212 protein-coding genes, 4 tRNA genes and 2 pseudogenes are annotated in these 210,326 nt (G+C 52.5%); 130 read left to right on the top strand and 88 right to left on the bottom strand.

Annotation, left to right across the window (positions count from 1 at the left end; translation table 11 throughout):
- The 35 genes and pseudogenes from tuf to RIC29_02265 all read left to right on the top strand — a co-directional run.
- On the top strand, positions 1-196 hold a 196-nt coding region (gene tuf, locus RIC29_02095), incomplete at its 5' end, for an elongation factor Tu (GenBank protein MEQ8733688.1).
- Positions 197-253: 57 nt separating this feature from the next.
- Positions 254-565: a 30S ribosomal protein S10 gene (gene rpsJ / locus RIC29_02100; protein MEQ8733689.1), complete on the top strand. Its 312-nt coding sequence runs from the start codon at positions 254-256 to the stop codon at positions 563-565.
- Positions 566-575: 10 nt separating this feature from the next.
- Complete coding sequence (gene rplC / locus RIC29_02105; GenBank protein MEQ8733690.1) at positions 576-1,367, top strand: 50S ribosomal protein L3; 792 nt, start codon at positions 576-578, stop codon at positions 1,365-1,367.
- 2 nt (positions 1,368-1,369) lie between these two features.
- Positions 1,370-1,990 carry a 50S ribosomal protein L4 gene (rplD, locus tag RIC29_02110; GenBank protein ID MEQ8733691.1) on the top strand — a complete coding sequence of 207 codons (621 nt, stop codon included), beginning with the start codon at positions 1,370-1,372 and terminating at the stop codon, positions 1,988-1,990.
- Positions 1,987-2,295, top strand: coding sequence for a 50S ribosomal protein L23 (locus RIC29_02115; protein ID MEQ8733692.1), 309 nt, complete (start codon positions 1,987-1,989; stop codon positions 2,293-2,295). Before rplD ends, RIC29_02115 begins: the two co-directional genes overlap by 4 nt.
- 4 nt (positions 2,296-2,299) lie before the next feature.
- Positions 2,300-3,142, top strand: coding sequence for a 50S ribosomal protein L2 (gene rplB / locus RIC29_02120; GenBank protein ID MEQ8733693.1), 843 nt, complete (start codon positions 2,300-2,302; stop codon positions 3,140-3,142).
- A 12-nt stretch (positions 3,143-3,154) separates the two neighbouring features.
- Positions 3,155-3,433 carry a 30S ribosomal protein S19 gene (gene rpsS, locus RIC29_02125; protein MEQ8733694.1) on the top strand — a complete coding sequence of 93 codons (279 nt, stop codon included), beginning with the start codon at positions 3,155-3,157 and terminating at the stop codon, positions 3,431-3,433.
- Positions 3,434-3,435: 2 nt separating this feature from the next.
- Positions 3,436-3,816: a 50S ribosomal protein L22 gene (gene rplV / locus RIC29_02130; protein ID MEQ8733695.1), complete on the top strand. Its 381-nt coding sequence runs from the start codon at positions 3,436-3,438 to the stop codon at positions 3,814-3,816.
- Positions 3,816-4,496, top strand: coding sequence for a 30S ribosomal protein S3 (gene rpsC / locus RIC29_02135; protein ID MEQ8733696.1), 681 nt, complete (start codon positions 3,816-3,818; stop codon positions 4,494-4,496). The genes rplV and rpsC overlap by 1 nt, the downstream gene beginning before the upstream one ends.
- Before the next feature lie 31 nt (positions 4,497-4,527).
- Positions 4,528-4,947 carry a 50S ribosomal protein L16 gene (rplP, locus tag RIC29_02140; protein MEQ8733697.1) on the top strand — a complete coding sequence of 140 codons (420 nt, stop codon included), beginning with the start codon at positions 4,528-4,530 and terminating at the stop codon, positions 4,945-4,947.
- 3 nt (positions 4,948-4,950) lie between these two features.
- Complete coding sequence (rpmC, locus tag RIC29_02145; GenBank protein MEQ8733698.1) at positions 4,951-5,160, top strand: 50S ribosomal protein L29; 210 nt, start codon at positions 4,951-4,953, stop codon at positions 5,158-5,160.
- 10 nt (positions 5,161-5,170) lie between these two features.
- Complete coding sequence (gene rpsQ / locus RIC29_02150; protein MEQ8733699.1) at positions 5,171-5,410, top strand: 30S ribosomal protein S17; 240 nt, start codon at positions 5,171-5,173, stop codon at positions 5,408-5,410.
- Between the two features lie 33 nt (positions 5,411-5,443).
- On the top strand, positions 5,444-5,812 hold the full coding sequence (gene rplN / locus RIC29_02155) for a 50S ribosomal protein L14 (GenBank protein ID MEQ8733700.1): 369 nt from the start codon (positions 5,444-5,446) through the stop codon (positions 5,810-5,812).
- A complete protein-coding gene (gene rplX, locus RIC29_02160) occupies positions 5,812-6,123 on the top strand; it encodes a 50S ribosomal protein L24 (GenBank protein ID MEQ8733701.1) in 312 nt (103 codons plus the stop codon). The genes rplN and rplX overlap by 1 nt, the downstream gene beginning before the upstream one ends.
- An 8-nt stretch (positions 6,124-6,131) precedes the next feature.
- Positions 6,132-6,680, top strand: coding sequence for a 50S ribosomal protein L5 (gene rplE / locus RIC29_02165; protein MEQ8733702.1), 549 nt, complete (start codon positions 6,132-6,134; stop codon positions 6,678-6,680).
- Between the two features lie 20 nt (positions 6,681-6,700).
- A complete protein-coding gene (rpsN, locus tag RIC29_02170) occupies positions 6,701-7,006 on the top strand; it encodes a 30S ribosomal protein S14 (protein MEQ8733703.1) in 306 nt (101 codons plus the stop codon).
- A gap of 12 nt (positions 7,007-7,018) precedes the next feature.
- Positions 7,019-7,417, top strand: coding sequence for a 30S ribosomal protein S8 (rpsH, locus tag RIC29_02175; protein ID MEQ8733704.1), 399 nt, complete (start codon positions 7,019-7,021; stop codon positions 7,415-7,417).
- Between the two features lie 12 nt (positions 7,418-7,429).
- A complete protein-coding gene (gene rplF, locus RIC29_02180; protein MEQ8733705.1) occupies positions 7,430-7,963 on the top strand; it encodes a 50S ribosomal protein L6 in 534 nt (177 codons plus the stop codon).
- A gap of 11 nt (positions 7,964-7,974) precedes the next feature.
- Complete coding sequence (rplR, locus tag RIC29_02185; protein MEQ8733706.1) at positions 7,975-8,337, top strand: 50S ribosomal protein L18; 363 nt, start codon at positions 7,975-7,977, stop codon at positions 8,335-8,337.
- A gap of 28 nt (positions 8,338-8,365) precedes the next feature.
- Positions 8,366-8,944 carry a 30S ribosomal protein S5 gene (gene rpsE / locus RIC29_02190; protein ID MEQ8733707.1) on the top strand — a complete coding sequence of 193 codons (579 nt, stop codon included), beginning with the start codon at positions 8,366-8,368 and terminating at the stop codon, positions 8,942-8,944.
- Positions 8,944-9,147, top strand: a complete 204-nt coding sequence (gene rpmD / locus RIC29_02195; GenBank protein ID MEQ8733708.1) for a 50S ribosomal protein L30 — start codon at positions 8,944-8,946, stop codon at positions 9,145-9,147. Before rpsE ends, rpmD begins: the two co-directional genes overlap by 1 nt.
- A 47-nt stretch (positions 9,148-9,194) precedes the next feature.
- Positions 9,195-9,653: pseudogene (gene rplO, locus RIC29_02200) on the top strand (50S ribosomal protein L15).
- Positions 9,654-9,751: 98 nt separating this feature from the next.
- Complete coding sequence (gene secY / locus RIC29_02205) at positions 9,752-11,113, top strand: preprotein translocase subunit SecY (GenBank protein MEQ8733709.1); 1,362 nt, start codon at positions 9,752-9,754, stop codon at positions 11,111-11,113.
- A gap of 5 nt (positions 11,114-11,118) precedes the next feature.
- Positions 11,119-11,766, top strand: a complete 648-nt coding sequence (locus tag RIC29_02210) for an adenylate kinase (protein MEQ8733710.1) — start codon at positions 11,119-11,121, stop codon at positions 11,764-11,766.
- A gap of 100 nt (positions 11,767-11,866) precedes the next feature.
- Positions 11,867-12,244: a 30S ribosomal protein S13 gene (gene rpsM, locus RIC29_02215; protein ID MEQ8733711.1), complete on the top strand. Its 378-nt coding sequence runs from the start codon at positions 11,867-11,869 to the stop codon at positions 12,242-12,244.
- 25 nt (positions 12,245-12,269) lie between these two features.
- Positions 12,270-12,659, top strand: coding sequence for a 30S ribosomal protein S11 (gene rpsK, locus RIC29_02220; GenBank protein ID MEQ8733712.1), 390 nt, complete (start codon positions 12,270-12,272; stop codon positions 12,657-12,659).
- A 93-nt stretch (positions 12,660-12,752) separates the two neighbouring features.
- A complete protein-coding gene (locus tag RIC29_02225; GenBank protein ID MEQ8733713.1) occupies positions 12,753-13,769 on the top strand; it encodes a DNA-directed RNA polymerase subunit alpha in 1,017 nt (338 codons plus the stop codon).
- 123 nt (positions 13,770-13,892) lie between these two features.
- The gene (gene rplQ, locus RIC29_02230) at positions 13,893-14,324 is read left to right on the top strand and encodes a 50S ribosomal protein L17 (protein ID MEQ8733714.1); all 432 of its coding nucleotides are present in this window, start codon (positions 13,893-13,895) and stop codon (positions 14,322-14,324) included.
- A gap of 154 nt (positions 14,325-14,478) precedes the next feature.
- A complete protein-coding gene (locus RIC29_02235) occupies positions 14,479-15,888 on the top strand; it encodes a DegQ family serine endoprotease (GenBank protein ID MEQ8733715.1) in 1,410 nt (469 codons plus the stop codon).
- 74 nt (positions 15,889-15,962) lie between these two features.
- Positions 15,963-17,231 carry a replication-associated recombination protein A gene (locus RIC29_02240; protein MEQ8733716.1) on the top strand — a complete coding sequence of 423 codons (1,269 nt, stop codon included), beginning with the start codon at positions 15,963-15,965 and terminating at the stop codon, positions 17,229-17,231.
- Between the two features lie 5 nt (positions 17,232-17,236).
- Positions 17,237-17,623, top strand: coding sequence for a fluoride efflux transporter CrcB (crcB, locus tag RIC29_02245; GenBank protein MEQ8733717.1), 387 nt, complete (start codon positions 17,237-17,239; stop codon positions 17,621-17,623).
- Positions 17,620-18,591 (top strand): RluA family pseudouridine synthase, encoded by a 972-nt coding sequence (locus RIC29_02250; protein MEQ8733718.1) that lies wholly within the window; start codon positions 17,620-17,622, stop codon positions 18,589-18,591. The genes crcB and RIC29_02250 overlap by 4 nt, the downstream gene beginning before the upstream one ends.
- A gap of 12 nt (positions 18,592-18,603) precedes the next feature.
- Positions 18,604-19,272 carry an HAD-IA family hydrolase gene (locus tag RIC29_02255; GenBank protein MEQ8733719.1) on the top strand — a complete coding sequence of 223 codons (669 nt, stop codon included), beginning with the start codon at positions 18,604-18,606 and terminating at the stop codon, positions 19,270-19,272.
- Positions 19,273-19,282: 10 nt separating this feature from the next.
- Positions 19,283-21,091, top strand: a complete 1,809-nt coding sequence (locus RIC29_02260) for an AsmA family protein (protein ID MEQ8733720.1) — start codon at positions 19,283-19,285, stop codon at positions 21,089-21,091.
- Entirely contained in the window at positions 21,039-21,821 is a 783-nt protein-coding gene (locus tag RIC29_02265; protein MEQ8733721.1) for an ATP12 family protein, read from the top strand. Before RIC29_02260 ends, RIC29_02265 begins: the two co-directional genes overlap by 53 nt.
- 3 nt (positions 21,822-21,824) lie before the next feature.
- Here RIC29_02265 and RIC29_02270 read toward each other — a convergent pair whose 3' ends face one another.
- A complete protein-coding gene (locus RIC29_02270; protein MEQ8733722.1) occupies positions 21,825-22,403 on the bottom strand; it encodes a septation protein A in 579 nt (192 codons plus the stop codon).
- Positions 22,404-22,602: 199 nt separating this feature from the next.
- Here RIC29_02270 and RIC29_02275 point away from each other — a divergent pair, with 199 nt between their 5' ends.
- The 3 genes from RIC29_02275 to RIC29_02285 are packed head-to-tail and all read left to right on the top strand — an operon-like array spanning position 22,603 to position 26,559.
- Positions 22,603-24,135, top strand: a complete 1,533-nt coding sequence (locus RIC29_02275) for an acyl-CoA carboxylase subunit beta (protein MEQ8733723.1) — start codon at positions 22,603-22,605, stop codon at positions 24,133-24,135.
- Between the two features lie 42 nt (positions 24,136-24,177).
- A complete protein-coding gene (locus RIC29_02280) occupies positions 24,178-26,175 on the top strand; it encodes an acetyl/propionyl/methylcrotonyl-CoA carboxylase subunit alpha (GenBank protein MEQ8733724.1) in 1,998 nt (665 codons plus the stop codon).
- A gap of 45 nt (positions 26,176-26,220) precedes the next feature.
- Entirely contained in the window at positions 26,221-26,559 is a 339-nt protein-coding gene (locus RIC29_02285; protein MEQ8733725.1) for an acylphosphatase, read from the top strand.
- 27 nt (positions 26,560-26,586) lie between these two features.
- Here the strand turns inward: RIC29_02285 and RIC29_02290 are convergent, their stop codons facing one another.
- The 3 genes from RIC29_02290 to RIC29_02300 are packed head-to-tail and all read right to left on the bottom strand — an operon-like array spanning position 26,587 to position 27,696.
- Positions 26,587-26,805 carry a helix-turn-helix transcriptional regulator gene (locus RIC29_02290; protein MEQ8733726.1) on the bottom strand — a complete coding sequence of 73 codons (219 nt, stop codon included), beginning with the start codon at positions 26,803-26,805 and terminating at the stop codon, positions 26,587-26,589.
- 12 nt (positions 26,806-26,817) lie between these two features.
- Entirely contained in the window at positions 26,818-27,375 is a 558-nt protein-coding gene (locus RIC29_02295) for a DUF2975 domain-containing protein (protein ID MEQ8733727.1), read from the bottom strand.
- A gap of 39 nt (positions 27,376-27,414) precedes the next feature.
- Positions 27,415-27,696, bottom strand: coding sequence for a hypothetical protein (locus RIC29_02300; GenBank protein ID MEQ8733728.1), 282 nt, complete (start codon positions 27,694-27,696; stop codon positions 27,415-27,417).
- Between the two features lie 82 nt (positions 27,697-27,778).
- Between RIC29_02300 and RIC29_02305 the strand changes: the two genes are divergently transcribed.
- A complete protein-coding gene (locus RIC29_02305) occupies positions 27,779-28,648 on the top strand; it encodes a DUF1838 family protein (GenBank protein ID MEQ8733729.1) in 870 nt (289 codons plus the stop codon).
- Between the two features lie 31 nt (positions 28,649-28,679).
- A complete protein-coding gene (locus tag RIC29_02310; GenBank protein ID MEQ8733730.1) occupies positions 28,680-29,714 on the top strand; it encodes an ABC transporter substrate-binding protein in 1,035 nt (344 codons plus the stop codon).
- Between the two features lie 11 nt (positions 29,715-29,725).
- Here the strand turns inward: RIC29_02310 and lipB are convergent, their stop codons facing one another.
- On the bottom strand, positions 29,726-30,409 hold the full coding sequence (lipB, locus tag RIC29_02315) for a lipoyl(octanoyl) transferase LipB (GenBank protein MEQ8733731.1): 684 nt from the start codon (positions 30,407-30,409) through the stop codon (positions 29,726-29,728).
- 132 nt (positions 30,410-30,541) lie between these two features.
- Here lipB and RIC29_02320 point away from each other — a divergent pair.
- The 3 genes from RIC29_02320 to RIC29_02330 all read left to right on the top strand — a co-directional run bounded on the left by RIC29_02320 (position 30,542) and on the right by RIC29_02330 (position 32,848).
- Positions 30,542-30,628: transfer RNA gene (locus RIC29_02320), tRNA-Leu, on the top strand.
- Positions 30,629-30,910: 282 nt separating this feature from the next.
- Complete coding sequence (locus RIC29_02325; protein ID MEQ8733732.1) at positions 30,911-31,828, top strand: SDR family NAD(P)-dependent oxidoreductase; 918 nt, start codon at positions 30,911-30,913, stop codon at positions 31,826-31,828.
- 54 nt (positions 31,829-31,882) lie between these two features.
- Positions 31,883-32,848, top strand: a complete 966-nt coding sequence (locus RIC29_02330; GenBank protein MEQ8733733.1) for an MBL fold metallo-hydrolase — start codon at positions 31,883-31,885, stop codon at positions 32,846-32,848.
- A gap of 20 nt (positions 32,849-32,868) precedes the next feature.
- Here RIC29_02330 and RIC29_02335 read toward each other — a convergent pair whose 3' ends face one another.
- Both RIC29_02335 and RIC29_02340 read right to left on the bottom strand, forming a co-directional pair.
- On the bottom strand, positions 32,869-33,615 hold the full coding sequence (locus tag RIC29_02335) for an NAD(P)H-binding protein (protein MEQ8733734.1): 747 nt from the start codon (positions 33,613-33,615) through the stop codon (positions 32,869-32,871).
- A complete protein-coding gene (locus RIC29_02340) occupies positions 33,612-34,355 on the bottom strand; it encodes an NAD(P)H-binding protein (protein MEQ8733735.1) in 744 nt (247 codons plus the stop codon). The genes RIC29_02335 and RIC29_02340 overlap by 4 nt, the downstream gene beginning before the upstream one ends.
- 147 nt (positions 34,356-34,502) lie before the next feature.
- Between RIC29_02340 and RIC29_02345 the strand changes: the two genes are divergently transcribed.
- From RIC29_02345 to RIC29_02355, 3 genes are all read left to right on the top strand, one after another.
- A complete protein-coding gene (locus RIC29_02345) occupies positions 34,503-34,949 on the top strand; it encodes a VOC family protein (protein ID MEQ8733736.1) in 447 nt (148 codons plus the stop codon).
- Positions 34,950-35,035: 86 nt separating this feature from the next.
- On the top strand, positions 35,036-36,433 hold the full coding sequence (mgtE, locus tag RIC29_02350; GenBank protein ID MEQ8733737.1) for a magnesium transporter: 1,398 nt from the start codon (positions 35,036-35,038) through the stop codon (positions 36,431-36,433).
- 127 nt (positions 36,434-36,560) lie between these two features.
- Positions 36,561-37,043, top strand: coding sequence for a phosphorelay protein (locus RIC29_02355; protein MEQ8733738.1), 483 nt, complete (start codon positions 36,561-36,563; stop codon positions 37,041-37,043).
- A gap of 8 nt (positions 37,044-37,051) precedes the next feature.
- On the opposite strand, the gene RIC29_02360 is transcribed toward RIC29_02355, so the two are convergent.
- Positions 37,052-38,149, bottom strand: coding sequence for a hypothetical protein (locus RIC29_02360; protein ID MEQ8733739.1), 1,098 nt, complete (start codon positions 38,147-38,149; stop codon positions 37,052-37,054).
- Positions 38,150-38,168: 19 nt separating this feature from the next.
- The gene (locus RIC29_02365; GenBank protein MEQ8733740.1) at positions 38,169-39,281 is read right to left on the bottom strand and encodes an NAD(P)/FAD-dependent oxidoreductase; all 1,113 of its coding nucleotides are present in this window, start codon (positions 39,279-39,281) and stop codon (positions 38,169-38,171) included.
- Between the two features lie 282 nt (positions 39,282-39,563).
- Here RIC29_02365 and RIC29_02370 point away from each other — a divergent pair, with 282 nt between their 5' ends.
- The 6 genes from RIC29_02370 (at position 39,564) to RIC29_02395 (ending at position 45,575) form a co-directional block, all read left to right on the top strand.
- Positions 39,564-40,370: a division plane positioning ATPase MipZ gene (locus tag RIC29_02370; protein ID MEQ8733741.1), complete on the top strand. Its 807-nt coding sequence runs from the start codon at positions 39,564-39,566 to the stop codon at positions 40,368-40,370.
- A 9-nt stretch (positions 40,371-40,379) separates the two neighbouring features.
- A complete protein-coding gene (locus RIC29_02375; GenBank protein MEQ8733742.1) occupies positions 40,380-41,084 on the top strand; it encodes a VWA domain-containing protein in 705 nt (234 codons plus the stop codon).
- 3 nt (positions 41,085-41,087) lie between these two features.
- A complete protein-coding gene (locus tag RIC29_02380; GenBank protein ID MEQ8733743.1) occupies positions 41,088-41,834 on the top strand; it encodes a DnaJ domain-containing protein in 747 nt (248 codons plus the stop codon).
- Positions 41,835-41,966: 132 nt separating this feature from the next.
- Complete coding sequence (locus tag RIC29_02385; protein MEQ8733744.1) at positions 41,967-42,839, top strand: UTP--glucose-1-phosphate uridylyltransferase; 873 nt, start codon at positions 41,967-41,969, stop codon at positions 42,837-42,839.
- A gap of 31 nt (positions 42,840-42,870) precedes the next feature.
- Positions 42,871-44,199: a UDP-glucose/GDP-mannose dehydrogenase family protein gene (locus RIC29_02390; GenBank protein ID MEQ8733745.1), complete on the top strand. Its 1,329-nt coding sequence runs from the start codon at positions 42,871-42,873 to the stop codon at positions 44,197-44,199.
- Entirely contained in the window at positions 44,196-45,575 is a 1,380-nt protein-coding gene (locus RIC29_02395) for a phosphomannomutase/phosphoglucomutase (protein MEQ8733746.1), read from the top strand. Before RIC29_02390 ends, RIC29_02395 begins: the two co-directional genes overlap by 4 nt.
- A gap of 9 nt (positions 45,576-45,584) precedes the next feature.
- Here RIC29_02395 and RIC29_02400 read toward each other — a convergent pair whose 3' ends face one another.
- Complete coding sequence (locus RIC29_02400) at positions 45,585-46,763, bottom strand: D-alanyl-D-alanine carboxypeptidase family protein (protein ID MEQ8733747.1); 1,179 nt, start codon at positions 46,761-46,763, stop codon at positions 45,585-45,587.
- A 305-nt stretch (positions 46,764-47,068) separates the two neighbouring features.
- On the opposite strand from RIC29_02400, the gene clpS reads away from it, so the two are divergent.
- Both clpS and clpA read left to right on the top strand, forming a co-directional pair.
- Positions 47,069-47,455, top strand: a complete 387-nt coding sequence (gene clpS, locus RIC29_02405) for an ATP-dependent Clp protease adapter ClpS (GenBank protein ID MEQ8733748.1) — start codon at positions 47,069-47,071, stop codon at positions 47,453-47,455.
- A gap of 50 nt (positions 47,456-47,505) precedes the next feature.
- Positions 47,506-49,839, top strand: coding sequence for an ATP-dependent Clp protease ATP-binding subunit ClpA (clpA, locus tag RIC29_02410; GenBank protein ID MEQ8733749.1), 2,334 nt, complete (start codon positions 47,506-47,508; stop codon positions 49,837-49,839).
- Between the two features lie 151 nt (positions 49,840-49,990).
- Here clpA and glnA read toward each other — a convergent pair whose 3' ends face one another.
- Entirely contained in the window at positions 49,991-51,400 is a 1,410-nt protein-coding gene (glnA, locus tag RIC29_02415; protein ID MEQ8733750.1) for a type I glutamate--ammonia ligase, read from the bottom strand.
- Positions 51,401-51,527: 127 nt separating this feature from the next.
- Positions 51,528-51,866: a P-II family nitrogen regulator gene (locus RIC29_02420; protein MEQ8733751.1), complete on the bottom strand. Its 339-nt coding sequence runs from the start codon at positions 51,864-51,866 to the stop codon at positions 51,528-51,530.
- A 316-nt stretch (positions 51,867-52,182) separates the two neighbouring features.
- Here RIC29_02420 and RIC29_02425 point away from each other — a divergent pair.
- From RIC29_02425 to phnE (RIC29_02470), 10 genes are all read left to right on the top strand, one after another.
- Positions 52,183-52,259 (top strand) — tRNA-His (locus tag RIC29_02425).
- Positions 52,260-52,495: 236 nt separating this feature from the next.
- Positions 52,496-52,960, top strand: coding sequence for a 50S ribosomal protein L13 (rplM, locus tag RIC29_02430; protein MEQ8733752.1), 465 nt, complete (start codon positions 52,496-52,498; stop codon positions 52,958-52,960).
- Between the two features lie 2 nt (positions 52,961-52,962).
- Positions 52,963-53,433: a 30S ribosomal protein S9 gene (rpsI, locus tag RIC29_02435; protein MEQ8733753.1), complete on the top strand. Its 471-nt coding sequence runs from the start codon at positions 52,963-52,965 to the stop codon at positions 53,431-53,433.
- A 119-nt stretch (positions 53,434-53,552) separates the two neighbouring features.
- Positions 53,553-55,163 (top strand): tetratricopeptide repeat protein, encoded by a 1,611-nt coding sequence (locus RIC29_02440; protein ID MEQ8733754.1) that lies wholly within the window; start codon positions 53,553-53,555, stop codon positions 55,161-55,163.
- Positions 55,164-55,255: 92 nt separating this feature from the next.
- The gene (argC, locus tag RIC29_02445; protein MEQ8733755.1) at positions 55,256-56,299 is read left to right on the top strand and encodes an N-acetyl-gamma-glutamyl-phosphate reductase; all 1,044 of its coding nucleotides are present in this window, start codon (positions 55,256-55,258) and stop codon (positions 56,297-56,299) included.
- On the top strand, positions 56,299-56,838 hold the full coding sequence (locus RIC29_02450; GenBank protein ID MEQ8733756.1) for a gamma carbonic anhydrase family protein: 540 nt from the start codon (positions 56,299-56,301) through the stop codon (positions 56,836-56,838). Before argC ends, RIC29_02450 begins: the two co-directional genes overlap by 1 nt.
- Before the next feature lie 86 nt (positions 56,839-56,924).
- Positions 56,925-57,890 (top strand): phosphate/phosphite/phosphonate ABC transporter substrate-binding protein, encoded by a 966-nt coding sequence (phnD, locus tag RIC29_02455; GenBank protein ID MEQ8733757.1) that lies wholly within the window; start codon positions 56,925-56,927, stop codon positions 57,888-57,890.
- A 40-nt stretch (positions 57,891-57,930) separates the two neighbouring features.
- Entirely contained in the window at positions 57,931-58,758 is an 828-nt protein-coding gene (gene phnC, locus RIC29_02460; protein MEQ8733758.1) for a phosphonate ABC transporter ATP-binding protein, read from the top strand.
- Entirely contained in the window at positions 58,755-59,576 is an 822-nt protein-coding gene (gene phnE, locus RIC29_02465) for a phosphonate ABC transporter, permease protein PhnE (GenBank protein MEQ8733759.1), read from the top strand. The genes phnC and phnE (RIC29_02465) overlap by 4 nt, the downstream gene beginning before the upstream one ends.
- Positions 59,576-60,391 carry a phosphonate ABC transporter, permease protein PhnE gene (gene phnE, locus RIC29_02470; protein MEQ8733760.1) on the top strand — a complete coding sequence of 272 codons (816 nt, stop codon included), beginning with the start codon at positions 59,576-59,578 and terminating at the stop codon, positions 60,389-60,391. Before phnE (RIC29_02465) ends, phnE (RIC29_02470) begins: the two co-directional genes overlap by 1 nt.
- 14 nt (positions 60,392-60,405) lie before the next feature.
- Here phnE (RIC29_02470) and phaC read toward each other — a convergent pair whose 3' ends face one another.
- Positions 60,406-62,205 (bottom strand): class I poly(R)-hydroxyalkanoic acid synthase, encoded by a 1,800-nt coding sequence (gene phaC / locus RIC29_02475; GenBank protein MEQ8733761.1) that lies wholly within the window; start codon positions 62,203-62,205, stop codon positions 60,406-60,408.
- A 297-nt stretch (positions 62,206-62,502) separates the two neighbouring features.
- On the opposite strand from phaC, the gene RIC29_02480 reads away from it, so the two are divergent.
- The 6 genes from RIC29_02480 to RIC29_02505 all read left to right on the top strand — a co-directional run bounded on the left by RIC29_02480 (position 62,503) and on the right by RIC29_02505 (position 69,929).
- The gene (locus RIC29_02480; GenBank protein MEQ8733762.1) at positions 62,503-63,555 is read left to right on the top strand and encodes an OmpA family protein; all 1,053 of its coding nucleotides are present in this window, start codon (positions 62,503-62,505) and stop codon (positions 63,553-63,555) included.
- Between the two features lie 150 nt (positions 63,556-63,705).
- Positions 63,706-64,941: an LL-diaminopimelate aminotransferase gene (locus RIC29_02485; GenBank protein MEQ8733763.1), complete on the top strand. Its 1,236-nt coding sequence runs from the start codon at positions 63,706-63,708 to the stop codon at positions 64,939-64,941.
- The gene (locus RIC29_02490; protein MEQ8733764.1) at positions 64,938-66,239 is read left to right on the top strand and encodes a homoserine dehydrogenase; all 1,302 of its coding nucleotides are present in this window, start codon (positions 64,938-64,940) and stop codon (positions 66,237-66,239) included. The genes RIC29_02485 and RIC29_02490 overlap by 4 nt, the downstream gene beginning before the upstream one ends.
- A gap of 109 nt (positions 66,240-66,348) precedes the next feature.
- A complete protein-coding gene (gene glpX, locus RIC29_02495; protein MEQ8733765.1) occupies positions 66,349-67,341 on the top strand; it encodes a class II fructose-bisphosphatase in 993 nt (330 codons plus the stop codon).
- A gap of 6 nt (positions 67,342-67,347) precedes the next feature.
- Positions 67,348-69,141, top strand: a complete 1,794-nt coding sequence (recJ, locus tag RIC29_02500; GenBank protein ID MEQ8733766.1) for a single-stranded-DNA-specific exonuclease RecJ — start codon at positions 67,348-67,350, stop codon at positions 69,139-69,141.
- A 152-nt stretch (positions 69,142-69,293) separates the two neighbouring features.
- Complete coding sequence (locus tag RIC29_02505) at positions 69,294-69,929, top strand: HdeA/HdeB family chaperone (protein MEQ8733767.1); 636 nt, start codon at positions 69,294-69,296, stop codon at positions 69,927-69,929.
- An 87-nt stretch (positions 69,930-70,016) separates the two neighbouring features.
- Here RIC29_02505 and RIC29_02510 read toward each other — a convergent pair whose 3' ends face one another.
- Positions 70,017-70,577 (bottom strand): N-acetyltransferase family protein, encoded by a 561-nt coding sequence (locus RIC29_02510; GenBank protein ID MEQ8733768.1) that lies wholly within the window; start codon positions 70,575-70,577, stop codon positions 70,017-70,019.
- A 268-nt stretch (positions 70,578-70,845) separates the two neighbouring features.
- On the opposite strand from RIC29_02510, the gene RIC29_02515 reads away from it, so the two are divergent.
- Positions 70,846-70,921: transfer RNA gene (locus RIC29_02515), tRNA-Glu, on the top strand.
- 289 nt (positions 70,922-71,210) lie between these two features.
- Here RIC29_02515 and RIC29_02520 read toward each other — a convergent pair.
- Positions 71,211-72,356, bottom strand: coding sequence for an LLM class flavin-dependent oxidoreductase (locus RIC29_02520; GenBank protein ID MEQ8733769.1), 1,146 nt, complete (start codon positions 72,354-72,356; stop codon positions 71,211-71,213).
- Positions 72,357-73,306: 950 nt separating this feature from the next.
- Between RIC29_02520 and RIC29_02525 the strand changes: the two are divergent.
- Positions 73,307-73,954 (top strand): annotated as a pseudogene (locus RIC29_02525) (ABC transporter substrate-binding protein).
- A gap of 513 nt (positions 73,955-74,467) precedes the next feature.
- Here RIC29_02525 and RIC29_02530 read toward each other — a convergent pair.
- Complete coding sequence (locus tag RIC29_02530; GenBank protein ID MEQ8733770.1) at positions 74,468-75,313, bottom strand: hypothetical protein; 846 nt, start codon at positions 75,311-75,313, stop codon at positions 74,468-74,470.
- A gap of 323 nt (positions 75,314-75,636) precedes the next feature.
- Positions 75,637-76,281, bottom strand: coding sequence for a hypothetical protein (locus RIC29_02535; protein MEQ8733771.1), 645 nt, complete (start codon positions 76,279-76,281; stop codon positions 75,637-75,639).
- A gap of 336 nt (positions 76,282-76,617) precedes the next feature.
- Between RIC29_02535 and RIC29_02540 the strand changes: the two genes are divergently transcribed.
- On the top strand, positions 76,618-77,610 hold the full coding sequence (locus tag RIC29_02540) for a hypothetical protein (GenBank protein ID MEQ8733772.1): 993 nt from the start codon (positions 76,618-76,620) through the stop codon (positions 77,608-77,610).
- Positions 77,611-77,619: 9 nt separating this feature from the next.
- Here RIC29_02540 and RIC29_02545 read toward each other — a convergent pair whose 3' ends face one another.
- Complete coding sequence (locus RIC29_02545) at positions 77,620-79,116, bottom strand: FAD-dependent oxidoreductase (GenBank protein ID MEQ8733773.1); 1,497 nt, start codon at positions 79,114-79,116, stop codon at positions 77,620-77,622.
- A gap of 231 nt (positions 79,117-79,347) precedes the next feature.
- On the opposite strand from RIC29_02545, the gene RIC29_02550 reads away from it, so the two are divergent.
- Entirely contained in the window at positions 79,348-80,640 is a 1,293-nt protein-coding gene (locus RIC29_02550) for a cytochrome c (GenBank protein MEQ8733774.1), read from the top strand.
- Between the two features lie 42 nt (positions 80,641-80,682).
- Here the strand turns inward: RIC29_02550 and RIC29_02555 are convergent, their stop codons facing one another.
- From RIC29_02555 to RIC29_02580, 6 genes are all read right to left on the bottom strand, one after another.
- Complete coding sequence (locus RIC29_02555; protein ID MEQ8733775.1) at positions 80,683-81,102, bottom strand: VOC family protein; 420 nt, start codon at positions 81,100-81,102, stop codon at positions 80,683-80,685.
- 55 nt (positions 81,103-81,157) lie between these two features.
- Entirely contained in the window at positions 81,158-81,685 is a 528-nt protein-coding gene (locus RIC29_02560) for a tetratricopeptide repeat protein (protein MEQ8733776.1), read from the bottom strand.
- A 151-nt stretch (positions 81,686-81,836) separates the two neighbouring features.
- On the bottom strand, positions 81,837-82,196 hold the full coding sequence (locus RIC29_02565; protein ID MEQ8733777.1) for a hypothetical protein: 360 nt from the start codon (positions 82,194-82,196) through the stop codon (positions 81,837-81,839).
- 220 nt (positions 82,197-82,416) lie between these two features.
- Positions 82,417-84,009, bottom strand: a complete 1,593-nt coding sequence (locus RIC29_02570; GenBank protein ID MEQ8733778.1) for a peptide ABC transporter substrate-binding protein — start codon at positions 84,007-84,009, stop codon at positions 82,417-82,419.
- A 28-nt stretch (positions 84,010-84,037) separates the two neighbouring features.
- Positions 84,038-85,426 (bottom strand): hypothetical protein, encoded by a 1,389-nt coding sequence (locus RIC29_02575; GenBank protein ID MEQ8733779.1) that lies wholly within the window; start codon positions 85,424-85,426, stop codon positions 84,038-84,040.
- Positions 85,427-85,837: 411 nt separating this feature from the next.
- Complete coding sequence (locus RIC29_02580; GenBank protein MEQ8733780.1) at positions 85,838-87,493, bottom strand: diguanylate cyclase; 1,656 nt, start codon at positions 87,491-87,493, stop codon at positions 85,838-85,840.
- Between the two features lie 267 nt (positions 87,494-87,760).
- Here RIC29_02580 and RIC29_02585 point away from each other — a divergent pair, with 267 nt between their 5' ends.
- A complete protein-coding gene (locus tag RIC29_02585; protein MEQ8733781.1) occupies positions 87,761-88,810 on the top strand; it encodes a hypothetical protein in 1,050 nt (349 codons plus the stop codon).
- Positions 88,811-88,831: 21 nt separating this feature from the next.
- Positions 88,832-89,446, top strand: coding sequence for a tetratricopeptide repeat protein (locus RIC29_02590; protein MEQ8733782.1), 615 nt, complete (start codon positions 88,832-88,834; stop codon positions 89,444-89,446).
- A gap of 24 nt (positions 89,447-89,470) precedes the next feature.
- Here RIC29_02590 and RIC29_02595 read toward each other — a convergent pair whose 3' ends face one another.
- From RIC29_02595 to RIC29_02635, 9 genes are all read right to left on the bottom strand, one after another.
- A complete protein-coding gene (locus RIC29_02595; protein ID MEQ8733783.1) occupies positions 89,471-89,815 on the bottom strand; it encodes a hypothetical protein in 345 nt (114 codons plus the stop codon).
- A 122-nt stretch (positions 89,816-89,937) separates the two neighbouring features.
- Positions 89,938-90,846, bottom strand: a complete 909-nt coding sequence (locus tag RIC29_02600) for a DUF1838 family protein (GenBank protein MEQ8733784.1) — start codon at positions 90,844-90,846, stop codon at positions 89,938-89,940.
- A gap of 34 nt (positions 90,847-90,880) precedes the next feature.
- Complete coding sequence (locus RIC29_02605) at positions 90,881-91,204, bottom strand: HdeA/HdeB family chaperone (GenBank protein MEQ8733785.1); 324 nt, start codon at positions 91,202-91,204, stop codon at positions 90,881-90,883.
- Positions 91,205-91,228: 24 nt separating this feature from the next.
- Entirely contained in the window at positions 91,229-93,322 is a 2,094-nt protein-coding gene (locus tag RIC29_02610; GenBank protein MEQ8733786.1) for a TonB-dependent receptor, read from the bottom strand.
- 211 nt (positions 93,323-93,533) lie between these two features.
- Positions 93,534-94,106 (bottom strand): hypothetical protein, encoded by a 573-nt coding sequence (locus RIC29_02615; GenBank protein MEQ8733787.1) that lies wholly within the window; start codon positions 94,104-94,106, stop codon positions 93,534-93,536.
- Positions 94,103-94,570, bottom strand: a complete 468-nt coding sequence (locus tag RIC29_02620) for a hypothetical protein (protein MEQ8733788.1) — start codon at positions 94,568-94,570, stop codon at positions 94,103-94,105. The genes RIC29_02615 and RIC29_02620 overlap by 4 nt, the downstream gene beginning before the upstream one ends.
- A gap of 30 nt (positions 94,571-94,600) precedes the next feature.
- Positions 94,601-94,942 carry an arsenate reductase (glutaredoxin) gene (gene arsC, locus RIC29_02625; protein MEQ8733789.1) on the bottom strand — a complete coding sequence of 114 codons (342 nt, stop codon included), beginning with the start codon at positions 94,940-94,942 and terminating at the stop codon, positions 94,601-94,603.
- Positions 94,943-94,978: 36 nt separating this feature from the next.
- Positions 94,979-95,887: an MBL fold metallo-hydrolase gene (locus tag RIC29_02630; GenBank protein MEQ8733790.1), complete on the bottom strand. Its 909-nt coding sequence runs from the start codon at positions 95,885-95,887 to the stop codon at positions 94,979-94,981.
- Positions 95,888-95,982: 95 nt separating this feature from the next.
- Positions 95,983-96,618, bottom strand: a complete 636-nt coding sequence (locus tag RIC29_02635) for a carbonic anhydrase (GenBank protein MEQ8733791.1) — start codon at positions 96,616-96,618, stop codon at positions 95,983-95,985.
- 200 nt (positions 96,619-96,818) lie between these two features.
- Between RIC29_02635 and RIC29_02640 the strand changes: the two genes are divergently transcribed.
- Positions 96,819-97,817: a sodium-dependent bicarbonate transport family permease gene (locus tag RIC29_02640; protein MEQ8733792.1), complete on the top strand. Its 999-nt coding sequence runs from the start codon at positions 96,819-96,821 to the stop codon at positions 97,815-97,817.
- A 4-nt stretch (positions 97,818-97,821) separates the two neighbouring features.
- Complete coding sequence (locus RIC29_02645; protein ID MEQ8733793.1) at positions 97,822-98,130, top strand: hypothetical protein; 309 nt, start codon at positions 97,822-97,824, stop codon at positions 98,128-98,130.
- On the opposite strand, the gene RIC29_02650 is transcribed toward RIC29_02645, so the two are convergent.
- Positions 98,108-99,379, bottom strand: a complete 1,272-nt coding sequence (locus RIC29_02650) for an MFS transporter (protein MEQ8733794.1) — start codon at positions 99,377-99,379, stop codon at positions 98,108-98,110. The genes RIC29_02645 and RIC29_02650 overlap by 23 nt on opposite strands.
- 129 nt (positions 99,380-99,508) lie before the next feature.
- On the opposite strand from RIC29_02650, the gene hisC reads away from it, so the two are divergent.
- A complete protein-coding gene (hisC, locus tag RIC29_02655; GenBank protein MEQ8733795.1) occupies positions 99,509-100,603 on the top strand; it encodes a histidinol-phosphate transaminase in 1,095 nt (364 codons plus the stop codon).
- A gap of 206 nt (positions 100,604-100,809) precedes the next feature.
- Here hisC and RIC29_02660 read toward each other — a convergent pair whose 3' ends face one another.
- The 4 genes from RIC29_02660 to RIC29_02675 form a co-directional block, all read right to left on the bottom strand.
- Complete coding sequence (locus tag RIC29_02660) at positions 100,810-101,241, bottom strand: hypothetical protein (GenBank protein MEQ8733796.1); 432 nt, start codon at positions 101,239-101,241, stop codon at positions 100,810-100,812.
- A gap of 250 nt (positions 101,242-101,491) precedes the next feature.
- Entirely contained in the window at positions 101,492-103,096 is a 1,605-nt protein-coding gene (locus tag RIC29_02665; GenBank protein MEQ8733797.1) for an FAD-binding oxidoreductase, read from the bottom strand.
- A gap of 158 nt (positions 103,097-103,254) precedes the next feature.
- Positions 103,255-105,351, bottom strand: a complete 2,097-nt coding sequence (locus RIC29_02670; protein MEQ8733798.1) for a TonB-dependent siderophore receptor — start codon at positions 105,349-105,351, stop codon at positions 103,255-103,257.
- Between the two features lie 262 nt (positions 105,352-105,613).
- On the bottom strand, positions 105,614-106,414 hold the full coding sequence (locus RIC29_02675; GenBank protein MEQ8733799.1) for a helix-turn-helix domain-containing protein: 801 nt from the start codon (positions 106,412-106,414) through the stop codon (positions 105,614-105,616).
- Positions 106,415-106,739: 325 nt separating this feature from the next.
- Here RIC29_02675 and RIC29_02680 point away from each other — a divergent pair, with 325 nt between their 5' ends.
- From RIC29_02680 to RIC29_02725, 10 genes are all read left to right on the top strand, one after another.
- Positions 106,740-107,327: a flavin reductase family protein gene (locus RIC29_02680; protein ID MEQ8733800.1), complete on the top strand. Its 588-nt coding sequence runs from the start codon at positions 106,740-106,742 to the stop codon at positions 107,325-107,327.
- A 173-nt stretch (positions 107,328-107,500) separates the two neighbouring features.
- Positions 107,501-108,712: an FAD-dependent monooxygenase gene (locus RIC29_02685; protein ID MEQ8733801.1), complete on the top strand. Its 1,212-nt coding sequence runs from the start codon at positions 107,501-107,503 to the stop codon at positions 108,710-108,712.
- A gap of 36 nt (positions 108,713-108,748) precedes the next feature.
- A complete protein-coding gene (locus RIC29_02690; protein ID MEQ8733802.1) occupies positions 108,749-109,504 on the top strand; it encodes an arylmalonate decarboxylase in 756 nt (251 codons plus the stop codon).
- Between the two features lie 50 nt (positions 109,505-109,554).
- Positions 109,555-110,469, top strand: a complete 915-nt coding sequence (locus RIC29_02695) for a hypothetical protein (protein ID MEQ8733803.1) — start codon at positions 109,555-109,557, stop codon at positions 110,467-110,469.
- 691 nt (positions 110,470-111,160) lie between these two features.
- Positions 111,161-113,344, top strand: coding sequence for a TonB-dependent receptor (locus RIC29_02700; GenBank protein ID MEQ8733804.1), 2,184 nt, complete (start codon positions 111,161-111,163; stop codon positions 113,342-113,344).
- 199 nt (positions 113,345-113,543) lie between these two features.
- Positions 113,544-114,338, top strand: coding sequence for a hypothetical protein (locus tag RIC29_02705; protein MEQ8733805.1), 795 nt, complete (start codon positions 113,544-113,546; stop codon positions 114,336-114,338).
- A gap of 95 nt (positions 114,339-114,433) precedes the next feature.
- Positions 114,434-115,207 carry a PP2C family protein-serine/threonine phosphatase gene (locus RIC29_02710; protein MEQ8733806.1) on the top strand — a complete coding sequence of 258 codons (774 nt, stop codon included), beginning with the start codon at positions 114,434-114,436 and terminating at the stop codon, positions 115,205-115,207.
- Between the two features lie 125 nt (positions 115,208-115,332).
- The gene (locus RIC29_02715) at positions 115,333-116,847 is read left to right on the top strand and encodes an aldehyde dehydrogenase family protein (GenBank protein MEQ8733807.1); all 1,515 of its coding nucleotides are present in this window, start codon (positions 115,333-115,335) and stop codon (positions 116,845-116,847) included.
- 270 nt (positions 116,848-117,117) lie between these two features.
- On the top strand, positions 117,118-117,549 hold the full coding sequence (locus RIC29_02720) for a GNAT family N-acetyltransferase (protein ID MEQ8733808.1): 432 nt from the start codon (positions 117,118-117,120) through the stop codon (positions 117,547-117,549).
- 183 nt (positions 117,550-117,732) lie between these two features.
- On the top strand, positions 117,733-118,281 hold the full coding sequence (locus RIC29_02725) for a PAS domain-containing protein (GenBank protein ID MEQ8733809.1): 549 nt from the start codon (positions 117,733-117,735) through the stop codon (positions 118,279-118,281).
- 210 nt (positions 118,282-118,491) lie between these two features.
- Here the strand turns inward: RIC29_02725 and RIC29_02730 are convergent, their stop codons facing one another.
- From RIC29_02730 to RIC29_02740, 3 genes are all read right to left on the bottom strand, one after another.
- Positions 118,492-119,331 carry an NAD(P)H-binding protein gene (locus tag RIC29_02730; GenBank protein MEQ8733810.1) on the bottom strand — a complete coding sequence of 280 codons (840 nt, stop codon included), beginning with the start codon at positions 119,329-119,331 and terminating at the stop codon, positions 118,492-118,494.
- Between the two features lie 218 nt (positions 119,332-119,549).
- On the bottom strand, positions 119,550-121,085 hold the full coding sequence (locus RIC29_02735) for an amidohydrolase family protein (GenBank protein MEQ8733811.1): 1,536 nt from the start codon (positions 121,083-121,085) through the stop codon (positions 119,550-119,552).
- 162 nt (positions 121,086-121,247) lie between these two features.
- Positions 121,248-121,451, bottom strand: a complete 204-nt coding sequence (locus RIC29_02740) for a helix-turn-helix domain-containing protein (GenBank protein ID MEQ8733812.1) — start codon at positions 121,449-121,451, stop codon at positions 121,248-121,250.
- Positions 121,452-121,564: 113 nt separating this feature from the next.
- Here RIC29_02740 and RIC29_02745 point away from each other — a divergent pair, with 113 nt between their 5' ends.
- Genes RIC29_02745 through RIC29_02755 form a run of 3 tightly spaced genes read left to right on the top strand, consistent with a single transcriptional unit; the run spans position 121,565 to position 126,962 of the window.
- The gene (locus RIC29_02745; GenBank protein MEQ8733813.1) at positions 121,565-122,506 is read left to right on the top strand and encodes a universal stress protein; all 942 of its coding nucleotides are present in this window, start codon (positions 121,565-121,567) and stop codon (positions 122,504-122,506) included.
- Between the two features lie 15 nt (positions 122,507-122,521).
- Positions 122,522-125,254: a cation-transporting P-type ATPase gene (locus RIC29_02750; GenBank protein ID MEQ8733814.1), complete on the top strand. Its 2,733-nt coding sequence runs from the start codon at positions 122,522-122,524 to the stop codon at positions 125,252-125,254.
- Positions 125,241-126,962, top strand: a complete 1,722-nt coding sequence (locus tag RIC29_02755; protein MEQ8733815.1) for a cation:proton antiporter — start codon at positions 125,241-125,243, stop codon at positions 126,960-126,962. Before RIC29_02750 ends, RIC29_02755 begins: the two co-directional genes overlap by 14 nt.
- Positions 126,963-127,078: 116 nt before the next feature.
- Here RIC29_02755 and RIC29_02760 read toward each other — a convergent pair whose 3' ends face one another.
- Together RIC29_02760 and RIC29_02765 are read right to left on the bottom strand one after the other, a co-directional pair.
- Positions 127,079-127,657, bottom strand: coding sequence for a hypothetical protein (locus tag RIC29_02760; protein ID MEQ8733816.1), 579 nt, complete (start codon positions 127,655-127,657; stop codon positions 127,079-127,081).
- A gap of 8 nt (positions 127,658-127,665) precedes the next feature.
- Positions 127,666-128,475 carry a hypothetical protein gene (locus tag RIC29_02765; protein MEQ8733817.1) on the bottom strand — a complete coding sequence of 270 codons (810 nt, stop codon included), beginning with the start codon at positions 128,473-128,475 and terminating at the stop codon, positions 127,666-127,668.
- Between the two features lie 123 nt (positions 128,476-128,598).
- Between RIC29_02765 and RIC29_02770 the strand changes: the two genes are divergently transcribed.
- The 3 genes from RIC29_02770 (at position 128,599) to RIC29_02780 (ending at position 131,262) form a co-directional block, all read left to right on the top strand.
- Positions 128,599-129,459 carry a hypothetical protein gene (locus tag RIC29_02770; GenBank protein MEQ8733818.1) on the top strand — a complete coding sequence of 287 codons (861 nt, stop codon included), beginning with the start codon at positions 128,599-128,601 and terminating at the stop codon, positions 129,457-129,459.
- Positions 129,460-129,930: 471 nt separating this feature from the next.
- Entirely contained in the window at positions 129,931-130,554 is a 624-nt protein-coding gene (locus RIC29_02775; GenBank protein MEQ8733819.1) for a pyridoxamine 5'-phosphate oxidase family protein, read from the top strand.
- 24 nt (positions 130,555-130,578) lie between these two features.
- Positions 130,579-131,262, top strand: coding sequence for an SDR family NAD(P)-dependent oxidoreductase (locus RIC29_02780; GenBank protein MEQ8733820.1), 684 nt, complete (start codon positions 130,579-130,581; stop codon positions 131,260-131,262).
- A 73-nt stretch (positions 131,263-131,335) separates the two neighbouring features.
- Here RIC29_02780 and RIC29_02785 read toward each other — a convergent pair whose 3' ends face one another.
- Together RIC29_02785 and RIC29_02790 are read right to left on the bottom strand one after the other, a co-directional pair.
- On the bottom strand, positions 131,336-131,986 hold the full coding sequence (locus RIC29_02785) for a glutathione S-transferase family protein (GenBank protein ID MEQ8733821.1): 651 nt from the start codon (positions 131,984-131,986) through the stop codon (positions 131,336-131,338).
- Positions 131,987-132,012: 26 nt separating this feature from the next.
- Positions 132,013-132,732 carry a glutathione S-transferase family protein gene (locus RIC29_02790; GenBank protein MEQ8733822.1) on the bottom strand — a complete coding sequence of 240 codons (720 nt, stop codon included), beginning with the start codon at positions 132,730-132,732 and terminating at the stop codon, positions 132,013-132,015.
- A gap of 136 nt (positions 132,733-132,868) precedes the next feature.
- Here RIC29_02790 and RIC29_02795 point away from each other — a divergent pair, with 136 nt between their 5' ends.
- A complete protein-coding gene (locus tag RIC29_02795; GenBank protein MEQ8733823.1) occupies positions 132,869-133,570 on the top strand; it encodes a hypothetical protein in 702 nt (233 codons plus the stop codon).
- A gap of 19 nt (positions 133,571-133,589) precedes the next feature.
- On the opposite strand, the gene RIC29_02800 is transcribed toward RIC29_02795, so the two are convergent.
- Positions 133,590-134,912, bottom strand: a complete 1,323-nt coding sequence (locus RIC29_02800) for a mechanosensitive ion channel (GenBank protein MEQ8733824.1) — start codon at positions 134,910-134,912, stop codon at positions 133,590-133,592.
- Positions 134,913-135,239: 327 nt separating this feature from the next.
- Between RIC29_02800 and RIC29_02805 the strand changes: the two genes are divergently transcribed.
- Positions 135,240-135,383, top strand: coding sequence for a hypothetical protein (locus RIC29_02805; GenBank protein ID MEQ8733825.1), 144 nt, complete (start codon positions 135,240-135,242; stop codon positions 135,381-135,383).
- Positions 135,384-135,386: 3 nt separating this feature from the next.
- Here RIC29_02805 and RIC29_02810 read toward each other — a convergent pair whose 3' ends face one another.
- The 8 genes from RIC29_02810 to RIC29_02845 all read right to left on the bottom strand — a co-directional run bounded on the left by RIC29_02810 (position 135,387) and on the right by RIC29_02845 (position 142,452).
- Positions 135,387-136,085 carry a dienelactone hydrolase family protein gene (locus tag RIC29_02810; GenBank protein MEQ8733826.1) on the bottom strand — a complete coding sequence of 233 codons (699 nt, stop codon included), beginning with the start codon at positions 136,083-136,085 and terminating at the stop codon, positions 135,387-135,389.
- A gap of 96 nt (positions 136,086-136,181) precedes the next feature.
- Positions 136,182-136,970, bottom strand: coding sequence for a GntR family transcriptional regulator (locus RIC29_02815; protein MEQ8733827.1), 789 nt, complete (start codon positions 136,968-136,970; stop codon positions 136,182-136,184).
- Complete coding sequence (locus RIC29_02820) at positions 136,967-137,710, bottom strand: SDR family oxidoreductase (GenBank protein MEQ8733828.1); 744 nt, start codon at positions 137,708-137,710, stop codon at positions 136,967-136,969. The genes RIC29_02815 and RIC29_02820 overlap by 4 nt, the downstream gene beginning before the upstream one ends.
- Before the next feature lie 2 nt (positions 137,711-137,712).
- A complete protein-coding gene (locus tag RIC29_02825) occupies positions 137,713-138,441 on the bottom strand; it encodes an iron-containing redox enzyme family protein (protein MEQ8733829.1) in 729 nt (242 codons plus the stop codon).
- Positions 138,442-138,497: 56 nt separating this feature from the next.
- Positions 138,498-140,018 carry an aldehyde dehydrogenase gene (locus tag RIC29_02830; GenBank protein MEQ8733830.1) on the bottom strand — a complete coding sequence of 507 codons (1,521 nt, stop codon included), beginning with the start codon at positions 140,016-140,018 and terminating at the stop codon, positions 138,498-138,500.
- A 55-nt stretch (positions 140,019-140,073) separates the two neighbouring features.
- Positions 140,074-140,874: an SDR family oxidoreductase gene (locus RIC29_02835; protein MEQ8733831.1), complete on the bottom strand. Its 801-nt coding sequence runs from the start codon at positions 140,872-140,874 to the stop codon at positions 140,074-140,076.
- Positions 140,875-140,878: 4 nt separating this feature from the next.
- Positions 140,879-141,082: a hypothetical protein gene (locus tag RIC29_02840; protein MEQ8733832.1), complete on the bottom strand. Its 204-nt coding sequence runs from the start codon at positions 141,080-141,082 to the stop codon at positions 140,879-140,881.
- The gene (locus tag RIC29_02845) at positions 141,079-142,452 is read right to left on the bottom strand and encodes a UbiD family decarboxylase (GenBank protein ID MEQ8733833.1); all 1,374 of its coding nucleotides are present in this window, start codon (positions 142,450-142,452) and stop codon (positions 141,079-141,081) included. The genes RIC29_02840 and RIC29_02845 overlap by 4 nt, the downstream gene beginning before the upstream one ends.
- 240 nt (positions 142,453-142,692) lie before the next feature.
- Here RIC29_02845 and RIC29_02850 point away from each other — a divergent pair, with 240 nt between their 5' ends.
- Together RIC29_02850 and RIC29_02855 are read left to right on the top strand one after the other, a co-directional pair.
- The gene (locus RIC29_02850) at positions 142,693-143,310 is read left to right on the top strand and encodes a UbiX family flavin prenyltransferase (protein MEQ8733834.1); all 618 of its coding nucleotides are present in this window, start codon (positions 142,693-142,695) and stop codon (positions 143,308-143,310) included.
- Positions 143,311-143,315: 5 nt separating this feature from the next.
- Complete coding sequence (locus tag RIC29_02855; protein ID MEQ8733835.1) at positions 143,316-143,876, top strand: TIGR02444 family protein; 561 nt, start codon at positions 143,316-143,318, stop codon at positions 143,874-143,876.
- A 7-nt stretch (positions 143,877-143,883) separates the two neighbouring features.
- On the opposite strand, the gene RIC29_02860 is transcribed toward RIC29_02855, so the two are convergent.
- From RIC29_02860 to RIC29_02890, 7 genes are all read right to left on the bottom strand, one after another.
- The gene (locus tag RIC29_02860; GenBank protein MEQ8733836.1) at positions 143,884-144,666 is read right to left on the bottom strand and encodes an SDR family oxidoreductase; all 783 of its coding nucleotides are present in this window, start codon (positions 144,664-144,666) and stop codon (positions 143,884-143,886) included.
- A 23-nt stretch (positions 144,667-144,689) separates the two neighbouring features.
- The gene (locus RIC29_02865) at positions 144,690-145,481 is read right to left on the bottom strand and encodes an SDR family oxidoreductase (GenBank protein MEQ8733837.1); all 792 of its coding nucleotides are present in this window, start codon (positions 145,479-145,481) and stop codon (positions 144,690-144,692) included.
- 350 nt (positions 145,482-145,831) lie between these two features.
- On the bottom strand, positions 145,832-146,596 hold the full coding sequence (locus tag RIC29_02870; GenBank protein ID MEQ8733838.1) for an SDR family oxidoreductase: 765 nt from the start codon (positions 146,594-146,596) through the stop codon (positions 145,832-145,834).
- A 57-nt stretch (positions 146,597-146,653) separates the two neighbouring features.
- The gene (locus tag RIC29_02875) at positions 146,654-147,463 is read right to left on the bottom strand and encodes an SDR family oxidoreductase (GenBank protein ID MEQ8733839.1); all 810 of its coding nucleotides are present in this window, start codon (positions 147,461-147,463) and stop codon (positions 146,654-146,656) included.
- A 51-nt stretch (positions 147,464-147,514) separates the two neighbouring features.
- Positions 147,515-148,267 carry an SDR family oxidoreductase gene (locus RIC29_02880; GenBank protein ID MEQ8733840.1) on the bottom strand — a complete coding sequence of 251 codons (753 nt, stop codon included), beginning with the start codon at positions 148,265-148,267 and terminating at the stop codon, positions 147,515-147,517.
- 79 nt (positions 148,268-148,346) lie between these two features.
- Positions 148,347-148,877: a PH domain-containing protein gene (locus RIC29_02885; GenBank protein ID MEQ8733841.1), complete on the bottom strand. Its 531-nt coding sequence runs from the start codon at positions 148,875-148,877 to the stop codon at positions 148,347-148,349.
- 180 nt (positions 148,878-149,057) lie between these two features.
- Entirely contained in the window at positions 149,058-149,999 is a 942-nt protein-coding gene (locus RIC29_02890) for a GSCFA domain-containing protein (GenBank protein MEQ8733842.1), read from the bottom strand.
- 204 nt (positions 150,000-150,203) lie between these two features.
- Between RIC29_02890 and RIC29_02895 the strand changes: the two genes are divergently transcribed.
- Entirely contained in the window at positions 150,204-151,766 is a 1,563-nt protein-coding gene (locus tag RIC29_02895; GenBank protein MEQ8733843.1) for an ABC transporter substrate-binding protein, read from the top strand.
- A gap of 85 nt (positions 151,767-151,851) precedes the next feature.
- On the opposite strand, the gene RIC29_02900 is transcribed toward RIC29_02895, so the two are convergent.
- From RIC29_02900 to dctP, 3 genes are all read right to left on the bottom strand, one after another.
- On the bottom strand, positions 151,852-152,280 hold the full coding sequence (locus RIC29_02900) for a BLUF domain-containing protein (GenBank protein MEQ8733844.1): 429 nt from the start codon (positions 152,278-152,280) through the stop codon (positions 151,852-151,854).
- Between the two features lie 145 nt (positions 152,281-152,425).
- Positions 152,426-153,991, bottom strand: coding sequence for a carboxylesterase family protein (locus RIC29_02905; protein ID MEQ8733845.1), 1,566 nt, complete (start codon positions 153,989-153,991; stop codon positions 152,426-152,428).
- Positions 153,988-155,001 carry a TRAP transporter substrate-binding protein DctP gene (gene dctP, locus RIC29_02910; GenBank protein MEQ8733846.1) on the bottom strand — a complete coding sequence of 338 codons (1,014 nt, stop codon included), beginning with the start codon at positions 154,999-155,001 and terminating at the stop codon, positions 153,988-153,990. The genes RIC29_02905 and dctP overlap by 4 nt, the downstream gene beginning before the upstream one ends.
- Positions 155,002-155,085: 84 nt before the next feature.
- Between dctP and RIC29_02915 the strand changes: the two genes are divergently transcribed.
- The 16 genes from RIC29_02915 (at position 155,086) to RIC29_02990 (ending at position 171,917) form a co-directional block, all read left to right on the top strand.
- The gene (locus RIC29_02915) at positions 155,086-155,805 is read left to right on the top strand and encodes an SDR family oxidoreductase (protein MEQ8733847.1); all 720 of its coding nucleotides are present in this window, start codon (positions 155,086-155,088) and stop codon (positions 155,803-155,805) included.
- Positions 155,806-155,826: 21 nt separating this feature from the next.
- Complete coding sequence (locus RIC29_02920; protein ID MEQ8733848.1) at positions 155,827-156,189, top strand: hypothetical protein; 363 nt, start codon at positions 155,827-155,829, stop codon at positions 156,187-156,189.
- Positions 156,190-156,474: 285 nt separating this feature from the next.
- Positions 156,475-159,069, top strand: coding sequence for a TonB-dependent receptor (locus tag RIC29_02925; protein MEQ8733849.1), 2,595 nt, complete (start codon positions 156,475-156,477; stop codon positions 159,067-159,069).
- A 153-nt stretch (positions 159,070-159,222) separates the two neighbouring features.
- Positions 159,223-160,140 (top strand): hypothetical protein, encoded by a 918-nt coding sequence (locus RIC29_02930; protein ID MEQ8733850.1) that lies wholly within the window; start codon positions 159,223-159,225, stop codon positions 160,138-160,140.
- A 641-nt stretch (positions 160,141-160,781) separates the two neighbouring features.
- Positions 160,782-161,231, top strand: coding sequence for a (2Fe-2S)-binding protein (locus RIC29_02935; protein MEQ8733851.1), 450 nt, complete (start codon positions 160,782-160,784; stop codon positions 161,229-161,231).
- A 145-nt stretch (positions 161,232-161,376) separates the two neighbouring features.
- Entirely contained in the window at positions 161,377-162,312 is a 936-nt protein-coding gene (locus tag RIC29_02940) for a MoxR family ATPase (protein ID MEQ8733852.1), read from the top strand.
- A 24-nt stretch (positions 162,313-162,336) separates the two neighbouring features.
- On the top strand, positions 162,337-163,665 hold the full coding sequence (locus tag RIC29_02945) for a VWA domain-containing protein (GenBank protein MEQ8733853.1): 1,329 nt from the start codon (positions 162,337-162,339) through the stop codon (positions 163,663-163,665).
- A complete protein-coding gene (locus RIC29_02950) occupies positions 163,658-163,981 on the top strand; it encodes an XdhC family protein (GenBank protein MEQ8733854.1) in 324 nt (107 codons plus the stop codon). Before RIC29_02945 ends, RIC29_02950 begins: the two co-directional genes overlap by 8 nt.
- A complete protein-coding gene (locus RIC29_02955; protein ID MEQ8733855.1) occupies positions 163,978-164,670 on the top strand; it encodes an XdhC family protein in 693 nt (230 codons plus the stop codon). The genes RIC29_02950 and RIC29_02955 overlap by 4 nt, the downstream gene beginning before the upstream one ends.
- Before the next feature lie 9 nt (positions 164,671-164,679).
- Positions 164,680-166,344 carry a molybdopterin-binding/glycosyltransferase family 2 protein gene (locus RIC29_02960; GenBank protein ID MEQ8733856.1) on the top strand — a complete coding sequence of 555 codons (1,665 nt, stop codon included), beginning with the start codon at positions 164,680-164,682 and terminating at the stop codon, positions 166,342-166,344.
- Between the two features lie 65 nt (positions 166,345-166,409).
- Complete coding sequence (locus RIC29_02965; GenBank protein ID MEQ8733857.1) at positions 166,410-167,459, top strand: NAD(P)/FAD-dependent oxidoreductase; 1,050 nt, start codon at positions 166,410-166,412, stop codon at positions 167,457-167,459.
- On the top strand, positions 167,456-167,779 hold the full coding sequence (locus RIC29_02970; GenBank protein ID MEQ8733858.1) for a 2Fe-2S iron-sulfur cluster-binding protein: 324 nt from the start codon (positions 167,456-167,458) through the stop codon (positions 167,777-167,779). Before RIC29_02965 ends, RIC29_02970 begins: the two co-directional genes overlap by 4 nt.
- 18 nt (positions 167,780-167,797) lie before the next feature.
- The gene (locus tag RIC29_02975; GenBank protein MEQ8733859.1) at positions 167,798-169,387 is read left to right on the top strand and encodes a peptide chain release factor 3; all 1,590 of its coding nucleotides are present in this window, start codon (positions 167,798-167,800) and stop codon (positions 169,385-169,387) included.
- Positions 169,388-169,416: 29 nt separating this feature from the next.
- Positions 169,417-169,761 carry a RidA family protein gene (locus tag RIC29_02980; GenBank protein ID MEQ8733860.1) on the top strand — a complete coding sequence of 115 codons (345 nt, stop codon included), beginning with the start codon at positions 169,417-169,419 and terminating at the stop codon, positions 169,759-169,761.
- A 90-nt stretch (positions 169,762-169,851) separates the two neighbouring features.
- Entirely contained in the window at positions 169,852-171,486 is a 1,635-nt protein-coding gene (locus RIC29_02985) for a cation:proton antiporter (protein ID MEQ8733861.1), read from the top strand.
- A gap of 74 nt (positions 171,487-171,560) precedes the next feature.
- Complete coding sequence (locus tag RIC29_02990; GenBank protein ID MEQ8733862.1) at positions 171,561-171,917, top strand: TraR/DksA C4-type zinc finger protein; 357 nt, start codon at positions 171,561-171,563, stop codon at positions 171,915-171,917.
- A 43-nt stretch (positions 171,918-171,960) separates the two neighbouring features.
- Here RIC29_02990 and egtD read toward each other — a convergent pair whose 3' ends face one another.
- Together egtD and egtB are read right to left on the bottom strand one after the other, a co-directional pair.
- The gene (egtD, locus tag RIC29_02995; protein MEQ8733863.1) at positions 171,961-172,908 is read right to left on the bottom strand and encodes an L-histidine N(alpha)-methyltransferase; all 948 of its coding nucleotides are present in this window, start codon (positions 172,906-172,908) and stop codon (positions 171,961-171,963) included.
- Complete coding sequence (gene egtB / locus RIC29_03000; protein MEQ8733864.1) at positions 172,908-174,224, bottom strand: ergothioneine biosynthesis protein EgtB; 1,317 nt, start codon at positions 174,222-174,224, stop codon at positions 172,908-172,910. Before egtB ends, egtD begins: the two co-directional genes overlap by 1 nt.
- Positions 174,225-174,729: 505 nt before the next feature.
- On the opposite strand from egtB, the gene rpoH reads away from it, so the two are divergent.
- On the top strand, positions 174,730-175,644 hold the full coding sequence (rpoH, locus tag RIC29_03005; GenBank protein ID MEQ8733865.1) for an RNA polymerase sigma factor RpoH: 915 nt from the start codon (positions 174,730-174,732) through the stop codon (positions 175,642-175,644).
- A gap of 15 nt (positions 175,645-175,659) precedes the next feature.
- On the opposite strand, the gene RIC29_03010 is transcribed toward rpoH, so the two are convergent.
- On the bottom strand, positions 175,660-176,523 hold the full coding sequence (locus RIC29_03010) for a sterol desaturase family protein (protein ID MEQ8733866.1): 864 nt from the start codon (positions 176,521-176,523) through the stop codon (positions 175,660-175,662).
- A 197-nt stretch (positions 176,524-176,720) separates the two neighbouring features.
- Here RIC29_03010 and RIC29_03015 point away from each other — a divergent pair, with 197 nt between their 5' ends.
- Positions 176,721-177,092 (top strand): response regulator, encoded by a 372-nt coding sequence (locus tag RIC29_03015; GenBank protein ID MEQ8733867.1) that lies wholly within the window; start codon positions 176,721-176,723, stop codon positions 177,090-177,092.
- 47 nt (positions 177,093-177,139) lie between these two features.
- On the opposite strand, the gene rpmG is transcribed toward RIC29_03015, so the two are convergent.
- From rpmG to ruvX, 9 genes are all read right to left on the bottom strand, one after another.
- A complete protein-coding gene (gene rpmG, locus RIC29_03020) occupies positions 177,140-177,307 on the bottom strand; it encodes a 50S ribosomal protein L33 (GenBank protein ID MEQ8733868.1) in 168 nt (55 codons plus the stop codon).
- A 93-nt stretch (positions 177,308-177,400) separates the two neighbouring features.
- Positions 177,401-179,062, bottom strand: coding sequence for a S41 family peptidase (locus tag RIC29_03025; protein ID MEQ8733869.1), 1,662 nt, complete (start codon positions 179,060-179,062; stop codon positions 177,401-177,403).
- Between the two features lie 49 nt (positions 179,063-179,111).
- The gene (rnr, locus tag RIC29_03030; protein ID MEQ8733870.1) at positions 179,112-181,409 is read right to left on the bottom strand and encodes a ribonuclease R; all 2,298 of its coding nucleotides are present in this window, start codon (positions 181,407-181,409) and stop codon (positions 179,112-179,114) included.
- A 6-nt stretch (positions 181,410-181,415) separates the two neighbouring features.
- Positions 181,416-184,214, bottom strand: coding sequence for a type I DNA topoisomerase (gene topA, locus RIC29_03035; protein ID MEQ8733871.1), 2,799 nt, complete (start codon positions 184,212-184,214; stop codon positions 181,416-181,418).
- Positions 184,215-184,280: 66 nt separating this feature from the next.
- Positions 184,281-185,405: a DNA-processing protein DprA gene (gene dprA, locus RIC29_03040; protein ID MEQ8733872.1), complete on the bottom strand. Its 1,125-nt coding sequence runs from the start codon at positions 185,403-185,405 to the stop codon at positions 184,281-184,283.
- 6 nt (positions 185,406-185,411) lie between these two features.
- Positions 185,412-186,032: a glycerol-3-phosphate 1-O-acyltransferase PlsY gene (gene plsY / locus RIC29_03045; GenBank protein MEQ8733873.1), complete on the bottom strand. Its 621-nt coding sequence runs from the start codon at positions 186,030-186,032 to the stop codon at positions 185,412-185,414.
- Entirely contained in the window at positions 186,032-187,339 is a 1,308-nt protein-coding gene (gene pyrC, locus RIC29_03050) for a dihydroorotase (protein MEQ8733874.1), read from the bottom strand. The genes plsY and pyrC overlap by 1 nt, the downstream gene beginning before the upstream one ends.
- A complete protein-coding gene (locus RIC29_03055) occupies positions 187,336-188,298 on the bottom strand; it encodes an aspartate carbamoyltransferase catalytic subunit (GenBank protein MEQ8733875.1) in 963 nt (320 codons plus the stop codon). The genes pyrC and RIC29_03055 overlap by 4 nt, the downstream gene beginning before the upstream one ends.
- A 62-nt stretch (positions 188,299-188,360) precedes the next feature.
- Positions 188,361-188,828 (bottom strand): Holliday junction resolvase RuvX, encoded by a 468-nt coding sequence (gene ruvX, locus RIC29_03060; protein ID MEQ8733876.1) that lies wholly within the window; start codon positions 188,826-188,828, stop codon positions 188,361-188,363.
- A 93-nt stretch (positions 188,829-188,921) separates the two neighbouring features.
- Between ruvX and gatC the strand changes: the two genes are divergently transcribed.
- From gatC to RIC29_03085, 5 genes are read left to right on the top strand one after another with little or no spacing between them, the layout of a single operon-like run.
- Positions 188,922-189,209: an Asp-tRNA(Asn)/Glu-tRNA(Gln) amidotransferase subunit GatC gene (gene gatC / locus RIC29_03065; GenBank protein ID MEQ8733877.1), complete on the top strand. Its 288-nt coding sequence runs from the start codon at positions 188,922-188,924 to the stop codon at positions 189,207-189,209.
- Entirely contained in the window at positions 189,209-190,684 is a 1,476-nt protein-coding gene (gene gatA, locus RIC29_03070) for an Asp-tRNA(Asn)/Glu-tRNA(Gln) amidotransferase subunit GatA (protein MEQ8733878.1), read from the top strand. Before gatC ends, gatA begins: the two co-directional genes overlap by 1 nt.
- A gap of 3 nt (positions 190,685-190,687) precedes the next feature.
- The gene (gene gatB, locus RIC29_03075; GenBank protein ID MEQ8733879.1) at positions 190,688-192,145 is read left to right on the top strand and encodes an Asp-tRNA(Asn)/Glu-tRNA(Gln) amidotransferase subunit GatB; all 1,458 of its coding nucleotides are present in this window, start codon (positions 190,688-190,690) and stop codon (positions 192,143-192,145) included.
- 1 nt (position 192,146) lies between these two features.
- Complete coding sequence (locus RIC29_03080; protein MEQ8733880.1) at positions 192,147-192,719, top strand: hypothetical protein; 573 nt, start codon at positions 192,147-192,149, stop codon at positions 192,717-192,719.
- A gap of 21 nt (positions 192,720-192,740) precedes the next feature.
- Positions 192,741-193,364 carry a glutathione S-transferase N-terminal domain-containing protein gene (locus RIC29_03085; protein MEQ8733881.1) on the top strand — a complete coding sequence of 208 codons (624 nt, stop codon included), beginning with the start codon at positions 192,741-192,743 and terminating at the stop codon, positions 193,362-193,364.
- Here the strand turns inward: RIC29_03085 and RIC29_03090 are convergent.
- Both RIC29_03090 and RIC29_03095 read right to left on the bottom strand, forming a co-directional pair.
- Positions 193,354-194,544: a hypothetical protein gene (locus RIC29_03090; GenBank protein ID MEQ8733882.1), complete on the bottom strand. Its 1,191-nt coding sequence runs from the start codon at positions 194,542-194,544 to the stop codon at positions 193,354-193,356. The two genes, RIC29_03085 and RIC29_03090, sit on opposite strands and share 11 nt — an antisense overlap.
- 44 nt (positions 194,545-194,588) lie before the next feature.
- Positions 194,589-195,392 (bottom strand): DUF481 domain-containing protein, encoded by an 804-nt coding sequence (locus tag RIC29_03095; protein ID MEQ8733883.1) that lies wholly within the window; start codon positions 195,390-195,392, stop codon positions 194,589-194,591.
- 155 nt (positions 195,393-195,547) lie between these two features.
- Between RIC29_03095 and RIC29_03100 the strand changes: the two genes are divergently transcribed.
- Positions 195,548-195,636: transfer RNA gene (locus RIC29_03100), tRNA-Ser, on the top strand.
- 104 nt (positions 195,637-195,740) lie between these two features.
- Here the strand turns inward: RIC29_03100 and RIC29_03105 are convergent.
- The 3 genes from RIC29_03105 to RIC29_03115 form a co-directional block, all read right to left on the bottom strand.
- Positions 195,741-196,400, bottom strand: a complete 660-nt coding sequence (locus RIC29_03105; protein MEQ8733884.1) for a glutathione S-transferase family protein — start codon at positions 196,398-196,400, stop codon at positions 195,741-195,743.
- 109 nt (positions 196,401-196,509) lie between these two features.
- Entirely contained in the window at positions 196,510-199,083 is a 2,574-nt protein-coding gene (locus RIC29_03110) for a hypothetical protein (protein MEQ8733885.1), read from the bottom strand.
- 79 nt (positions 199,084-199,162) lie between these two features.
- A complete protein-coding gene (locus tag RIC29_03115; protein ID MEQ8733886.1) occupies positions 199,163-199,603 on the bottom strand; it encodes a VOC family protein in 441 nt (146 codons plus the stop codon).
- 440 nt (positions 199,604-200,043) lie between these two features.
- Here RIC29_03115 and RIC29_03120 point away from each other — a divergent pair, with 440 nt between their 5' ends.
- The gene (locus tag RIC29_03120; protein ID MEQ8733887.1) at positions 200,044-200,475 is read left to right on the top strand and encodes a hypothetical protein; all 432 of its coding nucleotides are present in this window, start codon (positions 200,044-200,046) and stop codon (positions 200,473-200,475) included.
- A 27-nt stretch (positions 200,476-200,502) separates the two neighbouring features.
- Here RIC29_03120 and RIC29_03125 read toward each other — a convergent pair whose 3' ends face one another.
- From RIC29_03125 to RIC29_03135, 3 genes are all read right to left on the bottom strand, one after another.
- On the bottom strand, positions 200,503-201,384 hold the full coding sequence (locus RIC29_03125; GenBank protein MEQ8733888.1) for a VOC family protein: 882 nt from the start codon (positions 201,382-201,384) through the stop codon (positions 200,503-200,505).
- Positions 201,385-201,469: 85 nt separating this feature from the next.
- Positions 201,470-201,973, bottom strand: a complete 504-nt coding sequence (locus tag RIC29_03130) for a cupin domain-containing protein (protein MEQ8733889.1) — start codon at positions 201,971-201,973, stop codon at positions 201,470-201,472.
- Positions 201,970-202,683 carry a prolyl oligopeptidase family serine peptidase gene (locus RIC29_03135; GenBank protein MEQ8733890.1) on the bottom strand — a complete coding sequence of 238 codons (714 nt, stop codon included), beginning with the start codon at positions 202,681-202,683 and terminating at the stop codon, positions 201,970-201,972. Before RIC29_03135 ends, RIC29_03130 begins: the two co-directional genes overlap by 4 nt.
- Before the next feature lie 96 nt (positions 202,684-202,779).
- On the opposite strand from RIC29_03135, the gene RIC29_03140 reads away from it, so the two are divergent.
- Positions 202,780-203,181, top strand: a complete 402-nt coding sequence (locus RIC29_03140; protein MEQ8733891.1) for a nuclear transport factor 2 family protein — start codon at positions 202,780-202,782, stop codon at positions 203,179-203,181.
- Here RIC29_03140 and RIC29_03145 read toward each other — a convergent pair.
- Positions 203,178-204,680 carry a DEAD/DEAH box helicase gene (locus RIC29_03145; GenBank protein ID MEQ8733892.1) on the bottom strand — a complete coding sequence of 501 codons (1,503 nt, stop codon included), beginning with the start codon at positions 204,678-204,680 and terminating at the stop codon, positions 203,178-203,180. The two genes, RIC29_03140 and RIC29_03145, sit on opposite strands and share 4 nt — an antisense overlap.
- A 144-nt stretch (positions 204,681-204,824) precedes the next feature.
- Here RIC29_03145 and RIC29_03150 point away from each other — a divergent pair, with 144 nt between their 5' ends.
- Positions 204,825-205,520, top strand: a complete 696-nt coding sequence (locus tag RIC29_03150; GenBank protein MEQ8733893.1) for an alpha/beta fold hydrolase — start codon at positions 204,825-204,827, stop codon at positions 205,518-205,520.
- A gap of 134 nt (positions 205,521-205,654) precedes the next feature.
- Positions 205,655-205,780 carry a type B 50S ribosomal protein L36 gene (gene ykgO, locus RIC29_03155; GenBank protein ID MEQ8733894.1) on the top strand — a complete coding sequence of 42 codons (126 nt, stop codon included), beginning with the start codon at positions 205,655-205,657 and terminating at the stop codon, positions 205,778-205,780.
- A gap of 121 nt (positions 205,781-205,901) precedes the next feature.
- On the opposite strand, the gene pyk is transcribed toward ykgO, so the two are convergent.
- Positions 205,902-207,332 carry a pyruvate kinase gene (gene pyk / locus RIC29_03160; protein MEQ8733895.1) on the bottom strand — a complete coding sequence of 477 codons (1,431 nt, stop codon included), beginning with the start codon at positions 207,330-207,332 and terminating at the stop codon, positions 205,902-205,904.
- 217 nt (positions 207,333-207,549) lie between these two features.
- On the opposite strand from pyk, the gene RIC29_03165 reads away from it, so the two are divergent.
- A complete protein-coding gene (locus RIC29_03165) occupies positions 207,550-208,356 on the top strand; it encodes an N-formylglutamate amidohydrolase (GenBank protein MEQ8733896.1) in 807 nt (268 codons plus the stop codon).
- 17 nt (positions 208,357-208,373) lie between these two features.
- Positions 208,374-208,706, top strand: a complete 333-nt coding sequence (locus RIC29_03170) for a DUF1244 domain-containing protein (protein ID MEQ8733897.1) — start codon at positions 208,374-208,376, stop codon at positions 208,704-208,706.
- Between the two features lie 63 nt (positions 208,707-208,769).
- Here RIC29_03170 and RIC29_03175 read toward each other — a convergent pair whose 3' ends face one another.
- Both RIC29_03175 and RIC29_03180 read right to left on the bottom strand, forming a co-directional pair.
- Positions 208,770-209,969, bottom strand: coding sequence for a class I SAM-dependent methyltransferase (locus RIC29_03175; protein ID MEQ8733898.1), 1,200 nt, complete (start codon positions 209,967-209,969; stop codon positions 208,770-208,772).
- A gap of 33 nt (positions 209,970-210,002) precedes the next feature.
- Positions 210,003-210,326: hypothetical protein (locus tag RIC29_03180; protein MEQ8733899.1), on the bottom strand; the 324-nt coding region annotated here is incomplete at its 5' end.

Consider the following 210,326-nt stretch of genomic DNA (forward strand, 5'->3'; position numbering starts at 1 on the left):
GTTTTACTTCCGCACGACGGACGTGACGGGGACGATTGAGCTTCCGGAAGGGACAGAGATGGTTATGCCTGGAGATAATATTTCCATGCAGGTCAACCTGATTGCCCCGATTGCCATGGATGATGGTCTGCGCTTCGCTATTCGCGAAGGGGGCCGTACCGTCGGTGCCGGGGTCGTCGCTAAAATTATCGAATAGGACAGTTAAGCTTCGGCACCCCGATTTTGGGGTGCCGTTTCTTTCAGGAATGGACTGATGCTAGACAATCAAAATATCCGCATCCGCCTCAAGGCTTTTGATCATCGCGTGCTTGATCAGTCGACCCGTGAGATTGTGTCGACAGCTAAGAGAACGGGTGCTCAGGTTCGCGGGCCCATTCCGCTGCCAACTCGTATTGAGAAATTTACTGTTAACCGGTCTCCGCATATCGATAAAAAGTCGCGGGAACAGTTTGAAATCAGAACGCATAAGCGTCTGCTCGACATCGTCGATCCGACCCCACAGACTGTGGATGCACTGATGAAGCTGGATCTTGCGGCTGGCGTCGACGTGGAAATTAAGTTGTAGGGTTGATCTGATGCGTACCGGTCTAGTTGCACAAAAACTGGGGATGACCCGGGTCTTCGCCGAAAGCGGAGAGCATATTCCTGTCACTGTTCTTAAGGTAGATGGTGTTCAGGTGGTTGCTCAACGCACGAACGAGAAGGATGGTTATTCAGCTGTTCAACTCGGTATCGGCGCTGCCAAGCCTCGTAATGTTAACAAGGCGATGCGTGGCCACTTTGCAAAAGCAAAAGTAGAGCCTCGCAAGAAGCTTGTTGAGTTCCGCGTCAACCCGGAAAACCTGGTGGAAGTGGGCGCTGAAATCTCCGCGGAGCACTTCATTCCTGGTCAATTCGTTGATGTTACAGGAACCTCTATCGGTAAGGGGTTCGCTGGCGGAATGAAGCGTCACAATTTTGGTGGTCTTGAAGCATCTCACGGTGTGTCAGTTTCTCACCGTAGTCATGGTTCAACAGGCCAGTGTCAAGATCCAGGTAAGGTCTTCAAGGGTAAGAAGATGGCCGGTCACATGGGTGATCAACGCACGACTGTTCAGAATTTGAAGATCGTATCAACAGATGCTGCACGCGGCCTTGTTCTGGTGAGTGGCGGCGTTCCAGGCTCGGACAATTCTTATGTTCTGATTAAGGATGCTGTTAAGAAGGCGCTTCCCGAAGGGTTGCCGACGCCGGCGGCATTGAAGGCTTCTTCTGTTGGGGCGGCGGCGCCAAGTGGTGAAGCGCATCCTGATGAAGAAGCTCCTGCAGAGGCTGCTGAAGCAAGTGTTGCTAATGAAGCGGCAGATGCTGGCGAAAAGGACGCATAGATATGAAGTGCGATATCATTAATCTCGATAGTAAAAATGTCGGTTCAGTTGAGTTGGCTGATGCAATCTTCGGGCTCGATATAAGAGAAGATATTCTGCATCGGGTTGTGCGTTGGCAGCTTGCAAAGCGTCAGGCTGGTACTCACAAGACAAAGACTGTTGGCGAAGTTAGCGGAACCAACAAAAAGCCCTTTAAGCAAAAGGGTACAGGACGTGCGCGTCAGGGTAATGCCCGTGCACCTCACCAACGTAGCGGTGGTAAAGCTTTTGGTCCTGTTGTACGCAGCCACGCTCATTCCCTTCCAAAGAAGGTCCGGCGCCTGGGTTTAAAAACAGCTTTGTCAGCCAAAGCTAAAAGCGGCAGTCTGATTGTTCTAGAGGAAGCTAAGTCTTCGGAAAGTAAAACGAAGTTTCTAGCTGAGAAGATTAAAAAGCTTGGTTGGACGTCAGTCTTGATCATTGACGGCACGTCGCCAGATGAGGCTTTTTGCTTGGCGGCCCGCAATATCATTGGTGTTGATGTGTTGCCGGAGCAAGGAGCTAATGTTTACGACATTCTTCGTCGCGAAAAGTTAGTTCTAACCAAAGCCGGACTTGAAAAGCTTGAGGAGCGTTTAAAATGAGCGCCGATAAGCAACCGACAGAAACACTTTATGATGTGATTAAGTCTCCACTTATCACTGAAAAATCAACCATGGCCTCTGAATTTAATCAGGTCATGTTCAATGTCTCAATGTGGGCAACCAAGCCTCAGATCAAGCAGGCGGTTGAGACCTTGTTCAAAGTAGACGTTAAGGGCGTAAACACCCTCATTCAAAAGGGTAAAGTTAAGCGTTTTAGGGGCCAGGTTGGCCGCAGGAATAACATTAAGAAGGCAATCGTTACGTTGGCTGAAGGTCAGTCTATTGACGTGACGACGGGACTGTAGATCAATGGCACTTAAATCCTACAAGCCGATGACGAACGGGATGCGTGGCCTCGTGCTCGTTGACCGTTCTGACTTGCACAAGGGGGGGCCTGTAAAGGCGCTCACCGAAGGTTTGACCAAGTCGGGTGGTCGGAATAACCATGGTCGGATGACGATGCGCCACATCGGTGGTGGGCATAAGCGTCGCTATCGGACGATTGATTTCAAACGCACGAAGTTTGATGTCGTTGCTACTGTAGAACGCCTTGAGTATGATCCCAATCGCACGGCTTTCATTGCGCTGATCAAGTATGAAGATAGTGAGTTGGCCTACATTCTGGCTCCGCAACGTTTGAAGGTTGGGGATCAGGTTGTAGCTTCTGAACATGCTGACATTAAGCCCGGCAATGCGATGCCGCTAAAAAGCATTCCGGTCGGCACTATTATTCATAACATTGAAATGAAACCTGGAAAGGGCGCGCAGATTGCTCGCTCAGCCGGTTGTTATGCTCAGTTGATTGGTAAGGATGGCGGTTACGCCCAACTTAGACTTTCATCTGGTGAATTGCGATTGGTCCGCGGTGAGTGCATGGCATCGATTGGTGCCGTATCTAATCCGGATAATCAAAACGTCAAGCTTGGTAAAGCTGGACGTAAGCGTTGGATGGGTGTCCGTCCAACAGTTCGTGGTGTTGTTATGAACCCGGTTGATCACCCCCACGGTGGTGGTGAAGGAAAAACCTCTGGAGGTCGCCATCCAGTGACGCCATGGGGTAAGCCAACCAAGGGTAAGAAAACGAGATCTAACAAGCGCACAGATGGGCTGATTATGCGCAGCCGTCATCTGGCCAAGAAAAAAAGAAAGTAACGGAGGGCGCTAGTGGTTCGTTCTGTCTGGAAAGGTCCGTTCGTCGACGGCTATCTGCTCAAGAAAGCAGAAGTAGCCCGTGCGTCTGGCCGAAACGATGTGATCAAAATTTGGTCGCGCCGCTCAACTATATTTCCACAGTTTGTGGGATTAACGTTTGGTGTGCACAACGGGCATAAGTTTGTCCCGGTTTTGGTGACCGAAAACATGATTGGTCATAAATTCGGTGAGTTCTCCCCGACGCGGACCTATTACGGCCATGCGGCTGATAAGAAAGCGAAGAGGAAGTAGCTATGGGTAAGCCCAGCATTGAGCGCCGTCTTAGTGATGTCGAGGCACGTGCATTTTCTAAGTCTATCCGCGTGAGTCCGCAGAAGCTTAACTTGGTTGCGCAGTCTATTCGCGGGAAATCCGCTGAAGCAGCATTGGCGCAGTTGAGTTTTTCGACCCGCCGGGTGTCTCAGGACGTGAAACGCGTCCTAGAGTCCGCGATCGCAAATGCGGAAAATAATCACCAACTAGATGTCGATAGTTTGGTTGTGTCAGAAGCGTTTGTTGGCAAGAGTTTGACCATGAAACGGTGGCGTCCTCGGGCGCGTGGCCGGGTTGGTAAAATTCTCAAGCCGTTCAGTAATCTCACCATTATCGTGCGTGAGCGCGAGGAGACCGTCTAATGGGTCAGAAAGTTAATCCGATCGGCCTGCGCCTTGGCATTAACCGTACGTGGGATTCACGTTGGTACGCCAGCAAGGACAAATATGTCGATATGCTGCATGAAGACCTTCGCATTCGTAAATACTTGCAGGGCCGTCTAGCGCAAGCAGGTGTGTCTAAGATTGTGATCGAGCGCCCCGCTAAGAAGGCTCGTGTTAGCATACACACTGCGAGGCCCGGTGTTGTGATCGGTAAAAAAGGTCAAGACATCGAAGTGATGCGTAAAGATTTGCAGCAGATGACAGGTAACGAAGTCAGCCTCAACATTATTGAAATTCGCAAACCTGAAATCGATGCTCAATTGGTTGCTGAAAATATTGCTCAACAACTCGAGCGCCGTGTCGCTTTCCGTCGCGCCATGAAGCGTGCCGTCCAATCTGCAATGCGGCTTGGCGCTGGTGGTATTCGAATTAACTGTGCAGGTCGACTAGGCGGTGCTGAAATCGCACGCACGGAATGGTACCGCGAAGGCCGGGTGCCTTTGCATACCCTTCGGGCCGATATCGATTACGGCGAAGCAAGCGGGCATACAACTTATGGCGTTTGTGGTGTTAAGGTTTGGATATTTAAGGGCGATATCATGGAGCACGATCCCATGGCCCACGATCGTCGTTTACAAGAACAAGGCGCACGCTCTTAAGCGTAGCTCGTTGAGTTAAGGAAGGTTCGGGATGTTAAGTCCGAAGCGTACAAAGTTTAGAAAGGCCCATAAGGGACGTATTCACGGCGTCGCTCAATCTGGGGCGCAACTCAATTTTGGGTCATATGGCCTGAAGGCGTTGCAGCCTGAACGCGTAACAGCGCGTCAGATTGAGGCGGCTCGTCGTGCAATGACCAGGCACATGAAGCGCCAAGGTCGCGTTTGGATCCGTATTTTTCCAGATGTGCCTGTTTCTAAAAAGCCACCTGAAGTTCGCCAAGGTAAAGGCAAGGGGGCTGTGGAGTATTGGGCTTGTCGGGTTAAGCCTGGAAGAATCATGTTTGAAGTTGACGGTGTGTCTGAGGCTATTGCCCGTGAAGCTTTTGAGCTTGCGGCAGCAAAGCTTCCAATTAAGACAAAATTCGTCGCTCGTATTGGAGCTGAGGGCTAAATCATGGCTAAAGCAGAAGATTTGCGCGCGAAGAGCGAAGATGAATTGTCGGGCCTATTGCTCGACCTTAAGAAGACTCAATTGAATCTGCGTTTTCAGCAGGCATCTGGCCAACTGGAGAACACAGCAGAATTTAAGCGTGTGCGCCGGGAAATTGCGCAAGTTAAGACAATCCTGCAGCAACGCGGCGATGCCGCCGCAGCTCAGGCGTAGGGAGAGACTGATGCCTAAACGTATTCTTCAAGGCTTGGTCGTTAGTGACAAGCAAGACAAGACCGTTGTCGTCAAAGTGGAACGCCGAGTTGCTCACCCGCTCTATAAAAAGTTCATCAAGCGCTCCAAGAAGTATGCAGCGCATGATGAAACAAATAGCTGCAAGATTGGCGATATCGTGCGTATTCGTGAGTGTTCGCCGATCTCAAAAAACAAGACTTGGGAGCTGGTGTCTGACTCTGCTGAGTAGCCACCCCCAGGAAGAACGTAAGGACGTAATGCTATGATTCAGATGCAAACAAATCTGGACGTTGCTGATAACTCAGGAGCGAGGCGGGTTCAGTGCATCAAGGTTCTCGGTGGATCTAAACGCAGATCTGCCGGCGTCGGCGATGTTATTGTGGTTTCTGTAAAGGAAGCCATTCCGCGTGGCCGTGTTAAGAAGGGTGATGTACACCGCGCTGTTGTTGTTCGTACGGCAAAGGAAGTGCGCCGTGCAGATGGAACCGCTATCCGGTTTGATGGCAATGCCGCAGTACTTATCAATAAAGCGGGTGAGCCGATTGGGACTCGTATCTTTGGACCAGTAACCCGCGAACTTCGTTCCAAGACATTTATGAAAATCGTGTCTTTGGCGCCGGAGGTGCTGTAATGGCCAAGATAAAAAAAGGCGATAAGGTCATTGTGTTGACCGGGCGTGACCGCGGTAAAACCGGTGATGTGGTTAAGGCGCTACCCGCGCAAGACCGCGTTATCGTGCAGGGTATTAACGTGACACGTCGGCATACCCGGGCGTCTGCGACTGCCGCTGGCGGGATTATCGAAAAAGAAGCATCTATTCATGTGTCCAATGTGGCAATCGTTGACCCTAAAGAAAACGTAGCTACACGTGTCGGGTTTAAAACACTCGATGATGGCACCAAAGTTCGGTACGCAAAGCGTACCGGCGAAGTGATCGATTGAGGCCAGTTATGACTGAACCGCGTTTACGCCAATACTATAATGACGTCGTCCAGAAGTCTCTTCAGGAAGCTTTTTCTTATGCGAACCCCATGCAGGTTCCTAAGCTTGAGAAGATCGTACTAAACATGGGCGTGGGTGAAGCTTCTCAAGATCGTAAAAAGATCGAGGGAGCCGTGCAGGATTTGACTTTGATTACTGGTCAGAAGCCTGTGATTACACGATCTAAGAAATCAATCGCTGGCTTTAAGCTGCGCGACGGCATGATGGTCGGGACGTCTGTTACCCTACGTCGTGTTCGTATGTACGAGTTTCTTGATCGCTTGGTTACGATTGCCTTGCCACGCGTGCGGGACTTTCGCGGTCTTCCGCCGAAGAGTTTCGACGGTAAGGGCAACTATAATATGGGCCTCAAAGAACAAATTGTCTTTCCTGAGATTGAATATGATCAGGTGGATAAGGTTAGAGGTATGAACATCACAATTTGCACAACGGCAAAGAACGACGAAGAAGCGAAGGCGCTTCTCGAAGGGTTCGATTTGCCGTTTCGTAAATCCTAAAGCCAGGAGCAGTCTGAACTATGGCTAAGACGAGCGCAGTACAACGCGATAAGAAACGCCGCAAGATGGTGGTCCAGCAAGCAGAGCGCCGGGCCAGCCTCAAGGCGCAGATGATGGATCGTTCATCATCACCTGAAGAAAGATTTGAGGCTTCGCTTAAGCTGGCTGAGATGCCTCGGAACGGTTCCAAAGTGCGTGTGCACAATCGGTGTGAAGTCACTGGTCGTCCTCGTGGCGTGTATAGAAAGTTTAAGCTAGGCCGCGTCATGTTGCGGGAATTGGCCTCTAAAGGTCAAATTCCCGGCATGGTTAAGTCGAGCTGGTAAGGAGAGACGACAGTGGCTTTATCCGATCCCATCGGTGATACGCTAACTCGTATCCGTAACGGGCAACAGGCGCGCAAGAATGCTGTTACAGCACCTGCGTCTAAGCTTCGTGAGAACGTTTTAAACGTATTACAGCGCGAAGGTTACATTCGTGGCTATGAGCGTTACAACTTGCGCCCAGGTGTTGACGAACTGCGTATTGAGTTGAAATACAACGAAGGTGAGCCTGTGATCAGCAAGATCACGCGTGTATCGACGCCCGGGCGCCGCATCTACGCGAAGATCAAAGATCTTCCTCGCGTTTACAACGGCTTGGGCATTTCCATTTTGTCTACGCCACGCGGTGTGATGTCGGACCACGAGGCACGCGATGCCAACGTGGGCGGCGAAGTCCTCTGCCAGGTATTTTAGGGAGAGATCAGAATGTCACGCGTTGGAAAAAATCCTGTCGTTATTCCGGACGGTGTCACCGTTACGCTGGAGGGAAACCTTCTCACTGCTAAAGGTAAGCGCGGTGAGTTGACCTACTTAACGGCTGATGAGGTCGAGACGATCATTGCCGATAACGAGGTTACAGTAAAACCGGCCAATAAAGGCAAAATCGCCCGCAAAATGTGGGGCACCACCCGTTCACTGGTGCAAAACATGGTGGTTGGTGTGAGTGATGGTTTTACTAAAACCTTGGAAATTCAAGGTGTTGGTTATAAGGCGCAGGCTCAGGGAAACAAATTAGTTTTGAGTCTTGGTTTCTCTCATGATGTCGATTTTCCGATCCCCGAAGGGGTCGAGATTAAGACGCCGCAACCCACACAGATTGATATCAGCGGGTCGGACCTGCAAAAGATTGGTCAAGTGGCCGCTGAAATTAGAGCCTACCGTCCGCCGGAGCCTTACAAAGGTAAAGGTGTGCGTTACGCCGGAGAATACATCCTGCGTAAAGAAGGTAAGAAGAAGTAAGGAAACGAACGATGACATCCGTTATCAAATTGTTCAATCGCCGGAAAAACAGAACCCGGTTCAAAATTCGCAAGATGAAGAGCCTGCGTCCGCGCTTATCGGTCTTTCGCTCTGGTCGGCATATTTATGCCCAGGTCATCAGCGATGTTGAAGGCAAAACTGTTGTTGCTGCTTCAAGCCTTGAAGCTGGTGTTAAGAAAGATGCCAAAAAGGGTTGCACAACCGAGGCGGCTCAGGCTGTTGGAAAGTTGATTGCTGAGCGGGCAAAAGGTGCTGGCGTATCAGACGTTATTTTTGATCGCGGTGGTTATAAGTATCACGGTCGCGTTAAGGCTTTGGCCGACGCAGCGCGTGAAGGTGGCCTGTCGTTTTAGTAGGCGACCGTAGGAAGGACTAGAGAATATGGCACGTTCAGGAGCTAACGCGGATCGACGCGAGCGGGATAAAGAAGACGATCTCGTTGATAAGCTTGTTTACATCAATCGTGTTGCCAAGGTGGTTAAGGGCGGTCGACGCTTTGCGTTTGCTGCTTTAGTCGTGGTTGGAGACAACAAAGGCCGGGTTGGTTTTGGGTCTGGTAAAGCTCGGGAAGTTCCTGAGGCCATTCGCAAGGCGACAGAGCAGGCTAAGCGTACTTTAATCCGCGTACCATTGCGCGAAGGCCGCACCTTGCATCATGACGTAAATGGAAAATTCGGCGCAGGCCGGGTTGTGTTGCGTTCAGCACCTCCCGGAACGGGCATTATCGCAGGCGGTCCTATGCGTGCTGTTTTCGAGACAATGGGTGTGCAAGACGTTGTTGCCAAAAGTCAGGGCTCTAACAACCCTTACAACATGGTCAAGGCCACATTTGAGGCCCTTAAGCTTCTGAACTCACCGCGTATGATTGCGGCTAAGCGGGGCAAGAAAGTTGCTGACATTGTTGGCCGCCGCGGTGATGCCGTGCCACGCGACGAAGCCGCGGTTAAGGAGGCGTCCTGATGGCTGGTAAATCTAAATCCGCTGACACGGTGACTTTAACACAAATTGGCAGCCCAATCGGGCGCCACAAGTCACAGAAGGCAACTCTTAAAGGGCTCGGCCTAGATAAAATGCATCGCACGCGCACATTGGAAGATACCCCATCTGTGCGTGGCATGATTAATAAGGTCAGCCACCTTGTGCGGGTTGAAACTGATAACTAACTCTATTTGTGAACAAGCACCGGTACGCCGGTGCAGGAAGGCGCATTATGCAACTTAATCAATTACGCGATAAGCCTGGCGCTACTAAAGAGCGGATGCGCGTTGGCCGTGGGGCTGGTTCTGGCAAGGGTAAAACCGCTGGTCGCGGCTACAAGGGTCAAACATCCCGTTCTGGTGTCGCAATCAAGGGCTTTGAAGGTGGGCAAATGCCTATCTACAGGCGTTTGCCGAAGCGTGGCTTTAACGCTCTTAATCCTAAAGAGTTTGCAGTCGTAAACATTGGTCGCCTACAAAAGGCAATTGATGCTGGCAGTCTGGATGGCTCCAAAGCTATTGATGGCAGCGTTCTAGAAGCCGCAGGTTTAATCCGTCAACGTCGTGATGGAATTCGGCTTTTGGCGTCCGGCGAAATCAAAGCGAAAATTAACATAACAGTTGATCACGCATCAGCCGCAGCGGTAGCCGCTGTTGAAAAAGCTGGCGGTTCTGTAACCGTAACGCCTGCTAAAGTATCAGCCGCCTCTGCCAACAAGGCTCCAGGCAAGAAGGCATTAAGGAAATCCAAGGCCGCAGCTAAAGCCAGCGGGGTCAACGAGTAAACCGCATGGCATCAGCCGCCGATCAGCTGGCTGCTAACGTCAACTTTGGCGTTTTCGCAAAGGCCACCGACCTAAAACGCCGCATTTGGTTTACGCTTGGTGCGTTGATCGTTTATCGCATGGGGACGTTTATTACGCTTCCTGGCATCGATCCACAGGTGATGGCAGATATCATGCAACAGCAAAGTGCCGGCGTGCTCGGTATGTTTGATGTTTTTGCTGGTGGCGCATTGTCGCGCATGAGTATCTTCGCTCTTAATATTATGCCTTATATTTCAGCTGCAATTATTATGCAGCTGATGGCTGCCGTTAACCCAACCTTGGAACAGATGAAAAAAGAAGGGGTTACCGGGCGCATCAAAATGAACCAATACACGCGGTATCTGACCGTTGGTATTTGTGCGTTACAAGCGCTAGGTATTGCTTCAGGTTTGGAAGGGGCAACCAGTTCGACCGGTGCTCTGGCAGTTCAAAACCCTGGTCTTTTCTTTAAGTTCACAACAATTATCACTCTGGTGGGTGGTACAATGTTCTTGGTCTGGCTGGGCGAGCAAATCAGTGAGCGCGGTATTGGCCAAGGTGTTTCACTCCTTATCTTTGCCGGTATCGTCGCTGGCTTGCCTGGTGCGATTGCTCAAACCCTAGAACTGGGCCGCACAGGGGCTATGTCCCCCCTGGTGATTGTTGGGTTAATCGTTGGAATTATCGTAACGATTTTCTTGATCTGCTTTGTTGAGTTGGCTCAACGCCGCATTATTGTCCAGTATCCAAAACGGCAGGTTGGCAACAAAATGTTTGGGGGTGAAAACTCCCATCTCCCATTAAAGCTAAATACCGCTGGTGTTATTCCGGCTATTTTTGCCAGCTCTATATTGCTTATGCCGTTGACTGTTGCTGGCCTTCAGGGCGGCGCGGTTGATGCGAGCGGTGAGGGCGGTATTCTGAACACCATCGGAGTATTGCTGGGACGTGGTCAGCCTCTCTACCTCTTTCTTTACTCTGTGTTTATTGCATTCTTCGCCTTTTTCTATACGGCCTTGGTGTTTAACCCGGCGGATACGGCTGAGAATCTAAGAAAATATGGCGGTTTTATCCCCGGAATACGTCCTGGAAAAAACACAGCTGAATATATTGATTACGTTCTGACTCGTTTAACCACCGTCGGTAGCATCTACTTGATTATTGTTTGTCTGCTGCCTGAAATTCTTATTTCTCGCATGAACGTGACGTTCTACTTCGGTGGCACAAGTCTCCTTATCGTTGTAAACGTTACCCTCAATACGGTTCAGCAAATTCAGTCTCACCTTCTTGCTCATCAATATGAAGGTCTCATCAAGAAATCCCGACTGCGTGGACGAAACAGATGAGCGGCATGCGCCTCATCTTGATGGGACCTCCCGGCGGTGGTAAGGGCACTCAAGCTAAATTTCTGGAAAGTGCTTATGGCATCGTACAGTTGTCGACTGGCGATATGCTAAGGGCAGCCGTAGCTGCTGGCACTGATCTAGGAAACCAAGCAAAGCAGATTATGGACGCGGGTAACCTTGTCTCAGATGAAATTATGATCGGTATGATTTCAGAGCGGCTGGACCACCCTGATTGCGCCAATGGATTTATCTTGGACGGCTTTCCGCGGACCGTAGCACAAGCTGAAGGTCTAGATGCTATGCTGATGGAAAAGGGCCTGAAGCTGGATTCAGTTATTGAAATCCGGGTGCCTGACCAAAAGCTGATAGACCGGATCACAGGCAGATTTACCTGCGCGAAATGTGGCGAAGGGTATCACGACACATATAAAAAGACCAAAGTGGTTGAGATTTGTGATGTATGTGGCAGTAGCGAATTCATTCGACGTGCGGATGATAATGCCCAGACTGTTGTATCTCGGCTACAAGCTTATCACGGGCAAACGGCCCCTTTGCTCCCGTTTTACGAGCAAAAGGGCTTGCTTGCAGTCGTTGACGGTGACCAGGACATGGATGTCGTAACGGCAAGCATTAAAAGGGTTTTAGACAGCTGAGAGCGTGTTGACAGAGGGAGAAGCCTGCCTATAATGGCGCGCTTTTCCGGCTGGGCCGAGCGCTCTCGAGAACAATTAATATTAAAAAGGAGTACGGGCTTTGGCGCGTATTGCAGGCGTTAACATTCCTACGAATAAACGGGTCCCCATTGCTTTGACCTATATCTTTGGCATTGGGAGTACACGTGCTGTCGATATTTGTCATCGGGCTAACATAGATATGACCTTACGTGTCAATCAGTTGTCTGATGATGAGGTGGGACGGGTACGTGACATCATTGACCAAGACTTCGTGGTTGAGGGTGACCTTAGACGTGAAACCGCAATGAACATTAAGCGGTTGATGGATCTGGGGTGCTATCGAGGTTTGCGCCATCGTAAGGGGCTTCCTGTTCGCGGTCAGCGGACTCATACGAATGCGCGGACTCGCAAGGGCCCCGCAAAAGCCATCGCAGGCAAGAAAAAAGTTACCAAGTAACGCCAAATAACGGACGTAAAAAGACATGGCCAAGCCAGCTACACGAACACGCAAAAAAGAACGCAAGAATATCAGTTCAGGAATTGCGCATGTTAATTCGACCTTTAACAACACGCTCGTCACTATCACTGATGTTCAGGGCAACGCTATCTCCTGGTCTTCAGCCGGTGGTCAAGGGTTTAAAGGGTCAAGAAAGTCGACGCCTTACGCAGCCCAGATGGCCGCAGAAGATGCTGGCAAGAAAGCCATGGAACACGGCATGAAAACGTTGTCGGTCCAGGTTAAAGGTCCAGGTAGCGGCAGAGAGTCCGCACTGCGTGCTTTGCAAACAGTTGGTTTCAATATCACGTCCATTCAGGATGTGACGCCCATCCCACATAACGGATGTCGTCCACGCAAGCGCCGCAGAGTTTAAAAAATATATGTTTGCTGTTCCACATCAGTGGAACAGCTGTTCGGGCACTGAAACTTTAAGCGCCCATCACCTTTAGAAGAGCGGGATCACGCCGTGTTACAGAAAAACTGGCAAGAGCTGATTAAGCCTAACAAACTCAACGTTGAGGGTGGAGATGATAGCACCCGTACGGCGACCATTGTTGCTGAGCCGCTAGAACGCGGTTTTGGTATTACACTCGGTAATGCGCTACGCCGTATTTTGTTGTCGTCCTTGCAGGGCGCTGCAATTACATCAATCCGCATTGAAAGCGTATTGCACGAGTTTTCATCTGTTCCGGGTGTGCGTGAAGATGTTACGGATTTGATCTTGAACATCAAGCAGATTGCCTTGGCTATGCATGCTGAAGGCCCGAAGCGCATGACGTTGACTGCGAAAGGTCCTGGTGAAGTTACAGCGGCACAAATTGACACGCCTGCAGATATTGAAATTATGAACCCCGACCTTGTGATTTGTCACTTGGATGACGGCGCGAAGCTCGATATCGAAATGGAAGTCAGCAATGGTAAAGGCTATGTGGCTGCTGTCCAGAACCGTAAGGAAGATGATGCCATTGGTGTCATTCCAATTGACGCGATCTTCAGTCCAGTCCGTCGTGTGTCGTATTCCGTAGACAACACGCGCGTTGGTCAGGTTACTGACTACGATAAATTATCCATGAAGGTTCATACCAACGGTGCCGTAAGCCCAGAAGATGCTGTGGCTCTCGCAGCCCGTATTCTTCAAGATCAGCTGCAACTCTTCATCAACTTCGAAGAGCCAAGCCAAGCATTCCACGAGCGGCCTGATGAAGACCTGCCATTCAATAAACATCTTCTCCGTAAGGTTGATGAGTTGGAACTTTCGGTACGTTCTGCCAACTGCCTGAAGAACGACAACATCATTTACATTGGTGACTTGGTTCAAAAGTCTGAAGCTGAAATGCTTCGCACGCCTAACTTCGGTCGCAAGTCTTTGAACGAGATTAAAGAAGTGTTGGCACAAATGGGTCTGCACCTGGGCATGGAAGTTACCAATTGGCCACCTGAAAATATCGAAGATTTGGCCAAAAAACTCGAAGAACCTTTCTAGGCAAACGGTTCAGTTTTTCAATACTCGGGCTATGAGAGCCTAACCCGCTTGTACAGTTGATCTGGCAAGGGGCATTTAAAATCAGTCTCGCGCGCGAGGCACCAGACGGTAAGGAGTTATGTCATGCGACATGGAATGAGTGGCCGCAAGTTTAACCGCAAAAGCCAGCATCGCCGGGCGATGTTCTCAAACTTGGCCAACGCTTTGTTTAAACATGAGCAAATCACGACAACACTTCCAAAGGCTAAAGACCTCCGGCCTTATGCGGAACAGTTGATCACCCTTGCTAAGCGTGGCGATTTGCATGCCCGCCGTCTGGTAATGGCCAAGTTGCGCGATAAGGTCATCGTGTCAAAGCTCTTCTCCACACTTGCAGAGCGTTATGCAGAGCGGCCTGGTGGGTATACCCGTGTCTTAAAGGCTGGGTTCCGCTACGGTGATGCGGCACCAATGGCTGTTATTGAACTGATAGACCGTGACCAAGATGCTAAGGGGTTAGACTCTGGTCCTGTGCAAGAGAAGGTCGTGGATGAGGAAATTCCGGCTGAAGTCTAGTGACTGTCTTTGGCTAAAAAATCACAAAAGGCGGACTTTAATTGGTCCGCCTTTTTTTGTTGCAATTACAATATATCAATATCTTAAGTTCGATCCTGAACGACAGTCTGCTATCACTATGTCACGGAAGCACAGGAGAGATAATGTGATCGCAATGAGGTCGGTGATTGTTCTGGCGGCAGTCTTTGCTGTGGTTATAGGGACGGGTGACATACGCGCTCAGACCAGCAGCGTTCCAACGTCTCAAGGCGAGATTAAGCTCACATTTGCGCCAGTGGTTAAGCGCACAGCACCTGCTGTTGTTAACATTTACACCAAACGTGTTGTTCAACAGCGCGCACCGAGTCTGTTTAACGATCCTTTTTTTAGGCGTTTCTTCGGAGACGGTGCCGAACGTTTTGGTATGCCACAAGAGCGCATTCAAAATTCACTCGGTTCAGGTGTTGTGGTCCGTGAAGACGGCATTGTCATAACCAATAATCATGTCATTGCAGACTCAGATGAAATCACTGTCGTTTTGGCAGACCGCAGAGAGTTTGATGCTGAGGTTGTCGGAACAGATGAACGTACTGACTTAGCTGTATTGCGAATAAACAATGCCCCCAAAAACCTGCCTGCCCTCAAGCTTGGTGATGCGGACGCTTTGGAAGTGGGGGACCTGGTGCTGGCGATTGGAAATCCGTTTGGTGTTGGTCAAACGGTTACCAGCGGAATTGTTTCTGCCGTAGCACGCTCCACTGTGGGTGTATCTGACTTCCGATCTTTTATTCAAACGGATGCTGCGATTAATCCGGGCAACTCTGGTGGTGCGTTGGTCACCATCAGTGGGGAATTGGTTGGCATAAATACGGCAATTTACTCGCAGGACGGTGGCAGCGTTGGGATCGGTTTTGCCATCCCAACGGCGATGATCCGCGCGGTGTTGGACAGCATTCTTAAAGAAGGCCGTGCGGTCCGGGCCTGGTTGGGCGCAAGCGGTCAATCCGTGACGTCTGAATTTGCGGAAGCCCTGGGTCTTCAGCGGCCACTGGGGGTCATTGTAAACTCGGTGTATGAGGGCGGCCCAGGAGATAATGCGGGAATCAAAGTCGGTGACGTTTTGACAGCAGTAAACGGGCGCGAAATTTTAGATGCTGAAAATCTACGCTATCGCCTCGCCACTTTGGTTGTCGGCGAAGTTGCTGATGTTGAACTGTATCGTGATGGTGATAAGCGCACTGTAATAGTCAATTTAGTGAAGCCGCCCGAGAACCCATCTCGTGACGAAACAGAGTTGTCTGATCAATTACTACCGTTTGGTGGTGCGACCGTAGCTAATGTGAATCCAGCTTTGGCCGAAGAACTCGGTATAGAATTGGAAGACGGCGTGATTGTTTTGCGTCTGAAAAGACGCAGTTTCGCGCGTCAGGCCGGTTTGGCACCGGGTGATCTTATACTCAAGATCAATGGTGAGGATATCAAAACGGTCGATGATCTGTCAGCCGTTTTAGCGCGGGGTGGGCGGCAATGGGCCTTTTCCATTAAGCGCGGCGGGCGCATCCTTGAGCGTTCAATCGGGCTGTGACCTCATTATTTGATGATCAGGAGTCTACGCGCTCCACGAAGCAGGCCAAGCCACGTCAGACTCCGGGTCAACCGTTGGCAGACAGACTCAGGCCCGATGAACTGAAAGATGTCGTTGGCCAAGATCACTTGCTCGCCAAAGAGGGGCCAATCGGTCGGATGCTAGAGACTGGGCGACTATCGTCAATTCTCTTATGGGGGCCGCCTGGGTGCGGAAAAACCACCATCGCGAAGCTTCTGGCCGGACGAACAGATATGCATTTTGAACCGCTGTCAGCTGTTTTCTCCGGCGTTGCGGATCTTAAAAAGGTATTTGCAGCGGCAAAAGAAAGAGCCTCAATGGGTCGCGGGACTTTATTGTTTATCGATGAAATCCATCGCTTTAATAGAGCACAACAGGATGCGTTCTTGCCTGTGGTTGAGAATGGCACCATTACCCTTATCGGGGCAACGACCGAGAACCCATCCTTCGAGTTAAATGCGGCGCTGCTGTCCCGCTGTCAGGTGCTGGTACTGCACCGTCTCAGCGACGCTGCCTTAGAGACATTGCTGTGCCGCGCAGAAGAGTCCAAACACGTCAGCTTACCGCTGACCGAAGACGCACGTGCAGCGCTCCGTGCCATGGCCGACGGGGATGGTCGGCACATACTAGCTCTCGCCGATGAGCTTCTAGCACTTTCAGATGTAACCGATCCACTAACACCTGCTGATCTTGCGGCCACGCTGCAGCGCCGTGCGCCTGTTTATGACAAAGACCGCGAGGGCCACTACAACCTCATCAGCGCCGCTCATAAATCTCTCCGGGGCTCTGATCCAGACGCAGCCTTGTACTGGGTGTCACGTATGATTGATGGCGGAGAAGACCCGACTTACATTCTTCGGCGCTTAACCCGGTTCGCCGTCGAGGACATCGGCCTTGCCGATCCGCAGGCGGTTGTGCAGGCGCTCTCCGCGTGGGATGTGTACGATAGGTTAGGCTCTCCTGAGGGTGATTTGGCGATTTCACAGTTGGTGATTTACTTAGCAACGGCACCTAAATCCAACGCCGCCTATCGTGCCCACAAGCTCGCGAACCAGTCGGCCAAAAAAACCGGCTCCCTGATGCCGCCGAAGCATATCCTGAACGCGCCGACAAAACTTATGAAGACCCTGGGCTACGGTAAAGATTACGCTTACGATCATGACAGCGATGACGGGTTTTCGGGGCAGAACTATTTTCCCGAGACGATGGCCCGGGAAACGTTCTACAGCCCACCTGAACGTGGTTTTGAACGCGAGATCAACAAGCGTCTAAACTACTGGAATAAGCTGCGGCGTGAAAAGAACGCCCAAGCTAAGGATTAAGCCACATGAATTGGACAGTCGTTGCGTCGGTTGCTGCCGGAGGTGCCGTAGGGTCCGCCCTGCGCTATCTGACCACCGTTGCCGTGCAACGCGCCTTTGGGACTGGGTTTCCCATCTGGACCCTCAGCGTCAATGTTTTGGGTGCCTTTATCATGGGCGTGCTGGTGTCTACAATTGCTCTCAAATGGTCGCTCGGGCAGGTGGGGCAAGCGTTTCTGATGGTAGGTGTGCTCGGCGGCTTTACGACCTTTTCAGCGTTCTCATTGGATGTCGTGACCCTCTATGAACGCAATCAAACCCTGGCCGCGGGCGGATACATCCTGGCGTCGGTGGCGCTGAGCATCGCTGCCCTGATCGCCGGGATGAATTTAGCGCGCGCGGTGCTGGCATGAGCGGCGTTCATCACCGCACCGTTGCTGCCGATGAAGCGGACCTGAGACTGGATCGATGGTTTAAGCGGCATTTTCCCGGCCTCACGCACGGTCAGTTGGAAAAGATGTTGCGCAAAGGCCAGGTGCGCGTCGATGGCGGGCGTGCCAAAGCGAACCTGAGGCTAGAGCCGGGCCAGACCTTGCGTATTCCGCCGATGCCCGAAGCATCAGATGTTCCGCGCCAACCAAAAAATGAATCCTACGCCGATCCCGAATTGGTTCAAATCCTGTTGGATAGCATTCTTTATAAAGATAGAGATGTGCTGGCCATCAACAAGCCCGCTGGTGTGGCGGTACAGGGCGGCAGCGGGGTATCCGTTCATATTGATGGTGCATTGGATGCGTTGAAGTTCGACGCCAAAGAGCGCCCCAAACTTGTTCACCGGCTAGATAAAGATACCGCAGGTGTCTTGCTGCTCGGACGCAGTGCATCGGCAGCTGCCGAGCTCACCAAAGCCTTTCGTCATAGAGAGGCACAGAAACTCTATTGGGCTGTGGTGATTGGCTGCCCCGAAGTGCCGGACGGCCAAATCGAAGCCGCGCTGTCCAAGAGCGGCGGCCCCCAAGACGAACGTATGCACATAGATGCTGAGGATGGAAAAGCAGCCATAACTGATTTTAAAGTCATCAGCAGTGCCGCAGGCAAAGTGTCGTGGCTGGATTTGCGTCCTCGCACCGGGCGAACCCATCAGCTTCGTGTCCACTGTGCTGCGATTGAGACACCAATCCTCGGCGATGGAAAATATGGTGGACGCACAGCCTTTTTAGCCGATCTGCCTGGAGCTAAGGCGCTGCATTTGTTTGCCCGTGGTATTCGTTTGCCCCGCCGGCAAGGCCCGCCGTTAGAGGTCTACGCGCCGCTGCCACCTCAAATGGCCGAGACATTCAAATATTTTGGTTTCGAGCTTTCTGAAGCCGATAACATTTAGGTCTGTCAGCACGTGCCAAAGTTACCCCTCGTTATTCTCGATCTTGATGGCACCCTCGTTGATAGTCAGCACGTTATCGTCCAGATGATGACGGTGGCAGCAGTGCAAACCGGTTTGCCTGTGCCCTCTGACGATGCTGTCAAGAGCATCATTGGTCTGTCATTGGATCACGCGATTTATGAATTGTTCCCAATGGCTGAAGGCTCAAAGCTTCCTGATGTGGTTGAGGCATATCGCACCGAAGCCCTGCGTGTGCGGGCGCAACCCAATGACCCGGAGGTTTTGTTCGACGGGGCGAGGGACTTCGTGAGCCTGCTCAGGCAGAGCGGCTATTTGCTTGGTATTGCGACTGGTAAAGCGCGCCGCGGTGTTGATCATTTTTGTAAAAAATATGAGATGGTCGGATGGTTTGATACCATTCAAACGCCCGATACCAACCCGGGAAAACCACACCCTGGCATGATCGAGTCGGCGCTTTCTGAGACGGGCGCATCAATTGAGCACGCGGTCATGGTGGGCGATACAACTTTTGATATAGAAATGGCCCGGAATGCGGGGGTTTTTGCCATAGGCGTTGGCTGGGGCAATCATCATATCCCAGCCCTTGAGCAGGCCGGTGCAGACCATATAGTACAGAGTATGGAAGATTTGCCGCAGGTCATTTCACGGATATTAGGATAAGAGGCACAACATGAAACGTATTATACTAATTCTAGGTGGTGCCTTTGTCGTTGTCGTCGCAGGTGTTTTCATTGTCTTAGCAACGCTCGACATCAACCAGTATAAAGGTTTGATTCAGGATCAAGTTGCCGCGGCGACGGGTCGTACGCTCACCATCGACGGTGATCTTAAACTCGCCATATCCCTAAACCCTGCAATCCAGTTGAACGGTGTGCGTTTCCAAAATGCAGAGTGGGGCTCCCGCCCGGATATGGCCGTGATCGAGCGCATTGAGGCATCGGTTCCTCTGATTCCACTGCTCTCCGGCAGGGTTGAAGTGACGCGTCTGGCGCTTGTGAAGCCGGATATTTTATTAGAGCGCAATGCAGACGGACGCGCCAACTGGGACTTTAGCAGTGCAGAAACAGCTGCCGATGCGGAAGCAGAAGCGACCGCTCTCGCCATTTCAGCGATTGAGGTTGATGACGCCGTATTCTCCTTTAATGACGCCCAGGCGAATTCTAAAATCAGTGCCGCGCTGGAAAGACTGAGGATCAACATCACCGGCGACCTCCTCGCACCGGTCATTCAGAAAATTGATCTTGAGAATCTCGCCGCCAGCATGGCGAGCGATTCAGGGGAAGACACGTCCATTGTTGTCGCTTTCCTAACCGTTGATGCCACTTCAAGCGGTGCGGACCTGTCCCTTGAGTCAATCGCCGCCGGACAAAATATAACGGCGGATGGCACCATCGGCCCCCTCGGTCGGCTGGTCGCGATGGAAGGTGTGTTTCCGGCCAAGCTGGCGCTTTCACTGGGTGAGTTCGACTTCGACACGGATCTCAACGTCGATTTGTCTGCCGCGCGACCCAAAATATCTGGCTCAATCACCTCAGAGACGCTTGATCTCACAAAGCTGCCGCCCACGGAAGACGTGGCGTCGGCCAAGCTGTTCCCGTCCGACCCCATCCCCATGGACGGTCTCAAAGCCGTGGACGTGGATTTGGATATACAGGTGGCGCGTCTGATCCTGCAGAAATCGCTGGCCCTTACGAATTTAAAGACCAACATCAAACTGGTTGATGGCCGCTTAGAGCAAAGCCAAACGGCTGAGATTGCCGGGGGCACGCTTGAGTCAGATATTCAGTTCACCGCGCCGTCCGGTGTTGTGATAATCAGTTCAAATGGCACGGGCATCTCTGCCGAGCGTATTGCCAAAGATTTGGAAGCTACCGACATCATTACTCAAGGTTTGCTTGATTATGAGCTGTCGTTAAACGGCCGGGGGCTAAGTGTTGCCGCCCTCATGGCGAGCCTTGATGGATCAGTGATCGGCGGCATGGGCGAAGCCCGCATTCGCAACGACGCGATCAATTTGGCAGGTGCAGACTTCATCTCTCAGCTGATTTCCAACATAAACCCCTTTATGGCCCAGGAAGACTTCACTGTTGCTCAATGTGCTGTGGTCAACTTACAGGTACAAGACGGAATAGCGCGCACAGACAAAGGCATCGCATTTGTGTCAGACCGGATTGAAGTCACGTCTTCGGGCAGCATCAATCTGGCCGACGAAAAAATAGATCTCAACATACGGCCAAAGGCCAAAGAGGGGCTAGGCGTTGGCATGGGTAAGCTCACCCAAGTCGTTAAGATCAGCGGTTCGCTCTCAAATCCGGGCATCGGTTTCGATGCGGCGGGCGCGGTCAGGTCTCTGGGCTCCATAGCGGGTGCTTTTGCGACCGGCGGGGCCTCCTTGTTGGCTGAAGGCGCCCTGGAAAGAGGTCAAAGTGCCGGCGATACCTGTCAGGCAGCGCGGACGTGGCATCTTGCTGGGAACTGATCAGCAGCCGGTAAGACTGCCAAAACAAGAAACCCGCCGGAAACGAGTCTACAAGACGGTTGCTATCACTGAGGAAAATGGAAGCTATTTTCTCCTGCTTGATGGCCGGGTGCTTCATACGCCCCTGCGGGCAAAGCTTATCACTCCATTTAAATCTCTAGCCGAAGAGGTTGCGTCTGAATGGGATGCGCAGGTGGAGTATATTGACCCCGCGACCATGCCGCTGACGAAGTTACTCAATACCTGCGTTGATCGCGTTTCTTCCAACCCTGAACAAATCGTAGATGGTTTGCTTCAGTATGTTGATACAGACTTGCTCTGTTATCGGGCAGAGGGACCGGAGACACTTGTCGAGCGGCAGTGTAAAGTTTGGCAGCCTGTGCTGGACTGGCTTTCAGCAACGCACGGCATTTCACTGCCCGTTGTGCAGGGCATTATACCAACAGCCTATCCACCGGAAATTAAGTCCCAAATGGGTGCCTTGATGTTGTCCTTCCAGGCGCCAGCGTTGACAGCCGTCCAGGGCGTGGCCTCACTCACGTCATCTTTGTCTCTGGCGTTGGCGATGGTTGGTGGCCGCCTCTCAGGTGCGGAAGTTGCGGCTGCGGCCAACTTAGATGAAACGTGGCAAATGGAACGCTGGGGCGAAGACAAAGAGTCGCGTGATCGTCTCAACCGCTTGCAGTCGGACGTTTTTGCGGTCGAGCGCTTTTTGGTATTGCAGCGTTAGGGTTTAGCTGTTGCTGTCAGGGTCTTTTTTTATAGGCTCACTTGAAGCCTCAATCGTATGCTTCATGATCACTGGCACCAGCGCAAAGCTGAAAACCAAAGTCAGCGGCATAACCCCAAAGACTTTGAAAGACACCCATGTGTCTGTTGAAACGGTCCGCCACACCACTTCGTTCAATATCGCCAGAAACACAAAAAAGCCGGTCCAGGCTTTGGTCATGATCAGCCATCCCTGATCCGTCATATTTAAGGCAGAGTCTAATACGATTTTGAGAAACAAACGCCCCGTTAAAAGGCCAAAGGCGAGGATGGTGGCGAATAGTAAATTAACAATGGTGGGTTTGACCTTGATAAAGGTTTCATTCTGAAGCCACAGGGTTAGCCCGCCAAAAATCAGCACGAACACGGCCGTAACCAGCGGCATGGTCGGGATCGTCTTATTCAGGCTGTACGAGACGCCCAAGGCAAAGACAATCGCGACCATAAACGCCAGGGTGGCGTTAAAGATGCCAAATTGTGCGTTGGTCAGAAAGAAGACGACCAAAGGGCCGATTTCCAGGACGAGCTTCAAAATTGGGTTCATATGCAGGTGTATACGGAGGGTTGGGCGGTTTTGTCCATGTATGTCCTCATATCTCTGTGCTTTTTCGTCATGAAAGTGCTTTCGGTCCTATTCTTTCTGTCATTTTTTCGTTTCCCAAGGCGTCCATTATGCTATCCCCTAGGGCGTCAAGAAACCGTAATCAGCCGCTTCAGAGCTGATGACCGGCAGAGGGGACCAAATGACTGAAATAATCCAGAAACTCGAAGAAAAACGCGCTCAGGCCCGCCTTGGGGGCGGCCAACAGCGTATTGATACGCAACATAGCAAGGGGAAATTGACCGCGCGTGAGCGCATAGAGATTCTCTTTGACGAGGGATCCTTCGAAGAATGGGATATGTTCGTCGAGCACCGGTGTGTTGATTTCGGGATGGCTGAACAAAAGGTTCCTGGAGATGGCGTGATCACGGGCTATGGCACAGTTAATGGTCGCCCTGTGTTTGTCTTCAGCCAAGACTTTACAGTCTTTGGCGGATCACTTTCCGAATCACATGCGAACAAGATTCTCAAAGTGATGGAAAAGGCGGTTCAGGTTGGAGCGCCTGTTATCGGCCTGAACGATTCTGGCGGCGCGCGCATTCAAGAAGGGGTTGCGTCCCTTGCTGGGTATGCGGATGTGTTTCATCAAAACGTTTTGGCGTCCGGTGTCGTCCCGCAGATTTCGATGGTCATGGGGCCGTGTGCCGGCGGGGCGGTGTATTCCCCCGCGATTACCGATTTTATCTTTATGGTCAAAGACACTTCTTACATGTTCGTCACCGGCCCGGATGTGGTCAAGACCGTGACACATGAGACCGTGACCCAGGAAGAACTCGGTGGCGCTATGACGCATGCCTCAAAATCTGGCGTCGCTGATGGGGCGTTCGAGAATGACATTGAAGCCCTGTTGCAACTTCGCCGGCTGTTGGACTTTCTGCCTCTGAACAACAAAGAAAAACCACCAACGATCCCGTGCGATGATCCACCAACGCGAGAAGATTTCTCTTTGGATACGTTGGTGCCGGACAGCGCCAATAAGCCCTATGACATGAAAGAGTTGATCACGAAGGTGGTCGATGAAGGCGATTTCTTTGAAATTGGAGAGCATTACGCCAAGAACATGATCATCGGCTTCGGCCGCATGGAAGGCCGGCCTGTTGGCATCGTTGCTAATCAGCCAATGGTCTTGGCAGGGTGCTTAGACATTGAATCCAGCCGCAAGGCAGCCCGCTTTGTGCGCTTCTGTGATTGTTTCAATATACCAATCCTGACGTTTGTCGATGTCCCTGGATTTATGCCGGGAACCGATCAAGAGTTCGGCGGCATTATCAAGCATGGGGCAAAACTGTTGTACGCTTTCGCTGAAGCGACGGTGCCCAAAATCACAGTTATTACGCGTAAGGCTTATGGTGGTGCCTACGACGTGATGAGCTCGAAACATATCGGCGGCGACGTTAACTTTGCTTGGCCAACGGCTGAGATTGCTGTGATGGGGGCAAAGGGGGCGGTGGAAATTATCTTCCGTCAGGATATCGGTGATACCAAAAAAATCGCCGCCCGTACCAAAGAGTATGAAGAGAATTTTGCCAATCCGTTTAGGGCCGCCAATCTTGGCTTCATTGATGACGTGATCATGCCCCATGGCACACGCCGTCGCGTCTGTAATGCGCTGGCAATGCTGCGCACCAAGGACGTTAAGAACCCCTGGAAAAAACACGGCAATATCCCGCTGTAAAAAAAAGCGCGCAAAAAAAGTCTAAGGACGGGACGTAAGCATATGTTCGATAAAATTCTGATTGCAAACCGTGGCGAGATTGCCTGCCGCGTGATCAAAACAGCCCGTAAAATGGGCATCAAAACAGTCGCCGTTTATTCTGACGCCGACAAAGAAGCGTTGCATGTCAAGATGGCCGATGAGGCTGTCCGCATCGGTGAAGCGGCGTCGGCTAAAAGTTATCTGAAAGCGGATCGCATCATTCGCGCTTGTAAAAAGACTAAGGCTCAAGCCGTGCATCCTGGTTATGGCTTTTTATCTGAGAATAAGGATTTCCAAAAAGCTTTGGAAAAAGCAGGTATCGTATTCATTGGCCCGAATGCCAAAGCCATTGAAGCCATGGGTGACAAAATCACATCGAAGAAGCTGGCGGATAAAGCCGGTGTGTCAACGGTGCCGGGCTTTATGGGTATCATTAAAGATACCGACGAAGCCGTAAAAATAGCGCGCGATATTGGCTATCCTGTCATGCTGAAAGCCTCTGCCGGTGGCGGTGGCAAGGGGATGCGCATTGCCCACAACGATGAAGAAGCCCGCGAAGGATTCGAGCGCGCCACATCCGAGGCGATTTCGTCCTTCGGCGATGACCGCGTTTTTATTGAAAAATTCATCGAACAGCCGCGTCATATTGAAATTCAGGTCTTGGCCGATGGTCACGGCAATTGCATTTACGTGGGTGAGCGTGAGTGTTCCATCCAGCGCCGTCATCAGAAGGTCATTGAAGAAGCCCCGAGCCCCTTTATCGACGAAAAAACCCGCAAGGCGATGGGCAAGCAGGCCGTAACCTTGGCCAAGGCGGTTGATTACATTTCGGCTGGCACCGTCGAGTTCATTGTTGATGCCAAACGGAATTTCTACTTTTTGGAAATGAATACGCGGCTGCAAGTGGAGCATCCGGTCACCGAGCTTGTCACCGGACTTGACCTGGTCGAGTGGATGATCCGTGTTGCCGACGGCGAAAAGCTGACCGTTAAACAATCCGACATTAAGTTGAACGGCTGGGCCATGGAAAGCCGGGTCTATGCTGAAGACCCGTACCGCAACTTCTTGCCCTCAACAGGCCGTCTGGTCAGTTACCGCACACCCGAAGAAAGCAAGAATGTTCGGGTGGACACCGGCGTTTATGAAGGCGGCGAAATTTCGATGTTCTACGATCCCATGGTGGCCAAGCTGTGCACCTGGGGTAAAACGCGCAACGAAGCCATCGCGCATATGCGCGGTGCACTTGACCGCTATTATATTCGCGGCATCAGCCACAACATTCCGTTTCTGGCGTCTGTCATGTCTAAGAAACGGTTTGTGGACGGCAACCTCACCACCAACTTTATCGCTGAAGAATACCCCGATGGCTTCTCAGATGCAGATTTGCCGCCCGATGATCCGACAGGCTTGATTGCCGTCTCTGCTCTGATCCATCGCGCCTATTCCTCGCGTGCCGCTCATATCAGTGGCCGCCTTAAAGGGCATGAAAAATCGGTCTCCAACAATTGGGTTGTCGATATCGCGGGCAAGCAGGTCAATGTGGTTACGCAGGTTCCAGACGATGTGAGTGGTATAAACGGGACCGTTAAAATTGGCCGCAAGAAAATCGAAATTGCCAGCGCCTGGAGCTTTGGTGAGCCCTTATTCATCGGCAAGGTTGATGGCAAGGAGGTTTGTATCCAGGTCGACCGCGCGGGCATTGGTTATCGGTTGTTCCACAACGGTGCGCAAGTTGTCGCAACGGTCTACACGGCACGTGAGGCAGAACTTGCAAGTCTGATGCCTGTCAAAGTCGCGCCTGATATGTCTAAATTCCTGTTATCCCCGATGCCGGGACTGTTGGTGTCGGTTGAGGTCGCTGTGGGCCAAGAGGTCAAGGCGGGCGAGAAACTTGCCATTGTTGAAGCCATGAAGATGGAAAACGTCCTCAAAGCGGACCGCGATGGTGTTGTCAAAGAAATCCCCCAAAAAACCGGGTCTTCCTTATCCGTTGATCAAGTGATCATGGAGTTTGAATAAGCGGGATCTCATAAACCGGGTTTCATAAACGGAGTCTGAGGCAGTATGGCACTCCCAGATAATGTCACGACCGTTGGGCTGCGTGTGTCCGGTCGGGTCCAGGGAGTCTGGTATCGGGGCTGGACGGTCAAAAAGGCGCGCGCCTTGGGGTTGTCCGGCTGGGTGCGCAATGTCACTGACGGCACAGTCGAAGTCCTTGTGAATGGCCCAAAAGCCAGTGTCGACGATATGATCAAAGCCTGTCATGACGGGCCGCCCGCAGCCAAGGTAGACAAGGTTGAGGTGACCGTGGTCGATCCGCCGGGGAAGGGGGGTGCTTTTCCAACCACCGGTTTTGAGCAGCTTGGCACCTTTGATCCCAGCGAAATGCCGGACATGAGTTAAGTGCTACCTGCCTGAACCAGCGCAGCCTCATTTCATCTCATTAATATCCTCAAAGCACAGCAGGTCAGCCGGCTGGCACTCTAAAATGCCGCATATTTTTTCCAGCGTGGAAAACCGTATGCCTTTGACCTTGCCGGTGCGCAGCAAAGACATATTGGCTTCCGTGATACCTACGGCTTGGGCTAGGTCGCGGGCGGTCATGCGGCGGTCGGCGAGCAGTTTGTCCAGGGTGATGCGGATGGGCATAACAGGTTCCGCTCACACGAAGGAGCGGTTTTCCTCCGCCAGTGCCGCCGCTTCGCCCATCACCCAGGCGATCACTAAAATCATCACACCGGCCAATCCTATGAGCAGTTCAGTTGATCCAAACATCAAAATGAGGTGTCCCTGACCACCCGGAGTTTTTACGGTATCGAGCGATAATGCTAATGAAAAAAGGCCGATTCCGAGCGGTCGCACAATCACCGTCGATATAAGCGCAACGGCAACAAATTTTAGCTGGCGGGCCGCGTCCGCTGTGAACACCGCGCCCGTGGCATATCCCATAAATAGGCGGCGTAACGCCCATAAGGCCCACAGTAAGGGAGCGGTTTGGACCATTACTGCGCCATACGCAGCCGTTCTGGCTAAAACAGATATGTCGTCTGCCTGCACGCCCATTTGTTGTGCGGCATTCTGCATGGCCAGAAACTTGACCCAGAAGAAGCATAAACCTGCCAGACCAATCGGAAAAACCACAGATAAGATGCCACAGATAGCAGCAATAATCTGACTGACTTGCGTGATCCGGATGAGGCGGGGAGAGGGATGTGTCATTTTCAGAAGCCCTATTTAATTATTGTCTTACAATAATAATTATCGTAAAACAGAAAGTATGTCCACGCGCAAATCCTCTTTCCGGCCCATATCCACCATATCTATGGTGATGTTCAGTTTGACCCTGCTCAGCGCCTGCGTTGATCCCCGGCAGGTTGTCGGCCAAGGCGTCAAAGACTGGTGTAAACGCGACGCCCACTGCGGTCGCCCAGGGTCTGACCCCTCCCAGGTGCCGACAGCTGTGCCGCCCAGCCGCGACAATCCCTCTGGCGCCCCCAGATAGTCCGCCTCAGCCTTAACCGCTGTGCGAAACGTAAACATATCACCGCATAGACGGCGGCCATTTCTTAAGGTCAGATAGGCTCAAGGATGATTTGAACTGTTTGAATAGAAGGATGAGTAAATGTTTGATCAAGATCCGATTATTGGCGGTCTGTCGCGCCGGGCGCTCCTTGGTGGCCTTGGCGGCGCCGGCCTTGTGGCAGCCAGCACACCTGCGCTGGCGGCTGGTCACACGCTCGATTTCAGCAATCGGAAGGATCAACTCACCGCACTGATCAAAATGCGGGCCTCCATGGATAATCGCATCGTTATGGGCGGCGTAAAGGGCTACTACTACGGCGTCGTGAACAACAGAATGACCCCGCTGTATGGCGTACTGGCTGGAACTCTGGCCACCTACAAGCAAGTCGACGAATGGAACTATGAAGGCTCATCGTTTGAAGTGGCCTATTTCACCGACTGGGAAACCGGCGAACTTCTGGAGACCTTTGATAACCCTTTTACTGGTGAAACCGTTGAGGTTCCTCAGACTCGCAGTGGTCCCAGCAAGCTCTTCTTAAGCCTAGAAGGCCGCCGCGCACCGTCAGACAACCCCGCGCTGGCTGGATTGGACATCAATCACCGCTTCATCACCCCCAGAAATGACAATGGAACGGTTGTTTTAGTTGAGGAAATCCGGGTCGGTACGCCCGAAGAATTTCCAGGTCCATCCTTTCATTATAACGAAGTCACAACCTATCGTGCTCAAATGGCAGATGTTGCAAATCCAGACGTCAAGCTGGCCAACGAGTCCACCCATTTTAATGGCATCGTAAGTTGGCGGCCCTGGCTGAAGATGTCCGGCCATCCCGGGCATTTGTTCGGCACAGCCACAGGCGGACGTTTTGAAACCATTGAAGATTATCCGCCCTACTACGTGGAACTAACCAACAAACACCATCCTGATGTTTTCTCTGATCCGGCCGCCCTGCTGGCCTCTGCCGATCATTAAGCTACCCTCCATTCAGGACCTCGGAGGTTTTATGCGCGCTTACGTCGCTTTGAAACTACTGGTCACCATATGTGTGGTGACGAGCGGAGCTTATGCGCAATCAGACAACAGCCTCCGGGTCTATTCTTATCTGACGCCGACATTCTTGGATCCAGTATTGGAGGCGTTTGAAGCCGAAACCGGGGTCAGAGTTTCTGCAGAATACATGACGGCAAACCAGCTCCTAGACCGATTGGTAGCTGAAAAAGAAAACCCTCAAGCTGATATTGTGTTCACTATGGAGGCCATGCGCTTAGCAAAATTGGTCGATGCAGACGTATTGGCTCCTGTGGTAGTTGATGATCTTAAGGCTGCTATCCCAGAACAATATCGCCACCCAGCTGGTCTATGGTTTGGTCTCAGCAAGTGGACACGCACAGTGTTCTTCGCAAAAGACCGTGTTGACGTTGCAACGCTTAGTTCTATCAAGGACTTAGCGAATCCTGTGTGGAAAGGGCGTATCTGCGTACGTCCCAGCAACAAAATCTATGTTCAGACAATGCTTGCAGCTTTGATTGCCCGCAGCGGTGAAGAAGCCACCCGGAGTTTTGTCAGGGGCTTGGTTGCCAATTTAGCCCGAGACCCGGTCGACCTGGATCTTGTGCAAATTGATGGCATTGTGGACGGCGTATGCGATGTTGCGATTGCCAACAGCTACTACTATGGCCGATTGATTCCGCAGTCCCGTAATCCAGATGTGAAACGTATTCTTGATGCTGTTGGCATTCATTATGTGGACCAAGACGCGCAGGGCGCACATATGAATGTGAGCGGCTATGCGATGGTCAAGGGGGCCAATAACCCAAATGATGCAAGAAAGCTGATGTCGTATATGATTCGCCCTGCAGTTCAAAGGCTCTATGCTGACGCCTCCATGGACCACCCTATTGTGTCGGGACTCAAGCCGCATCGCGGTCTACAATCTCTTGGGATATTTATTGAGGATGACCAACCGCTCCACGAACTCGGAAAGCACTATGAACTTGTGGAGCAAATCAGCCGGGAAGAGGGGTGGTTGTGGAAGTAATGCCTGTTACTTTAACGCTCGTCTTGGAGATGTACCCTAAATTTATCTTCAAAAGTTGATTTAAGGGCTTCATCGACCTCATCCATAGTGATGTTTTTACCCAACGCTGCCATCGACGTCACGCCATGCTGCGTTACCCCGCAGGGCACAATTCCATCAAAATGTGAAAGGTCAGGAGCAATATTCAGCGCTACCCCATGGAACGTTATCCAGCGGCGCAACCGAACACCAATCGCGCCGATCTTATCTTCTCCCGCTGGCAATATTGAACCTGCCTGGGCATTTTGCCGCTGAACCCAAATCCCGATTCTATCGCATCGGGTCTCTCCAGTGATTTCAAATTTCTCCAAGGAGGCAATGATCCAGGCTTCCAAGCTTTGAACATAGGCGCGAACATCCTGCCCATAATGGCGCAGATCAAGCAGCACATAGGCCACCCGTTGGCCCGGTCCGTGATAAGTATATTGACCGCCACGACCCGCTTTGAAGACCGGAAAGCGGTCCGGGGTCAGAAGGTCTGAGACTTGGGCGCTGGTTCCTGCTGTATAAAGCGGGGGGTGTTCTAGAAACCAGACCAGCTCTGAAGCTTTGCCATCGTATATGGCCGCCACACGAGATTCCATCTCCGCAACGGCATGCTCATAGGGGACGAGCCCTTGACTAATACGAAACTGGACGATGCGTTGGTCTAACATAAACCTTTTATAGCCTTCATTTCAGCCAGCAACAGTAGCAATTCACATGGCTACTTGCGCTTAGCCCTGGCTTTTGCTATCCCCCAGCTTCCTCGGGTGGGAAATTGAGCCTGCCGGGCTCCTTGCCCAGATGCGGTCGTGGCGGAATTGGTAGACGCGCAGCGTTGAGGTCGCTGTGGGAGAAATCCCGTGGAGGTTCAAGTCCTCTCGACCGCACCATCCTTCAAGTGCACATCCCCAAACTAAGCGAATAGGGTGGAAAGCCAGCTGGTGACTGACCAGCAGCACTGAGGTTGTTTCTTGGTTGAGTTGTCGTGACTGTTGTCACACTCTATATCCGGTAATTTATTGCATCTACTGTCACAGATAGGATGGGTAATGTTTCTATCCGCTTTGGCTTTGGCTTAGTCTGAGAACTGAACTTAAGTCATACGACAAAAGTGTAAGCACAATTAGTCACAACGAAAGACCGGTCCATTTCAAGAGAATCGTGGGGGTAGCATGAAGAGACGTCAATTGCTTGGCGGAGGAGCAGCTTCGGTTTTGGGCGCGATGGTGACGCAGGCACAAGCTCAGCCAGTGGCACCGGTGCCGGCTGATATGTTGGACGAAACTTCGCAACCGGACGTCTCAAAGAAAAGAGCTCAGGTGGAAGGGGCTGTCGTGTTGGTGACCGGTTCAAATCGGGGAATCGGAAAAGGGTTTGTCGAGGTTTTATTGGAGCGCGGGGTGAAGCGGGTTTATGCGACTGCCCGCAAGGCAGAAAACCTTCCAGCCGTCGTCGCGCTAGATCCCAGTCGGGTAGTCGGTCTTGAACTAGACGTTAATGACGAAGACCAGCGTCAGGCCGCTGCAGCTGCGGCGTCAGACGTTACATGGTTGATTAATAATGCTGGGGCACCTGGTAGTTTTACGGCTGAGCAGCGTCGCATCTATAGTGCGTCGTCGCTCGATGATGCAAAGTTTGTGATGCAAACAAACTGCTGGTCTCCAGCAGAAATCGCCCGTCTTTTCATTCCGATCATGTTGAAGAATGGTGGTGGGGCAATCACAAATATTCTGTCCGTGGGAGCTTGGTTTTGTTTACCTGAGTATACCAGTTACAGCATGTCGAAGGCATCTGCAGCCATTATGACGGCTGGCCTTCGAGCTGAACTCGACCGCGAGCCAATCATTGTCTCAGGTGTGTTTACAGGCGGCGTGCAAACCAGGATGTCCCCTCCAGGATATGAAGGAGGGATATCGCCTGTTGCCCACGCTCATGAAGTGTTCGACGCCATGGAGCGTGGAGACACAGACGTGTTTGCAGGGGCGGGGTCGGCGGCTATGAAAGCAAACATTATCAAGGATCCTCAAGGTTTTGAGCGTGGCGTTATTGAACGGTTTCACACAAGCCCTCTTGAGATTGCGCCATTCTAAACGGCAGAATTTTAGCGGTCGGTATATTTGGATGCGTTGTTAGAGAGAATGATGATGTTGATTTTTTTGAGAGTGCTTAGTCTGAGTCTCGTATTTTGCCTTGCGGCTACTTTCTGTTTTCCTGCGCAAGCTCAAGCGCAGACGTACATTCCTGATGAAATCTCACGCAGCGATGATAACACATGGTCAGTGGAAGACCTGGGGAAGGGCGTTTACCTGTTTCGCTGGTGGCCTGGCTTTTATGTCAGTCCGTTTGTCGTCGGAGATGGCGAAGTTCTAGCGGTTGATCCGGTGAGCAAAGAGGTCGCCGCATTGTACCGTGAAGCGGTGGCATCTGTTACGGATGCCCCTATTACGAAGATCGTCTATAGCCATGATCATCGTGATCATATTGTCGGGGCTGATGTATTGGCGCCAGATGCCACAATCTACGCGCACCCTGGAACCCTCGCATCACTAAAACGCCGCGGTGATCCTGATGTTCCCAAACCCGAAAGGCTTGTAGATAACGGCGATACGATCTCCATCCCCGGTCAGTCTGTTGGAGTGCATTACTTTGGTCCCAATCACGGGGTTTCTAATATTGCGTTGTCTTTTGAGGCCGGGATTGGGCGTGTTCTTGTTTTTGTCGATACGCTCGAAATAGGTATTGTTCCCTATCGCACGCTGCCGGACACAAATGTCCATGGATATATTCAGTCCCTTCGCGGAGCGTCAAAACTGGATGTTGATTGGGTTGTTGGCGGGCACAGCGGGCCAGGGCCAGCGATATGGATCGAGAATTATCTCAACTACTTTCTGGATATGGAACAGGCCCTCATCAAGGCGGAAGCTGAAACCGTTGAACCACCATCAGAGTCTGTTGAGGGTGTCATCGCGCAAGGGGAGCGGTACACGGATGCTGTGATCACCAAGGCCATAGATGAACTACGTCCAAAGTACGGGTATTGGCGCGGCTTTGAAGAATGGGCCCCGTTGAACGCACAAACGGTGCGTATGTATATCATCACAGGCAACTAAATTAGCAAACAGGGTCTGCTTTAATCTCCGTCACCGCTCTCAGGCCGTGGCCCCTTTAGGCTGTCGTCTTGCGCGTGATAGATTTTACCCATGCACTCAGGGGTATCCATGCAGCTTAACGATAACGTCGCTAGATCTGTTCGTGTGATGCGACTAAAGCTATTCATATCCTCAGTTAAGTATGCTGATCCTGTGGGGGCGGCGGGTTCTGGATCAAGGAGTCCGTTGCGGATAATCGTATAGCCGACACCGCTGTTTTCCAGTGCAATCTCAGCTTCTCCTTTGTCTCGGATATTTGGGCTTTCGGTGTCGTACCCGAATTGCTCTTCCAAGAGTTTCTTCGCACTGCCGCGTACGCCGACTGAGCTATGAATGATGATCTGCTCAACGCCCGTTACCTTTGCTGCCGCTACGATGTTACGCATGGCATCCGCGTAAAACGGTTGGTCACGGGTCATCATGCCTCCACGCCGCGCGGACGTATCGATCACGACGCGGGGGTTGTACTGTTCCATGGCTGCGCGCACGGATGCTGCGTCCATCAGGTCGCCAGTGGCATATTGCACATTCAACCCGTCGAGCCTGGACCTGTCTGATGTTGGTCTGACAAAAGCGATGACCGTCTCGCCTTTTTCTAAAAGTTGCTCGACATGCGGAGCACCGAGTTGCCCTGTTGCGCCAAAAACCATCACGCCGTCAGCTTGCGCTGAGGCTATCGGTCCTAAGAGGCTACCTAGAAGGGCAAAAACTCTAAGTGCGTTGATCATTCTTCTGCTCCTTCTAAAAAGCTGGGTGGTGGCCAGGTTAGGCTATCGTCTCGATTGTGGTAAACTTTGCCGTAACATGTCTCGTTTAGCAAACAGTCCATTGTGAAGCGCGCCAGATCAATCCTGGTGATCGGTGTCAGTACTCTACGGTCTTCAGTTAGCTTGGCGTTGCCGGTCGCTGGTGTGTCGTCGGGCCAGACCCGGCTGTTACGAATAATGGTTGTGGGGACTCTGATAGAGAAGAATATTTCTTCTGCAACGCCATGGTCTATCATACGCGGTACGAGCGCTGGAACACGGTCCCATGGCACATCCGGATGGAGCGCCATGTTGGACCCTGCGCCCACAGCCCCATGATGAATGATTTGTTTTACGCCAGCGGCCTCAGCCGCTTCGGCAATGAAAGTGCTGCTCAGTTTGTAAAAACCTTCCAAGTCAGTTGGGGCACGCGCCGTGTTTATAACAACATCAATGGTTTGCCTTTCGAAGGCCGATTTTACGCTCTGTTGGTCGATCATGTTGCCAACAGCATATTTGACGATTAATCCATCAAGTGGTGACCGGTCTGATGAGGCTCTTACAAAAGCTACTACATCGTGTCCGTCTTCAATTAGTAGTTTGACGACGCGGGCACCCAGTTGGCCGGTTGCCCCGAATACCAAAGCTGTTTCAGCTTGAGAAGAGCTGCTCCACAATGCCGCAGCTAGAAATAAGGCAAGAAATCTATGCAATATTTTCATTTTTTCGATACCTGTTTGTCTGTTTCCAATGGAGCCTTCTAGGCTTTAGTGTACACCTTCTTTAAATTGAGCTTCCATCCCTTGGAAGACATTTGAAAACGGCGTTTTGCTATCATTTAGGCAAAAAGTCCCAGCAGGAGGTGCACTATGACGAATTCACCAACATTCAAGAGAATAAACCTCTGCGTCTCTGACTTGGACAGATCACTGGAGATTTACTGCGATATCCTGGGCTTCACTATTGATTACCAGAAAGTCTCAGCCGAAGATTCATACTCGTATCCAGTTTTTACATTACCAAAAGAAGCCAAGTTAAGGTTTGCAACGCTAAATTCTAAAAGTCAGGAACGTACTATGGCCTTAACGGAAGTGAAGGGCATAGAGTTGCCGCCTATGCCAGTGCCGCGGATGGTTGCAGCCGTAATCAATTGTCCAAAATTCGACGAGGTTCTTGAGAAAGTCGCTGCTGCTGGCTTAGAAGTTATTCCGCCTCAGATTCTTCCAAATCCGGATGGCACTGCGAAAGGTAGAGAGTCAGCATTTATAGATCCGGATGGACACCTGATTGTTATTTATGTGTTAGACGACCAGTAAGCTCAAATGTCTATAAGTGCAGTTCAGATTAATCCGAACAGCCTATGAAAAAATTACGTATTCCGACCGGAGTGCTGAGGTAACACATGGCGCAGACCGTTTATCATAAAAGCATCCAAAGCGACCCCGACTCATTGGATGAAACCTTTGGTCTGCATCCTGCTTTTGTTGATGAGGTTGAGGACGCGCTTCTTCAAAAAAAGAAGAAACGAGTCAAAAAACTTGTCGTCAATCTGCACCCTGCTGATCTGGCTGATCTGTTAGAGCACCTTGAACCAAAAACTTGTCGCCAACTCGTTGAGACGCTTAAGGATCAGCTTAATCCAGAGGTCTTAACTGAACTTAATGATTCGGTTCGTGACAACGTTATGCATGCGATGGGCTTCGAGGATTTTGCATCCGCCCTGGCGCAATTGGATTCGGATGAAGCGGTTTATATTGCGGGTCTGCTTTCTCCAGCGCAAAGAGAAGCTGTATTTGAGAAACTTCCTGCGCCAGATCGTATGCAGATTGAAGCTAGTCTGGCTTATGGTGAAGAGACTGCGGGCCGGCTTATCCAGCGCGAATTGGTCTCCGTGCCAGATTATTGGACGGTCGGTGAAACAATCGATTATTTGCGTGCGGCACGCAGTCTACCAGATGAGTTTTATGTGGTTTTCGTTGTAGATCCACGTCATCGACCCGTCGGTCTTGTTGATCTCAATCGCCTCGTGAGGTCACGCCGTCCGGTGCAGATGCGGGATATCGTTAATGTCGGTATGGAAATCATCACACCAGACATGGACCGTGAAGACGTCGCTTATCTTTTTCGCCAGCGTGATCTTGTAACCGCACCAGTTGTTGAGAAGTCTGGCAGACTTATTGGGCAGATTACGATTGATGATATCGTCGACGTTATTGGCGAAGAAGCTGAAGAAGATATCTTCAAATTGGCCGGTGTTTCGGACAACAATCTATATGGAGCTGTTTTAGCAACCGTAAGGGGGCGATTATCATGGCTCGTGTTGAACTTACTGACGGCTATTGTAGCATCAATTGTCATCGGATGGTTTCAACCGACAATTGAGAGACTGGTCGCCCTAGCTGTTTTAATGCCCATTGTCGCTTCTATGGGGGGAAATGCCGGAACGCAAACGCTCACTGTTGCGGTCAGAAGCCTCGCCACCAAAGACCTTGATGCCAGCAATGCAACCCGGATTATCGGTAAGGAAGTGTTAGCCGGGTTGATCAATGGCTGCTTTTTCGCTCTGTTGGCGGGGCTTGTTACCTACGTTTGGTTTCAAGATGTTGGGTTGGCTTTGGTAATCGCCGCCGCCATGGTGGTGAATATGCTGGTTGCGGGGTTTGCAGGAATAACCATTCCTATAGCGCTGGATAAACTTAATATCGACCCAGCCACGTCCTCTGCTGTATTTTTGACGACAGTCACGGATGTTGTGGGTTTCTTTGTGTTCCTAGCGCTCGCGGCTTACTTCCTGTTTTAACTATAGGGAATTAGGAGGTATAACGGATGTGCTTAGAGTTTGGGAATCCCCAAAATAGGAGCTAGTATTTAATGCTCCTAACACGCGCTATTTCAGCGTTTGGTATTGTCCTGTAAAAGGTGCCTGAATGGCTCAAGAACCCGAGTACATCTACCCACCGAATACTCTGAAGAGCAAAGTAACAGTCGATGCTTCGTCTGTTGATGCGTCCGCCTTAGAGCAAGCCGAACTTGCGATAGGTGAAATGTCAGAGGACTACCTGGGATGGGTAAAGGACGATCTTGCGGCACTTCAAGGCGCTTATGAAAGGGCTCTATCGGACCCTGCGTCAGCGGATGAAGCCAAGGAAGATCTTCACGGATATGCGCATGATATTAAGGGACAGGGCGGTAGTTTTGGTTACCCACTAATGACGGCTGTGGGCAATCAACTGGCTAAGTTTATTGAGTCCATTCCGGGTACGTTAACAGCACCGCAATTGCAGGTCGTAAAAGTCCATATAGACACCCTTAAGCTAATCATCGTGCAGCGGATGGATGGCGACGGCGGTAAAGCTGGCGACCGATTATTACGGGCTCTTGATGCCGTAATCGCTAAGGTTCAGGGCTGAACTCGAGTTCAGAGCGGGTCGAGAGGCGTCATGGCTTCAAATCGCAGGTAAGCATCTGTACCATTGAGAATAACGCCGTCGAATCCAAGATCCATTAAGCCCTTAAAGTAAGTGCCAATAATGGATTTCCAGCGCGGATGCCAATATTCAACCGCATATGTACCAGGTCGTTCAGGATGACGACCGACAATCCAACTGGGAGTGCCTACCTCCCACTCACGCTCCCAGTAGTATCTGTCGTCTGCAGCATAAGAAATATCGAGCCAGGCTATAGCCAGTCGGCGTGAGCCTAACTCCTTAAATTTTAGGCTATGCACTTCATCTTCCGTGAGTGCTTCCTTGCCGTTATAGAAGGCGTCGATAACAACCGCATCATAGTTTGTCTGTCCAATAGCAAGCAGCCAGTCTCCGCGAGACCCGTACGGTCTGCTCTGAGTGGCCACCAGAACGTTCTGCACATCATCCAACGTTTCAATATTATTGGAATTTTCGTTCATAGGCCGCCAGTTGGGTATGTCTCCAAAAATGTCTGCCTCATCAGCATCGACATGGCTGACAATGCCTACTGCACTCGATTGCTCTAGTGCTCCAAACGCAGCAGCTTCCGTGCCGCAATGTTCCACTGAGAACAATGAGACTCCCATGCGCTTATAGATCATGAGTTCATCGGTTGATCTGCCTTCACCGCAGTATTGATTATTTAACGCTATTCCATCAATGGCTTGTATGAAGCGGCGCATCGGCTCCTTTAACGGCGTAATTGCGTCTTCGGGGAGCATCATGTTTTCTTGCCTCTTCGCTTCGGCAAGAATGAACTCGCGCTGGTCCCACCTTAACAGCTCAAAGCCGGGACGGGCGAGTACGGCAAAATTCTTATTGCGTGTTGCTGCATAGTCAGCGAGTTCTTCGATGATTTCACGCATGCGGTCCCGATAGTTTGGAACACGAGAGAGCGGAACCATTTCTTCTGTGAACATTGGGTCAGACAATAATAGGTCATTGTTTTGCGCGAATGCCTGATTCTGGTGGAGGTCATTAAATCCCAATAACCCCATGCTCCAGAACGCAGCAGTAATGTTCAGAAATCTTTGTAAACGGTTTTTCAAGTCACTCGCTCCGCATATTTTAAACCAGTTGCTCCGCAACGTATTCGGCTATGGCAAGGCTAGACGTTAACCCCGGAGATTCTATGCCATAGAGGGCCGTATATCCTATAGCGCCTGTGTCTTGAGGTGTTTGAATCACGAAATCTCTTGCGGCTTCTCCCTTCGCTTGCAATTTGGGTCGAATTCCTGAGTAACCTGGTCTCAAGCTACCATCAGGGAGGTCGGGCCAATAACGTCTGACGGCCTCATAAAAGGTATCAGCCCTGGCCGGACTTACATCGTAGGAAAGCGTATCTATCCATTCTATATCCGGCCCAAAACGGCCTTGCCCGGACAAATCTAAGGTGTAGTGTAAACCAAGGCTGGCGGTTCCCGGCAGAGGATAGATTAGCCGTGAAAAAGGAGCTTTCCCGGTTAGGTAAAAATAGCTTCCCTTCGCATAGTGCAATGCGGGAATATTGGTTTGATCCAAACCGTTCATCGTGTAGCTGATCTGTTGAGCCCCCAGGCCAGCACAGTTAATGACATCTCGCCCTATCAATTTCATGCCATCTGCTCCGCCTGTCTCGATCTCAATGGCATGGCGGTCAGAGTCTGCTATTATACGCCCGCCGATAACAGGGCTGTTGAAAGCAATTAAAGCGCCATGTGCTTCGGCATCACCCTGCAAGGCCAGCATAAAGCTATGACTGTCAACAATACCGGTTTCTGGCGATAGCAATGCCGCAGCGCACTTAAGGTTCGGCTCTAATCTGGCAGCGTCATTAGCGGACAGCCAGTCTAGAGGGACACCGTTGCGACCAGCATGGGCTTGCAAAGACTTTAAACATTCAAGTTCACTGTCGTCTGCTGCGAATATCAGTTTGGTTGTTTTCTGGGCGATAACGCCGTGGCTGGCACAATAGGCATACATCATGTCTCGGCCACGCACACATAATCGGGCTTTTAGGCTGCCTTCCGGATAATAAACGCCAGCGTGAATAACTTCACTGTTGCGGGAACTGGTTGCTGTTCCAATGGCATCGGCAGTTTCGATAACAATCACTTCACGGCCAGCCATAGCCATGGCTCGGGCAACAGCCAAGCCGATTACACCTGCGCCGATTACTATACAGTCCGCCGATTCACTCATAATTTAGGAAATACTTTCTGTTGTCAGTGATGAGTATTCGTCCTGATTAATCAGGTAAAATGTCATCATGCTCTGTGTCATATCAGCCTACTCATATCGTCGAACTCTAGAATATTGTAAAACTCTAATGATAAGAATGAGATGCAAATGCAGACGGTCTTGGCATCGGGCGCTGGATTTGCCAGCGTTGCTTGCCCATTGTGTTGATACGGACTCTACAGGTCTATAGGGTCTGGGCCAAATTGACGCGGGCTTAATCATTAAGGGTCAACTCAAACTCGCATGACGATCGTTATTGTTTTTGGAAATGAAAAAGGGGGCACGGGTAAGTCTACTCTGACTTTTCACGTTGCTGTCGCACTCGCCAAGCTTGGGTTAACGGTCTCTCTAATAGATGGGGATTATGACCAAGGCAGTTTAACGACTTATCTTAAAAACCGTAAACGTTTTATAGAAACTCATACAGACGCGCCCCTCGTCAGCCCTGAACTTGCTAGTCTGAGCGATTGGCAAGATGCCACTGATGCAGAAATCGCAACACAGATTGCAGATATAAATACAGACATTGTCGTGATCGATACGCCCGGTTCCTATAGTGCCTTATCCAAAAAGCTACATTCCTGCGCTGATCTCATTGTTACGCCATTAAATGATAGTCTTATTGACATGGCGGTGCTGGCAGAAGTTGACCCTGAGTCAGGTAAAATTTTGGGGCCAAGACATTACGCCGAGCGCATTTGGCAGGCTCGTCAAGTGAGAGCGGCCCGTGATGGCAAAACAATTGATTGGATTGTTCTTCGAAACCGTCTAAGTGCCCTTGATGCGCACAATAAGCGCACCATGTCAGATATAATCGAAGAGCTCGCAAAACGGGTTGGTTTTCGTGTTGGACCAGGGTTTGGTGAGCGGGTCATATTTAAGGAACTGTTCTTACAAGGGTTAACTTTATCCGACTTCGAAGGACAAAATTCAGGGTTTTCCTGGACTCTCTCACATGTTGCGGCTCGGCAGGAGTTGCGGGATCTGATCGATATGATTGCCGAGTATGTTCCGGCGGTGCAGATGATATCTAAGGTAAATGCGGAGTAGACTTGTAGCATGAGTGCAAAATCTCTCAGACCAGCAGGTGTCAGTCGCGATGTTTCTGCTTTTCTTGATGCTGCAGAGGTCACCGCTGTTAGCAATCGTGAGGCGTCTGGGCGCCTTATTTTTTCTATGGATGCTACCGCGAGCCGGGGGGCAACCTGGGAGATGGCAATCGGCATACAGAGCGATATGTTTGCTGAGGCCGCATCTTTGGGCGGCCTGGAGGTTCAACTTGTGTTCTACCGTGGATTGATGGAATGCCGGTCAAGCCAGTGGACGAGAGATCCGAAAGTACTCGGTCGATTAATGGGAAAAGTTGGAGTATTGGCCGGTCGCACCCAAATTGAGCGTATACTAAAACACGCCTTGAAAGAGGCTGAGATGAAAACTGTAAACGCTCTCGTTTTCATTGGTGACACCATCGAGGAAAACATAGATCTATTGGCAGATGCTGCGGGTAAACTTGGACTACGCGGCGTTCCAGTGTTTATGTTCCATGAAGGTGGGGGAGAACCTGCTGCCTCAGCGTTTAAACACATCGCCAAAATCTCCGGCGGTGCGTATTGCCTGTTCGATGCATCTAGCCCTGGGGCTCTGCGAGCCCTATTGAATGCGGTCGCTACATTTGCTGCTGGCGGTGCACGGGCCTTGGAAGACTATGGCCGCAAACAAGGTGGCGACATATTAAGTATCACTGACCAGATGACTCGGCGGTAGATTATGTTGCCCTCAGCAATACTTGGGATTGGCATACTTGTTGGCCTGATTCTTATTATGAGATGGTATGCCAATGCCGACCCGGCAGCCATTAAACGGGCTATGAAATGGGGAGCGATTTGGGGGCTGGGCCTTGTCGCCGTATTCCTTGCTTTGACAGGGCGCTTGGTTGCTGCCTTCGGTCTGGTGATGGGCATTTTTGCCTTTGGTTGGCGCCTCTTTAATATGTATTCGATGTTTCAACAGGCGCGAGGCATGTTTGGTAATCTAGGAGGGTTTGGCGGTAGGGCTAAGGCGGCCGGCCAGGAGTCTAAGGTCGAATCCCACTATTTGAGAATGTCTCTGGATCACGACAGCGGCCGCATGGATGGCGAGGTTTTGGACGGTAAATTTCAGGGCCGCCTATTGTCCGCTATGCCTCTCGAAGTCCTAATGGAATTTCGGCAGGATGTGGCATCCGACGCAGATTCTCGTGGTTTGCTAGATGCCTACCTTGATCGCGCCCACATTGGATGGCGTCGTGATCGTGAGCCGGATGAGGATAATGCTGAGTCTCCTCCATCGCCGCCGAGCGGACCAATGACGCGAGCAGAGGCCCTTAAAATTTTAGCACTGGAACCTGATGCGGATCGGAAAGCGATAAAGGCCGCTTATCGCAGCCTTATGGCGAAGGTGCATCCTGATCGAGGCGGTTCACCTTACCTAGCCGCAAAAATCAATGAAGCGAAGGACTTACTTCTGAAGGAATGATTCTGTTTCGTCCGCAATGGCCAATCGGTATTGCAACAGTCTGTTCCGCGTGTCACAAAGCGGCGTCGAAGCCTTCTGAAGGTGGCAGAATTCTGCGCTTTCAGTCATAAAAGTGTCATAGGAGACGGGGGTATGGCAGGACGCGTGCGCACGGCGGTCTTTCCGGTTGCGGGACTTGGTACGCGGTTTTTACCCGCGACCAAAGTCATCGCCAAAGAGATGCTCCCCGTTGTTGACAAGCCACTCATACAGTACGCGGTCGAAGAAGCTGCCGCCTCAGGCATTGAGAATTTTGTATTTGTGACAGGACGGGGCAAATCGGTTTTGGTTGACCATTTTGATCATGCACCAGAACTGGAAAGCTTGCTTAATAGTCGAGGAAAGAGTGAAGCCTTAGACTCTGTTTTGTCATTTATGCCGGAGCCCGGCAAAATTTTTTCCGTTCGCCAGCAAGTTCCATTAGGTCTCGGCCACGCCGTATGGTGCGCACGCGCAATGATAGGTGACGAGCCGTTTGCCGTGCTGTTGCCTGACGAATTGCTGATGTCCGATCCGCCATGCCTCAATCAACTTATAGAAGCTCATGCTGATCTAGGTGGAAACCTGATTGCTGTGACAGAGGTGCCGGAGGCACATACCAACCGGTATGGTATTTTAGATGTTGAAACTGATGATGGGCGCATTGCTAAGGCGCGTGGCATGGTTGAGAAACCAGATCCCAAGGTTGCCCCGTCCCGCTTGGCAAATATCGGTCGTTACGTCCTTGATCCTAAGGTGTTTGATTTCTTAGACAAACAGGTGGCGGGTGCTGGCGGAGAAATCCAATTAACCGATGCGATTGATGCAACAACAGGTACTGTTCCATTTCATGGCGTACGCTTCAATGGCGAGCGCTTTGATTGCGGCGACAAGGTTGGTTTTTTGGCGGCAAACCTCGCTTTTGCTTTAAAGCGCCCAGATTTGGCGGACCGAGTTAGAGCAATGGTTGGTCCACTTCTAAAATAAAATCACCTCTGTATAGGGATAATCTACAGATATGCGTATTGCGATGATTGGAACAGGCTACGTCGGATTAGTATCTGGCGCGTGTTTCTCTGAGTTTGGTGTCGATGTTGTGTGCGTCGATAAAGACGTCGGAAAAATCGAAGCTCTAAAACAAGGCGAAATACCAATTTATGAACCAGGTCTAGATCAACTCGTAAAAACTAATGCAGACGCTGGCCGCTTAACATTTACGATTGATCTCAAGGATGCAGTGAAAGGCGCGGATGCCGTGTTTATTGCTGTCGGTACACCTAGCCGTCGTGGCGATGGTCACGCTGATCTGTCTTATGTCTATGCCGCAGCTGAGGAAATTGCACAGGCGATTGAAGGCTATACAGTCATTGTAACTAAATCGACTGTGCCTGTGGGAACGGGTCGTGAGGTCGAGCGTATTGTTAAAAAAAATCGTCCTGATATTGATTTCGATGTGGCTTCCAATCCTGAGTTTTTAAGAGAGGGCTCAGCCATTAATGATTTTATGCGACCTGACCGTGTCGTAATAGGTGCAGAGTCAGATCGAGCAAAGGAGGTTATGCGCCAACTTTATCGCGTGCTTTATCTCATCGAGACCCCAATTCTTTTTACAGCACTCGAAACATCAGAGCTGATCAAGTATGCAGCTAATACCTTCTTGGCGACCAAGATAACGTTTATCAATGAGATAGCAGATTTGTGTGAAAAGGTTGGAGCCGATGTACATGACGTTGCGAAGGGCATTGGATTAGATGGTCGAATAGGCAAAAAATTTCTTCACCCAGGACCTGGCTATGGCGGATCATGCTTCCCGAAAGATACTCTGGCCCTGGTTAAAACCGCGCAAGATTACAAGTCTCCGCTTCGGATCGTAGAGGCGGTTGTTGCTATTAATGATAAGCGGAAATCAGCAATGGCTGAACGTATTGTGCAGGCATGCGGTGGCTCAGTGGCTGACAAGACTGTTGCGATTCTCGGCCTGACCTTTAAGCCTAATACGGATGACATGCGAGACAGTCCATCGCTTGCCATCATTCCAGCTCTGGTCAGTGCCGGAGCAAAGATCCAGGCGTACGATCCAGAGGGAATGGACGAAGCGAGAAAGATACTCTCTGACATCAATTATTGTGATGATGCTTATGCTACTATGGACGGTGCAGATGTCTTAGTGATTGTCACGGAATGGAACGAATTCCGGAGTCTTGATTTGGAACGCGCCAAGGACCTGTTGTCACAGCCTGTTCTTGTCGATCTCCGAAATATCTATTCGCCAGCCGATGTCGAAAAAGCAGGGTTTTCCTATCATTGTATTGGGAGACCTAAGAAAGTGATCGGTGCAGTAGCGTGACGTCAGCTCATATTTTTCACCCGTCGGTGTTGCGCGAGTATGATATCCGCGGAATTGTTGGCGATACGCTACACGAAGCTGATGCAATAGCGCTGGGTCAGGCTTTTGGGACACTTGTTCTTGAGCAAGGCGGCAGGCGTGTTTGCGTTGGGTATGATGGTCGGCATAGTTCACCTGCTATGGAGGCCGCCCTTGTCAATGGGCTTAAATCAACGGGCGTAAATGTCGAGCGTGTTGGTCGCGGTCCAAGTCCTATGCTTTACTTTGCGACGATTGAGGGCAAGGCGGATGCAGGGATCATGGTGACTGGCTCCCACAATCCTCCAACTCACAACGGTTTTAAAATGATGCTCGGGAAAAAGCCTTTCTACGGAGAGGCCATTTCTGACCTGGGTCGCCGGGCTGCGGAGGCGGTCTTTCAAAGCGGATCAGGTGCAGTATCAGACAAACCTGCCTTTGATCGTTATGTCGCAAGGGTGTTGCAGGACTTTAAGGGCGATAAGCAACTTACTGTCGTGTGGGATCCTGGCAATGGTGCTGCTGGGGAAGTTGTGTCCGCAGCAGTTCAAGGTTTGCCCGGCAAGCATGTTGTGATCAACGGTGAGATTGATGGGGACTTCCCCAGTCACCATCCAGATCCAACAGTTCCAAAAAACTTAGAGCAATTAATCTCCAAGGTGAAAGACGAGCAAGCCGACGTTGGCTTTGCATTTGATGGTGATGGTGACCGCATTGGTATTGTGGATGGTCGCGGCAATATCCTTTGGGGAGACCAAATTCTAATCATTTTGGGCGAGGCTGTTCTGGCAGAAAAACCAGGAGCGTCCATTATAGCTGACGTTAAAGCCAGTCAGGTCCTGTTTGATGAGATTGCTCGCATGGGTGGCCAGCCAGTAATGGCAAAGACCGGCCACTCGCTTATCAAAGCCAAGATGAATGAATTACGGGCACCGCTCGCTGGCGAAATGAGCGGCCATATCTTTTTTGCTGATCATTATTATGGTTTTGATGATGCGCTATATGCGGCGATCCGTTTCCTGTCAATATTGGCCTCTCAAGACGAAACTTTAATGTCCCGCTTTGACCGCATACCGAAAGCCCTCAACACACCTGAACTACGTTTTGATTGTCCGGATGATCGGAAGTTTGAGGTGGTTGAAGAAGTGCGAGAGCGTTTGAAACAATCCGGTGCCAACGTGAATAATGTAGATGGTGTACGCGTGTTGGAAGAGGGCGGCTGGTGGTTGCTGCGCGCATCTAATACACAAGCAGTATTGGTGGCGCGGTGTGAGGCAGAGGCCGCCGATAAACTGACAAAAATTAAAAGCTCTTTGTCCGCTCAGTTATCTAAAAGCGGAGTTACGTTACCTGAATAGGCGAATAAACTAGCCGGCGTGATCTGGTGGAATAAGAGCTGCAAACTCCGGCGCAACGATGAGGCATTGGTGAGGTGCACGTTCCATTAAAGAGCAAGCGGTTCTTGTGTCTGCCTGGGTTAGCCCCATGATTTGGGCGCGGTACAGTTGCTTACCGCTAACTGTTACCGGTTCAATTCTGCCAAACACTGAAGCAAATTGGAGTCTAACTTTCGACGCAGCTTCATCAGCTTTTTGTTGCGCAACATCGCTAATTGAGAAGGCTCCTATTTGGATTCCCCAAGCCTCAGCTCTTAACAAGGCAAGGTTGGGTTTAGTTTTTGGTTTTATCGTAATGCCGGCCGGCATAAGAGAACCGTCAGCCATAACCATCATTAAAGGTTTTCTGGCGGGGTAGGGGGGACGTCCATACTTAGCGGCCTCGCTGAACCCCTTATCCATGAGTTCTGCCAGATGCTGATCACGTTGTTTTGCAGACTTTCCACCGAAAACAATTCCGATCAATCTCTTGTTTTCTCGTTTAGCAGACCCAGCCAGGTTGAATCCTGATGCGTTGATGTAGCCTGTTTTTAAGCCATCTGCGCCTTCGTAACGATCAACAAATCTGTTGTGGCCTCGGTAGGTTGTGCCTTGATATGTGAATTTCGTTCTAGAGAAATAACTATAGTATTGGGGAAAATCGTTCATTAGATGCTGTGAGAGAGTTGCCATGTCTCTAGCCGTTGAGAGCTGTCCGCGATTTGGTAGGCCCGATGCATTCCGGAAATTGGTTTGGGTCATACCAAGAGATTTTGCTTTCTTTGTCATCTCCTGGGCAAAACCGCGTTCGGTTTTCCCTAAATGCTCTGCAACAACGACTGCAACATCATTTGCAGAACGCACGACCAATCCTAGAATTGCGTCCTCAACGGTGATCTTGCTGCCTGCGGCAAGCCACATTTTAGAACTTGGTTGACGCGACGCGTTTGCTGAAACGGTCATTTTTGTTTCTAAGTTTAGCTCATCCTGTTCAAGTTTCTCGAACAGCATGTAGAGCGTCATCATTTTTGTGAGTGAAGCAGGGTAATTGCGGGTGTCTGCATTCACCTCGTGATAAACTCGGCCTGTTTCGGCATCAATGATCATTGAGGCATATTTAGCCTCAGCAATAGGGCTTCCCAACGCTAAGATCATTAGCGTTGCAACCAAAATTCTGCCCAAATTCGCGAAGGCGTGCAAAAGGATTTCCCTACCCAATAAATCCCCAGGCGCTGGTAGCACCTCTGAGTAACCGAATCGTAACGTGTAAAAGGTTAACGTGTCCAGTCATCTCTTTGATTCTTATGATAAAATGACGATCATTAAGATTTCGTTTAAAGCTATCTTGTGTGCCGGTCGATACCCTCTGGAAGTCCCGCGCCGGAGTAAGGTTGAAGACTCTTTTGAGGGGGGTCTTTTTTTAGGCAAGATGCGATACCATATTTGGTAATATTAGAACCATGGTACCTGCAAGAATGACTTCAAAACCTAAACTTAATCTCTCTTTTTCTCCGATTGGTGCTGCAGTTAACAGCAGCGACCATGATGATGGGGATGACAAGGGCGGACCTGATATAGGCGTGGTGATCAAGGCACGTCCTAAGCTCAAGAAACCGTCCATGTACAAAGTTCTAATGTTGAACGATGACTACACGCCGATGGAGTTTGTTGTTCATGTATTGGAACGTGTCTTTGGTAAAACTGGCGATGAAGCGACACGTATTATGTTGCATGTGCACCAAAAAGGCGTCGGTGTTTGTGGTGTCTACACCTATGAAGTTGCTGAAACCAAAGTGACTCAGACGATGGATTTGGCACGAAAACACCAACATCCACTCCAATGCACGTTAGAAAAAGAATAACGACAACGTCACGCGCTAAAGTACTCACTCTAAAACTAAGGTATTTTTCGATGCTTTCACAAAACCTAGAAAAGACATTGCATCACGCTCTGGCTTTAGCCGCCGAGAGAGATCATGAATATGCCACGTTGGAGCATCTATTATTGGCGTTATGCGACGATCAAGACGCCATATCTGTAATGCGCGCATGTAATGTTGATTTAGATCAGCTCAGCCAAGTGCTGACTGGTTTCGTTGACGAAGATATGGAAGGTCTTGTCGGGTCTGGAGAAGAAGACCCTAAGCCGACCGCCGGCTTTCAGCGCGTTGTCCAGCGCGCGGCTATTCATGTGCAGTCCTCTAATCGCGAGGAAGTCACAGGAGCTAACGTGCTTGTGGCACTTTTCTCTGAACGGGAGAGCCATGCTGTTTATTTTCTGCAAACCCAGGATATGACGCGCTTGGACGCTGTGAATTATATCTCTCACGGTATTGCTAAACGTCCTGGCGAAGCACGGTCTAAACCTGTAAGTGGCGCCGAAGACGACGCACAGGGTGGGGACGAGCCTGGCAAACAGGGCAAAGAAGCACTGACGGCCTATTGCGTTAACTTAAATGAAAAAGCTGCAGACGGTAAAATTGACCCGCTGATCGGTCGTGATCTCGAGATCGAACGAACCATCCAAATCCTATGCAGACGAACGAAAAACAACCCGCTTTATGTTGGTGATTCTGGTGTTGGTAAAACGGCACTGGCCGAGGGATTAGCAAGACGAATTGTTAACAAAGAGGTTCCGGCTGTTTTAGAGAACGCCACAATTTTCTCATTAGATATGGGAACATTATTGGCGGGGACGCGATACCGTGGGGATTTTGAGGAGCGTCTAAAGGCTGTTGTTTCAGAGTTGGAACAAACAGAAGGGGCTGTCCTCTTCATTGATGAGATCCACACTGTTATCGGCGCAGGGGCCACATCAGGTGGAGCAATGGATGCATCCAATCTGTTGAAACCCGCGCTTGCGGCCGGCTCTTTAAGGTGTATGGGTTCGACGACCTATAAAGAATACCGCAGTCACTTCGAGAAAGACCGTGCATTGGTGCGGCGTTTCCAAAAGATAGATGTTGTCGAACCGTCCGTTGAGGACACAATCAAAATTCTCAAGGGTCTCAAGCCTTATTATGAAAAACATCATAACGTAAGGTATACCGCCGATGCGATTCGCACAGCCGTTGAGCTTGCATCAAAATATATCAATGATCGTAAGCTTCCAGATAAAGCAATTGATGTGATCGATGAAACTGGTGCAGCGCAAATGCTTGTGCCTGAGGCAAAACGCCGCAAGACAATTTCTGTCAAAGAGGTTGAGGCTGTTGTCGCTAAGATGGCCCGCATTCCGCCTAAGTCTGTATCTCGGGACGATAAAAAAGCTCTGCAGGCTCTTGAGCGCGATCTTAAAACAATGGTCTTTGGCCAAGACAATGCCATCGTCGCGCTATCGAGTGCCATTAAGCTATCGCGCGCCGGTTTAAGAGAGCCTGAGAAACCAATTGGCAGTTACCTATTCTCTGGACCAACCGGCGTTGGTAAGACGGAAGTCGCGCGTCAGCTTGCCGCCAGTTTAGGCATAGAACTGCATCGCTTCGATATGTCTGAGTATATGGAACGCCATTCTGTATCACGACTTATTGGTGCGCCTCCTGGCTATGTAGGATTTGACCAAGGTGGTTTGTTAACGGATGCCGTCGATCAACATCCGCATTGCGTCCTCTTGCTCGATGAGATTGAAAAAGCCCACCCAGACTTATTTAATATTTTGCTTCAAGTTATGGATCACGGGAAGCTTACTGACCATCACGGGAAGAGTGTCGATTTCCGCAATACGATTTTGATCATGACGACAAATGCAGGCGCTTCTGAGCTTGCAAAAAATGCGATTGGTTTTGAGCGTGAGAGCCGTGTGGGCGAGGATAAAGAAGCTATCGAGCGTATGTTTACGCCGGAGTTCCGTAATCGCCTCGATGCTATTATTCCTTTCGCATCTCTAAATACAGAGGTGATTGGTAAGGTCGTGGATAAGTTTATCATTCAGTTGGAGGCCCAACTATCAGACCGCAATGTGACGATTGAGTTGTCGCAGGCCGCGCGCGATTATTTAGCGAGCAAAGGCTATGATAAAACTATGGGGGCCCGTCCTCTCGGACGTCTCATCCAGCATGAGATTAAGAAGCCCCTTGCAGAAGAGCTTTTGTTTGGGAAGTTGGTGTCGGGTGGTCTCGTCAAGATTGGTCTGAAGGATCGTAAGCTGACCTTTGATCTTGAACCGATGGTGAAAGCGACGAAACCAACAAAGAAAAAGAAGAAGGGCACCGGTGGATCATCTAAGATTCCTGAGACAGTAAACTAGAAAATATCCTCTCTCGGCAATTCTGAACTCTCTTCGAGATTCACTCCAAAAGCTAAGGTAAAGAAAAACCCCCGCCGAGAAGGCGGGGGTTTCCCTGCGCGATCAGACAGCCTGGGTAACAATCTGGTCCAGGCAATCTAGTCGGACGTTTTTAGGACGAGTAGTACATGTCGAACTCGACAGGATGTGGAGTTTGCATGAAGCGGATAACTTCGGCCCGCTTAAGGCTAATATAGCCATCGATCATATCGTCAGTGAATGCATCGCCTTTGGTCAAGAAGTCGCGGTCCGCATCCAGCGCATCCAGCGCTTCTGCCAGTGAAGAGCAAACAGTCGGGATGTCTTTTAACTCTTCGGGTGGCAAATCATACAAGTCTTTGTCCATCGGATCGCCAGGATGAATTTTGTTCTCAATGCCATCGATACCGGCCATCAGCATGGCAGCATAGCCGAGGTATGGGTTGCCTGCCGGATCAGGGAAGCGGACTTCGACACGTTTGCCCTTTGGACTGGCAACGTGCGGAATACGACAAGATGCTGAACGATTGCGGGCAGAGTAGGCCAATAGCACAGGGGCTTCAAAGCCAGGAACCAGCCGCTTGTAACTATTGGTCGTGGAGTTGGTAAACGCATTAATAGCTTTGGCGTGCTTAATGATGCCACCGATATAGTACAATGCCATTTCCGATAGATCTGCATAGCCAGAGCCAGCGAATAAATTCTTGCCATCCTTCCACAAAGATTGGTGCACATGCATACCGGAGCCGTTGTCGGCATAGACGGGCTTGGGCATGAATGTTGCGGTCTTGCCGTAGGCATGTGCGACCATGTGGACGCAGAACTTGTATATCTGCATGCCATCACCACATTTGATCAGCTCGTCAAACTTGATGCCAAGTTCGTGCTGTGATGGTGCAACTTCATGGTGATGTTTTTCCATGGCAAGTCCCATCTCATGCATGACGGTGACCATCTCAGCACGAAGATCTGTTCCACTATCTACTGGTGGAACTGGGAAGTAACCACCCTTATCCTTTGGGCGGTGAGCGTAGTTGCCTTCGTCGTACCCACGCCAACTATTGTAGGGACCTTCTTCACTATCGATCTGGTAGCCCATCATGTTTTGCTTGGTCGAGAAACGGACATCATCAAAAACAAAAAATTCCGCTTCTGGGCCAAAGTAAGCGACATCGGCAATCCCACTGGACTGCATGTATGCGAGGGCGGCTTTTGCCACAGAACGCGGGCAGCGATTGTAAGGTTGTCCTGTTGAGGGTTCAATAACGTCGCAGAACAAGATCAACTGTGCTTGAGCCGTAAATGGATCCATTACAGCTGTTGAAAGGTCTGGCAGCAGTGTCATGTCTGACTTGTCGATGCTCTTCCATCCTTGAATCGATGAGCCATCAAACATGATGCCCTCATTCAGCATGTCTTCATCCACAGTGCTAACATGCTGGGCAGTGTGCTGCCATTTACCGGCAGGGTTGGTGAAGCGGAAATCGACGTATTTAACGTCATTTTCCTCAATCATCTTAAGTATTGTCTTTGGGTCCGACATAGATTTTCCCATCCTTATGAGTGGTGGAGTAAAAGCTTAGCTGCCGTTATGGCCAGCAAAGTTGTGCAGGACTTGCTTCGCGCAGGAAAAGCAGGTCAAGCAAAGCGAGTAGGCGCCTCGCGGGAGTTTAAACCGCTTCAGTACCTCGCTCGCCAGTGCGGATGCGAATCGCATCCTCTATCGAGTAGACGAAAATTTTCCCGTCTCCGATTCGTCCCGTGTGAGCTGCTTGCTGAATCGCTTCAATCGCACGATCAACTAAGCCGTCTTCAACGACCAATTCTATTTTCACTTTAGGCAAGAAATCGACCACATACTCTGCCCCTCTATAAAGCTCCGTATGACCCTTTTGACGGCCAAAACCCTTCGCTTCGGTCACTGTGATGCCTTGCAGGCCGACCTCATGCAGAGCCTCCTTAACATCATCCAGCTTAAACGGCTTGATGATAGCTTCGATTTTTTTCATGCCCATTTTAGAATTCTCGCGTTAATTGCGTTTGCAGCAGGACACTCCGCCCAATACGGAACCTTCGCCTACGCGATGTTTATTATTTAACATCTATACAATTATTGTGCCATTTTAAGTCGATAAGAAAAGACAATATACATCAATGGCTTATGTTAAAATTTAGCAGATAGTATGCGGGTAGCATCTGCTCATAAGGCCAGCATTTTGCCTAAAAAATAGGCAAGAACTCTGTTCTGCTCTTCACGATATTTGTTGGGAAGTTTTCCAATTCTTGACTGTGAATTTGTTTGGGTTTAATCGACGCGCCGGTATGGCGGGTGTAGCTCAGTTGGTTAGAGCGCCTGATTGTGGTTCAGGAGGTCGTGGGTTCGATCCCCATCACTCGCCCCATTCCTAAAATATCAGAACTGATTAAGGGCACATGGTACGACAGAGTGGTGCCGTTTATTAGCACATGCCCCCAATAAGGTATTATAATACCTTATTCTCAAATTGCTGTTTTTACTATCTTTTTAGCGTTGACACCGCATTAAAGCTCCCATAAACAGCGGCTATAATTCGTAATGACCATGCTTAGAATTGATTCTGCGCAAAGGTCAAAACCAAAAAAGCTCCTAGAGGATGAAATGAAGACATATTCAGCCCGCCCGAGTGAGGTGCAGCGCAAATGGTACATTATTGATGCTGAGGACATTGTCCTAGGCCGCATGGCCGTTGAAATTGCCGACCTTTTACGCGGCAAACATAAGCCTATGTATACCCCACACATTGATACCGGTGACAATGTCATCGTGATCAACGCTGCTAAAGTGCGCCTGACCGGTGATAAGTTATCCAATAAAACTTATTACTGGCATACAGGTTATCCTGGCGGGATTAAGAGCCGGACAGCTGGCGAGTTATTGTCCGGACGTTATCCAGAGCGTGTTGTTGAAAAAGCTGTAGAACGCATGATGCCAAAAGGGCCCCTTGGTCGTGCCCAGTTCAAAAAATTGAAAATTTACGCGGGCACTGAACACCCGCATGAAGCTCAGAAACCAGAAGTCCTAGATATTGCCGCGCGCAATCCGAAGAACAAGAGGAGTGCTTAAACATGACGGATGCAACCACCTCTCTTGAAGATCTCAAGGAAGTTGTCACTGAAGCAGCAGCACCTCGCGAGCCGAAGAAAGACGAATTTGGCCGTTCCTATGCCACTGGCCGACGCAAAGATGCTGTCGCTCGCGTATGGATCAAGCCTGGCACCGGTAAAATCACGGTTAACAGCCGCGAACTGGAAAACTATTTTCCACGACCTGTGCTGCGGATGATGATCAATCAACCGTTTCAGGTGACCAACAGAGAAAACCAATTCGATGTGTACTGCACGGTTTCCGGTGGTGGACTGTCGGGGCAGGCTGGCGCACTGCGCCATGGTATTTCACAGGCCCTCACCTTGTTTGAGCCAGACCTGCGTCCTGTTCTTAAGAAAGGTGGTTTCCTTACGCGTGACTCTCGCGTTGTTGAACGTAAGAAGTATGGTCGCCGCAAAGCGCGTCGTAGTTTCCAGTTCTCAAAGCGTTAAAACGCTTCACCATAATAATGCTGAGAAAGGGCGTTGTTTTTGGCAACGCCCTTTTTCTTTGTGCAGCTAAGCTATTAAAGTCTTTTCCACAGCTTGTTGACGAGAGACATTGATAAGTCATGAAGAATGGCGATTCTTCCATAACCGAACTCATGCACGAGGCGGCGACATGCTTCAATGCAGGTGATTTGCCGGGTGCGCAGTCAGCCTGCGAACGCTTGATTGAAATCGAGCCCGGTCATCCTGACGCGCTCAATGTATTGGCAGTGATTGCCCGGGCAAACAAGAAGTGGGGCCGGGCTGAAGAGATTGCCAAAGAGGCTTTTGCTGTCAATCCAAACAGTGCGCGGCTTGCCAATACACTTGGCTTAATCTTTCTCGACCAGCGACGACTGAATGAAGCTATTGAGAGCTTTGAAACGGCTATAGGTTTGAATGATCAGCATAGCGGGTACCTGAGTAATTTAGGAAGCGCACTCCAGGCTGATGCTCAATGGGAAACCGCCAAGGATGCTTTTAGCCGAGCCCTAGTCATTGATCCGGTTTTTCGTGCCGCTTTGATTGGTCGTGCTTCCGTGGCGACAGATATGGGAGTTTTCGCAGAGGCCGTGACGGATTTGGCGCTCGCAAAAAAATCTGGCCCTCCTGATCCGGCTGTTGAAACGGGTTTTGCCAAGCTGTTCCTCGCTCAGGGTAACCTGGATGCGGCCTATACGGCATTTGATGCTGCCGTTGCGCTTACAGAGCACGTTGCAGATGCAAAGGTTAATCGTGGTCTCATTCGCATGATGCAAGGTCGGATACAAGATGGATGGGAAGACTATGCCTCACGCAGGTGGCGCAGATGGTCGCGCTCAGCATCACGTTATTCACATATACAACCTTGGAAAGGCGAGAACCTCTCTGGGAAGTCAATTCTGATATGGTGCGAGCAGGGTCTTGGCGAAGCCATCCTGTGCGCTTCATTTATCAACAAACTCACAGCCGAGGCAGAGCGTGTGACCGTTGAAGTTGATGCTCGTCTTGTATCCTTGTTTGAGAGATCTTTTCCTGCCGTAGAGATCGTCGCGCAAGGGACTGAAGCTATTGGCGAAGAAAATTCAATCGATATTCAGGCGCCGATTTTTGAGTTGATCGGGTACCGCTCATCCAACGCGTTGACGCAAGCTCCTGGGGCAGCCTTTCTCTGGCCAGATGAAGACCAAAAGGAAGCCTTTGCCATGGAGTACCGGGCCTTGGGCGGTGATAACCCCTTGGTTGGCATTTCGTGGGGAAGTCCTGCTGCTGCGACAGCCCGTCAAAAAAGTCTGCCTATCGATATTTTTGAGCCAATACTGAGGATACCGGATGTGACATTCGTAAATCTTCAGTATGGCCCAGCGCGCCATGAAATAGCTGAGATTGCCCAAAGTGTCGGTGCCAATTTGATTACCGATTCTACTGTTGATCTTGATGGGTCATTAGATTCTCCAGCAGCTCAAATTGCGGCGCTAGACCTTGTCATTACAGTGACGAACTCTACCGCGCATTTGGCTGGTGCGCTTGGCAAGGAAACATGGGTGTTAGTGCCTCCTTTAGGGCTGGGAAGCATGTGGTATTGGTTCACGGATATGGACAAAAGCCCATGGTATGCGTCTGTGACTTTAATGCGTCGAACGTTAGGGGCGGATACTCAATTCATGTCGCAAGTCACTATGCGCCTCAAGGCTTGGGTCGATCGGCGGTGCTAATAGTCGCTTCCTATTCGCTTCATCTTTCGTCAGTACGTCAGTTGGTGTACATCTTCGTTACAGAAACACTATGATCAAAATCGAGTAGAAAAATGGATAAACCCATTCGTACAGCTATTCTAGGTGCCAGCGGTTACACCGGAGCTGAACTGGTGCGTTTGCTTGCTGGCCATCCTAATGTCGTTATTACGGCATTAACAGCCGACCGCAAGGCTGGGCAAACATTGGGCAGCGTCTTCCCGCACTTGGCTTGGCTCGAACTTCCGGACTTGGTCACGATTGATGATGTGGATTGGGATGAAGTGGATTTTGTTTTCTGTGCTTTGCCTCACGGGACAACGCAGGATGTCATTGCCGATTTGCCAGGAGACAAAAAGATTGTTGATTTGTCGGCGGACTTTCGGCTGTCTGATGTCAGTCTGTACGATGATGTGTATGGCCACGCTCATCGAGCGCCTGCCCTTCAGGAAGAGGCGGTGTATGGCCTGACTGAGCATGCACGGGAGGCCGTCGCGAAAGCACGGCTTGTTGCTAACCCTGGATGCTATCCTACGTCAGCTCTCTTGCCGCTGATTCCACTCGTGAAGGCGGGAATGATTGATGCCGATGATATCATCATTGATGCAAAATCAGGTGTGTCTGGCGCAGGCCGTGCGCCGAAAGAAACATCTCTGTTTACTGAGGTCAGCGAAGGTATCCACGCGTATGGTGTTGGCTATCACAGGCATGCACCGGAAATAGAGCAAGAGCTCGGACGTGCGGCCCGGCGAAAAATTATTGTGAACTTTACGCCTCATTTGGTGCCCATGAACCGTGGCATTTTTTCCACCATTTACGTCCGAGGCGTTGACGGAAATGGGGCATCGGAAGTGCGTGCCAAGTTGGCGGAGACCTATAGCGGCGAGCCGTTTGTGAAGGTGCTGCCTGATGGTAGTATTCCGCAGACGCGGCACGTCCGTGGATCCAATCATTGTTTCATGAGTGTCACGGTGGACCGCTTAAAGGGCCGCATGATTATTTGCTCGGTTGAAGATAATTTGATCAAAGGAGCGTCAGGGCAGGCGATACAAAACATGAATGTGATGTATGGCTTGCCGGAGTCGACCGGGCTGACACAAGCGCCAATGTTTCCATAATGAGTTTGGCGGCCAAACCGACGATCGTGCCATGGAACGGGGTAAGGCCGACCATTGATGCAAGTGCCTTTATCGCATCCAATGCCACAGTCATTGGTGATACGCACATCGGAGCGGAAGCCAGCATATGGTTTAATGTCGTCTTGCGCGGTGATGTGAATTTTATCCGCGTCGGAGCGCGAACCAATATCCAGGATGGCACGGTCGTTCACGTGTCGTCTAAGGACCATCCAACCATTATCGGTGATGATGTTCTCATCGGTCACATGGCGATGATCCATGCGTGCACTCTTGAAGACCATTGCTTTGTTGGGATGTCGGCAACCGTTATGGATGGCGCTATCGTCGAGCAAGGGGCTATGGTAGCAGCAGGTGCGCTTGTTGCGCCTGGAAAGCGCGTGGCGACAGGGCAGCTCTGGGCTGGGACGCCGGCAAAATACATTCGTGATGTATCTGCTGAAGAAGCTGCGAGTTTTCCAACTCAAATCCAGCGCTATGTGGATCTGGGCCAGAAATATAAAGAACTCCTGAAGAATTAGGCGCGACCGTCATAGAACAATCATTGGCGGTCGTTCTATGACACGCTAGCATGCAACACGATTTGTATTTTGAGGAGTAACGTCCGATGAAACTCGGTCTCACATCTATCGCTGTTTGTGTGTTGAGTTTGGTGTATTTCCCTCAGATACAAGCTCAAGAACAATGTCCTCGCGGCACATTGGATTCTCGATACTGCGATAGAGATGGTGATCTCATTGCAGATTTGCCGTTAGAGGAAGATGATTGGCAAGATCCCTCTGCTTTAATTTTTTCATATACTCCCGTCGAAGACCCTGCTGTGTATGAAAAAGTATGGGCGGACTTTATCGCTCATTTGGAAAAAAAAACTGAAAAGCGGGTGATTTTCTTTCCCGTGCAGTCCTATGCCGCTCAATATGAAGCCATGCGATCAGGACGTTTGCATGTGGCGGGCATTAATACAGGCGGTACGCCTGTCGCTGTTAACTGTTCAGGGTTTGTGCCGTTCTCAATGATGGCGGGGGAGGATGGCGCTTATGGTTACGAAATGGAAATTATCGTACCTACAAATTCTGACATCCAAACTCCCGCAGACCTCAGAGGCAAAGCCCTGACTTTTACGTCTCCAACCTCAAACTCCGGGTTCAAAGCGCCGTCCGCGATTCTGAAGGCCGAATTTGGTCTTGTTGCAGACACAGACTTTGAAACAACGTTTTCTGGGAAGCATGACAACTCAATCTTGGGTGTCGCAAATGGTGATTATGAAGCGGCTGCTGTCGCCAACTCTGTGCTCGGGCGTATGCTGGATCGCGAAACGGTTGATCCAGGCACGCTTCGGTCTATCTACAAATCGCAGACGTTTCCAACGACGTCCTACGGGCATGCCTACAACTTGCATCCCGCAATAGCGGCCAAAATTCGCCAAGCCTTTTTCACCTTTCCTTGGGCAGGATCAGGTTTGGCTGAAGAGTTTGCAGAAGAGGACCGCTTCATCTCGATAAGCTACAAAACTGATTGGCAAGTGATCAGAACAATTGATAGCGCGTCTGATGTTTCCTATGACTGCCGTTAGATGATGGTGGTTTCAGTCAAAATGCTGGGTCTTTGCCAGTATGCCTAGCTTAAAACTTAAAAACTTGGTCAAGAGATATCCAACCGGTGATTTGGCGTTGGACGATGTTACGTTAGATGTGCCGGAAGGACAGGTTATGGCGCTTATCGGTCCTTCAGGGGCCGGCAAAAGTACTTTGATTCGATGTGTCAACAGGCTGGTTGAACCCACCAGTGGTGATGTCTTTCTCGGTGATCAAAACGTTACCAAAACGGGAGCCAGAAAATTGCGGCGTGTGCGCCGTCGCATGGGTATGATTTTTCAGGAATACGCTTTGGTAGAGCGGCTGTCGGTGATGGAAAACGTATTGTCGGGTCGCCTTGGCTATGTTGGGTTCTGGGCCAGTTGGTTTAGGCGTTTTCCACAAGATGATATCGGAAACGCTTTCAATTTACTGGAACGCGTCGGCCTTGCTGGCATGGAAGATAAGCGCGCTGATGCCTTGTCAGGGGGGCAGCGCCAGCGTGTTGGTATTGCTAGGGCGCTGATTCAAGACCCAGATATTTTACTTGTTGATGAACCCACGGCGAGTCTTGATCCCAAAACATCCCGGCAAATCATGCGCCTCATTACTGAACTGTGCACTGAACGCAGTTTGTCTGCTGTAGTAAATATCCATGATGTACCGCTCGCTAAACTGTTTGCTCAACGGGTTGTTGGTCTGCAACTTGGACGGATTGTTTATGATGGTCCAGCAGACGGCCTAACCCCCGATGTTCTGACTCAGATCTATGGGGAGGAAGATTGGACAGCCACGGACCAGAAACTGGGTGATGGCTCAAAAACTGGCGATGCAGACACTCCAGAACCCATAGAGATCAAAGAGTGACGGCGTCATTGCCTTCAATGGCTAATGTCCGGCGCACGACTTGGCGCCCGCAGCCATTGATCAAAAGCCCGAGACTGCGGTGGGTCTTGGCACTTGGTGCTGGGATTTATCTTGCAGTTGCAGTGGGTACGCTCGACATTGATTGGGCGCGTGTGGCGGAAGGTTGGCCGCGTGCGGAACGCTTCTTTGTCGGCTTCTTTCCTCCAGACTTTACGTCTCGTTGGGATGCCATCTTTGCCGGACTCATGGAGAGTCTTTGGATGACCGTTGCAGCCACTGTGCTTGGCATTCTTATATCTATTCCAGTTGCCGTTGGGGGGGCACGTAATGTTGCGCCATTGCCCGTGTATTATTTTTGCCGATCCATCATGGCTTTGTCGCGCACATTCCATGAAGTCTTGATCGCGATCTTTTTTGTGAAACTGTTTGGTTTCGGGCCATTTGCCGGATTGATGACGTTGACGTTTGCCACGCTCGGTTTCTATGCGAAACTCTTATCCGAAGACATTGAGAGTATTGATGTGGCGCAGGCCGAGGCTATTCGTGCGACTGGTGCAAGTTGGTTGCAATGGCTGAGCTACGGTATTCAGCCACAAGTGCTACCACGCGCAATTGGCCTGGCTGTTTATCGTCTTGATATTAACTTTCGCGAGTCTGCCGTGATTGGAATCGTTGGCGCAGGCGGTATAGGTGCAACGTTAAACACAGCCTTTGACCGTTATGAGTTTGATACGGCGGCTGCGATACTGCTGATCATCATTGGTATCGTTATGTTGGCTGAGTACACGTCAGGCATTATTCGCCAGAAGGTTCAGTGATGGCGGTCTTACAAAGCAAAGATGGCCCAATCTGGCGCAAAAGAACAACACAAGCAGATTTCAGTGTCTGGTTTTGCTGGCTGCTTGGCGTGGCTGCCGTTTCCGCTTGCTTTTACTTCATCTCAGATAAAACCATATGGGTCTTTGTGTTGAGCGCTCCTCAGGAGGCGGCAGACCTTGGCAGTCGTATGGTGCCGCCGGATTGGGCTTATAGTTCTCAGTTGTGGCGGCCTTTGTGGGACACTTTTAACATCGCCACCCTAGGCACAATACTCGCCATTGTTGCATCTATACCCGTCGCGTTTTGCGCGGCGCGCAATACCACACCCAGTAAAGTTTTTGTTCGTCCCGTTGCTTTGTTTATCATCGCCTCCTCGCGGTCTATCAATTCGTTGATCTGGGCACTTTTACTGGTGGTTATCGTGGGGCCTGGTGTTTTCGCCGGTGTCCTGGCTATTGCGTTCCGCTCCATCGGGTTTTGTGGAAAGCTCTTGTATGAAGCCATTGAGGAAATTGACGTCTCCCCTGTTGAGGCCGTCACAGCCACCGGTGCATCGTCGGCTCAGACTCTGACATATGGCGTTGTGCCGCAAGTGATGCCTGCCTTTGCTGGAATCTCCGTGTTCAGATGGGACATCAATATTCGTGAGTCCACAATCCTCGGTCTTGTTGGTGCAGGGGGGATCGGCCTTCAGTTAAGTGCGTCCATCAACAACCTGGATTGGTCGCGTGTGGCGGTTATTCTGCTCGCGATTTTAGTCTCGGTGATTGTCTCAGAGTGGCTGTCGGCGAAAATCCGCAACGCCTTAACCTAAGTGCGATCAGCAGCCTAGTTTGCACGGGCTTTGCAATAAGCCCCCGGCGCATCCTCGATCACTTTGAGGCCACCCTTGCCAGGAACACGCGCCTTAATCTTTTTGCCGGACTGTGGCTTCAACCACGCATCCCAATCAGTCCACCAAGACCCGGCATGCTCTGTGCTGTCTTTGAGCCATTTCTCAGCAGATTTTGGGTTTTTAGAATTGGTCCAATAACAGTACTTACCGGCAGCTGGCGGATTCACAACGCCAGCGATATGGCCCGACGCTGATAGCACAAAGCGAACCTTGCCCTTAAGCAGTTGCGTTGCGGCATAAGTGGATACCCAAGGCGCTATATGATCTTCCTTGCAGGAAATCATGTAGGTCGGCAGGTCGATTGTGCTGAGATCAATAGGTACGTCGTCTAGAGTAATGCCACCCGGTTTCACCAGGTTGTTTTCGAGATACATGTTGCGCAGATAAAAACTATGCATCGCCTTAGGCATGCGGGTGGAGTCTGAATTCCAATACAGTAAGTCAAAGGGGAAAGGGTCTTTGCCGAGCAGATAATTGTTGACGACAAAAGACCAAATCAGATCATTTGATCGCAGCATGTTGAAGGTTGCGGCCATATCAGCCCCTTCAAGAAAGCCACCGCTTTCATCCATACGTTTCTCTAAGCCCACGACCTGACCTTCATCAATAAAGACCCTTATGTCGCCGACTTCGCTGAAATCCGTCAGTGCGGTCATTAATGTTGCCGTTTTGACGCTCGTGTCGCCTTTGGCTTTAAGGTAGGCCAGCGCCGCCGACAGCAACGTGCCGCCAATGCAGTAGCCGGTAACGTGCACCTTGTTGACTTGACAGGCCGTTTTTACGGCTTCAATTGCGCCAATTGCGCCTTCCAGCATGTAGTCTTCGAACGACTTGTTACCGAGGGTTTCATCCGGATTTACCCAGGAGATAACAAAGGTGGTGTATCCCTGGTCCGTCGCCCATTTCACAAGCGAATTCTTCTCGCGTAAATCCAGGATGTAATACTTGTTAATCCAGGGCGGCATGATCAGCAGTGGCGTTGAATACTGCTGTTCTGTTGTTGGCTCGTATTGGATTAATTGAATCAGATCATTCTGGAAGACGACTTTGCCCGGCGTTACAGCAACGTTTACACCAATCTCAAACGCCTCTTCATCTGTCATCGAAATCCGAAGCTTGCCTTTGCCCTTCTCAAGGTCATCAAGCATATTCTCCAGACCCTTAATAAGGTTCTCGCCGCCGCTTTCCGCAGTGGCCCGCAACACTTCCGGATTTGTCATCGCAAAATTGGTTGGGGCAATCGCGTCCGCGAACTGTCGTGTATAGAAATCGACTTTGCGCGCTGTCTGAGGATCTAAGCCTTCGACATCTTTCACAGTTGCATTCATCCAGCGCGAGGTCAGAAGGTACGACTGCTTTATGAAATCAAAAACTTCGTTTTCCTGCCACGTTTCATCTTTGAAACGACGATCCCCTTTTTCGGGCTCAATCACGGGTTCTGTTTCTTCACCTAGCATCTTCAAGGTGGTGTTGCGCCATAACGCGATGTAGTCATTCCAGAGGTTGACCTGAGCTTCCACAAACTGAGAGGGGTCCTGCATCATTTTCTGGCTGAGTTCTAGAAAGGCAGCCCCAATATGAGCCGATTCGCTCATATCCATTGCCTCACCAGATGCATTGCGGGCTATGAAACCTGAAACCAGCCGTTGAGAGCGCTCGGCGATACTGGCCATGGTTTGAGCCATATCCACATCCGCCTCTGTTGAGGTCTGGTTTTTGCCGTCTTCAGTCATGGTGATTTACTTCTCGGTACGTGAATGAGCGCTATGTTTTCCAAAATTAAGGTCCGGAGAATGACCAAAGACTGGGCCAGATACGCTAAATTCCAAGCAGCGCCTCACTTTGGTCGCTTTGCGTTAGCTTACCTTTAAAGGTTTTTTTCCGGTCGAAGTCAGGGTATGGAATAGGCGGAATGACCATGGTTGTCCAGGGCGTTGGCTAGGGATATCCCTCAAAATTCTACGCGTGTAAGCTACACAAAATTTTTCCGGATTAACGCCGGAGTTTGAGATGAAGAAGTGAGGCTATTCATGGATGCAGCTTTTGATAATCGCGCCACTGAAAACAGTCCTGGCGTTTCGCCAGCGCTCACCCGTTGGTTGGCTCCGATCCTGTTATCACTGGCGCTATCTGCATGCTCCACGGTGACTGATGTCTGGGAAGGCACCACAGCTGCCGTAGGAAGTGTTTTTTCCAGCGATGATGATGAATTTGCAGATGATTCTACAGCCGGTTTTCCAGATCTAGCGACCGTGCCAGAAGGTGCATCTACACAGGGTGCCGCAGCCGAGCGCGCTGCTGCGACTGAAGGTCTTATTGCAGACCGAGCGCAAGCCCAATACACGGAGCAGGTTAGGCGTCGTGAACCCGTTGCGGTCAGGCCGCTTCAGGATAGTGCTGCCGCCGAGAGTCAGACGAGCAATGAGCCGCCGCCGCCAACAGCCGTGCCCGCAGCTCCGGTCACCCAAGTAGAAACTGTGCCGAGAAACCGACCTTCACTGGCTGAACGTCTGGGCGCAGCGCCGCCTCCGCCGCCGCCTGCATCAGCTGAGAGCGCACCACCGCCGCCTCCTGCTCCCCCAGTTCCAGGCCGTGCAGGAGCAACCACAGAAACGACGCTGGTTACGCCATCCACCACGATTATTGGTAGTGATCGTGGTGAGGCTACCCCCCAAATGGCAGCGGTTCCCAACGCCATGTCCGCTTATGATCCCTCCGCTTATCGGGTTTCAACACATATCACGACGGTGACATTCCCACGCGGAAGCAGCAGCCTTACAGCGGCTGACCGCCGCGCCTTGGATGAGGTGATTAAGCTGAGAGAGCAATATAATGGCGTTATCCGGATAGTTGGTCATGCCTCCAGCCGAACCCAGGATCTTGATCCTTTGCGGCATAAACTCGCGAATTTCCGGATTTCTCTCAATCGCGCGAATTCAGTGGCAGAGGCTCTGATGGCCAAAGGTTTGCCCGCAGACCGTTTGTTTGTTGGTGCGGTGTCTGACAACGAACCGCTGTATTATGAGGTTATGCCGGCCGGTGAGAGCGGAAATCAACGCGCTGAGATCTATCTTGATTACTAACGCCTCCAAAACGACTCAGTAACGCCAGAAAATTACCTCAGAGCGGACTGAATCTATAGATTAAGTCCTCGCCAGCACAGGATCAGGGCTGTAAAACTGATCTCTTAGACTAACGCACCTCTTTTTTTACTCTAGCCATATAAGAATCTCATGCCCCAAGAATTTCATCGTATTAAGCGCCTCCCGCCCTATGTGTTTGCAGAAGTGAACGCTATGAAGGCTGCGGCGCGTGCGGCCGGTGAGGATATTATCGACCTTGGTATGGGGAATCCCGATCTGGCTACACCGCCGCATATTGTTGATAAGCTGTGTGAGGTGGCAAGAGACCCAAAAGCGCACAGATACTCAGCATCTGCCGGGATCAAAGGTCTACGAAAGGCGCTGTCTGCTTATTATGAACGCCGGTTTAATGTGTCTATTGACCCGAATTCAGAATGCATCGTGACCCTCGGGTCGAAAGAAGGGCTAGCCAACCTGGCCTCTGCCATGACCAGCCCCGGTGATACGGTTTTGACACCCAATCCGAGCTATCCCATTCATCCGTTCGGCTTTATCATTGCGGATGGCTCTGTTCAGCATTTGCCAGTTATTCCTGATGAGAATTTTCTGCAGGCTTTAGAACAGGCAGTTACGCACAGTGTGCCTAAACCCGTTGCGCTTATTTTGAATTATCCGTCTAACCCAACTGCGTTGGTTGCGGATTTGGATTTTTATGCTCAGGTGGTCGATTTTTGCCGCCGTCATGAAATCTGGATTTTGTCTGACCTGGCGTACTCCGAGATTTACTTCGATAACAATCCGCCACCCTCCATTTTGCAGGTGCCAGGCGCAAAAGAAATTGCTGTCGAATTTACCTCCATGAGCAAGACTTACAGTATGCCAGGATGGCGTATAGGTTTTGTTGCCGGAAATAAATTTTTGATTGGTGCCCTCACGCGTATCAAATCCTATCTGGATTATGGAGCCTTTACGCCAATCCAGGTGGCTGCCGCGGCAGCCCTGAATGGACCGCAAGATTGTGTTGAGGAAATTCGGCAAATCTACAAAGGACGTCGTGACGTCCTCATAGAAGGTTTTTCGCAGGCCGGATGGGATATCCCATCGCCACCGGCCACAATGTTTGCGTGGGCTCCTGTGCCAGCAGCATTCCAGCACCTTGGCTGTATGGGGTTTTCGAAACTTCTTCTTCAACATGCCCAAGTCGCAGTCTCACCAGGAACGGGGTTTGGCGAAAACGGCGAGGGCTTTGTCCGCATCGCACTCGTGGAAAACAAACATCGCATCCGACAGGCCATACGCAGTGTCAAACTGTTCATGGCGGATGCCGATAAGATTATTGAAGCTGCTGAAAAAGAGGCCGCACAAAAAGACAAGGCTATGGCATGAGTGATCCCCTGAAAGTCGCAATTGCAGGTCTTGGCACTGTCGGTGTTGGAACTATAGAAGTTCTAACCCGCAATGCAGATCTCATTGCAGCTCGATGTGGGCGTCAGATAGTAGTCACAGCTATTTCTGCGCTGAACAAAGACAAAGATCGTGGCATTGATTTGTCGTCTTATCGTTGGTTTGACGACCCAATAGTCATGGCGGTCGAAGCAGATGCTGATGTTATCGTTGAACTCATAGGGGGGTCGTCAGGCACGGCTCTCGACCTTGCACGTGCTGCTTTTAAAGCTGGCCGGCACGTTGTCACAGCCAATAAAGCGCTGGTGGCTGAAGTGGGTACAGAACTCGCTATAAGCGCGGAAAAAGCGGGCAAGACCCTTGCTTATGAAGCTGCTGTTGCAGGCGGTATTCCAATTATTAAAGCGCTACGAGAAGGTTTGGCCGGGAACGATATCAAACGTGTTATCGGAATTCTTAATGGTACGTGTAATTACATCTTGAGCACCATGGAGGACTCCGGGCGTGATTTTGCAGATGTCCTGAAGGATGCACAAGATTTGGGCTACGCTGAAGCAGACCCTAGTTTCGATATTGATGGTGTTGATGCCGCTCACAAACTCGCCATTCTTGCAAGCTTGTCTTTCGGGACCAAGGTGAGTTTTAAAGATGTGTATGTTGAGGGCATTCGGACGATCTCTGCCATCGACTTTACCTATGCCAGGGATCTTGGTTATCGCATTAAACTCCTCGGCCTTGCCGGTAGAACGGAAGATGGTGTGTATCAGCGAGTTCATCCCTGCCTTATTGACGAAGAAGGTCCTTTGGCTTCTGTAGACGGTTCATTTAACGCCGTCATCGCGGAAGGGGATTTTGTTGGCCGCTCCGTCTACGAAGGGCGCGGGGCCGGTGCCGGCCCGACAGCATCTGCCGTGGTTGCTGATATTATTGATATAGCTGCTAAACGGTTTACGCCCCCGCTTGGGGTGCCTGCTGAGAAGCTGACCGCGTTAAAACCAGTCACAATTGATCAGCGCCACGGCGCTTTCTACCTTCGTCTTAAAGTGGTTGATCGCACCGGTGTTTTTGCAGATATCGGTGCGACTTTTCGTGACCATAATATCTCAATGGAATCGATCCTGCAGCGGGATCACGATGACGACGGCAATGCTTATGTTGTCATTATTACGCACGCGGTGAAAGAATTAGATCTGCGCGCGGCCTTGGCAACGCTGGATGCTAATGCAGCAATGGTCGAATCCCCACAGGTTATTCGTATTGAAAATGTATGGGGCGAGTGACATTCGGCGAGGGATATTTGATATGCCCTCTAGCGTCCCATAAATCGGCAATTTGACTCTGGGTGTAGACCAGTTAGAACCAGGATATCTGGTAAGTCTGAGAGGTATCATGTCACTACAACTTGATAGCAGCTTCAATAATGTACTCGAGCGGAATCTTGCGCTTGAAACGGTTCGCGTCACAGAAGCTGCGGCTTTATCGGCATCGCGTCTTATGGGACGCGGTGATGAAAAGGCGGCAGATCAGGCTGCGGTGGATGCCATGCGTCAGGCGCTGAACAGCCTCAACATCGACGGGACCGTCGTGATCGGCGAAGGTGAGCGTGATGAAGCCCCCATGCTCTACATTGGTGAAAAAGTGGGCAGCGGCGAAGGTCCCAAGATTGACATTGCACTTGATCCGCTAGAAGGCACGACGATTACCGCCAAAGGTGGCCCTAATGCACTCGCTGTTATCGCTATGGCGGAGGCCGGCAACTTCCTAAATGCGCCAGATGTTTACATGGATAAAATTGCTGTCGGTCCGGGGTTGCCTCCCGGGGTCGTCGACATTGACAATGACGCTGCAGACAACCTCAAGTCTCTCGCAATGGCCAAAGACTGTGATGTCTCTGACCTTGTTGTTTGTATTCTTGACCGGCCCCGACATGAAGAACTTATAGCTCGCGTTCGGGAGGCGGGCGCGCGCATCATGTTGATCTCTGATGGTGACGTATCCGGTGTTATTGCGACCGCTGAACAGGAAAGTGGTGTTGATATGTACATCGGTTCTGGTGGCGCACCTGAGGGTGTTCTTGCTGCGGCTGCGTTACGGTGTATTGGCGGCCAGATGCAGAGCCGTTTGCTCTTCCGTAATGAGGATGAAAAAGCGCGTGCTCGGAAGTGGGGGATTGAAGACCTGGATCGCAAGTACTCGATGCTCGATATGGCAAAGGGCAATGTCATGTTTGCAGCAACCGGTGTCACCAGTGGAGCGATGCTGAAAGGTGTGCGGCTTTTTTCTGGTGGCGCGATTACGCATTCACTGGTCATGCGTTCAAAATCGGGAACCGTTCGCTACATCGAAGCGCATCATCGTTTCGAAGGTGAGGATGCCCTTTAGGCACAGATGTCTGACGTTGCGTCACCTCTTACAACCTGCTTGGGTGTGGAACACTCTCTGCAAGGGCGTGTTTGGCAAACTGCAGTTCCTGACGAATACGGCATTAAAGATTTAGCAAGAACCTTGCAGTTGCCAGATGCGGTCGCCCGTATTCTTGTTGCGCGCGGTTTTACAGCAGAGACAGCAGAGCCGTTTCTAAATCCAACCTTGAAAGCGCTGATGCCAGACCCCTCCATTTTAGCGGGTATGGATTCTGCTGTCACACGGCTTGTTTCCGCAATACAGACTAATCAAAAGATAGTCGTTTTCGGTGATTACGATGTAGATGGTGCAACCTCATCCGCAATATTGATTCGATTTTTCAGGTCGTTAGGTGTTTCCGTTGGAAGTTATATCCCGGATCGCATGAAAGAAGGCTATGGCCCGAATACACCTGCTTTATTAAGGCTGCGCGAAGAGGGGGCAGATATTGTCATTACGGTAGACTGTGGCATCACCGCTTATGAGCCGTTAGCGGCTGCTGCTGACGCTGGCTTGGATGTGGTCGTTATAGATCATCATAAGGCCGAGTCAGAGCTGCCTATTGCGGCGGCGATTGTAAATCCCAACCGATTAGATGATAGCAGCGGGCAGGGTCACCTCGCGGCAGTCGGTGTAACATTTTTAGTTCTTGTTGCGCTTAGTCGTCGCTTGCGTGAACTCGATTGGTACAGCCGATCTGACAAGACTGAACCAGATTTGCGCACATTATTAGATATTGTAGCTTTAGGAACGGTCTGCGATGTCGTTCCACTCAAAGGGCTGAACCGCGCTTATGTGAATTATGGTCTTTCCGTTATGGCGCGCGGGAAAAACATTGGCCTTGTTGCACTCGCCAATGTGGCCGGGCTTAAAGAGGCCCCGAGAGCCTTTCACCTTGGTTATATGTTAGGGCCCCGAGTTAACGCTGGCGGGCGCGTTGGCGAAGCGCAACTAGGAACGCGACTATTGGTCAGCGAAGATCCAGATGAGGCCGCTGTTCTAGCTATGCGACTTAACGAATACAATGCCGATCGCAAAGACATTGAAGCCGCTGTTCTGGTTGAGGCCATTGAGCAGGCTGAGAGTATTGAAGAGCCGGACGCGCATGTTGTTTTTGTTGCCGGACAGAATTGGCACCCCGGCGTGATTGGGATTGTCGCCAGTCGTCTACGTGAACGCTATGATTTGCCAGCGTGCGTGGTTGCCCTTGATGGCGGCATGGCTAAAGGTTCCGGTCGTTCTGTGCCAGGTGTTGATCTCGGACAAGCGATCCTGGCTGCCCGAGATGCTGATTTGCTATTCAATGGTGGTGGCCATGCTATGGCGGCAGGATTCACCGTAGAAGTCGATAAACTGGATGCTTTTAAAACCTTTCTCGCAAAACATATTACGGATCAGGTTGCCGAGGGCGGTCGATTACCGTCCTACACAGTCGACGCCATCGTGGCTCCAAGTGGGGCAACGATAGATTTGGTAAAGCGTCTCTCAAGCATGGAGCCATTCGGTGCTGGAAACGATGAACCCAAGGTTGTGGTATCCGCCGCGCAGATCGTTAAATCCGACATTGTTGGCAACGGTCATGTCCGATGCATCGCAACGGGCAGTGATGGCGGTCGTTTAAAAACAATCGCTTTTAACTGTACCGACTCAGAACTTGGATACGCTCTACTTAATACTCAGGGTCGGTCTATTCACCTCGCAGGGAGCCTTCGGGAAGATACGTGGCAAGGACGCTCAGACGTTCAGCTAGTGATCGAGGATGCAGCTTGGGTTGCTTGAATCGGGTCTAATTTTAGGTATGGATAAATCAGTCAACAATGTGGCAACAACGCTTGTGGTAGTCCGTTGACACCCTGCACACTGCATGCCACTTTCCGCTCATAGGGCCCTTAGTTGCGGCCTTCCGCCACTTTAACAGGGGGACTATTTCAATGGTCAAAACGATCCAACTTATCGGTGCTGCCGCATTAGCAATGGGCTTATCAGTCGGCGCTGCCCAGGCACAATCAGGTGATTTCCACCCCGCCAACATGCGCTGCTTGGATTATGTAAATGGCCAAGGCGATAGCGCAACCAACAAGGGCCGCTCTGATATCGCCAGAATTTGGGTCTTGGGATATCTAACAGGCAACTATTCTGGCCAAGAGAAACTCAAATGGACGGATGACTCAGACGCTGAAAAAGATGCTGTGAATGCTATTCTTTCTAAATGTCGCGAGAATCCAGAAGTTACGTTGCTCACAGTGTCTGAATATGTTGCGTCTGATCGCCGCAGGGATTTGCCTAGCACGCTCAGTAATGATTTCAATCCACAAACCTACATGTGTGGAGATTATGCTGACGGGCGTACAGGTGCAGCAACTGACATTTTGAAAGCCGATATTGCAGACGTCTGGGCTTTCGCTTTTGTACAAGGCTACGTCAATACGAAAGATTCAGAATTATTGATTCCGGTTGAGAACAAGCCAGCGATTACGGGCGCAATAGCGAGTAATTGCTCTAAAAACAGAGAGTTCTCATTTTTTGATCTCACGGCTGCGGTCGCGCCCATGGTAACACCAAAGTAAGTAGCCATCAGCAATAATGACGTTGCAAAGGCCCGCTATAAGCGGGCCTTTCGCTTATGGGTATAGGCGTTAAGATCGTTGTGAAAATCAGTCTAGGGGTGGGGTGGTGTTGCCATCGCCCAAGGCCAACTGCATGAGTACACTGTCAATCCAACGCTCAAATTTGCGGCCAGTTGAGGGAAGGGCACCAATGACTTTAAAACCCAGTTGGCTGTGCAGAGCAATTGATGCTGAGTTTGCGGAGTCTCCAATGACAGAGATCATCTGCCGGTAGCCAAGTTTCGTCGCGCGTTCAATAAGGGCGGACAGCAAAAGCCTCCCGATACCACGTCCAAGGAAGTCCTTATCCACGTAGACGGAGTCCTCAACCGTATATCGATATCCGGGTCTGGTTCTGTAACGGCCAGCATAGGCGTAACCAACAACTTTGCCATCGAGTTCGGCGACCAGATAGGGAAGGTTTTGTTTAGCTAAGTCCTTATAGCGTTTGAGCATTTCGGCATAATCCGGAGCCACAAACTCAAAGGTCGCTGCGCTGGTTTCTACGTAATAGCCATAAAGTGCCGCGATATCTCTGAAGTCATCAGGATTCGCATCACGGATTTTGCCGACGAATCCGCTTTGCGGATGGGCTGTAGGACTAACCATTTTCTGCACTAACCATCATTTTCTGCGCTCTAACGAAAACAAGACCTCAAGGCTGCCCACAGTAGCTATGCGTAGTGGTGTCCGCAGACCAAAAGGGTTTTTACCCACTGGCGACGACCCTTGCAATGCACTGGCTTAAGAGATTGGGCTTTCAAAGGTGGGTCTTCAAGAAGGTCCCTATTTAAGAGATACGCTTTACCCCGCATTTCTCGCATTTCTAGACTTGCACGAACGCTCAGGAGCCGTTAGAAACGCGCTTCTTATCTGGGTCCCCTTCGTCTAGAGGCCTAGGACACCGCCCTTTCACGGCGGCGACAGGGGTTCGAATCCCCTAGGGGACGCCACCGCTTTTTTACAGCATTGATCTAGTTCACTTTTTTCCACTTTTTGTCCCACCGCAGAAACAATGGTAACAGGTGGGACTTTTTCTTTGATCAAATGCATCTCTTGCAGTGCCATGCGCTTTCGGTCTGCTGCCTTCGTATAGTGTTCCGCTTCAGCAAGAGTATCCCAACCACCAATGGCCTGAATCTGTGAAGCCGTCGCGCGTAAACGGTTTGCCTTGTGCTGTCACCAAATAGGTCAGGTGACCTGATGCCGTAGCGTCTAAGCTTTCTTTCAGGTCCGGCTAAATCAGCCCGTCGCAACTTCCTCTACCTTGATCTTCCCCGCTTGCAACTTGACTGCAGGGCCCGGCTTATTGCTGATGATGGCTGTAAACTCGTCTGTCGAGCGCCTCAACGATGCGGTCTGTGGTTTACCGTGCGGGACCACAAATCGCGCGAACAGTTCGAAAGATCTAAGCGATGCTGCGTGATCGGCCCAGTCCTGTGTCGGTATCAGATAGCAACCAATTTCGCCGACAGAGTCTTGCAACTCCTTAAGGTAGGCTTGCGCACGATCTGGTGTGCCGATGATCACTGAGCCGCTTTCGTTTAGATGATCGATTGTCGTGTCGAGATCGTCGTCTGGTGAGACATGGCGAGCGCCGGTCGCATGCATGAACCCTACGAACTGGCGCAGTCCGAACGCAACTTCGCGACGTGCCTCTGCGTCTGTGGGGGCGAGGTGCATCCTTGGGCCTGCCAGGCGCCAGCCCTTGCGACTCACCGTCGTCCCGGACTCTGCAGCTTTCTGTTCGGCGATTCCCCAAGCATCTGCAAGCCGTTGCGCGCCGCCATTAGCCAGGAGGCCGAGGGAAAGCATGCCGAGGCCAAAACGGCCAGCGAGGGTTGGGCCTGTCGATGATGATAACGATGACACGACGATCTCGATCGGTTGATCCTGGTAAGGTCGTAATTGCAATCTACCCTTATTGACAGTGAACCAGTCGGCCTGACGGTCGATGGGTTCGTCGGAGGTCAGCAGGGCATGAATGGTCTCGAGCGCCTCTTCATGGCGCTCCTTCAGAGAATCCGGATTCAATCCCATCATCGGAGCGTCAACTTGAGGACCACCGGGGCCGGTTCCAAGAATGACGCGACCCTTTGATAGATGATCAAGTAAGACGATGCGATCCGCGAGCATGAGCGGGTGGTGAAAGGGGAGTCCTGCAACACCCGTGCCCAAGCGGATACGCGTGGTCCGCTGACTGGCCGCCGCGATAAAGGTTTCCGGAGACGCGATGTACTGCCAGCCAGAGCCATGGTGCTCTCCGAACCATGCTTCGGCATAGCCGAGCCCCTCTAGGTGCTCGACCAAATGTAAATCACGGTGAAGGGCGAGGGTCGGGTCGTCGTCGGGACGATGGTTAGGCGTAATGAAGGCTCCAAAGCGCATGTCAGCATCCTTATCTTTTTGCCATTGAGGGGCGTTAGCTTCTTAAGCCGTAGCGTCTTCCAGTGCCTCTATGGACACAAGTGCCGTCGCAGCGGATTTAAGACTAACCCTTAGGTATTGACTGAATCCCAATTGCAAAACTCTCTCCTCAATTTGAGGTACTAATTAGTTCAACAGATTAATTAAACACTCTTTCTGCAGAGACTCCTGAATAGAAATACCTTTTCTATTCGCATTGCGTGCACCTAACAATTTGGTATCCATGATGCAAAGCACCTTTCGATGGGCCAGTAATCAGTCAGATTTAAATGCATCTATCAATTTGGCTAATATGACTTTCATGGACAATGCATTCTCACTTAACGAACGGAAAGAATCGATCAGAGGGTCTTTGTCCCGCTTTCATTTCGCTTGGGGCGAGGCCCGGTACTTTCATATTGAATTCGTCCGGCGCCCATACCACATCATCCCCCATCCAACGTGCCGTGAAGCTTATGCGCTTCGCATCCGATTCATTGGGTGAGGCTCCATGGATCGTATATGGATGATGAGCGCATCTCCGGCCTTGAACGTCCAGGTTATGTCCTTGACCATTCCGTCCTTCAGTGAGGCGAAAAAATCCGGGAGTTGCTCATAGCTATCAGCCAGCTGGTTGTCAGATGTGATCGTGGGCGGACGATACATGACTTTTCGTTTATGACTTCTCATGATGCCTTTCAAAGGACTCACATTTGTGGAAATGGGAAATGCGGTAGCGAGACCGCAAGCCTTACTGTCAGGTCAGTTAGATCTGATCGAGCTGTAACCTCAGATTCCATGGCGGAAATAACGAATGCCGGATACAACGTCCAAGTGCACCCGCGACCCAGGTTTTGTCACTTGCAATGCCCAATGCAGTCCGAGAAAACTCCCCATTGAACTCACCGGATGTTCGCTGAGCGCTCAATTTTGCCGTCGACCGCTACGCAATTGCTGAGCATATTTATGGCGGCCTGGTCGACGTCTCCAGTCAAGGGGCTGTTAAAGGCACGGTCGGATTTAATTCTAATCTTGAACCATTCCCCTACGATCCTTACGAGGCGCGCCGTTTGCTCGCCAAAGCTGGTTACCCAAACGGATTCAATTTTACGATCGCTTTTTTACAGGCCGATGGCCAAAGCAGTGAAGTGGCCTACCAGAAGGTTGGGCAAGACCTATCGGAAATAAGTGTCTTCACTGAGGTGAGGGCTATGGCCGCTCGCGAGTTTTTACGACGGTTTATGAGCAGTGACTGGGAGTCGTACGATGCGTCCACGCTTCTTTGGAACAGCGAGCCATCACGCGATGCGGGTCGTGCACTAGAATATTTCTCGTGTTTGAGACCACAAGCATTCTTTTGCGATGAAGACGTTGCTCAGATGATCCTTAAGAGCCGCTCTGAAACTGATCCCGAAGCGCGCAAAGGTAACTTGGAGCATGTCATGGAGCGCATGCAGGCATTGGCGCCAGCGATTTGGCTCAACAACATGGCGCAAATCACCACTAGCAGTCCGAATCTGGAAAACATAAAACTCGGGACGAATGGACTCAGGTTCGAGGACATCGTGCTTAAACCCTGAACTGAGAAATAAATCATAGTATTCCAGCATCGAGGGAATGGAGTTCGATCAAAACACGAGTCATTGCGATGCAATAGATACGAAGCGAACCTAACAGCATTATCGAAGCAATATAGCTTCAATTTTCCACTAGGGTTTTTGGAGCATGCTCAAGTAAAAAGTCTCTTATGCAATTTCAAGACTTCGCTAAAGATCAATCATGGAGTATGCGGGTGGAAGAACTATCAAAAACCTTTACCCTGCTTCACCTTGAACTCCTGTTGGCTATGAAAAAATTTATGCTAACATGATGGGCCGATTAATAACTAACGGTCCGTAGTTTCGTCGCCCGTCCCAGAGTTTCTTCGGCTCCATACTTATTTGGTGTAGGTCTCCGCCTCACCGGAATTAACCATCCAAAAATGGTCATCAGATCTTCATCACTTATTCCGGCTTCGGCAGCAAATGTCGCACCTGTTGTTCTTAGGCCGTGTTCCGAGTAACACGGCAAGCCAGCGTCACCATTGGCTAATTTTAAGCCAGAGCCGATTGCAATGCTTCACGTTGTGCGACGGACATTAATGAGAGTTGAGACTCTGTGAAGGCTACGACCTGATCAGGATAAAGGGCCGCGAGTAATTCCGGTTGCAAACTTTCGATCTGCAGCGGTGTCAGGGCACCAATTTGTACTGGTGTCATCGCACTGAGTTGTGCACCTGTCAGGTTGCGGACGCGGCTAACCGCCATCGCGCTGATCTGAGTTTCTGACAGCAGCTTGATTTGCGTGGTGGTCATGGCGGCGATCTGCCCACCTGTTAACCCCGCAAACTGGTCGAAGGATAAGGCATTGAGTTGTTCGCCGGTCAGACCCTTAACGCCAGCGGCCGCGAGATTAGCAAATTGCGTCGGCGCAATTGCAGTGATCTGGTCAAGCGTAAACGAGGATACCTGTAATTGTGTCAGCGCTTGCATTTGGGTTCGTGACAACACATCGAGTTGAGCCGGCGTGAAGCTCTTGATTTGAGAGGGTGTGAACGCCGCGATTTGACTTGGTGAAAAGGCGGTCATTTGTAGGGCGCTAAAAAGCGAAATATGCTGGGCTGTAAATCCCTTTATTTGGACAGTCGTGAGACTGGCGAGTTGGGTTGGCCGGAGAGATTCAACTTGTTCTGCGGATAAGCTAGCGATCTGCTGTGCTGATAGTCCCCTTAGTCCAGATGCCGAAAATGACTCAACCTGTGTCGCTGTGAGTGCTGCAATTTGCGACGCGGTAAATACGCCGGTCTGGATGTGCGTTAGGCTGCGCGCTTGTAATACGGTCAAACTCGCGATTTGACTTGCTGATAACCATTTCGACTGTCCCGCCGTCAAGGCGGCCATTTGGGGTCCTGTTAACGCAGTGAAATGTGATTGAGGCAGCGTACTCAATTGCGCTTGGTTCAAGCCCTTGATTTGAAGTGCAGTCAAAGCGCTTATTTGGCTGGTCGTCAGAGCAGCAAGAAAATGTGTGTCTAGGGTGCCAATCTGAGAAACCGTAAACGACCGTATTTATGTGCTTGAAAATGTCACAATCTGGTTGGGCGTAAAGGCGTTCAATTGTGCAGGGGTCAGGGCCGATAGCTCGACCGGCGTCAATGCGGCAATACGAGCGGGCGTCATGGCACTAATTTGTTGGGCGGTAAGACCTTTAACCCAGCCTGCGCTCATTGCCGATAATTGGCTGTGGTAAAGGAACTGAATTGGACTTCCGAAAGGACCGAGATTTGCTCAGACGTTAATCCTTTAACCTGCGTGGTGGTCAGCTTTGAGATCTGCGTCGGTGACAGAACGGCGAATTGATCTGATGTGAGTGTTGCGATTTGTGTAACGGTCAAACCATTCAACTGCGCTGGCGTAAAAGCCGCGACCTGTGAGGGTTGGAATGCTTGGATTTGTGATGTCGTCAGTGCCGAAATTTGGCTCGGCATCAGGGCCGCGAGTTGCGACGGCGTAAAGGCAGCTAGTTCTTCCGGGGCTAGGCCCTTGATTTGATGCGGCGTCATTGCAGCTATTTCCGTCGCACTGCGGTAATCGCTCTGGGCGACCAGCAATATCCCCAGTTGGTTTTCTGCGAGCGTGGATGTTTGGCCAGCGATGGGCGACGCAATTGTCGACCCGCTGGTGCCAGAACCCAGCATGGTGGCAAGAATGAGGTCGTAATTTGATGTGTCAGAAGAGTATCCATGCGGCACGGTTGACGAAGGCGCTTGTGGCATCGACGCAACGATACTGAGGTCTGTCATGGGGCGACCAATGTTAAGGGCCATAGGATCGTATTGAAGAATACAATCCCGCCCGCCGCGAACCATCGCGTGGGACCCGCATAAACAAGCAATTTTTATGCCACACATATCTGGCTTAAATTGCCTTCAAACCATATCGAAAAGCGAGCTCTAGATTGCCATAAAGCTTATCGTACGGCAAAAATTACCCGGTCGATCGGCAAAAACGTAAGAAAATTCTCTTACCCAGACCCTACTCAATATCATAATGTCCCACTCACTGGTGCTCACAGTTGTCCCCCTCAGGCGCAGTTAGCCATTAATATTTTCATCCTTTTTTATGACCATGTACTGCTCTACGGTTAGTGTGAGAGTGAGCACGCGATATCGTTCTGTACCGAAATTGAGTGAAGTGGAAATGCTTTGGCTGAAGAACCCCTTTATGTAAGGCACCTCATTAGCCGTGTCGCCGGCTTAGGGGCCGGAACGGGAGCTAAAACCCTAATTGTTGGATGTGCGCCAGCCATCCAAGGCGTTGTTCAACATGTTAACGAACTCAAAGCGCAGAGCTTTGTCGATGTTGTTGAGATTGCACCAGGTGATCTAGCAAAGACTGAGCCAATAGCGGTTGAAGCTGAGGTGCACGCAGTTCTCATCGCCGCGATCAGTTCCCAAACTATGATCAAACTTGGCAATATATGCGGTGCTTACAAGGATTCAGGTATCCCGGTGGTTATCGTCACGGGGTGGCCCCCGCCGACAAACGCCGAAAAGTTTCGTTTTGAATCTTCTAAAGGCGGCAACCTCACCGTTCCAGCTATGTTTGATTTAGTAGCTCTTTATTGTAGAGGAATCCAGGGCGACATCCTGGAGTTTGGTTCCTTCCAGGGTTTTACGTTGCAATGCGCGTATCACGCCTTCAAGAGGCGGCAACCCCACAACAAGCGGCGGTTCATTTCCTTTGACTCCTTCGCGGGTATAGTCGGGTCTAAAGACGATGAAACATTCTCTGATGGAACGTACGCTGCATCAGAAAAAAGTTTTAGGTTCGCGAACTTTTTAGCCGATGTTCCAGAAGAACCTGTCCTAACCGTCGAGGGGCCTTACGATGTTACGCTTGCTAAAGATATAGACACTACGCGGAACAAAATTGGCCCGACAAAAGCTGCGCTTGTCCATATCGATTGTGATGTGGAAGTTCCTGCCAAACTCGCATTAGATTTTGTCACACCTTATTTGCAGCAAGGCACGTTGCTGATGTTTGATGAATACGATGCCCAGTATGCCGACAACACATTGGGAGAGCGCGCAGCACTAAGACGATGGCTCGAAGAGAACCCCGAGTTTGAAGTCGAGCATTACCGCTCGTACCACGTCTCGGCCCGGTCCTTCATCGTTCATCGCAAATCTGCGTAACGCTCATAGTTAAACCGGTAACGTCATGCCCAGCCATCGACCGAGTGCTAAAGCTGGGGTTAGCATCATGCCTGGGGCAAACACGGCTCCCAAAGTTGCACCACTGCCCAGAACTTCTCCTGCCGCATAAAGATTCGGTATTACGTCGCCCTGTTCATTGAGAACGCGCATCTCGTCATCAACCACAATGCCGACAGATGACGTTGCTGAACTGCCAAGATGGATGATGGCATAGTAGGGACCGCTCTCAATCTTGCGTGGCATGTATTCCCGACCTAATGAGTCAGTTCCGGAGGTTACACTCTCATTATAAGCGCTGACTGTTTTTACTAAGCCAGCCGCATCTAAACCAGCTTTGACTGCCAACTCTTCCAGAGTGTCTGCCTTATGGAACATGAGGTGGCTATTAAAGTGCTCCATCATCTGTTCGCGGGTCCAGCGCGCCATACCAAGGGGGGCGGTCCGCAAGATTTGATCATCAAACACAATAGCGTATCGAAATTTGTCCTGTTTCACGAGCGCGGAGGCCCGCGTTTCCGCCATTGGCTCATCTTCTCTGATGAAACGCTCCCCGGAATTATTGACCCAAATTTCCCACGGAGGCCGTTGTAGCGGGTTGGTATCGAAGCGCGCATAAAATTTCGCAGGGAATGTGTCGCTCGTTAACACAGAACCTGTGCCAGCCCGATGAAGCTCCTTGCCACGTAAGGCAGCGCCGACTGACGTCGCGAGTTCCAGTCCTTTACCTTGGTTGCTCGGATAAGATCCAACAGCGTAGGCCGGCTGGCCAACTAAATCCTCAAATAACTCAGGGTTCATAGCATAGCCACCGGTCGTGATGAGTACATGTCGCCCGCGATACGTATGCTCGCCGTCAGCTGATTGAGCTTTAACGCCCTCAACAGCGCCATTGTCTGTTGTCAGCAGGGCCGTCACTTCCGTGTTGAGTTGTGTCACGACCCGGCCACTGGCGAGCTCAGGCTCTAGTTCTTTAACCACAGCGGCCAATATGTCGCGCCCTTCATTTTCACCCCAGATGTAGCGGGCCGTTCTATAGGTCGGACGTCCCGGATCAGAACCAGTGACGGGATGGTCGGGCAGGGGTGTCAGGCCATTATCAATCAGCCAGTTAATTGTATCTGGTGCGTTATCGGTGGTGCGGCGAACAACCTTAGGGTCAGCAAGCCCGCCGGTGATGCGCATCACATCTTCATAGTGAGCCTCTGGGCTATCGATGATGCCTTTGGCCACTTGCGCGCGTGAGCCACCCGCACTCACTTGGCCATTGGCGAGGTGCAACGTTCCGCCAACAGACTCAGCTGCATCAATCAGTAATACTCTAGCCCCGCGACGAGATGCAAAAATAGCAGCGGGAAGGCCAGCCGTTCCGGCACCTACAATGATGTAATCCCAGCTCACAGATTCGTTCTTCTGAGCTAATACAGAGGAGGTGCCTGAGGCGACCGTGGCTGCTGCTGCCGTGCCGATAAAGGACCGTCTCTTCATAATAGCCTTCCATTTCTTAAATTCACACCAGTCTGACCAAGATTCTGGCAAGACCTGCAATTCGTTAAATTTCGGTACGGATTATGGTGTCAGATAGCAAGAACGTCCAGGTTAATAGCGGCTATGATTACATCTTGCTCACAGAACGACTTGTCTTGGCGCGAGGCTCTCTCTCGACTAGTATTACAATGAATTGATAGCAGTTTATGAGTCTGACTCTAGGAATTACGCATGAAAACGTTGAGTTTAGTTGGTACCGTTCTTGGATTTCTTATGATTGGTGGCGCACACGCGCAACCACAAAACGGTGACGTGTCTCGTGGCGAATACCTGGCGCGAGCCGCAAACTGTGTCGCCTGCCATTCTACGCCTGGCAGTGAAGCCTTTGCAGGCGGTTTGCGCATGGCCACACCCATCGGCGAAATCTTTGTCACCAATATTACCCCTGATTCTGAAACAGGCATTGGCAATTACACTCTGGAAGACTTTGACGCTGCCGTTCGTTTAGGTGTTACGCCAGATGGGTACCGGTTATATCCGGCGATGCCATATCCGTCCTACGCCAAAATTTCCCCTGAAGATATCGAAGCCCTTTACGATTACTTCATGAATGAAGTGCCTGCGGTCCGCCAACCAAATACACCAAATGAAATTCCTTGGATTTTGAGTTTCAGATGGCCGCTGGCGATTTGGAACGTATTCTTCTTTGACGACGAGCACTATGTTGCGGATGCCAGCCAGAGTGAAGCCTGGAACCGTGGTGCCTATCTGGTGCAGGGCTTGGGCCATTGTGGGGCTTGTCACACTCCTCGCGGACTCGCCTGGAACGAAGTGGCGTTGAATGAAAAAGAGGATGGCTATCTTGCCGGTGCCTTTCTCGACAACTGGTATGCCTCTGATTTGACGCAGTCCAACCGGGCTGGTTTGGGCCGTTGGACCAAAGAAGATATTGCGACCTATATGAAAACAGGGCGCAATATGCATTCAACCGCCTTTGGCACCATGGATGAAGTGATCATCAACAGCACACAATACCTGAGCGATGAAGACCTTGATGGTATGGCGACGTATTTAGCCTCGTTAAGCCCCGCACATGATGATGGTGAATATGTCTATGATGAGTCAACGGTGGCTCTACTCAGAAGTCCAGAACGCAGGTCAACGCCAGGCGCAATGCTGTACATGCAAAACTGCGAATCCTGTCATGTCGATACGGGTAAGGGCTACCCGCCCTACCTGCCGCCGTTGGCCGGTAATCCGCCGGTGATGGATCCAGACCCAGCATCGCTGATCAACATTGTGTTGAATGGCTCCTCCCGATTGATTGTCGACGGCACACCAGATGCCTACCGGATGCCCGGATACCGCACGTCTCTCAATGATCAGCAGATCGCTGATATTGTCTCGTTCATGCGGGAAGGCTGGGGAAACAATGCGTCTGCAGTCACTGCGGAGCAGGTGTCCACTTTAAGGGTGCTTACTGAGCCTGCCGTCGACCGCATGCCAGTGCTGAGAATGAAGTAGGATTTGTGAGCGCTGAGACCTTCGATTAGGGGGCGCTGCTGCTTACCAGGTGCCTTGATCTGGCATGGAGACCCAAGGCTCTTTTGGGGGCTGTGGGCCGCCTTTCTGCAGTAGCTCGAAGGATATGCCGTCAGGCGACTTGACGAAGGCCATAAACCCGTCTCTCGGGGGGAGGTTGAGGGTCAGCCCCTTATCCACCAGTTCCTGACAGGTTTTGTAAATATCTTCCACTTGATAGGCCACATGGCTGAAGCCCGCGTATTTCTCGCGGTCTTCTGCGTCGTGATAGTAAACCACTTCAATCTGGGCTTGATCATCTCCGGGCATAGCCAGGAAGATAATGTCACAAGGACGTTGATGTCCCTTAAAACGCCGCACTTCAACCATACCCATCTGGCCACAGTAGAAATTGAGAGCTTCATCCAAATCCGGAACCCGGACGGCGGTGTGCAGGTATTTCATGAGGAAGACAAAAAATTAGCCAGCTACCCGGTTGAGCAGCTGGCTATTTTTTTGATTATTCGCCAAGATTTTCGCGGGGTGTTGGCGGAACCCAACTCATCTCGCCATCTTTGAAGCGCTCAATAGCAGCTTGCAAAATGTCATGGGCTTCACAGCCACGGGGACAGATATTAGATAATTTCTCAAGGTTCGCCTGCGCGGCGGCTTGATCCCCCATCTTCAGGTACAACTCGCCTTGATATTCCAAAGCCCCTTGATGTGTTGGGTCTGAGGCCAAGGCGGCATTGTAGGTTTCCATGGCTTCTTCATGACGCCCCATACTGCGCAGGCTGTAAGCTTTAAGGGTCAGCGCTTCAGCATTCTCCGGGTACCACTCAATAACTTCATAATCGAGATATGAAATGGCTTTTTGATACTCACCGGAATCAATCATTTCCTGAACTTCAGTGAAGTCCAGGTCGTCTTCCAGCGGAAAGTCTACGCCGGCAATGGCCCAGGCTTGACTGGTCAGTCCACCGACAACAGCCAGAGCAATGGCACCGGTGCATGTTGCGGACACAAAATTCGTAAGTCTGCGAATCATCTCACATTCCTTATTGAGTACGCCCGTCAGGAGACGGATTTAATAATACGGTACGAACCATTCGGGTCGCATTCTATTGAGTTTAGATAAGTACGTTTGTTGATCGACTCAAGTCTCCGACCAAACTATGCCTAATGCCGACAGCTTAATACTAGCGGTTTTCGCGGGTGAAGGCGGCCGACACCGGCAAATCCCCTTCACGCAGCAGCGGTGAGTAGGTCAGATCGATAAAGCGATCACGGTCCTTCTGCCATTCCGCTTCTTGCTCGGCGGTGGGCATAAAGGTTTCGATCATTTCAGCGGTGACGCCTTTCTCGGCGAGCAGGGCTTCCACAACCTTCATCCGGCGGCGGTTGGACCATACTTCAGCGCCCAGGGCGATCAGGCTGGTCATCATGTTGTCGAGAACGGGATTGCCGAGGAATACGGCGCGTTCCACATCCGATGGAATGAAGTCCGACGCATAAGTCGGGCGATCTGTCTTGAGTTTACTCGTGGTTGTGTTGGCCATTTTTCCCTCTCCTGATGCTGACTTTAGCTGAGTTCATACGCCAAAAGTGGCGGATTTATGTTTAAATATACTGCGGGGCGGGGTTGGGATGCAATTGAAGTTGTCCAATGGTCATTCTCTGGACCAAAGCGATCTGCTCTCCCTGGACCAGAGCGGCTCGTTTCCCCAATCCTGCGATTCAGATTTCTCTAACTATCTGATAAATAAAGAGAAAAAACCATCAGTCCGAAAAAGAAAGCCATCGCGAAGGATAGACCCCTCGGGCATTGTCGACCCAACCTTCAACATTCGTCCTTACCAAACGCCGCCCGAAGTAGAAATAGAGGGGAATCATGGGGTGCTCGGCCAGGGCTTGTGTCTCTGCGTCATAGGTCAATCTGGCGCGTTCTTCGGGGTCGTTCGTGCGCCAGGCTTTCACAAACAGGTCATTGAAAACTTTGCTATCATACTGAGTGAAGTTTCTTGAACTCAGATCAGACTGAATGAACTGCAGGAACGCGGTTGCGTCATAGTTACCGGCAACATGCAAATAGCGTGCGACATCAAAATTGTTGCTCATACGGTCGGCGGCGAGAATTTTACGTTCTGTATTGAGAAGCTCTGTTTCTACGCCAATTTGCCGCCACATGGCGGCGATTGCCGCCGCCTGCCGCGCCTGAAGGTCTTGCGTGTTGTATCGCACCGGCACCACCAGAGGATTGTCTGGCGTAAACCCTGCCTCCACTAGAAGACGCTTAGCTTCGGTGCGTCGTTCTTCTATAGTCCAAGCTGCAAAGTCAGCTTCTGGCTGGTTTGGGTAATAACGCACTGTCGCCGGGATGTAGCTATACGCAGGTATTTCACCGGTTCTAAGGACGCGATTAACCAGTGTGTCCCGGTCTATAGCCATTGAGAGCGCACGTCGTACACGCACATCATCAAACGGAGGCCGTTTTGTATTGAACAGATAAAATTCTGTCGTCAGCCCCGGCGTAACCCGCAGCGTCTCGGGCATGGTTTCTTCAATAAAGCTGAGTTGGTTGGGTGGAAAAGAAACCAAAGCATTCAACTCGCCGGACTGGAATCTGCGGAATCCGGTGTTCAAATCTTCGGATGGCACATGGTAAACCTCGTCCAGCATCACGTTTTCCGCATCGTAAAAGTTATCGTTTTTGACCAGCTTCACATGAGATCCCGGCGACCATTCCGCCAATTTAAACGGGCCGTTGATCACCATGTTCTCCGGGCGGGTCCAGTTGTTGCCATATTTTTCGACGACGTGCTTTGGAACAGGGCGCGCATCGATGGCAAGAACGTCTAAGAAGTAGGGCGCAGGATAGGCGAGCCGGATCATCAGCGTGTCTGAATCAATCACTTCAACGCCCAGTCGCTCAACAGGAAGTTCCCCTTTGCTGATGGCTTCGGCATTGACGATGGGCCGAAAATACTCGGCTGTCCGAGATGCCATTACGGGGTCAAGTTGACGATGAAAGGTGTAGAGAAAATCGTAGGCATCTATTGGTGTGCCGTCCGACCAAAGTAAGCCATCGCGCATGTTAAACGTGTAAGTTAGGCCATCCTCACTGATGCTCCAGGATTCGGCAGACCCAGGAATGGCATCATCATTCGCGGCGGTCGTTGCCAGTGGCAAAAACATGTCCGTCATTATTGTAGACTCGAACGCACTGAGAATTTTATGTGGGTCGAGACTTTCAGGGTCTCCGGCACCACCACGGCGGAACGTGCGCAGGTCTTGTGCCGCGACGGTTATCGAAAACAGGGCGGTGCAAAGGAGTAAAGATACACTGCGAAACATAACGTGATTAATTGTCATCTCTTTTCCTGCACTCCACAGTTTAGCGTTACGGCGTATCGGGTGCCCTAAATTTGGTTGTGCCATCTGGTCCCGCACCGACACGAAAGGACTGGGTTGTGTCAGTGCCGAGGTTGTAGTGCTGCACACATAATTCTCTAAAATCGCGCAGACGGTACCACGATGTGCAGATCGCATCACCCTTGATGACCCAAATGCCATCTTCATTCAGCCCTGTTTCCCAGGTCACGGTCGCGTTTCCGCCCGCTTTATAATGAATAGTGCCTTCCATCAGCCGATTAAAGCGCACCCATTCGCCAAATCGTCCCGGATTAAAAAACGCTTTCAGTTCGGCTTCTGTCATGGGTTTAGCCCCCGGCTCAAATAAGGTGATCAGTTGTCCTGATCCCCCAGGCGATTTGACCATGACCGCCCGAACTGCGCCGTAAGGTTCTAAGAACAGAATGTGTTGCGGCTGGGCGAGCGGAATACCTGCCGCGTCCAGGCGCTCCAAAACATGGTCCAGATCAGGCACAGGTATACGGAGTGTCGTGATGCCTAGATTGGGTGGCACTATCTGGGGCTCGAAATCAAAGCCGGTCGCTGTCATCCATTGCCGCGCGCCAAGAGATTGTTTGGTTTCAGCGGGAAACATAATGTTCGCTTGCCGGTATCCTGCTCCCTCGGATGTGTTGTTAGGAAGTCCGTAATCGTTGGGGCCGATGGCGTCTGTCTGCGGGCGCTCTCGCAGACCCAGGCCCCTAAACTCAAGGGCGTCCGCATAAAAACTGTACCATGCTTCCAGGTCGGACACGATTTGATAACCGGTTTCTATATGCGTGGCACCGTCGAACTCTGGCCACCCGGACAGCGGTGGCGCCTGGCGTTCCTGAAACGAAATTACCAAATCATCTGGGCCGATCATGATCTGACTTTTGCCCCGAACGTCCTCTCCACGGGCGTAGGTGGATTGTACCCCAGGGGCTGTCCAGCCAATGGCGCGCAGTCCGGCTTCGGTGGCGTCTAAATCTTTCACCAAAAGGTTGAGATTGAACAGGCCGCCCGTATCCCACCAGCGGCCGCCCGGGCGCATCAGAACTTGCACCGGGACATCCAAATCCACCAATCGCACATACCCAAACTGTGACGCGGCATTACCAACCAACACTTCCCGGCCTGTTGTGCCAAATGGGAGGCCCCACAGGCGAATGACCGTCGGGTCAATTTGACCGTCGTGTTTTACGCTCCACTTAAAGACATCGGTGAAGGCTGGAAGAATCAGGTCGATGTCTGACACGCTCACAACAAACTCTTGCAGGCGAGATCCACTGACTTCTTGAAGCGCGTATGGATCATCAGATGTGTCTTTAGCCTCAGCCGCTGAAAGCAAGGCAAACGAGAGTAAAGCCCCCATAATTCTGACAGATTGTTTTTTCATCCTACCTTCCCCTACACTCAGTCACAGTTGTGCAACTTTAACACTGTTAGCGTTGATCAAATGAAGCCATTTCTGAGCACGCGTAAATCTGCAACAAGACTGTTATGTCCAATTTGGATGGTCTTTGGGCTGGCCGTTCCCGCCCAAGCCGCGCCCCTGATGGATGAAAATATCTGCCGGCTTGAAAATATGGGAAACACTAAATCTTCCATTGCCCTCAATGAGATCAGTGCCGCATGCAACTTTTTATCTCAGCAGGTGGCGAGTCTGATCGGCAATCACAAACAGAGGGTTTTTTCCGAGTGTGTATTGAAGTACTTGCCTGGCACCGAGGGTAATCTAAATGCCAACGAGTTGGTGCGCTCGTGCCGTCAGATGTCTTGGGATTCAAAACTGTTTCCCTAAAAAGCCTTATTCTGCGACGATTCGGTTGCGGCCACCATGTTTGGCTGCGTATAGCCGTTCGTCTGCAACCTGGCTCACTTCTGCGCTTGTGGCGAGCGCTGGAAACGCAGCAACGCCAGCGGAAAAGGTAACTGAAAACGAGCCATTCTCCGTTTCGTGCACCATGGCGGCGCACGTTTCTCTCAATTCCTCAAGAATTGCTGTCGCAGTCTTGATGGTTGTGTTGGTCATGACGATGGCAAATTCTTCGCCCCCATAGCGGCCAATGTGGTCAGCGCGACGCAAGCGGTTACGCAGCATATGGGTGACCCGCAACAAAACCTGATCACCGACGGCGTGTCCGTAGGTGTCGTTGACCTTTTTAAAGAAATCGATATCAACCATCGCCATCACGACCTCGGTTTTGGTCCGGGCTGCGGCACTGATCTCACGATCAAGCGCACGCAGGATATTGGTATGATTCAAAAGCCCCGTCAGGCTGTCTCTGTCCGTTAATTTTTTGAGGTCCCGATAGCGATGGGCTCGACTTGTGACGGCCGAGACCAGTTGACTGGGTTTCAGTGGTTTAACCAAAAAGTCGTCAGCTCCCAGGTGGCGTGCCTCAAGTTGTAAGGAGATGCGGCTCTCCGTCGACAGGAATAGGATCGGCACTGTTGTATAAGCCGGAAACTGCCGAACCATCTGTGCCAGTTCCAGCCCTGTACAAGAGCCCAGGTACAAGTCCATGACAACGATGTCCGCGGTCATGCTGGCCAATTCATTGAGCAGCGTATCCGGATTATTCACGACCCGGACGTTCATGCCTGCATGCTCAAGGGTGAACTGGTAAAACTTTGCGAGTGTTTGGTCATCCTCGGCGATAACCACGCTAAGGGGATGGCCGGTCAAGCGTTCTTCTATGGCGCTCAGTCGGGCATAAATTTCTTCGCGGTCTATGGGGGTCACGATGAAGTCAGAGGCGCCGCCACGTACGGCGGCCAGTCGTTCTGAAAAGCCACCATGTTCGCCGACGACGATGATCGGAATGCGCTCAGAAAGTGCAAGTTTTTCCAACCATTTCCGCGCATCCGGCAAAGTTTTGACAGCCGTCAGGAGTGCTGCAGGATCACCGGCAAGAACTGCGGGCGGAGGAGCGCCATCTGCAACCGTTGTGACTTCATACCCGATGTCGTTCAGCGCGGCTAAGTCCTGCTTATGCCCATCGAGGTCTCCGAGAAGGAGGACATGAAATACTTCCGGCTGTCCGTTTCGATCGCGTGGCGCATATACATCATCAAGTACGACGTGTTCACCGGGGATATCCACGGCGCGTTCTAAATCGGCGATGAGCAAATCTATTTGATCAATCTCTTCCTGCGTAAAGGGTGTTTGGTTTTCTTGCAGCAGGCGGAATAATCCATCTAGTGGTGCTGCCGTCTGGCTGATACGGGGAAACCCCAAACTCTTTCCGGTTCCAGCTAGGCTGTGCGCGATATCTTGAATGCGCGAAATACCGGTTAAGGTTGTAACACGGTCTGCGTCTCGGGGCAGTGAGACCCACGTGTCGCGTAATTCCCCGACACTGGCTTTTAGGGTTGATGCAAACTCAGCGCTGAGGGCGCGAATACGCTCAGCAAGGTCATTGTCGCTGCTAAATCCTGAGGCGCCGGATGGTGCCGCCATGGCCACCCCTCCCACGCGAATGTCCAATAAGAGCCTAACGTGACGCGTCACTTCGCAGGGGTCAACAGTATGTTGGATTTGTGGCCCATGATGTTGCATCCATTCGGTTTGTGTGGTGTTTCAACTGCTGATTTTAATAGAGGTGTAAGACTCTATATGATCAGCTAAGGGCTACAGCCTTGAGTCTATTATAAAAAAAGCGGACATTAGCGTGAACATTTGATCCGGGGGGGGCCCGAGTCGATTTTAAGATGAAAAGGGGCAAGTGTGAACGAGACGTCTGATCCCGTCGCTGAACAAGATCAGTTGCTGCAGGACGTTTTTTTCGAATTGCCCCTAGCCAATTGGGGGATGTTCGATAGTCAGTCCCTACAGCAGTCAAAAATTGTGCTTCTGAATGATCTTATGCCTGTTGTTGATATGTTCAATGATGCTGGCGTAGGGATTGGTGCGCGGACATCGACAGAAATTATTTCTGAATTGCGTCTATCGGATAAAGATCGGACACGTCTTGTCGCGTTGCTGGGTGCGCGCAGCTACGATGTTTATTCCGTGCGTGCGGCCATGAGCGACCAACTGTCAGATGAGGAACTGGCGCGCATTAGTATTCCGGATGCCGAGAAGAAACGCTTACAGTTTTACTTGAATAACTATTCCAGAGGGTTGTTGAACGTCATTCTTGAAGGAACTGATATCGAGATTACAGATCGCTCATCCCTGACAACCATTCTCGACGGCACGAACCGGGAAAAAGTATTAAAAAATCTTATCGATATCGCGGAACGTTTACGGATTGAGCCCGAGGAGATCGTCAACTACATCAGTAAGCTCTCAGAGCTTATTCTTGCGCTGTCCTACTATCACCGTGTCTATGACTGCATGATCGAAGAGCTTAAAGAATTACTTCTGGAAGTGCGCAAGATGCAAAAGGATCAAACTCTCTGTTTGCGGTTTCCCGGTCTTCGGGATGACGCCACCGAGGTTCTGGAATACGGTCGAGATACGCTTGCCGGACTTAATACGTATTTTAACAAGTTCAAAAGGGTCGAGCGGTTTCTAGAGAAAGAAATCACACCAGAGAAATTTAAAATTTTACGCGATAGCGTAGAGACTCACTTCCGCGCCATCGGCAATGTATTGTGTTTTTGGCAAATCAAAGTTGATGCATGGCGTCACAAATTTATTGATAGCCGTGGACGCTTAAAAGACTCAACGTCAGAACAGCGATACAACTACTTTAAAGAAGAACTTCACTACAATATTTATCTCATTCAAAAGACTCTGGACACGGTAAAAACGGCGGAGATTCCGCTCTAATTTAGAAACAGGGAGTACGACATGAAAGCACAACTCTTGGCTGCCGCAGTTGCAGTTAGCACAACCCTTAACCCAGGGTTTGCATCTTCAGAAACGCTCGAACCCTGGTGGTCGCAGGAGGTTACGGAATGCGATCTCCAAACTTCACATGGCTTAGATCCATTTCACGTTGCACCGCCGGTGTCTCGCAGCACTATGGATTTTGAGAAGGCTCAAGCGGCCTGTGAAGAGGCCGTTCGGTTGGATCCTGAAAATCCTCGTCTTAACTACCAACTGGGACGTGTCTATGGCTATAGCGGTCAGTGGGAAAAGGCGATGCCGTACCGCCTTAAGGCTGTTGAAGCTGAATATCCACAGTCCCTGTTCGTTATTGGGTACCTCTATTTCTCTGGTACAACCATCGACGAAAAGAACCCCTGCAAAACTGTAACCATGTGGCGTCGGGCTGCACAACTCGGGCGCTTAGCCGCTCAGGTGGCCTTGCCGCGCCATTATGTTCGGGGTGATTTTGCTGCGTGCGGTGTTGATATCCCTAAGGCCGAACTTGCTGGCTACTTGGAGGATGCGGACGCCCAAACGGATGACTTTTACACGTCGATGCTGATTGAAGACCTCAAAGCTGAAGTCGGCGGTTAGAGGTCTGAGTCAGGTCAACTCGAATTAGTTCGTCAAGCTTGCATTGTATTGAGACACCATGTCCTTGGCCAGTTTGCGGCCATCGACATGGATGTCAGTGGCGGCCAGTTTCTTTGCGTCCATATCAAAAGCACAGGTGACGTTACGATTTTCCTCGAACCCGCTTTCGCGCATGGCTGTAAACCGCACGTAGACTTCCGGTTTGGGATTATCCTGAGTTGTATAATCAATAATATCTGTGATCTCGAACTTATCATAGGCATCGGTTTTAAACTGCATGGCAACGTCTTCGCAGAAACCGGCATAGTCTTCTGAACAGGCCGACAGACCAAAGCCAACACATACAGCCACGCACCAATGCAAACGCATTTTTGAATATCCCCCGCTTCAGTCTCACGTCTTTATTGGGAACTTTGCCCCACTTGTTAAGCCTACAGTTACATATCAGGCGTGAAAAAAACAGACTGTTCGCGCAGGTTTGTTTTGGGATTTTATTCGGGTGGCATATCCCTGGCCCACAATGTTTCGGGATCAATGTAGGCTCCGGTCCATTCGGTGGGAGCGGTCATGAAGTCCGGAAAGCGCGACTCTGCATAAGCTGGTATCGCACTCGGAACATCATCCAGCGTTCGTGCTTTCTTGGAAACATCACGACGGTATGTGCGGCCAGGATCTTGGCCCATGAGCATCCAGGGGTACCAGGGGCCATGTCGCTGTCCCATGGTCAGGGCTTGCACTGATGTTAAATCAGGGTCTTCCACCTCATCGCGTCGGGCGATCAACTGTGCTTGCTGGTTCTTATAGTAGGTCTTGCCGACCGAGGCTCGGGGCCATTTATCTGGCGTAATTGGGTTGTCCTTGACGATCTTGCCATCCGACCAGCGAATGACATCATTGCCATCGATCATCCATTCCACGCGCAGTTTGGTGTGGTCATTGATCGGCGACATTGGTTTGACAATCGTATGTAAGGTCGAGGCGTAATTCACAACCTCAACCTCTTTCTCAAGCCATGGATTGTACCAGTTATCTAAAACCGCTTCGGTTTCAAGGTCCAAATAACAAATCGTAAAGTTGGACATGTTCTTATACGAGCCATCCGTTTGCTTGTAGGAGCGGCTGAACGCGAGCGTTCCTGCATAAAACATCGGCTCCAAAATCTTACCGTCTTCAAAAATCGCGTGAACAATGCCTTTCATCCAGCTGATGGTTTCTTTGCCGTCTTCCAGGTCGCCTGTCATTTTCATCAGCGCATACAGCTGGTCTTGCGGATCTTTGAAATCCAGCTGCCGTTTTGCAGAGGCTTTGCTCGCTTGGGCACCAACTGCCGTTGAGAGAAGACCGGCTGTTGCACCTAAGGCTGTGCGACGAGTGGCTTTTGCTGCGACAGGTTTTGTCATTTTCAGAGCTCCTGCTGGGCTTCTGTTCTCTTCGCTAGGGGTGTTGTCCCAAAGCATCAAGACGCGTGCGCTCGTTCAACAAGTCAATAATGATCCCTTCGGGAGCTGCTGTACAGCCATCCTGAATCATCTTTCCCAAGTTGGTAAGGCTCCGGTCACTCAGCACAGCGGTACCATGCATATGATTGAAGTACCCATCCAGCCACGCCAGAAGAAAAGAGAACTCTTCTTCGTTGAGGTCGCTGAGGTGCATACATCCGATCTCATCCATTTGAATTGGGGCGTCAGTCTCATCGCCAAACGCATGACTGCTGACACAGAGAAAGACCAGGATTGGGAGAAAAAATGCAGGCCGCATGTAAGTGAGTTCCTAGCTGGCTCCCTAAAACGTACCACGAACGCTGAAGCCGTAAAATCCACCAAGTTTTTGCGTTCTGAACTCGCTCTGTAAAACCTCACCGTCTGCTTGAGAAGTTAAAAAGACTGTGCGCGACCGCTTGGTCTTCGGCTGAAGTAAGTTACCCCAAAACAGGCGTCCCACGATTCCATTTTCAAATCGGCGCTCCAAAAAGATGCGCATATCCGGGCCGGTTGTTTCCCGTTCAAAAGACTCAAAATCGCTGGTGATCTCCGGGCCATTTTTGGCGAGGACCACGCCATAAGAGATGCCCCACGCCTGCACATCATGGCGTGCATCAAGGCTGAATTCGTATTTCTCCTGGTCAGAAAAGCGGCGCTTAAGCCCAGTAAAGGGGTCAAGCACGCTGGAGTCTTGCCAGAGGAAAGAGGCCGAGATGACGCCGTCGATCAAACCGAGTTGGCGTAGTTGCAAGCTGGTTTCAATCTCAGCGCCATAATGCTTGCCTGGCCCTAGGTTGCCAGGGGCTGAGTCTGCTGTACCGAAGGGAACAATATCACTGACATCGCTGACATCACGGTAAAATGCGCGCAAATTTATGACGCCGGCTTGGTTTGCCAGGCGGTGCTCCGTACCAATCTCAAAGTCCCAGGACTTTTCTGGCGCCAAATCTGGGTTGCCCGCATCAATCTGACCGTCATCCCGATCCAGGTCAGCGATGAAATCATCAAACTCAAGTTGACCAATATCCCGTCTGATGGAGCCGAAAACCTGCGTTCTGTCGCTGGCTTTGTAATAAACATCCAAGCTGGGTTTTACGAATTTGAATTTCCGATTGGTATCAACATCTGTACCGAGTTGGTCAAGCCAAGAAAACTCTGCGGCGACGCCGGTTTCTATTTCCCAAGCGTTTGTTGGTCGCCAACTATGACTGGCGAAGGTCTCAACACGATCTTCTGAGACCACTTGGTCGGCATTAAAAACGTCTATGGAAGTGCGTATGCCGCCGATCGTTTGAAAGAACTGTTGGGTCTTGTCCAAGGCGTTAATCGCCCCTTCAACACCCACTTCAAGGCTATGCTTTTCCGCGATGGCCCAATCCACCGTGCCACGCACAATTTTCTCAGTCGCTTTTTCATCCCGCGTGTCATCGTTGGTTAAAACTGCGTCATCCGGATTTACAAAAAAACTAAACCCATCATTTTGACGGTCTTCTTGATCAACTGCATACACAAACAGCGTTTTGAAGGTCATGGAAGCGGAGAGGGGGACAGTGTAATCACCGGTGAGTTCATATTGCAGGTCGCGTCCCGTCAGTTCACGAACAGTCCCACCATCCGCACTATTATTGCCAAAGTTATCCACATTGAAGGCAAATTCTGTGTCGGACTGTTTGGTAATCGGGCGGTTTTCAATAAAACCGCTGAGTTGGGCCTGATGGTTGTTGCCAAAGTTATAGGCAACACGCCCGCGCCCAATGTAGCGCCGGCTTTTCATGCTCCGCCGTTCCGTACGCTCGATAAACAATTGACCATCTGGATCAGACAGAAATTCACGCTCTAAACGGGGCAATTGTTGTGGGCGTGTCTCACCGGATAACGTGTAACTCCACTTGCCAGTCTCACCACTGATTGAGCCGGCTAGCGTCGGCATATTTTTGCCATCTGTAAACGAAACGTTGCCAACGCTCCACGTGCCGCCGATGCCACCCGTATCAGACAGCACAACGTTAATGACGCGGCTGCCCACATCCGCATCAATCTCGCGCACATTACCGGTGATGATTTCAATGCGCTCAACTTGGCTAGCCGGAATGCGCTCAAAGTAGTCGGCAATGCTATTGCCTTTGGTCGTCAGCCGCTTGCCGTTAATCAGAACTTGTGTGGTTTGCGACCTCAGTCCACGGCGGTCGTCATCTCCGGAGAGGGTTCCTCCGGAATCATTCAGGACCACAGATGCGCCCGGAACACGTTCCAGCATATCTTTGGCGTGGCTGGGGCGATAAGGAACAAAGAACTCGGGTTCGTAGACCGTGATGCCATCTTCAGCCTGAGGCAGGGCGTCTGGAAGTGTTTGAGAGTAGGCCGGTGATCCCGACAGATGCGTAAGACCCGTCATACAGGTCGCCAATAACATCAACTTATATAGGCGCAACCTGATACCCCCGATATTGACGCGTGCGACCACAACAAAAACTTACTTCTGCACGCTAAATGTCCAAAAACTACCTATGTCTATAACGGGTGGCGCGCAATCTAATCCACAGATTTGTATTGAAATTATAATCTCTTGCCGCCAAGTGAGCGTGGTGGTTACCAAAGACTGCGCCTCAAACCGATGTTATTTGTGCAATACCTCTTAGATGCTGTTCTTGGATTTTAGTCTCAATAGCCTCAGATCTTTCCGCGCGGACTTGGTCAATTGCTGCGGTCGGGGAAACACCAAATTCGATCAGCAGCCGCGCTGCAACCAACCCGGCGCGGCCACGGCCGCCCCGGCAATTCAGCGCAACGGTCTTGCCAGCGCTTAAGTCGTTTCTCACATCAGATCCAACGGTTGCCCAAGCTTGCTCCCAGGCTTGATCAGGAACGTTGAAGTCTTTAATGGGGCAGTGATGCCAGGTGATTTTTCGCGCAGCACAAGCGTCTTTTAATATCGCGGTCGATAAAGCGCAGGCTTCAATTTCATGCTCTTCCATTAGCGTCACCAGCCGCACCGTTTTGCGATCCGCCAGGGCATCCATATCCATATCAAGAGTGCGGTTCCACGGGCCGGTGTCCGCATCGGGTTGAACCTTGCCCGGACACATGGTGAAAAGAATGCGCCCTGTCCCACCAGGGATGACAACCTCAGCCAAGGGCAAAGGATGAGTCAGGCTTGTTTTCGGGATGCGCCCAGTCATTGTTGTTGGATCGGCGGTGGTGGGGGGACATCGACCTTATGGCCATTAAATCTCAGCCATCTGATCCAGTCATCTTGCAGCAGGCTGGCGTTGCGGGCGAGGTCGCGGTCCTGATCTTTTAACGCGCGCAGATACAACTTTGTGCTGGGCAAAAATGTGTCGTGCCACACTTTTAAAAGTTTAGGATGCAATTTCTCGAGCGTTGCATCTTCCACCAGATCAGCTTGATCAGCCGCGTATTGGTAGCGGTCAATCAGATAGGCTGTGTCACTCGGATCAATCAGGCCCTTGCGTTCATTAGAATATTCAATCGCCGCCCGTACCTCTAGCATCGCTTGATTGTAGTATTGCGCATTTGCGGCTTCTTTGACCGTCCATTGACTGAGAAAGAGCCATGCCGCGATGGCGATGCTGCCGATAGCTGCGGCGGCACCAATCATTTTCGATTTTGTTGAAAGAGCCATATCGGTTGAGCGCAGGGTATATAGATCGCGTTACAGAATATCGAGTACGTTTTCGGGAGGACGCCCCATCACAGCCTTATTGCCCGCGACGACGATCGGTCGCTCGATAATGGCCGGTGTCTCCGTCATGGCTTTAATCACAGCGGCGTCGGTCATAGCTCCGATATCCAGTCCGGCTTCTTTCGCTTCCTTTTTGCGCACAATGTCCTTGGGGTTTACGCCAAGCAGGCCAACAACTTCTTTTAGAACTTTCTGGCTAGGTGGTGTCTGTAAATACTCAACAATTGTTGGGGAAATGCCTTTTTCTTCAATCAGGGCGAGGGTTTGGCGCGACTTTGAACATCTTGGGTTATGGTAAATTGTCACTGTCATCTTCATTGTATCCTGTTGTCTTTTCGGCTTGCCGTCTTAGTTCCTGCTGAGTTCTTGATATAAGCGCGTCGCAAACACGCGGCCTTGGTCCGCCCGCATGGAGAAGTCAGCGTCATAGTCTTTGGTTGGGTTTGAGTCCAAAAACTGTTCTAGAGTTTGGCCGTTCGCAAGTGCGGTTTCTGTAATGATCTTCATGCCTTTCAGCATGGTCAGTGTTTTCATAGCGCCCGCCCGGTCAGAAATCGCACCGTGGCCAGGGATGATCACTGTATTTTCGTCTGTCATCTCTCCAAGCTTTTCCAGCGCAGCGATTTCACCGTTCAAGGTGCCGCCCGTTGAGGAGTCAATGAAGGGGTAGGCACTCGTGACATACACATCACCCGTATGCACCACATTGGCTTCGAGGAAATACACGAACGCATCTGAATCCGTATGTGCATTGGGCACATGGATCAGGCGCATTGTCAGGTCATTAAATCTGATAGTCGCGGTATCATTGAATGTCATCTCGGGAAGCGCCACGTCAGGCGAAGCCGCCTGACTCCAATTGAAGGCTTCAACAAACTGATCCGTTGACATGCGTTCATAAGTGTTGTCATGCGCGACGATGATTTTACCGGCGCGACCGTAGTTCTCGTTGCCGCCCGTATGATCCCAGTGCCAATGGGTGTTCAGCACATACTTGATCGGTTGGTCGGTGAGGTCTGCAATGGCGGCGTCAATCTTCGCTGTCATTTCTTCATACTGATCATCGACGATGAGCACACCGTCTCCACCAACGGAGACAGCCAAATTGCCACCGGCCCCCATAAACATATGCAATCCACCGCGCACGGGAATGCTGCGAATCTGGGCCGTGTCAGGGCTGAGTTGCGCTGTGGTAGTCTGTGACGCGAGTATAGTGGTTGCGATCACCAAACTTGCTAGGGTCTTTCTGTGCATCATTCAGGGTCCTGTCTGCGTCGCTGGGGGTGGCAAAACGAGGGTAACAAAACGGGTGTGGCAAAACCTTAACATGTCAGGCGGTTAAGAGCAGCCTGTTAGGCAAATTCTTCAAAGGAGTCGCTGTCTGGATTAAGCCACTTCAAGGTGCCGTTGTTAATGTCGAAGTAAAACCCATGCATCTTTAAGGCACCCGAGGTCACACGTTTAGACACCCAAGGAAAAGTTGCGAGGTTTTGCAGGGACAAACGCACCACAGCTTGTTCCGTGTTGGCAAACCGGTCAGACGGATCATCCTCTTGGTGGCGAGCGATGGAGACCGCCGGACGGGCAATCGACATCCACGGCCCGATAAACTCACCAGCGGGGGGGTCGCCGTCTGCCATGCCGACAAGGGCCTGAATACCTCCGCATTGGGCATGGCCTAGCACGATAATGTCGGTGACCTGCAGGCCCATAACAGCAAACTCAATGGCCGCGCTGGTGCCATGATAGCCTGGTTTGGGTTCATAGGGCGGCACCACATTGGCCACGTTACGCACGACGAACAGGTCGCCAGGGTTTTGATCAAACATAAAAGCCGGATCGACCCGGGAGTCGCTGCAGGCAATAACCAAAGCTTTAGGCCGTTGGCCGCGGTCTGATAAGTTTTTGAAGAGAGGCTCGTAAGCTGGCAGTCGCTCGTCGCGGTAGCGGACGTAGCCCTCCCGCAAATCATCGAAGAGTGTCTTCACCTTGTAAAATCCCCAGATAAGGTGACTATTGTCATATTCGGATTAGGCCATATTTGTCCACCTATGGCCAGTCTTGAGGGACCGCTCTTTAAAGAGTGAATATGACGACCGGGGAATCTTGATGCCCTTGCTTGCTATACGTTTTTGAATCCCTATACAAACGCAGACCTGATGGCTAATCATTTGAGTTGGAGTGATACGTGGCTGATTTTATAGGCATCGTCCAAGGCAATATCCTCCATCCCGTCATATTAGCTTTTGTGCTGGGCATCGTCGCTGGTATGGCCCGCGCTGAACTGTCCATTCCCTCAGCGATCAGTAAAGCCATGTCGATCTACCTGATGTTCGCCATTGGCCTGAAAGGTGGCGTTGCGGTTGCGGCCAGCCCCTTCAGCTCCACACTAATCCTTGCACTTCTGGCCGGCATGGTGCTGAGTTTCGTAATGCCCTTTATCGCCTTTGGCCTGTTGGGCATGACCACCAAGCTCGACGGCATCAACCGCGCCGCCATTGCAGCCCACTATGGCTCAATTTCCATTGTAACCTTTGTCACGGCCACCGAAATGGTGCGTTTGTCCGGTTTGTTTTCAGAAGGCTTTATGGTCGCCGTTGCTGCGCTGATGGAAACACCGGCGATTATCACCGGCATTTGGTTGGCGGGGCGGATGGCAAGTGATACCACCCCTGGAGCTCCAAAAAAATCATTGATCACGAAAGATCTTGCCCGCGAAGTCTTTCTCAATGCCAGCGTTGTTGTTCTGGTCGGCGCGTTCATTATTGGCTTGATCAGCACACCCGATGGTGTGATCAAAGTAGACCCCTTTTTCAACGGCATCTTCCAGGGGGTACTCTGCTTGTTCCTGCTTGATATGGGCTTGGTCGCCGCGGAGCGCTTGCGCGGTGTGAAGGTGTTGTCACGCGGTATGATCATGTTCGGCATCTATATGCCGCTGATCGGGGCCACACTTGGTACGCTGGCAGGATGGGCGATAGGTCTCAGTGCCGGCGGCACGGTTCTTCTGGCAACCCTGGCGGCAAGCGGTTCTTACATTGCTGTGCCCGCCGCCATGCGCTTGGCCATGCCCAAAGCAAACCCGGCGATCTCACTAACCTTATCCTTGGCGATCACTTTTCCCTTTAACGTCATCGTTGGTATTCCGCTCTACCTGATGGCAGTGCGCTGGCTTTACGGAGTTTAGACTGATGGATGTTCATCCCAAAAAGAAGATCGAAGTCATCGTTGAGGCACCCATGGTGCGCCGCGTCTTGGAGATCATACAAGAGCATGGCGGTACCGGGGCCACAGTAATGCCCATTTTGCGCGGGCAGGGACATTCCGGCCATTGGAGCGATAAAGACGGAAGCTCGGGCACAGAAATGCAAATGGTCATGGTGATCATCGGTCCACGCCGGGCCGATGTAATACGTGATGCTGTGTATGCTGCTTTAACCGATTATCGCGGCATGATCATGCTCAGCGATGTCGATGTTATCCGGAATGAGCATTTCTAGCGCTAAGATTTGCACGCCGGGCGACCCAAATCAGACGCGCTGCATTCACAACCACAATAGCCACCAATCCCAGCGTCACCATAAATGGCAGCCTGACATCGATATCCAGGAAGAAGCTGCCCGCTATGAGTGGTCCACCAACCCGGCCCGCCATTGAAACCCCATTGGAAATGCCTAGCATAAAGCCGACTTTGTCTTCCGGGCTGACCTTGGACAGCACACTGGACAGCACCGTGTTCCACACCCCAATGCCGATCACGGCAATCCACAACCCGGCAACTGAAATCCATACGGTCGAGCCCAGCAGCAAGATTGAGGTGCCGATAACGTTCGTGACCGACCCAATCAGATAAGCCCCGACATCGCCAAAGTGTTTCGTCAGGGGGCCAACCAACCCGATTGTCGCCACCATATAGCCCAAGCCCATGGCCCCCATGCCAAAGCTGACGTCATTGGGACCCCAGTTGTGCAGCCCCTGCGCCCAGAAGGCGAAAACAAACTGATCGGAGCCGCCGACATAACCGCCGATCAAAAACTGGACGATGATCAAGGCTAACCCAATCCGTCCGATGGGTGCGCTTGGCGGAACATACGCCTCTGTCTCAGCACTGGGTGTGGCACCCGCTAGCGCAATTGATTCTGGATCCTTTGAGTCTACAGGCGATATCTTTTTACGAGCCGCGCGTGTTTCTTTGAGGAAAATCACACCGATCAAGGTGGCCAATGCGCTTAGACCTGCCGCCAGAAAAGAGGGCATGGCATGGGTAAAGCTCTCCAGGTCTTGCCCCATCAGCAGGCCGCCAAACATCGGTCCAATAAAAAAGGCCATCGCCGTGGCCCCTGTGGCATACCCTAAGTTTTTGGCCCTGTTCTCGTGGCTGGTCGAGTCGGCGACCATGGCAAACGCGATCGACACATTGCCACCGGTCACCCCTTGCAAAGCGCGGGCAATAAACATCTCATTGAGGCTGTCGGAGAGGCCAAAGACGACGAACGTGCATGAACTCGCCGCCAGCGAGGCCATAAAAACTGGCTTGCGTCCAAAACGATCAGACAACCGGCCCCATAATGGCGCAAAAACGATGATCAACATCGGCATCAGGGTGAATAGCAGTGAAATCTGAAAAGAAGTTGCGCCGTACTTTTGTCCAATAAACGGCAGCATCGGCAGAATAATACTCGCCGGAATAACCGCAGCAAAAATAGTGATGAACAGAACAGGCACGACACAGACTACCATATGAGGCATAAATATGAGACCTGACTTGATCCACCTCAGCGCTTAAGTCAACGCGTTTGTCGGCATGACATGTCTTGATTGCGGCAACAACAGGCCGTTAGCGTGCAGGCTGATAAGTCTGTTGTTTAGGAGACCTTTATGCCGCTTACCCCACGCCCCGGCCTGGACCGCATTCAACCATACCAGCCCGGTCAACGGCCCATTGGTGGCGGTGGCCCCGGTGTGAAACTCTCGGCCAACGAGTCGGCCCTCGGTCCAAGCCCAAAGGCGTTGGCAGCTTATGCGGCTGCAGCTGAGGTCATTGAGCGTTATCCTGACGCCAATGCGGTGGCCATTCGCCAAGCGATTGCAGATCGCTATGATCTGAATGTTGAGCAGGTCCTCATGGGCATTGGCTCCGATGAGCTTTTAAGTGCACTGGTGCGGGCCTATGCTGGTGCGGGCGATGAAGTGCTGTATCCCACAGCAACGTTTCCCATGTATCGCATCTACGCGATGGCAACGGGCGCTGACATTGTTCAAGCGCCAGACGCAGGTTACACCGCTGACGTCGATGCGCTCCTAAACGCTGTGACCGAACGCACCAAGGTGGTGATCGTGGCCAATCCCAACAACCCCACGGGTACATATCTGCCGGCCAATGAACTCAAACGTCTTCGCGATGGTCTGCGCGATGATGTGCTGCTGATTATTGATGCCGCCTATGCAGAGTATGTCACCAAGCCTGATTACGATGCGGGTGCTCAGCTTGTTGCGGCAACCGACAACACAGTGATGACGCGGACGTTTTCGAAAGTGCACGGCATGGCGTCTTTGCGCATTGGCTGGTGCTATGCTCACCCTGATATCGTGTCTGTGGTCGGACGTATTCACTCGCCGTTCAACGTATCCACAGCGGCTCAGCTGGCCGGTGTGGCGGCTATAGAAGACCAAGCGCACGAAGACAAAGTGGTGTCGCACACCGCTAAATGGCATAGTGTTTCTGCACAGCGTTTGCTCGGGCTCGGTCTGACGATTACCGGCACCGAAGGCAACTTCGTTTGTGTTGGTTTTCCGGACGAAGACGGCAAACGCGCCGCCGATGCCGATGCTTTTCTGCGCACCCGTAACATCATCACCCGCGCCATGGCCGGGTTTGGTTTGCCCAAGCACTTACGCATCACCATCGGAACAGATGAGGAAATGAAAACCTGCCTGGATGCGGTTGAGGACTTTGTCAAAAGCTGGACTTAGAAAAAAACAGGCCAGACAAAAAAATCCCGGCAGCCTTGGGACGAGGCGACCGGGATATGGGACTCAAGTCTGGGACGGGTTGGTAAGGGACCGTTTAGGGCTGCACTCTCTTAGAGGAGTGTCAACCAGGACCGGATGGTAAGGGCCGGCCGTATCAACGTCTGAAAAACTTGCTGGGCAAGCCGGGACGAGACGTATGAATGTCGTTATTCCTTCATGACACCTTTCACATCCACAAGGTGCGCCATAATGGCTTCGTTAATTTCGTTATGTGCAGCTTCCATTTCCTGGATGCGCATGCGCAGACTGCGCATATCCTCCAGCTCGCTATCCGTCATCGGTGTTTTATTGGACGCCACCATCAAACCCATCGCCAAGTAACGGGATTTCAAATCCGCAATCACTTTAGCCATGGCAATCATTTCATGCGGGTCAATCACATCTACATGGCGCTTCAGTGCGCGTTTCATTTCATCTTCGACGATGTGCGAAACATGACGTGTGAACTGGCTCGCAGATAAGGCACCGTTGCTGGCCTTGCCGTTGTCGAGCGCACTTGCTGCAGAAAAGGCACCCGCCACTTGTGAGGCGTTTTCATCTTTGCTGGAGCGGACGGCGATAAAGTCGATCACAGACATCGGGTATTCCTTAAGTCGCAAACACTAAATAAAACTGTGTGGCCGTGGTGGCCTTCACCTAGAGGAATGCAAGCGCCGTGCCACTCTGGTAAACGAGAGGTTAACGCAATAATATCAATGGACTAGGAGGTTTTTGTGTCGGCGACAGGCTAAGCCGCTGGCGCGGGCACACCAAGACGGCCCTACCGTTAGTGCCGACCCGGCAACCCCTGCCGGGTGGTCTTACGAAGGGGACGTTAAAACGGTATCCCTATAGTCCCAAGGCACCCGGGTTCATCAGGCCCTTGGGGTCCACATGAGCTTTAAGTGTTTTGACCAGCGCCAGCGCGCCGGCATCCCGTTCGCGCGTGTAAGGATAGACTTTGCCGATCTGCATGTGGGTGCCACCACAGGAATAGAAGCAGTCGATCACGCCTTTTTTCATTTCTTCCACCAGCGCCCGGCCCTCCATGTTGATGGGGAAGTCGGTCAACGTCTTGAGCATCTCCGGGTCGGTGTGGCGATCATGGAATGGCTCGCGCGCATCTTCCCAATAAAACACCGGCTCATACAAAAAAGCATTGGTCGCGAGTGTCGTAAACATCGATGCCGTAATCACCTTATGGCGATCCATTTGATCTTGATAGCGGGCGTGCAGCGCTTCCAGTTTCTCTTGGAATTCAGCAACGCGTGAGAAGGGCAGGATGCCATGCAGCGGCACCCAGCGTTCACCGGCTGTCCCCAATAAAGAGAACGGCGGGAAAGGATAGGCGCGGACAACGGCGGGAACAGTGTTGACGATCTCGTTGCCATAGGGAGCAACGGCAGTGCGAAGACCTTTGAGGTGGGATTTCATCTCGCGCATGTCGCGCGCTTCGCAAATGAAGTGTGCCGTATAGTTGGACTTGTCGATGAAACGTTTTCCAGCCAGGGCAATTTTGAGCATCTGCCAGGCGCCCGCGAAGATGTTGCGCCCGGCTATTCCGACGGCCCAGAGTGTCTTTAAGTCTTGCGCCAGACCTTGTCCGCCCGTGAACACTTTCATCACAGTTGTATCAAAACCAAAGGCTTCTGTTGGTAAACCTTCGCGCGCCGCGGCCGCCATGCCTTTGTGCAGGCCATCAAAGCTTTCAAAGGCGTACGACAATCCCATCACCACCGGCAGACGGCGTTGTAATCGCAGGGAGATTTCCGCCTTAATGCCCAAGGCCCCAGCATCATTACAAAACAATCCAGTCAGGTCCGGTCCGTAGTGACGAAAAAATGGCGAATGATTAGGCTGTCCAGCGGATCCGGTTGTGACAATGCTGCCGTCCGAGACCACCACTTTCATTCCTTCTGCGGCGACACCGGATGGGCCCCATTTCGATGAGCCATAGGTCAGGCTGCCTTGTGACATAGAACCGCCGACTGTGGCGTTCAGCCCCGAGAACGGCCCCCAGAACACCGGTCGCACACCTTTGTCAGACAGCGCGTCCTCAAGCGCAGCCCAAGTGCAACCGGCTTCGACCGTAACATACATGTCTTCTGTGTTGATCTCGACAATGCGGTTTAGCTTCCGCGTATCGATGGTGACACTGTTGCTGGTCGTTGGAATGTAGCCATCGGTGTAAGAAAACCCGCCGCCGCGCGGAAATACAGCAACGCCTTGGCTGGTGGCCGCGGCTATCACTTGGGACAATTTCTCTATCGTGTCCGGTTGCAGCACGGCCAGCACGGCTGGGCCCTGGTTGTAAACATCCTGAGAATAATAACTGCGCTCGGCTTCATCGGTGATGATGTTATCGTGGCCCAAAATTCCCGTCAGGGTCTTAATCAGAGTGGAATGTGATCCGGATGACATCTCAACGGCTTCAGACATGACGGCTTCAGACATGGGGGCCTCTTTCTCATTTCGCGCTTTTTAGCGCGCGGTGATCCATAACGATTTCAACTTTTACAGCTTTCATGAAGTGTTAGCTAGGCGCGGTTTTTAAATAGAAAAAGGGTTGGCCTCGTGAGGCCAACCCTTTTGTAGGCGTCATGGACCTCTATTTAGAATGTGACGTTGAGCGAAAATCGCGCGTTGATAGGTTCACCGGTTGATATGTTGTCGTTGCTATGCGCATCCGGGAAATAGGTTTCATCCAGAAGGTTTTCGATATTGAGTTGAAGGCGAACGTCCTCTGAGAGCTTATAATACGCTGCCGCATCGAAGCGGATATAGCTTGGAATCTCCACCGTGTTATCTTCACTAACAAAGAAACTATCCTGATACGTTGCGCCCAAGCCAAATCCAAGCACGTCGCTCACCTGATAGGTGTTCCAGACTGAGAACATATGTTCAGGTGTCTGGCGTGTTCTGTTGCCATCGGCACCACTTCCATCCACACGCTGAACCTTGCCGTCCAGATAACTATAGCCAGTTGTGACGAACCACTGGTCCGTAAGGTTGCCGGTGAACTGAACTTCGAATCCTTTGGTTTCAGATCCTTCGATAATGATCACTTGAGCCGCATCTTCTGGATCAACTGACGTGAAGCTCTCACGATCTAAGTCGAACGCGGCAGCGGTCAGACTTAAGTCCGGCCTAATATCCCACTTCACGCCAACTTCTTTGTTCTTGTAGAATTGTGGGCGTGTGCTTTCTGCATCCAGGTTGAGGGTCAAAAATTGATCACCGGAGCGGGGCAGGAAGGTTTCGCTGTAGCTGGCGTAAAACGAAACATGATCGACTGGTTTAAAGATGGCCCCCAGTCGTGGTGTGAATTCTTCGTCAAGGCGACTGAATTGCGCGCCATTGAAGAGATCGTTGACCTCAATGTCGAACCGATCAAAGCGCCCACCGAGAACGATTTTGAGGCTCTCGGTCAGATCGACCTGATCTTGAAAGTATATCGATGCAAACTCGACTTCAGAGGCTCGATCACGAGCTGGGCTTGAAAAAGAGAATTCTGGAATGTTCAGCGGGTCCGTGAAGGGGATGAACAATTGGTCATCACCGTTAGAGGCAAACACGTTGTCGTTACGCGCGTTGGCTGTGTCTTGAGTGCCAAATTCAGCTCCAAACAAGATCGTGTGTCCGAAGCGTCCGGTTTCGAATTCACCAACCAGATTGGCCTGAATGATCAGGTTTTCGCGATGGGTGGTGTCGAGGTAACCATCGAACTCCACTCCCGCGTACGTTCCATTCGTGACCAAAATTTTTTCACTCGCATAAAGGTTCTTATAGAGCTTTTCGAAATCAGCGTATTGAGCCGTAACATTTCCACGTAAGGAGTCTGAGAAGGCGTGATCAACTCGGGTTCGGAAAATGTGCGCTTCGAGGGTCGCGGTGTTTTCGTCCGGGGAGCCAAAGAAGGTCTTGTTAAACCCGTCTAACGGCACATCGGGTTCTCCATCGACATTTTGTGACGGCACACCACGGTCTACAATACGGTCATCATCCACGTATTCGTAGGATAACAGAACGTCCGTGTCCGGCGAGGCTTGAAAAGCATAGGTGGGGTTAAGTGCAAACCGCTCGCCATCAAAAAAATCGCGGTGATTGTTCAGGCCGTCGTAAAAGGCATTGAAGCGCAAGGCGGCGGTGTCACCAATCGCGTAATTCACATCCCCAGCGACGTTATAGGCCCCAAACGTATCGATACTTGATGTAAAGCCCGTGAATTGCTCACCAAACTCTGGTCGTTTTGTTACCCGGTTGATCACGCCACCTGCGCCGCCACGCCCAAACAGCAGCGCGTTAGAGCCGCGCAGGATTTCAATTTGCTGCAAGTTGTATAGGGGTCGGAAGTATTGGACGTCGTCTCTCAATCCGTCGAGGAAAAAGTCTGCAGTGGTTTGGTTGCCGCGAATGATGATCGCATCTCTGTGGCCTTCGCCCTGGCTAATGGAGAGACCAGGCGTATAGCGCAGTACATCACCGAAATTGGTGAACGCCTGTTTGGCAATTTGTTCGCTACTGACGATCGATAAGCTCTGCGGCACGTCGATAATCGGTGTTGGTGTTTTCACGGCATTCAGTTTGTCGAGTGAGAGATATTTTCCGGTCACGATAACTTCGTCCAAGGCTTCTTCGCCAAGTGCTGTGCCAGATAGGAGGAGCGGAGCAAGAACAGTGGTGAGCTTTAACGTGTGTGTGTGCCGCATGGTGGGTGTTAGATCCTTAGTTAAGATTCATTCGCAACACCTCCTTATTATTGATAATAATTATCATTATCAACTTATATTTTGAGGAAACCCATATTTTATGAACCACCGCCGGTCGCTTGTGGTCGCATCAGTTATCGGTGGGAGGTTAGGACGTCCGGTAGGTCGCAATGGCTCGGCTTAAGAGCGAGCGGCGACGCATCTGCGGGACTGACAGATGAACCCTGTTTCAGAGCTTAAAGATGGACGACCAGGAATTAGGTTATTTGACTGGTGTATGCGCTTCATCAAAGGCAGCGCCGATGGCTTTGGCCGTCTCTTTCATAAAACCGAAGTGTTTGTCGATGGCCTGATCTGCCGTAATGGCCGAGCGGATAAACCGCACCACCAGGCCGCCAATCACGTTGCCTTTCACAAACAACGGTACGGCAATGCTCGTTTCCGACATCGAAGGATTGTCGTATACGGCGTACCCATTGCGTCGCACTTCCGATAAAATCCGGCTCACCATCTCGCGGTCGCGGGCAATGGTGTCTTCCACGCGGTCTGATTTCTTTAAAACTTCCAGCAGCACGTCCCGCTGCTCTTCGCTGCAGAACGCCAAGTACACACGTCCGGAAGACGACCCCAAAATCGGCACCCGCAATCCGGCGGAATAGCGTTCCAGGGCGAGGGGGCTGTCGCGGTCGGTGGTTTCCCGCACCAACATCGACATGCCGCTGAGCGTTGAGATGGCCAAAGGCCACACCACATCTCCCGCCAGCTTGTTCAGCATGGGCTTGGCAATCTCTTGCACCCAGGATTCATCATCATAGCCGTCCGACAGCGAGCGGACTTTTGTGGTCAGGCGATAACGGTCATCGCTCTGGTCTCGGACGGCATAGCCGGCGACACATAAGGTTTCCAAAACCCGATAGGCCGTGGTCCGTGGCAGTTTTACGGCTTTGGCTACATCGGTCACTGTTGCGCCATTGTGGCGATTAAGTTGCTGCAGGGCATCTAGTCCGCGCATCAACGCTCGGATTGGGCGAACAGAGTCTTCGCTTTGTTTTTTTGTCGGCATAAGTGCGTGTCCCGGATAAGGGTGATGTGTCGTCCTGGAAACATATGAAGTGTCTATAGGCGCGGCCCTGATCGTCCAATCCTGACCACTCTGTGGAGGTATAAGACCGCCTGTGGCGCAATTGAACACGAGGGTATATCAAGCCGACCACCAGATGGACATCATATGTGGTTCGAGGGCGCTATCATCCTAAAATACTAGATATTGGTGTTAACCAAAATGATGCCCTAATGCCTTTAATACCCGATGAAAATGTGATGGATATGGGACGGTTACGCCTTTTAAAGGATATGGGGCGGTTACGACCCTTACAAATGGATTTACTGTGAGCACTGACTCTTTTCTATCTCCCACCAATGCTAAAATCGGTTTGCAGGCTAATGAAACCAATGATTTAACAATCGATGGCGAATCCGGCCTTGATCCTTCCACCAGCGCGGACGCCCGCCGGGCCTTCCGGGATACCCTGGGCCAGTTTTGCACGGGTGTCACCGCTGTTACTACAATTTCACCGGATGATGAGTGGGTCGGTATCACCGCAAACTCATTTAATTCCCTCTCCCTGGATCCACCGCTCATCCTCTGGAGCATTGCCCGCACCACGCCCAGTTTTGACTTATTCAAAGCGGGCGATCCGTTTGTGGTGAATGTCTTATCCGCCGCACAAGAAGAACTGGCCATGCAGTTCGCTCAATCCGGGGCAGACAAATTCAAAAATGTCAAAACCCATCCCGGATTGCGGGGTATTCCCATCATTGATGGTTGCGTCGCGTACTTGGAATGCGATGTGGAAGCGCGGCACCCCGGAGGGGATCACGACATCATCGTGGGCCGCGTGCGCCGGGTCTTCAATCTCAGTAAAGCTCCACTTTTATTCCACGGTGGAGCATTTCATTCGCTTCCTGAACGATAAAAGAGAACTGTATCGCGCCTGCTCAACGGCCATGACCTAATTACTGATCACGGCGTGGATAACTGGGTAGCCTGCCTTGTTCCTCCTAGGACGAGTGCTAAAACCGTATCCAACAGTTTGCCAGGGCGGTGCCACGTCCAGCTTCTATCTTAAGAGTTCAAGGACGCAACAGCATGTCGATTAATATTATGGGAAAAGATCCGGTCATCATCGCAGGCGCGGGGCCCGTCGGATGTACCTTGGCCCTCTATCTGGCACAGAAAAACGTCCCGATTGTGCTGCTTGAAGCGGACAGCGAGCTCCCGGAAGATTTGCGCGCCTCCACCTGGCATCCGCCGACCTTGGATATGCTCGACGAGCTTGGCATCACTGAGGAATTAATTGGCACCGGACTTCTGGTGCCGAACTATCAATACCGCGATCGACGCACCGGCGAATATGCCGACTTTGAAATGGCCATGCTGGGCGACACCACAAAGCATCACTATCGTTTGCAGACCGAGCAGTTCCGCCTGACCCGTATTGTCTGCCGTATACTGGAAGACATGCCCAACGCGGACGTGCGTTTCAATCACAAGGTTACCAACGTGTCGCAAGACGATGAAAGCGTGACCGTGACCGTTGAAACGCCCGAAGGTGAGCAGAACATTCGCGGCTCCATCGTGTTTGGGGGCGACGGGGCCAACAGTGCCATCCGTCGTAAAGCGTCCATTGAATTCGAAGGCTTTACCTATCCTGAGAAATTCCTGGTCGCCTCAACATCCTATCCATTGCAAGATCATTTCCCCGGATTGGCCTGGGTTAACTATGTGTCTGATCCTGATGAATGGTGTGTGTTGTTGCGCTGTAACAACCTCTGGCGCTGCTTGTTCCCAACACCACCCGAATATACCAACGAACAACTGCTGTCGGATGAGTACATTCAAGAGCGTCTGCATTTCCTCGCGGACGTTGAAGGCGACTTCGAGGTCAAACACCGCACACTCTACAACGTGCATCAGCGTGTGGCATCGACCTACCGCATCGGTCGCATCCTCTTGGGCGGCGACTCAGCGCACGTCAACAACCCACTCGGGGGCATGGGCATGAATGGTGGCATCCATGATGCCATCAATCTGGCCGAAAAATTGATCATGATGGTCAGTGGCGAAGCCAACGACAGCATCCTTGATTTGTACGACCGTCAGCGCCGCATCATCTGCAAAGAGTTTGTCCAGGCGCAGTCCATCGCCAACAAGAAGGCCATCGAAGCGGCTGATGCGGAAGCGCATAAAAAACAGCAGGAGAAGTACATGCAGGCTGCGGCTGATCCGGCGTTGGCCAAAGCGTTCCTGATGCGCACCTCGATGATTGATAGCGTGCGGGATTCTTACCAGATCACTTGATTGATTTAAGGACGGAGAACGGCTTCGGAGGGTTCTATGGTTGATTCACTTGGCTACCGCATGAAGTTCGGCGTCATTGCGCCGTCGACCAACACCAGTGTCGAGCCTGAATACGCGTTGATGCAGCCGAAGGGCATCACCAACCATTTTTGCCGCATTGAAATTCCCGATGATCCGGTGCACTCCGATGAAGACTTCGAGCAACTGCTGGTCAATATTCGTGGTGCCACTGACGTTGCCATGGATCGTGTCATGACCTGTTCGCCAGGCTTTGTCATCATGGGGATGTCGGCGGAAACGTTCTGGGATGGCGCTGACGGCGCAGAAGCCTTGCATCAAAAGATGGAAGCGCGCGCTGGGGTAGGGGTCTCACTCGGCTCACATGCTTGCGAGCATGCTTTAAAAGCTTATGGCGAAGAAAAACCCATCAAGACGCTGGGTGTGCTGACGCCTTACATGCCTGCCGGTGATGCCATGGTGCGCAAGTTCTTTACCGACAACGGCTATGAGGTGAAGGCATTGATTGGCCTCAAAAGCCCAAGCCCCATGTTGATTGCCCATGAGCCGCCTGAGAAATTGCGCCAAGCCATTATCGAGTTGAATCAGGCTGATGTGGATTGCATCATTCAGGTCGGCACCAACCTGGCCTGTATGCAGGTCGCCGCCGAAGCTGAGCGCTGGTTGAACAAACCTGTGATCGCCATCAACGCCGCCACTTATTGGCACTCGCTGCGCCGCAATGGATTCACCGATAAAGTACAGGGCTGCGGACGTCTTCTCGAAGACTGGTAATCCACATCCATCCGAAACACACTGACACCCCAATTTAGGAGAACGTCCCCGTGGTAATGAGTTATCCCTTCTCGGGCATCGCCCAACGCGGCCCACTGAAATGGCCTGACAATAAAAAAGTCGCCCTGATGCTCACTCTGAATCTGGAGCACTGGGACATGACCAAGGACACCGACGAAGGCTACTACGCCGGTGGACCAGCGATTCTGCCTGACATTCTCCCGGGCCGTATTCCCGATTTCCCAAACTTCACCTGGCGAGAGTATGGCCAGCGCGTTGGCATCTGGCGTTTGTTCGATGCCTTTCGTAAATCCGGTGTGGCACCGGGCTGTACCGTCAACGCCAAGACGTTGTTAGAACGCCCCGAAATTGCCCAAGTGCCGAAGGATGAAGGCTGGGAAGTGGTTGCCCATAACTACGAGCAAGGCGAATTGCTCACGGGACTTAACGGCGACCTCGCGGCAGAACGAAAAATCGTTGAAGCCACGCTCAAGGAATATGAAAAGTTTTACGGCAAGCCCGCCAAGGGATGGTTGTCATCGTCCTTGCGGGGCACTCCGAACACGCCGGAAATTCTGGCCGAGAACGGCTGCATCTTCTTCTGTGATTTGTTGAACGATGATCAGCCCTACATGCTGCAAACCGATGCCGGCCCGATTGTCTCAACCCCGTACTCTAACGAGATCAACGACTTCACCATTCTCACCCGCCGGGGTCACACCACCGATGAAATGCGCGATATCCTGATCGAAGAACTGACCGTGCTTCATCGCGAAGCCACCGAGCAGGGCTCAGGCCGGATGATGAATGTGGGGCTTCACCCGCACGTCACAGGCCGCGCCTATCGAGTCCGCGCCATCACAGAATTCCTGGACTTCGCCAAAAGCCTCGACGGTGTTTGGTTCGCCACCCGCGAAGGCATCGCCGAGTGGTATATGGAAAACAACGAAGGGCATATTAAATAGGCACGCGCATAGTAAAACAGCGGAGCTGTTTTAGGACGTGGCGCGTGCGGCATAAAAACCACGGCGCATAGTAAAACAGCGGAGCTGTTTTAGGACGTGGCGCGTGCGGCATAATAACCACGGCGCATAGTAAAACAGCGTCATGCGTTAGCGTGCAAACTATAAAGCTGTTTTAGGACGTGGCACGTGCACAAAAAAACACGGCGCATAGTGAGACGGCATTTCGCCGTCTCAGGGCGTAATGCGTGCACAATAAAAATTATAATTCCTATTCGTCATGCTCGGATTTAGTCCGAGCATCCAGAGTAACAAACTCTGTGCGTGCGTTATGCCCTGGGCCCTCGGCCTAAAGCCGAGGGTGACAGTTGGGCTTTACTCAAGACGTGGCGTACGCCTTAAAATTCCGTCGTCCCAGGGTTTATGGAATTTATCCTTGCGCCGTCCACCTAAAGCCACGGGCTAAAATCAAGCACTTTCGGTTTTGGCGTTTGCAGCATGACCCGCTGTGACTATTTAGTCACGCCACGTAAATGTTTTGCCATACATGCGCGGAAAGTGTTGGTTTAAGAAGTCTAAATTCATATGTAAATGACTGTAAATTAAAACCATTACTTCGCTAAACTTCACCCCCTGATTCACATCTCAATTTATCGGTTGAAGAGGGGGGCCTAACCATACAAAGGCATTATTTATGACTCTCAAACGTTTCCTTGCTGCCACCTGTGCCCTGACAGCGCTTGGCGCCGGTTCGGCTAATGCGCAACAAATCGCTCTGGAAGAGATTGTTGTGACGGCGCGTAAAACAGAGGAGCGCCTGCAGGATGTTCCATTGTCCATCACCGCGTTTACCGCTGATGAATTGACGGAGCGTGGCCTGGATGATGTGTTTGAGATCAGCCAATTCACCACAAACTTCGGCTTTGAAAAACTCAACCGCTATGGTGTGCAAGGCGGTGGCAGCCGTCCGGTGATTCGCGGGCAATCCAACATTCTTGGCGAAGGCAATGCCTCGGTGTTCGTGGACGGGATTCAATACAACGATTCAATTTTATCCTTCCCCTTCGACATTGTTGAACGGGTCGAGGTCATCAAAGGGCCGCAAGCCGCTCTGTTTGGCCGTTCAACCTTTGCCGGTGCGATCAGCATCACCACGAAAAAGGGCTCAAACGAATTTGAGAATAAAGTTTCCGTCCGTGCCGCCGAGCATGATGATTACGAAGTCAATCTTATGTCCCGCGGCCCAATCGTAGAAGACAAAGTGTTCTACATGGTGCATGGCCGCTACTATGATTACGGCGGTGAATACCGCAACAGCCTGGATAACCAAAAAGTGGGCCAGGAAGAATCCCTCAACTTCAATGCCGCTTTAGAGTTCCGGGCCAGCGAAAATTTCACAGCAACCCTGGCCGGCGGGTATGGCAAGGATGATGACGGTGCCGCTGCAATCGTGTTGCAGGACCGCACTTTCAACAACTGCTTCCTTGATGTCGCCCGGCAATACTACTGCGGTGAAGTCAACGAATTCACCACAACCGAGCAAAACCTAGATCTGTTCGGTGATGACATCGGCCTCGACAAAGACAGCTACCGTCTGTCCGCTAAGCTAGAATACGACGGCGGTGATTTCGCCATCACCTCCAACACCGGTTATTTCAAATCCGATCAGAAATACGGCTATGATGTTGACTTAACGTCCAACTCAACCGCGCTCGGCGGCACCTTTAACCGTATTGCTTTCAGTGATCGCGAAGAGTGGTCAACGGAAGTCCTGGTGCAGTCCACCTGGGATTCACCGCTCAACTATCTGTTCGGCACATATTACTACAACAGCGACCGCAGCTTCCGTGAAGATCGTTTGGCCGGATTTACCGTCGATGATGGTGTCGACAAGGTCCGCAACTGGGCCGGTTTTGGTCTGTTGTCTTATGACCTTACGGAAAGCCTGACCGCGGCGGTCGAACTCCGTTATTCCTCGGATAAAGTCTCCAACGAAAACCCAACACGTGCGGGATTGCCTCTGCTTGAAGAGACCTTCAAGAGCTGGACGCCGCGCTTTACCGTGGATTGGCAGGTCAATGATGACTCCTTGATCTATGCCTCGCTAGCCAAGGGCAACAAGCCGGGGGCGTTCAACGCCAACCCGTTGATTGACCCAGTGCTCATTCCGGTCGAGGAAGAAAAATCTTGGAACTACGAATTGGGCACCAAGAACACTCTGCTTGATGGCCGCATGACGTTGAATGCCGCGATCTTCTACATTGATTGGACCAATCAGCAACTTACCTCACAGACCACCCTGAGCTCAGGGGCGCCAGCCTCATACATCAGTAATGCTGGTGAAACCAAGGTGGAAGGTATTGAGATTGAGATGACCAACGCCTTCACCGACAACTTTACGGGCGGCTTTGGCTATGGGTTGAATGACGCTACCTTTGTCGTTAACGATGATCTTGAACAGGCGGCCTTCTTTGGTGATCCGTCGGTTGCGGGCAACCAAACCCCGAACAACTCCAAGCATCAGCTTAACGTGTTTGGCCGTTATGAGTATCCGGTGGCCGATGGCATTAACGCCTTTTTCCGGGCTGATTTCTCTTACGCCGAACGCAAGTATGCTCAGGTCTATAACCTGGCCCATACCGGTGATCAGAAGCTGTTGAACCTGAAGGTCGGATTGGACGCCGATAATTGGCAGGTCACTTTGTTTGTCGATAACGTGACAGACGACTTGACCCCGTCCACCGTCATCCGGTTTGTCGACTTCAAGAACTTCTTACCCGTTGGCACCAGTGCTCGCACATCCAGCTTCGTCCGGGCTTTCCAGTATCCGCTGGCCGATGGACGGCAGTTCGGTCTCACCGCGTCCTACTCCTTCTAACAGGACCGCGAAACACTTATCGCTTTACGGGGAGGGGAACCCTAAAGCGGGATAAGGCCGGACCTTCGGGTCCGGCCTTTTTCTTGTGCGTGCTGTCATACTTGGATTTGTTGCGAGCAGCGAGGGTTCCAAAGCTCACCTGTGCCATTTACTCTGGACACTCGGTACATGCCCGAGGGGGACAAGAGAGATGATACCTATGATCCGATTTCTAATGATCCGATTTCTAACTGTGGCTCTGCTGGCCGTCCTGCCTGTGCCCTGGACAATGGCCCAAACGGGTGCGCCCGCTCAAGCGAACGCGCTCAGCGCCAATACCAAATGGATCAAGGGCTCGTACGAGTACGGCTTCCTCGACTCTGATGTCATTCGTGGGCATGAGGATTGGACCATCACCGTCCACCCTGACGGCTCGCGTACGGTCGAAGCCTTTGTGGACTTGCGCGAGCAGGGTCATCAAAGCAACGTCATTCTGCGGGTCGATCAGAACTTCCGGCCCTTAGATACCTATGCCAATTTCTGGCGCTTTGGCGCGTACGGTGGGGCGGCCCGCTTCTGGCTGGAGACTCGCCAGCGCCCCCAAACGGATATTCTCAACGGCAACATCATTGGCCCCAACGGCAACGCTACGCTCGCACTTGAGGTGCCGGAGGCGTTTTCCTTGCGGGTTCATCCGGTCATCACCGAGGGCTGGCAGGTTTTGTTCTACGATCACACCAAGCCCAGCCCGCAGACGGTACCGCTGTATAATATGGTCACCACCAGCGGCGAGGGCATCAAAGGCATCGGCCAGATGGTCGACAACGAAATCATTTACCATGGCCGCGAAACCGTCACCGTGCCGGCCGGCACTTTCGAGGCCGACCATTACACCTTTTACTTTGGCCGCTATGATATCTGGCTGTGGGGCGACGATCAGGTGCTGGTGCGCTATGTCGCCAAAGCCAATAACCGGGAATACCGCCTGACCAAGCTGGAGGTCGGACCAAGATAGAGCCAGAACCACGTTCGAAAACGCCGTCAAACCCCCTCCCACAAATTTGATCGCGCATCGCACCTCGCTCGCGGTATACTGCAGGCATGAACATTATGACTCCTCAGCCCGAAGCCCTGCAGTGCCTGGAAGTGTGGGGCGGCAACCGCATCACCAATCAGGTGGTCAGGGCGGCCAATATCTCCATCGCCATCCACGCGCGGCCCCATGGGCAAAGCGAGCAGGGTGGCGATATCCATTATGTCTCGGCCTGTAGTGCAGACTCACTGATCCGCATCGCCCTCGCTGATATTTCGGGTCACGGCGAAACCTCCGGCCAATTGGCCCAGGGGCTGCATCATCTGATGCGCGCCAATATCGAAAACACCGATCACACCGGCTTTGTCCGCACCCTCAACGAAGAATTCGGCAAACTGTCTACCGAAGGGAATTTCGCAACGGCTATCATTGCGGCCTATTATAAGCCGAACAATTCCCTCGTGCTCAGCAATGCCGGGCATCCACGGCCGCTATGGTTTCGCGCGGCGGATAAGATGTGGCTGTTTCTTGACAACAGCATCGATAACGCCTTGCTTGGCATTGCCGACGCGCCCCTGGGCGTGATCGACGGCACCGATTACTCACAGATCGGCATCATCATGGCCCCCGGCGATTTTATCGTGATGTACAGCGACTCCCTGATTGAATCAGAAAACGCCGAGGGCCAGCCGTTGCATGAAGAAGGGCTGCTCAATCTGGTGGCACAGCTGCCGACCAACGAAGGCTGGGAACTCTGCGATGCGGTCATTGACGCCGTCTCGGCCTATCGCGGGCATGCCCCGGCTGATGATGATGAATCCGTGCTTGTGATCAGCCGGCCCAACGCCTAATTCGGGTGTTAAGCCTTTAGTCCACTATGTGGCGACCTGCACGGAACCGCGCGCATGGTACGCTAGGCTGATTTAGAGTTTACGCACGGAATCTAGATCAAACCTTAGTTTTAGGGAGTCCCGCCATGAATGTTGTTGTCTCAGATGTGAAGCCACAAACCGCAGGCGCCCAATCGTTTCTGGCCGCGCCCGCCCGCAAAATGCTGATCAACGGCGCGTGGGTTGCAGCTCAATCTGGCGCGACACTCGAAACCAAAGACCCGGCCACCGGTAAAGTCCTGGCGACCATTCCCAAAGGTGAGAAGGCCGATGTCGATGCCGCCGTCGCCGCCGCCCGCGCCAGTTTCGAAAGTGGTGTGTGGAGCAAGATGACCCCCGATGACCGCGGTCGCATTCTGTGGAAAATCTCCGAGTTGATCGAAGCCAACATTGATGAACTGGCCGAGTTGGAAACTCTGGACCAGGGCAAGCCGTTGTTTGTTGGCCGTTGGGCCGAGATCCCTGGTGCCGCACAACAGTTCCGCTACTTCGCGGGCATGACCAGCAAGATCGAAGGGCAAACCATCACGCCGTCCATCAATTACCAGCCCGAAGGCAAAAAAATGTTTGCCTACACCCAGAAGGAACCCCTGGGCGTCGTTGGGGCCATCACCCCGTGGAACAGTCCGCTGGTGCTGGAGGCCATGAAAATTGCGCCGTGTTTGGCTTCGGGCTGCTCGATGATTCTCAAGCCCGCCGAAGACACTTCACTCACGGCGCTGAGATTGGGCGAGTTGATCATGGAAGCGGGCGTGCCCGCCGGGGTGTTCAATGTGGTCACAGGGCTGGGGCCAGAAGCCGGTCAGGCGCTGGCCGAGCACATGGACGTCGACAAAATCGCTTTCACCGGCTCAACCCCGACCGGCCGCAAGATTATCGATGCTGCCAAAACCAACATGAAAAAGGTCGCGCTTGAACTGGGTGGCAAATCACCCGCCATTGTCATGGCCGATGCCGATATGGACCTCGCCATTCCCGGTGCGGCCAATGCCATCTTCTTTAACGGCGGCCAGGTGTGTGTCGCCGGGTCTCGCCTATACGTTCAAAAGAAAGTGTTCGACAAAGTGGTCTCCGGCATCGCCGACATCGCCAAAGGTATGCAAATGGGTCACGGCCTTGATCCCGCCACCACCATTGGCCCCATGGTCAATCGGGTGCAGGCCGACCGCGTTAAAGGCTACATTGATGGCGGTGTTGCGGCGGGGGCTGAAATCGTTGTTGGCGGCGAACAGTTGGGCGAGACGGGCAACTTCATTTCGCCCACCGTCATCGCCAATACGCGCCAGGATATGGCGGTGGTGCAGGAAGAAATCTTTGGCCCCGTTGTGGTGGCCGCGCCCTTTGACTCCATGGAAGACGTGCCGGCCATCACCAACGACAGCCGCTTCGGTTTGGCCGCCAGTGTATGGACGCAGGACATTTCCAAGGCCACACGTCTCGCAAACGACATCAAGGCTGGCACCGTGTGGATCAACTGTCACCTGATGTTCGATGCCAGCCTGCCCATCGGTGGCTATAAGGAATCCGGCTGGAGCCGTGACTCCGGCCAGCAGGCTGTCGACAACTATATGGAAACCAAAACCGTCTGCGCGGTGGTGTAACACCCATTGCGTCACTCTCACATTTATTGCGAGAGTCCAGGGCGACGTGAACCTTCAGCGAACCTGGGGAAGCGTCCAGAGTGACTTGAACACTTGCGTTTCCCCACCCCTGGGTACTCGGACTAAATCCGAGTACGACAGCTTTATTTTTTATCCAAAGCCGGTATCTAAATTCTGTCCGTCACTCCCTCAGCTTTGTCGGGGTGAAACGTTTTCTGCGGCAACAGGTATCGCTTCCCATGAGCTCTAAATGCGGGCATGGTGCGCCGCATGAATTCAGATATACCAGCGACCATCCATATTGTCGGCCCAGCCGATGCACATCTGCTCGAAAACATCGCCGAAGATGTGTTTGACGAACAGGTCACGCCTGATCTGTTGGCCGACTATCTGGCCGAGCCCAACCATGTTTTATGCGTGGCGGTTCTTGAAGGCGTGGTTATTGGCCAGGCCCGCGCGATCATCCACAAGCATCCCGATAACACTCCGGAACTTTACATTGATAATGTGGGTGTGTGCCCGCGCTTTCAACGCAACGGCATTGGCCTGGATATGGTCACCGAGCTCTTTGCCATCGGTCGCGCCCGCCACTGCACCGATGTTTGGGTGGCCACCGAGGCCGATAACGCCGCCGCGCGCGCGTTCTACAAAAGCTTCGACCTCACCATGGAACCCATGGTCATGTTTGATGGTGAGCTGTAAGGGGTGCGTTAAACCTCAGATTGCCCAGCCTGTGATAAATCTCAACTTCGTGCGATGCACTCCGGTATAGGGACACGAAGACACCCCTGCTAAGTTAGGTCTGCTGCATTTTTTGAGTATTCTCAACAATGTGGTGTCTCACGCGCCGCCGTGAGAATTGGGGACGATCAACGGGAAAGCCGAGTGGCCAAGTCTTTATTCCAGTCAGCCGAGTGCCTTGGCTTTTTTAGGCACTGGCAATCTTTGTGCAGCGACGGCCAGATTGTTCCCACACACGCAGATTTTTTAGATCATCCACACCCAAGTTACGCGCCGTTTGTTCACATTTCAGAGATGAGCGAAGATGGCACCATGATCGTGCGGCTCATGGGCACCGGCTTGGTTGAACGCTGGGGCAAAGATAAAACCGGCGAGGCCATGGCCGCAGACCAGCCAGAGGAAATTCGTGACGCGCTGTATCACAACACCCATCAGGTCATAGCGACGCCTTGCGGTCTGCGCTCGGAAATTGAGCTGGCCGCCAGCAGCGGCTCTGAAATGGTGATCGAAGCGATCACCTTGCCCCTGGTTGTCGCACCGGGAAAACCGGGGCGTGTGGTGGCCTTTTCGGCGCTGATGCGCAATCTTGAATACGGCGAGCACTCAAAGCGCTACAAAAGCCTCTCCAATGTGCAGTGGCTCGACATCGGCGCGGGCGTTCCAGACCAGCCACCCTCTATCACTGAGGACTGACCCCTTAACGCACCTCACAAAACTGAGCACGTGCGTTGCGCTACGCCTGGGTCTTCAGGTTAAGCCCAAAGACAACGGTATGTGTGTGATGCACACCCTAAGTCACAACTCTAGCCGTCGCCGTCGCAAGTGTTGCGAGGGCCCAGAGTAATAATCACGCGACACACCGGCCTTTAAAGAACCCGCGTATTCTCAAAAGTTTACGCCAACCTACTTATCCGGCCGTGTAAAGAACTCCGGCTTAATCACCCGCTCGTACATGTCGTAAAAACGCTCCGCGCCGTCGCCCAGGTCGTATTCTAGATCGACCGCATGAAAGATGGTGTTCAGGCAGTCCGCGTTATCGACACACTCCAGGGTCAACCGCGCCAGTCCATCCCGCGTCACCGGGCCCACGGCAGTGCGGTCGCGGCTCAACATCGCCTCGCCCGATTCAACCGAGCCATCGGGCATCAGGCTCAGGTGGCGGATAATCGTATAGGGTACGCCACTGTCCGTCAGCACATCTTCGGCGATGGTTTTGGCGGCGATGGCGGTGCGTTGAAATTCAAACACTTCTTCCATGTTGACTAAGCGCGCGCTGTCGCCCGAGCCCACCGCGCCATGAAAAATAATCTGCTCCACGCCGGTCTGTTTGGCGTACTTTGAAATCAGCTCTTGGGCTTGATAATAAAAGGCGTTATCGCCGCCCATGCCCTGGGCCGAGGCATCAATCACCACGCGATAGGTGCCCTCTGTAAAGATGCGCTTCATGTCCGCATCATCGAGCATGTCACCCACCACGAACGACACCTCAAGTCCGTCGAGACGTTCCCGGTTCGAGCTCGGGCGCGACATCACGGTCACGGTCTGTCCGGCTGCGACCAAATCTTGCACGATTTCAGAACCGAGCTTGCCGGTGCCGCCAAACACCAATACGCCACCGCTGCCGTTCGTTTCAGCTTCAGCCTGAACCGCGAACCCTGACAGACCGAGCGTGGTGGCCAGAACGGCGAGAGCCGCCAGTCCGCTCATCCGAAGTCCAGTCATTTTAATTATCTGTTTGAACATGTCTTTATCCTTACTTTCGCAATGGTTTTGTCTCAGCGCAGCAGAATACGATGTACCCTGAACATCTTAAAAAAGGGACTCAAAAGATGAAACCAATATCGAGTTAACGGGCCTGTGATGTGCGGGCCTGTGATGGGCTGGCAGGTGAGGGGGGTAATCCTATGACTCTCAGCAAACCGGAAGATCTTTAATCAATCGCCCTGAGTGGCGCTCAGCTTTCAGGGCCCAGCGGCATAGGCCGTTTTCAGGTCCATCAGCAAACCGTCCAAGGTGGCCTGGTCATACATGTGGCCAGCTTTAATCACGGTGTTGATGCGTTTGGCGTTGCCGATATTTTCGCGGGGGTCGGCGTCCAGCAGCACCAGATCGGCCCATTTTCCTGAGCTGACTGTGCCCATCTTATCGTCCAGGCGCATAAACTCTGCCGGGTACAGCGTGGCGGCCCGCAAGGCTTCCAGCGGCGTCAGTCCGCCTTTAACCAACAACGCCAGCTCTTCATGCAAACTGTAGCCGGGGGTCAGAAAACCGATCGGGCTGTCCGTGCCGGCCATCACCTTTACGCCGCTGTCATTCAGCTTAGCGACCATGGCGTAGCTCCAGGCTTCGAAGGCTTTGGATGCTTCAGTGGGCTGCATGCTTTCGGCAAAGCGCTTCGCGCCCGTGTCCCATTGCGCCTGAACCTTTGTGGGCAGATAAGCGTAGGTGTCTTGAAAATCCGGGCGGGCATAGAGCCGCTCCGTGGCGATGGTGTTGACGGTTAACGTTGGCGTTTGAAACACCGCTTCGCGCGCCAGCACGGCCACCACCGCGTTACAGCGGGCGCTGTCTTGGGCGGCGATGGCGGCTGTGCGTTGCATGCGGTGCAAGGTGCTGCGCAAGTCCCCGCCATCCATATCAGTGCTGTCGGCTAGGGTCTTGCGACGCTCCGCCAGCAATGTTTGATAATTCTCCGCGCAGGCCAGTTCCAGATTACGCAGATGCTCCATGCCATCCACCCCGGCTTCTGCGGCCCCCACCGCATCCATGCTTAAGGGGATGTGAGTGGTGATGGGCAGGCCGAGTTCATTGGCCCGTTGTGCCGCCGCGGCAAAGGTTTCTGGCGTGTTCATTTCATACAGCTTGATCAGGTCCATGCCCAAGCCATGCAGCCGGTCGATTTCCGCGCGGGCTTCCTCGGGTGTGCTGACGCCGACTGAAATATTGGGGCGGCCGTTTAATCCGGCATACACCCGTTGCGCGCCATCCACCAAAGGCCCCGCCAAATACACGCGCGGCGCAATGGCCCCGGGCGCGTGGGCCGCGTCTCGCATCGGCAGAACAATATCGGTTAGTCCACCCGTATCGCGCACGCTGGTGATGCCGTTGGCAATAAACAGCGGATACGACGCCTCAATGCCCAGGTCCGGATAATAGGAAAGATGCACATGGGCATCCCACAAGCCGGGGATCAGAAACTTGCCCGTGCCATCTATCACACTGGCCCCGACGGGCATGGTGACGGTGGAGGCGGGACCAACCGCTGTAATGGTGTCGCCGGTCATGACCACTGTGGCATGTTCGATCTGCTGGGTGGCGTCGATCACCGTGACATTTGTAATTACGACTGTCGTCGCGGGGGTAATGGCCGTTGCTGCCGGGCTTGCCAGCTCAGACGGCGCGGGGCCATCGTCGGAGCATGCTGCGAGGCCAATGCCTAATACAATGCAAGATTTGAAGGCAGCGGGCTTGAACAGGCAGCGCAACAGATCGGTCATTTTAATCCCCTCTAAGGTCTCACAAACAGTCTACCGTTCCCGGTGTCCTGATGTAACCTAGGGATATCTATACATCTGGAGGGGATTTCCATGAACCGCAAAGCGGCTTTAAGCATGCTTGGGGGCGCGTTGATCTAAGTATCGGCTGTGGTGGCATTACGATCAGGGGGGGGCGGCGGTCTCTGGTGCGGCCATGGTCGCCCGGGCTTCGACGAAACGCTCCAGGTCCACCTTTGCTATGCGAAACTCCCGTTCGAATTTCACGGCTCGCAGTTCTTCATTCTTGATCCAGGTACGTACCGTCGCTTTGCTCACCTTCAGAAGTTCAGCGACGTCCTGAATCGTCATGAATGGTGCACTTAGCATGACTCATTGATCCTTATTTATTCTTATTCTCACTTATTTATACCGATTTCGATTTACCTTTGCCAGGGCTGATTTTATGATCTGTAGTGGCAATCGGAATAAGGAGATTTTAAATGCGCCACTATCACAACCCACTCTACGTCAGCCACGGAACTGCTGATGAAACTGAGGGCCTGAAGCAGGCGCTGAGTCTGGCGCGCAACAACAACGCTCCGTTGAGTGTTCTGGTTGTCTGCCCGGAATTCTCTGTTGATTTTCCTGATTACCGAAAGAAGTACGAAGAGTCGCTTATTGCCCAGACTGAAGCGTCGATACGTTCGACCAAAAAAGCGATCAAGCTGGAAGAAGGCTCAGTCGATATTTCGATTGAACTCGCCAGCGATAAAACCCCTTCAACAAAGATAATTCAGCATGTGCTTCAGCACGGTCACGACCTGTTGATCAAAGAAGCAGAGCCTCGTGACGGCGGTGGCGGCGGTTTTAAAGCCATCGATATGGACCTGCTACGCAAATGCCCCTGTGCATTATGGTTATGCCGCCCGATTGCACATTCAAGGCAACATATTCAGGTCGCAGTCGCAATTGATCCGGAAACGACTGAGCAGGCCGCAGAAGATCTGTCAAAACGGATGTTAGAGTTGTCACGTTCCCTGGCGGATAGCTGCAGCGGCGAACTGCATGTCATTTCCTGCTGGGATTATGAATTTGAATCCTATCTGCGTGACAGTTCCTTTGTAAAAGCAAAAGATGAGGAAATTGCCAAAGCTGTTCTGACCACGCAGCAGGAACATCGCACGGCCCTTGACAGATTGGTTAAGGCATCCGGTATTTCCGGCAGCCATCAGGCCCACCATCTGCGTGGGAGGGCCGAAGACTGCATCCCTGCATTCGTAAGGGACATAAAGGTCGATATTCTAGTGATGGGTACGGTCGCGCGGACCGGCATCCCCGGCTTTATCATCGGGAATACGGCGGAAAATATCCTACAGAATTTGTCTTGCTCGCTGCTGGCGCTTAAACCAAAGGGGTTCATCTCACCGGTGAAAGCCTATTGATTGTAAGAGTAGATAATGGAAAAGTCGGGCCCGGATCGTACTGAGAATTTATGGCACACATTATCAACTGAGAATGTTTTAGAGCGGCTGAATGCTTCAGCGGAGGGTCTCTCTCATGCCGAAGCAAAGATGCTGCTGGCGGATTATGGTCCTAATCGCCTGCCAGAAGCCGCCCGACGCAATGGCTTTATACGTTTTTTGCAGCATTTTCATCATGTTCTAATCTACGTGCTACTTGGTTCCGCTGTGATTACAGCGATGCTCGATCACTGGATTGACACTGGCGTGATCCTGGCCGTGGTTGTCGCCAATGCCCTCATCGGCTTCATTCAGGAAGGCAAGGCGGAAAAGGCGATGGACGCGATCCGCCATATGCTGGCGCCCCGCGCCAATGTGTTCCGCGATGGGGAAAGACAAAGCATAGAAGGCGATGCGCTCGTTCCTGGTGATATTGTCTTACTTGAAGCGGGAGACAAAGTACCCGCCGATCTGCGCCTTCTAACCGCGCATGGGATGTCGGTGCAGGAGGCTATTCTGACCGGCGAGTCCGTGCCGGTTGAAAAACATACAAAGCCGGTTTCCGGGGAAGCTGCCTTAGGCGATCGTTCGTGCATGGCCTTTTCCGGCACTCTGGTAACAACCGGCCAGGGTAAAGGGGTTGTTGTTGGCACCGGTAGCCAAACCGAGATCGGGCGTATCAGCGGACTGCTTTCAGAAGTTGAAACGTTAACCACGCCGCTGGTGGCGCAGATGGGAATTTTCGCCAAATGGCTGACCATCCTCATCCTGCTGATTGCGGCGCTGTTATTGGTATATGGCTATTTTGTCGGTCATCACGATTTTGCGGAAATGTTCATGGCGGTGGTCGGACTATCAGTCGCTGCGATCCCTGAAGGGCTGCCCGCTGTACTAACCATTACATTGGCAATCGGCGTCCAGGCCATGGCGCGACGCAACGCCATCGTCCGGCGTTTGCCCGCAATTGAAACGCTGGGTTCGGTTTCTGTTATCTGCACTGACAAAACCGGTACGCTCACACGCAACGAGATGATGGTGGCTTCCGTGCTTACCAGTCAGCATCTCTTTGCCCTGGAAGGCGACGGATATACACCCAAAGGGCTGCTCAAGCTGGAAGATGCGCATGTGTCACCGTCCGACCACGCCGTGCTGGAGGAACTCGCCCGTGCGGCGGCGCTCTGCAACGATGCGTTCTTGCGCGCGCATGAGGGCGTATGGACGGTAGAAGGCGACCCGATGGAAGGGGCGCTCCTCGCCTTTGCGGGAAAAATGGATGTAGATGTCCGCAAGACACAAACAGCGTGGACTCGCACCGACGCCATTCCATTCGATGCCAAGCACCGCTTCATGGCGACACTGAATCATAACCATGAACGCCATGCGTTCGTGTTCGTTAAAGGCGCACCAGAACAGATACTCGCCATGTGCCAGGGGCAGCGCGGCATGGATGGAAAGACGGAAGCGTTGAATATTGATTACTGGCATGGGAAAGCCGAGGCTATTGCCGCGCTCGGACAACGCGTGCTCGCCTTTGCCTTGAGGCCGGTGCAATCGGAACATACGGTGCTCGAACTTGGCGATGTTGAAGGCACACTCACCTTACTGGGCATGACGGGGATGATCGACCCGCCGCGTGCGGAGGCGATTGCGGCAGTCGATGAGTGCCATGGCGCAGGCATCCGTGTGAAAATGATTACAGGCGATCATGCGAAAACGGCCGCTGCCATTGCAAAGCAAATTGGCTTGAAAAACCCAGAGCAGGTCCTGACCGGGCGCGATCTAGACGGCATGGATGACGCCGCGCTGCGTCAGACTGTTCTGGAGTGTGACATCTTCGCCCGGACCAGCCCGGAACATAAGTTGCGGTTGGTTATGGCATTGCAATCGCATGGTATGACGGTGGCGATGACTGGGGATGGTGTGAATGACGCACCCGCCCTGAAGCGCGCCGATGCGGGCATCGCCATGGGTATGAAAGGCAGTGAGGCAGCCAAGGAAGCGGCGGAACTGGTGCTGGCGGATGACAATTTTGTTTCCATTGCCGCTGCAGTGCGCGAAGGCCGCACCGTTTACGACAACATCAAGAAAGTCATCAGCTGGACGCTTCCCACCAATGCGGGCGAAGCGATGACCATCATCGTGGCGTTGCTGGCTGGGATGACGCTGCCAATAACACCTGTCCAGATTCTATGGGTCAATCTGATTACTGCTGTAACACTTGGCATCGCGCTTGCATTTGAGCCGACGGAAGAAAGCACCATGCGCCGTCCGCCACGCCCGCGTGATGAACCGCTGCTCACCGGCGGGTTGGTCTGGCATATTGTGCTGGTGTCGCTGCTGTTCCTTTGCGGCGTGTTCGGCATGTATCACTATGCCGTTGACCGGGGCTATTCAATAGAGCTCGCCCGCACCATTGCGCTCAACACGCTGGTGGTGATGGAAATATTCCACCTGTTCTTTATTCGGAATATCTACGGCACCTCGCTAACATGGAAGGCGGTGCGCGGGACCAAGATGATCTGGACGGTGGTCATTGTTATTACTGTTGCGCAGTTCGCCATTACGTACCTCCCGCTCTTGCAGACTGTATTTGTCACAGAGCCCATCCCGTTCCTGGACGGTATGCTGATTGTCGGTGTCGGAGTGGCGCTTTTTGCGATTATCGAAACCGAAAAGCAGATTCGTCTTCGGGTATCACAACAAGTGACGCATGATCATGCCCGATCTTAGCTTCCTGCACGCCTCGCCGTTTTATGAGTTGACGGCACTCATTGCCTTAGCCGCCATCATTGGTTCCGTTGGGTTGCTGCTGCGTCAGCCGATGATCGTGAGCTTCATCGCGGTTGGTGTGCTGGCCGGACCGTCCGTCCTTGGGATTGTAAAATCGCACGAGCATATTGAGCTGCTGGCTGAGCTGGGCATTGCTGTGTTGCTGTTTCTGGTCGGCCTCAAGCTGGATTTGAAACTGATCCGCACCTTGGGTCCTGTGGCGTTGGCAACCGGGTTAGGGCAAGTGACGTTCACCTCGGTGATCGGCTTTCTCATCGGACTTGCGCTGGGGCTGGATACAGTGACCTCGCTCTATGTCGCCGTAGCGCTGACCTTCTCCAGCACCATCATTATTGTCAAACTACTTTCAGATAAACGGGAAGTCGATTCCCTGCATGGCCGGATCGCGATCGGATTTCTAATTGTGCAGGACCTTGTCGTCGTGTTGGCGATGATGATCCTGTCAGCCTTCGGTGTAAGTGCCCAGGAAGGGGCCGATGGGTCGGTATTCGTGCATATCGGCACTGTTCTGCTCTATGGCCTTATGATGCTGGGCTTTATTCTGCTGTTTATTCGCTACCTGGCGACACCGCTGGTCAGCCGGGTTGCGCACTCGCAAGAACTGCTGATTATTTTTGCCATTGCTTGGGCGGCGCTGCTGGCCGCCATTGGCAGCCAGCTCGGCTTCAGTAAAGAATTGGGCGGTCTGCTCGCTGGTATATCGCTGGCCTCCACACCTTTCCGCGAGGCGATTGTGGCGCGCCTGTCCTCCTTGCGCGATTTCCTGTTATTGTTTTTCTTCATTGCACTGGGCTCGCAGCTTGATCTTGGCCTGCTCGGCGGACAAATCGGTCCCGCATTACTCTTCTCTGTCTTTGTACTTATCGGCAATCCGCTGATCGTGATGATCATTATGGGTCTGATGGGGTACCGAAAACGCACCGGGTTTTTGGCGGGCCTGACTGTCGCGCAGATCAGTGAGTTCTCGCTTATTTTCATGGCGATGGGACTCACGTTGGGACATGTCTCCAAAGAGTCTCTTGGGTTGGTGACTCTGGTTGGGCTGATTACGATTTCCCTATCAGTCTATATGATCACGTATTCCCATGGCCTCTATAGTAGGCTGGAGTCCTGGCTCGGCGTGTTCGAGCGCAAGACGCCCTACCGCGAAGCAAAGCTTGAACAACAGCATATGACCAAAGGGGAATACGACGTCATCCTCTTTGGATTGGGGCGTTACGGCAAAGCCCTAGCCCATTATTTACAGCAGCAGGAGTTCAGCTTGCTGGCTGTTGATTTCAATCCGGATGAGGTGCGCCGCTGGCGTGCCCAAGGTCATGCGGCCGTCTATGGAGACGCGAGTGATCCGGCATTTATCGAGAGCCTCCCCTTACGTGGCGTCAAGTGGATTGTTTCTGCCATGCCCCAGCATAATATCGGAGTCACTCATGAAGACCCTCGTCTCAGTCTCCTGGAAGGATTGAAGCAGCAGCGGTATGGTGCCGGAATCGCCATATCGACGCAGCACCTTCACGATCAGGAAATCCTCAAGGAAAAAGGAGCCACCCTGATCTTGCTGCCCTTTTATGACGCGGCAGAACAGGCTGTGGTGCGGATGAAAGAGAACCAGGACAAAGCAGAGCATTTTCATAGGTTTGAATCCGCCTGAGGAGTCTGGTTACTCTTGCAGGCGCCCGCTGTTTCTGGTGACCGGCAAAGTCTGAATTGACGCCCAGACTACGGCGACTAACATGGCGCTGTTAGGAACAGGAGGTGTGGCGTCTTTTACCCTTGAGGTGCTCCATTCAATATGATTGCCGTTGACGCTACGCCAAACCCGCCTCCAAAAATCATAGAGAAGTATGCGATCAGAAAAGCGATCTTGGTCAAACCTCTAGAAACTCGTGGCCAGATCATATCCATATCGTACGCTGAGCTATGGAATAATTTTTGTGTCGTGGGAAAATTATTTTGGAGTTTTTCTTTGGCGTCTTGTGTAAGCCAAAAGCCACCAATTACTTTTATCGTCCTGGTTTCATTCTCAGATACGGGCACTTGTTTATCGAATGTATATACGGTGATTAATATCGTATAAGCCATTAGGCCAATGAAAAGTGCGACGCTAGCAAAAATCATTGTGCCAAAGAAAAAGCTGTAATCGTATTCGTTAATTGATATGGCATAAAGCGCGCCAACGCCAATACCGGTAATAATGCTTGCAACTTTTATTGGGCCGTTTGGTACATCTTCCTCGCTAGGTTCCCAACGTGCACGACCTTTGACCGCAAAAACAACAGCGCTGCCAGCTCCTATGACCAAGCCGATTTCATCAACTATTCCAGTTAGTATTCCATAGTCAGTCATAAAGAATCCTAAAAGTGTTTTTTCATATCTATCTCGTAGTTAGGAGGAATGTGCTGTTCAATTTCGACTATGTTTGCACTGCCGTTTTCCAGTGCGCCGAAGTACCACCCCCCGGGTGGTAGGAAAGACTCGACGGGTGTTGAGAGTGTTCCCCCAAAACGTTGATTCAGGGTAATGAATGCAGCTGACGTATACAAAATCTCTAGACCGGACTTTTTAGTTTTCACCTTTACGGCTAGCCCTGGATTAGACCCATCCAGGTAGTTTGATAGCTGACCACCACCTTCCGACTTTCCCAGAGGTGAATTAATCGACTCACCTCTTTTGCGCTCGAAGAGATGAAATATGTTAGCGATAGAATCAGCCATGCCTTTCGAAAAGACTAAATCTGCGTCATCAACTTTCATAACTGTTGGCTGCAGACCGGAATCAACGGTGATAGTTATCGCGTGACCTAAAATCTGTTGAGATGCTTCATCTGAAACATGACCCAAATCTATCATCTGCTGTAAATCACTATCTATGAAGTTAATCGGAATTACTTTTCCGTTTCTTAGTCGTGCACTTGGAAAATCTATTTCCAGACTTTCGCAAAGTTTCTTCACACGATAATACTTGTCTAATTCTCTAAAGATGTATTGAAAGAGTTGTGATTTTGTAACGTCTATTTCCAAATCAATGAGGTGTTTTAAGTCAGAGTAATTGCTGACAATGCTGTGGACTCCAGCAAACTGCTCTTCTGTACTGGTGACATAGTCGAGATGTTCCAGTTTGCGCTCTTCGAGCTTTTTAGGTTCTGGTAATGGCATCTGTTCCAAAGGCTTGCTCCCTAAGATAACTGGCTTATTGTAATTCAATCAGAAATTGTCATTGATGTAAAAATGTAATTTTCTTAGCCGATAAGTTATCCATTGTAGTAATGCTGAAGTTTTGGTGATGTCATGAAACGCAGAACAGTATTAGGCGCGCTTGGTGGTGCCGCGTTAAGCAGCGCCGCAGGCTTCCCGACCATCATCGGTGCTAAGCCCGCGCGGGCGGCGACGCTGCTGGACCCGAGTAAGCCGGAAGACCTTTATACCATTCACCGCAAGCTCAATTTCAGTTTTGATGAAAAGCCGGTATTTTGGTTTATTGAGGCCGTGCGGATGGGCCTGAAAGACTACGAATTCACGCCGTTCTGGAACATGCATGTGGGCATGATCTTTAAAGTCCGCGATGTTGACGACTGGACTTACGAGTCTTCGCTGCTCAGCATTATTTTTTACTCTGATTTAGAAACCGGAAAACTCCTTGAAGTGTTCGATAATCCCTACACTGGCGAAAAACGTCCGGTGAAACAGCCGAGTGTCGCCCGGGTGACTCGCCGCCATGGACTCACCGGCGTGATCTCGGGGCCGCGGGCGCGGGCCGGTTCAGGGGCTGTCAGTCGTAATGAACAGATCGGCCCCGCCTGGGTGATCAACGACGACGTCTGGTGCAACGGCGATCTGGTGGTCAAGGCCGAGACGCCCAACGACTTAGGCATGACCATCCATGTCAACGATTGGTCGACCTATCACGGTTCCATCTCGGAGGTGTCGGACCCGGAGGTGAAAAGCGCGACCGCCACGCACACGTTTAACGACATCAACACCTTCAATCATCCGTGGATTGGCATGGAGGGCGTCACCGCCAATTCGGTGTCGCGGGGCTTTGGCCGCAAGAGCCGCTCGGTCGAGGGGATGCCGCCAGCCTGGCGTGGCTTTATGGCCGGCCAGCACCCGGACATTCTGGCCGACATTGAGGGCGCGATAGAGGGGTAGGGGCTGTCGATCATCATGAGGGAATGATAACAAATTAGATTGTTATTTGCAAGTCAAATCGCTGTTTTCCGGGATATACATCGGTGCATGGGCTCGTTCCAAGGGGGTCTCGAAACTGCCGTCCATGGGCTCGTTCCAACGATCATACGTGCATGGGCTCGCTTGATCCGAACCAGTCGTGCATGGGCTCGAACCAAGGGGAGAGCCCCTACAAGAAAGTCTCGAACCAAGGGGGAGAGCCCCTACAAGAAAGTCTCGAACCAAGGGGAGAGCCCCTACAAGAAAGTCTCGAACCAAGGGGGAGAGCCCCTACAAGAAAGTCTCGAACCAAGGGGAGAGCCCCAACAAGAAAATCTCGAACCAAGGGGGAGAGGTGCTTGGTAAAAAAGTGGCCTCCCGCGGTCCCAGCGCATTGCCCCTGAAATCAGGCATTGTCACACTGGGGTCGTGTTTAATGAAGGACGCCAAATCATGCCCGCGTACACCATCACCAACCGAGATGAGTTGAGGTCTATCTACAAGCAGCCGGGCGAGGGGGCTGTGAAAAAGGTGCTGTCTCACCTCGATCCGCACAGCATTGCTTTTATCGCACGCAGTCCGTTTTGCGTGTTGTCTACGTCCGATCACAGTGGCCGTCTTGATGCATCGCCTAAAGGCGGTGACCCCGGCTTCCTGAAGGTGCGCGATGCCTCCACCGTGCTGCTGCCCGACTGGCCCGGCAATAACCGCCTCGACAGTTTCGAGAATATTATCGACAATCCTCATGTTGGTCTCATGCTGATGATACCGGGCATGGATGAAACCCTGCGCCTCAACGGCACAGCCGTTTTGTCCACCGATCCTGCCTTGCGGCAAGAGTTATCCATCAACGGCAAGCTGCCCCTGTCTGTGCTGGTGATCACAGTCGAGGAAGTTTACATCCACTGTGCCCGTGCGATGTGGCGGGCGGATTTGTGGAATGCTGACAAGCATATGGCGCGCTCTGACTTTCCCAGCATGGGGCAAATTCTGGCCGATCAAGTTGCCGGATATGACGCCGCTGCGGTCGATAAGCTGATCGCCGACAACCGCAATAATCTTTACGCTTTAGACTAAACCAAACACCAAAAAGGAACTGCTATGAGTGATGCAAAACAGGTCGCGATCATCGTCGGGGCTGGCCCAGGATTAGGCGCTGCAGCCGCTAAACGTTTTGCCGAGGCCGGTATGATCTCGGTCCTGGTCTCGCGCACTGCGGACCGTTTACAAGAGCTTGCGGCGGGCATTGAAGGGGCCATCGCCTATCCGTGCGATGCCACCAATGAAGCTGCTGTCGAAAAGCTGTTTAGCGATGTTGAAGCCCAGCATGGCCCGGTCGAGGTTTTGGTTTACAACCCCGGCGGCGGGTTCGGGCGGACCCCTGTGGTTGAGCAAACCGCCGCGCGTTTCCGGGCTGTGTGGGAATTCACGGCCCTAGGTGGATTCCTTTGCGGTCGCGCCGCTGCCCGGCTGATGCAGGCCCGCGGGCATGGGACGATTTTGTTCACCGGCGCGACCGCGTCCTTACGCGGTGGCAAAGGATTTTCAGCGTTTGCGTCGGGTAAGTTTGCGCTACGAGCGCTCGCTCAATCGATGGCCCGTGAGCTGGGGCCAGACGGCATTCATGTCGCCCACATCAACATCGATGGTCTGATCGGTCCCTCTGATGATGGCTCTAAACTTGATCCCGATGATATCGCTGAGACCTATTATGGCCTCTACAAACAGTCCAAATCTAATTGGACTCATGAGTTGGATATCAGGCCGTGGCTGGAAAATTTTTAGGGACGTAAAACGTCCCAACGAAAAACGGCGGCCCCACCCGGAACCGCCGTTCTTTTAGTGTCATGCGTTGCGCTTAAACGGTTTTCAAACGCGCTTTCATGATTTTTTGTGTTTCTGCCATATGCGTTTGAGCAGACGGATGCTTTTTCATGGCAGCCCAGTACTTCTTCACATTTGGGCGGCCCTTGAGGGGGTCCTTCAGGCCAAACAGCGGTGCAGCTGCCGTCACAAACAACAGAGCCGGGATCAGGTAGCAATCCGCGATGGTGAAGCTGTTCCCAGTGGCGCAAGGCCCACCGGGCTTCATGAAGCCATTGACGATGTCCAGACCGGCTTCCATATCGGCCAGCGCTTTGTCAGCGGCGGCTTTATCTTTCGGCGCACGCCCGACGATTTGCCGGAATAGCGCCAACGCCGGTTCCTGCACATACTGGTCGGTGACGCTTGCGATCAGACGGGCCTTACCGGCTGCGGCTGCTGAGGCCGGGATGATTTTCTTTTTTGGAAATTTGTCATCCAGGTAGGGCAGAATCACGCCAGATTCAAACAGAACTGTCGCGCCGTCTTTGATTGTCGGAATCTTGCCGAACGGATTCAGCTTCAGATATTCCGGCGTTCTCAAACCGCCTTCTGGCATCTCACAGGTGTATTTAATGCCCTTGTGATCACAGGCTAAAATCAGCCGTGCGACGAACGGGGACAGGGGGCTTCCAAAGATTTTCATGGTGTTTATTCCTTCAAAAACCTGGCCTAAATGCCGAAAAACTGTTTCGCCATGGCGTTCATTTCTTTCATCGCCTGCTTGGTCAGGGCGTCGCGCTTTAGGCTGTTCCAGTACTTCTTGACGTTCTTATGTTCCGCAAACGGGTCTTTAACGCCAAACAGTGGAACCACCATATTTACGAAGTACAGGGCTGGCATGGCATAGCAATCGGCGATCGTGAAGCGTTTGCCCATCGCCCATGGCCCGCCAGCAACCAGGTAGCCATCGAGAACACTAAGACCGTGTTGCACGTCAGCCAGGGCTGATTTCACAACATCTTTATCGCGTGTTTTGGGATCGCGCTGTTTGAATAACGGCGAAACGGCCGCTTGAATGTACAGATCTGAAATCGTTGCGATTAAGCGCGCTGTTGCAGCGCCTTTTGCTGTCCCCGGAATGATCGGCTTCTTGGGGTGCTTGTCTTCAATGTATTCCACAATCACGGAAGACTCAGGCAACACCGTCGCGCCGTCTTTGATCGCTGGCATTTTGGCCAGGGGATTGAGCTTCAGATACTCAGGGCTTTTCATGCCGTCCTTAGGCATAAGGACTTCGTGATCGATGCCTTTGTAACGCAGCGCAAGCATTACACGGCAGACGTAAGGTGATAAAATTGCGCCATAAACTTTCATGGTCAGTGCATCCTCTAAAGTGAATTGGGTCCCCGGTGCATCAAGGCGTTGACCGCCCCTGCTGGCGCGTATCATATCGAAATCCAAACAAAAAGCACCTGTCATTGTGGTGATGATTTTAAGGCGAATATAACGTGCCCGGAGTCTGTTCTCTGAGCCCCATTCATGGTCTTCTAGACTCTATCGTTTTATGCTGGGAGGGCACACAGCCATGGATCATCGCAACGTCAGAGGTAAAATTTTATACATTGGTGGTGATAACGAGGAGCGCGGCCGTGAGTGGTTTTCCATAACCTTTCACGAGGATGGCCAGCGCACGCTGCGCGCCCATTGTGAAATCGACGATACGGAAGTGCTACGCGAAGTCACGTATACGATGGATGAGAACTGGCGGCCCTTAGATTGCTTCAACCGCCTGCATGTGAACCGCAAGTTTTTGGGCACAGGGTGGGTGCGGGTCGATGGCTCGGAGGCCGAGTGCGAAGTGTTGAACACGACCTTGGGCCGCACGTCCCAGCGTATAAGCTTGGACGGTCCCGCGCACAGTCTCACAGTTCATCCGTTGACCTGTGATGTGTTTCACTGTGCGGGATACGACCATAGCAACAGTCAGAATCCTCAGACGCTGACGAATGTGTTGTCCACATCTCCTATGCCCAATGGGGCCAGCGGGCCGTTTCTAAGTGTTGGCCAAGTCACTGTTCAGTATGACGGTCGGGAAAAAATCACAGTTCCTGCCGGTACCTTTAAGGTCGACCACTATCACTTTGTGTTGAAACCTCAGCCTGATGGCACGCCCCGGCGCGAAGACGTATGGTGCCTGCCGGAGGATTTTACCTTTGTGAAAGTTACGGTCGATGGTTTTCTCAAAAATTCTCGTTACGAATTAGTCGAATACGAGACGGAGTATTAAGTCGACCGGGACATCCAAATCAGTCTTTTAAAACAGGTGCCTCTTTTTCAGGCGCGGCCATGTGCAAAACCCGTTGCGGATACGGAATTTCGATGCCGTTTTCTTCCAGGGCATCCCACAGTTCAAGCAATACTTGGCCTTTGACGTTGGTCACGCCGCCTTCAGGGTCGCGGATCCAGAACCGCAAGGTGAAGTTGACCGAACTGTCACCGAATTCCAGCAGATGGCAGACTGGTGCAGGGTCTTTCACCACGCGGTCAATTTTAACGGCGCAGGCTGCGGCCAGTTCTCGAACTTCGCGCGGCTTACACTTGTAGGTCACGCCAAACTTCACTTCCATACGGACTTCGCGGGCTGAGTGCGACCAGTTGATGACCTGATGCGTGACAAAATCATCATTGGGAATCAGAAGTTCTTTGTTGTCGCGTGTGGTTACCCCAACATAGCGGGCGTTCATCTTATTGACCCAGCCGAAGGTCTGGCCCACCTCAATCACATCGCCAGGCTTGATGGATTTATCCAGCAGCAGAATGACGCCGCTCAATAGGTTTGAAACCTGCTTTTGCAAGCCGATCCCAATGCCCACACCAACGGCGCCAGAGAACACAGCCAAGGCCGCAAAATTGATCCCGACGCTGGACAGCGCAACTATGACCGCGACGACGATAGCGACGAAGCGAATGGTCTTTCCGATCAGTACTCTGGCGCGTGGCGTAATTTCGGAAACCTGAGAAAGTCTGTTTTCTGCCAGCTTACTAATGGCCATTGCACTCCATAGAAGCGCAATCATGAGAAGAATACCATTGACGACGGTCAGAATCGTAATGCGTGTTTGTCCCAGAGGGAAACTAACGGAGTCGAGTGCGTCAATCGTTGGGCTGAGTAGGCCGACGATGTTTAGGGCAGCGATAGTCCAGGCTAGGGCAGCGACCAATTGGGCAACAAAGGGATTGGCGATGAAGGCCGAGGTCAGGCGGATGATAATCCACGCACTCATCAGGCTAGCGATAATCTCGAGAAGATCAGTCTCTAATCCGGAGCCGACTTGGCCCGAAACACCGGTTGCAAGCCAAAGGATAATGAGAAAGATGACAGAGAAAAATTGATTGGAAACCGCTGTCAGAAAGCGCCGTAAGGGTGAGAAGACGCGCAATTGAGAGATTTTATCTGACAGGCGCGGTTTGAGAGGTTTTTGTATGGCATAGGCGATGATCGCTGCAGTCAGCAGAATGCCAAGTTGTGTAAGCGATTCAAGCGCTAGTACTTCCTGCTCAAACCAAGCCACAAACGTGGCGTAAAAAACCATCCATGTTTGGGGCTCGAGAAGGTCGTTGAGTTTCATCGTATTAACTTGCCATTCCTGACCAACTGAGTCGAGGTGACACGCTTTACATGGTTTTCGAAAGGAAGACAGATCATATTAACTAATAAACGCGTTAACGTAGTCGATTCAACCATGGATTATGTTGATGTGGAGAAGTGAGAACCGGTTGGTTTTCAATGTAGTAAACTGACATCCGGCTACTGAATAGCTGTGCCGCGATCCCGGACGCCAAGCTCGGGTCGATGGCGAACCCAGAGACGTGTTTGAGAAGTTGAATGATCTCAAGGCTTGGATGAGTGGAAATAATTTGCCCAAGTTGTGGCTCATCCAAATGAGGACAGCATCATGATGGGTCAGCGAAAAGCTACGGCTGAGGCTTTTTCTTGCCAAACAGTGCTGGAAATTGAGGGCGGGCATTACACGCCAGAGAGGTCGCCCGACGCTGTCGACCGGGCGATCTCTGAGTGGGTTAAAGCTTTAAGGCTTTAAGTCTTAGCTTAACGCCGCTTTGAACATCTCAATGGTGCGGCTGTGGGCCAGTTCCGTGGCTGCCTTGTCGTAATGGCTGGCATCGGTTTCACGGGCGAAACCATGATCGCATCCGGGGTAATTGTAAATCGTGACGAACTCGTGGCCTTGCAGACCGTCGCGCACCTGATCAGCAGCTTCTTTGGGTACAAACGAGTCTTTCTCCGCAATGTGAAGGATGGTCGGGGCTTTGATGTTGCCCGCTTCCCCAAGAAGGCCTTCGATGCCGACACCATAGTATCCGGCATTGGCGTCTGAATCTGTGCGCGTGGCCGACAAAAAGGCCAGCAGCCCGCCAAGGCAAAAGCCTGTTGTCCCCACTTTACCCGAGCAGCCCTCAAGACCCCGCAAGTGCGTGATGCTGGCTTGGATATCTTTCACACCAGAATCGACATTGAATTTTCCGTAAAGTTCCAAGCCTTTGTTGAATTCAGCTTCTTTTGTGGCATCCAGTTGAACACCAGGCTCAATCCGCCAGAATAGGTCAGGTGCCAGGGCCATAAATCCTTGTTCGGCGAGCATGTCACAGACACTCCGCAGCCAGCCGTTTACGCCAAATATTTCTTGGATAACGATGACACCGGGGCCACCACCTTCAGGTGAGGCGAGATAGCCCATGAAGTCTCCGTCAGCGCCGGAAATCGTAACTTCTTTAGAACTCATTATTGATGTGCTCCCTATGGTTTCTATGAACAGAAACTTAGAGGGATTTTACCGCATTGGCCAGACCAAGCGCGTCACTGTTTGGAACCCGATCAGCTATTCTGCAGCTGTTTTCCAGCCACTGGTGCGTCCCGAGGTTTCGTGGGTCAAAGAAGTGCGCATGGCATAGCGATCACCGCGATAGAGCGAGGTCAACCATTCAACAGGCTGTCCTGCGTCATCGAGAATGAGTCTTGTCAGTTTCAAGAGGGGCGCGCCGACCTCTATCCCTAAAGGCACAGCAACGGCAGGTTCGGCCAGGGTGGCCGTCACTTCCTGCTCGGCCCGTGCAACCGGCACGCCAGCTTTGTTGAGTTGCACCAGCATGGGCAGGTTTTCTGAACCAGCATCAAGCTGTTCTGCGATGATCTGCGGCACATAGGTGACGATGAGAGAAAGGGGTTCTCCGTCGCTCAGTCTGATCTGGCTAGACTTGAGAACCATCGCACCCGCCTCAAGTTTAAGTTTTTCTGCGACGTCTGTTGGCGGAGTCATGAGGTCTGATGAGAGGTGGCGCACATCCGTTGCCGCGCCAATGGCTTCGACGCTCTTCAATAAATCGGTCATCGCATCGGAACTTGGCGCTGCAACGCCTTCCGCAACAAAAGTGCCTTTTCCGCGGTGTCGGACCACAAATCCGTCGGCTACCAGTTCGCGCATCGCCCGCTTCACAGTGATTCTGGAGACCCTAAATTCTTTACAAAGGGCCTGTTCCGTGGGGAGGGCGGTGCCGGTTGAATAGGTGCCCGACCGGACGTTTTCTTTGAGGATCAGATAAACCTGATGATACAGCGGCACAGCCAAGCCATCGTCAACCGCGTGCTTGATGGCCGAAATCTTATTCACGCGTCGAGCACCAGACCAGAGGAAATATTCATATTTGTGCCGGTCATAGAGGCCGCGTGCGCCGAGCAGAGGAACAGAACCGCACCTGCACATTCTTCTGGTGTTGCATAATGCCCAAGCGGCAGCGCTTGCTTAAGGCCGTTATGCTGCTCCTCTGAGAGGCGGTCCAGCATGGGCGTGTCGACCGGTCCCGGCGATATAAGATGCGCGCGAATACCATCCGGGGCCCATTCTTTCGCGCAATAGCGTGTCAGGTTGGTGAGCGCTGCTTTGGAAGACGCATACGCCGCGCCGGAGAGATAACTGCCACCGTTATAGCCATTGGATGATCCACACAGCACCGCCACACCGCCCGGCTTCGTGATGTGTTTGTAGGCGTGTTTAAGCACAAGAAAGGAAGATGTGAGATTGGTTTCTACGACCGTATTCCAATCCTCCAATGGCATTTCGTCCAAGCGGCCTTTGCCGACCATGCCGGCCATGTGAATCACGTAGTCGAGCCGCCCAAACGCATCGACGCAACTTTGAAGCGCGGCTGAGACAGAGTCTTCGTCCGTGATCTCAAGGGTGACGGGCAGCACGCGCGCATCGTCGAACGGAATAGCCCGACGACCGGTGGCCGCAACCTGACCTCCGGCGTCGAGCATCATCCGTACAACAGCCTGACCTATGCCGCCAGTCGCGCCGGTGACGAACGCGACGCGACCAGTTGCATCAAGAAGGGCTGGGCGCGCAGACATGCTTATTCAGCAGCCTGCTTAACGTTCTTACCAAAGGCGTCATTGATGCCGTCGAGCATACGCCAGCGCATTTCTGTCGACGCCCGCACAGCTGAGATGGCTTTCTGCTGAAGTTCTGGTGTGGTTGCATACTGATCGGTGATTTCCAGACCAACGTGGGCATGTTCGGCATCGCCTTCAATGTGCACATGGAAGAATTCCATATCATCGTCATTCAGGCCCATTTTGCGCATGGCTTCGACGTATTTCGGATACAGAGTTGGGAGTTGTCCTTCGAGAGCCACCATGATTCCCGCAGCACCTTCCGCGAGATGGCGGACCGTAACGAGTTCCCAAATCCAGGCGCGCATGGCACGGGTGGATGGTAAGACTTTACCGCTGTGCTCGGCGTCGTAAAAATCGGACTCGGACATGCCACAAGCCTTGCCAAATTTAACCAGCAAGTCGGGGTGGCGCTTTTCAGGGGTGTCGGGCATTTCTTCGCCCAGAAGGTTTTCCAGCATGTGCTGACGGGCTTCCAAATCATCTAGTCGGCAAAAGAATTGCGCAAACTGTTGGGGAATTGGATCAATATAGTGGAAGTGCTGGACGGCCCACTGGCCGATTTGTTTGAGGCTCAGTTCGCCTTCGGCCCAGGAAACGCTAAAGGGGTGGCCGCCTGAATGGACCGGGCTGCGGGCCGCTTCTAAAGCTTTAGAAAAATCTTCATAGTTCATAAGCGCTTTGGTCATCGTGTCTTCTCCTACTTACTTTGTGTTTCGGTTTATTTGGGGAAACTTGAAAATTGTCAGTCGCTGGCGCCCCACTTGGCCAACGGGAACGTGCTCATCGGAATGGTTGTAGTTTTCTCTTCGGTAAAGAACTGCAGGCAGTCTTTGGCGCTATCACGCCCGATGCCTGATTTTTTATAGCCGCCAAAAGGCGCGCGCAGTTCACGTGTCATGGGTGTGTTTACCCAGATTGTTCCAGCGCGCAATTCTTGCGACGCTTTCATGACCGTGGGCAGGTGGTCGGACCAAATGTAGCCCACCAGTCCAAATTCAGAGTCATTTGCAATGGCCAGGGCTTCGTCGATATCGTCGTACTTCAGGAAGGTGGCAAAGGGCCCAAAGATTTCTTCCTGGCAGACTTGTGCCTCATTCGACTTTGCCATCACGGCTGTGGGTTCAAGATAAAGCCCGGTCTCAAAACGGCTGTCTCTGTTGCCACCGGTAAGAAGCTCACCTCCGTCTTTTTTGGCGATGTCGACAAAACTTAAAACGCGCTCCATATGGGCGCGGTAACACACCGGGCCGATCTCTGTGGTCGCGTCCATGGGGTCGCCGACCTTAATTTTTTTGGTCCGCGCGATGAATTTCTCAATGAATTCATCGGCGATAGAATTTTCAACAAGAATACGAGATCCCGCCAGGCACTGTTGCCCATTGTTGGAGTAAATGCCGAGGATTGCACCATCAAGCGCCCGCTCCAGATCAGCCGAGGCCGTAATGATATTGGCCGACTTGCCCCCCAGTTCCAGTCCCACGGGCTTGAGGCCCTGGCCCGCACGAGACGCAATCATCGCCCCGGTTTGAGTGCCGCCGGTGAAGGAGACAACGTCGACTTCGGGGTGCGAGACCAAGGCGTCACCCGTGATATGACCCCGGCCGTTGACCAAGTTGACAACGCCCTTTGGAATATCTGTCTCGTGAATCAGTTCGACCACGCGCAGCAAAGACAGCGGCGTAAACTCGCTAGGTTTGAGAACACAGGTATTTCCAAAGGCGATGCAGGAGGCGATCTTCATCGAACATAATGCGAGGGGAGCGTTCCACGGTCCGATCAAGGCCCCCACGCCGACAGGCTCACGTGTGACGACGGACAAATAGGGTTTCGTTTGGGTGTAGCATTCGCCCGTCGCCTGACTGGCAACCTCTGCAAAAAACTCGAAGTTCCAGCCCGCCCGCTTGACGTGCATGCCTTTGACATAATTCATCGTCAGGCCAGCATTGAGCGTTTCCAGATAAGCAAGTTCTTCAGCATGCGCTGTGATGATGTCTTTAATCTGCAGCAGGATGACTTTGCGCTCATCCACCGACATGTTGCGCCAGGGTCCGTTCTCAAACGCATTTCGCGCCGTGCGAACAGCGTGATCGACTTCTTCTACGGAGGCTTCGCGCAGTTGGGAAATCTGCGTTTCCGTGATCGGGCTGATGACAGGAATGTCTTCGCCGCTTGCGGAGGGGCGGACCGCTTGGCCGCCAATGAAGCTGGTGACGTGCGGGTTGACAGAAAATTTCTTCATCATGTCTTGGGTGACAGCATTCATGGTGTGCGTCCTTGTCGTGTTTTTGGTGTCGTCGGTAAAAATTTTACAGGCAGGATCATGGCATGTATCCGCCGCCGTTAATGTGGAGAACCTGGCCTGTCATGAAGCGTGAGGCGTCTCCGCACAGGAAAAGGATAGGGGCCACAACATCTTCAGTGACGGCCAGTCTGCCCAGAGGTGTTGCGGTGGCATAGCGCTTAGTATCGATGTGAGTGGCATGGTTTTCATCATCGCCAGTCCGGCTGGTGCCACCGCGCAGGAACGCCGTATCGACAGCGCCAGGGGCAATAACATTCACACGAATGTGCGGCGCTGTTTCATTGGCCAGGGATTTAGACATGGCGATGACGCCAGCCTTGGCCGCACCATAGGGCGAAGTTCCAGGTAAACCCTTATAAGCCAATCCCGATGCCGCATTGACGATGGCACCGCCCCCCGCTTTTTCAAGCAAAGGCAATGCTGCTCGCGCGCATAGAAAAGCGGCGCGCAGGTTCCCGGACACAACGTCATCCCATATTTTTGAGTCAAGTGAGCTGACGGGCTCAAAGTCATTGGTGAAGCCGCAGAGGTTGACCAAGGCATCGGTGCCGCCCCATTCATTTGCGACTGCGGTGAAAGCCCTCTTGACCGACTCTTCATTGGTGGCATCAATCTCATGTTGAATACAGCCCTTTGGGGGCGGGTGATTGCCCAGAGAGGTTGGCAAATCCAATACCGCTACCTTAAGTCCTGTAGACAGCGCCGCCTTCACCAGTGTGCGTCCAATACCGCCGCAGCCGCCAACCACAACAAGCCGCGCCCCTATCGGAGGGCCAAGGCGAGACAGATCAAGCGCGGGTATGGTTGCAGCGTTCACTGAATTATCCTGACGTCACCAGCCGCTTGGCAGCAGATTGATTGAATTCGTGGTGACAGGAGGGGCAGTGCAGGTCGACTTCGGGCCGGTCTAGAAGGCCAGGGCCAACATGGAACCAACTGTCGCACTTGGGGCATTGGGTCCAAGAGGTGTTGCCGGATTTTTCCCAGGGCGCGCCAAGGCGCACGATCTCGCGATTACTGCTCATAGGGTTGGCCAGACTGACATATCAATCCCGGACAAGACTTTTGCCGCATGCTCCATGGACTCAGGCGGCACGGTCGAGCGCGGTGGAACAGGGGGGGGTGCACCTGGTCGCCCGGGCAGGGGCATGCTGGCGTCGATGCCCATTTTAGAAAGGGTTTTAGACCCCGCAGGCGTGGAGGGGTCGAGCAAAGAGCCGGATAAACCATCCACGGTGAAACTGTCGCGGCTCCATTGTACCCGCGTTGCCAGCGCAAACATCATTTCAGAATCATCAAAGATATCGATGTCTTGATCGACGGCGATCGCCATCTTGAGGCGGCGGTAAGACAGCGCGGCCATCAGGGCATCACGCACTTCACCCGGACCTGGGTTCTCAACTTGGATATAGGCATGAAACCGGCGGCCTTGGGCGGGCACATGCACATTGGTAATACTCGGTGCGACCTGCTTACAAAGTCCGAAGACTTTGCCTTCCATGGCCATATTGTCGGGCACCAGCATGTCTGTCAGGCCGGAGCCGTAGTCATGATAGATTGCGCCTTTACGCAGGGTGAGGCAGGTGACGTCCACCACAGGCGCAGCGACTTGAGGGCCGGAGTATCCAGTGTATTCGCCGAACGGGCCATCTGCTTCTAAGACGTCCCGCGGCACAGTGCCTTCGATAACGATCTCAGCATCAGCCGGGACCATAATCGCATCGCCAAAGGTCCGGCTGGGGACAACGCGCAGAGGTTCGCCGAGCAATCCGCCACAGGCGCCCCAATGGCTCTCCGGGTAATTCAGTTTGGCTTGCGTGCCCATCAGCACGGCGGGATGGTGACCGATCCAAAACACCACCGGGCAGTCTTCGCCACGCGCCCAAAACTTCCGCATATTGCGATTGTTATGAGAGGCTGGGTAGGGGAAGTAGGACATCCGCTTTTTCGATTTAATCCAGCAGCGCTGAATGGCAGTGTTGTCGGTTTTTGTATCCGGGTCGTAGGTCGTGGCATGGGCCGAGGTTAAGTAAGGGCCGGGGTCGGTTTCATGTTGGGTCAAGGCGGGCAAGCGGGTCAGGTCAATATCATCGCCCTCGATCACGATTTCCTGGACCGGCGCTTCGGCTCCACTGATGACCTTTGGCGCGATCTGGCTCCCCGTCCGTTGGGCATAAATCGGCGCTGCTTTTTGGTGATCATTGATCCCGAGGGCTTGAGCGACGATGGCGCGGCTGGCCGTCAGATTAGTCACGACTGGCATCTCGCTGGAAGACCCGTCCGCCATCTTTGGAGCCTTCACCATCACAATGGGCCTGCGCCCGGCTTTTTCCAGAGCGTACTGAAGGGCTGTGATCTCATGAACCACGGACAGTGAGGTTGATGGCTCAAACACGGCGGACTTCTGAGAGTCCAAAAATGTGCGAAGGTCTAGTATGGCCAGCTCCCTGTGATTTCTCAAAAGGTATAAAAGTATGCCTTTATACTCAAGCGGAATCTTTTGGGGGTGCAAAACCAAAAGAAACCCAGTGAATGAAGCTCTTTCGCCTATTCTAAATCCCCTATACACAGAGTTCAGGAATCCTTTACTCCCGCTGAGTAGGGTGTTTTCACTTATAGGTTTGAGGACGTCGTTATGGGTGAGGCCAAACGCCTAATTGTTGCTATCAGTGGTGCGTCAGGCATCGCATATGGCATCCGGTTGCTTGAAGTCTTGCGCGATACGCCGTTTGAATCTCATCTCGTCATGTCTCAGTCTGCCGAAGTGACCCTGGCCTATGAGTCAAAGCTGAAGGTCGCAGATGTGAAAGCACTGGCAGATGTTGTGTATGCCAATGGCGATATTGGCGCCGCCATTTCCTCAGGCTCGTTTCGCACCGCAGGGATGGTGATCGCGCCGTGTTCCATTCGATCTGCGTCAGAAATTGCGACGGGTGTGACTTCGACCTTGCTGACCCGTGCGGCTGATGTTGTTCTCAAAGAGCGGCGGAGATTGGTTCTGCTGGTGCGCGAAAGCCCTCTTCATACAGGGCATTTGCGGACTTTGACTCACTTGTCAGAAATTGGCGCGATCATCGCACCACCGGTGCCCGCATTTTACACCAAACCAGAAACAGTAGACGATATGGTTAACCACACCATTGGCCGGGTCTTAGACATGTTTGAGATTGACGCAGGATTGGTGAAACGCTGGGGCGAGCCGGGAGGGTCCGGCAAACCTGCGAAGCGGCGCGCTAGTAAACAGGGATCATAAAAGACATGCCAGAGGTCAGTGGTACCGACATTGCGAAGGGCAACCCCTTTTGGGAATTTGCCACCTGGGCGTACAGCCAGCCTGGTGTCGATAAAGCGATGCTGTCCTTGCAAAACCGCATGGGTGTCGACATCAACATGGTGTTGTTTTGTGTGTGGTTGGCCTATCGCGGTTCCAACGGCAATGATCTGGCCCAGCATCTGGCATCTGCTTTGAAAATGTCGCGATCCTGGCAGCGCGACTTGGTTGAGCCCATCAGAACCTGCCGAGAGAACCTCAAAGTGATTATCGAGGGGCCAGACCTTGTGGGTCGTAACCGCGAGGCGGCAACTGCGTTGCGCGAGCGCCTCAAGGCCAATGAACTCGACTTGGAAGCCCTTCAAATCCTTGGTTTATTTGGCTTGGTCAGCACCGGTGATGATGACGAAGGCGCGCCAGTTGATATCGTGACGCAAAAAGAAGACGCCCAGAACAATCTGAACGTCTACTTTGCGGCCACGGGCATCAAGCTAGACCATTTGGCTCAAAGCCATGTGCTGCGGGTTTTAAACGGCGTCTTTCAGTAAAATCCGTCTACCAGGGCACGGTCTCGCCGGTGTAGATGATGTATTCGCCAGAGGTCTCTGGGCCGAGGTTTTCAACGTTTTTTATGACACCGGCGACACTTTGTTCGGTCGTCATGCCCATGTCGCCGTATCCTGCTTGTCGAAGCAGGCGAGTCTGGACAACTCCAGGTGCCAGAATACCCACCATGATGCCTCGTGGAGCCAATTCAACCGAAAGCGCCCGATAACCCATGTTTATTGCGGTTTTTGACATGCGGTACTGATACAGAGCCTGGAAAAATGCGCCGGGTTGCAGGTTTGTGAGTGAGGCCGTGCCGGAGGTGATGACGGCGATTTTCTTCTGCTCGCTGGCGGCCACATGCTCCAGAAATGCCTCGGCCATTTTCATCGGGCCGATCGCGTTGGTTTTATAGACCCGCTCCATCGCCTCAAAATCGATATTGCCGATGGTCTGGACTTCGCGGCCGCCGCCCAGAATTCCGGCGTTATTCATCAGCACATCAATGGCCGTGCCTTTGAGCTTGGCGGCCAGGGCGTCGATTTGGGCGTGATCCGTGACGTCGAGGGCCTCAACTCTGATATTGGAATGGGCTGCGGCCAGCGCTTGCAGGTCTTCGTCGTCTGCGGGACTGCGGCTGGTGGCGATCACGTCCCAGCCGTTTTCCGCATATTGCTTGGTGAGTTCGAGGCCGATCCCCCGGTTTGAGCCGGTGATCAGCACGGTTGCCGCTTCGACAGCGATGCTTGAGAACATCGCGACAAAGCTGGCGATGATGAGGGAATAACGCATCAAAATGCTCCTGAAACGGCGGATTAAAAGGGCTGTGCTGTTCCGTCATAACGGTAGTAAGCCCCGGAATCCGCGATGGTCAGGCCATCGATCACCGAGATCATACCGCCGATGCTGTCTTCCGGCTCAATCAAGCCTGGAAAGTTGGCATCACCCATTTTTTCTACTTTCACGGTGCCCGGCGATAACACAGCCACGATCACGCCGTCGGCCTTCAGATCGCTCGCTATATTTTTCATATACATGTTGAGAGCTGTCTTGGACGATTTGTACCAGTAGCCGCCCGCGATGTTTGGTCCCTGATAGCCGAAGGAACCCGCCAGAGAACTGACGGCCAGGATTTTTTTGTCTTCACTGGCTTTGACGTGCGGCGCAAAGGCTTCGCTGACTTTAAGCGGGCCGAGCGCGTTGATGCGCATGAAGTTTTCCCACTGGTCATAGGCGAGCGTGCCGAAGGACTGTGGTGCGGGTTGGCTGAAATCGCCCGTGATCCCGGCGTTGTTAATCAAAACATCGATGGGGGTGTCTTTGAGTTTCCCGGCCAGGGCATCGATCTGGGCGTGATTGGTGACATCCATGGTCTCGATCCGCACCAGATCAGGATACTCAGATTTTAGCGTCAAAAGTGATTCTGGGGCTGTGTCGCGGCGATGGGTGGCGACCACATCCCAGCCCCGGGCGGCGTACTGCTTGGCGAACTCAAGCCCAATGCCTGAATTGGAGCCCGTGATGAGCACGGTCTTGGCGTCAGCTTGAGTGATAGAGGTTGCGGCAAGGAAAGCTGCCACAGCGGCTGCGAGACGGGAGAGGCGCATGGTTTGAAGGTCCCTGATAAAGTGAAGAGTCGTTGGTGGGGATCATAGCGATAGAAATGCCAAGTCTACGCAGCCCTGCAGCACGTGACCGCAGAGCGGCAGTTTATGAGGGGCGAAAAAAGTGTCCGCCCCCTTGCCTTGGAACGAGCCCATGCATGACCACTTTTTTCTGCATGTTTAGCTTTAGGATAGCACTGTAATTATTTGTTATTAAAGAATAATATGAGATATATTTATCGTTGACATTAAGCTATACGCCAATGGCGTAGTTGGTGCTTGCGTATGTTCGAACTCGGATGCTCGAAAGTGTAAAGCGCCCTTGTTATAGGTCCCTTGTTATTAGAGGCAGGCTACCAGGTCATTTCTTCGCCGGTGTTGGCGAAGTACTTACCCGACATGCTGAGGTCGTATTTGTCGATCATCGTCATGGATTGGGCGACGCTGGTTTCAACCGATTTCATCATTTGCTTGGGCAGACCGGCGGTGAAGTCCGTATCGACAAACCCGGGTGTGAGAATACCGATGATGACGCCGCTCTCCTGCACCTTCGGGTGCTGATAGACGTTGAGCATCACCATGTTCAGGGCGGACTTGCTGGCCCGGTAGAAGGCCTGGCGTGAGCCACGCACGGCGGACAACCGGCCTTCTGAGGAGGAAATGTTGATAATCTTCTTCTGGTTGCTGGCAGCGACGTGGTCCAGAAACGCTTCCGTAACCTTTAACGGCCCGAGTACGTTGATGTTCATCACATCGTTAAACACCGAATAATCAATGTTGCCGAAGTCCTGAGTATCCCGGCCCCCTGAGATCCCTGCGTTATTGATCAGCACATCAATGGCGGTGCCGCGCAGTTTCTCGGCCAGGCGGTCAATGCCCGGGTGGTCGGTCACGTCCAGTGTTTCCAGGCGGACATTGGGGTTGGCGGCGGCCAGGGCCTGGAGGTCGGCATCGTCTGCCGGCGAGCGGGCGGTTGCGATCACATCCCAGCCGCGCTCGGCATAGCGCTTGGCGAATTCAAAGCCGATGCCCCGACTGGCCCCGGTGATCATAACCGTGGCCGCCTCAGCCGTTGTAAAGGACAGGAGAGCGATGAACAGTGTGGCGGTGCGCAGCATGAGAGACTCCTAGATGTTTTTAATCTGATTTCAGAAACCTAAGCTACCACGGGCCGATTACCATGGAATTATGGTGCCGTCGTAGTTGAGAAAATCGCCAGACCGCTCCAGGGTTAGGCCAGCCGTTGTGGCGATCATCTGGGACACGCTCTGTTCCGTGGTGAGCGGGGTAAAGCCGCCATAATCGTAGTCTTCAGCGGCTTCAGCGGTTTCCTGATCGAGCCCAAAAGCCTCGCGCAACATGCGGGTGTCCACGGCGCCCGGCATGAAGATGCCAACGGCGATGCCCTGGTCTTTCAGGCGCATGGCGGTGCCGCGCATGGCCATGTTCACGGCGGCCTTACTGATGGCGTAATAGGGCGCGCCGGGGCTGCGCGTCACCGAGGCGATGGACCCGGCGGTGCTGGAAATGACGACGATCTTTTTGTCCGTGCTGGCGGCCACATGAGGGGCAAAGGCTTCAGACATCTTGAGCGGGCCAACCACGTTGACGTCCATCACCTGCTGGAACAGGTCCCGGTCCAACTGTCCCCAGGTCTGGCCCTCGCGGTCGCCGTACATGCCGGCGTTGTTGACCAAAACATCGATGGGTGTGTCTTTGTAAGCCTCGGCCAAAGCTGAAATGCGGTCCTGGTCGGTGACATCCAGCTGTTCGATGGTAATTTTCGGATTGGCGGTGGCCAGGGCTTGCAGGTCTTCATCGTTGGCGGGCGAGCGGCTGGTGGCGATGACATCCCAGCCGGCAGCGGCATATTGGGTGACGAATTCCAGGCCGATGCCCCGGTTTGAACCAGTGATGAGCACGGTTTTGGCAACTGCGGCGTGTGAGCCCAGCAGGGCGACAATAATGAGAATAATCCGTATCATAGCATAATATCCTTTATTGAGGCTCTATTAACACAAGGCTTACCATGCCCATTACCATTCTAGGGGCGCGCCCGTGTATTGCATGAACTCACCTGAGGTTTCCGGGGTGTACCAGTCAATCACGCTGCGCACGCCGGTGGCGCTTTCTTCCACTGAGATTTTGGGAATGTCGAAGGGCGCGGACATATCCGTATCGACCACGCCAGGATGAATGAGGCCGATGATCAGTCCGTGCTCGGCGGTATCTTTGGCAAAGTTGCGCATCAGCATATTCAAGGCCGTTTTGCTGGCCCGGTAGAAATAGATGTTGCCGTTGGTGTTGGCCAGCGAGCCGACAATGCTGGAAATGTTGATGATTTTCTTGGTGTCGCTGGCGGTGACGTGCGCCTGAAAGGCGGTGGCCATTTTCAGGGGCGCCAGTGTGTTGGTTGCAAACAGGGGAGCGGCCTGGTCAAAATCCAAACTGCCAATGCGTTGCTGGCCGGCGTCGCCGAGAATACCGGCATTGTTGATCAAAACGTCGATGGCAGTGCCGCGCAGTTTATTGGCCAGCGCCTCGATTTGGGCGTGATCTGTCACGTCCAAGGCTGCGATTTGAACAGTATCATAGGCAGCGGCGAGTGCCTGCAGCGCCGTATCGTCGTCCGGGGAGCGCGCTGTGGCAATAACCGTCCAGCCATCGGCCGCGTATTGCGTGGCCAGTTCCAACCCCAGGCCACGGTTGGAGCCGGTGATCAGAACGGTTTTGGCGCTTGCGGAAAAACTTAATAATATCAATAGGGTGGAGATCAATACCCTGATCATACTTGAAGTCCTGTCGTGCGGTGTGGCGGTGGAAGACTGAGCCCGATGGTAAAGCCTGGTCCGTGGAGAAGGAAGCAGATTACGCAGTCAGCGCTGTTTTCAGACCTAGGATGTCTTTGGCGCTCACCATAACCGCATAGCCTTCGGTTGTTGGGAGATAGACCACCGCTGTGAGGTCTGTGATGTAGCACCAGGCTTTCTCGTTATTCTTGAGCTTGAACCACCCCAATTGGAGCCGGGGTAGGCCAACACCATTGGTTCGCCATTTAGGTTTGAAGTCCCGGTCGCGGTCTGTGGTCAGATCCAGTGTTTTAAGCGCTGCGCTGTCGAGGGCCGTCAGCGGCACAGAACGTCCATAAAACGGCGCTTTCAGGATGAGGTGCGTCTGCGTAATCTCAAGAGCTGTGCTGCGACGGTGAAACACGAAAAGCCCAATAAAAGCGGAGACGGCAGCGATGATTAGAGTGGCAATCCAAAGTCCAAGACTGCCTGCCGTTGGGTCTGAGCTAAACCCCCACAAAACCGCAGCGTAAACGGTGCCCATAAACCCGAAGACCACTGCCCCTGGCAGCGGGCCTGGATTGGGGATTGCGAAGGTTCGGAACGCCATGCGATGGCTATACTCAGACTGTCGGTGCCGCTCTATCCTTAAATGGCGTGTTTCGCTTGCCACTAAGACGCAGACCGGACCCTAGTATTAATAAAAACAGCTTCAGTTTGTTCGCGGCAGAATTTTTTACTTAAAGCGAGGTCTAAGTAAAAATAACTGCTGTCAGCTGGGTAAATGTAGTCACTGCTTCATGTGGGCCTTCAGGAATGCCTGCATAATGATTTCAACGGCTTCAGGCTTAACATGCCGTCCGTCCTTTTCTTGGAAGGCGCCTGCGCCTAGGATTTGAACGATCTCATATGAAGGAAAGTAAGTCACATTTTGGTATAGCGATGATACTTCGCCTGCAACGGCTCGAAGAACTGCCTTACTGAGCGTATTTGCCGTATATATATCTTTACCAGACCAAGTGAGTGCGAGAGGAACTGGTGAAACTGTAAGAACAATTGGCACGTTTTTGCCCTTGCGATCTCGAATGATATCAACGACTGCTTTCAGATTGTCCTTATTATCCTCAAAAGAACTGAGATAAAATTCTGTCTGCTCAGCACCGCCGCCGCGCTCATATCCAGGTTCCTGGCAGGAAAAACGTCCGTTATCTTTCTTGCGCCAAACCTCAATCAGTCCAAGGGTAATAAAGAAGGCCGTCGCGCTATTAAATCCGTTGGTTATCGTTAAGTTTGATAACTCAATAGCGTCGAGCAAATCATTCTTAGATTTACCGAATAGGCTTCGTCTGTATGGATCCTGAAAACAGGTTTCCTGGCCCCACCAATTATCCTGAATTTCCCAGATGTCTTCGTCAGACTGTTTCCAAAGCCCGGCGCAGCGCTCAAATTCTTGATGAATTGTATAGGTATTATAATAATTCATGTGGGGTCGATTGGGCAGGGTATCTATTAAATAGCGAGAAGGGTCAGTTTTGACCTGCTCAAACTCTGGCAGGCATTTAACGTTTTGATTTGAAAGCGCCTTACGGACCTCTTCCGCAAAACAACTACCGATCGTGAACACTCTGTCTTCGGCGCCAATCAGTGCTTTAGGTTTGATGGTGAAAAGATGCTCATTGAAGTACTTACTCCACATGAAATTACCAACTTGCGGAAATTCTATTCGTTTCATTCGGCGATTCTCATGTAGTAAAATTGTAAGGTTTCAGTCCTTAATTTATCGGACAGAACTCTATTCGTCCCCTTAAATAATAGGTAAGCACCGTCAATGTGCTGCGAAACCAAGGTTCGGGAGATGTTTTCTCACTTGCTATGGAGGGGAAAGTTTACTGAAGTTCTGTTGCCAGCTTACTGCTTTGAGGGCATTGCTAGGGCCATGAAAAAACATCTCAGTATGATTGCCGCCATTGTCCTTTCCCTGTTGCTTTCCGGCTGTGGGGATCAGGAGGCGGGCACGTCTTCTTCCGGAGTTCAAAACGACACCCTGCGCGTCGGAGTGCTTGGGTTACCCGCTATGCTGGGCAATCCCTATGCCTCGTTGAATGCGCCAACGATTTACACCTGGTCGGCGATCTTCGATGGACTGACCTATGTGGGCCTGGACAGCGTAGTGAAGCCGTGGCTGGCTACGGCCTGGGCGCAGACCAGCCCCACCACCTGGGTGTTCACATTGCGGGACGGCGTGACCTTCTCAAACGGAGAGCGGTTCACAGCAGATGCGGTGGTGAACGCGGTCGACTATCTGACCAGCCCTGAAGCCGTGACCGAGGTTGTGGCGCAGATGCTCAGTTCCTTGGCCAGCGCGCGGGTGATCGATGACTACACCGTTGAGATCACGACCAAGGTCCCGAATGTGCTGTTTCCTCGCGAGGCGGCCAGTTTGCGTATTGTTGCGCCAGAGCACTGGCGGGCCTTGGGCCCGCAGGGCTTTGCCCGGGATCCGCATGGCACCGGTCCGTTTCGCGCTGCGGAATGGAAGCCGTCAGTGGTAAACATGGTGGCTTTTGAAGAGTCCTGGCGTCCGCCACATTTCAAAAAACTCGAAGTTTATGCGGTGCCGGAAGGCCCGCAGCGCATTCAAGGGGTGATCAGCGGACGGTTGGATGTGGTTTTGGGAACCATTCCAGATCAGATGGAGGAGTTGGAGGCTGCTGGGCATCAGTGGGTGAGCGTGCCCGGAACGGGAACCTATGTGTTTGCGTTGATCCTCAATCCTGATCATCCCGCGTTTGGACCGAAGAATGCGCCGCTGACCGACAAACGCGTGCGTCAGGCGCTCAATCATGCGGTGAACCGTGAGGCGTATATTCAGGTGCTGCTGGACAACAAAAGCCGCGCGCCATCGCAGCCTGCGCCAGCCTCGGCCTTTGGCTATAACCCTGACTTGGTGCCTTACAGCTATGATCCTGATCTCGCCCGGGCGTTGCTGGCGGAGGCGGGATACGCGGATGGGTTTGATCTGACCATTGAGGTTGTGCCGGGCACGGCTATTCCCAACGGCGTCGCCATCTATCAGCGCGTGGCGGAAGATTTGCGGGCAATTGGGGTTAATCTGGAACTCAAGACGTTCCCCATATCTCAGTATTTCAATGCCATCCACACCGGCGATTTTAAGGGGCAGGGTTTCATGATGGATTTCCCGACCGCGCCGCAAATGGATGCTTTACGGGGCATGAGACTTCATAGCTGCCTCTGGAAAACGCCTTGGCTCTGCAATGAGGCGGATCAGGCGATGATTGACGCGGCCATGGCCGAGCCTGATCTGGACCGCCGAGAAACGCTGACGCGTGAGTTGATGCGGCACTATCACGAGCAGGCGTATATGCTTTATCTGTTTGAATCGGTCGATTTTTATGGCGTGCGGGCGGGCCTCGAGGGCTTTGAAGCCGAGGGTCTGTTTATTCAATATGAGAAAATCCGAAGCGAACCCCTGTTGTAAGGGAACGGGCTAAGGGCAAGCCCCCTCAGCCCGTTGTCCTTCGGGGTATTGAGCTATCGTAGCGCGTATGCCTAGGGATCAAGGCTTAGGCTGCTGTTTTTTGCCGCCATAGGCCGTCTTTAAAGCGTTGGATGATCTTCTTTGCCCTGCTGCCACTCATGGTCAAAGCATCAAGCTTGCCAGTATATCCAACGAACCCTTCAAGCATTTCGGCGGTGTGCGTGGGGTCAACAAACCCCATGGACCATTCTTCGTATTCAGGCTCCTCTACGTGGTCTTCCAGTAACAGGCGGAAATTACAATGACGCGGATCGCTTTTGATGCGTTTTAGCGTCTCTTTGACAGCGTTTTCGGGGCCTTCTAGGACTTGAAGAAATGAGCCTTGGTGATAGACCAGTATACCGCTGATCCCTTCTGTTGAGTTATTGCGTCGAGACAGAGCCAACAGTTCAGCCAGTTCTTGGCTACTGGGAGACTGTGTTGCTGCGCTTATGTAAATGGTTTGAAGCATCATTCTGAGTCCTCCATTTAATTTAGCTTAACCAGTTCTATACGCAGCCGGAGAGGGCTTGGATCATCAACAGAAGAATAATAAGAAAAACTATATTAAACAAATACTTAAATAATATTCCTCTTCTAATTTATTAGCATGTATATGCTTACATCTCACCGGAGGAGTAGCGGTTTTCGATGAACTGCATGCGGTCTCGCTCGAACTCGATCTTTGGCGCGATGGCTGTATTTGAAAAGTCCAACAGCACATCTTGCTCGGTGGTATGACGCGGCCAGTCGGGCAGGCCCGCCGCGTTGGGAGTGCCGGTCTTGGCAAAATTGACCCAATACGCGCTGATCAGGTTGGCCATTGCCCGATCTGAGTCTGATACCGGGTTTTGAGATGTCGCATCTATGGTTTTAAACACATAGGCTGTTTCGGCGCCGTGCGGCGCGCCGGGCATGGTGCCAAGCTTTTCCTCGAAGACGTAGTCGAAGCGATACAGGTAAGTCGGTTGATCTGTCTTTGCATGCTGCCGCGCCAGCCAGCGCTGAGAGCCAAAGAAGGTATCGAATTCCAGATTGTTGAGGATGGTGCGGTCATCCACGTCGCCATAAAGCTCTGTAATCTCCTCCCGGCTGATTTGTAGGGCGTTCAGCAGCAAATCCGCCTTGTCCAGCCGCATCAGCAGGCTGCCTTCCCAACTGGTGGCTCCCGTAAGATACGGCACCGGATGCTGGCGGCCCTCGCTGAACACCGGCCCAAGGGCCTCCGGCAGATAAATGCCATCCACGGCGGGGTTGAGAGAGCCAAAGGCGGTTTTGTTCTGGTAGTCTAAAACCTGCTCCCAGGTGAGCGCCCGCAGCCCTGCAACAATCGCGGCGTCGGACTCCTTATCTTCAACCAGAGCCGTCGCCATGGCCGCACCTGTGGTTTCCAGAGATGGAGACATATAGCGATCTATGGAAATGTGTTTTGCTTTGTAGGGGCGCACATTTGAGCTTTGCGACATGGCTTTATGGAACAGACCTTTTGCGGCAGGGAGGCCCATCAGGTAGTTGACCGAAACGCCGCCCGCCGACATGCCGAAAATGGTGACGTTGGCCGGGTCTCCCCCGAAAGCTGCGATATTGTCGCGCACCCATTCCAGGGCCCGGACCTGGTCTGAGAGATAGTAGGTGCCGATGGCGTCCTCCGGTGATTGGCGGCTGAGCGCGGGGTGGGCGAACTGGCCGAGATAGCCCAGACGATAATTAAAGGTCACCACGACCATGCCCTGTGTGGCCAAGGCAGAGCCATTGTAGACCGCCATGCCGCTGTCACCGCTGGTGAAACCGCCCGGCAGCATCCACACCATGACGGGTTTCGGTTCAGAGGCGGGTGTATTCAGGGTCCAGACATTCAGGGTCAGGCAGTCTTCCTGCATGGAGCGGTCGCTGAGGTCTTCGGCGTTGTAGCCGAGGCGCAGGGCTTGCGGGCAGACACCGCCGAATTGTTCTGCGTCGCGGGTGCCCTCCCAGGCAGTGGGCGGTTGCGCCGGACGCCAGCGTAAATCGCCAACCGGCGGCGCGGCATAGGGAATGCCTCTAAACACCTTGAGGTCATTTACCACTGTCCCGCGGACTTGGCCCTGTTGAGTTGTTACGGTAGGACGGTCTTGAGCGAGGACTGCGCCAGTGAACTGGCTGGCGAACTGGCTGGCGATGGCGAAAACAATAAGCAGCGTCTTCATTGCTGGTTTTCCTGGCTGTGCCTGAAGGCGGCTTTGCCCTCAAGCAGGAGATCGTAAAGCCGGGCACCGTCGGCCCCGGTATCGTCGAGAATGCGCTGCAAGCCGCTGGCGGACGCGTCTTTCCATAGCTTGCGTTGATCTTCCGTCAGGTCGAAATAGGACATGCCGTTGGCTTCGCCCTGTTTGACCACGCCTTCTACGTACGCGCGGACATTGGGCCGTGAGACGTCCAGCTGGTCGTAGGACTCAATCAGGGCGGCTTTCTGGGCATCGGTGGCCGAGGCGAGCCACCGCTTGTTGGCGAAATTGGCCCCCATCTCGTACATGCCTTTGAGGCGGGTGGCACAGCAGACCTGGCCGTTGAGGGCGTTATGCACAAAAACGATGTTGGACAAGCCGCCCTGGACCATGCCGGTTTGCAGGCCGGGCACCAGTTCGCCCAGTTCTAAGACGGCGTAGTCTGCGCCCACCGCTTCGACAAAGGATTGCAGAATGATGGAGGGCGAAATCCGAAGCGTCATGCCGTTGAGATCGCTGGGCACCAGAACCGGCTGGTCAACCGTATACAAAACGGTCCAGCCCACATCGGTAAAGTGAAGGACCTCGAGATCAAGTTCTGAGAAAAACTGACGGATGGGCTCGGCCAGATAGTTGTCGAGGACGAAGTCGGCTTCCTCGATGCTATCAAACACGTAAGGGGCCAACAGGACGCCCATTTCTGGCACCAGCGAGGTCATGCCCTGGGACGACACGCTGACGATTTGTATACGATTGCGCCGTGCGCCGGTGATCAGTTGCTGTTCCGAGCCGAGTTCGCCGCGCAGGTACCATTCCAGATCAAAGTCGGGGTTGCTGTCGATTTTTGATTGAAAGCTCATCCACTGATCCCACCAGACGCTGTCGGGAAAGGAATAAACGGCGACCTTGCCTTTGAGCGGGTCTGCCGCAGCCGGAACGACTGAGAGAAGGCCGACGATAACGGTGATAAGCGTGCTGAGATATTTCATCATCCCATCACAGTAAGTCGCCCCTTGGCGTGAGGCAACTGAGCGTGCAGAGTCCGGCACTCAGTTTTTGAAAATGAGGAGCCGCGCATGCCGACTGTTTTAATTACCGGAGCCAACCGGGGGATCGGTCTGGAGTTTACGCGCCAATATGCCGCCGACGGCTGGACCGTGATTGCCTGTTGCCGCGCCCCGGACGGCGACAGCGCGGCAGATCTCAGGTCTATCGCCGAGACGGCTGGGGGCCGGGTGTCGATCGAGACGATGGATATGCTGGATCATGGCTCCATCGACGCGGTTGCCAAAAAATACGCGGGCACGGCCATCGACGTGCTGTTGAACAACGCGGGCATTATCGGGCCGGTGCCGATACAAGATCATCTCGACGCCCAGCATTTCGGCACCATTGATTATGAGGTGTGGGATCAAGTGATTCGCACCAACACGTTTGCCCCAATCAAAATGGCCGAGGCTTTTATCGAGCATGTCCGGGCGGGGGATCAGAAGAAGATCATTACCCTGTCCAGCACCGTCGGCTCGTTTCAGGAGGATGTGACTCCGGCATTTTGTTACTGCACCTCAAAAACAGCGGTGACCAAAGCCGTGCAGTTGTTGTCGGAGGCGCTCAAAACGGACGGCGTGATCGCCATGGCGTTCTGCCCGGGGCATGTCAAAACGCGCATGGGCGTTGGCGGCGCGACCGTTGAAATTCCCGATAGCGTGGCGGGCATGCGGGGATTGATTGATGGGTTCACAATGTCGGACACGGGCACCTTCCGCCGCTTTAACGGCGACACGGTCGCTTGGTAGAAATTGGCGTGGTGACGAAATATGACGACGCTGTTTGATCCTGATCGAGAAGTTCCAGACGCCCTGAAACAGGGGGCGTTTCTGAGTGTGTTTGTGGTTCATGGCATCGCCGATGCGGACGCCTATGCGCGCTATCAGGCGATCAGCGATGGTAAGAGCCGCAAGCCCAGTGTGTTCGGCGGGCAGGTTCTGGGATTTTCAAAACCGGCGTTTCGATTTGTTGGCCCCGAAGACGCCCATGCGGTGGCCGTTATCCGCTGGCCTGATTTTGAGTCGTTTAAAGCGTGGCGCACGCAGCCTGTGTATGCGGCAGAAGGTGTGGCCGACCTTCATGCCAAGGCCGAGCGCGAGAGTGTTTACTTTTTGCCATGGCTCGATGGGTGAGAGTCAGATTGGCAAACTCTGTAGTGATTAAGTCTGACCATTGCCTTTTAATATTTGAGTCACATAAGGCACATCAAAATATTAGAAACACCACGCGAATAAAACTGAAACTTTTCTTAGACAATACCTTAACTTGAACACCCCTTACCTAAAAACCATAACCCCCTGACTTTCATTTTGCACTGACGCGTTACCGCGACATCAGTGCGAAAGATTTCGAACGCAGACTTAGAACGCGGAGTCATGTGTTGAGTCATTCGAGCGTTGAGTCATTTGGGGATTATAATGAAATCGATATACCGCAATCTTTCCATCACCGCTGTTGCCGTGTCTATGATCAGTCCGGCTGCAGGCCAGACAAATGCGACCGGCGACACCACATCAACCGATGAGACGCAAGTTGAAGAAGTAACTGTTTTTGGACAGGCGCTTTCAATCAAACGGGCCATCGAGGTCAAACGCGCCGCCACAAACATCGTTGATGCCGCCGTGCAAGATGATGTCGGCCGCTTGCCGGATTTGAATACGGCGTCGGTGATCCGCCGGATCTCGGGCATTTCGGTTCAGAATGACCAGGCAGAGGCGCGCTTTCCCATCATCCGGGGGCTGAATCCAACCTATAACCGCACCACCATTGACGGCGGAATTGTATCGTCACCGGAGCGCGGTTCGAATGCGCGCTCCGTGCCGTTGGATGTGGTTCCGGCCTCGCTGCTGTCGCGCCTGGAAGTTATTAAATCCGTCACGCCGGAGCTGGATGGCAACGCCATTGGCGGCACCATCAACGTGGTGACACGCAGTGCTTTCGAGGAAGACCCCGGGTTCTTCTACGGCTCGGCCTATGTGGGACATCATGAGCAATCCGGTGACGGCGGAAAACTCAACGGCGGCGGTAAAACCCAGCCGTGGCGGGCCAATTTCGCCACCGGCACCCGCTTCGGACCGGATGAAGAATTTGGTATTGTTTTGGGTGTGGATTATTCCGTCCGTAACTTTGAAATTCCACAAATTGAGGTGGACGACGCCGACTACACGGAATTTGATGCCGCCGGGAACAACGTCGGACTGGGCAACGGCAACGGCATTGTGGTGCCGACGAACAATCGCGTGTTTTTCTACAACAACAACCGCGAGCGCCTGGGCGGTGCTGTCAAACTTGAATGGCGCCCGGACAGTGATTTCGAGTTCACTTTGTCATCCCTGTACACCGAGTTTAACGATGACGAACGGCGCGATGAATTTACCTATGAGCTAGGCACCAATGGCAGCTCATCGCAACCGGATACGATTACAAACCAAACACCGATTTCAGGTGTGACGGAAGATGGGCGGGGCATCGTCGGCCTGGGCCGCTTTACCCTCGACCGCAAAATCTACAACGTTCAAGGCGTTGCCGAATGGCAGGCATCGGACAGTCTGTTGCTTGATGCCCGCATGACCTACTCCGGGGCCGAACTGAACAACCCGGAGTCAACGGAGAGTTTTTCGACTGCGGCGACGTTCGGGGCGGTCTACGACACCAGCACCTTTTTCCCGCGCACCTACCCGCTGGACCCACAGGGGTACTTTGACCCGGCAAGTTACAACCACAACAATCGCGGCGTCCTCGACCGTTTTGCAGAGGACGATATTTTTGAAGTCGCGGTGAACGGCACCATGGACTTTGACACCTTCACCGTGAAGACCGGTGGTGTGTATCGTGATCGCAATAAAGACGAAGGCTTTACGTTCAACCGCTTTGTCGCCGTCAACCCTTACACGCTGGCTGATGTGCCCGACAATGGGCTCGCCGATGTTGAGTTTCAGGGCAATTATAAATTCCTCACCCGCGTCGATTCAGATGGCGCAAATTCTTACTTTTCCAGCAATCCGTTTACCAACGTGCTGACCTCTCAAAACGGCTCTTCGGCCAGCGAAGAGGTCTATGCCGGTTACGCACAGGGCACGATGGATTTTGGAGCGTTATCGGTGACCGGCGGGGTGCGGGTTGAACACACCTCGTGGAATGGTGCGCCGCTGAACGGGGGCGATGTTTCCGGCGATTATACGGACATCCTGCCCAGTGCCGTGGCCCGGTATAACATACAGGACGATCTGGTGTTTCGTGTGGCGGCATCAAGAACCATCGGCCGGCCAAACATCAGTGACCTCACACGCGGTTTCTCACCGAGCACGGACGGCGCAGACCTGGTGCTGTCGCGCTCTAATCCAGACCTCAAGCCGCGCCGCTCGACGAATCTTGATGCGACGGTTGAATGGTATATTCCCAACGGATTGCTGGCCTTCGGGGCCTTTTATAAAGACATCTCCGATGAAATTTTTGTTCTGACGACCACCAATGCCAATCTGACCGTGGACGGTGTTACCTATGACCGCATCACGCAACCGGAAAACGCAGCCGACGCAGAAGTTTTCGGAATTGAAGGTCAGTTTCAACAAACCTTCGCGTGGTTGCCGCAGCCGTGGGATGGGGTTGGCGTTGCGGCTAACTTTACCTTGCTGGACACCAAATTCGTGGTGCCGCTGGCCAACGGTACGACCCGGACCACAACGCTGTTCCAGCAGCCTGACTTTGTCATGAACCTGACCGCGTTTTATCAGAACGAGTTTTTCGAGGTCCGGGGGTCTTACAACTACACAGACTCATTCCTCGATCTGCTCAATGCGGGCAATCCCAACTTAGATGAATACTGGGATGATCGCGGGCAGTTTGATATGCAGGTGCGCGTGAATGTGACCGAGAGCATTTCTCTTGTGGGAGAGGCTGTGAACATTACCGACCAAGGCCGGACGGAATTGACCGGGCCGGACGCACGGTTCCTGCAAGAGGATGCGAGCTTTGGCCGCACATTCTGGCTTGGCGTGAACGCCTCATTCTAACGGCGTGAACGCCGCGCTCAAAGGCGCGTGAACGCCGCGCTCAATGGAGTGTAAACGCGGATAAAATTAAGGAGGGGCGTGCAAGGCATCACATATATCACGTCATATATTGTGTGTCCTGCACGCCTCTCTCATGCGCAGCCGGAGAAAAAGATGAAAACGCTCGGAACAATTATAACCATTGGGCTTGTGGTGTTGTCCATGAACGGCGTTGTTGCCGGGGAACAGACAAAGCAGCAGACAAGCATCGACGCACGCCGAGACGCGTTTCAAAAAGCGTGGGCCGCAATTGGAGTGAAAGACTATCAAGCTCCGGAGGTGCGCCAGCATACGGCAACGGATATCACGTCCTACCCCGCCGTCGAGGCCGGTCAGGGCGCTGCGGCAGATGCAACGCACTTTTACGCCATTGTGAATTACGTCATCGGAAAATATGACCGTGAAACGGGCCTGCTGACCAGCCGTTGGGTTGGCGATCGCGGCGGCCTTATCGGCCATCTTAACAGTTGTTTGCTGGATGGTTCGGATCTGATGTGCGCCAACTCCAACCATCCGAACCTGCCGATGGCCAGCAGCATTGAAGTGTTTGATACCAAGACTATGACCCATAAATCCTCCAAGAGCCTTGGCATTACGGAAGAAGGGTCGCTGGTCTGGTTCGATCATTATCAAGGCGGATGGATTGCCGGCTTCGCCAACTACGATGACGAAACCGGCCTGCCGTATAAAGACCATACCTATGCGGGTATTGTTCTGTTTGACAAGGAGTGGCGCCGTCGCGGCGGCTATGCCCTGCCAGGTTCCATTCTGGCAAAGATGGCCCCGCAAGCCGCATCCGGTGGGTCCATCGGGCCGGATGGCCGCCTCTATGTTATGGGCCATGACTTGCCTGAGATGTATGTTCTGGAGTTTCCGCTCATGGGGCCGACGATGATGCATGTGGCAACTATTACCGTCCCGTCGGAAGGCCAGGCGTTCGCCTTTGACCCGGACGAGCCGCAGCGGGTGTGGGCGATCAGCCGGCCCAGGCGAGAAGTTGTGACTTATGTGATTCCTGAATTGGTGCCTTAAGGCGCGCGATCAAGGCGTAAGATTAAGGTTCACGATTAGGTTCAGGGCGCAAAAAAAGTGGGCGGGGCTAAAAGCCCCGCCCCAAGTTTCAGGGACGCACCTCTAGCCGGGGCCAGGCGCTAACTCGTCAACATGCTCATGTCTGATTGGCTCATGTCTGACGAGGAGCGTCTGCCCCGCGAAAACAAAATCATACTCAAACTATTCAGATAGGCTGTGAGACTTGGACAGGAGGACTCATCTGCCACATTGGTTTGGTCGCATTTCTGCCAGTTGGTTACTGAAACCTGCTGTGGCATTGCTGACTCATTCCCCAAGAAACCCGTCGCTCACAGCCAAGAGTGTTCCAAAAATTTTCGGAGTTGTCACTATTATTGGTATGAAGAAGCCCTATATATACAATATATAGTATGGTGTACGCATTGTAAGCTGCCTGAATCCTTGGTGAATTCCTGGTTTATGCAGACTTCACGTTTTGGGGCTTTCGACCAAGCTATGTAACGGTCCGATGACTAAAAAAAGACAGTTTTTGACGAATCGTCTCTCTTGCGTCCCACAGGGCGGTCGATACAATAATGAAATAGTTGAAAAGACGTGACTTGGGTCTTACACCCTACATATAGCTTTCTCAGGAGGTTTAGATGGCGATTACGTTGCGCGTCAACGGCACAGAGCATTCGGTGGATGTTGATCCAGAAACCCCATTGCTATGGGTGTTAAGAGACAACCTTGGACTGACCGGCACAAAATACGGTTGCGGTATTGCAGCCTGTGGCGCGTGTACAGTCCATGTTGATGGTGTAGCCGAACGGTCCTGTTCCGTCCCCGTTGAATTTGCGGCTGGCACAGAAATTACGACCATCGAAGGATTGTCGGAAGATCGCAGTCACCCGGTGCAGGCCGCCTGGATTGAGGAAGATGTGCCGCAGTGCGGGTACTGTCAGTCTGGCATGATTATGTCGGTGGCCTCTCTGTTGAAAGAAATCCCAGAACCAACAGATGAAGACATCAACGCCTACATCACCAACATTTGCCGGTGCGGGACCTACACGCGCATTCGCAAGGCCATTAAGCGAGCCGCTGCGGCTTAAACCTGTCTGGCAACAAACTTTCAGAGTGTGATGGGCGTGGGTCAAACCGCGCCCATTTCTTTTGGGACGGCTTAATCGCCACATTTCTTTTTTGAGCTGCTTAACAGCCCTATGATTTAAGATTTCAGCCGTGCATGGATGAACAATGACGCAAACACTGCCTCAAAAACGGCCCAAAACACTGCCACAGAGCATTGAAGATACCGAAGCCCTGCTGGCTGGTGCGGGCTACGTGCCTGACCGGGCGTTGTCGACCGCTCTGTTTCTTGCGCTAAAACTTGGACGTCCGCTTTTTTTGGAAGGTGAGGCCGGGGTTGGTAAAACAGAAATTGCGAAGGTGCTGTCGTCGGCGCTGGGGCGGGACCTCATTCGCTTGCAATGCTACGAGGGGTTAGACGTTGGTTCGGCGGTGTATGAATGGAACTACCCGCGCCAAATGATGGCCATCCGATTGGCGGAATCCGATCGCGATGGGGCAGCGGGGCGGTCGTCTGAAATCGCGGAAGATATTTATGGTCCTGATTATCTGATCGAGCGGCCGTTGTTGTCGGCCTTGAGGACACGAAACGCGGGTCCGCCGGTGCTTCTGATTGATGAACTGGATCGGACAGATGAACCTTTTGAGGCGTATCTTTTAGAAATTCTCTCTGACTTTCAGGTCACCATTCCTGAGGTTGGAACGGTGAAGGCAGAGTCTCCGCCGATTGTTATTATAACATCAAACCGCACGCGCGAAATTCACGACGCTCTCAAGCGCCGGTGTTTGTATCATTGGGTTGGCTATCCGGATGCCGCGCGCGAATACACCATTCTGAGAAACAAGGTGCCGGAGGCGGCGGACAGTCTCAGCCGTCAGGTGGTGGCCGCCGTGCAAGAGTTACGCAATGGAGACTTGTTTAAGCCACCGGGTATTGCCGAGAGCATTGATTGGATACGCGCGCTGATTGCGTTGAACCGCAGCGATTTAGACCGCGACAGTATTGCGGACACGCTGGGTGTGGTGCTGAAGTATCAAGACGATATCGCACGCGTGCAAGACGATAAGGCTGAGCGGGTTCTTGCCGCAGCCCGTGCTGTTTGATGTTTAAGACGAAGAAGCAGTGTCATGAACGATCACCCGTCCGCCGGTAAGCTTGATCGTCATGTGGTGCAGTTCGCCCGGTTGTTGCGGGCGGCGGGTTTGCCCATTGGTCCTGGTAAAGTGCTGCTGGCGGTTGAGGCATTGTCCGCAATAGACCTGAGACGCCGCGACGATGTCTATTGGGCTTTACACGCGGTCTGTGTTGAACGGCACAGTCAGACAGAATTATTTGAATTGGCCTTTGATCGCTTTTGGGTCGTCAGACCGCAGGTAGATGATGGGGGCAGCAATACCTTTGACGATGTTGTCGATCGCGCACCTCAGACCAAGCAAGACGCGTTGCCGAGACGGCTAGCCGATGCGCTGGTTGATCAGGACTTGGCCAATAAAGTCAACGAAGACGCGGCACCTAAAGAGGGCGATGACAGCCAGTCTTGGTCTGCAATGGAACGTCTTCAGTCAAAAGATTTTGAGTCCATGTCGGCAGACGAGTTAGCGCAAGCGCGCAATGCTATGACACAGTTTACGTTGCCGCTGCCGGACCTGCCAAGCCGAAGGTTTAAGCCTCATACCTCTGGCCGCCGGATTGATATGCGGGCAACGCTGCGTGGCACTATCCGTGCAGGTGGCTCTATTGATCTGAAGCGCAAAAAGCGCGTGCGCCGCCATCCGCCGTTGGTGGTGCTCTGTGATGTGTCCGGTTCTATGGAAGCCTATGCCCGCATGTTGCTGCACTTTCTGCACAGCGTGACCAACGATCAGGAGCGCGTGCATACTTTTGTCTTCGGGACGCGATTGACGAACATTACCCACCATTTAAAACACGCGGATCCTGATGTCGCCTTGGCCCGCATTGGGGCCACGGTGACGGATTGGTCTGGCGGCACCCGGATTGGGGAAACTCTGGCGTCTTTTAACAAACACTGGTCGCGACGCGTTCTCGGGCAGGGTGCTGTTGTGTTGCTGATTACGGATGGTTTGGACCGGGATGGCGGTATCGGGTTGTCTGAAGAAATGAACCGCTTACAAAAGTCCTGTCGGCGGTTGTTATGGTTAAACCCGTTGTTGCGATTTGAAGCCTTTGAACCCAAGTCTGCCGGTGTCAAAGCGATGCTGCCCTATGTGGACGAGTTCAGGTCTGGGCATAATCTGGAGAGTCTGTCGTCTTTGGCGGAGGTTTTGTCAGAGATGAAAGCGCCGCAGCGCGGTCACAATAACGCGTCGTTGCGCGATCACAAAAACGCGTCGTTGCGCGATCACAAAAACGCGCCGTTGCGCGACTACAAAAACGCGCCGTTGCGCGACCAACAACGCAATCATCAAAGCGACGGGAGTGTTGCAGGCCATGCTTGATCTCGATTTAGACCCGCTGTCAAAAATTGCCGAATGGCAGGAGGCAGGCAAGGCGACGGCTTTGGCCACGGTGATTCAAACCTGGGGGTCTTCGCCACGGCCTGTGGGCAGTCATTTGGCCATCAACGAGGATGGCGATTTTGTTGGATCTGTCTCTGGAGGCTGTATCGAGGGGGCGGTGATTGAGGCCGCGCTTGAGACCATTGAGAGCGGCAGTGCGAAACGTCTTGAATATGGCGTCACCAACGACATGGCGTGGGAAGTTGGGCTGGCTTGCGGTGGCACGGTTCATGTGTATGTGGAGCGGGTGGTGTGAAAACCGGTATTTTCAAAGCGCTCCGACAGTCGCTCGCCGGCAAAGTGCCCTGCGCCACAGTGACAGACACAGAGACGGGCCAGCAGTGCCTATATGTTGGGTCTGAGTGTATTGGTGATCTCGTTGTGCCGGACATCGCTTTGGCAACGGTTTCGCAGATGATTCAAACAGACAGTTCGGGTGTTCTTGAAAACACGTCTTTGTTTGTGCGGGTCTATGGCCCTCCGTTTAGAATGATCATTGTGGGGGCGGTGCATATTGCGCAGGCGCTTGCGCCGATGGCGCAATCGGCGGGCTATGAGGTCACGATTATTGATCCCCGCGAGGCGTTTGCAAGTGCTGAGCGTCTGGCAGATATCGCCGTGCTGTCCGATTGGCCCGATGAAGGAATGGTGAAGTTGAAGCCAGATATCCGCACGGCTGTTGTGACCTTGACCCACGACCCTAAACTGGATGATCCCGCCTTGGAACAAGCGTTGAAGTCGGATGCGTTTTATATCGGCTCTCTCGGTAGTCGGCGCACCCATGGCAAACGCCTGGAGCGGTTGCGCGAGAGTGGATTTACGGACGCAGACCTGAGCCGCATTCATGGCCCCGCCGGGTTGGACATCAAAGCCAAATCGCCGGCGGAAATTGCCGTCTCCATTTTGGCCCAGGTGGTTGCGACACGTCGCCAGGCTCAGGTTTAGGGGCGGCGCGTGAAATTTTCTGAACTCAATGTTGCTGAGGCTGACGGCGCGATCCTTGCCCACACCACTAAGACCGAGACTTTTACAATCAAGAAAGGCACGCGCTTAACAGCTGAAGACTGTGAGCGCCTGCTGAAAGCCGGGCGGCAAACGATCGTCGTGGCGATGTTAAGCGATACGGATGTGCATGAAGATGTCGCGGCCAAGACGATTGCCGAGGGGCTTTTAGGGCGTGACGTTGCGAACACTGCTGCCTTTACCGGGCGTTGTAACATCACCGCTGCAGCGGACGGTATCGTGCAGTTGAATACGGACCTCATAAACGCGATTAACGCCATCGATGAGTCGGTTACGATCGCGACGTTACCGAATTATACCCGCGCTGAGGCCGGGCAGATTGTTGCGACCGTCAAGATTATTCCCTTTGCCGTTACGCGCGATGTATTGGACGCTGTTAAGGCAGTGATGAAGACGGCAACGATGAAGACGGCAACGATGAAGGCGGCGGGTGAGGTCATTTCTATTGCACCGTTCAAGCCGCTGGCCGTCACGTTGATCAACACGCTTTTGCCCTCGCTGAAGGAATCGGTTGTTGCAAAGACAACCGATCTGACGTCGCGCCGGATTCAATCAGTCGGGGGTCACGTTCAGCACATCCTTTCCTGTGACCATGCCACAATGGATGTAAAGGACACGCTAAAAACAGCGTTGGCGAGCGCCCCTGATCTGCTGGTGATCGTTGGCGCATCAGTGACGGTTGACCGGGCAGATGTTGTGCCGTCGGCTATTGTAAAAAGTGGCGGCGAGATTGTGCATTTTGGCATGCCCGTTGATCCGGGCAATCTTGTTTTGCTCGGCCAGCAGGGTGCGACGCGAATTCTTGTTCTGCCGGGGTGCGCGCGGTCACCAAAATTAAATGGCATCGACTGGATTTTTGAACGATTGGCGGCGCGGTTGCCGGTGAACCGTGCTGAGATCATGTCTCTTGGTGTCGGCGGGTTGTTGGTGGACAGCCCGGCGCGTCCGCTGCCGCGCGCAGAAGCGGTGCGCGGTGAAGCACCTGAAGACATAAGACGAAATGTTGCCGCTGTTGTGCTGGCCGCGGGGCAATCCCGTCGCATGGGCAGCGTCAATAAGTTGTTAGAGCCAGTCGATGGAGAAGCACTCATACACAGAACGGTGTCGTCAATCGTGAACTCTGCTGCGCAGTCTGTCATTGTGGTGACAGGACATGAAGCAGATCGTGTCAAAGCCGCGTTGTCTGGTTTAGACGTGACGTTTGCATCCAATCCAGACTATGCGGACGGACTCTCGACCTCGTTGAAAGTTGGTTTGTCTCAGGTGCCGCCTCAGTGTGATGGTGCCGTGATTTGCTTGGGCGACATGCCCAACCTTTCCGCGTCTCACATCGACGCTCTGATTGCGGCGTACAGGCCAGACGCGGGGCAGGCCATTGTTGTGCCCGTTCATAAGGGCAAGCGCGGGAACCCGGTGCTGTGGGATAAGCGGTTTTTTGAGGGCATATCTGAGGTTTCTGGTGATGTTGGCGCGCGCCATCTGATTGGAACCTATGCGGAGCTTGTCACTGAAGTCGATTTTGGGGACACTGCTGTTCTGACGGATTTGGATACGCCTGAACAGTGGTCGAAGTTTCGCGAGACCCACCCATCCTAGGGCTGTTCATCCGTTTACCACTGGGCCAGCTTATGTTGGGCCTGCAGAAGTGAGGGGGTTTCACGATGCTGGATTCCGGGGATGATGCCGCGGGCAAACTGAACACAGACGTTATTATTATCGGCGCTGGACCGGTTGGTCTGTTCGCCGTTTTTGAACTCGGGTTGCTCGGTCTCAAAAGTGTTGTCATCGATATTTTGGATCGCCCTGGCGGTCAATGCGCTGAGCTGTATCCGGAAAAACCGATTCTTGATATTCCAAGCCGCCTCCACATTACGGGGCAAGATTTGACGGACGATCTGTTGAAGCAGATTGAGCCCTTTGAGCCCGCCATGTACTTCAACCAAATGGCCGACAGCTTAACCAAGCTGGACACTGGGCATTGGCGCATGACCACAGATATGGGGTTGGACATAGAGGCCCCTGTTGTTTGTATTGCTGGCGGTGGCGGGAGCTTTACCCCTAAGAAGCCGAAGATTGAGGGGATCGCGCCGTTTGAAAACAAATCTCTGTTTTACGCTGTGCGGAAGATGGAGCAGTTCAAAGGTAAAAACCTTCTGATTGCCGGGGGCGGTGACTCTGCCCTGGATTGGGTGCTGGCGCTCAGTGATGAGGTTGAAAGTCTGCATTTGGTTCACCGTCGCGCAGACTTCAGGGCTGTGCAGGATACGGTTGATAAGATGCGTGCACTTGAGGCGGCAGGGAAGGTCATAGTGCATGTGGCTGATGTTCAAAGCCTGAATGGCACCGAAGGTCAGATTGAGTCGATTACGCTGACCGGCAAAGAGACGGGCGAAAACTATGATGTTTCGTGCGACACCATGCTCGCGTTCTATGGTTTGACCATGAAGCTCGGCCCGATCGCCGACTGGGGCATCAACATGGCGGCCAACCGTATTGCCGTCGATACCGAGAAATTTGAAACATCCGAGCCGGGTATTTTCTGTATCGGCGATATGTGTAGCTACCCAGGCAAGCTCAAATTGATTTTGTCCGGCTTCCATGAGGCGGCGTTGATGGCGCATGGAAGTTTCCACTATGCCCGGCCAGATCAGAAACTTAAATTTGAGCACACCACCTCAAGCTCAAACCTGCAGGAAAAGTTAGGCCGTTGATTAAAATTAGTGTGACGCTTCCCGATGGCGCAGAGCAGACTGTTTCAGCGAAACCCGGCGACAGCGTTATGGCCGCCTTGCGGGAACATGGCGTGCCGATTCGCGCCGAATGCGGCGGGGCGATGGCCTGTGCCACTTGTCATGTCCGCGTCGATGAGGCTTGGATTCAGAGAACCGGGGTAGCGGGGGATGAAGAAGCAGACTTGCTAGATGATTCGGATTATTCGGATCAAACGTCGCGGCTGAGTTGCCAGATTAATTGCACCAGCGCACTTGATGGCTTAAAGGTCGCGCTGCAATTAGACGCCTTAGAAGACTAAACCGCAAAGAGACTTAGAATGACCTCCCTCCAAGACGAGGTGGCGCGGCGCCGGACGTTTGCGATTATCTCGCATCCCGATGCTGGCAAGACCACCTTGACCGAAAAATTACTGCTGTTCGGCGGTGCCATTCAACTGGCCGGGGCCGTTAAAGCGAAGGGGGAACGCCGTCGCGCCCGTTCGGACTGGATGAAGGTGGAAAAAGAACGCGGTATCTCGGTGGCGTCCTCGGTGATGACCTTCGACTACGATGGCAAAACATTCAACCTGCTTGATACACCGGGCCACGAAGACTTTAGCGAAGACACCTACCGCACGCTGACGGCGGTTGATTCCGCCGTGATGGTGATGGACTCCGCCAAAGGCATTGAAGCGCAGACGCTCAAGCTGTTTGAAGTGTGCCGTCTAAGAGACATGCCGATTGTCACCTTTATCAACAAAATGGACCGGGACGGCCAAGACCCGTTTGATCTGCTTGACGAGATTGAGCAGCGATTGGCCCTGGATGTGACGCCCGCAAGTTGGCCGATTGGCTCGGGGCGGCATTTTCTGGGGTGTTATGATCTGCTCAATGATCGTCTGGTACTTGTGTCACGGTCCAAAGCTGAGCGCCCAGACACCGGGACAGTGTGCACGGGTTTAAATGACCCTAAGCTCGATGAATTGTTGCCGGCAGATGCGGTGGCGAAGTTGCGCGAAGATGTTGAAATGGTGCGTGGTCTCTGTCCGCCGTTCGACAGGAACGCTTATTTGGAAGGAACGTTGACTCCGGTCTGGTTTGGCAGCGCGGTCAACAACTTTGGCGTTCAAGAGCTGTTAGAAGGCTTAGCCAAACAGGCTCCTGCGCCACGCCCGCAACCAACTGTGGACCGGCTTGTGGACCCTCAGGAAACCAAGGTCGCGGGTTTCGTGTTCAAGATTCAGGCCAATATGGATCCGAAACATAGAGATCGGATTGCCTTTTTTAGATTGAGCTCCGGGCACTTTAAAAAGGGGCAGAAGCTGCTTCATGTGCGGTCTGGGAAAGTCTTAAGCATACATAATCCGCTTTTGTTTTTGGCCCAGGACCGAGAAACGGCAGAAGAAGCCTGGCCCGGTGACATCATCGGTATTCCAAACCATGGGAATTTGCGCATCGGCGACGCTCTGACTGAAGGTGAGAAACTTCATTTCACGGGGATTCCGAGTTTCGCGCCAGAGCTGTTGCAAACCGCACGGCCGGTTGACCCCATGAAGGCCAAGCATTTGGGGCGCGCGCTGCAACAACTCGCTGAGGAGGGGGCCGCCAGCGTGTTCCGCCCGCGCATTGGCTCGGACTGGATTGTTGGTGTGGTCGGCGGTTTGCAGTTTGAGGTGATGGCGGACCGTATTCGCACAGAATATGACGTGCCGGTCCACTTTGAAGGCACCTCGTTGTACACAGCCAGGTGGATACAAGGCGAAGACCCAGCCCTGGTGAAAAAGTTTATTGACCAGAATGAAGCGAGCGTCGGCGAAGATCACGATGGTGCGCCGGTTTTCCTCGCGCGCAATGCCTGGCACATGGGAAAGACCGAAGAAGACTGGCCTGATATTTCATTTCAAAAAACAAAAGAGCAACTTCATTAATTTATCTGAGCTGAACGAGGAGCATTGTTATGCAGATTGAGCGCGTCGACACGAATGAGATCATGAGCCAGGCGGTTGTCCATGGCGATACGGTTTATCTGGCCGGGCAGGTGTCATCGACATCGAAGGATGTGGCAGGCCAAACCCAAGAGGTTCTGGCCAAGATTGATCGTTTGTTGGAGCGCGCTGGAACACAGAAGACGCGCGTTTTGTCTGCAACAATCTATCTTGCAGACATTTCGACCTTCGGCGAAATGAACGAGGTCTGGAAGAAATGGGTGACGGCAGGGGCAACGCCGGCACGGGCGACCTTGGAAGCCAAACTCGTGACGCCAGACTACTTGGTTGAGATTGCTGTGGTTGCCGCTCTTTAAGGTCAAATCTTAACGAATTGTGATCTATGCTAAGAGTGAGCGTTGTTTTGTCGACATAATCGTTTTCTCTAAATTAGGGCCACTTTTTAAGTGCATGACTCACACTTTTTATCGGATGCCATTATTCTTCTGACAGCTGGTGTGGCGGTTGTTGCCCTCTTTCAATACCTGAGGTTGGGCGCCGTTCTTGGCTATTTGGTGGCCGGCTGCCTCATTGGCCCGTATGCGCTGGGTCTGATTACAGAAACGGGAACCATCACGCTGCTCGGTGAGTACGGCGTCGTGTTCCTGTTGTTCGTGATTGGTTTGGAACTCCCACTTGATCGTATTCGGGTCATGCGGGGGCCAATATTCGGCCTTGGCTTGTTTCAAATTTTGGTCACGGCCTGCTGTATCTCATTGGTTGCGATTGCCCTTGGCGTTTCCAGCGTCACAGCGCTGCTGATAGGGGCCGCCCTCTCGCTGTCATCGACGGCCATCATACTGACGCTGCTCTCCGATCAGGGACGGTTGCCGACACGGTTTGGTCGCAGTGTGTTTGGGGTCTTGCTGATGCAGGATCTTGCGGTTGGTCCGCTGCTTGCGGTTGTTGTTGCAATCGGTGCAACAGGTGCAACCCTCGGAGCAGCTGAAGTCAATCTCGGTGAAAGCCTTGGACTGGCTTTGATTAAAATGGTCGCTGCCATTGTGGTGATCCTGGGATTGGGGCGGTGGCTTTTGGAAGGGCTGTACAAACGTATCAGCAGTCTCAGGAATTCCGACGTCTTTGCGGGGTTTACGTTGCTTGTCTTGTTGAGCGCGGCAGCCCTAACCGAATTGAGCGGCTTGTCTTTGGCTTTTGGTGCTTTGCTGGCGGGGATGTTGCTGGCGGACACGCCCTACCGTCACCAGGTTGCGGCAGAGATCCAGCCCTTTCGCGGTCTTCTGCTTGGTCTCTTCTTCATGGGCGTTGGTATGGGCGTCGATCTTGACCTGGTTGTGGACCGGAGCGGTGAGATTGCTCTGATTGTGACCGGTTTGATGGCACTAAAAGCAACCGTGATGTTTGCCGTGGCGCGGTTGTCCGGCCTCACGTCGCTTGAGTCTGCTGAAGCGGGGATTTACTTGTCTCAAGGCGGCGAGTTCGCCTTCGTGCTTTTTGCAGCGGGGCTGGCCTCTGGCTTGATCGACAGTTCTCTGGCCCAGGTTTTGGCTGTAGCTGTGGCCTTAACAATGCTGGTTACACCCCTTGCCGTGCGGCTCACAGCAAAAGCGATCTCGCGTTGGGAGCTTGCCAAAGCTATACCTATAGATTCTGTCGAGGGTGATTTAACTGAACTGAATAATCATATTGTTATCATTGGTGTCGGGCGTGTGGGGCGAGAGGTTGCCTCTCAACTCCGCGATGCTGGTCGCCCGTACGCGTGTCTTGATCTTGATCCTCATGCTATTGCTGTTGCGCGCCAGCAAAACATTGATGTGTTCTTCGGCGATGCCACACGGCCCGAAGTGCTGTATGCCGTCGGTCTGAACCGCGCGAAAGGGCTTGTTATTGCCATTGATGATCCGCGCAAGGCGGTGCAGATGATGAATCTGATCAAATACATTTTACCGGATTTGCGCGTGTACGCCCGCGCCAGAGATGCGGAACATGCCCTGACGCTTGAAACCGCCGGGGCAGCCTCAACTGTGCCTGAACTTATTCCTACAGCACAGCAGTTGGCCAATTTAGCTCTGGAAAAATAAATAAAAACATGAAGTTAGCAGTGTGGTCATGACAGCACTTTACGCTGATGCGGGCACCGGACTAACCTGAGTGCATGGCACAGAAACCTAAGCTCAACATTAAGTCACTGCTTCAAAAACTGAAGGAGCGGGAAGCCACGTTATTGCAGACGAGTGCCTCTACCAGTCTGGACCGCAAACCGGTGGAGCTGGATCAGGCAATGCAGGGCCGACTGTCGCGTATGGATGCCCTGCAACAAAGAGAAATGGCGCTGGCCACGCAAAGACGACGTGAGGTGGAGTTGTTGCGCATAAGGGCCGCCCTCAAGCGTATTAAGAGCGATGACTATGGTTATTGCGTCAGTTGCGATGAGGATATCGCCGCTGGCCGGCTGGAGTCAGATCCTGCTGAACCGATGTGCGTTGAATGTGCGACCGACGCGAAGCGTTGAAAACAACAGGCGACGCGAAGCGTCAGAGCTCAGCGTCGAGGCGTCATGCAGCGACTTTTAGATAATGAACGCTAAACAGGTTATTGGCGTCGGTCCACGTACGGTCTGGCGCAAACCCGGTTTCACGTCCGATTTGATGAAACTCATCAATATCGTATTTGTGTGAGTTCTCAGTATGAATGGATTCGTCTTTAGCGAATTCGAAGCTGTGATCATGTACTGAGACAGTTTGGTCTTTGAGGCTGACCAGATGCATCTCGACGCGGCCTTCACGTTCGACATAGCGGGCATCATGGGCAAACGCCTCCAGGTCAAACGTTCCATTGAGTTCTCTGTTGATGCGCGTCAGAAGGTTCAAGTTGAATGCAGCGGTAACGCCCTGCTGATCATTATAGGCTGCATGCAAAACGTCGGGGTCCTTCTTAAGATCAACACCGATTACGAGGCCACCGCCGGTCCCAAGCATGCTGGCCGCCATAGACAAGAATTGCTTCGCGTCATCACGGGAAAAATTACCAATTGTTGAGCCGGGGAAAAAACCAGCGCGTTCGCCGTTCGCAACGACCTGTGGTAGCTCAAAGGTTTGTGTGAAATCGGCACATACCGGCAGGACGTGCAGGTCTGGGTAATCATTGGCGATGGCATTCGCCGCGCCAAGAAGGTGATCTCGGGAAATGTCTACGGGCACATAGCTTGCCAGTTTTTCCGCTGCATCCAGAAGTATACGTATTTTAACGCTGGAGCCTGAGCCAAACTCGATCAGGTGTTGTCCCTCAATTAAATCCGCAATTTCCTCGGCTTGATCAGACAACACTCCTAATTCTGTACGGGTTGGATAGTATTCTTCAAGGGTGCAGATTTGATCAAAGAGGGCTGATCCGTGGGCATCATAAAAATACTTTGGCTCCAGTTTTTTTTGGTCTTTTGACAGGCCATTCAGAACGTCTTTGAGGAACGCTTCATCAATTTGTTGAGTTTCAGAATCTAACATTAGGCGTCCTCTGCCAATCGAACACCTGCGAACATCCATCGCTGATGCGGGTAAAAAAAGTTTCTATACGTGCTACGTATGTGGCCTTCCGGCGTGACGCAACTGCCGCCGCGCAAGACCATCTGATTAGACATGAACTTACCGTTGTATTCCCCGACGGCTCCCTTGGCGGCTTTAAAGCCGGGGTAGGGGGTGTAAGGTGAGCTGGTGTGCTCCCACACGTCACCATACAGTTGGCTTAGGGTGCTGCTGGCGGGGGCGGGCAATGGGCGGAGGGCATGACGCGATAAGAAGTTGCCGTCTATGTCCTGCGCGCGTGCGGCGATTTCCCATTCAGACTCTGTGGGCAGACGTTTACCGGACCACGACGCAAATGCGTCGGCCTCATAGAAACTAACATGGCAGACAGGCGCATTGGGGCTCACCGGTTGCCGTCCTCTTAAGCCAAACGCGGACCAACTTTGGTGGTCTTCCTTGCGCCAATACAGCGGTGCAGACCAGCCTTGGTTTTGGACGATGGCCCATGCGTCTGCCAGCCATAAATCAGCTTGTTTGTAACCGCCGTCTTCTATGAATGCGATCCATTCGGCGTTCGTCACCAAACGATTGGCCAGCCTATAGGGGCGCAAGGCGACGTCATGCCGGGGGCCTTCATTATCGAAGAAGAAGCTTTGTTCTGCGTTTTGGTCGATTCCGACCTGTTGAATACCACCGTCAAAATCGATCCACTCAATGTTTGATGTCGAAGCTGAGAGAAGTGGCGTGGTGCCGGTATAGGCGGGCTCTAAAGGGTTGCAAGAGAAGGCATGAAGGATGTCCATCAGAAGCAATTCTTGATGCTGCTGCTCATGGTTAAGACCAAGAATAATCAACGGGGCGACCGCAGACCAGGTTTCGTTTGAGCAGTCTGCAATCAGTTTTGCGACCGCGGCATCAACATGCGCGCGGTAATCACCCACCTCGGCTGCGCTGGGCCGCGTGAGCAATCCACGGTGAGGGCGGGGGTGTCGTGCACCGACGGCTTCGTAGTAAGAGTTAAACAGGTAGTTGAAAGAGGCCTGAAACGGCTCATACCCAATTTCGTGTGGGCTCAGGACAAAGGTTTCGAAGAACCAAGACGTATGCGCCCGATGCCATTTGGCTGGGCTGGCGTCCTCCATCGACTGAATGGTTTGGTCTTCCGGGGACAAAGGTGCCGCCAAAGTCTCCGTCTGGAATCTTGTTTGTGCAAACCAATGGGAAAGAATGTCTCTGGAGTCTGGGGTGGCGACGTCGGTGTCTGGCATGACGCCATCGGCGATGGAATTGAGCGACACGGTGCTCCCCGATTCTCGTAACTTTCAAAATATTAGGACTAATCTTAAAGTACGACGGCGAAAAACAAAACCGCTTGTGATGATTGTTCGGTTACATATCTGCCTTGATAATCTGTAATAAGTCCATAAGTAACTGATTATATTGAATAAACTTAATATAATACGTGTCATTTTGAATATAAGGTAAGTCTAATATAACTTTACAACGCCATGCGTTGAGACTATTATTCTACCCATCGCTGGTGCCCAGTTTAGGGGCCAGCACCACTGTTCGGCCTAAGGGCGAGCTTTTTTATAACCGGTCATGTTGCTCAAGGAGGATATGACAATGAAGACCTTACAACCTTACTGCTTCTTACACATGCCCTTCTTAGACAGGCAAGTGCGCGCGACGTTCTGTTAGCGCCACTCAGTTTCTAAGACTTTAGTCTGCCCACGTACCGCAACGCCAATGAAGCGCCAGTACTTGGGCTCAGACTTTATGATCGTGTAAAGGAGTTTCCACATGACATCGACCACTCTCCCAATGATAGCGTCAGACCGCGGTCTTTCAGCATACATGCAAGAGATCAAAAAGTTTCCCATCCTGGATAAGGATGAAGAGTTCATGCTGGCCAAGCGTCTGGCGGAACATGACGATATGGAGGCCGCGCATAAAATGGTGACGAGCCATTTGCGGCTCGTGGCTAAAATTGCAATGGGCTACCGCTTTTACGGTTTGCCAGTCTCTGATTTGATTTCCGAAGGGAACGTCGGGCTGATGCGCGCTGTTAAAAAGTTTGATCCAGATCGCGGTTTTCGGCTGTCGACCTATGCCATGTGGTGGATTAAAGCCGCCATCAACGAGCATGTTTTGAACTCATGGTCCTTGGTCAAGATGGGCACAATTGCGGCACAGAAGAAGCTGTTTTTTAACCTGCGTAAGCTTAAGTCTCAGCTGAATATTTATGGCGACGGCGACCTGAGTCTTGAAGCCGCTGACAATATTGCTGAGCAGCTGGATGTGAGCAGCAAAGAAGTGATGGATATGAATGGCCGCTTAAGCCGTTCTGATGCGTCCTTGAATGTTCCTGTTGGAGAAGACGGAGACATTGATCGCATCGACCTGCTGATGTCTACAGCTCCCACACAGGAAGCGGTCTTCGCTGAGGAGGAAGAGCGCACGGTTGGTCTCTCTCTCTTAGAGCAAGGCTTGGCCACTTTGAATGATCGTGAGCGCCGTATTATTCAGGAGCGCCGGTTGAGCGATGATCCTAGAACCCTGGAAGACCTGGGTGAAGAGTATGGGATTAGCCGTGAACGGGTCCGTCAGATTGAAAACCGGGCTTTTGAAAAGCTTCAAGTGGCTGTTAAGGCTGCTGCCGCGAAACTGGATAGCTCAACCGTTGAGCCCCTTGAAATGCTGGCGTCTGCGGCCTAAAGCGAAAACCTCTGATCAAGAGGGCGGTGATGTTTCATTGCCGCCCTCTTTTGAATCTGAGCCCGTTTTTAGCTCTGGGGAGTCTTCAACAAAAGGCTGCACCAGCAAGTTCCATAATCCGACAGATTTGATGTCCCTGAAAATGGGCAGACCGAGCGTCATGGCCGCATGCCCGGCGGCTGGTTGCTCCACATAGGTGCCAAAGAGACGATCCCACCAGGGGAGATTAAATCCGAAATTGCTATCAGTCTCGCTTGAGTCAATGGAGTGGTGAACGCGGTGCATATCGGGTGTGACAACGATACGCCGTAGCACAGAGTCTAGGCGCTGAGGCAGAGCGAGATTCGCGTGATTAAACATAGAGGTCGCATTGAGTACGATCTCAAAAACGAGAACGGCCAAAGCCGGCGCGCCGAGAATCACAACCGCGATGACTTTGATGATCAGAGACAGCAGAATTTCGAGCGGATGAAACCGCAGCCCGCTGGTGACATCAAGGTCGATATCTGTGTGGTGCATGCGATGCAGGCGCCACAACAGCGGGACTTTATGAAACAGTCTGTGCTGCCCATAAATCAGCAGATCAAGCAGGAGAAACGACAGGGCTCCCGCCACCCACATCGGTACGGGCATGGGCACTGTGTTGAAAACACCAACGCCATTTTGGTGCGCCCATAGGGCAGCGCCCACAGGGGCGATGGGCAGGATGAGTCGGACAACCACTGAGCCGACGACAATGAGGCCAAGGTTGCCGGTCCACCGCGCCAGGCGTGCGAATGTGCGGTCGCGCTTGGGCTGCAGGCTTTCCCAGATGATAAAGAGCACCAGGAACACGCCAAATAGAGCCGGACGCAAGATGGGGTCATGAAGTGAGAACATATGTACTGGATAGCTTTAGAGGGGCGTGCTGTACAAGCCTGTCGACAGTGAAAGGCCATAGTTTGTAGGCTGACCCGCGCTTCCAACTCTTGTTTTTTCGATATTGTCGTGGTGTAAATGATTTAGTCGAAACTTATAGTGGAATCATATATCCACTTGTTTCGGTTCGTTTATCCGGGTTCCAAGGACTTCCAAAAATGTCGAAGACTATTCTGATCGTGGAAGACAATGAATTGAATATGAAGCTCTTCAATGATCTGTTGGAAGCTCATGGGTATATCACCCTAAAAACCAAAGACGGTCGCCAGGTTATGGATATTACCCGCCGGCAGCGGCCAGACCTGATTCTCATGGACATTCAGTTGCCCGAGATCTCTGGCCTTGAAATTACCAAGATGCTCAAGGCCGATGATGACCTTAAAGTTATACCGGTTATTGCCGTGACGGCTTTTGCGATGAAGGGCGACGAGGAAAAAATACGGGATGGGGGATGCGATGGTTACATCGCAAAGCCGATTTCCGTATCTAGCTTTTTGCAGACAGTCTCTAAGTACCTAGACGCGGCCTAGAATAACTTGGCGTAAAACATCAAAGTTTTGGGCGAGGGGAGAGTCCCCTACTTGATTTTCTTTTCTTTGAAAATCACATGCTTGCGCACTTTCGGATCGTACTTTCGCACTTCCATTTTTTCGGTCAGCGTCCGTGGGTTTTTCCGCGTTGTATAAAAATACCCAGTACCAGCTGTACTTTCGAGTTTGATTTGAATTGTTGCCGGTTTAGCCATAATTAATCTCGCGGAAAACAAAGGATGTGTAAGCGCGGCAACATACTCCGCCCGGCACCGGTGTCAAGCCTAACTGACACGTCAGTCAAAGCGTTAAGGTCGTTGCTGGGCTTCCAGGATGCCTGTGAGGCCGATGGCCTGGGCGTATAGTGTTTTGTTATATATCAATGATTTAGCCACTTCTAAGTCGATGGTGTTTTCGTCGCGCACCTCGGCTGGGCAGTGGCCCCGCAGCGCAGCCCGGGCGGCAATATCATTTGCCGCAACGGTCCGCCATTCTGCTTTCAGGCTCGCCACCCTGCTGCCGGTCTGCCGCCAATTCTGGAGTATTTGATCGGCGGGGCCTGTCAGGCCGCTCGTGCAGACCATGGGAAGCACCCCTAAATCCTCAATTGCGTAGCCGGCGGGGGCATAAAAACGTGACCACGTGAGCGTGATTTCTCCTTCATTGGGAAGGCGTACGACGGTCTGAACCGTTCCTTTGCCATATGAAGACGTCCCGACGATAAGCCCGCGGCCAGAGTCCTGGAGCGCGGCGGCAACAATTTCAGACGCTGACGCCGACCGGCTATCAATCAGAACAATAACCGGTCGCCCTTGGCCAATATCACCCTCAAAAGCCTGGTAGCGCTGAATGGACTCTGGATGCCGCCCGCGTGTCGAGACGATGCGGCCATTTTCCATAAACAGGTCGCTGACAGTCACGGCTTGATCAAGCAGGCCACCGGGATCGCCCCTGAGGTCCAGGATGATCCCCGATATGGCAGGATCATCCGTGAGCGCTTTTGCCAGCAAACGTTCAACCGTTTGACTGGTGCGTTGATTGAAGCTGTGAATTTCAATGATGGCGATAGAGTCTTCAACGAAAAACTCAACGGTCTGAGGAACGACCAGCTTTCTGATCACAGGAATGGCCTTCGCCCCATTGAGGTCGCTGCGCAAGACTGTGAACACTGATGTGGACCCAATCGGCCCGCGCAATAATCTGCGCACGATCCAGCTTCGCTTGGTGGCGAAAGACTGCCCATCGACATGGGTAATGATATCACCGACAGCGATGCCCGCTTTTCTGGCGGGGGCGTCCGGCTGTAATTTCTGCACTTCGAGGCCGATGTCAGTGGCAACGTAGCTCAAGCCTATGCCGCCAAAGCCGTTGCGGGTTTCTCTGTTGGCACGTGCCTGCAAACGACCTGAATAGCGCGAGTAAGCATCCAGTTGATCTAAGGCTGAATCGAAGAAAGCATTGTAGATCTGCTCAGGGTCTGCGGCTACCAAGGCAGCAGATTGACGCCGTGCGCCGATCAGTGATCCGTGAAAAAGCCTCAGCCAAGCATTTATTGTTGCCTGCTCTCCTTCGCCATTCTCAATGGGTTTGCTCAACTCTGAAGCTAAGACCGTCCCCACATAGGTTCTGATTTTTCCATCGCCCTCAACCACGGAAAAAAGCGGATCAATGTCAGCCAGGCCGCTTAAGCCGGATAGAACAAATTTCTCGATGCTGGGTTTGTCGAGGGCGCGCTCTTCGATTTGTGCCAACCCATGGGACAGGACCCGCTGGGATTCCAGAAGTTCAAACCCTTCGACGGTAGATTTACCGCCCAGGCTGGTTTTATCAGAAACCACGCCGGTCGATGTGCAGCCTGAGATGAGAAACAAAGCCCCAACGAGCCAAGCCGCACGGCAACGCATAACCCTGTGGCGGAGTTCTATGCGTGGCTTTGCAGAAGCGATCATATGGACATGACGAGTGATCATGCCAAATCATACGAAACTCCAGCGTGACGAAAACCCCTAAGTTATAGGGTTATGAGCGTTTTTTCCGGCGGCCCGCTTTTTTGACACGGCTACGGCCACTTTTTCTGCTGGGCTTTTGCCCAGGTTTTTGGCCATATTTCCTGTGTTCTGAGGTGTTTGCTGATCCCGAGGCGCGTTCTCGTAAAGGGGTGTGATCTACATAATTAAATGCCAGGCCGCCGGTCATGGCGTCGGCCTCGGTGAGCGTGACCGTAATGGGATCCCCCACCGAGAAGGCCAGGCCGGAATGCCGCCCGGCCAGCATGTGGGTGTTTTCAAAGACATCGTAGTAGTCATCGGGCAGGCGCTTGATCGGCAAAATGCCATCCGCGCCGGTCCCCGCCAGCGTGACAAATAAACCAAACCGGCTGACACCATTCACACGTCCTGTAAATGTCGCACCGACTTGATTGGCCAGAAAGGCGGCAGTGTAGCGATCAACAGTCTCCCGCTCGGCTGTTGATGACCTGCGCTCTGTCATGGAGATATGCTCTGCCGTCGCTTGCAGCGCCCCGGCATCACTTTCGAGACCGCCTTTGCCAAGTTTTAGTTCTCGAATCAGGCTGCGATGCACGATTAAATCTGAATAGCGGCGAATAGGGGACGTAAAGTGCGTGTATTGGTTCAGTGCCAACCCGAAATGGCCCAAGTTTTCTGGTTCGTATCTGGCCTGTGACTGGGTGCGCAGAATCATGGTGTTGACCAAAGATTCGGCCGGGTCGTTCTTGGCGGCTTCAAGAACAGAGTTGAAATCTTTTGCGCGTATGCTGCCCGTTGAATTGAGTTTGAGCTCCATGCTTTCGAGCGTGACACGCAAGCTGTCGACACGTTCAGGGTCGGGCGGTTCATGCACACGGTATAACCCAGGAGCCTTCGCGCGTTGCAGCGTTTGCGCGGCGGCCACATTAGCGGCGACCATGAACTCTTCGATCAATTGGTGACTGGCAAGTCTGGCGCGTGGTTCAACGCCGGTCATCTGCCCCTCATCGTTGATCAGAATTTTACGCTCTGGAATGTCCAGTGCGAGCGCCCCACGTTTCTTACGGGCCTTATCCAGACAGGCGTAGGCCCCAAACAAAGGCGTGATGACCGTGTCGATCAGCGGGGTTGTGGTTTCATCGCCATGACCATCTGCGGCCGCTTGTGCTTGCTCGTAGGTGAGGCGCGCGTGTGAGCGTATCAGGCCACGGACAAATTTGTGTTGCAAAAGTTCGCCGTGCACATCGATCCACATATGAACCGCAAGGCAGGGCCGGTCTTCGTTTGGCCTGAGAGAACACCAGCCGTTAGATAAAGCTTCCGGCAACATGGGTACTACGCGATCCGGGAAGTAAGTCGAGTTCCCCCGGTCATGACTCACTGTGTCGAGGGGAGAACCCGGCGTGACATACCAACTCACATCCGCAATCGCGACAATCAAATGCCATCCCTTGGGGTTGTTGGGGTCTTGGTCCTGCTCAGCCCATACGGCATCGTCAAAGTCGCGGGCGTCTGATCCGTCGATGGTAACCAGAGGAAGGTCACGCAGGTCGGTGCGTTTACCAAGCGGGGCAGGGCCGCACTGCTCCGCCTGTTCTAGGGCGGCGGCTGTCCATTCGTGCGGGATGCCATGACTGTGAATGGCGATGAGGCTGAGCGCCTTCTCAATACCTGCGTTATGCAGCGTTTCTATAATCCGGCCTTTTGCGAAGCCGCGTTTGGCGGACCGCTCCAAGGTGACCAGAACGAGGTCGCCATGCTGAGCGCCATTGGATTTTGCTTTATCGACGGTAATGGTCTGCCGCTCGCGCCGGTCAACAGGGCGGATCAGAAACCCTCCGTGATCTGTTTTTTCACATACGCCGAGAATTTGTTTCGGACCGCCGGTGAGCTTTCTGATCGGTCGCGCCTGGTAGATACCGTCTTCAAGTAATTTCATCTTGGCGAGGACGCGATCCCCGACGCCGATTGCTCCCTTCACCTCTTTCGAAGGAAGAATAAAAATTATGGGCGGGGCTGTTTTTTCTTCCCAGTTGGCGGGTTGACCGATCAGGTCACCATCGTCATCTGTCCGGATGGCATCAAGCACAGCGACATCAGGTAAACGGCCAGCTTCGGCAAAGCGTCTCTTGCCGCCGCGGTCTATGGACCCTTCGGCTTCCAGCTCTTTCAGAATTTCTTTGAACGCAGGCCGGTCGGCACCGCGAATGTTAAAGGCGCGCGCAATATCCCGTTTCGCAAGACGTTTTGAGGACCGCTGCACATACGCCAAGATATCTGCCTTGGTGGGCAGCGCGGAGACCGGAGCGTCTTTTCTGCGAATGGCCAATGGTGTTTAAGCGCCAGCTTCCCCTGAGTCGTCCCTGGAGTGTTCGGACGTTGCTTCTTTGACGGCTGTCTTGCGTTTGGGCGCTGCTTTCTTTTTGGCAGCTGTTTTTTTCTTCGCGGTCGTTTTTTTCTTGGCTGTGGTTTTTTTCTTAGCAGCGGTTTTCTTAGTTGCTGTTTTTTTAGTTGTTCCGACTTTTGCAGCTTTAGCGGCAATCAGGGCGATGGCTTCGTCAAACGTGACGGCGTCTTTCTCCATGTCTCTGGGGAGTGTCGCACGAATCGAGCCGTGCTGGACATAAGGACCAAAACGACCGTCCCGCACGGTAACAGCTTTTCCGTCATCGGGATGTTCACCCAAAGACTTGGCCGATCCGCCACCACGACGCCCTTTTTTCTCTTTACCTTCCGCAATAACAACAACGGCACGGTTGAGGCCGATCTCTAGGACGTCATCATCGACACCCAAGGACTGATACTTGTCGCCATACTTGAGGTAAGGGCCAAAGCGTCCGATGCCAGCCAGAATCATCTCGCCTGATTCTGGGTCGATGCCAACTTCACGAGGCAAAGAGAGCAGTTTAAGCGCTTTTTCCAAATCCACGTCGGCGGGGTCCATACCCTTTGGCAAAGAAGAGCGCTTGGGTTTTGGGACTTTTGGCTTCTTTGGTTTTTTGGCTTTCTTGCCTTTGACAGGCTCTTCTTCGGCCACAGGCGGGGCTTCTGCCGCGGCGATGGCGGCCAGCGTTTCCGCATCGCTCAGTTGGACATAAACGCCGTATGGACCCGCCCGCAGCGTCACCATATGGCCTGTTTCAGGATCTTCGCCCAGCTCTTTCGGACCTTCTGCCATTGCGGCGTTAGGATCGTTACTGTTTGCGGACAATTGGCGTGTGTAGCGGCAATCGGGATATTTATTGCACCCGATGAAGCCACCAAACTTTCCGAATTTAAGCGATAGGCGTCCATCGCTGCACGATGGGCATTGGCGCGTGTCTGTGCCGTCATTTGTTTTGGGAAACAGATGCGGTTCGAGCAGTTCATCCAGCGTATCGATAACTTCTGTGATTCTGAGTTCACTGGTGCCCTCAATCGCCACAATGAAATCTTTCCAGAACTCAGCTAGAACTTCTTTCCAACTCAGCCGGCCGCCGGAAATTTCATCCAGCTTATTCTCTAGGTCTGCGGTGAAAGAGTATTCGACGTACTTGGAGAAAAAGCTCTCAAGGAAGGCCGTCACAACCCGCCCACGATCTTCAGGGATGAAGCGCCGGTTATCCATACGCACATAGTTACGATCTTGCAGAACCTGAATAATCGAGGCGTATGTCGAGGGGCGACCAATGCCTAACTCTTCCATCGTCTTCACGAGACTGGCTTCTGAAAACCGCGGTGGCGGCTGGGTAAAGTGTTGATCGGGCGAGACGTTGCTGTGAGTCAGGCCATCGCCTTCGTCCAGTGGCGGTAGAATCCGGTCTGCGTCTTCATTGCCGGTATCAGCTTCTTTTGAGGCTTGCGGCTTGTCCTCATAGACTTTGAGAAAGCCGGGAAAGCGAATGACTGAGCCGTTTGATCTCAGCTTTGTTTTTTTGTCTGCCGAGGCCGTGACTACGGCAACCTGATCCATGATGGCCGATTCCATTTGGCTCGCGATGGTGCGTTTCCAAATCAGTTCATAGAGGCGCAATTGATCTTTTGAGAGGTAAGGGGCGACGTCTTGCGGGCGGCGCAAGGGATCCGTTGGGCGGATTGCCTCATGGGCTTCTTGTGCATTCTTGGCCTTGGTTGCGTAATGCCGTGGCTTTTCAGGCACGTACTTATCACCGAAGTCTTTTCCGATTACATTGCGCACGGTATTGATTGCGGCGCTATCAATCTGGACGCCATCCGTTCTCATATAGGTAATCAGACCAACCGTTTCTCCGCCAATTTCAGCGCCTTCATATAAACGTTGCGCTGTGTCCATGGTCTGACGCGCACTAAAGTAGAGGCGTCTTGAAGCCTCTTGCTGAAGAGTGGACGTCGTAAACGGGGCGTAGGGCCGGCGTTGCTTTTGTTTCTTCTCGACGGATTCGACCGCAAAAGAGGCTGTTTCAATGGCTGTTTTTGCCGCCATCGCGCTCGCTTCATCTGGTAAACCAAACTTGTCGAGTTTTTCCCCATTTAAATGTGTCAGTCGTGATGCAAACGTCTGTTCACCGTTTTTCGCGAGATCGACATCTACGGTCCAATACTCTTGAGCCTGGAATTTCTCGATTTCCAGTTCTCGCGTGCAGATGATGCGGAGAGCGACAGATTGCACACGACCTGCGGAGCGGCTGCCTGGGAGTTTGCGCCATAAGACGGGAGAGAGGTTAAATCCAACCAGATAGTCTAAGGCCCGTCTAGCAAGGTAGGCATTCACCAATTCTGTATCGAGTTCGCGCGGCTTGCTCATTGCTTCAAGCACGGCACTTTTTGTGATCGCGTTAAATGTGACCCGCTTGACCTGGCTCTCATTGATCGCTTTGCGATTGCGCAGTTCTTCGAGCACATGCCAAGAAATGGCTTCGCCTTCACGATCCGGATCCGTTGCGAGGTATATGATATCGGCATCTTTGGCCGCACTTATGATAGCGGATAGATTCTTTTTCGATTGCGCTGCGACTTCCCAATCCATCGCAAAGTCTTCCTCTGGTCGCACAGACCCATTTTTCGGCGGTAGATCACGGACGTGACCATAGGATGCCATCACTGTGTACTCGCTGCCGAGATACTTATTAATGGTTTTGGCCTTTGCCGGGGATTCGACGATGACAATGTTATTCATCGATCTGTTTTCGCGTCCTAAATTCTAGCGGGAAGAGGCATGGTTCGCCATCCTACCCGTCGTTGATTATGTGTTCCGGACAGCAGTAACTCTGTTGCCCGGAAGCCGTTCAATAAGCCCCGCTAGCTCGAGATCAAGCAGCGTGGCGGCGATCATGGGGGCAGACACTTGGCACTGTCGTCGCAGTTCGTCAACTGTCACTGGCGTTGTGCTGATCTCGCTTAAGATTTCAGAGCGTAACGTTTCATCATCTTTTTCATCAATCTTTTCAATGTGTTGGGTGTCATCTGATACCGAGTCTTTTGTGCTAAACAGATTTTCACTGCCGCGCTCGAGTTCCTCCAAAACATCATTGGCAGATCGCACGAGGACTGCGCCATCCCGAATCAAACCGTTCGGACCTTGGGCACGCGGATCAAGAGGCGAGCCGGGAACGGCAAAAACCTCACGGCCTTGGTCTAAGGCAAACCGCGCCGTTATAAGCGACCCTGACTTTGGGGTTCCCTCGACAATAATGACGCCAGCACTGGCGCCAGAGATAATCCGATTCCGTCTTGGGAAGTAGGCCGCTTGTGGTTCAGTGCCTGGCGGCATCTCGGAAACAACAGCGCCATTGGCTTTGATACGTTCATAGAGGTCGGCGTTTTCTCTGGGATAAAGCACGTCCGCACCACCGGCCAGAACGGCCACCGTCGATCGTGCAACCGCACCGCTGTGGGCTGCTGTATCAATACCTCGTGCGAGCCCAGACCAAACCGTGTAACCAGCAGCCGTCAAATCTTGCGCTAGTTGGTGGGCTATTTTCTTGCCATTCAGAGAGGCGTTGCGCGCGCCAACGATTGCAACAGCCGGACGGGACAAATGACCCACGTTTCCCAACACGGTTAGAAACGGCGGTGCATCTGAGGTCTCCGCTAAGTTTTTTGGATAATGTGCCTCGTTCATGCCGACAAGGGTTCCACCAACCTTCTCTAACTGGTGCAGTTCCTGTTCGATTTGCTCTTGCGAAATGGCATGAAACGGCTTCTTACGCTTGGACTGTTTTGAAAGATCGGGGAGGGCGGCCAGTGCTTTGCTGGCCGAGCCGAATCGTGCCACCAATCCGTGATAGGTCACCGGACCAATGCCTTCTGACCGGATTAGCCGAAGGCTGGCGAGTGTCTCCGGGTCAGTTGAACGACTGGACGCCATCGGCGTCTATGATCCACCGATCTGAGGTTCGTCGCCTTTCAGCAGTCGTCCGATGTTAGACCAATGCCGCACCCAGCCGAGAATGGCGAGTGCGAGAAACATCAGCGCAGCATTTTCCATGCCAAGGAGCATGGCAAACACGGGCGCGAGGGCCAGCGCAATCAAAGCCGCCAGAGAGGAGTAGCGAAAGATAATCAGCATCGCGATCCATGTGACGCAGGACATCGCCCCAATAATAGGGACGGACCCGAGCATCATGCCGAGTGTTGTCGCAACCCCTTTGCCGCCTTTAAACTTGAGCCAGATGGGAAAGTTGTGTCCCAACACAGCACCTGCGCCAGCGATTAATCCACCAATCTCTGCGGCTTGAGGAATAGCAACCATGGCACCGAGCCATACGGCAAGTGCCCCTTTACCACCATCGAGAAAAAGTGTCGCTGCGGCGATGCCTTTACGCCCGGTCCGTAGCACATTGGTCGCGCCGATGTTGCCGGATCCGATATTCCGAATGTCGCCACCACCTGTGGCTTTCGTGAGCAATAAGCCAAAAGGTATAGAGCCAACAAGGTAGCCGCCCAGAACGATCAGGGCGAAGGTCCAAGACGAAGGCGCAAGCTGAAGCAGCATCAGGATGCGGCCTCGAATACGGTGCGGCCATCGATGATGGTCCGGAAGACTTTCCCCTGTACCGGGCGACCGTCGAACGGTGTGTTTTTGGACTTGGATTTAAAGTTGTCGCCAACCACTTTCCACCCTTCGTTGGGGGCAAATAACACGAGGTCTGCGGGCGATCCCTTGCGTAAATGACCCGCGTCTAATCCGAGCAGTTGAGCCGGGCTGCAAGTGACCCGCTTTAACGTTTCAATCAGGCTGAGGTCTTCATTATGCACGAGGTCAAGCGAGACGGCCAAAAGCGTTTCCAGCCCCGAACCGCCAAAAGCAGCCTGCGCAAAGGGCAGGCGTTTACTGTCTTGGTCCTGTGGTGAATGGTCGCTGGCGATGACGTCAATGATGCCTGATTTTAAGCCTTCAACAATAGCTTGCCGGTCTTCATCACTGCGTAGAGGTGGAGACAGTTTTGCGAACGTGCGATACTCGCCGACGGTTAATTCATTTAAGGCAAAGTAGAAGGGGGCCGTGTCACAGGTGACGCGCAGGCCTTTATCTTTGGCCCGGGCAATGATCTCAACGCTTTCGGATGTGGAAACGTGAGCGGCATGATATCGTGCGCCCGTCATCTCAACCAGACGCATATCGCGTTCAAGCATAATAATTTCGGCTTCGCGTGGAATTGAAGAAAGTCCCAATCGCGTTGCCATCTCGCCGGAGGTCACCACACCGTTTCCAGCGAGCGCAGCATCCTCCGGGTGCTGAACAATCATCAGGTCAAAGGTTGCAGCGTAGGACAGAACCCGCCGCATCACCTGGGTATCTGCGATGGCGACCGTGCCATCGGTGAATGCCACTGCGCCGGCCTCGGCCAGTAATCCAAGTTCCGCGAGTTCTTTGCCTTTAAGTCCCTTGGTCGCTGCGCCATATGCGTAGACTTTTGTGAGGGCCAGCAGGCGGGCACGACGGGCGACGAACTCCAGGGTGGCTTGATCATCAAGCACCGGTTGGGTGTTCGGCAAGCAGACCATGGTTGTGACGCCACCGGCAACGGCCGCTTCAGCGGCGCTTCTCAGCGACTCTTTATGTTCTTCGCCTGGTTCTCTTACTTGCACTCGCATATCGACTAAACCAGGTGCGAGGCAAAGACCTTTGGCATTGATGATGGTCGCGTCGGAGGGGGGCGCGCTTCCAAAAAGATTCTCGCCGAAGTCAGCAATATCCTCGCCGATGGTCAAAAGATCCCCGACGATATCCAAACCCGTCGCCGGGTCGAGAATGCGCGCGTCTATGTAAGCAATCTTCATCGTATTTGGAGTGCTCATGGTTTTGAACCCTTAGCCCGGTCAGCGCTCAAATTATTCGCCAACAGTTCTAGGACCGCCATTCTGACAGCAACACCAAGTTCGACCTGTTCGCGTATGACACTTCGTTCGAAATCGTCAGCCACATCAGAGTCGATCTCGACCCCGCGATTCATGGGACCAGGGTGCATAATCAAGGCGTCGGGTTTGGCGAGAGATAGTTTCTCGCGATCCAAACCAAAGAAGCGGAAGTATTCCCGAACGGACGGGATGAAACTGCCGCTCATGCGTTCGTTTTGGACCCGGAGCATCATCACGATGTCACAATCCTTAAGCCCTTCGCGCATGTCCGAGAAGGTTTGCACGCCCAAGCGGTCGAGATGACTGGGGATCAGAGTCCGTGGCGCGATCACGCGAACTTCAGCGCCAAGAGTGAGCAGCAGGTAAAAGTTTGAGCGTGCGACCCGGCTATGGGTGACGTCGCCACAGATGGCAACCTTTAAGCCTTCGATCTTATCCCGGCGGCGGCGGATGGTGAGCGCATCGAGTAAGGCTTGTGTCGGATGCTCGTGGCTGCCGTCCCCGCCGTTAACCACGGCACAGTTCACTTTATCAGCCAGGAGTTTCACCGCGCCCGATTGGGGGTGCCGTACCACTAAGACATCTGGGTGCATGGCATTCAGCGTCACCGCCGTATCAATAAGGGTTTCACCCTTGGAGACGGAGCTGGCCTCAACCTGCATATTGATCACGTTCGCGCCTAGGCGCAGGGCGGCGAGTTCGAAGGAGGTGCGCGTACGGGTCGAGTTCTCGAAGAACAGGTTCACGATCGTCCGGCCCTTCAGACTTTCGGACACTTTATCCGGACCGCGATTGACCTCGACATAGGGGTCTGAGAGGTCCAATAGCCGATTGATTTCTAAGGGGGAAAGCCCTTCGATCCCGAGGAGATGATGGTGCGGGAAGATAGGGTCATGCATGAGCGCGGACTATATTGAAGGTCTTTCCGTTCGACAAGCTCACAAATTTGGTCTCCATCCGGCTAATTTTGCGTCAAAAAGTTAAGCACGCCCTGCAAAATATAGGCGGCGGCAGCGCGATCCACTACTTTTCCACGTTTTTTGCGGCTTAAGTCAGCTTTTTCGACCATCATGCGTTCAACCGCGACCGTCGACAGCCGTTCATCCCAGAAAGCTGTGGGAATATCGCGAATGGCCAGAAAATTTTCTATAAAAGTCCGTACAGACTGAGCCTGACGGCCTTCGTCACCGTCCATCTCAATGGGTAACCCCACGACCAGGGCTCCCACCGTGTTGTCCTCGATTAACTTAACCAACTGCTCAGCATCTTTAGTGAATTTCACGCGCTGAATCACGGTGAGCGGTGAGGCGATAATCAGCGCCGTATCTGATATGGCGACACCAACTGTTTTGGTCCCTACGTCCAGGCCCAGTATGCATTGGCCCTTTATCAGAACCTCTTTCAATGCGGCGGGCTTGCAGATCGTCATACCCAGTGATACATCATCGCAGCCCTTACTTTCTGCCGTTTTTGCGCCATCGGCGCAGGGCGGTCACTACCTCTATAGGGAGACCCATAGCCCATGTCGCTCGACGACGCCACTGTCCGAAAAATAGCTGTTCTCGCGCGGATCGACGTGCCGGAGCAAGATCTTAACCCACTGGCCCAAGAACTTAGCGGAATATTGGACTGGATAGAGCAACTCCAGGAAGTTGATACGGATGCGGTGGAGCCCATGACGGGCGGCACTGACCTCACTCTGAAATGGCGCAAAGACGCGATTTCTGATGGCGGTCATGCCGACAAAGTGCTGGCCAATGCGCCAGAGTCCCATGAAGGCTTTTTCGGCGTGCCAAAGGTTATTGAATAATGAGCGATTTGACCAAACTCGACTTGGCGACAGCCCGCGATGGTCTGGCAAAAGGTGATTTCAGCGCCGTCGAACTGACACAGGCTTATCTGAAGTCTATGGAGGTTCATCGCGACCTGAACGCGTTTATCACGGAAGTTCCCGAGCTTGCGATCGAACGGGCGAAAGAAGCCGATCACAATCGCACACATAAACAAGCAGGCGTGCTTGAGGGGATTCCTCTCGGTATCAAAGATTTATTCTGTACCGAAGGTATTCTAACGACCGCTGCGTCACATATTCTGGATGGCTTCACACCCCCCTATGAGAGCACCGTAACGGCCAATCTCAAGGCGGCTGGCGCGATTACGATTGGCAAAACCAATCTGGATGAGTTCGCCATGGGCTCCTCCAATGAGACCAGCTATTACGGCGGTGTTCACAATCCCTGGAAAAAGCACGGCGACCCTCGGCCATTGGTGCCTGGCGGGTCTTCAGGCGGTTCTGCAGCGGCGGTTGCCGCGCATATGTGTGCTGGGGCGACTGGCACTGACACGGGTGGTTCTATCCGCCAGCCTGCGGCCTTCTGCGGCATTGTGGGCATGAAACCGACTTACGGTCGTTGCTCGCGCTGGGGCACCATTGCCTTTGCGAGCTCTTTAGATCAGGCCGGGCCGATGACGCGGACCGTGCGCGATTCTGCCATTCTGCTGTCGGTGATGGCCGGGCACGACCCGAAAGACTCAACATCGGCGGACATGCCGGTTCCTGATTTTGAAGCTGCGTTGTCTGGCGACATTAAAGGCTTGCGCATTGGTATTCCTGCCGAGTACCGGATCGACGGCTTAAATGCCGAGATCGCGGCGCTGTGGGATCAAGGTATTGCGTGGCTCAAGGCGGCCGGGGCGGAGGTTATCGATATCGCTTTGCCGCACACCAAATATGCCCTGCCGACGTATTACATTGTGGCTCCCGCTGAAGCCTCATCGAACCTTGCCCGTTATGACGGCGTCCGGTTTGGGCTCAGGGTTGAAGGCGAAACGCTAGATGATATGTATTCCAAGACCCGCGCAGCTGGCTTTGGCGATGAAGTAAAGCGCCGCATCATGATTGGCACTTACGCACTCTCTGCGGGGTATTACGATGCTTACTACCTCAAAGCTCAAAAAGTCAGACAGTTGATTGCGCAAGATTTTGTCGCTGCTTTTGACGGCGTTGATGCCATTTTGACTCCGACTGCGCCGACGTCCGCGTTTGCCCTGGGCGAGAAATCTGATGATCCAATTGCCATGTATCTCAATGATGTGTTCACAGTGCCTGCATCATTGGCTGGTTTGCCGGGGATTTCAGTGCCTGCGGGGCTGTCCTCTGAGGGCTTGCCTCTTGGCTTGCAACTCCTGACCAAACGATGGGACGAGGAGACCTTATTTCGTGTGGCCGGTGTGCTTGAGGACGCGGCAGCGTTTCCGGGTTTAGCCGCCAACGGGGAGGGCTAAGTCATGAGCTTTCTCATAAAAGGTGAAACGGGTGACTGGGAAGTCGTGATCGGGCTGGAAGTTCATGCCCAGGTCATATCCAACGCCAAATTATTTTCAGGCTCGCCAACAGACTTCGGGGCCGAGCCCAATAGCCAGGTCTCTTTTGTTGATGCCGCCATGCCGGGCATGCTGCCGGTCGTCAATGAAGTCTGCGTGGAACAAGCTGTGCGCACGGGTCTTGGCCTTAAAGCGCACATCAACAAGCGCAGCGTCTTTGCCCGTAAGAACTATTTTTACGCAGACCTGCCGCAAGGTTATCAGATCAGTCAGTTTGAATTGCCGATTGTGGGCGAGGGGACACTCGTTCTGGATCTTCCTGAAGGGGAAACGCGAGAAGTTGGTATTGAACGCCTTCACCTTGAACAAGATGCCGGCAAGTCCATTCACGATCTGCATCCATCGAAGTCCTTCATTGATCTCAACCGCTCGGGTGTTGCGCTTATGGAAGTGGTGTCGAAGCCTGACATGCGCTCCCCGGAAGAAGCCGGCGCTTATCTCAGAAAATTGAGGTCAATCGTCAGGTATCTTGGCACCTGTGACGGGAATATGGATGAAGGCTCGATGCGTTGCGATGCCAACGTGTCTGTGCGTCCTGTTGGCGAAGATGGATTGCGGACGCGCTGTGAAATTAAAAACGTGAACTCAGTGCGCTTTGTGATGCAAGCCATCGAGCACGAAGCCCGCCGCCATGTAGATGTCTATGAATCTGGTGGGGAGATCACTCAGGAAACCAGATTGTACGACCCCAGCAAGGGCGAAACCCGTCCGATGCGCTCAAAAGAAATGGCCCATGATTACCGGTATTTTCCGGATCCCGATCTGCTGCCGCTGGTGTTCGATGACGCGTATGTTGAACAGATCAGAGCCACATTGCCCGAATTGCCGGATGAGAAAAAAGAACGGTTCATGACCGACTTTGGGCTCACACCTTATGACGCCAGTGTTCTGGTCGTGGAGCGGGAAACGGCGAATTATTTCGAAGATGTTGCTAAGGGACGCGATGCCAAGGCGGCCGCCAACTGGGTTATTTCAAACCTGTTTGGTGCCCTGAATAAAAAGGGCGTGTCGATTACGGACAGCCCTGTAACGGCTGAGAACCTGGGCAAGTTGATTGATCTGATAACCGACAACACGATTTCAGGACGCATTGCAAAAGATGTCTTTGAGATCATGGTGGAAGAGGGCAAGGACCCTGAGACTATCGTAGAGGAAAAGGGCCTCAAGCAGATCACCGATACTGGGCCGATTGAAGCTGCGATTGACCAAGTTATGGCGGACAATCCGGACAAGGTCTCAGATTATCGCGGCGGCAAAGACAAGCTGATTGGGTGGTTCGTTGGTCAGGTGATGAAGCAAACCGGCGGTAAGGCGAACCCAGGGATGCTGAACGAGTTGCTCAAGAAAAAGCTCGCTCCTTAGCATGACAGTTCAAGTTGATCATCAACTCTGGCGGAAAGGCTGGATTTGGATTTCTGCCGTTGGTCTCATCACCGCGATTGCGGGGTGGCTTGTCTACGATGCCATGATGGCTCCGAGTTGGATGCGGAAATTTGGGCTTGATATAGCCGCGCGAGCGACCATCGTGGGAGCTCCATCAGATCAGACAGCCTTCTCAACTATGAAGGGCCGGGAAGCCCCGGATAGTCCCTATATATGTTTTGCGGACTCAGCGGCGTTTGCTTGGGATCGTGTGTATTTTGTTGCGTCCGGTGGCCCGATCGTCCCGCCGCTGGCAGATTTAGATTGGCAGGGCGAAGACCTGACCGCCATGAATGAGCGCCTGGCCAGAGATGAGCGCTATCAACTGGTCGCTTTCCAACGTGATGATCAGGTTGTTGAGTTTAGTTACTACTTTAAGATTTGGGCTGATTTGACGGCACTAGACCGAACAGAGGGATTTGATCGGGCGACAGCTGTTTTTACGTCTGAAAGTGACGGTGAAATTTATACGTTAAAGCCCGCAGAGCCTGGCCAGTTGGCGGCTTGTAACTAAGTCATTGAAGGCAATTCAAAAATGATCGACCTGTATACATTCCCAACACCGAACGGCTGGAAAGCCTCAATCATGTTGGAAGAAGTGGGTCTTCCTTACGCTGTGCACATCATCGATATTATGAAAGATGAGCAGTTCGGGCATGCGTTTCTGAAGATCAGCCCTAACAACAAAATTCCGGCGATTGTTGATCCCGATGGCCCGGATGGTGCGCCAATTTCTGTTTTTGAGTCCGGCGCGATCCTGTTGTATCTCGCGCGAAAAACAAATAGCCCGTTGCTGCCTGAAGAACACCGTAAGTTCGTCGAGGTGACCGAGTGGCTCATGTTCCAAATGGCGAGCATCGGGCCAATGTTCGGCCAAATGGGCCATTTTGTTAAGTTTGCAAAAGAAGACGTCCCCTATGCAAAGAAACGCTACACCGATGAGAGCCGGCGGATCTTAGGGGTGATGAATACCCGTCTGGCAAACAACGCCTATCTCGCCGGAGAGTATTCGATTGCCGATATCGCAAGCTATGGCTGGACGAAGTCTGCAGAGTCCATGTTTGCCGGGCTCGGCGAATGGGAGAATGTTAACAGATGGTTCGAGGCCGTCGGCGCGCGACCAGCCGTTCAAAAAGGACTGCGTGTTCCTACTCTTTAGATTTGTTGACGTTGAGAGAGTCATTGATCAGTAACCATACATCTTGATCCAGAGTTCTTTGACCCGCCGACGAGCCTGCCACCGCATACCCACCATTGGACGTTGACGTGATGGCGAGCGCCCGCAACGCGCCGCTACCTTGGTGTCGATGAATGAAGTCCAGGGTTCCGTCTGATCCAATACCAACGGCCAAACCAGCCATGCCATTTTGATCTTCAATCGACGCCGACAGCAGGTAACCGCCTGTGGCTGCATGCGCGAGCCCGGTCGCTGTGGCGCTGCCCGGAGAAGAGATACTTTGCTGCCAACTTAGGGCGCCTTCTGAGTCCATTGCCAATATAACGATTTTTCGCCCGTCACCGTTTGTGGCGCGAGTGGTGGCCGCAGCGATAGTCGATCCTGCGGGCGCAGGTAAAACGTGATGGAATTCCGTATCAACACCAATATCATGAAATGTGTCCCATTCTGTTGCCCCCTTTTCGGATAGCTTAAGGGACCAGCCCACAACATGATCACTCTCCTGGGTTGACCAGCCGACAGCGGTGTAACCGCCATCGGTCGAGAGACTCACGTCTTCCAGGCCGTCCTCACCCGGCCCACCAATAACGCGAAACCATTCGACGTCATGTGAGCGGTCTAGTTTGAGAACCCAGCCATCATCTTGATTGGTCGTTCGGTTCAGGGTGCGCCCGACTAAGATTAAGCCGCCATCAAATGTGGGCCTTAAGGCAGACAGGGTATCGCCAGCTGAGGAGCCGTATGTGCGCTGGGACTCCGTAACGCCCTCAGGCGATATCTTAGACAAGCGTGTGGTGCCGGTTTTGTCCCCTCGTTCTCCATCAACAACATAGAGGCCGCCATCAAAAGCCGGGGATAAAGCCGTCACGCCATAGGGTGCTGAATGAGGGAGTTGGAGATCCCACATGTATGCGCCGCGGTGGTTAACCCGGACCAGCCAGCTCTCCGTAACACTTCTGTCCTGGTCTAAAGTCTTCCAGCCGGCAAGCGCAAAGCCGCCATCTGAGAGCGCAGCGATGGCGTTCGCACCATCCGTCCCTAGACCACCAAAATGTAGCTCAATGCCAGAGGGAGTAACGGTTTGCGCATGTGCTGCCCCGGTGATGCATAGAGCTATAAGTTGAAGTTTTATTCGGCGCTGCAGGGAAGACATCATCGACATTACCGCACCATTAGCAAGGGACAGTCGTTGCGACTCCGTAAATCCTAGAAGCCGTAAACCAATGAGACCTTAGACAGCGTATCCGTTTTCTTTGTCAGAAGCGGTGGATCTGTATTGTGACGGACATTAAGGGAGAGCCGTGTCGACAGATCGCCAATTAATTTGGTTGTCAGGGCAGTCGTGTTTTCGATTTTTGTTCTGTCGCTGTCCCAGGTCACAATCAAGGCGTTGCTTAAGAACGTGGTCTCTGTGATGTCGTATTCCAACTCAGCGCTGCCGCGTACGAGAATGCCATCTTCAGAGGAAGATACCAGAGGGACAGCGGGAGGGACAGGCGTTGAAAACTTGCTGTAGCGATAACCAGGACCGACTTGTACCAGAAAGCGTAAATTCTCATCTTCTATGATCTTGTAGCCAACACCGATGGCACTTTCGACTTCATACTTGAACCCTGAGAATTTATCGTCGTCGTATTCCAGGTATCCGAAAACAAAAAGCCGCTCCTGGACGTCAAATCGAGATTCGACGGAGGCTAAGATGCGCTGTGCGGTTGTTGTGCCGCTGTCGTCTGCAAACTCGCCTAGCAGTCTGTAATTGTCTTCCAACCGACCGGCTTTGTAGCGCGCCTTAATCTCAGCATCCACTCGCGTGGTGTCTGAGTTTCCGGTGGACATGGAGCCACCGACATTCACTTCGCCAGATAGGCCGGTTTCACCAGTATCGGCTAAAACTGGTCCGCTTGCGCTAAAACCGAGCATGGCCAATGCGGCAAAAAATCGTCTGTTTAGAACAGAAAAAGGGCGTTTTTTAGGGATTTGGGTGGAAGACGCGGGCATAGAGCGTTGCATAGTGTAAGCCTCGAAAGTGGAATTTTGTCTGTGCACCCAGGTAACTCTCTGATTCTCTTGATGGAATCAGTAATTATTAAATCGTTTCTACCTGTCATCGTCGTCCTTGACAACTGCTTCGTAAGTTTTCATGTTCCACGCCCGGTCACCCCTGCGGAGGGATGGCAGAGTGGTAATGCAGCGGATTGCTAATCCGTCAACCGATCATACGGTTGCCAGGGTTCGAGTCCCTGTCCCTCCGCCACTTTTTCAACATCAAACAGGCCATAGGACCAGGTCTTCTTTGATCAATGGATGAGTATTTGTTCGTGGCACGTGCTTGATGAGGGGTAAAAAACAGGGCGCGGTTTAAGCAGCCTCATCGTATCTGCTGTAGCGTTCCATATGAAACGCGTGTGCGCTTGCCGTAGCTTTATGGCTATCGCGGTCCTGCATGGCATCGATCCATGTTCTTAATCGTCCACACTCTTCCGGAATCTTAGCGCCCCAGAGTTCTTCATAACATGGGAAGCGTTCCATAAAAGGCATGAATTGCAAGTCAATCAACGTCAGAGTGTTGCCCATGAAGTACGGACCGTTCCCCATCTTTTTTAGCCCTTCCTTCTCGATAAACAAGAACTTCTCGGAGACGGCTTTACGGTTTTCTATTTGCTTTTCTTCATCTCTTTTGTCTGCGATGAGCTTATGCAGAGCAGGAAGGAAATATGAGTCGCAGTAATCAATCCAGATTCTCGCCTTGGCGCGAAGCATGGGGTCGGCGGGCAGCAATGGTGGCTCCGGATAGACCTCTTCCAAGTACTCGTTGATGATCCGTGATTCATAAACAATGTCGCCGTTATGTCTGATCAAGGGCACTTTGCCATGGGGAGATAGTTCTTTCCACCAGTCCGGTTTGTTGTACAAATCCACTTCCGTCAACGCACAGTCTATGCCTTTTTCCAGCATCATCATGCGCGTGCGCTGGGCGAAAGGGCAGGCTTCATAACTGAAAAGTTCAATGTCCGGCATTGTCAGTATTCCTATTTCTAATTCTGTGCGGCAGAACGATTTAGAAGCATTACGAAACAATCATATCAGAAGGATAACACAGGTAAACGCCACTGAGAGCAGGCGCGCATTAGGTCTTCCAGGTCATCACCCGGGCGCTGGCCTGAAGCAATATTTCTGCAAAAACCGGTACTACGAAGGCGATGAATAAAACACCCAGCCAAATTGCGATAGCGCTCAAAACAGAATCAGGAGCGATGCTCATGCCAAGGACTTGGGCGATTGCCAGGAGGATAAAGAGCCCGGACGTTAAGGCGGCGTATCTCTGGATTGGCTCGGGCCAGGCTTGTGTTGCGGATAAGCGATTGAATATGACCCAAAGGCCGAGTGCGACGCCTAGGATCACCGGAAGCAACGGCGAGGATATCAAGGGCCGGCTAATTTTGATATTCAGGCGTGCGTCTTGTGTAACGGCCTGACCGTCGACCATCAGCCTAAGATTTATATCTGACGTCTGATTCACAAAATCATTAATCGCAAAAATTGCCGTGCAGTTCGACCCGACAGCCACTTCGGTGTTTGGCAGCGACGCACTTTCAATGATCAACCGTCCATCACTGCACGCCGTTTGCCAATCCAGAACGGCAAGGTGAACCAGCATCTCGTCGCTTGTTGATCTAACAGTGATCTGCGGTTGGGGTCCGTTGCCATCATAGACGGTCTGATCATCGACTACGATTTTGCGAATGTGCAAAGCTGGCAGAGACGACTTGGTTTGTGAAGCAGTAAAAGAGGCGTTGGACGCAAGGAGCACTTGGCGCGGGTATGAGCTCAGACCATCAGCTGTTGCAAACATCATTCTATCTGTTCTCTGATCAAACGAGATGTCGCTATAGGATGCCGTGCCGCGTGTAGCGATCGGTAAGGCAATCAAGGATGGTATGGTTTCTGGCGTCGTTTCTGGGAGTTTTGTAAGCATGACGTAGCTTCCGGTGCTTGTTTGCAACCAGAGGGCCTCAGCCGTTTGTTCGGCAGCGTACCAACGGGGGAATTCCGGATAGGACAATCTGGAAAATTCTGTTGCTAGAGACGTATCAGTTTGGAATCGCGCGTTCTTATAATCCCATTGCAATGCAGCTCCCGTCATAAACAGGCGGATGGTGTCAGGCGTTGCTGAAAAATGTGGCGCGGCATCAAACCCTGGATGTCTTGGAGACGGTTGAGTCCATAAGGGTTTTGCCTGTTCTAAATTTTGACCCTTGAGCCACTCGTCGGCGGCAAATGAAATGACCGACCCATCTTTTAAAACAACAAGCAGATCCCCATCGGCTGTTTCCGTGAAGTCAGAAATTGGGGATTTAAATGCCGTTCCAAGTGGCCCGACGTCGGTCCATTCACTTCGATTAAAATCAAACAGACGAACCTGGGTGCCAAACCCGACAGCAATACGCGTCGGTTGTGTACGTGATATGAAAACGGCAGACGGTTGTCCTTCATATAAGGTTGTGACTCCGTTGTCGGCGTAGTCAATCAAACCGCGCGTGGTGCCGACAATGAGTGAGGTGTGGCCTCTCATGGAACTGCGCTGAAACAAATCCAGGCTGCGAATATGAGCATCGCCAAGCTCTGCAATATGGCGCATCCGTCCGTTTGATACAGATTGATACAGACCCGCTGTGGTGCCTGCATAAACACGATCAGAATCGACAGCGACCGCAGTAACGGGTTTCTCCAGACCGTTCAGGATATCCCAAACTCTGAGGGAGTCATTGGTGTTAAACCAGACAGCACCGCCATCAAAAAAACCGAAAACATTGTCGGCCGGTCCAGTTGATATGCTTCGCACGGGGCCTGCATGAAAACCCGCACGACTGTCTAATCGTGTGATAAGGCGTCCGCTTAGGCTGAAATGAAGAAGCGCTCCGTCATTTGTTCCAAATATGAGTCCGCCAGTCTGCAAGGCGGCACTTACAAGCACTTTAGCGCTATCCAGGGGGGCAGGGATTTCATTCCATAATGGCGTGAGCGTGAGGCTGCTATCTGAGGTTTCCAACACAAATACTCCGGATCGCTCTGTGACTAAGATCGGCCCCAGATCTTTAGTGTTGAGCACAGCAACCGGAGTCAGTTCTGACCACCGGGGAGGAAGCGTAAGTGCGTGATAATTATCCTTCGTCATTTTTATGAGGCCATCTTCAACTTCAAAGACAACTGCATCATCATCTGTATAGGAAAAGCCTGTGGGAAGGCCCGTGGAACTGCTTTCATGGGGCTCAGAAACACCATCAGCGCCAAGCGTGAAAACGCCCGCGTTGCTGATGATGTATATGACGTCTTCAACAGCCACCAATCTATGCACGGTTGCTGGAGACTCTTCTGCTGAAATGCCGGGTCGACCCGGGATGTCTATGGGCGTCCAGTTTAAATGCCCTGTTTTATCTGGCGTGTAGATGCCTAGGCCGTTTGTGCCGCCGGTTAACCAGGACCCATTTAGCCAAGGCTCTCGGTCTAAGGCTAAGATAGATGTGATTCCGCGTGATTGAGGCGTGTGCGGGAGAAGTCGCCATGAGACACCATCATAGCTTTGCAGTCCGGCTTCATTTGCTGAATACACTATGCCTTTGTCGTCGACGGCAGAGGAATATGTCAGCTCACCGGCACCGGTATCGCGGGGGTCAAACGACCGCCACATTGGCCTGCCCATATGGCTGCTCTCTTGTGCATCAATTGAGAGCGTGGCTATGCCGTTGACGCAGCTTAAAACAACAAAAGATAGGAGCAGTCTACGCAGACACATCTTCCGGCGGCCCCTTCAACTCCACCGCGTTGCCATCTGGGTCCTTAATATAAATCGATGGCCCATTGCCATCCGCGCCGTATCGCATTCCAGATTCACCGATTTCTACAGTATGAGCTTTTAAATGGGTGCGAATAGACGCTTCAGAAAAGGGTTCAATGCGCAGGCAAAAGTGATCCATGTTGGGGGCGTTCATGTGTGGTGCAGTTCCACCGCGGATACCTAACGTGCCGTTGACATCAACGAGATCAATTAAAGATCTGCCAGCTCTGAGTTGAAGGAGCCCGAGATCTTCCCGGAATCGGTCAACTGTGCAGCCCAATACGCCGCAGTAGAACTGCTTGGCGCGTTCGAGGTCCATCACGCGCAAGACAACGTGATCTAAGCCTAAAATCTGAAAGAGGTGAGTATTTGTCGTTTTATCCATAATCTCTACTATAGCCTAATGCAGGGTCGACATCGACATTTCAGCACTGGATTTTTGTCGCGGCGCTCTGCTGTGAGATTGGCGCTCATGGCTGGCATGCTTCCTCTCTTATGGACTTCGAGCTCTCAAGCTCAAATTAGTCAGCGGGCACGTCAACTTAAACTAAGACGGGATTGCGAGTTGGGGTTGCCAGGCTGCAGGCCGGACATTCAGGCGCAATTGGAGGCGGAACAGCAGCGACTCCAGAGAGGTTTAGGGGGCTTAGGCATTGTGAGTGCTCTGATTGCAGGTTGGCTTTGGTGGCATAAACGCTAAGCGATAAGCTTTTGGGTGGCAAAGGGGCGCTAGCGCATGTCAGCTTTTTTCGTTCTCTGTGGAGCTAGGCGCAAAAATCGGGCACAATTCAACTTTACATACTCAATTTGCGCGGGAGGGCACTTTTGAAGATCGCCATCGCCATAGTCTTTGCGTCTGGAGTCTTTGCGGCATTGATGGGCCTGTCAGCCCCAGAGGTTTATGCTCAGGCATCTCAGGGATTTCCCGATGCGCGGATGCGTGATTTTGAGCGGCAGCGGGCCTGTGAGCAAAATCTGCCAACGTGTCTTCCGCAAATCCGCCGTCAGATGGAACAACGGCGCGCGAATCAGATGTGGATGAGTGCCATGATCTTTGGCGTGTTGGTGGTCGTTGGCCTTTTGATTGTCCGTGCCCATAATAAAAAGAAACTAGAAGAAAAGCAGATGCTTGCGCGCAGTCGTCAAGCGGCACGAGGTCGCAAACAAAAAGACTCTTCATCGAATGATGATGATCCGTTCGACAGGGGGCCGCGGCGCAGCAAACTGGAACGGCCCCCCCGTTTTGGCGGGCGTTAGCATTATTGTTTTCAATGCCCGCGGCTTTTATGGCCGCTGAATAAGTTCGAGCCACTCTCCATTTGGACCGACGATAACACCCGCCCGTCCGCCACCGTATGGCGCACCGCTTGGTTGCAGTGGCTTGGCTCTAAAATCGACCGGGATGGCATCCAAGTCTTCGACCAGGAAAGTAACGATAGAAATACCAGGCGGAATGTCGCCCGGAAGAATAGGCCGCGCCGTTGTCCCCTCGGGATACTGGTCCAGTTCGATCTTGAAGGGGCCACCGATGTCAGCGGTAGCGAGAGGATGCATTTTTTCTGAGTCGTAACCGAGAATTTTGTTTAAAGCGGACATGCGAACAAGTTGCGGCTCTGAGGTCTCAATGCCGAGCGTTCCATTATAAAACCCGATGTGGCTGTCCATGGATTTGCCGCCATTAATGACAATAAAAACGCGATCCACAAAAGACTCAGCCTGTCCCAAACCAAAGGCTGGGTTTTTGACCGTGGTGAAGTAGGTGAGTTCTTTTGCTGGCCCTAAGACCTGCATGGCTTTGATATCATCTGTTGTTGACAGGTTGCGAGGCAGGGCAACAATTTCAAAGTCAGAGCCGTCCAGGCGGGCTGGCATGGCATCGACATCCTGCACCAACAATTCGTTGGCGTTCCAGCCGTAGGTTTTTAAGGGTTGGTACCCAGGCACGGGCGGAGACTCCACGAAGCGGAATACCATGTCTGCACCGCTGGCGGGCTGCATAATCAGATAGGGCCGCCCGGCTGTTATGGCCGCATTCCAAACGCCGGAGACTTCCGCACTGATTTCACCTCTTTCGACAACTTGATAACCCAGTGTATCGCCATAGGCGCGCTCGGCGGCGGCGAGGTCGGGAACAGCAAGTGTCACAGCGAGTATGGGGCCCAACATGGCAGATATCCTTTTCAGTTTAGAAAATCTTCGGTGTTCCCGTGTATTCAACTTGGCCTTTCGGGAAAGTGCAACACCACAGCCTTTAGGCTTCTGTTAATGCCTTGATCTCGGTCACGAAATCAGGATACCTGGCACAGAGCGTCACGCGATCTGCATGGCCGTAGTCCTGGTATTCAAAGCCCGGAGAGACCGTGCAGCCCATCAAAGCAAACGTGCCGCCAGTCTTCAGCCGACATCCTTGCCAAACCCCTCGGGGTACAGTCAGGGTGACGTGCTGGTCGGTGGCAATATCTTGGCCCAACGTTCGCGTTTGGCCTTGGCCATCGGGGAAGAGTTGCAGCATCTCAACCGGGTCCCCTAAATAAAAATGGAATGTTTCGTCGCTGGCGACGGTGTGCAGATGCGAAAACGTATCCGGTGTTAGCAGATAATAAATAGCGGTGCTAAAGCTGCGCGCGCCGTCATACCCATCTGGCAGAACCTCTTGAGGGACGGTTGCGTGGGAACGATATATCTCACGAAAGAAACCGCCTTCTTTGGGATGGGGTTCTAAGTTCAGATGTTCGATGAGCTCTTCAGCGGTCACGCCGGGCCTGAGACGTCTAAGTTCAGGTGAAGGAAGGTGCGCCCCAAAGTCGCGCCCATCTGCTCTATGCCATGTCCGTGGTCGGGTACAATATGTGCGGTGTAGGCAATATCTTGATCGTCCAGAGCGCGCTGCATATGGGTCAGGGCGGGCAGGGGAACCACATCATCAGCAGATCCGTGGACCAGCAGAATCGGAGGGCTGGACGTTGTCTCTGCCGCCAGGTGTTCGCTCCCCAGCAGGGCACCCGAGTATCCAATGACCGCCCCTAATGCTGAGGGGCGCCGCAATCCAACATGCATCGCCATCATGGTGCCTTGCGAAAACCCAATCAGGGCGAGGGCGCTTGCGTCTAACCCGGTGATCTCAAGGATGCGGTCCAAGTAGGCGTTCAAAGACGCTGCAGATTTTCTCGCGCCGTCATACATGCGTGTGAACGCGCCGGTCATGCGGGATGGATCTCTGCGCAGGAGATTGGGGTCATAGCCTTGCAACGTAAACCATTGGCGGCCCATGCCCGTTTCGCCTGGCTCTGGGGCGTGGGGACTATAGAACGCAGCATCGGGCAGACTTTCCGCGAAGAAGGGCGCGAGGCCGATCAGATCGTTACCATCCGAACCGTAACCGTGCAGAAACACCACGGCTTGTTTGGCCTTTTTGCCTGAGGCTGGCCCGCGCGATGGGCCATCTAACATCGTACTGTTACTCATTTTAAAACTCATTCTCTGCACCGTAACTGTGCTCATGATACTGTATGCTAACTGACGATGCACGCTTAGCGCAGAATCTCAAAAAGAGGGTTGTTGATGAAGGATGAAGAGGCAGCTCTGTTTGCCAATGATGTTTTTTACGCTGCGTTTATCGCAAAAGATTATGATGCGATGCAGCGTTTATGGGCCAAGAAAGGTGCCATTTGTGTGCATCCAGGATGGTTGCCCCTTTACGGGCACGAAGATGTTCTGGAAAGCTGGCAGGCAATCTTAGGCGAGCCAGGTGCGCCTGAGGTGACATGCAGGGCGGCAAAGGTCTCTATTTTTGGCGAGTCAGCGGTTGTGACCTGCATTGAAGATCTCAATGGTGCTTATCTATGTGCAACCAACGTTTTTGTGAAGGAAGCAGGGGATTGGAAAATCGTTCATCACCACGCAGGACCAGTGAACCTGAGACCAGAAGATCTGCCTGACGAACCTGATGTCGCTGTCAATTAAGAGTTGTTTGAAACTTCACTGGAAGAGGCTTCTGCCGTGTCCGATACATAAGGCTCGACTTTAAGGAAGCTCGGTGTGTGTGCACCAAACGCAATAACATCCTCATCACCATGATCCATAACGCCAACATCTGGGTCATGGCGGCTGCGGTCCCGCCGTTGTCGTTTAGGGTATTCTTCCCGGCGGGGTTTTTGTTCGTCCTTGGCCATGGCTTTAACAGCCGCTTTTGGCGCGGGTTCTGTCTTTGATGCTGGCTCTGATGATGGCGCTGATATTGACGCTGAGGTGTCGTCCTGCTGAGCTTTAGGGCGGTCCTTGGTGTTGTCTTTGGCGCTCGTCTTTTCTTCAGATTTCTCGCTTGCGTCAGTTTTGACTTTATTCTTCTGGCCAATTTTGAAGAGAGGAATAGGTCCGCCGATGAGTTTCTCGATGGCGGCCAGCATTTTATTATCAGCTGGGACAGCGAGGGTAAACGCCTTGCCCTGCATACCAGCGCGGCCGGTTCTACCAATGCGGTGAACATAATCTTCGGCGTTGTTCGGCACATCATAATTGACCACAAATGGAACGGCGGAGACATCCAGCCCGCGTGCGGCAACATCTGAACAAACCAACAATCCAGCTTCTCCCGACTTAAAGGCGGACAGCATTTCAGTGCGCTTGGACTGAACCATGTCCCCATGAAGGGCGACAGCGTTAAATCCATGTTTGGTCAGAGACTTAAACAGGATATCGACATCTTTTTTGCGGTTGCAGAAAATGAAGCCGTTCTCGATTTTTTCGCTGATTAAGAGCTCGCGAATGATGTCCCGCTTATCAGCGTCTGTTGTTTTGATAAGGCCTTGGGTGATGGTTGTTGCCGTTGTTGCGGGGGCATCGACAGCCACTTCTTTTGGATTCATCAGAAAGGCTTCTGAGAGGCGGCGTATCTGTTTATCCATTGTGGCAGAGAAGAAGAGGGTCTGGCGCAGCGTCGGGACCAGCTTAGCGATCCGCTCAACGTCAGGAATGAATCCCATATCAAGCATGCGATCAGCTTCATCAATAACGAAATATTTTACGTCATTGAGAAGAATTTTTCCGCGCTCAAACAGATCGAGGAGACGACCCGGCGTGGCGATAAGAACGTCACAGGCTCCAGCCAACGCCTTTTCCTGATCGGTGAAGGAGGTGCCGCCGATGATCAAAGCCATCGAGAGTTCCGAGTATTTGGAATAGTTATTAAAGTTATCAGCCGCTTGTGCGGCCAGTTCGCGTGTGGGGCATAAAATGAGCGCCCGTGGCATTCTGGCCCGCGAGCGGCCTGAACTGAGAATATCAATCATGGGCAGCGTAAAGCTGGCTGTTTTGCCGGTACCGGTCTGGGCAATTCCCATAACGTCACGGCCCATCAACGCGATCGGAATTGCTTTCGCTTGAATGGGGGTTGGTTCAGTGTAGCCTGATTCGGCAACAGCTTTTAACGTACTCGGCTCTAAGCCCAGGTCTTCAAATGTCATGGAAACTAAAAAGTCCTCGTGGGGGAAACTCTTATGCGCTATCCGCAGGTCCCCGTCGCTTTTTGATTGCGTCTTATATGATGCAGGACGGGTGCAAAGTCAACCAAACCAACATAGAATCAGCTCATATTAGCAGGGATCCCAATGTCTGAGCGTCATATCGTTTTTTTGCCAGGTTTGTTGTGTGATTATGCGCTTTGGGCCCATCAAGCCTCACATTTGGCCGATACAGCTAATGTCTTTGTGGGAGATTTGACCCGAGATGATAACATTAAGGCCATGGCAGCGCGTATTCTTGAGGAATCACCTGATACCTTTGCACTTGCGGGCCTCTCAATGGGCGGCTACGTCGCACAAGAAATCATGCGACAGGAACCGGAACGGGTTGAACGCTTGGCGTTGATTGACACCCAGGCGCGACCCGATACGGCAGAACAGGTTAAGATCCGGCAAGGTCTTATAAAACTCGCGGGCATGGGTAAATTTAAGGGGGTAACCCCAAGGCTTTTACCGAATTTGGTTCACAAAGACCGGCTGGATGACCCGACCGTGCGTGATGTTGTGCTTGAGATGGCTGCGCGCATTGGTCAGGAGGCTTTCGCGCGCCAGCAGACGGCAATTATGGGCCGCCCAGACAGCCGTGGAGACCTTCATGCCATACGTGTGCCGACGGTTGTGATCTGCGGCCGGCAAGATATTTTGACACCGCCGGAGCTTCATCAAGAGATGGCACAGGCGATTCCGGGAGCCAGGCTGGTTGTCATTGAGGAGTCTGGGCATCTGGTACCCCTTGAGCAGCCGCACGCGGTGACGGCAGTCTTGAGGTACTGGTTAGGATGAGCGGACGAAAAAGCCAGCATTTCAGTATTTTTTGGTGTCATCTGGTCTTGCGCTGCCGCTGAGGGTTCGGTATAAGCCGCTCTTCTTTCAGTCGGGCCTGTCCCCGGACCACCAGCGAAGCAAGGAAAAGCACCATGAAAGTGCGCTGCTCACTGAAATCCGCAAAGAAGCGGGATAAAAACTGTCGTATCGTGCGCCGTAAAGGTCGCGTATACGTCATTAACAAGAAAAACCCACGTTTTAAGGCACGTCAGGGATAAGTCCCGCTTGCGCCCATAGTGTATGGGTCCGACTGTCGGTTAATGCCTTTTGTCCCAAGTTTCGGGACGCACCAGAAGCCGCGGTTTTCCGCGGCTTTTTGTTTGTTGGTAATTCTTAAAGTTAAGCTTTCTCACCGATCCGAACCACCCGGATCATGTTAGTAGACCCGACGGTGCCAAACGGAACCCCGGCTGTCACGACCAGGACATCGCCATCCGTTGCGATATGCTCCTTTTTCGCGAAGGAAATGGCGTTAGAGCCTATGTGTTCGTCCGGTGTGTGATCCAAGTTGACCACGCTATGTACCCCCCAAACGAGGGCAAATTGGCGGGCGACTTTTTCGCTCGGCGTCAAACACAGTATGCGGGCGGGCGGGCGCTCTCTGGCTGCTCTGAGGGTGGTCGAACCGGATGTTGTGTACGTGACAATAGATTTCGCGCCCAAGGTAGAGGCGATTTGTCTGGCAGCGGCTGTGATCGCATCTTGTGCCGAGTCCGCTGCGATTTCATGTCCAGCTGACATTAAACCGAGATAATGCTCGTCCCCTTCAACCTGAGAGATAATACGATCCATCGTCGCGACGGCGCGTATTGGATAATCTCCGGCGGCGGTCTCCGCTGATAACATCACTGCATCTGCTCCATCGTAGACGGCGGTGGCGACGTCAGACGCTTCGGCGCGTGTCGGCATGGGGGATTTAATCATAGACTCGAGCATTTGGGTTGCGACCACCGAGGGCTTACCCGCTGCGCGACAGGCCCGAATAATGCGCTTCTGCAGCACCGGCACCTGCTCTAACGGAACTTCAACACCCAGATCACCGCGGGCGATCATCACGCCATCAGAAATTTTTACAATTTCATCCAAGTGATCAAGGGCGGCTGGTTTTTCAAGCTTCGCCATAACAGTTGCGCGTCCGTTGACCCGCGCTTTCAGCTCGGCCACATCAACCGGGCTCTGAACAAACGACAGGGCCACCCAGTCGGCACCCTGATCAAGCCCAAATTCCAGATCTGCTTTGTCTTTGGCCGTGAGAGCGGGCAAGGGCAGCGTCACGTCAGGAACGTTTACGCCTTTGCGATTGCTCATGACGCCCGGAACGATCACCTTTGTTTTTGCCCAGTCGGAACCACAGTCGATAACCTCGAGTCTCAGGTGACCATCGTTGACCAACAGACTGGCCCCCGGCCTCAAGGCTTGGAAAATCTCTTTATGGGGCAAGCAGACCCGTTCTTCATCGCCGTCCGTGTTGTCCATATCGAGGCGGAAGGAGGCACCACTCTTCAGAACGACACCTTCGTCTGAGGCAAAGGTGCCGACCCTGAGTTTTGGTCCCTGAAGGTCCATCAATATGCCAATGGGCCGCCCAACGTCTTTTTCCAGCGCGCGTATATCAGCGACACGTGCGGCATGGTCTTCATGGGAACCATGACTGAAGTTGAGTCTAAACACATCAGCACCAGCATCATACAAATCAGCGATGGTCTCTAAGGTGCTAGAAGCGGGCCCGAGGGTGGCAACAATTTTTGCGCGGCGTCTACGTGTACTCATGACCCTACACTACGCCGCTTGTTGCGGCGTCGCTAGGGTCGCTGGGCATAAATTCATTAATCTTTCGCGCTTCTGGCTTTCGCGCTTTTGCGCTTCCGATTTTGTCGTTTGCCAACGTTTGGTATGGCGAAATATTATATCAAAAAGACATCTTGTGCCGGCCCGAGAAACACGCAGGATGTGGCGAAATGCTAGCAGTATGAAGGCGCACTTTAGAGTGGACTCACTGACTTTTTATCCCTGCCCACGTCATCTGGGCCAGACTGATTGCGAGCCTGTTCAGGTCCTCAATCCGAACAGCGAGCGCAGCGTCCTCTTGATTGCAGATCATGCAGGAAATGCAGTGCCGCACAGCATGAAGGGCTTGGGCCTCGATATGGATGAGCTGTCCCGCCATATTGCCTGGGACCCAGGGGCCGCGGATGTCGTTGCAGGTTTGGCGCAAAAGTGGCAAGCGACCGCTGTTTTGGCCACCTACTCAAGACTGATTGTTGATCCTAACCGGCCTTTGGGAGACAGCGCCTCTATGCCCGAGATCAGTGATGGAACGGTTGTGCCGGCCAATCAAAACTTAAGCGCCGAGGAACGCTTGCGACGCGCTGAGCTGTTCTACTTTCCGTATCATGTGGCGATTGAAACTCAGCTTGCGCGCTTGCGTAGCCTCTCTCATCGGCCACCTGTGGTGTCTATTCATTCCTTTACGCCTGATTTTCAAAATGAAGATCGTCCTTGGCATATTGGTGTAATGGCCGCCGCAGATCGCAGATTGGCAGAGGGCTTGATTAGGAACCTGCGAAAGCAAACAGACTTAGAGATTGGCGATAACCAACCCTATTCAGGGGTCGAGTACGGCTATACGCTTAAGATCCATGCGGGCGCACAAGGATTGGCGAACACGCAGATCGAGATTCGGCAGGACCTGCTTGAAGATGCCCAAAGTATTTCCAATTGGATTGGCATCCTGGACTCAGCACTGTCCCCATTGCTAAGCGATCCATCCATACTATGTATTGAACACCATTAAGCATCTGAGATTGTCACATGAGCGAGGTCCCCATGGATGAAGACACCCGCACCAAAATTGAAGCCGCAGCCTTTAGAGGCTTGGTTCAGCATTTACAGAAACGCACCGACGTTCAAAACATTGATCTTATGGGGCTGTCCGGCTTTTGCCGAAATTGTCTCGCCAAATGGGTGAAGGCCGCATCCGAGCACTATGGTGCGCCGATGGATTACGATGAAGCTCGTGAGATCGTTTATGGCATGCCGTATGACGAGTGGAAAAAGACCCATCAAGCGCCCGCGTCAGACGCACAACAGCAACAATTCGAGGATAGCAAACCGCTGCATGCGGATATTGGTGTCGTGGAATAAGAAAACCCCGCTTCAGTGTTTTGAAGCAGGGTTTCTCTCGAACGCTTGGGTCGTGTGAGTTAGCTAAGCCAGCTTTTCACCATGACGCGCGCCAAAGCCTGGCATCACAGGTCTGGTTTCCTTGTTAATGGTAAACCCGGCGCGTTCGATTTCACCTTCAAAGTCGAAGGCAACGAATTCTGGCGTCCAGGGTTCGCAATTCCAACGGTGATCCCACCAGCGACGATACTGGCTGTAAACAGCCGCCTTATCGCCTGAGGTTCTGAAGTCGATGGGATAGTAATATCCGCCTTTGCGCGTCAAACGATAGGCTTCAGCAACAAGGGCCTTATTGGCATCGGTTGGCATTTCGTGATTGATAATCAGCGACGTGACAATATCGAAATAGCCGTCTTCGAATTTTGTATCCTCGGCCAAACGTTGCGTGAAGTTGACATCAACACCCAGGTCATTGGCCCGCATGTGGGCATAGCGGATGAGGGGGCCAGACACATCCAGGCCCCACACTTCGGCATCGGGGAAGCGCTCTTTGAGGGCAACGGTCAGGCGCCCAATGCCGCATCCCAAATCAAGAATGCGCATCACCTTGCCGTCTCTGGGCATGGGCAACCGCTCAACGGCTTTGACTTGGATTTGATCTTGTTCGTTGCTGCCTAAGAAAGAGATGCCAGCTGAGAAGCTGTTGGTACCGTGGTGGTACACGTGCCCGGCAAAGGCATCACCGACATAGCCACCTGGCATGATATGAATTTCATGGCGGATGTAGTCGGGAATGTCCAAATCAGGATTCAATTCCAGCTTGCCCGGTCCAGCATTATCAGCAGCTTCCATTTCGGCCAGATACTTATCGGCGTTGTCATGGAAATAATCTTGAAAAACTTTCCAGGTGATTTGCTGATTGCTGATCCAAGTCCGACCGCTGGTTTGCACCAGCATATCGTCTTTCACCAGATCCAGCGCGGCCTCCATAGAGACCTCCATCTTCGGATCTAGGCCCTTGGATTCCATGATCTGATCAATGCGGTTTCGTGCGATTGGCGTAAACCGGCTTTGGAATTTACGAAAACCAGTCACGAAGTCGTACTTGCTTTCAAGATCCAGGTCAGGAATGCGCTCAAAACGGCCTACCGACCCACGGTCTTCGACATCCCCAGGAGGCGTCATATTAACAGCGCTGGCGTTTGCCTTGCGTGAACCGAAGGCGGCACCAACGAACGAGCCAACCGCAGCGGTGGCGGCAAAGAGTGAACGACGATCTAACATGAGGTAATTCTCCTTAATCTCTTGCTCTGGGTTCTACCGGTTTTCGCGGGTGAATGCGGCCGACACCGGCAGATCCCCTTCACGCAGCAGCGGTGAGTAGGTCAGATCGATAAAGCGATCACGGTCCTTCTGCCACTCCGCTTCTTGCTCGGCGGTCGGCATAAAGGTTTCGATCATTTCAGCGGTCACGCCTTTCTCGGCGAGCAGGGCTTCCACAACCTTCATCCGGCGGCGGTTGGACCATACTTCAGCGCCCAGGGCGATCAGGCTGGTCATCATGTTGTCGAGAACGGGATTGCCGAGGAATACGGCGCGTTCTACGTCCGATGGAATGAAGTCCGACGCATAGGTCGGGCG

Source organism: Rhodospirillaceae bacterium, assembly GCA_040219235.1.
Lineage (GTDB): Bacteria > Pseudomonadota > Alphaproteobacteria > Rhodospirillales > Rhodospirillaceae > WLXB01.

What these genes read in the sequence shown, in the direction of transcription:
- RIC29_02915 (MEQ8733847.1), top strand. Translation starts at nt 155,086, where the DNA reads ATGCCGACTGTTTTAATTACCGGAGCCAACCGGGGGATCGGTCTGGAG.
- RIC29_02270 (MEQ8733722.1), bottom strand. Translation starts at nt 22,403, where the DNA reads ATGAACCCAATTTTGAAGCTCGTCCTGGAAATCGGCCCTTTGGTCGTC.
- RIC29_02300 (MEQ8733728.1), bottom strand. Translation starts at nt 27,696, where the DNA reads ATGTTTACGTTTCGCACAGCGGTTAAGGCTGAGGCGGACTATCTGGGG.
- RIC29_02440 (MEQ8733754.1), top strand. Translation starts at nt 53,553, where the DNA reads ATGAAGAATGGCGATTCTTCCATAACCGAACTCATGCACGAGGCGGCG.
- RIC29_02895 (MEQ8733843.1), top strand. Translation starts at nt 150,204, where the DNA reads ATGAAAAAACATCTCAGTATGATTGCCGCCATTGTCCTTTCCCTGTTG.
- RIC29_02610 (MEQ8733786.1), bottom strand. Translation starts at nt 93,322, where the DNA reads ATGACGGGTCTTACGCATCTGTCGGGATCACCGGCCTACTCTCAAACA.
- rpsN (MEQ8733703.1), top strand. Translation starts at nt 6,701, where the DNA reads ATGGCTAAGACGAGCGCAGTACAACGCGATAAGAAACGCCGCAAGATG.
- pyrC (MEQ8733874.1), bottom strand. Translation starts at nt 187,339, where the DNA reads ATGAGCACTCCAAATACGATGAAGATTGCTTACATAGACGCGCGCATT.
- rplP (MEQ8733697.1), top strand. Translation starts at nt 4,528, where the DNA reads ATGTTAAGTCCGAAGCGTACAAAGTTTAGAAAGGCCCATAAGGGACGT.
- RIC29_03080 (MEQ8733880.1), top strand. Translation starts at nt 192,147, where the DNA reads ATGACAGTTCAAGTTGATCATCAACTCTGGCGGAAAGGCTGGATTTGG.
- RIC29_02555 (MEQ8733775.1), bottom strand. Translation starts at nt 81,102, where the DNA reads ATGAAATACCTGCACACCGCCGTCCGGGTTCCGGATTTGGATGAAGCT.
- rplC (MEQ8733690.1), top strand. Translation starts at nt 576, where the DNA reads ATGCGTACCGGTCTAGTTGCACAAAAACTGGGGATGACCCGGGTCTTC.
- RIC29_02235 (MEQ8733715.1), top strand. Translation starts at nt 14,479, where the DNA reads ATGAGGTCGGTGATTGTTCTGGCGGCAGTCTTTGCTGTGGTTATAGGG.
- RIC29_02630 (MEQ8733790.1), bottom strand. Translation starts at nt 95,887, where the DNA reads ATGATGCACAGAAAGACCCTAGCAAGTTTGGTGATCGCAACCACTATA.
- phnD (MEQ8733757.1), top strand. Translation starts at nt 56,925, where the DNA reads ATGAAACTCGGTCTCACATCTATCGCTGTTTGTGTGTTGAGTTTGGTG.
- RIC29_02490 (MEQ8733764.1), top strand. Translation starts at nt 64,938, where the DNA reads ATGAGTGATCCCCTGAAAGTCGCAATTGCAGGTCTTGGCACTGTCGGT.
- RIC29_02990 (MEQ8733862.1), top strand. Translation starts at nt 171,561, where the DNA reads ATGGCACAGAAACCTAAGCTCAACATTAAGTCACTGCTTCAAAAACTG.
- RIC29_03140 (MEQ8733891.1), top strand. Translation starts at nt 202,780, where the DNA reads ATGAAGGATGAAGAGGCAGCTCTGTTTGCCAATGATGTTTTTTACGCT.
- RIC29_02615 (MEQ8733787.1), bottom strand. Translation starts at nt 94,106, where the DNA reads ATGACTGGGCGCATCCCGAAAACAAGCCTGACTCATCCTTTGCCCTTG.
- RIC29_02550 (MEQ8733774.1), top strand. Translation starts at nt 79,348, where the DNA reads ATGAAAACGTTGAGTTTAGTTGGTACCGTTCTTGGATTTCTTATGATT.
- phnE (MEQ8733760.1), top strand. Translation starts at nt 59,576, where the DNA reads ATGGCGGTCTTACAAAGCAAAGATGGCCCAATCTGGCGCAAAAGAACA.
- RIC29_02885 (MEQ8733841.1), bottom strand. Translation starts at nt 148,877, where the DNA reads ATGGCGTTCCGAACCTTCGCAATCCCCAATCCAGGCCCGCTGCCAGGG.
- RIC29_02560 (MEQ8733776.1), bottom strand. Translation starts at nt 81,685, where the DNA reads ATGATTCGCAGACTTACGAATTTTGTGTCCGCAACATGCACCGGTGCC.
- rpsJ (MEQ8733689.1), top strand. Translation starts at nt 254, where the DNA reads ATGCTAGACAATCAAAATATCCGCATCCGCCTCAAGGCTTTTGATCAT.
- RIC29_02325 (MEQ8733732.1), top strand. Translation starts at nt 30,911, where the DNA reads ATGAAGAGACGTCAATTGCTTGGCGGAGGAGCAGCTTCGGTTTTGGGC.
- topA (MEQ8733871.1), bottom strand. Translation starts at nt 184,214, where the DNA reads ATGAATAACATTGTCATCGTCGAATCCCCGGCAAAGGCCAAAACCATT.
- RIC29_02710 (MEQ8733806.1), top strand. Translation starts at nt 114,434, where the DNA reads ATGACTCCTCAGCCCGAAGCCCTGCAGTGCCTGGAAGTGTGGGGCGGC.
- RIC29_02950 (MEQ8733854.1), top strand. Translation starts at nt 163,658, where the DNA reads ATGCTTGATCTCGATTTAGACCCGCTGTCAAAAATTGCCGAATGGCAG.
- RIC29_03015 (MEQ8733867.1), top strand. Translation starts at nt 176,721, where the DNA reads ATGTCGAAGACTATTCTGATCGTGGAAGACAATGAATTGAATATGAAG.
- RIC29_02720 (MEQ8733808.1), top strand. Translation starts at nt 117,118, where the DNA reads ATGAATTCAGATATACCAGCGACCATCCATATTGTCGGCCCAGCCGAT.
- RIC29_02700 (MEQ8733804.1), top strand. Translation starts at nt 111,161, where the DNA reads ATGACTCTCAAACGTTTCCTTGCTGCCACCTGTGCCCTGACAGCGCTT.
- RIC29_03150 (MEQ8733893.1), top strand. Translation starts at nt 204,825, where the DNA reads ATGTCTGAGCGTCATATCGTTTTTTTGCCAGGTTTGTTGTGTGATTAT.
- rplQ (MEQ8733714.1), top strand. Translation starts at nt 13,893, where the DNA reads ATGCGACATGGAATGAGTGGCCGCAAGTTTAACCGCAAAAGCCAGCAT.
- RIC29_02855 (MEQ8733835.1), top strand. Translation starts at nt 143,316, where the DNA reads ATGCCAGAGGTCAGTGGTACCGACATTGCGAAGGGCAACCCCTTTTGG.
- secY (MEQ8733709.1), top strand. Translation starts at nt 9,752, where the DNA reads ATGGCATCAGCCGCCGATCAGCTGGCTGCTAACGTCAACTTTGGCGTT.
- RIC29_03115 (MEQ8733886.1), bottom strand. Translation starts at nt 199,603, where the DNA reads ATGGATAAAACGACAAATACTCACCTCTTTCAGATTTTAGGCTTAGAT.
- RIC29_02650 (MEQ8733794.1), bottom strand. Translation starts at nt 99,379, where the DNA reads ATGCCTCATATGGTAGTCTGTGTCGTGCCTGTTCTGTTCATCACTATT.
- rpsE (MEQ8733707.1), top strand. Translation starts at nt 8,366, where the DNA reads ATGGCACGTTCAGGAGCTAACGCGGATCGACGCGAGCGGGATAAAGAA.
- RIC29_02810 (MEQ8733826.1), bottom strand. Translation starts at nt 136,085, where the DNA reads ATGAGTTCTAAAGAAGTTACGATTTCCGGCGCTGACGGAGACTTCATG.
- gatA (MEQ8733878.1), top strand. Translation starts at nt 189,209, where the DNA reads ATGAGCGATTTGACCAAACTCGACTTGGCGACAGCCCGCGATGGTCTG.
- rplR (MEQ8733706.1), top strand. Translation starts at nt 7,975, where the DNA reads ATGACATCCGTTATCAAATTGTTCAATCGCCGGAAAAACAGAACCCGG.
- RIC29_02485 (MEQ8733763.1), top strand. Translation starts at nt 63,706, where the DNA reads ATGCCCCAAGAATTTCATCGTATTAAGCGCCTCCCGCCCTATGTGTTT.
- RIC29_02570 (MEQ8733778.1), bottom strand. Translation starts at nt 84,009, where the DNA reads ATGACAATTAATCACGTTATGTTTCGCAGTGTATCTTTACTCCTTTGC.
- RIC29_02260 (MEQ8733720.1), top strand. Translation starts at nt 19,283, where the DNA reads ATGAAACGTATTATACTAATTCTAGGTGGTGCCTTTGTCGTTGTCGTC.
- RIC29_02535 (MEQ8733771.1), bottom strand. Translation starts at nt 76,281, where the DNA reads ATGGTTCGCGGCGGGCGGGATTGTATTCTTCAATACGATCCTATGGCC.
- RIC29_03095 (MEQ8733883.1), bottom strand. Translation starts at nt 195,392, where the DNA reads ATGCAACGCTCTATGCCCGCGTCTTCCACCCAAATCCCTAAAAAACGC.
- RIC29_02355 (MEQ8733738.1), top strand. Translation starts at nt 36,561, where the DNA reads ATGGCTCAAGAACCCGAGTACATCTACCCACCGAATACTCTGAAGAGC.
- RIC29_02520 (MEQ8733769.1), bottom strand. Translation starts at nt 72,356, where the DNA reads ATGCGCTTTGGAGCCTTCATTACGCCTAACCATCGTCCCGACGACGAC.
- RIC29_02645 (MEQ8733793.1), top strand. Translation starts at nt 97,822, where the DNA reads ATGGATGTTCATCCCAAAAAGAAGATCGAAGTCATCGTTGAGGCACCC.
- rpoH (MEQ8733865.1), top strand. Translation starts at nt 174,730, where the DNA reads ATGACATCGACCACTCTCCCAATGATAGCGTCAGACCGCGGTCTTTCA.
- RIC29_02805 (MEQ8733825.1), top strand. Translation starts at nt 135,240, where the DNA reads ATGATGGGTCAGCGAAAAGCTACGGCTGAGGCTTTTTCTTGCCAAACA.
- RIC29_02480 (MEQ8733762.1), top strand. Translation starts at nt 62,503, where the DNA reads ATGGATGCAGCTTTTGATAATCGCGCCACTGAAAACAGTCCTGGCGTT.
- glpX (MEQ8733765.1), top strand. Translation starts at nt 66,349, where the DNA reads ATGTCACTACAACTTGATAGCAGCTTCAATAATGTACTCGAGCGGAAT.
- rpsI (MEQ8733753.1), top strand. Translation starts at nt 52,963, where the DNA reads ATGACGGATGCAACCACCTCTCTTGAAGATCTCAAGGAAGTTGTCACT.
- RIC29_03085 (MEQ8733881.1), top strand. Translation starts at nt 192,741, where the DNA reads ATGATCGACCTGTATACATTCCCAACACCGAACGGCTGGAAAGCCTCA.
- RIC29_03135 (MEQ8733890.1), bottom strand. Translation starts at nt 202,683, where the DNA reads ATGAGTAACAGTACGATGTTAGATGGCCCATCGCGCGGGCCAGCCTCA.
- RIC29_02830 (MEQ8733830.1), bottom strand. Translation starts at nt 140,018, where the DNA reads ATGAATGCTGTCACCCAAGACATGATGAAGAAATTTTCTGTCAACCCG.
- RIC29_02295 (MEQ8733727.1), bottom strand. Translation starts at nt 27,375, where the DNA reads ATGACACATCCCTCTCCCCGCCTCATCCGGATCACGCAAGTCAGTCAG.
- rpsC (MEQ8733696.1), top strand. Translation starts at nt 3,816, where the DNA reads ATGGGTCAGAAAGTTAATCCGATCGGCCTGCGCCTTGGCATTAACCGT.
- RIC29_02905 (MEQ8733845.1), bottom strand. Translation starts at nt 153,991, where the DNA reads ATGAAGACGCTGCTTATTGTTTTCGCCATCGCCAGCCAGTTCGCCAGC.
- RIC29_02345 (MEQ8733736.1), top strand. Translation starts at nt 34,503, where the DNA reads ATGACGAATTCACCAACATTCAAGAGAATAAACCTCTGCGTCTCTGAC.
- RIC29_02620 (MEQ8733788.1), bottom strand. Translation starts at nt 94,570, where the DNA reads ATGGCTCTTTCAACAAAATCGAAAATGATTGGTGCCGCCGCAGCTATC.
- phnC (MEQ8733758.1), top strand. Translation starts at nt 57,931, where the DNA reads ATGCCTAGCTTAAAACTTAAAAACTTGGTCAAGAGATATCCAACCGGT.
- RIC29_02770 (MEQ8733818.1), top strand. Translation starts at nt 128,599, where the DNA reads ATGAAACGCAGAACAGTATTAGGCGCGCTTGGTGGTGCCGCGTTAAGC.
- RIC29_02390 (MEQ8733745.1), top strand. Translation starts at nt 42,871, where the DNA reads ATGCGTATTGCGATGATTGGAACAGGCTACGTCGGATTAGTATCTGGC.
- RIC29_02980 (MEQ8733860.1), top strand. Translation starts at nt 169,417, where the DNA reads ATGCAGATTGAGCGCGTCGACACGAATGAGATCATGAGCCAGGCGGTT.
- crcB (MEQ8733717.1), top strand. Translation starts at nt 17,237, where the DNA reads ATGAATTGGACAGTCGTTGCGTCGGTTGCTGCCGGAGGTGCCGTAGGG.
- RIC29_03055 (MEQ8733875.1), bottom strand. Translation starts at nt 188,298, where the DNA reads ATGCATGACCCTATCTTCCCGCACCATCATCTCCTCGGGATCGAAGGG.
- RIC29_02795 (MEQ8733823.1), top strand. Translation starts at nt 132,869, where the DNA reads ATGGATCATCGCAACGTCAGAGGTAAAATTTTATACATTGGTGGTGAT.
- RIC29_02870 (MEQ8733838.1), bottom strand. Translation starts at nt 146,596, where the DNA reads ATGCTGCGCACCGCCACACTGTTCATCGCTCTCCTGTCCTTTACAACG.
- RIC29_02330 (MEQ8733733.1), top strand. Translation starts at nt 31,883, where the DNA reads ATGTTGATTTTTTTGAGAGTGCTTAGTCTGAGTCTCGTATTTTGCCTT.
- RIC29_02385 (MEQ8733744.1), top strand. Translation starts at nt 41,967, where the DNA reads ATGGCAGGACGCGTGCGCACGGCGGTCTTTCCGGTTGCGGGACTTGGT.
- RIC29_02595 (MEQ8733783.1), bottom strand. Translation starts at nt 89,815, where the DNA reads ATGCGTTTGCATTGGTGCGTGGCTGTATGTGTTGGCTTTGGTCTGTCG.
- RIC29_02335 (MEQ8733734.1), bottom strand. Translation starts at nt 33,615, where the DNA reads ATGATCAACGCACTTAGAGTTTTTGCCCTTCTAGGTAGCCTCTTAGGA.
- RIC29_02785 (MEQ8733821.1), bottom strand. Translation starts at nt 131,986, where the DNA reads ATGAAAATCTTTGGAAGCCCCCTGTCCCCGTTCGTCGCACGGCTGATT.
- RIC29_02600 (MEQ8733784.1), bottom strand. Translation starts at nt 90,846, where the DNA reads ATGACAAAACCTGTCGCAGCAAAAGCCACTCGTCGCACAGCCTTAGGT.
- lipB (MEQ8733731.1), bottom strand. Translation starts at nt 30,409, where the DNA reads ATGTTAGACCAACGCATCGTCCAGTTTCGTATTAGTCAAGGGCTCGTC.
- RIC29_02370 (MEQ8733741.1), top strand. Translation starts at nt 39,564, where the DNA reads ATGACGATCGTTATTGTTTTTGGAAATGAAAAAGGGGGCACGGGTAAG.
- rpsQ (MEQ8733699.1), top strand. Translation starts at nt 5,171, where the DNA reads ATGCCTAAACGTATTCTTCAAGGCTTGGTCGTTAGTGACAAGCAAGAC.
- rplV (MEQ8733695.1), top strand. Translation starts at nt 3,436, where the DNA reads ATGGGTAAGCCCAGCATTGAGCGCCGTCTTAGTGATGTCGAGGCACGT.
- rpmD (MEQ8733708.1), top strand. Translation starts at nt 8,944, where the DNA reads ATGGCTGGTAAATCTAAATCCGCTGACACGGTGACTTTAACACAAATT.
- rpsK (MEQ8733712.1), top strand. Translation starts at nt 12,270, where the DNA reads ATGGCCAAGCCAGCTACACGAACACGCAAAAAAGAACGCAAGAATATC.
- RIC29_02530 (MEQ8733770.1), bottom strand. Translation starts at nt 75,313, where the DNA reads ATGGCCGCCTTGACGGCGGGACAGTCGAAATGGTTATCAGCAAGTCAA.
- hisC (MEQ8733795.1), top strand. Translation starts at nt 99,509, where the DNA reads ATGCCGCTTACCCCACGCCCCGGCCTGGACCGCATTCAACCATACCAG.
- RIC29_03145 (MEQ8733892.1), bottom strand. Translation starts at nt 204,680, where the DNA reads ATGACATTTGAAGACCTGGGCTTAGAGCCGAGTACGTTAAAAGCTGTT.
- RIC29_02930 (MEQ8733850.1), top strand. Translation starts at nt 159,223, where the DNA reads ATGAAAACGCTCGGAACAATTATAACCATTGGGCTTGTGGTGTTGTCC.
- argC (MEQ8733755.1), top strand. Translation starts at nt 55,256, where the DNA reads ATGGATAAACCCATTCGTACAGCTATTCTAGGTGCCAGCGGTTACACC.
- RIC29_02975 (MEQ8733859.1), top strand. Translation starts at nt 167,798, where the DNA reads ATGACCTCCCTCCAAGACGAGGTGGCGCGGCGCCGGACGTTTGCGATT.
- RIC29_02800 (MEQ8733824.1), bottom strand. Translation starts at nt 134,912, where the DNA reads ATGAAACTCAACGACCTTCTCGAGCCCCAAACATGGATGGTTTTTTAC.
- pyk (MEQ8733895.1), bottom strand. Translation starts at nt 207,332, where the DNA reads ATGAGTACACGTAGACGCCGCGCAAAAATTGTTGCCACCCTCGGGCCC.
- RIC29_03170 (MEQ8733897.1), top strand. Translation starts at nt 208,374, where the DNA reads ATGAGCGAGGTCCCCATGGATGAAGACACCCGCACCAAAATTGAAGCC.
- RIC29_02790 (MEQ8733822.1), bottom strand. Translation starts at nt 132,732, where the DNA reads ATGATACGCGCCAGCAGGGGCGGTCAACGCCTTGATGCACCGGGGACC.
- RIC29_02775 (MEQ8733819.1), top strand. Translation starts at nt 129,931, where the DNA reads ATGCCCGCGTACACCATCACCAACCGAGATGAGTTGAGGTCTATCTAC.
- RIC29_02450 (MEQ8733756.1), top strand. Translation starts at nt 56,299, where the DNA reads ATGAGTTTGGCGGCCAAACCGACGATCGTGCCATGGAACGGGGTAAGG.
- RIC29_02575 (MEQ8733779.1), bottom strand. Translation starts at nt 85,426, where the DNA reads ATGAAAAAACAATCTGTCAGAATTATGGGGGCTTTACTCTCGTTTGCC.
- RIC29_02825 (MEQ8733829.1), bottom strand. Translation starts at nt 138,441, where the DNA reads ATGACCAAAGCGCTTATGAACTATGAAGATTTTTCTAAAGCTTTAGAA.
- RIC29_02420 (MEQ8733751.1), bottom strand. Translation starts at nt 51,866, where the DNA reads ATGAAAAAAATCGAAGCTATCATCAAGCCGTTTAAGCTGGATGATGTT.
- RIC29_02580 (MEQ8733780.1), bottom strand. Translation starts at nt 87,493, where the DNA reads ATGGCGGCACCATCCGGCGCCTCAGGATTTAGCAGCGACAATGACCTT.
- RIC29_02340 (MEQ8733735.1), bottom strand. Translation starts at nt 34,355, where the DNA reads ATGAAAATATTGCATAGATTTCTTGCCTTATTTCTAGCTGCGGCATTG.
- rplB (MEQ8733693.1), top strand. Translation starts at nt 2,300, where the DNA reads ATGGCACTTAAATCCTACAAGCCGATGACGAACGGGATGCGTGGCCTC.
- RIC29_02945 (MEQ8733853.1), top strand. Translation starts at nt 162,337, where the DNA reads ATGAACGATCACCCGTCCGCCGGTAAGCTTGATCGTCATGTGGTGCAG.
- RIC29_02305 (MEQ8733729.1), top strand. Translation starts at nt 27,779, where the DNA reads ATGTTTGATCAAGATCCGATTATTGGCGGTCTGTCGCGCCGGGCGCTC.
- RIC29_02730 (MEQ8733810.1), bottom strand. Translation starts at nt 119,331, where the DNA reads ATGTTCAAACAGATAATTAAAATGACTGGACTTCGGATGAGCGGACTG.
- RIC29_03110 (MEQ8733885.1), bottom strand. Translation starts at nt 199,083, where the DNA reads ATGGGCAGGCCAATGTGGCGGTCGTTTGACCCCCGCGATACCGGTGCC.
- rplN (MEQ8733700.1), top strand. Translation starts at nt 5,444, where the DNA reads ATGATTCAGATGCAAACAAATCTGGACGTTGCTGATAACTCAGGAGCG.
- RIC29_02880 (MEQ8733840.1), bottom strand. Translation starts at nt 148,267, where the DNA reads ATGATCAGGGTATTGATCTCCACCCTATTGATATTATTAAGTTTTTCC.
- gatB (MEQ8733879.1), top strand. Translation starts at nt 190,688, where the DNA reads ATGAGCTTTCTCATAAAAGGTGAAACGGGTGACTGGGAAGTCGTGATC.
- recJ (MEQ8733766.1), top strand. Translation starts at nt 67,348, where the DNA reads ATGTCTGACGTTGCGTCACCTCTTACAACCTGCTTGGGTGTGGAACAC.
- RIC29_02755 (MEQ8733815.1), top strand. Translation starts at nt 125,241, where the DNA reads ATGCCCGATCTTAGCTTCCTGCACGCCTCGCCGTTTTATGAGTTGACG.
- rplM (MEQ8733752.1), top strand. Translation starts at nt 52,496, where the DNA reads ATGAAGACATATTCAGCCCGCCCGAGTGAGGTGCAGCGCAAATGGTAC.
- rplF (MEQ8733705.1), top strand. Translation starts at nt 7,430, where the DNA reads ATGTCACGCGTTGGAAAAAATCCTGTCGTTATTCCGGACGGTGTCACC.
- ruvX (MEQ8733876.1), bottom strand. Translation starts at nt 188,828, where the DNA reads ATGACGATCTGCAAGCCCGCCGCATTGAAAGAGGTTCTGATAAAGGGC.
- RIC29_02745 (MEQ8733813.1), top strand. Translation starts at nt 121,565, where the DNA reads ATGCGCCACTATCACAACCCACTCTACGTCAGCCACGGAACTGCTGAT.
- RIC29_02820 (MEQ8733828.1), bottom strand. Translation starts at nt 137,710, where the DNA reads ATGTCTGCGCGCCCAGCCCTTCTTGATGCAACTGGTCGCGTCGCGTTC.
- gatC (MEQ8733877.1), top strand. Translation starts at nt 188,922, where the DNA reads ATGTCGCTCGACGACGCCACTGTCCGAAAAATAGCTGTTCTCGCGCGG.
- mgtE (MEQ8733737.1), top strand. Translation starts at nt 35,036, where the DNA reads ATGGCGCAGACCGTTTATCATAAAAGCATCCAAAGCGACCCCGACTCA.
- RIC29_02750 (MEQ8733814.1), top strand. Translation starts at nt 122,522, where the DNA reads ATGGAAAAGTCGGGCCCGGATCGTACTGAGAATTTATGGCACACATTA.
- RIC29_02780 (MEQ8733820.1), top strand. Translation starts at nt 130,579, where the DNA reads ATGAGTGATGCAAAACAGGTCGCGATCATCGTCGGGGCTGGCCCAGGA.
- RIC29_02375 (MEQ8733742.1), top strand. Translation starts at nt 40,380, where the DNA reads ATGAGTGCAAAATCTCTCAGACCAGCAGGTGTCAGTCGCGATGTTTCT.
- RIC29_02760 (MEQ8733816.1), bottom strand. Translation starts at nt 127,657, where the DNA reads ATGACTGACTATGGAATACTAACTGGAATAGTTGATGAAATCGGCTTG.
- RIC29_02275 (MEQ8733723.1), top strand. Translation starts at nt 22,603, where the DNA reads ATGACTGAAATAATCCAGAAACTCGAAGAAAAACGCGCTCAGGCCCGC.
- RIC29_02940 (MEQ8733852.1), top strand. Translation starts at nt 161,377, where the DNA reads ATGACGCAAACACTGCCTCAAAAACGGCCCAAAACACTGCCACAGAGC.
- RIC29_02850 (MEQ8733834.1), top strand. Translation starts at nt 142,693, where the DNA reads ATGGGTGAGGCCAAACGCCTAATTGTTGCTATCAGTGGTGCGTCAGGC.
- dctP (MEQ8733846.1), bottom strand. Translation starts at nt 155,001, where the DNA reads ATGATGAAATATCTCAGCACGCTTATCACCGTTATCGTCGGCCTTCTC.
- RIC29_02865 (MEQ8733837.1), bottom strand. Translation starts at nt 145,481, where the DNA reads ATGCGCCTCTCCCGTCTCGCAGCCGCTGTGGCAGCTTTCCTTGCCGCA.
- RIC29_03010 (MEQ8733866.1), bottom strand. Translation starts at nt 176,523, where the DNA reads ATGTTCTCACTTCATGACCCCATCTTGCGTCCGGCTCTATTTGGCGTG.
- RIC29_02380 (MEQ8733743.1), top strand. Translation starts at nt 41,088, where the DNA reads ATGTTGCCCTCAGCAATACTTGGGATTGGCATACTTGTTGGCCTGATT.
- RIC29_02545 (MEQ8733773.1), bottom strand. Translation starts at nt 79,116, where the DNA reads ATGAAGAGACGGTCCTTTATCGGCACGGCAGCAGCAGCCACGGTCGCC.
- rplX (MEQ8733701.1), top strand. Translation starts at nt 5,812, where the DNA reads ATGGCCAAGATAAAAAAAGGCGATAAGGTCATTGTGTTGACCGGGCGT.
- plsY (MEQ8733873.1), bottom strand. Translation starts at nt 186,032, where the DNA reads ATGCTGCTTCAGCTTGCGCCTTCGTCTTGGACCTTCGCCCTGATCGTT.
- RIC29_02715 (MEQ8733807.1), top strand. Translation starts at nt 115,333, where the DNA reads ATGAATGTTGTTGTCTCAGATGTGAAGCCACAAACCGCAGGCGCCCAA.
- RIC29_02565 (MEQ8733777.1), bottom strand. Translation starts at nt 82,196, where the DNA reads ATGGCCAACACAACCACGAGTAAACTCAAGACAGATCGCCCGACTTAT.
- RIC29_02285 (MEQ8733725.1), top strand. Translation starts at nt 26,221, where the DNA reads ATGGCACTCCCAGATAATGTCACGACCGTTGGGCTGCGTGTGTCCGGT.
- RIC29_02510 (MEQ8733768.1), bottom strand. Translation starts at nt 70,577, where the DNA reads ATGGTTAGTCCTACAGCCCATCCGCAAAGCGGATTCGTCGGCAAAATC.
- egtD (MEQ8733863.1), bottom strand. Translation starts at nt 172,908, where the DNA reads ATGTTAGATTCTGAAACTCAACAAATTGATGAAGCGTTCCTCAAAGAC.
- rpmG (MEQ8733868.1), bottom strand. Translation starts at nt 177,307, where the DNA reads ATGGCTAAACCGGCAACAATTCAAATCAAACTCGAAAGTACAGCTGGT.
- RIC29_02920 (MEQ8733848.1), top strand. Translation starts at nt 155,827, where the DNA reads ATGACGACGCTGTTTGATCCTGATCGAGAAGTTCCAGACGCCCTGAAA.
- RIC29_02505 (MEQ8733767.1), top strand. Translation starts at nt 69,294, where the DNA reads ATGGTCAAAACGATCCAACTTATCGGTGCTGCCGCATTAGCAATGGGC.
- RIC29_02115 (MEQ8733692.1), top strand. Translation starts at nt 1,987, where the DNA reads ATGAGCGCCGATAAGCAACCGACAGAAACACTTTATGATGTGATTAAG.
- RIC29_02935 (MEQ8733851.1), top strand. Translation starts at nt 160,782, where the DNA reads ATGGCGATTACGTTGCGCGTCAACGGCACAGAGCATTCGGTGGATGTT.
- RIC29_02660 (MEQ8733796.1), bottom strand. Translation starts at nt 101,241, where the DNA reads ATGTCTGTGATCGACTTTATCGCCGTCCGCTCCAGCAAAGATGAAAAC.
- RIC29_02290 (MEQ8733726.1), bottom strand. Translation starts at nt 26,805, where the DNA reads ATGCCCATCCGCATCACCCTGGACAAACTGCTCGCCGACCGCCGCATG.
- RIC29_03090 (MEQ8733882.1), bottom strand. Translation starts at nt 194,544, where the DNA reads ATGTCGATGATGTCTTCCCTGCAGCGCCGAATAAAACTTCAACTTATA.
- RIC29_02740 (MEQ8733812.1), bottom strand. Translation starts at nt 121,451, where the DNA reads ATGCTAAGTGCACCATTCATGACGATTCAGGACGTCGCTGAACTTCTG.
- RIC29_02670 (MEQ8733798.1), bottom strand. Translation starts at nt 105,351, where the DNA reads ATGCGGCACACACACACGTTAAAGCTCACCACTGTTCTTGCTCCGCTC.
- RIC29_02965 (MEQ8733857.1), top strand. Translation starts at nt 166,410, where the DNA reads ATGCTGGATTCCGGGGATGATGCCGCGGGCAAACTGAACACAGACGTT.
- RIC29_02280 (MEQ8733724.1), top strand. Translation starts at nt 24,178, where the DNA reads ATGTTCGATAAAATTCTGATTGCAAACCGTGGCGAGATTGCCTGCCGC.
- RIC29_02685 (MEQ8733801.1), top strand. Translation starts at nt 107,501, where the DNA reads ATGTCGATTAATATTATGGGAAAAGATCCGGTCATCATCGCAGGCGCG.
- RIC29_02690 (MEQ8733802.1), top strand. Translation starts at nt 108,749, where the DNA reads ATGGTTGATTCACTTGGCTACCGCATGAAGTTCGGCGTCATTGCGCCG.
- RIC29_03175 (MEQ8733898.1), bottom strand. Translation starts at nt 209,969, where the DNA reads ATGTTAGATCGTCGTTCACTCTTTGCCGCCACCGCTGCGGTTGGCTCG.
- clpA (MEQ8733749.1), top strand. Translation starts at nt 47,506, where the DNA reads ATGCTTTCACAAAACCTAGAAAAGACATTGCATCACGCTCTGGCTTTA.
- rpmC (MEQ8733698.1), top strand. Translation starts at nt 4,951, where the DNA reads ATGGCTAAAGCAGAAGATTTGCGCGCGAAGAGCGAAGATGAATTGTCG.
- RIC29_02735 (MEQ8733811.1), bottom strand. Translation starts at nt 121,085, where the DNA reads ATGACCGATCTGTTGCGCTGCCTGTTCAAGCCCGCTGCCTTCAAATCT.
- dprA (MEQ8733872.1), bottom strand. Translation starts at nt 185,405, where the DNA reads ATGGCGTCCAGTCGTTCAACTGACCCGGAGACACTCGCCAGCCTTCGG.
- rplD (MEQ8733691.1), top strand. Translation starts at nt 1,370, where the DNA reads ATGAAGTGCGATATCATTAATCTCGATAGTAAAAATGTCGGTTCAGTT.
- RIC29_02605 (MEQ8733785.1), bottom strand. Translation starts at nt 91,204, where the DNA reads ATGCGGCCTGCATTTTTTCTCCCAATCCTGGTCTTTCTCTGTGTCAGC.
- rplE (MEQ8733702.1), top strand. Translation starts at nt 6,132, where the DNA reads ATGACTGAACCGCGTTTACGCCAATACTATAATGACGTCGTCCAGAAG.
- RIC29_02840 (MEQ8733832.1), bottom strand. Translation starts at nt 141,082, where the DNA reads ATGAGCAGTAATCGCGAGATCGTGCGCCTTGGCGCGCCCTGGGAAAAA.
- RIC29_02890 (MEQ8733842.1), bottom strand. Translation starts at nt 149,999, where the DNA reads ATGAAACGAATAGAATTTCCGCAAGTTGGTAATTTCATGTGGAGTAAG.
- RIC29_02310 (MEQ8733730.1), top strand. Translation starts at nt 28,680, where the DNA reads ATGCGCGCTTACGTCGCTTTGAAACTACTGGTCACCATATGTGTGGTG.
- RIC29_03125 (MEQ8733888.1), bottom strand. Translation starts at nt 201,384, where the DNA reads ATGTTGGGCCCCATACTCGCTGTGACACTTGCTGTTCCCGACCTCGCC.
- RIC29_02705 (MEQ8733805.1), top strand. Translation starts at nt 113,544, where the DNA reads ATGATCCGATTTCTAATGATCCGATTTCTAACTGTGGCTCTGCTGGCC.
- RIC29_02250 (MEQ8733718.1), top strand. Translation starts at nt 17,620, where the DNA reads ATGAGCGGCGTTCATCACCGCACCGTTGCTGCCGATGAAGCGGACCTG.
- RIC29_02925 (MEQ8733849.1), top strand. Translation starts at nt 156,475, where the DNA reads ATGAAATCGATATACCGCAATCTTTCCATCACCGCTGTTGCCGTGTCT.
- phaC (MEQ8733761.1), bottom strand. Translation starts at nt 62,205, where the DNA reads ATGACTGAAGACGGCAAAAACCAGACCTCAACAGAGGCGGATGTGGAT.
- ykgO (MEQ8733894.1), top strand. Translation starts at nt 205,655, where the DNA reads ATGAAAGTGCGCTGCTCACTGAAATCCGCAAAGAAGCGGGATAAAAAC.
- RIC29_03025 (MEQ8733869.1), bottom strand. Translation starts at nt 179,062, where the DNA reads ATGATCACTCGTCATGTCCATATGATCGCTTCTGCAAAGCCACGCATA.
- RIC29_03105 (MEQ8733884.1), bottom strand. Translation starts at nt 196,400, where the DNA reads ATGCCGGACATTGAACTTTTCAGTTATGAAGCCTGCCCTTTCGCCCAG.
- arsC (MEQ8733789.1), bottom strand. Translation starts at nt 94,942, where the DNA reads ATGACAGTGACAATTTACCATAACCCAAGATGTTCAAAGTCGCGCCAA.
- RIC29_02665 (MEQ8733797.1), bottom strand. Translation starts at nt 103,096, where the DNA reads ATGTCTGAAGCCGTCATGTCTGAAGCCGTTGAGATGTCATCCGGATCA.
- RIC29_02875 (MEQ8733839.1), bottom strand. Translation starts at nt 147,463, where the DNA reads ATGATACGGATTATTCTCATTATTGTCGCCCTGCTGGGCTCACACGCC.
- RIC29_02900 (MEQ8733844.1), bottom strand. Translation starts at nt 152,280, where the DNA reads ATGATGCTTCAAACCATTTACATAAGCGCAGCAACACAGTCTCCCAGT.
- RIC29_02860 (MEQ8733836.1), bottom strand. Translation starts at nt 144,666, where the DNA reads ATGCGTTATTCCCTCATCATCGCCAGCTTTGTCGCGATGTTCTCAAGC.
- glnA (MEQ8733750.1), bottom strand. Translation starts at nt 51,400, where the DNA reads ATGTCGGACCCAAAGACAATACTTAAGATGATTGAGGAAAATGACGTT.
- RIC29_02675 (MEQ8733799.1), bottom strand. Translation starts at nt 106,414, where the DNA reads ATGCCGACAAAAAAACAAAGCGAAGACTCTGTTCGCCCAATCCGAGCG.
- RIC29_02210 (MEQ8733710.1), top strand. Translation starts at nt 11,119, where the DNA reads ATGCGCCTCATCTTGATGGGACCTCCCGGCGGTGGTAAGGGCACTCAA.
- RIC29_02590 (MEQ8733782.1), top strand. Translation starts at nt 88,832, where the DNA reads ATGAAAGCACAACTCTTGGCTGCCGCAGTTGCAGTTAGCACAACCCTT.
- RIC29_02365 (MEQ8733740.1), bottom strand. Translation starts at nt 39,281, where the DNA reads ATGAGTGAATCGGCGGACTGTATAGTAATCGGCGCAGGTGTAATCGGC.
- clpS (MEQ8733748.1), top strand. Translation starts at nt 47,069, where the DNA reads ATGACTTCAAAACCTAAACTTAATCTCTCTTTTTCTCCGATTGGTGCT.